Origin of the sequence: Hydrogenophaga sp. PAMC20947, from assembly GCF_004795855.1 — a bacterium.
Taxonomy (GTDB): domain Bacteria; phylum Pseudomonadota; class Gammaproteobacteria; order Burkholderiales; family Burkholderiaceae_C; genus Hydrogenophaga.
On sequence record NZ_CP039252.1, the window covers coordinates 1,267,251 to 1,497,936 of the forward strand.

Annotated in this window: 198 protein-coding genes, 1 tRNA gene, 1 other RNA gene and 6 pseudogenes (2 of these 206 only partly in view); 83 read left to right on the plus strand and 123 right to left on the minus strand. The window is 61.1% G+C overall.

From position 1 onward, the window contains the following. The 3 genes from E5678_RS05640 to E5678_RS05650 all read right to left on the minus strand — a co-directional run. On the minus strand, positions 1-845 hold the 5' portion of the coding sequence (locus E5678_RS05640; RefSeq protein WP_136177613.1) for an efflux RND transporter periplasmic adaptor subunit. The gene continues 220 nt to the left of window position 1, outside the view; only the first 845 of its 1,065 coding nucleotides appear in the window; the start codon lies at positions 843-845; its stop codon lies off the left edge, out of view. Then, the gene (locus tag E5678_RS05645) at positions 842-2,281 is read right to left on the minus strand and encodes a TolC family protein (protein ID WP_136177614.1); all 1,440 of its coding nucleotides are present in this window, start codon (positions 2,279-2,281) and stop codon (positions 842-844) included. The genes E5678_RS05640 and E5678_RS05645 overlap by 4 nt, the downstream gene beginning before the upstream one ends. Positions 2,282-2,409: 128 nt before the next feature. Then, the gene (locus tag E5678_RS05650; protein WP_136177615.1) at positions 2,410-3,246 is read right to left on the minus strand and encodes a PRC-barrel domain-containing protein; all 837 of its coding nucleotides are present in this window, start codon (positions 3,244-3,246) and stop codon (positions 2,410-2,412) included. A 475-nt stretch (positions 3,247-3,721) separates the two neighbouring features. On the opposite strand from E5678_RS05650, the gene E5678_RS05655 reads away from it, so the two are divergent. The 7 genes and pseudogenes from E5678_RS05655 to E5678_RS05685 all read left to right on the plus strand — a co-directional run bounded on the left by E5678_RS05655 (position 3,722) and on the right by E5678_RS05685 (position 11,097). After that, complete coding sequence (locus E5678_RS05655) at positions 3,722-3,907, plus strand: CsbD family protein (RefSeq protein WP_136177616.1); 186 nt, start codon at positions 3,722-3,724, stop codon at positions 3,905-3,907. Then, positions 3,904-4,728 (plus strand): transglutaminase family protein, encoded by an 825-nt coding sequence (locus E5678_RS05660; protein WP_247596923.1) that lies wholly within the window; start codon positions 3,904-3,906, stop codon positions 4,726-4,728. The genes E5678_RS05655 and E5678_RS05660 overlap by 4 nt, the downstream gene beginning before the upstream one ends. Before the next feature lie 15 nt (positions 4,729-4,743). After that, a pseudogene (locus tag E5678_RS05665) lies at positions 4,744-4,923 on the plus strand (hypothetical protein); the annotation flags it as partial. An 82-nt stretch (positions 4,924-5,005) separates the two neighbouring features. After that, entirely contained in the window at positions 5,006-6,334 is a 1,329-nt protein-coding gene (locus tag E5678_RS05670) for a sorbosone dehydrogenase family protein (RefSeq protein ID WP_210731994.1), read from the plus strand. Positions 6,335-6,671: 337 nt separating this feature from the next. Beyond that, positions 6,672-9,491: a PAS domain S-box protein gene (locus tag E5678_RS05675; RefSeq protein WP_136177619.1), complete on the plus strand. Its 2,820-nt coding sequence runs from the start codon at positions 6,672-6,674 to the stop codon at positions 9,489-9,491. Then, complete coding sequence (locus tag E5678_RS05680; RefSeq protein WP_136177620.1) at positions 9,488-10,324, plus strand: response regulator; 837 nt, start codon at positions 9,488-9,490, stop codon at positions 10,322-10,324. The genes E5678_RS05675 and E5678_RS05680 overlap by 4 nt, the downstream gene beginning before the upstream one ends. Further along, positions 10,324-11,097, plus strand: coding sequence for a Crp/Fnr family transcriptional regulator (locus tag E5678_RS05685; protein WP_136177621.1), 774 nt, complete (start codon positions 10,324-10,326; stop codon positions 11,095-11,097). The genes E5678_RS05680 and E5678_RS05685 overlap by 1 nt, the downstream gene beginning before the upstream one ends. 92 nt (positions 11,098-11,189) lie before the next feature. Here E5678_RS05685 and E5678_RS05690 read toward each other — a convergent pair whose 3' ends face one another. Further along, positions 11,190-11,873, minus strand: a complete 684-nt coding sequence (locus E5678_RS05690) for a VTT domain-containing protein (protein ID WP_136177622.1) — start codon at positions 11,871-11,873, stop codon at positions 11,190-11,192. Between the two features lie 531 nt (positions 11,874-12,404). Further along, entirely contained in the window at positions 12,405-13,637 is a 1,233-nt protein-coding gene (locus tag E5678_RS05695; protein ID WP_247596924.1) for a 3-hydroxyacyl-CoA dehydrogenase, read from the minus strand. Positions 13,638-13,890: 253 nt separating this feature from the next. Here E5678_RS05695 and E5678_RS05700 point away from each other — a divergent pair, with 253 nt between their 5' ends. Further along, entirely contained in the window at positions 13,891-14,673 is a 783-nt protein-coding gene (locus E5678_RS05700; protein ID WP_136177623.1) for a hypothetical protein, read from the plus strand. A gap of 616 nt (positions 14,674-15,289) precedes the next feature. Here the strand turns inward: E5678_RS05700 and E5678_RS05705 are convergent. Continuing rightward, the gene (locus E5678_RS05705; protein WP_136177624.1) at positions 15,290-15,622 is read right to left on the minus strand and encodes a DUF4148 domain-containing protein; all 333 of its coding nucleotides are present in this window, start codon (positions 15,620-15,622) and stop codon (positions 15,290-15,292) included. A 637-nt stretch (positions 15,623-16,259) separates the two neighbouring features. Here E5678_RS05705 and E5678_RS05710 point away from each other — a divergent pair. The 8 genes from E5678_RS05710 to E5678_RS05745 are packed head-to-tail and all read left to right on the plus strand — an operon-like array spanning position 16,260 to position 21,754. Beyond that, positions 16,260-16,583 carry a hypothetical protein gene (locus E5678_RS05710; RefSeq protein ID WP_136177625.1) on the plus strand — a complete coding sequence of 108 codons (324 nt, stop codon included), beginning with the start codon at positions 16,260-16,262 and terminating at the stop codon, positions 16,581-16,583. Continuing rightward, positions 16,580-17,449 carry a DUF6544 family protein gene (locus E5678_RS05715; protein WP_136177626.1) on the plus strand — a complete coding sequence of 290 codons (870 nt, stop codon included), beginning with the start codon at positions 16,580-16,582 and terminating at the stop codon, positions 17,447-17,449. The genes E5678_RS05710 and E5678_RS05715 overlap by 4 nt, the downstream gene beginning before the upstream one ends. 25 nt (positions 17,450-17,474) lie before the next feature. Further along, on the plus strand, positions 17,475-18,422 hold the full coding sequence (locus E5678_RS05720) for a M23 family metallopeptidase (protein WP_136177627.1): 948 nt from the start codon (positions 17,475-17,477) through the stop codon (positions 18,420-18,422). Then, positions 18,419-18,718: a hypothetical protein gene (locus tag E5678_RS05725; protein WP_136177628.1), complete on the plus strand. Its 300-nt coding sequence runs from the start codon at positions 18,419-18,421 to the stop codon at positions 18,716-18,718. The genes E5678_RS05720 and E5678_RS05725 overlap by 4 nt, the downstream gene beginning before the upstream one ends. 8 nt (positions 18,719-18,726) lie before the next feature. Beyond that, entirely contained in the window at positions 18,727-19,590 is an 864-nt protein-coding gene (locus E5678_RS05730) for a type II CAAX endopeptidase family protein (protein WP_136177629.1), read from the plus strand. A gap of 32 nt (positions 19,591-19,622) precedes the next feature. Then, positions 19,623-20,336 (plus strand): DUF6064 family protein, encoded by a 714-nt coding sequence (locus E5678_RS05735; RefSeq protein WP_210731995.1) that lies wholly within the window; start codon positions 19,623-19,625, stop codon positions 20,334-20,336. A gap of 40 nt (positions 20,337-20,376) precedes the next feature. After that, entirely contained in the window at positions 20,377-21,171 is a 795-nt protein-coding gene (locus tag E5678_RS05740; protein WP_168708496.1) for a type II CAAX endopeptidase family protein, read from the plus strand. 46 nt (positions 21,172-21,217) lie between these two features. Further along, the gene (locus tag E5678_RS05745) at positions 21,218-21,754 is read left to right on the plus strand and encodes a hypothetical protein (RefSeq protein ID WP_136177631.1); all 537 of its coding nucleotides are present in this window, start codon (positions 21,218-21,220) and stop codon (positions 21,752-21,754) included. 860 nt (positions 21,755-22,614) lie between these two features. Here E5678_RS05745 and E5678_RS05750 read toward each other — a convergent pair. Both E5678_RS05750 and E5678_RS05755 read right to left on the minus strand, forming a co-directional pair. Beyond that, positions 22,615-23,316, minus strand: coding sequence for a Crp/Fnr family transcriptional regulator (locus tag E5678_RS05750; RefSeq protein ID WP_136177632.1), 702 nt, complete (start codon positions 23,314-23,316; stop codon positions 22,615-22,617). A 293-nt stretch (positions 23,317-23,609) separates the two neighbouring features. After that, a complete protein-coding gene (locus E5678_RS05755; RefSeq protein ID WP_136177633.1) occupies positions 23,610-24,341 on the minus strand; it encodes a Crp/Fnr family transcriptional regulator in 732 nt (243 codons plus the stop codon). 157 nt (positions 24,342-24,498) lie between these two features. On the opposite strand from E5678_RS05755, the gene E5678_RS05760 reads away from it, so the two are divergent. Next, the gene (locus tag E5678_RS05760) at positions 24,499-24,774 is read left to right on the plus strand and encodes a hypothetical protein (RefSeq protein WP_136177634.1); all 276 of its coding nucleotides are present in this window, start codon (positions 24,499-24,501) and stop codon (positions 24,772-24,774) included. A 76-nt stretch (positions 24,775-24,850) separates the two neighbouring features. Here the strand turns inward: E5678_RS05760 and E5678_RS05765 are convergent, their stop codons facing one another. The 13 genes and pseudogenes from E5678_RS05765 to mltG all read right to left on the minus strand — a co-directional run bounded on the left by E5678_RS05765 (position 24,851) and on the right by mltG (position 36,581). Next, positions 24,851-25,684 (minus strand): response regulator, encoded by an 834-nt coding sequence (locus E5678_RS05765; RefSeq protein ID WP_136177635.1) that lies wholly within the window; start codon positions 25,682-25,684, stop codon positions 24,851-24,853. Further along, a complete protein-coding gene (locus E5678_RS05770) occupies positions 25,681-27,378 on the minus strand; it encodes an ATP-binding protein (protein WP_247596925.1) in 1,698 nt (565 codons plus the stop codon). The genes E5678_RS05765 and E5678_RS05770 overlap by 4 nt, the downstream gene beginning before the upstream one ends. Before the next feature lie 110 nt (positions 27,379-27,488). Continuing rightward, positions 27,489-27,626 (minus strand): annotated as a pseudogene (locus E5678_RS05775) (lmo0937 family membrane protein); the annotation flags it as partial. A 203-nt stretch (positions 27,627-27,829) separates the two neighbouring features. Beyond that, positions 27,830-28,219 (minus strand): hypothetical protein, encoded by a 390-nt coding sequence (locus E5678_RS05780; RefSeq protein WP_136177638.1) that lies wholly within the window; start codon positions 28,217-28,219, stop codon positions 27,830-27,832. Positions 28,220-28,259: 40 nt separating this feature from the next. Beyond that, complete coding sequence (locus tag E5678_RS05785; protein WP_136177639.1) at positions 28,260-28,577, minus strand: BON domain-containing protein; 318 nt, start codon at positions 28,575-28,577, stop codon at positions 28,260-28,262. Positions 28,578-29,557: 980 nt separating this feature from the next. Beyond that, entirely contained in the window at positions 29,558-31,069 is a 1,512-nt protein-coding gene (locus E5678_RS05790) for a tripartite tricarboxylate transporter permease (RefSeq protein ID WP_136177640.1), read from the minus strand. A gap of 10 nt (positions 31,070-31,079) precedes the next feature. Beyond that, positions 31,080-31,571 (minus strand): tripartite tricarboxylate transporter TctB family protein, encoded by a 492-nt coding sequence (locus E5678_RS05795; protein WP_136177641.1) that lies wholly within the window; start codon positions 31,569-31,571, stop codon positions 31,080-31,082. Between the two features lie 250 nt (positions 31,572-31,821). Then, complete coding sequence (locus tag E5678_RS05800; RefSeq protein WP_247596926.1) at positions 31,822-32,496, minus strand: ankyrin repeat domain-containing protein; 675 nt, start codon at positions 32,494-32,496, stop codon at positions 31,822-31,824. Between the two features lie 14 nt (positions 32,497-32,510). Then, positions 32,511-33,323 (minus strand): TatD family hydrolase, encoded by an 813-nt coding sequence (locus E5678_RS05805; RefSeq protein ID WP_136177643.1) that lies wholly within the window; start codon positions 33,321-33,323, stop codon positions 32,511-32,513. A gap of 91 nt (positions 33,324-33,414) precedes the next feature. Continuing rightward, positions 33,415-33,786, minus strand: a complete 372-nt coding sequence (locus E5678_RS05810) for a PilZ domain-containing protein (protein ID WP_136177644.1) — start codon at positions 33,784-33,786, stop codon at positions 33,415-33,417. A gap of 70 nt (positions 33,787-33,856) precedes the next feature. Next, entirely contained in the window at positions 33,857-34,885 is a 1,029-nt protein-coding gene (locus tag E5678_RS05815) for a DNA polymerase III subunit delta' (protein WP_136177645.1), read from the minus strand. Between the two features lie 5 nt (positions 34,886-34,890). Next, positions 34,891-35,568, minus strand: a complete 678-nt coding sequence (gene tmk, locus E5678_RS05820; protein ID WP_136177646.1) for a dTMP kinase — start codon at positions 35,566-35,568, stop codon at positions 34,891-34,893. A 2-nt stretch (positions 35,569-35,570) separates the two neighbouring features. Beyond that, positions 35,571-36,581 (minus strand): endolytic transglycosylase MltG, encoded by a 1,011-nt coding sequence (mltG, locus tag E5678_RS05825; RefSeq protein ID WP_136180647.1) that lies wholly within the window; start codon positions 36,579-36,581, stop codon positions 35,571-35,573. Positions 36,582-36,762: 181 nt separating this feature from the next. Between mltG and E5678_RS05830 the strand changes: the two genes are divergently transcribed. Then, positions 36,763-37,704 carry a folate-binding protein YgfZ gene (locus E5678_RS05830; protein WP_136177647.1) on the plus strand — a complete coding sequence of 314 codons (942 nt, stop codon included), beginning with the start codon at positions 36,763-36,765 and terminating at the stop codon, positions 37,702-37,704. A gap of 23 nt (positions 37,705-37,727) precedes the next feature. Then, positions 37,728-38,588, plus strand: a complete 861-nt coding sequence (locus E5678_RS05835; RefSeq protein WP_136177648.1) for an NRDE family protein — start codon at positions 37,728-37,730, stop codon at positions 38,586-38,588. 6 nt (positions 38,589-38,594) lie between these two features. Here the strand turns inward: E5678_RS05835 and E5678_RS05840 are convergent, their stop codons facing one another. Beyond that, on the minus strand, positions 38,595-39,461 hold the full coding sequence (locus tag E5678_RS05840) for a YbgC/FadM family acyl-CoA thioesterase (protein ID WP_136177649.1): 867 nt from the start codon (positions 39,459-39,461) through the stop codon (positions 38,595-38,597). A 104-nt stretch (positions 39,462-39,565) separates the two neighbouring features. Between E5678_RS05840 and E5678_RS05845 the strand changes: the two genes are divergently transcribed. Beyond that, positions 39,566-40,180 carry a DUF922 domain-containing protein gene (locus E5678_RS05845; protein WP_168708497.1) on the plus strand — a complete coding sequence of 205 codons (615 nt, stop codon included), beginning with the start codon at positions 39,566-39,568 and terminating at the stop codon, positions 40,178-40,180. Positions 40,181-40,213: 33 nt separating this feature from the next. Here the strand turns inward: E5678_RS05845 and E5678_RS05850 are convergent, their stop codons facing one another. Continuing rightward, on the minus strand, positions 40,214-41,194 hold the full coding sequence (locus E5678_RS05850) for an alpha/beta hydrolase (protein ID WP_136177651.1): 981 nt from the start codon (positions 41,192-41,194) through the stop codon (positions 40,214-40,216). A gap of 134 nt (positions 41,195-41,328) precedes the next feature. On the opposite strand from E5678_RS05850, the gene E5678_RS05855 reads away from it, so the two are divergent. Continuing rightward, entirely contained in the window at positions 41,329-42,465 is a 1,137-nt protein-coding gene (locus E5678_RS05855; protein ID WP_136177652.1) for an iron-containing alcohol dehydrogenase, read from the plus strand. Positions 42,466-42,526: 61 nt separating this feature from the next. Then, on the plus strand, positions 42,527-43,447 hold the full coding sequence (gene cysK, locus E5678_RS05860) for a cysteine synthase A (protein WP_136177653.1): 921 nt from the start codon (positions 42,527-42,529) through the stop codon (positions 43,445-43,447). A 64-nt stretch (positions 43,448-43,511) separates the two neighbouring features. On the opposite strand, the gene E5678_RS05865 is transcribed toward cysK, so the two are convergent. Together E5678_RS05865 and E5678_RS05870 are read right to left on the minus strand one after the other, a co-directional pair. Next, positions 43,512-44,009 (minus strand): hypothetical protein, encoded by a 498-nt coding sequence (locus E5678_RS05865; RefSeq protein ID WP_136177654.1) that lies wholly within the window; start codon positions 44,007-44,009, stop codon positions 43,512-43,514. Between the two features lie 167 nt (positions 44,010-44,176). After that, positions 44,177-45,139, minus strand: a complete 963-nt coding sequence (locus tag E5678_RS05870; RefSeq protein ID WP_136177655.1) for a DUF533 domain-containing protein — start codon at positions 45,137-45,139, stop codon at positions 44,177-44,179. Positions 45,140-45,276: 137 nt separating this feature from the next. Between E5678_RS05870 and E5678_RS05875 the strand changes: the two genes are divergently transcribed. From E5678_RS05875 to E5678_RS05890, 4 genes are all read left to right on the plus strand, one after another. Continuing rightward, positions 45,277-45,837, plus strand: coding sequence for a septation protein A (locus E5678_RS05875; protein WP_136177656.1), 561 nt, complete (start codon positions 45,277-45,279; stop codon positions 45,835-45,837). After that, positions 45,830-46,105, plus strand: a complete 276-nt coding sequence (locus E5678_RS05880) for a BolA family protein (RefSeq protein WP_136177657.1) — start codon at positions 45,830-45,832, stop codon at positions 46,103-46,105. The genes E5678_RS05875 and E5678_RS05880 overlap by 8 nt, the downstream gene beginning before the upstream one ends. A gap of 65 nt (positions 46,106-46,170) precedes the next feature. Continuing rightward, positions 46,171-46,953 carry a peptidylprolyl isomerase gene (locus E5678_RS05885; RefSeq protein ID WP_136180648.1) on the plus strand — a complete coding sequence of 261 codons (783 nt, stop codon included), beginning with the start codon at positions 46,171-46,173 and terminating at the stop codon, positions 46,951-46,953. Positions 46,954-47,152: 199 nt separating this feature from the next. Next, on the plus strand, positions 47,153-48,565 hold the full coding sequence (locus E5678_RS05890; RefSeq protein WP_136177658.1) for an aspartate aminotransferase family protein: 1,413 nt from the start codon (positions 47,153-47,155) through the stop codon (positions 48,563-48,565). Between the two features lie 78 nt (positions 48,566-48,643). Here E5678_RS05890 and E5678_RS05895 read toward each other — a convergent pair whose 3' ends face one another. Together E5678_RS05895 and E5678_RS05900 are read right to left on the minus strand one after the other, a co-directional pair. Then, the gene (locus E5678_RS05895) at positions 48,644-49,336 is read right to left on the minus strand and encodes a heparan-alpha-glucosaminide N-acetyltransferase (RefSeq protein ID WP_136180649.1); all 693 of its coding nucleotides are present in this window, start codon (positions 49,334-49,336) and stop codon (positions 48,644-48,646) included. A 61-nt stretch (positions 49,337-49,397) separates the two neighbouring features. Then, positions 49,398-50,138 carry an alpha/beta hydrolase gene (locus E5678_RS05900; protein ID WP_247596927.1) on the minus strand — a complete coding sequence of 247 codons (741 nt, stop codon included), beginning with the start codon at positions 50,136-50,138 and terminating at the stop codon, positions 49,398-49,400. Positions 50,139-50,485: 347 nt separating this feature from the next. Here E5678_RS05900 and E5678_RS05905 point away from each other — a divergent pair, with 347 nt between their 5' ends. Next, positions 50,486-52,300 (plus strand): SGNH/GDSL hydrolase family protein, encoded by a 1,815-nt coding sequence (locus E5678_RS05905; protein WP_136177660.1) that lies wholly within the window; start codon positions 50,486-50,488, stop codon positions 52,298-52,300. Positions 52,301-52,487: 187 nt separating this feature from the next. Here the strand turns inward: E5678_RS05905 and E5678_RS05910 are convergent, their stop codons facing one another. The 4 genes from E5678_RS05910 to E5678_RS05925 form a co-directional block, all read right to left on the minus strand. Further along, positions 52,488-52,880 (minus strand): hypothetical protein, encoded by a 393-nt coding sequence (locus E5678_RS05910; RefSeq protein WP_136177661.1) that lies wholly within the window; start codon positions 52,878-52,880, stop codon positions 52,488-52,490. A gap of 67 nt (positions 52,881-52,947) precedes the next feature. Beyond that, positions 52,948-53,415, minus strand: a complete 468-nt coding sequence (locus tag E5678_RS05915) for a DUF2721 domain-containing protein (RefSeq protein WP_136177662.1) — start codon at positions 53,413-53,415, stop codon at positions 52,948-52,950. Positions 53,416-53,670: 255 nt separating this feature from the next. Continuing rightward, positions 53,671-54,207 carry a hemerythrin domain-containing protein gene (locus tag E5678_RS05920; RefSeq protein WP_136177663.1) on the minus strand — a complete coding sequence of 179 codons (537 nt, stop codon included), beginning with the start codon at positions 54,205-54,207 and terminating at the stop codon, positions 53,671-53,673. A 252-nt stretch (positions 54,208-54,459) separates the two neighbouring features. Then, positions 54,460-54,972, minus strand: a complete 513-nt coding sequence (locus E5678_RS05925) for a DUF4148 domain-containing protein (RefSeq protein ID WP_136177664.1) — start codon at positions 54,970-54,972, stop codon at positions 54,460-54,462. Positions 54,973-55,233: 261 nt separating this feature from the next. On the opposite strand from E5678_RS05925, the gene E5678_RS05930 reads away from it, so the two are divergent. Beyond that, entirely contained in the window at positions 55,234-56,151 is a 918-nt protein-coding gene (locus tag E5678_RS05930) for a LysR family transcriptional regulator (protein ID WP_348770373.1), read from the plus strand. Positions 56,152-56,166: 15 nt separating this feature from the next. Here E5678_RS05930 and E5678_RS05935 read toward each other — a convergent pair whose 3' ends face one another. From E5678_RS05935 to E5678_RS05950, 4 genes are all read right to left on the minus strand, one after another. Beyond that, complete coding sequence (locus E5678_RS05935; protein WP_136177666.1) at positions 56,167-57,138, minus strand: DUF808 domain-containing protein; 972 nt, start codon at positions 57,136-57,138, stop codon at positions 56,167-56,169. Between the two features lie 26 nt (positions 57,139-57,164). Beyond that, on the minus strand, positions 57,165-57,983 hold the full coding sequence (locus E5678_RS05940; RefSeq protein ID WP_136177667.1) for a phytanoyl-CoA dioxygenase family protein: 819 nt from the start codon (positions 57,981-57,983) through the stop codon (positions 57,165-57,167). A 111-nt stretch (positions 57,984-58,094) separates the two neighbouring features. Next, on the minus strand, positions 58,095-62,123 hold the full coding sequence (gene purL, locus E5678_RS05945; protein ID WP_136177668.1) for a phosphoribosylformylglycinamidine synthase: 4,029 nt from the start codon (positions 62,121-62,123) through the stop codon (positions 58,095-58,097). 150 nt (positions 62,124-62,273) lie between these two features. Further along, entirely contained in the window at positions 62,274-62,945 is a 672-nt protein-coding gene (locus E5678_RS05950; protein WP_136177669.1) for a hypothetical protein, read from the minus strand. 451 nt (positions 62,946-63,396) lie between these two features. Here E5678_RS05950 and map point away from each other — a divergent pair, with 451 nt between their 5' ends. Next, entirely contained in the window at positions 63,397-64,230 is an 834-nt protein-coding gene (gene map / locus E5678_RS05955) for a type I methionyl aminopeptidase (RefSeq protein WP_136177670.1), read from the plus strand. Between the two features lie 85 nt (positions 64,231-64,315). Then, positions 64,316-66,985, plus strand: a complete 2,670-nt coding sequence (locus E5678_RS05960) for a [protein-PII] uridylyltransferase (RefSeq protein ID WP_247597001.1) — start codon at positions 64,316-64,318, stop codon at positions 66,983-66,985. Between the two features lie 67 nt (positions 66,986-67,052). Here E5678_RS05960 and E5678_RS05965 read toward each other — a convergent pair whose 3' ends face one another. The 4 genes from E5678_RS05965 to def all read right to left on the minus strand — a co-directional run bounded on the left by E5678_RS05965 (position 67,053) and on the right by def (position 73,634). Next, positions 67,053-70,235 (minus strand): efflux RND transporter permease subunit, encoded by a 3,183-nt coding sequence (locus tag E5678_RS05965; RefSeq protein ID WP_136177671.1) that lies wholly within the window; start codon positions 70,233-70,235, stop codon positions 67,053-67,055. Between the two features lie 139 nt (positions 70,236-70,374). After that, positions 70,375-71,523: an efflux RND transporter periplasmic adaptor subunit gene (locus E5678_RS05970; protein ID WP_136177672.1), complete on the minus strand. Its 1,149-nt coding sequence runs from the start codon at positions 71,521-71,523 to the stop codon at positions 70,375-70,377. After that, on the minus strand, positions 71,520-72,953 hold the full coding sequence (locus tag E5678_RS05975; RefSeq protein ID WP_136177673.1) for an efflux transporter outer membrane subunit: 1,434 nt from the start codon (positions 72,951-72,953) through the stop codon (positions 71,520-71,522). The genes E5678_RS05970 and E5678_RS05975 overlap by 4 nt, the downstream gene beginning before the upstream one ends. A gap of 141 nt (positions 72,954-73,094) precedes the next feature. Further along, positions 73,095-73,634, minus strand: coding sequence for a peptide deformylase (def, locus tag E5678_RS05980; RefSeq protein ID WP_136177674.1), 540 nt, complete (start codon positions 73,632-73,634; stop codon positions 73,095-73,097). A gap of 95 nt (positions 73,635-73,729) precedes the next feature. On the opposite strand from def, the gene E5678_RS05985 reads away from it, so the two are divergent. From E5678_RS05985 to E5678_RS05995, 3 genes are all read left to right on the plus strand, one after another. Further along, positions 73,730-75,124, plus strand: a complete 1,395-nt coding sequence (locus E5678_RS05985; protein ID WP_136177675.1) for a serine protease — start codon at positions 73,730-73,732, stop codon at positions 75,122-75,124. Next, the gene (locus E5678_RS05990; protein WP_136177676.1) at positions 75,121-76,092 is read left to right on the plus strand and encodes an FHA domain-containing protein; all 972 of its coding nucleotides are present in this window, start codon (positions 75,121-75,123) and stop codon (positions 76,090-76,092) included. Before E5678_RS05985 ends, E5678_RS05990 begins: the two co-directional genes overlap by 4 nt. Before the next feature lie 107 nt (positions 76,093-76,199). Beyond that, positions 76,200-76,967, plus strand: a complete 768-nt coding sequence (locus E5678_RS05995) for a GNAT family N-acyltransferase (protein WP_136177677.1) — start codon at positions 76,200-76,202, stop codon at positions 76,965-76,967. A gap of 65 nt (positions 76,968-77,032) precedes the next feature. Here E5678_RS05995 and E5678_RS06000 read toward each other — a convergent pair whose 3' ends face one another. From E5678_RS06000 to E5678_RS06025, 6 genes are read right to left on the minus strand one after another with little or no spacing between them, the layout of a single operon-like run. Continuing rightward, positions 77,033-77,626: a hypothetical protein gene (locus tag E5678_RS06000; protein ID WP_136177678.1), complete on the minus strand. Its 594-nt coding sequence runs from the start codon at positions 77,624-77,626 to the stop codon at positions 77,033-77,035. A 13-nt stretch (positions 77,627-77,639) separates the two neighbouring features. Further along, positions 77,640-78,818 (minus strand): ATP-grasp domain-containing protein, encoded by a 1,179-nt coding sequence (locus E5678_RS06005; protein WP_210731996.1) that lies wholly within the window; start codon positions 78,816-78,818, stop codon positions 77,640-77,642. Continuing rightward, positions 78,815-79,423 carry a VTT domain-containing protein gene (locus E5678_RS06010; protein ID WP_136177679.1) on the minus strand — a complete coding sequence of 203 codons (609 nt, stop codon included), beginning with the start codon at positions 79,421-79,423 and terminating at the stop codon, positions 78,815-78,817. The genes E5678_RS06005 and E5678_RS06010 overlap by 4 nt, the downstream gene beginning before the upstream one ends. Further along, positions 79,420-80,217 (minus strand): alpha/beta hydrolase, encoded by a 798-nt coding sequence (locus E5678_RS06015; RefSeq protein WP_168708498.1) that lies wholly within the window; start codon positions 80,215-80,217, stop codon positions 79,420-79,422. The genes E5678_RS06010 and E5678_RS06015 overlap by 4 nt, the downstream gene beginning before the upstream one ends. Positions 80,218-80,246: 29 nt before the next feature. Continuing rightward, positions 80,247-80,741 carry a hypothetical protein gene (locus E5678_RS06020; RefSeq protein ID WP_136177681.1) on the minus strand — a complete coding sequence of 165 codons (495 nt, stop codon included), beginning with the start codon at positions 80,739-80,741 and terminating at the stop codon, positions 80,247-80,249. A 10-nt stretch (positions 80,742-80,751) separates the two neighbouring features. Continuing rightward, complete coding sequence (locus E5678_RS06025; protein ID WP_210731997.1) at positions 80,752-81,216, minus strand: YHS domain-containing (seleno)protein; 465 nt, start codon at positions 81,214-81,216, stop codon at positions 80,752-80,754. A 202-nt stretch (positions 81,217-81,418) separates the two neighbouring features. Between E5678_RS06025 and E5678_RS06030 the strand changes: the two genes are divergently transcribed. After that, a complete protein-coding gene (locus E5678_RS06030; RefSeq protein ID WP_247596928.1) occupies positions 81,419-81,817 on the plus strand; it encodes a hypothetical protein in 399 nt (132 codons plus the stop codon). Here the strand turns inward: E5678_RS06030 and ligA are convergent. The 3 genes from ligA to smc all read right to left on the minus strand — a co-directional run bounded on the left by ligA (position 81,810) and on the right by smc (position 88,826). Continuing rightward, positions 81,810-83,900: an NAD-dependent DNA ligase LigA gene (gene ligA / locus E5678_RS06035; protein ID WP_136177682.1), complete on the minus strand. Its 2,091-nt coding sequence runs from the start codon at positions 83,898-83,900 to the stop codon at positions 81,810-81,812. The genes E5678_RS06030 and ligA overlap by 8 nt on opposite strands. A 137-nt stretch (positions 83,901-84,037) precedes the next feature. Further along, positions 84,038-85,279 (minus strand): cell division protein ZipA C-terminal FtsZ-binding domain-containing protein, encoded by a 1,242-nt coding sequence (locus E5678_RS06040; RefSeq protein WP_136177683.1) that lies wholly within the window; start codon positions 85,277-85,279, stop codon positions 84,038-84,040. Between the two features lie 22 nt (positions 85,280-85,301). Then, positions 85,302-88,826, minus strand: a complete 3,525-nt coding sequence (gene smc, locus E5678_RS06045; RefSeq protein ID WP_136177684.1) for a chromosome segregation protein SMC — start codon at positions 88,824-88,826, stop codon at positions 85,302-85,304. A 365-nt stretch (positions 88,827-89,191) separates the two neighbouring features. Between smc and E5678_RS06050 the strand changes: the two genes are divergently transcribed. The 8 genes from E5678_RS06050 (at position 89,192) to E5678_RS06085 (ending at position 97,829) form a co-directional block, all read left to right on the plus strand. Continuing rightward, positions 89,192-89,962 carry an MHYT domain-containing protein gene (locus E5678_RS06050; RefSeq protein WP_136177685.1) on the plus strand — a complete coding sequence of 257 codons (771 nt, stop codon included), beginning with the start codon at positions 89,192-89,194 and terminating at the stop codon, positions 89,960-89,962. 83 nt (positions 89,963-90,045) lie between these two features. Next, positions 90,046-91,266 (plus strand): succinyldiaminopimelate transaminase, encoded by a 1,221-nt coding sequence (gene dapC, locus E5678_RS06055; protein WP_136177686.1) that lies wholly within the window; start codon positions 90,046-90,048, stop codon positions 91,264-91,266. Positions 91,267-91,324: 58 nt separating this feature from the next. Further along, a complete protein-coding gene (dapD, locus tag E5678_RS06060) occupies positions 91,325-92,149 on the plus strand; it encodes a 2,3,4,5-tetrahydropyridine-2,6-dicarboxylate N-succinyltransferase (RefSeq protein WP_136177687.1) in 825 nt (274 codons plus the stop codon). A gap of 83 nt (positions 92,150-92,232) precedes the next feature. After that, positions 92,233-93,393, plus strand: a complete 1,161-nt coding sequence (locus tag E5678_RS06065; RefSeq protein WP_136177688.1) for a PilT/PilU family type 4a pilus ATPase — start codon at positions 92,233-92,235, stop codon at positions 93,391-93,393. After that, the gene (dapE, locus tag E5678_RS06070; protein ID WP_136177689.1) at positions 93,393-94,565 is read left to right on the plus strand and encodes a succinyl-diaminopimelate desuccinylase; all 1,173 of its coding nucleotides are present in this window, start codon (positions 93,393-93,395) and stop codon (positions 94,563-94,565) included. Before E5678_RS06065 ends, dapE begins: the two co-directional genes overlap by 1 nt. A gap of 4 nt (positions 94,566-94,569) precedes the next feature. Continuing rightward, a complete protein-coding gene (gene prmB / locus E5678_RS06075; protein ID WP_136177690.1) occupies positions 94,570-95,463 on the plus strand; it encodes a 50S ribosomal protein L3 N(5)-glutamine methyltransferase in 894 nt (297 codons plus the stop codon). Then, positions 95,460-97,460 carry an ATP-binding cassette domain-containing protein gene (locus E5678_RS06080; protein ID WP_136177691.1) on the plus strand — a complete coding sequence of 667 codons (2,001 nt, stop codon included), beginning with the start codon at positions 95,460-95,462 and terminating at the stop codon, positions 97,458-97,460. The genes prmB and E5678_RS06080 overlap by 4 nt, the downstream gene beginning before the upstream one ends. A gap of 120 nt (positions 97,461-97,580) precedes the next feature. Continuing rightward, positions 97,581-97,829, plus strand: a complete 249-nt coding sequence (locus E5678_RS06085; RefSeq protein WP_136177692.1) for a GlsB/YeaQ/YmgE family stress response membrane protein — start codon at positions 97,581-97,583, stop codon at positions 97,827-97,829. Between the two features lie 15 nt (positions 97,830-97,844). Here E5678_RS06085 and E5678_RS06090 read toward each other — a convergent pair whose 3' ends face one another. Then, on the minus strand, positions 97,845-98,462 hold the full coding sequence (locus tag E5678_RS06090; RefSeq protein WP_136177693.1) for a TetR/AcrR family transcriptional regulator: 618 nt from the start codon (positions 98,460-98,462) through the stop codon (positions 97,845-97,847). 129 nt (positions 98,463-98,591) lie between these two features. Between E5678_RS06090 and E5678_RS06095 the strand changes: the two genes are divergently transcribed. From E5678_RS06095 to glp, 4 genes are all read left to right on the plus strand, one after another. Next, a complete protein-coding gene (locus E5678_RS06095; RefSeq protein ID WP_136177694.1) occupies positions 98,592-99,413 on the plus strand; it encodes a metal-dependent hydrolase in 822 nt (273 codons plus the stop codon). 95 nt (positions 99,414-99,508) lie between these two features. After that, positions 99,509-100,627: a GTP 3',8-cyclase MoaA gene (gene moaA, locus E5678_RS06100; protein WP_136177695.1), complete on the plus strand. Its 1,119-nt coding sequence runs from the start codon at positions 99,509-99,511 to the stop codon at positions 100,625-100,627. A gap of 121 nt (positions 100,628-100,748) precedes the next feature. Beyond that, positions 100,749-101,396 carry a molybdenum cofactor guanylyltransferase MobA gene (mobA, locus tag E5678_RS06105; RefSeq protein WP_136177696.1) on the plus strand — a complete coding sequence of 216 codons (648 nt, stop codon included), beginning with the start codon at positions 100,749-100,751 and terminating at the stop codon, positions 101,394-101,396. After that, positions 101,393-102,661, plus strand: coding sequence for a gephyrin-like molybdotransferase Glp (gene glp, locus E5678_RS06110; protein ID WP_136177697.1), 1,269 nt, complete (start codon positions 101,393-101,395; stop codon positions 102,659-102,661). The genes mobA and glp overlap by 4 nt, the downstream gene beginning before the upstream one ends. A 61-nt stretch (positions 102,662-102,722) precedes the next feature. Here the strand turns inward: glp and rnhA are convergent, their stop codons facing one another. Beyond that, positions 102,723-103,163, minus strand: coding sequence for a ribonuclease HI (gene rnhA / locus E5678_RS06115; protein WP_136177698.1), 441 nt, complete (start codon positions 103,161-103,163; stop codon positions 102,723-102,725). A gap of 45 nt (positions 103,164-103,208) precedes the next feature. Then, positions 103,209-104,023, minus strand: a pseudogene (locus E5678_RS06120) (methyltransferase domain-containing protein). 102 nt (positions 104,024-104,125) lie between these two features. Between E5678_RS06120 and gloB the strand changes: the two are divergent. Both gloB and E5678_RS06130 read left to right on the plus strand, forming a co-directional pair. Continuing rightward, positions 104,126-104,896, plus strand: coding sequence for a hydroxyacylglutathione hydrolase (gene gloB, locus E5678_RS06125; protein WP_136177699.1), 771 nt, complete (start codon positions 104,126-104,128; stop codon positions 104,894-104,896). Beyond that, positions 104,896-106,599, plus strand: a complete 1,704-nt coding sequence (locus E5678_RS06130; RefSeq protein WP_136177700.1) for a transglycosylase SLT domain-containing protein — start codon at positions 104,896-104,898, stop codon at positions 106,597-106,599. The genes gloB and E5678_RS06130 overlap by 1 nt, the downstream gene beginning before the upstream one ends. Positions 106,600-106,602: 3 nt before the next feature. Here the strand turns inward: E5678_RS06130 and E5678_RS06135 are convergent, their stop codons facing one another. The 5 genes from E5678_RS06135 to dnaX form a co-directional block, all read right to left on the minus strand. After that, a complete protein-coding gene (locus tag E5678_RS06135; RefSeq protein WP_136177701.1) occupies positions 106,603-107,646 on the minus strand; it encodes an ABC transporter substrate-binding protein in 1,044 nt (347 codons plus the stop codon). Between the two features lie 161 nt (positions 107,647-107,807). Continuing rightward, positions 107,808-108,212, minus strand: coding sequence for an MAPEG family protein (locus E5678_RS06140; RefSeq protein ID WP_136177702.1), 405 nt, complete (start codon positions 108,210-108,212; stop codon positions 107,808-107,810). A gap of 30 nt (positions 108,213-108,242) precedes the next feature. After that, the gene (gene recR / locus E5678_RS06145) at positions 108,243-108,848 is read right to left on the minus strand and encodes a recombination mediator RecR (RefSeq protein WP_136177703.1); all 606 of its coding nucleotides are present in this window, start codon (positions 108,846-108,848) and stop codon (positions 108,243-108,245) included. A gap of 108 nt (positions 108,849-108,956) precedes the next feature. After that, complete coding sequence (locus tag E5678_RS06150) at positions 108,957-109,289, minus strand: YbaB/EbfC family nucleoid-associated protein (protein WP_136177704.1); 333 nt, start codon at positions 109,287-109,289, stop codon at positions 108,957-108,959. Positions 109,290-109,324: 35 nt separating this feature from the next. After that, complete coding sequence (gene dnaX, locus E5678_RS06155) at positions 109,325-111,301, minus strand: DNA polymerase III subunit gamma/tau (protein ID WP_136177705.1); 1,977 nt, start codon at positions 111,299-111,301, stop codon at positions 109,325-109,327. A gap of 224 nt (positions 111,302-111,525) precedes the next feature. Here dnaX and ffs point away from each other — a divergent pair. Continuing rightward, positions 111,526-111,622, plus strand: an RNA gene (gene ffs, locus E5678_RS06160) — signal recognition particle sRNA small type. Positions 111,623-111,748: 126 nt separating this feature from the next. Here the strand turns inward: ffs and E5678_RS06165 are convergent. From E5678_RS06165 to E5678_RS06175, 3 genes are all read right to left on the minus strand, one after another. Next, the gene (locus E5678_RS06165) at positions 111,749-112,993 is read right to left on the minus strand and encodes a TIGR03862 family flavoprotein (protein WP_247597002.1); all 1,245 of its coding nucleotides are present in this window, start codon (positions 112,991-112,993) and stop codon (positions 111,749-111,751) included. An 86-nt stretch (positions 112,994-113,079) separates the two neighbouring features. Then, the gene (locus E5678_RS06170) at positions 113,080-116,418 is read right to left on the minus strand and encodes a UvrD-helicase domain-containing protein (RefSeq protein ID WP_136177707.1); all 3,339 of its coding nucleotides are present in this window, start codon (positions 116,416-116,418) and stop codon (positions 113,080-113,082) included. Continuing rightward, the gene (locus tag E5678_RS06175; RefSeq protein WP_168708499.1) at positions 116,415-119,027 is read right to left on the minus strand and encodes a PD-(D/E)XK nuclease family protein; all 2,613 of its coding nucleotides are present in this window, start codon (positions 119,025-119,027) and stop codon (positions 116,415-116,417) included. Before E5678_RS06175 ends, E5678_RS06170 begins: the two co-directional genes overlap by 4 nt. 159 nt (positions 119,028-119,186) lie before the next feature. On the opposite strand from E5678_RS06175, the gene trxA reads away from it, so the two are divergent. From trxA to E5678_RS06195, 4 genes are all read left to right on the plus strand, one after another. Continuing rightward, positions 119,187-119,519: a thioredoxin TrxA gene (gene trxA, locus E5678_RS06180; protein ID WP_136177709.1), complete on the plus strand. Its 333-nt coding sequence runs from the start codon at positions 119,187-119,189 to the stop codon at positions 119,517-119,519. 197 nt (positions 119,520-119,716) lie between these two features. Continuing rightward, positions 119,717-120,979 (plus strand): transcription termination factor Rho, encoded by a 1,263-nt coding sequence (rho, locus tag E5678_RS06185; RefSeq protein WP_136177710.1) that lies wholly within the window; start codon positions 119,717-119,719, stop codon positions 120,977-120,979. A gap of 226 nt (positions 120,980-121,205) precedes the next feature. Continuing rightward, positions 121,206-121,463 carry a type B 50S ribosomal protein L31 gene (locus tag E5678_RS06190; RefSeq protein ID WP_136177711.1) on the plus strand — a complete coding sequence of 86 codons (258 nt, stop codon included), beginning with the start codon at positions 121,206-121,208 and terminating at the stop codon, positions 121,461-121,463. Positions 121,464-121,595: 132 nt separating this feature from the next. Further along, positions 121,596-123,296, plus strand: a complete 1,701-nt coding sequence (locus tag E5678_RS06195) for a hypothetical protein (RefSeq protein WP_136177712.1) — start codon at positions 121,596-121,598, stop codon at positions 123,294-123,296. Positions 123,297-123,392: 96 nt separating this feature from the next. Here E5678_RS06195 and phoR read toward each other — a convergent pair whose 3' ends face one another. The 8 genes from phoR to E5678_RS06235 all read right to left on the minus strand — a co-directional run bounded on the left by phoR (position 123,393) and on the right by E5678_RS06235 (position 130,854). Further along, a complete protein-coding gene (phoR, locus tag E5678_RS06200; RefSeq protein ID WP_136177713.1) occupies positions 123,393-124,715 on the minus strand; it encodes a phosphate regulon sensor histidine kinase PhoR in 1,323 nt (440 codons plus the stop codon). Beyond that, positions 124,712-125,443: a phosphate regulon transcriptional regulator PhoB gene (gene phoB / locus E5678_RS06205; protein WP_136177714.1), complete on the minus strand. Its 732-nt coding sequence runs from the start codon at positions 125,441-125,443 to the stop codon at positions 124,712-124,714. The genes phoR and phoB overlap by 4 nt, the downstream gene beginning before the upstream one ends. 88 nt (positions 125,444-125,531) lie before the next feature. Beyond that, positions 125,532-126,233 (minus strand): phosphate signaling complex protein PhoU, encoded by a 702-nt coding sequence (gene phoU, locus E5678_RS06210; RefSeq protein ID WP_136177715.1) that lies wholly within the window; start codon positions 126,231-126,233, stop codon positions 125,532-125,534. Positions 126,234-126,312: 79 nt separating this feature from the next. Next, positions 126,313-127,101 (minus strand): phosphate ABC transporter ATP-binding protein PstB, encoded by a 789-nt coding sequence (gene pstB, locus E5678_RS06215; RefSeq protein WP_136177716.1) that lies wholly within the window; start codon positions 127,099-127,101, stop codon positions 126,313-126,315. Positions 127,102-127,146: 45 nt separating this feature from the next. Further along, the gene (pstA, locus tag E5678_RS06220; RefSeq protein ID WP_136177717.1) at positions 127,147-128,001 is read right to left on the minus strand and encodes a phosphate ABC transporter permease PstA; all 855 of its coding nucleotides are present in this window, start codon (positions 127,999-128,001) and stop codon (positions 127,147-127,149) included. A gap of 29 nt (positions 128,002-128,030) precedes the next feature. Beyond that, positions 128,031-129,011, minus strand: a complete 981-nt coding sequence (pstC, locus tag E5678_RS06225; protein WP_247596929.1) for a phosphate ABC transporter permease subunit PstC — start codon at positions 129,009-129,011, stop codon at positions 128,031-128,033. 96 nt (positions 129,012-129,107) lie between these two features. Further along, on the minus strand, positions 129,108-130,139 hold the full coding sequence (pstS, locus tag E5678_RS06230; RefSeq protein WP_136180654.1) for a phosphate ABC transporter substrate-binding protein PstS: 1,032 nt from the start codon (positions 130,137-130,139) through the stop codon (positions 129,108-129,110). 136 nt (positions 130,140-130,275) lie between these two features. After that, a complete protein-coding gene (locus E5678_RS06235; protein WP_136177719.1) occupies positions 130,276-130,854 on the minus strand; it encodes a TlpA disulfide reductase family protein in 579 nt (192 codons plus the stop codon). Between the two features lie 370 nt (positions 130,855-131,224). Here E5678_RS06235 and E5678_RS06240 point away from each other — a divergent pair, with 370 nt between their 5' ends. From E5678_RS06240 to E5678_RS06250, 3 genes are read left to right on the plus strand one after another with little or no spacing between them, the layout of a single operon-like run. Further along, positions 131,225-132,709 carry a Ppx/GppA phosphatase family protein gene (locus E5678_RS06240; RefSeq protein WP_136177720.1) on the plus strand — a complete coding sequence of 495 codons (1,485 nt, stop codon included), beginning with the start codon at positions 131,225-131,227 and terminating at the stop codon, positions 132,707-132,709. A 41-nt stretch (positions 132,710-132,750) separates the two neighbouring features. Then, complete coding sequence (locus E5678_RS06245) at positions 132,751-133,899, plus strand: response regulator (RefSeq protein ID WP_136177721.1); 1,149 nt, start codon at positions 132,751-132,753, stop codon at positions 133,897-133,899. Continuing rightward, positions 133,896-136,844, plus strand: coding sequence for a hybrid sensor histidine kinase/response regulator (locus E5678_RS06250; RefSeq protein WP_136177722.1), 2,949 nt, complete (start codon positions 133,896-133,898; stop codon positions 136,842-136,844). Before E5678_RS06245 ends, E5678_RS06250 begins: the two co-directional genes overlap by 4 nt. A gap of 64 nt (positions 136,845-136,908) precedes the next feature. Here E5678_RS06250 and E5678_RS06255 read toward each other — a convergent pair whose 3' ends face one another. From E5678_RS06255 to E5678_RS06270, 4 genes are all read right to left on the minus strand, one after another. Continuing rightward, positions 136,909-137,391, minus strand: coding sequence for a histidine phosphatase family protein (locus tag E5678_RS06255; protein WP_136177723.1), 483 nt, complete (start codon positions 137,389-137,391; stop codon positions 136,909-136,911). A 6-nt stretch (positions 137,392-137,397) separates the two neighbouring features. Then, positions 137,398-139,476 carry a polyphosphate kinase 1 gene (gene ppk1, locus E5678_RS06260; RefSeq protein WP_136177724.1) on the minus strand — a complete coding sequence of 693 codons (2,079 nt, stop codon included), beginning with the start codon at positions 139,474-139,476 and terminating at the stop codon, positions 137,398-137,400. A 73-nt stretch (positions 139,477-139,549) separates the two neighbouring features. After that, positions 139,550-140,632, minus strand: a complete 1,083-nt coding sequence (locus tag E5678_RS06265; RefSeq protein WP_136180655.1) for a glycosyltransferase family 1 protein — start codon at positions 140,630-140,632, stop codon at positions 139,550-139,552. A gap of 43 nt (positions 140,633-140,675) precedes the next feature. Next, on the minus strand, positions 140,676-141,542 hold the full coding sequence (locus E5678_RS06270; RefSeq protein ID WP_136177725.1) for a GNAT family N-acyltransferase: 867 nt from the start codon (positions 141,540-141,542) through the stop codon (positions 140,676-140,678). Between the two features lie 211 nt (positions 141,543-141,753). On the opposite strand from E5678_RS06270, the gene E5678_RS06275 reads away from it, so the two are divergent. The 3 genes from E5678_RS06275 (at position 141,754) to E5678_RS06285 (ending at position 144,115) form a co-directional block, all read left to right on the plus strand. Next, entirely contained in the window at positions 141,754-142,209 is a 456-nt protein-coding gene (locus E5678_RS06275; protein ID WP_136177726.1) for a hypothetical protein, read from the plus strand. Positions 142,210-142,292: 83 nt separating this feature from the next. Further along, on the plus strand, positions 142,293-142,916 hold the full coding sequence (locus E5678_RS06280) for a DOMON-like domain-containing protein (protein ID WP_136177727.1): 624 nt from the start codon (positions 142,293-142,295) through the stop codon (positions 142,914-142,916). Continuing rightward, positions 142,913-144,115, plus strand: a complete 1,203-nt coding sequence (locus tag E5678_RS06285) for a DUF1343 domain-containing protein (protein ID WP_136177728.1) — start codon at positions 142,913-142,915, stop codon at positions 144,113-144,115. Before E5678_RS06280 ends, E5678_RS06285 begins: the two co-directional genes overlap by 4 nt. Positions 144,116-144,155: 40 nt before the next feature. On the opposite strand, the gene E5678_RS06290 is transcribed toward E5678_RS06285, so the two are convergent. The 8 genes from E5678_RS06290 to E5678_RS06330 all read right to left on the minus strand — a co-directional run bounded on the left by E5678_RS06290 (position 144,156) and on the right by E5678_RS06330 (position 154,549). Continuing rightward, the gene (locus tag E5678_RS06290; RefSeq protein ID WP_136177729.1) at positions 144,156-144,665 is read right to left on the minus strand and encodes a GNAT family N-acetyltransferase; all 510 of its coding nucleotides are present in this window, start codon (positions 144,663-144,665) and stop codon (positions 144,156-144,158) included. After that, positions 144,662-146,005 (minus strand): phosphoglucosamine mutase, encoded by a 1,344-nt coding sequence (gene glmM, locus E5678_RS06295; RefSeq protein WP_136177730.1) that lies wholly within the window; start codon positions 146,003-146,005, stop codon positions 144,662-144,664. Before glmM ends, E5678_RS06290 begins: the two co-directional genes overlap by 4 nt. Positions 146,006-146,326: 321 nt before the next feature. After that, positions 146,327-148,798, minus strand: a complete 2,472-nt coding sequence (locus tag E5678_RS06300; RefSeq protein ID WP_247596930.1) for a VirB4 family type IV secretion/conjugal transfer ATPase — start codon at positions 148,796-148,798, stop codon at positions 146,327-146,329. 411 nt (positions 148,799-149,209) lie between these two features. After that, positions 149,210-149,599 (minus strand): TrbC/VirB2 family protein, encoded by a 390-nt coding sequence (locus tag E5678_RS06310; protein WP_136177732.1) that lies wholly within the window; start codon positions 149,597-149,599, stop codon positions 149,210-149,212. Positions 149,600-149,628: 29 nt separating this feature from the next. After that, a complete protein-coding gene (locus tag E5678_RS06315; RefSeq protein ID WP_210731998.1) occupies positions 149,629-150,672 on the minus strand; it encodes a lytic transglycosylase domain-containing protein in 1,044 nt (347 codons plus the stop codon). Positions 150,673-150,946: 274 nt separating this feature from the next. Beyond that, positions 150,947-151,774 (minus strand): dihydropteroate synthase, encoded by an 828-nt coding sequence (folP, locus tag E5678_RS06320; RefSeq protein ID WP_136177734.1) that lies wholly within the window; start codon positions 151,772-151,774, stop codon positions 150,947-150,949. Between the two features lie 62 nt (positions 151,775-151,836). Then, the gene (gene ftsH, locus E5678_RS06325) at positions 151,837-153,759 is read right to left on the minus strand and encodes an ATP-dependent zinc metalloprotease FtsH (protein ID WP_136177735.1); all 1,923 of its coding nucleotides are present in this window, start codon (positions 153,757-153,759) and stop codon (positions 151,837-151,839) included. Between the two features lie 124 nt (positions 153,760-153,883). Beyond that, positions 153,884-154,549, minus strand: a complete 666-nt coding sequence (locus E5678_RS06330; RefSeq protein ID WP_136180657.1) for an RlmE family RNA methyltransferase — start codon at positions 154,547-154,549, stop codon at positions 153,884-153,886. Positions 154,550-154,593: 44 nt separating this feature from the next. Here E5678_RS06330 and E5678_RS06335 point away from each other — a divergent pair. From E5678_RS06335 to E5678_RS06345, 3 genes and pseudogenes are all read left to right on the plus strand, one after another. After that, positions 154,594-155,063, plus strand: a pseudogene (locus tag E5678_RS06335) (YhbY family RNA-binding protein). Positions 155,064-155,120: 57 nt separating this feature from the next. Then, positions 155,121-157,193 (plus strand): M3 family metallopeptidase, encoded by a 2,073-nt coding sequence (locus E5678_RS06340; protein ID WP_136177736.1) that lies wholly within the window; start codon positions 155,121-155,123, stop codon positions 157,191-157,193. 50 nt (positions 157,194-157,243) lie between these two features. Continuing rightward, a complete protein-coding gene (locus E5678_RS06345; protein WP_136177737.1) occupies positions 157,244-157,915 on the plus strand; it encodes a glutaredoxin family protein in 672 nt (223 codons plus the stop codon). Between the two features lie 88 nt (positions 157,916-158,003). Here E5678_RS06345 and rpiA read toward each other — a convergent pair whose 3' ends face one another. After that, positions 158,004-158,675: a ribose-5-phosphate isomerase RpiA gene (gene rpiA / locus E5678_RS06350; RefSeq protein WP_136177738.1), complete on the minus strand. Its 672-nt coding sequence runs from the start codon at positions 158,673-158,675 to the stop codon at positions 158,004-158,006. Positions 158,676-158,715: 40 nt separating this feature from the next. Between rpiA and E5678_RS06355 the strand changes: the two genes are divergently transcribed. Next, positions 158,716-159,795 carry a quinone-dependent dihydroorotate dehydrogenase gene (locus tag E5678_RS06355; protein ID WP_136177739.1) on the plus strand — a complete coding sequence of 360 codons (1,080 nt, stop codon included), beginning with the start codon at positions 158,716-158,718 and terminating at the stop codon, positions 159,793-159,795. A gap of 6 nt (positions 159,796-159,801) precedes the next feature. Here the strand turns inward: E5678_RS06355 and E5678_RS06360 are convergent, their stop codons facing one another. Beyond that, positions 159,802-160,923, minus strand: a complete 1,122-nt coding sequence (locus E5678_RS06360; protein ID WP_136177740.1) for an NAD(P)/FAD-dependent oxidoreductase — start codon at positions 160,921-160,923, stop codon at positions 159,802-159,804. A gap of 650 nt (positions 160,924-161,573) precedes the next feature. Between E5678_RS06360 and E5678_RS06365 the strand changes: the two genes are divergently transcribed. Beyond that, a complete protein-coding gene (locus tag E5678_RS06365; RefSeq protein ID WP_136177741.1) occupies positions 161,574-162,260 on the plus strand; it encodes a response regulator transcription factor in 687 nt (228 codons plus the stop codon). Between the two features lie 194 nt (positions 162,261-162,454). Further along, on the plus strand, positions 162,455-163,753 hold the full coding sequence (locus E5678_RS06370; protein WP_168708500.1) for an ATP-binding protein: 1,299 nt from the start codon (positions 162,455-162,457) through the stop codon (positions 163,751-163,753). Here the strand turns inward: E5678_RS06370 and E5678_RS22240 are convergent. Beyond that, on the minus strand, positions 163,710-164,165 hold the full coding sequence (locus E5678_RS22240; protein WP_168708501.1) for a lytic transglycosylase domain-containing protein: 456 nt from the start codon (positions 164,163-164,165) through the stop codon (positions 163,710-163,712). The genes E5678_RS06370 and E5678_RS22240 overlap by 44 nt on opposite strands. A gap of 635 nt (positions 164,166-164,800) precedes the next feature. Here E5678_RS22240 and gspG point away from each other — a divergent pair. The 12 genes from gspG to E5678_RS06430 all read left to right on the plus strand — a co-directional run bounded on the left by gspG (position 164,801) and on the right by E5678_RS06430 (position 174,934). After that, positions 164,801-165,193: a type II secretion system major pseudopilin GspG gene (gene gspG / locus E5678_RS06380; RefSeq protein WP_247597003.1), complete on the plus strand. Its 393-nt coding sequence runs from the start codon at positions 164,801-164,803 to the stop codon at positions 165,191-165,193. A 12-nt stretch (positions 165,194-165,205) separates the two neighbouring features. Beyond that, on the plus strand, positions 165,206-166,438 hold the full coding sequence (locus tag E5678_RS06385; RefSeq protein WP_136177744.1) for a type II secretion system F family protein: 1,233 nt from the start codon (positions 165,206-165,208) through the stop codon (positions 166,436-166,438). Between the two features lie 22 nt (positions 166,439-166,460). Then, positions 166,461-168,149 (plus strand): GspE/PulE family protein, encoded by a 1,689-nt coding sequence (locus E5678_RS06390; protein WP_247596931.1) that lies wholly within the window; start codon positions 166,461-166,463, stop codon positions 168,147-168,149. Between the two features lie 163 nt (positions 168,150-168,312). Continuing rightward, positions 168,313-168,963: a hypothetical protein gene (locus tag E5678_RS06395; protein ID WP_136177745.1), complete on the plus strand. Its 651-nt coding sequence runs from the start codon at positions 168,313-168,315 to the stop codon at positions 168,961-168,963. Then, positions 168,960-169,499: a hypothetical protein gene (locus E5678_RS06400; RefSeq protein ID WP_136177746.1), complete on the plus strand. Its 540-nt coding sequence runs from the start codon at positions 168,960-168,962 to the stop codon at positions 169,497-169,499. Before E5678_RS06395 ends, E5678_RS06400 begins: the two co-directional genes overlap by 4 nt. Next, entirely contained in the window at positions 169,496-170,044 is a 549-nt protein-coding gene (locus tag E5678_RS06405) for a hypothetical protein (RefSeq protein WP_136177747.1), read from the plus strand. Before E5678_RS06400 ends, E5678_RS06405 begins: the two co-directional genes overlap by 4 nt. 1 nt (position 170,045) lies before the next feature. Beyond that, a complete protein-coding gene (locus E5678_RS06410; protein ID WP_136177748.1) occupies positions 170,046-170,597 on the plus strand; it encodes a hypothetical protein in 552 nt (183 codons plus the stop codon). After that, positions 170,594-172,705 carry a secretin N-terminal domain-containing protein gene (locus tag E5678_RS06415; protein WP_247596932.1) on the plus strand — a complete coding sequence of 704 codons (2,112 nt, stop codon included), beginning with the start codon at positions 170,594-170,596 and terminating at the stop codon, positions 172,703-172,705. Before E5678_RS06410 ends, E5678_RS06415 begins: the two co-directional genes overlap by 4 nt. Then, positions 172,702-173,211 (plus strand): type II secretion system protein, encoded by a 510-nt coding sequence (locus E5678_RS06420; RefSeq protein ID WP_136177749.1) that lies wholly within the window; start codon positions 172,702-172,704, stop codon positions 173,209-173,211. The genes E5678_RS06415 and E5678_RS06420 overlap by 4 nt, the downstream gene beginning before the upstream one ends. A gap of 95 nt (positions 173,212-173,306) precedes the next feature. After that, complete coding sequence (locus E5678_RS06425) at positions 173,307-173,636, plus strand: type II secretion system protein GspG (protein WP_247597004.1); 330 nt, start codon at positions 173,307-173,309, stop codon at positions 173,634-173,636. After that, entirely contained in the window at positions 173,637-174,221 is a 585-nt protein-coding gene (locus E5678_RS22245) for a type II secretion system protein (RefSeq protein WP_168708502.1), read from the plus strand. Continuing rightward, positions 174,218-174,934 carry a response regulator transcription factor gene (locus tag E5678_RS06430; protein ID WP_168708503.1) on the plus strand — a complete coding sequence of 239 codons (717 nt, stop codon included), beginning with the start codon at positions 174,218-174,220 and terminating at the stop codon, positions 174,932-174,934. Before E5678_RS22245 ends, E5678_RS06430 begins: the two co-directional genes overlap by 4 nt. Positions 174,935-174,997: 63 nt before the next feature. On the opposite strand, the gene E5678_RS06435 is transcribed toward E5678_RS06430, so the two are convergent. The 20 genes from E5678_RS06435 to E5678_RS22250 all read right to left on the minus strand — a co-directional run bounded on the left by E5678_RS06435 (position 174,998) and on the right by E5678_RS22250 (position 204,922). Further along, a complete protein-coding gene (locus E5678_RS06435; RefSeq protein WP_136177752.1) occupies positions 174,998-176,686 on the minus strand; it encodes a c-type cytochrome in 1,689 nt (562 codons plus the stop codon). Further along, the gene (locus E5678_RS06440) at positions 176,686-177,333 is read right to left on the minus strand and encodes an SCO family protein (RefSeq protein ID WP_136177753.1); all 648 of its coding nucleotides are present in this window, start codon (positions 177,331-177,333) and stop codon (positions 176,686-176,688) included. The genes E5678_RS06435 and E5678_RS06440 overlap by 1 nt, the downstream gene beginning before the upstream one ends. Before the next feature lie 20 nt (positions 177,334-177,353). Next, positions 177,354-178,847, minus strand: a complete 1,494-nt coding sequence (locus E5678_RS06445; RefSeq protein WP_136177754.1) for a S8 family serine peptidase — start codon at positions 178,845-178,847, stop codon at positions 177,354-177,356. 25 nt (positions 178,848-178,872) lie between these two features. Beyond that, positions 178,873-179,382, minus strand: a complete 510-nt coding sequence (locus E5678_RS06450; RefSeq protein ID WP_136177755.1) for a hypothetical protein — start codon at positions 179,380-179,382, stop codon at positions 178,873-178,875. Between the two features lie 22 nt (positions 179,383-179,404). After that, positions 179,405-181,417, minus strand: coding sequence for an Ig-like domain-containing protein (locus tag E5678_RS06455; protein WP_136177756.1), 2,013 nt, complete (start codon positions 181,415-181,417; stop codon positions 179,405-179,407). Beyond that, complete coding sequence (locus tag E5678_RS06460) at positions 181,414-183,453, minus strand: multicopper oxidase domain-containing protein (RefSeq protein ID WP_136177757.1); 2,040 nt, start codon at positions 183,451-183,453, stop codon at positions 181,414-181,416. Before E5678_RS06460 ends, E5678_RS06455 begins: the two co-directional genes overlap by 4 nt. Before the next feature lie 59 nt (positions 183,454-183,512). Continuing rightward, positions 183,513-184,784 (minus strand): multicopper oxidase domain-containing protein, encoded by a 1,272-nt coding sequence (locus E5678_RS06465; protein ID WP_168708504.1) that lies wholly within the window; start codon positions 184,782-184,784, stop codon positions 183,513-183,515. A gap of 52 nt (positions 184,785-184,836) precedes the next feature. Next, a complete protein-coding gene (locus E5678_RS06470) occupies positions 184,837-190,908 on the minus strand; it encodes a hypothetical protein (protein ID WP_136177759.1) in 6,072 nt (2,023 codons plus the stop codon). 569 nt (positions 190,909-191,477) lie between these two features. Beyond that, positions 191,478-192,767, minus strand: a complete 1,290-nt coding sequence (locus E5678_RS06475; protein ID WP_247596933.1) for an NAD(P)-binding domain-containing protein — start codon at positions 192,765-192,767, stop codon at positions 191,478-191,480. A 50-nt stretch (positions 192,768-192,817) separates the two neighbouring features. Further along, a complete protein-coding gene (locus tag E5678_RS06480; RefSeq protein ID WP_136177760.1) occupies positions 192,818-194,059 on the minus strand; it encodes a hypothetical protein in 1,242 nt (413 codons plus the stop codon). Continuing rightward, a complete protein-coding gene (locus E5678_RS06485; protein WP_136177761.1) occupies positions 194,056-194,547 on the minus strand; it encodes a cytochrome c-type biogenesis protein in 492 nt (163 codons plus the stop codon). The genes E5678_RS06480 and E5678_RS06485 overlap by 4 nt, the downstream gene beginning before the upstream one ends. After that, positions 194,540-195,070, minus strand: coding sequence for a DsbE family thiol:disulfide interchange protein (locus tag E5678_RS06490; RefSeq protein ID WP_136177762.1), 531 nt, complete (start codon positions 195,068-195,070; stop codon positions 194,540-194,542). The genes E5678_RS06485 and E5678_RS06490 overlap by 8 nt, the downstream gene beginning before the upstream one ends. Further along, a complete protein-coding gene (locus E5678_RS06495; RefSeq protein ID WP_136177763.1) occupies positions 195,067-197,052 on the minus strand; it encodes a heme lyase CcmF/NrfE family subunit in 1,986 nt (661 codons plus the stop codon). The genes E5678_RS06490 and E5678_RS06495 overlap by 4 nt, the downstream gene beginning before the upstream one ends. Then, on the minus strand, positions 197,049-197,510 hold the full coding sequence (gene ccmE / locus E5678_RS06500; RefSeq protein ID WP_136177764.1) for a cytochrome c maturation protein CcmE: 462 nt from the start codon (positions 197,508-197,510) through the stop codon (positions 197,049-197,051). The genes E5678_RS06495 and ccmE overlap by 4 nt, the downstream gene beginning before the upstream one ends. A 3-nt stretch (positions 197,511-197,513) precedes the next feature. After that, positions 197,514-197,681 (minus strand): heme exporter protein CcmD, encoded by a 168-nt coding sequence (gene ccmD, locus E5678_RS06505; protein WP_136177765.1) that lies wholly within the window; start codon positions 197,679-197,681, stop codon positions 197,514-197,516. Further along, on the minus strand, positions 197,678-198,436 hold the full coding sequence (ccmC, locus tag E5678_RS06510; protein ID WP_247596934.1) for a heme ABC transporter permease CcmC: 759 nt from the start codon (positions 198,434-198,436) through the stop codon (positions 197,678-197,680). The genes ccmD and ccmC overlap by 4 nt, the downstream gene beginning before the upstream one ends. Positions 198,437-198,460: 24 nt before the next feature. Beyond that, on the minus strand, positions 198,461-199,138 hold the full coding sequence (gene ccmB, locus E5678_RS06515) for a heme exporter protein CcmB (protein ID WP_136177766.1): 678 nt from the start codon (positions 199,136-199,138) through the stop codon (positions 198,461-198,463). Then, complete coding sequence (gene ccmA, locus E5678_RS06520; RefSeq protein WP_136177767.1) at positions 199,135-199,797, minus strand: cytochrome c biogenesis heme-transporting ATPase CcmA; 663 nt, start codon at positions 199,795-199,797, stop codon at positions 199,135-199,137. Before ccmA ends, ccmB begins: the two co-directional genes overlap by 4 nt. After that, positions 199,778-202,198: a hypothetical protein gene (locus E5678_RS06525; protein WP_136177768.1), complete on the minus strand. Its 2,421-nt coding sequence runs from the start codon at positions 202,196-202,198 to the stop codon at positions 199,778-199,780. Before E5678_RS06525 ends, ccmA begins: the two co-directional genes overlap by 20 nt. Positions 202,199-202,288: 90 nt before the next feature. Beyond that, positions 202,289-204,922: a cytochrome c3 family protein gene (locus tag E5678_RS22250; RefSeq protein ID WP_210731999.1), complete on the minus strand. Its 2,634-nt coding sequence runs from the start codon at positions 204,920-204,922 to the stop codon at positions 202,289-202,291. Between the two features lie 235 nt (positions 204,923-205,157). On the opposite strand from E5678_RS22250, the gene E5678_RS22255 reads away from it, so the two are divergent. Further along, positions 205,158-205,331: a hypothetical protein gene (locus E5678_RS22255; RefSeq protein ID WP_168708444.1), complete on the plus strand. Its 174-nt coding sequence runs from the start codon at positions 205,158-205,160 to the stop codon at positions 205,329-205,331. A gap of 715 nt (positions 205,332-206,046) precedes the next feature. On the opposite strand, the gene E5678_RS22600 is transcribed toward E5678_RS22255, so the two are convergent. Further along, positions 206,047-206,478 (minus strand): cytochrome c3 family protein, encoded by a 432-nt coding sequence (locus E5678_RS22600; protein WP_247596935.1) that lies wholly within the window; start codon positions 206,476-206,478, stop codon positions 206,047-206,049. Positions 206,479-206,529: 51 nt separating this feature from the next. Between E5678_RS22600 and E5678_RS22605 the strand changes: the two genes are divergently transcribed. Beyond that, on the plus strand, positions 206,530-207,768 hold the full coding sequence (locus E5678_RS22605) for a hypothetical protein (RefSeq protein ID WP_247596936.1): 1,239 nt from the start codon (positions 206,530-206,532) through the stop codon (positions 207,766-207,768). On the opposite strand, the pseudogene E5678_RS22905 reads toward E5678_RS22605, so the two are convergent. The 14 genes and pseudogenes from E5678_RS22905 to uvrB all read right to left on the minus strand — a co-directional run. Beyond that, positions 207,715-208,032, minus strand: a pseudogene (locus tag E5678_RS22905) (hypothetical protein); the annotation flags it as partial. The gene E5678_RS22605 and the pseudogene E5678_RS22905 overlap by 54 nt on opposite strands. Next, complete coding sequence (locus tag E5678_RS06540; RefSeq protein WP_136177771.1) at positions 208,007-208,963, minus strand: SLC45 family MFS transporter; 957 nt, start codon at positions 208,961-208,963, stop codon at positions 208,007-208,009. The pseudogene E5678_RS22905 and the gene E5678_RS06540, both read right to left, overlap by 26 nt. Positions 208,964-209,452: 489 nt before the next feature. After that, a tRNA-Val gene (locus E5678_RS06545) sits at positions 209,453-209,527 on the minus strand. Positions 209,528-209,626: 99 nt separating this feature from the next. Continuing rightward, positions 209,627-210,334: a DNA polymerase III subunit epsilon gene (gene dnaQ / locus E5678_RS06550; protein ID WP_136177772.1), complete on the minus strand. Its 708-nt coding sequence runs from the start codon at positions 210,332-210,334 to the stop codon at positions 209,627-209,629. A 65-nt stretch (positions 210,335-210,399) separates the two neighbouring features. Further along, the gene (fdx, locus tag E5678_RS06555; RefSeq protein ID WP_136177773.1) at positions 210,400-210,738 is read right to left on the minus strand and encodes an ISC system 2Fe-2S type ferredoxin; all 339 of its coding nucleotides are present in this window, start codon (positions 210,736-210,738) and stop codon (positions 210,400-210,402) included. Positions 210,739-210,792: 54 nt separating this feature from the next. Next, the gene (gene hscA / locus E5678_RS06560; protein WP_136177774.1) at positions 210,793-212,670 is read right to left on the minus strand and encodes a Fe-S protein assembly chaperone HscA; all 1,878 of its coding nucleotides are present in this window, start codon (positions 212,668-212,670) and stop codon (positions 210,793-210,795) included. A gap of 117 nt (positions 212,671-212,787) precedes the next feature. Then, positions 212,788-213,306, minus strand: coding sequence for a Fe-S protein assembly co-chaperone HscB (gene hscB / locus E5678_RS06565; RefSeq protein WP_136177775.1), 519 nt, complete (start codon positions 213,304-213,306; stop codon positions 212,788-212,790). A 91-nt stretch (positions 213,307-213,397) separates the two neighbouring features. Continuing rightward, entirely contained in the window at positions 213,398-213,721 is a 324-nt protein-coding gene (iscA, locus tag E5678_RS06570; protein ID WP_136177776.1) for an iron-sulfur cluster assembly protein IscA, read from the minus strand. A gap of 70 nt (positions 213,722-213,791) precedes the next feature. After that, on the minus strand, positions 213,792-214,178 hold the full coding sequence (iscU, locus tag E5678_RS06575; protein WP_136177777.1) for a Fe-S cluster assembly scaffold IscU: 387 nt from the start codon (positions 214,176-214,178) through the stop codon (positions 213,792-213,794). A 10-nt stretch (positions 214,179-214,188) separates the two neighbouring features. After that, a complete protein-coding gene (locus E5678_RS06580) occupies positions 214,189-215,406 on the minus strand; it encodes an IscS subfamily cysteine desulfurase (protein ID WP_136177778.1) in 1,218 nt (405 codons plus the stop codon). Between the two features lie 115 nt (positions 215,407-215,521). Further along, entirely contained in the window at positions 215,522-216,058 is a 537-nt protein-coding gene (gene iscR / locus E5678_RS06585) for a Fe-S cluster assembly transcriptional regulator IscR (protein WP_136177779.1), read from the minus strand. A gap of 262 nt (positions 216,059-216,320) precedes the next feature. Further along, positions 216,321-218,213, minus strand: a complete 1,893-nt coding sequence (locus tag E5678_RS06590) for an ATP-binding protein (RefSeq protein ID WP_168708506.1) — start codon at positions 218,211-218,213, stop codon at positions 216,321-216,323. 32 nt (positions 218,214-218,245) lie between these two features. Continuing rightward, complete coding sequence (locus tag E5678_RS06595) at positions 218,246-218,947, minus strand: response regulator transcription factor (protein WP_136177781.1); 702 nt, start codon at positions 218,945-218,947, stop codon at positions 218,246-218,248. A gap of 148 nt (positions 218,948-219,095) precedes the next feature. Beyond that, entirely contained in the window at positions 219,096-221,204 is a 2,109-nt protein-coding gene (uvrB, locus tag E5678_RS06600; protein ID WP_136177782.1) for an excinuclease ABC subunit UvrB, read from the minus strand. A 100-nt stretch (positions 221,205-221,304) separates the two neighbouring features. Between uvrB and E5678_RS06605 the strand changes: the two genes are divergently transcribed. The 3 genes from E5678_RS06605 (at position 221,305) to rsxB (ending at position 225,331) form a co-directional block, all read left to right on the plus strand. Then, positions 221,305-222,513 carry an amino acid aminotransferase gene (locus tag E5678_RS06605; RefSeq protein ID WP_136177783.1) on the plus strand — a complete coding sequence of 403 codons (1,209 nt, stop codon included), beginning with the start codon at positions 221,305-221,307 and terminating at the stop codon, positions 222,511-222,513. 270 nt (positions 222,514-222,783) lie between these two features. Next, entirely contained in the window at positions 222,784-224,583 is a 1,800-nt protein-coding gene (gene phaZ / locus E5678_RS06610; RefSeq protein WP_136177784.1) for a polyhydroxyalkanoate depolymerase, read from the plus strand. A 70-nt stretch (positions 224,584-224,653) separates the two neighbouring features. Then, a complete protein-coding gene (rsxB, locus tag E5678_RS06615) occupies positions 224,654-225,331 on the plus strand; it encodes an electron transport complex subunit RsxB (RefSeq protein WP_247596937.1) in 678 nt (225 codons plus the stop codon). Positions 225,332-225,349: 18 nt separating this feature from the next. On the opposite strand, the gene E5678_RS22910 is transcribed toward rsxB, so the two are convergent. After that, on the minus strand, positions 225,350-227,755 hold the full coding sequence (locus tag E5678_RS22910) for a methyl-accepting chemotaxis protein (protein WP_348770374.1): 2,406 nt from the start codon (positions 227,753-227,755) through the stop codon (positions 225,350-225,352). A 101-nt stretch (positions 227,756-227,856) separates the two neighbouring features. Next, positions 227,857-228,201, minus strand: coding sequence for a hypothetical protein (locus tag E5678_RS06625; RefSeq protein WP_136177786.1), 345 nt, complete (start codon positions 228,199-228,201; stop codon positions 227,857-227,859). 198 nt (positions 228,202-228,399) lie between these two features. Between E5678_RS06625 and E5678_RS06630 the strand changes: the two genes are divergently transcribed. Continuing rightward, positions 228,400-228,783 carry a cupin domain-containing protein gene (locus E5678_RS06630; protein ID WP_136177787.1) on the plus strand — a complete coding sequence of 128 codons (384 nt, stop codon included), beginning with the start codon at positions 228,400-228,402 and terminating at the stop codon, positions 228,781-228,783. Between the two features lie 83 nt (positions 228,784-228,866). On the opposite strand, the pseudogene E5678_RS06635 reads toward E5678_RS06630, so the two are convergent. The 4 genes and pseudogenes from E5678_RS06635 to bioB all read right to left on the minus strand — a co-directional run. Beyond that, positions 228,867-229,082: pseudogene (locus E5678_RS06635) on the minus strand (VOC family protein); the annotation flags it as partial. 71 nt (positions 229,083-229,153) lie between these two features. Next, the gene (locus E5678_RS22260; protein ID WP_168708507.1) at positions 229,154-229,330 is read right to left on the minus strand and encodes a hypothetical protein; all 177 of its coding nucleotides are present in this window, start codon (positions 229,328-229,330) and stop codon (positions 229,154-229,156) included. Between the two features lie 411 nt (positions 229,331-229,741). Then, a complete protein-coding gene (locus tag E5678_RS06640; protein ID WP_136177788.1) occupies positions 229,742-230,239 on the minus strand; it encodes a VOC family protein in 498 nt (165 codons plus the stop codon). Continuing rightward, positions 230,236-230,686: the end of a biotin synthase BioB gene (gene bioB, locus E5678_RS06645; protein ID WP_136177789.1), read on the minus strand. It continues 620 nt past the right edge of the window; only the last 451 of its 1,071 coding nucleotides appear in the window; its start codon lies beyond the right edge, outside the window; its stop codon occupies positions 230,236-230,238. Before bioB ends, E5678_RS06640 begins: the two co-directional genes overlap by 4 nt.

Here is a 230,686-nt window from a genome sequence, read left to right on the forward strand (position 1 = left end):
GCCAACTGGTCTTCGCGCACGGCCAACACCACCCAAGGGTCGTCCAGCTGCACCAGGGTGATGACCGGGAAGCCCTGAGGGGCCAACTCGCCTGGCTGGATCTGGATGCGGGCCACCTCACCGGCAGTCGGGGCGCGAATCTGGGTTTCGGCCTGCGCCACCTCGGCTTCGCTGACCACTCCAGCCACCTGGCGGGCCTGGGCGGCGGCGGCCTCGCGGTCCTCGGGCCGGGCGCCATGCTGGGCCATCTGGTACTGGGCTTGCGCCGCCGCCGTCTGCTGTTGGGCAGCGCGCCACTGGGCCTCGGACTCGTCGCGCTTCTGGCGTGCCAGCACGCCCTGGTCGGCCATGGTCTGGACACGTTCCAACGTGGTGCGGGCCATGCGCTCGCCGGTCTGGGCCCGTTCCCAATTGGCCTTGGCCATCGCCACCTCTTCCGGCCGCGCCCCAGCCTGGGCCTTGTTGGACACGGCCTGCGCCGCCTGCTGCGCCGCCTGGGCCTGGACCACCTTGGCCGCTACCTCCGGACTGTTGAGCTCAAACAGCAGATCACCGGCGTGGACCGTCTGGCCGAGGCTCACATTGAGTGTCTCGACGCGGCCAGACACCTTGGACGACACGTTGATCTCCTGCGCCTCGACCTGGCCTTGCAGAGGCAGAACCACGGGTTCGAAGGCCTTCTTGACGCCCCATCCCAGCGCCACCAGCACAATCCCGCCCAACACGGGCCAGACCGGGAAGGATCGTCGGGGCGCGGCGGGCCTGAGTGATGTTGCGGGCAGGGCAGGCGTGGGCGCCGCCTGGTCGGGGCGGTCGGGGCGGTCGTCGGGTGGGGTGGTGCTCATGGGGTGGCAGCGCCGGAGCGCAAAGGGGTCATGGCCAGGGTGATGTCGGCGCGGGCGGCAAATTCGGCCAGGCGTTCTGGCTGGCCGCAGGCTTCGAGCAGCCGGGACAACGCCAGCACATAGTCGTGTGAGGCTTGCAGGCGCCCGGTCTGGCTTTTGGCCAACTGCAACTGGGCGTCGGTGACGTCGGTGCCCGTGGTTTGAGCCTGGGCAAAGCTGATGCGCTGCAGGCGCAGGTTTTCTTCGGCCAGTGCGATCGCCGAGGCGCCATTGACGTACTGGGCGCGAGCGTCCTGTGCCGCGCGCCACTGCGATTCAATCAGGGTCGGGATGTCGCGCTCTGCCTGTTCGGCACTGAGCTCCACACGCTGCTGCTGCAGCCGGGCGGCATCGCGCAGCTGGGCATGGTCTATGCGGCTGAGCAAGGGCAGGCTGAGGTAGACGCCGACCTGCCAGTTGGGTTGCAGCAGGTTGCCGCTGTCGCGGTTGAAGTTGTAGTTGGCCAGCGCGACGACATTTGGGGCCCCCGCCTTGCCTTGCAGCGCCAGCGATTGCGCCGCCTGTTCACGCTTGGCTGCCAGCTTGTGCCAGGCAGGGTGGTGCAGCCGGCCGGCCTGCACAAAGTCCGCCAGCGGCCCGGGTCCTTCACTGTTGACGAACAACGGCGTGCTGGGTTGGGCTGGTTGCGGCAGGGCCAACAGGCGCTGCAAGGCCACTTCGGCCAGCGCCAAGTCGCTGCGGGCCTTGGCCTGGTCGCGCCGTGCGTTGTCCAGTGCCAGGTCGGCCTTCAGGCGGTCCACACGCGCAATCAGTCCGGCGGACTCCAGTTTCAATGCGTCGCGTTGGTGGGCCTCCATGCCCACGACCACGTCCGCCCGCAATACCTCGGCGGCGCGGGCCAGCTGCACGGTGAAATAGCGCTGTGCTACCTGGGTCGCCAGTTGGTGCTCGCTGTCCTGCTGGTTGGCGGCGGCCTCCTGGGCCCGCCCACGCGCCAGGCCCTGGACCGCTTCGATGCGGCCGCCGGCATAGAGCGGCCAGACGCCCCCTACACCGACCGAGGTCAGCGTGGTGATGCGCGTGGTCTGCAGCGAATTGGGAATGGAGGGCAGTTCCACCGCGGGCAGTGCGGCGTCGGCCATCCCGATCACGGGATTGGCGGCGGCCGCCACCTGCGACAGGTCAAGGTTGACCGAATTCGATACCCGGCCGGCAAAACCACTGAGGTTGAGCGAAGGTCCACCCAGATTGGACAAGGCCTGGGCCTGCAAGGTTTGCGCCTGGGCATCGAGTTGTGCGCCCTGGACCGTACCGGACGATTGCCGGGCGAGTTGCAGCGCGTCCTCCAGGGATACCGCGGTCTGGGCTTGGGCGGCGCCTGCGAGGGTTATGGCGCCCGCCAAGACGCCAAAGAGAACACCACGTCGCTTGCTCATGACCTTAGGCCCGACATTGCGACCGAAAGCACTCGGCGCTGCGGTGTCTTGGGTTGGCGGTAGCGTTTCATGAGGATTTCCGTGTGATTTGAATGGCTGCGCGATGAGCAGGACACGGCGTAGTGCTTCTAGATGCGGGATTTCCCGGTTTTCCGCTTGTCGCTTTGCGCCCAATACCCGTCACGCCCGTAGTGCTGGTACAGGCGGGCTTCGCTGTCGTGGGCCAGCGTTTCCGCCGGATTGTAGACGGGTGCATCCATGACGGCCTGGCGCGTCAAGTCGACCGAGATGGACTGGTTTTCCCAGCTCACTGCCTTGATCCAGGGTGGTGCGACGAGCATTTTGTGGCCAACCCACCAGTTGCTGGTGTTGACGATAAGGTAGCGCACGGCCCAAGTCTTGTCGTCGATCAACATGCCGCACACGTGGCCGATGTCGCCGTCGGTGGCGTGGATGTGATAGCCGGTCATCGCTCTGCTGCTTCTGAGATGCGCGTCTCCATCGGCATCGGTAACCGGGGATTCGTCAGGGGGCGTCTGAACGTTCGGTGCCAGCTCGGGGGTCGCCTGCTGGCTTTCGGGGCGCTCGTACGCAGGCTGCATGAGGCTGGGGTACAAGCCGTAGCCCCAAAGTCCGGCGCTGCCCCAGTAGATGGGGTAGCCGTAGTAGCTGGAATATTCCAGCTCATGTTGTCGGGTGACAGGCTTCTCGGTATCGACGTCAGGGCTGTTTCTGACCTGCTCCCGGGAGATCGATACGTGCAGCTCTTGCTCTGCCCAATTGGGTTCGCCAACGGATATCGGCGAGATCAGCACTTTTTTGTTCGTTAGCCAACCGTCGGTATCGATGACCAGGTAGCGAACGACCCAGGCTTCGTCGTCCAGATACAGGTCTCTGACGCGACCAATGGGGCCATCGGTGGCGCCGATGGTGCATTTGCAAAGATCCTCGAGGGTTCGCAGCATCGAAGAGCTCCTTGGGGTGTGAGAGCTCACGGAGGGACCCGTGGTCTCGGCGCAGTCCACTGACGGGATGCCGTGTGTCTGCCAATTTTGAGCGTATGTCCCCAGGGATTGGGCGTCTGTCTGCCAGCGCACAGACCTGTGCGGGCCTTCGAGTCCCGATGACAGCCGCTGGTCTAGGTTGTGACCTGTGCCCTGTGAACGTCCCTCTTTTCAATCAGAGCGCGCGCTCCACGAAGTCGGTCACAGGCAGAGTTTTGAGCTGAGCCCGTTTTCCTTGAGCCTGCTGCAATCTGCTCGTTGGTCCTCGCCCTGGCTGCCATCGGAGAGCGATCGTGACACCCAGGCCGTCCCGGTTTGGGCCGTTCGCACAGTTGTGTGCGCCAGCGCACAGACCGGGATGCTCATGATGGCTATATTGCCCGGTGGGTGGTTATCAGTCCGCCCAATGCAATTGAACAACCGATGAGGTAGCGCTATGAACAAAGATCAAGTCAAGGGCACATTCAAGGAAGTGGCCGGCAAGCTGCAGGCGCAAGCCGGCAAGGTCGTAGGCAGTACGGAGCAACGGGTCAAAGGCCATCTTCTGGAAGCTGAGGGCAAGGCACAGCACGTCTTTGGCGACGCGAAAAGTTTGGTCAAGAACGTGAGTACAAAATCTTGAGCCTGGATGTGGCTGCACCCGCCTGGAGCAGCGGCCAGGAATTCGCCGTCGATTGCTTGCTGACCTATGAGGTCCATGGCACGACCGACTTCCTGTTCCAGATCCACGCGCTGAATGGGCGCGACCAGGTGGTGTTGTCTGAGTCGCTGACGCTCACGCCGCCCATGCCCGTGCATGTGTACAACGACCCGACAGAATTGCACCGCTGTACCCGGCTGCAGGTGGCGTCGGGGATCTTCGAATTGCGCTACCAGGCCCGTGTGCGCCGCACTGTCGAAGCCGAGGACCTGAACGCGGGCGAGGTGCCGATCTGGCAATTGCCTGACGAGGTGCTTCAGTACCTGCTGCCGACCCGCTATTGCGAGTCCGATCTGCTGTCGCATGCCGCACAAAAGCTGTTTGGTGGCTTGCCGCAAGGCCACGCGCGGGTGAGTGCCATTTGCGACTGGATTCACAGCCACATCGATTACCAGGTCGGTACCTCGACGGCCACGACCACCGCGCGCGATGTGTTCACCCAGCGTACCGGTGTGTGCCGCGACTTCGCCCACCTGGGGGTGACCTTTTGCCGCGCGCTGAACATCCCCGCGCGGCTGATCGCAGGCTATTCAAACTTCGACACGCCGCCACCAGACTTCCATGCGGTGTTCGAGGCGTATCTGGGCGGCCGATGGGTGATCTTCGACGCGACACGCATGTCGGATCTGAATGGCCTTGTGCGCATCACCAGTGGGCGCGATGCCAAGGACGTTGCCTTCGCGATGATTTACGGCCCGGCTACGATGACGTCGATGAACCCGACCGCCACGCCAGTGCGCTGAATGCCGCTGCCGGCGCTGTCGGTGGCGACCGTGGCCAACATGAAGCAGAACCTGGCTTTTGCTTTCGTCTACAACGCGATCGGTGTGCCGCTGGCCGCCGGTGTGCTTTATGCATTCACCGGTTGGCTGCTGTCGCCCATGTTCGCTGCGCTGGCCATGAGCCTGAGCCCGGCATCCGTGATCACCAACGCATGACACGTGTTGCACACGTTCTGTTGGCTCAAGGTGCTGCCGAAACGGCGACTCAACCTTGCGCAAACTTCGCAATAGGGAGCACATGATCATGGTTTTTTCTCGTGCCTTCGGGCTCTCTTGTCTGGTGGGGGCTGGCATGGCTTTGTCTGCCTGCGGCCAGCCGGCCCAGTTGCCTTTCGAGGCGGGTGTCGGTCCACAACCGCGTCTGCCCGCGCCGCAGCAAGCCCTTGTCCCGACGATCAATATCGCCAAGGCGCGTGGCTGGCCTGCAGGAACACTTCCCACGGTTGCGCCCGGTCTGGTTGTGAAGGCTTTTGCTCAGGGCCTGGACCATCCGCGGTGGCTCTACACCTTGCCGAATGGGGACGTGCTGGTTGCCGAGAGCAATGCGCCGTCCAAGCCGAACGCAAATGGGGGCATCAAGGGCTGGGTCATGAAACAGGTCATGACGGCCGCCGGCGCTGCCACCTTGAGCGCCAACCGAATCACGCTGTTGCGCGATGCCGATCGAGACGGCGTGGCCGAGACCCGCAGCGTGTTGCTCGAAGGGCTGAACTCACCGTTCGGTATCGCGTTGATTGGCGAACGTCTGTACGTTGCCAATACCGATGCGATCGTGTCGTTCGTCTATCAAACCGGACAGACGCGGATCGGCGGTCCAGCCGAGAAACTCCTCGACCTGCCGGCCGGGCCTCTCAACCACCACTGGACCAAGAACATCATCGCCAGCAAGGATGGCAAGCGCCTGTATGTCACCGTGGGGTCGAACAGCAATGTGGCAGAAAACGGCATGGCCATCGAGACCGGCCGCGCCGCGATCTGGGAAGTCGATATCGGCAGCGGGGCTCACCGGCTCTTCGCCACCGGGATGCGCAACCCCAATGGCATGGGTTGGGAGCCGGACACCGGCGTTCTGTGGACAGTGGTCAACGAACGCGACGAACTCGGTAGCGACCTGGTGCCAGACTACCTGACGTCGGTGCGAGATGGCGCCTTCTACGGCTGGCCCTGGAGCTATTACGGCCAACACGTCGATACCCGCGTCACACCGGTGGAACCGGCCATGGTGGCCCGGGCTATTGCACCCGACTATGCGCTGGGCGCCCATGTCGCACCGCTGGGCATGGTGTTTTCGGTCGGGCAGGGCCTCGGGCCGTTGTTTGCAAACGGTGTATTCATTGGAGAACACGGGTCGTGGAATCGAAAGCCGCGCAGCGGCTACAAGGTGGTGTACGTGCCGTTTTCTCGCGGCCAACCAAATGGGCTGCCCATCGACGTGGTGACTGGATTCGTGCGCGGTGACGAAGCCTTCGGACGTCCAGTGGGCGTGGCCATAGACCGGCTTGGCGGCTTGCTGGTCGCAGACGATGTGGGCAACACCGTATGGCGAGTCAGTGCCGTGCGCCCTTGATCCAAGGATGAACCAGGCGCCGGTACGCCGTGCCGGCAACGACCTCAGCGCTGGTGTCGCTCTCAACAGCGCGGCCAAGTGACGCGACTCAAAGGGATCTGGTCGGCATCGTCCAGGTACGCAAAACCGCGGGCCAGACGGCGGAGAACCCGTTACCTAACTCGGCCGTCCAGTCGGTCCACAACGGGCCGGATACCCCGTAGATGGCCGCAGGGGTGGTCTGTGTGCGTTGGCGCACAGACGCCGGCGCGGGGCGGCACCATGCTTCGCAGGACTGTGAGCATGTACGCCTGCTCCATGCCGATGTGACCTTGCTCGTCGAACCCAAACACTTCACATGAAAAAACGAGCCGACAACGCTGCTTCCGCTACCGAAGCCACCGATCGTGAGCCATATTTTGTCGAGGACCAACGTCAGAAAGCGCTGCAAACTGCGATCCTCAACAGCGCCCATTTCTCCCAAATCGCAACCGACGAACACGGAGTGATCCTGATCTTCAACGCTGGCGCCGAGCGCATGTTGGGTTATGCCGCTGCGGATGTGGTCAATCGCATGACGCCAGCCGAGATTTCCGACCCCCACGAGCTGCTGCTGCGTGCCCAAGTGTTGAGCGCCGAGCTGTCCACACCGATTGCGTCGGGCTTCGAAGCGATGGTGTTCAAGGCGCGGTTCGGCATCGAAGATGTCTACGAGCTGACTTTTACCCGCAAGGACGGCAGCCGCATGCCCGCGGTGGTGTCGGTGACGGCACTGGAAGACGCCGCCGGCGCCATCATCGGTTATCTGCTGATCAGCACAGATCTCACCGCGCGGCGGCAGGCTGATGAAAAGGCGAGGGACTTGGCGCTGTATGCGCGCAGCCTCATCGAGGCGTCGCTCGACCCGCTGGTGACCATCAGCCCGTTGGGCAAGATCACCGACGTCAACGAAGGCTCGGTCAGCGCCACGGGTGTCGCACGAGACAAGCTCATCGGGGCCGATTTTTGCGACTATTTCACCGAGCCCGAGAAGGCGCGTGAAGGTTACCGCGAGGCCTTCTTGAAAGGCTCCGTCACCGACTACCCCCTCACCATACGGCATGCAAACGGTGCCCTCACCGACGTGCTCTACAACGCATCCGTCTACAAAGATGTGCAGGGCCGTGTGCTCGGTGTATTTGCCGCCGCCCGAGATGTCACGAACCAGAAGAAGACCGAGGCCAAGTTCCGTGGTTTCCTGGAGTCCGCTCCCGACGGGGTGGTGGTCGTGGACGCCACAGGCCAGATCGTGCTGATCAATGCCAAAACCGAACGCCTTTTCGGCTATGACCGCCATGAAATGCTGGGTCAGAAAGTCGAGTTGCTCATTCCGCAGCGCCTCCACACCAAACACCTGAAGCACCGCGACGGCTTTATCGATGAACCCAAAGCCCGAGGAATGGGCGCCGGCCTGGAGCTCTGCGGACGGCGCAAGGACGGCTCCGAGTTTCCCATCGAGGTCAGCCTCAGCCCTCTCGAAACCGAGGCGGGTGTCCTGATCTCCAGTTCCATCCGCGATGTGACCCAGCAGAAGCAGGCTTCACAGTACGCACGCAGTCTCATCGAGGCTTCGCTTGATCCACTGGTGACCATCAGCCCGCAGGGCAAGATCACCGATGTCAACGAGGGCTCGGTCAGCGTCACAGGTGTTCAGCGGGACAAGCTCATCGGAGCCGATTTCTCCGACTATTTCACCGAGCCCGAGAAAGCGCGAGAAGGGTACCTCGAGGCCTTTTTGAAAGGCTCCGTGACCGACTACCCGCTCACCATCCGGCACGCAAATGGTCGCCTGACCGACGTGCTGTACAACGCGTCTGTCTACAGGGATGTGCAGGGGAACGTGCTGGGGGTGTTCGCTGCCGCCCGAGATGTCACGAGACGCAAGCAGGCCGAGGCCGAGCGCATGCGCCTCGACAAGGTGTTGCAGGACAGCCTGCTCGAGCTGAAAAATGCCAAGGTTGCGGCCGACGAGGCCAACCTGGCCAAATCCGACTTTCTGTCGTCGATGAGCCACGAGCTGCGGTCGCCGCTGAATGCCATTCTGGGTTTTTCGCAGCTCATCGAAACCGGCACGCCGCCTCCCACGCTGGCACAAGCGGACAGCATCAAACAGATTCTGAAAGCCGGCTGGTACTTGCTGGAGTTGATCAATGAAATACTGGACCTTGCGCTGATCGAATCCGGCAAGCTGTCCTTGTCGCTTGAACCGATATCGCTGGGGGAGGTTTTTGCAGACTGTGAGGCCATGATCAACCCGGAAGCACATAAAAGTGGCATTCAGGTCTTCTTCCCTGTGCCTGAGGGCGGCTGGGTCGTGATGGCAGACCGTACCCGCGTCAAGCAGGTGCTGCTGAACCTGCTGTCCAATGCCATCAAGTACAACAGGGTCCGGGGCAGGGTGGACGTGTCCTGCGTGCAGGACGGATCGGGCCGCACGCGGGTCAGCGTACAGGACACGGGCGAGGGCCTCTCTGCCGACAAGCTGTCACAGTTGTTTCAGTCCTTCAACCGCCTCGGGCAAGAGGCGGGCGCTCAAGGCGGGACGGGCATCGGCCTGGTGACAAGTAAGCGACTGGTCGATCTCATGGGCGGTCGCGTCGGGGTGGACAGTACCGTGGGCATGGGCAGCGTGTTCTGGTTCGAGCTCGATTCCTGCGCTGCGCAGCAACTGGGTGCCGAACCCACCGATGTCCAGCTGGCACCGGCACGCAGCGACATGTCCGGCGCCGCGCAGCGAACGCTGCTTTGTGTCGAAGACAACCCGGCCAATCTGTTGCTGGTGCAGCGACTGCTCGAGCGCCGCACCGACATTCGCATGCTCAGCGCACATGATGGCCAGCGTGGTGTCGAAATGGCACGCACCCACCAACCCGACGTGATCCTGATGGACATCAACCTGCCAGGCATCAGTGGGATCACCGCCCTGCGCATCCTGTCCGAGGACGCAGCGACAGCACACATACCTGTGGTGGCACTCAGTGCCAATGCCATGCGGCACGACATCGAGAAGGGCATGCAGGCAGGGTTTTTCCACTACATGACCAAGCCCATCAAGCTGAGTGAATTCATGGACACGCTCGATGCGGCGCTCGCCTACGCGCATGCCGAGAAAACCGAGACAACAGGAGAATCCCAATGAAGCTGCCCGAATCCGACATCCTTGCTGCCCGCCTCCTGATCGTGGACGACCAGGCGGCCAACGTGCGCCTGCTCGAACGCATGCTTGGCGAATCCGGGTACAGCAACGTGGCCTCAACGATGGATCCGCTGCAGGCGTGCTCTCTGCACCAGCAGCACGACTACGACTTGATCTTGCTCGATCTGCAAATGCCGGGATTGAACGGCTTCGAGGTGATGGCGGAGCTTTCCGCCAGCGCTGGCGACAGCTATTTGCCGGTGATCGTGCTCACAGCCCAGCCCCAGCACAAATTGCAAGCCCTGCAAGCCGGTGCCAAGGACTTCATCAGCAAGCCCTTCGACCTGTTGGAAATCAAGACCCGCATCCGAAACATGCTTGAGGTGCGGCTGCTGTACCGCCGGCTTGAAGCCCACAATGAGGTGCTGGAGCAGGCGGTGCTGGAGCGCACTGCCGAGCTCCGTGAAAGTGAAGCCCGATACCGCAGCCTGACTGCGCTGGCCTCTGATTGGCACTGGGAGCAGGACAAGGACGACAATTTCACGAACGTCACCGGGCCAGTGCTGGAGATGCTGGGTCTGTGCACACCCGCGCTGGACAGCTCTGGACCGAGCGCATATGTAGGCGGCTGGAATGAGGCCGAACGCGGTACCTTGCTCGCGACCATCGCGGCCCGCCAACCCTTCCTCGATTTCGCCATCAGCCGAGTCGATCACAACGGCGAAGTGACGCACTACCGCGTTAGCGGCGAACCCATGTTCACGCAGTCTTGCAAATTCATCGGTTACCGTGGCGTTGGCGTTGAGATGAACCCGCCGGCCATGGGCATACGCTAATGCAGACCGCGCTGCCCTCTCGCCCTCACAGCCCGAGCCAGAACCACCTGCTCGCCGCGCTGCCCCAAGCGGAGTACGAGGCTCTGGCCCAGTACCTCGAACCCATGACGCTGGCCCTCGGCGACATGATCTACGAGCCCGGCGAGCAACTGCAGCATGCCTGTTTCCCCACCACCGCAGTGGTCTCGCTCTATTACGTGACCGTGTCCGGAGCAGCGGCTGAGTCAGCAGGCGTCGGCAACGAGGGCATGGTCGGCATTTCGCTCTTCATGGGCGGTGACACGACGCCCAGCTCGGCCGTCGTCCAGACCGCGGGTCATGGCTACCGCCTGGACCGCCACCGCCTGCGCCAGGCATTCGACGGCGCAGGCTCTTTGCAAGGCTTGCTGTTGCGCTACACCCTGGCCCTCATCACCCAGGTCTCGCAGACCGCGGTCTGCAATCGCCACCACTCCGTTGAGCAGCAACTCAGCCGCTGGCTGCTCCTGACGCTGGACCGCGGGCCGCCGCGCGAACTGGTGATGACGCAGGAATTGGTGGCTGGCATTCTGGGTGTGCGCCGCGAAAGCGTCACCGCGGCTGCAGGCAACCTGCTGCAGATGGGCTACATCCGCTACAGGCGCGGGCACATCAGCGTCGTTGACCCAAAGGGGCTCCAGACGTGCGCCTGCGAATGCTACGGCGTGGTTAAAAAGGAGCTGGGTCGCCTGCTTGGCGGTGCATCTCATCGGCCAGAGACGGTGCCGTGTTTGCAGGCGCCGTTTAGCCATTGACACGCCCCAGGATGGCAGAGGGGAAATGGGCCGCGACCTGGGCGTACCCCTGATCTTGGACTTGGACCTGCGCATCGGCTCAAGGCGTGAAGTCACTGCTCATGGCGTTCGAGACGTCGCCTGGCACGCCAATCTCGATACAGTTTCACCCCGACCGGGATCAAGGTCAGGCCGCCCAGCGCCAACACTGAAACCAGGACTTTGTCGGTTTGCCCCGTCCCCATCTCGCTGCCGAAGTGAGCCAGAAGAAAACTTGTCGGCGCGATGCCTGCGAGGGTCGCGATAGCGAAGCGCCAGAACGACAGGACCGTGAGTCCAGCGGCATAGCTGACGATATCAAACGAAATGAACGGAAGGATTCGGCTGACAAAAACGATTCCCATCAGCACGTTCTGGGATCCGATCAACCCAATAGACAGTCGATCTCCGAACCAACGATGGACGCTTTCGTAGCCCACGAAACGGGTCACTGCGAACGCAGCCACCGCGCCGGCTTCCGCGCCCAGCAAAACGTACAGGGTGCCCCAGCTGTGACCATAGGCGGCGCCGGCAGCCAGAGCGATGGGTGCGCTCGGGATCGGACTGACCAATATCGCCAGCATCATCAGTGCGATGATTGCGGCCGGACCCCACGCGCCCAGCTGAACAACCCGTGCATGGAGTGCATTGGTGTCCAGGATCGTCGTCAGCGTATCCGTCTCACGCAATATCCAATACACGCAGGCAAGAAAACCCACCAGCAGGGCGCCTGAGAACAGTTTCGTCCGAACCTTCATCTCATCCTTTGTGGACTTTTTCGGGAGGGCGTGTCAATTTGGCTCGGCACGACATCGCTGCCCTCCCGGCCGAGGGCCCAAGTGGCTCGCCGCTCAGCCACAACAGCTTGCCCGATCGCATGATCGCTGCACGTCGGGAAACCAGTATTGTCGGTCACTCCCCACGCGAACAGCGCGCTTGCGGCCTGGACCGTTCCGCCAGGCTTGAGCAACACCTTGCCATCGACCGCAATCTCGCTCAGCGGCACGACCTTCAAATTGCCGCAGGGCATCAGACTGTGGGCATCGGAGCGGCTGAGCGATGGCTCCAGGCTCCTGGGCATCTGGCAGAAGAAAGTGTGCTGCGGTGTTCGAGCAATGCATTGGGCTCAGGTGCGGCATCTTCAAGCCACCAAGGTACTGCCAGGTGCAATCCAGATCACGTCGCCGCTGCAGTTTGTTCGGCAGCGCACGGACTTCGAGGCTTGTAACGGGCAGTCTTGCCTTTGGCTTCGCCGTGTCTCGCACGCTGTGGCGCAGCAACGCTCCGCTTCAGTCACCTGGCGCTTGGTGGGTGAGCTGCTTTTCTGGGTAGCTGTAAAAACCCTCACCGGTTGATGCACCGAGCTTGCCTTTATCGATATAGCGATCTTTGAGCAACTTCGAAAATGCCTGTTTTTTCGGATCCGGGTTCATTTGAGAAATGTTGTAGGCCGTCTTGAGGCCAACGATGTCAAAGATCTGGAACGGGCCCAATGGCGCGCCAGTGGCGATGCGCCAAGTCTTGTCTACCATGGCTGGCTCAGCGATGCCGTCCACGAGAAGGTCGCTCGCCGCGTTGAGCAACGGAACGAGCAGCGAGTTCAGTATGTAGCCCGCATGCTCTTTCTTGATCTCGATCGGAACCATGCCTGTGGCTTTCGCGAAGTCGACGATGGTCTGGAAGACGGCCGGGGCGGTGTCCGGTGTTCCCATGATCTCTGCGGTGTTGTGCGACCAGACCCGGTTGGCGTAGTGCAACGCGATGAAACGGTCGGGGCGACCGGTAAAGTCTTTCATCGCACTGGGCAGCAAGGTCGAAGAGTTTGTCGCAAAGATCGTCTTGGGGGGCGCAAGCTTCGCCAATTCGGTGTAAACGGCGCGCTTGATTTCCAGGCTCTCTGGCACGACCTCGATCACGAGATCGGCATCTTTGACCGCATCGCCGAGTTCGAACGAATAGCTGATGTTGGAGAGCGCCGCTGCTGAGCCGCCATCGGCCGCACCGGCAACCTGCTCGTCGATGTAGGTCTGCGCCAATCCAGTGAACCGTGCCTTCGCTTGCTCAATGACCTCTGCATTGATGTCGTACGCGACCACGGAGAAGCCATGGAACGCTGTCTGGAACGCAATTTGCGAACCGAGCACGCCGGTACCGAGCACGGTGACGTTCTTGATTGCTGTCATGAGTGGATCTTTCTGATTGGGGTTGGGTGGCAGAGCGATCAGAGAAAGGCCACCTGAACGCATCCTCGCTGAAAGCGCTGACTGACACCGTGCGCCAACGCACACAGTCCGGCCTGAACAGCCAAGGCAACAGTGGCCAAAATCCGCGCTGTCCATTCGGTTGAGCGGAACAACAACGACCTGAGTTCCCAGCTCGGCGCGCCGAGCGCTGCGCGCGTGAAAAGCAAAGCCATAGGGCGTCGACCTTGCCCTGCTCCGCGCGAGCCTGTTGCAGAAGGAGGCGTGCTGAGTGCGGCAGCGAACAGACGCCAGCAGCGCCTTGCACACAAACTCGCCCATGAATTTGCCGCGCGTCTTTTCCTTGTCCAGTCGAGCAAACTACCCCAGTATTGGGGAAGGTGGCTCAGATCTGCCCGTATTCGTGACTCTGACGAGAGCCATGCAAGCGCTGCTGCCTCAGCTGAGCCAGGCAAGGCCGAGCCTCCCCGCGCGGACCGACGAAGACATGGCCATGCATTCGCCATGTCTTTGAATTTTTGTGCTGCCGTTGCCAAATCGGCAGCGTTGTTGAATTTGATGAGGAGCCTGCGTCATGACCTACCAAGGTGAACGTGCCCGTCCGATGGCGGGTGAGAACGGTCGATATTTCGAGGTGTCGAAGGTCCGCATCGGCCCCGACGGGCATGTCAGTGATGTGCTCTGGGCTGAAGTGGATACCGGCACGGATCGGAACGTGGGCCCCCGTGTGCTGGCAACGGCCGCTGAGGTCGTGGACGCCATCCACGATGGTGCCGAGGTCGCGGGCGTGTTTCCATCCAGCGAACGCGTTCCGGATCGCCCCTTTGTGGTTGTCAAGCACACCGATGGCCGGGAGTGCATTGCCTTTGACGGTGCACCCTTATCTGGGCGCAATGTCACCGACCTGCAAAAACTCGATGACCGATCTGGCAAGACCCCAAACGCGATTGATTCGCAGGCACGCACCGACGCAGGCATGGCGGCTCCAGCCCGCCCTGCGAGCGAACACCGGGCTCCACACCATGAAGGCGCCCAGAGGCTGACATTCGCAGTATCCAAAGTTCGTTTAGACACCGGCGGGCGTATCACCGACGTGCTCTGGGGTCGGGTGGACCCGGCCAAAAACGACTGGGCAACCTCGGAAGTCATCGTGGCCGTTGCCGCTGTCGTGGATGCTCTGCACGCAGGCAGTCAGGTGTTCGCCTTGTTTCCAGCAACCCATGGCCATTTGCGGGAACGCCGGTTCGTCGTGGCCGACTACGACGGTGATCGAAAAACCATCGTGCTGGATGGGGGAACAGCCCGCGATCGTGAGGTCCATGACATGGACCGGCTGGATGGAGCTGCGTCTCCGTGAATGTCTTTAACCAGGTGGCCCTGGTCAGATGAGCCAGATAGCAGGCCACCGCAGGCAGAGGTTGTTTTGCCTGTTGGTTGGCGGCGCAATGATCAGAAGCAGCATTTCAGCTGCGAGGCGCTTTGGGTACCGGATCCCCAGCGCGAGACACTGCCTTGGCCGGGGCGCTATAGGGTGGTCGTGGATTCGCAGACCGCCGGAAGACCGCCATGGTCACCTTCGCCGGAGCCTTCTGGTGCGAAGCCGAAAGCTGACCCAGCGACTTGCTTGGGTCGTGGGCCGATCCTGTCAAATTTGCAGCGCAGGCGGGGCCAAGCTGTGACGATCTGAAGGCAGGCCTACCTCAACTGAGGGGCCCGAGAGACTTAGCTGCTCTGGATGTGCGAGAGAGAAAGAGAAAGAGAGTGCTTTCCACCCAACAGCTGCGACTCGCGCGAGCTCGAAAGCTTGGGGGAGGGGATGTGCCACATGTGCAATATCAGTGAGCGTCAACGTCCACTTCATGCATCAATCGCTGCGGGTGGCAGATTGATTTCTGTTTAAGGCCAGTCGCGAGGCCCGGGATTGGGCTGCGACTGGGGTGAAGGGGCAGTGGCGTTCATGTAGACGCATCTGCTCAGAAGCGTTGGGCGCCGCCGTGGCTGTTGTTGTTCTGGAACAGCTCACCTTCGGCGGCCAGCTCTGCCACATCCTCTCGAACCTCTGCGCGGGTCAGCTGGCTGTTGGACGGTGTCAGGCGGGCGTTGTGGCGCTTGAGGTCGACGTTGCCATAACGGATGGTACCGGTGGCCTGGGCTTCGCGCAGCTCGGCGACGACTTCAGCGCGGGTCCTGGAGGGGCCGGAGGGCGCTTTGTCGAAGCCGTAAATCTCGCCGTTGCCGTTGCCCGGCATGGCGGATGCTGCGAAAGCGGTGGAAGCGAGGAGGGTGGCAATAACAAGCGATTTCATGATGGTTCCTTAGGGGGTGGTGCAACGCTGCGATGTGCAGTGTTGTCCCTACCTTGGTCGCATCAACCCGCGAAATCGTGACAAGTTTTTTTCGAGAGGATCTTCCAGCCACCGCTCGTGCAGCACCACTTCCGCAGCAAAGCCGCTGAAAGCCTGCGCTTCCAGCGATGTGCGGTGCAGCACGGTGTGTGCCTCTCGCTGGTAGGTTTTTCGGCCAACTCTGCTGGGCCTCACCCGCTGCTCTTGACCATTGATGTCGTCAACAGTTTGGGTGAACATTCCTGTCAGATGTACGCCTGGCATCGGCCAGGATCCGACTCCGGCGCATGTCCGCAATGAGGCGGATCCCCTCTGAATCCAGTTGCGAGCGTGCTACTGTGCAAATCATCCGCTGTGTGCGAAGACGAACAGACTGGGTTCAAAAAAACGGGCAAAGTCGGTGCATGCGAGTTGCGAATGAACGTCCCATGATTTCGATCCAGAGCCCGTGCAAGAGACAGCTGCTGGCGGCTGCTGGCGTTTCTGCCGCGCCAGCGGTGACGGCCTGTTCTTCGAGTGACGCCGCGCAGAAGGCTGCTCCCGCACGGCGAGAGCCGGGAGTGCCTCATTCCGAAGAGCCACTTCCCCGGTGTGTGGCTTGGTTCGCCAGGCCATCCTGGCACCTTCGAGCCACAACACGCCATGCTGGGGTTTCCAGATCGCCGAGAAGTCGATCTCCATTGCTCCGGATCTCGAGCGCCGCGGCCCAATCGTCGACCCCGATGATGATCATGTTTATGTCTCGCTGGGTTGTGCGGCGGGCAACTCCCCGCTGCCGCGGTGGCTGGGCACCCGGATGATGAACCTGTTTTCTTCGCCAGCCTCCGAAAATCAAACATACGCACGGCAGTTTCGCTGCTCGGCGGCGATCGCGGTGTTCGTCTCCGAGCGCAATGTGCCAATCAACGGAGAAGCGGCATGAACTGGATTGGATGGACGGTTTTTGGTATCGGCGGCATGGTGGCCGTTGTTGCGGGGCTGGCAGCTTTCGGAAGCTCACGCTGGGCTGGCACCACACAGGTGCAGATGGCGCTGCTCGAAGCGGCCAGAGTGCCGGCGCCTGCCGGCATGAACAAGGTTTACGACGCCCGCGAACTCGACGGGCTGCCCACGCCAGTCCAGCGGTACTTCCGCGCAGTGCTGAAGGACGGACAGCCCTTCATCTCCGCCGCCACTTTCGATTTCGCTGGCACGTTCAACATGTCGGCCACTGGAGAGCAGTGGAAAAACTTCACCTCGACACAGCGTGCAGTCACCCGCCGCCCGGGCTTTCTGTGGAACGGTCGGGTGGTCATGCTGCCCGGCTTGGTCGCGCACGTCCACGACAGCTACATCGCAGGCGAGGGCAGGCTACACGCGGCGATGCTGGGGCTCTTCACCGTGGCCGAGGTGCAGGGCGGCGGCGAGATTGCCCGCGGCGAACTGATGCGCTACTTCGCCGAGGCAATTTGGTATCCGACCGCGCTGCTTCCCAGCCAGGGCGTGCGCTGGGAGGCAGTGGACGACAGCTCGGCGAAGGCCACGCTGGAGGATGGTCCGATCACCTTGACCTTGCTGTTCAGGTTCGACGAGACCGGGCTGATCACGTCGGTGCACGCCGATGCGCGTGGCGTCGGGGTGGGCAAGGACATGGTCATGTTGCCTTGGGAGGGCCGCGTGTCCAGCTACCAGTTGCATGGCGGAATGATGGTGCCGGCCCGCAGCGAAGCCGCCTACTTGCGGCCAGAGGGACGCAGGCCCTACTTCATCGGCAACCTGACGTCGATGGTCTACGAGTTCTCGTCGTGAGTCACACTCCAGACCGGACGGCACCATGACTTGGCTGTACGCGCTTCAGTTCGCAGCGCCACTGATCTTGATCGGCTGGCTGGTGTGGGCGCCTGCGCGCAGTGGTCTGGGTTTCGTGGTGCAGGTTTTCGGCAGCGTCGCGGCGCTGGCCGCCATGGCTTTGCTGGGCATCTGGCTGTTGCCGCCGTGGTGGGCGCCCTTCGTGTTTGCTGCGGCCCTAGCGGTGGCGACGTGGCTGGGTTGGCGCCGCATCCAACCCATTGCGTCTGCGGTGCCGGCAACAGGCGGAGCGTGGATCGTGGGGGGTCTTTTCTTGGCGCTGGGCTGCCTGTCGACCTACGGAACGTTCACCGCATGGCAAAGCCGAAGCAACCCGGTGGCGGGCGCCGTGAACCTGGCCTTCCCGCTGGAGCCGGGTCGCTATCTCGTCGTCAATGGTGGCAGCAGCATCAGCACCAATGCGCACCTTGAAACGCTCAACGCCGGAGTGCCTCGTTACCGCACCTGGCGCGGGCAATCCTATGGTGTCGATCTCGTGGCGCTGGACGGGTTTGGGCTGCGTGCCCGTGGTGTACAGCCTGCAGACCCCAGCGCCTATGTCATCTACGGCGCGCGCGTGTGGGCGCCTTGCGCAGGCCAGGTGCTCATCGCCGTGGACGGACTGCCCGACATGTGGGTGCCTGAAGCGGACCGCGAGCACCTGGCCGGCAACCATGTGATGCTGCGCTGTGACCAGGCGGACGTACTGCTCGGCCACCTGCAGCCTGGCAGCGTTCGGGTCCATGCAGGGGCTCAGGTCGCCGTCGGTGACTGGCTCGGATCGGTGGGCAATTCAGGCAACACCGGCGAGCCGCACCTGCACATTCACGCGCAAGGTCCAGGCTCGACCGATGCGCCGCTGGGTGGCGATCCACGGCCCCTTCAGTTCAAGGGCCACTTTCCCGTGCGCGGCGACCGCATCGAGGTGCCATGAGCCCCCGCCTGCAAAAGCGGGCGAGGGCGGACGCCACGCTCGAGCTTAGTCCTCCAGTGTCGCTGCGCGCCGAGGGTATGCGCAACGACACGGCCGCCTGCAAGCACCTGTCGCCATCGCCATTGGAGGCCAACTGTGTGCCAACGCTGCGCATCAGCGCGCGTGACGACCGATGCGGCACCTACGCCAGCGCGCAGTTCACTGGGTTCGAGCAGGGCAGGCACACGTGGGTCGGGCACGATGACTTGGTGCACGCGGCCATCGCCTGGCGGCACTTGCCATCGGGCCGGCCATGACGCGGCGGATGCCTTCATCAACCAGTTCGGTCGTGATCGGCGAGCCTGTGGCGTACCACGGCGAGACCCCCTCCGCAGCGTCCCTGATCATGTTTTTCGCCCTGGCTTTCGCCTGGTCCTGGGCATGCTGGTTGCTCGCGCCGGCGCTGCAGGTGGACTCGCCCGTTGCGGCCACAACGCTGGCGTTGGCGGGCGGCTTTGGACCGAGCCTCGCGGCGGTGGTCCTGGTCGCCTACGGAGCCGGCATGGCTGGCCTGCGCCGCTGGCTGCTGAGGTGCATGCGGTGGCGTTTGCGTTGGCACTGGTTCGTACTGGCCTTTGCATTTCCCGTGGTCATCATGGGGCTGGCCGCCGCCGCCCACGTCGTCCTGGGTGGCACCTTGCCTCCTTCAAGGGCCGCGGGTCACGTGGGGATGGCGGCAGCGAACTTCCTGCTCGTTTTCCTGGCAGGCGGCCCGGTGGGAGAAGAGTTCGGCTGGCGCGGATACGCCTTGCCGGCCTTGCAGGCGCGGTGGGGATGGCGGGTTGCCAGTTTGTTGTTGGGCGTGGTCTGGGCAATCTGGCACCTGCCGCTGTTTTACAGCCCGGGCACGGTGCAGAGCCTCTTGCCAGGGGGCCTGTTCGCGCTCAGCGCCATCGCCGCCTCGGTGCTGTTTGCGTGGTTGTACAACCGCAGCGGGGGCAGCGTCATTCCGGTGCTGGTGTTGCACACCGCAGTGAATGCCTGGTCCTTGATCATCCCGGTGATGTTGCTCCCGGATGGCAGCAATCTGCGGCCGTTTCAGCTCGTCGTCGGCATGTTGGTCCTGACGGCCGCAGCGCTGTTGTGCTGTGGCGGAAAATTGTTCAACAAGTTTGTGGCGCCCGCTTAGGGCTTCGCAGCACATAAAGATGGAGTGACCGCATGTTGCCTTTCACCCGTGAGCAGTTTCTGGCCGTTTTTGTCACCTACAACGAGGCGGTGTGGCCCATTCATGTGTGGGCATATGGATTGGCGTTGGTGATGTCGGTGCTGGTGATTCGACCCTCGGCGCAGCGCAGCCGGGTGGTCGCGGGCGGGCTGGCCGCGATGTGGCTGTGGACAGGTGTTGCCTACCACGGCATGAGCTTCTCGGCCATCAGCAACGGGGCCTGGGGCTTTGCGGTCCTGTTCGTCATCCAGGGCCTGCTGTTTATCGAAGCGGGTGTGCTGCGGGGACGCCTCGCCTTTGGCCAGCCCAAGGGCTGGACCGCCTGGTTGGGCTGGGCACTGGTGGCCTGGGCCAGCATCGCCTATCCGTTGCTGGGCCAGGTGCTCGGGCACGGCTACCCGGCCATACCGATGTTCGGCATCACGCCATGCCCCGTCACGATCTTTACGTTCGGGCTGTTTCTGCTGACCACCGAATCGGTACCTCGGCGCCTGCTGGTGATCCCGGTGGTCTGGTCACTGATTGGCGGCAGCGCGGCCTTCTTGTTGGCGACGCCCCAGGATTGGCCGCTGCTCGTCAGTGGGTTCACCGTGCTGGCTTTGCTCAGACGCGATGCTGACCGCCGGCGGGATGAAAGGGAGCGGCGCATGGTGCGGAGCCAGCCGGGGGGCCTGGACCCCTCTCACCATGAGGCCCGTTTCGGATAGATTCGAAAACAGGGATTCGACCCTGTTCGCACGAACTGCCATGTTGATCCTTGCGCTGTGTTTTGGTCTGCGAATAGCAGACGTGTTTCTTATTCGATCAGACGAGTGGTTCGGCGAACTCATCCTTTCCAAGGTGGTGGGCCTTTCCATCGTGATCGCTTATGCCATCTGGTCAGGCCATGGGCTCGATCGAATCGGTTTTCGAAAAACCTCTTTCACTTCGGTGATCTGGATCGGCTTCGGGCTGACTGCCGCGGTCATGGCCGCAACTTTCCTGGTCCAGTTCCTCTTTCTCAGGGCGCAGGGAGCAGATCCGAATTTTTCTGTGGGTATTCAAGGTTTCACCCTTGCCCAGCAAGCTGAAGGACAAAACGGCTTCCTGCCATTTACAAGAATTTTGGTGTTCAATCTGGTCAACGCAACAATGGAGGAAAGCCTGTTTCGAGGCCTGCTGCTGACCCATCTGGTTGTGACGATGTCCCGAATGCGGGCCAACGTGGTTCAGGCCTTGCTGTTTGGACTTTGGCACATCGTTTGGCCACTCCGCGCGTTCTACGATGGAGAAATGGCGCTCGGTGCCGCAATGTCTTATGGTGCGGGCTACATGCTTGTCGCAACGATGATGGGTTTTGCATGGGGGTGCTTTTTCATCTGGTTCCGCAGCTTGTGGGTCGGCATTTTTGCGCACGCATTTCAGAATATCGCACTCAATGTCTTTCAAATCACGACTGCGGCGGGCGCATCCGGGTTGGCGCTTTTCACCACGCTGGAGGCCTTGGTGTTCGTGGCGCTGTTGCCTCTTGTTTTTGGGTTGTCGAAGCGGTGGCGGGGGTGATGGGCCGACACGAAATTGAATCTGACCATGCCGCCTAGGAGACAAAATGCGTGAGATTTGGCAAGGTCCGGTCACAGGAGAAGACACAAGCTCCAGGTTCCTCCACTGTGCACTCAGCTGCGGGTTGCTCCTGATACCCGCCATTGCATGGAACCTGGCGTTCACCAGCAAGCTGATGCCCCCGGCCGCGATGTCAGAGTTCTGGCGGGACATTCCTCGCCCATTGGGGTTGATCGAGAACTTGCTCCGGGCTTTGGTGTTCGGTCTTCCCTTCGCGATGCCGCTTTGCATTGCGAAAAAATCAGAACGGCGCGCTTTGCTGGTGTTCGTGCTGGGGACGCTTGTCTATTTCGCCAGTTGGTTGGCCTTGATGTATTGGCCCCATAGCGCTTGGTCGTCAAGTATTCTGGGTTCACTTGCCCCTGCGTACACGCCGATTCTGTGGCTCCCCAGCCTTGCGGTGCTGGGCAAGCGCCTCTTTTGGGGTCACTTCTATCGCTGGTGGATGTATCTTCTTGTCTGTATCGGACTCCTGGCGGCGCACATCACCCACGCCGCCATCGTCTACAGCCGGTCTGCGTGAGGATCGTCCGTTTTCCCCTGCGACTGCCCAAGAATCATGACGGAAAGCCCGAAGAAGGCAGCCGGTGCAATGCTTGCAGTTCCTGCTGGTGCCACTGCGATGGCTGTTGCAGGGAGCAGGGGAGGCGGGGGTCGGTATTCCGACGGATTGACCGCTCCTTGACGCGGTTTTCGAGGCGAAGTTGGAAACTTCGGCGCATGGTCACACGCCAAGGGTTCGAAACCCGAATGCGGAACAATTGAGAACAGGTGTGGAACGGCCGGGCCCGCCGAAGGGCGAGCGCCCACCAAGCGTTCAGTCCAAGGTGCCCAGCAACACGGCCTGCAACACCAGACGCCTGACTTTGGGTGCGCGTGCTGTGGCATCAACGTTGCGCCTGCGGGATCTTGGTGATCCTTCTGTCCGGTGTTTGGGCGGTGTTTTCGCGTATGTTTCCAGAGCAGTCAAAAATGGGTGTGGAAATCCAGCGCGGATGGTCCGCAGCGACCAGGCTGACCGGTGGTCATGGACATAGGCGCTGGATCCCACGGGTGCAGCTTGCGGGAGCCGGGTTACGGTGTCAGTGCGCTGGCGCACACAGGCGAATAAATGGACGATCCCCGTCACAGAGAACCCCAGCAGCGGGAGTCAACGTTCGATAGCGCACTGACGCTGGCGTTCGCTGGTCTTACAAACGCGGCAGGGTGAGCGCCGGTATTCGCCCCAACCAAAGGACTCACATGAACTGGGACACCATTCAAGGCAACTGGACACAACTCATGGAATGGGAGGCCAAGGCCGAAACAACCTGAGGGATACAGGCTCCGCTCTGCCCGCCCTGGGGGCGACTACCGGCCTCGGGGCGGCGCGCAAGGCAACGGCTATTGCTGGACTTCGGTCAGCTCTTTGTAGAGCAGCTTGTCTGCGGCGTAGCAGCTGCAAGCCTGCGCCTCCAGCGCCGAGCGGTCCAGCACGGTGAGTTCGCCTCGGTGGTATTTGATCAGGCCGTTTTGCTGGAACTCACCCGCAGCCTCCGTCACGCCCACGCGCCGTACACCAAGCATCAGCGCCATGAATTCCTGTGTGACGTGAAAACAGTCGGCCTGTGCGCGGTCCTGGCTCATCAGCAGCCAACGCGCCAGACGCGGGCCAAGCATGTGGAAGCGCTCACAGGCCGAGGCCAGGGTCTGCTGGTGCAGCCTCACCAGCAAACTGGTTTTCATCACTTGGCGCAGCTCAGGGCTGGCGATGCATTCCTTTCGCAGAGCCTCGGCTTCTATGCGCCAGCTTTTTCCTGCGCCCTGGACCAGCGCACGCCATGGCGTCTTGGCCAGGCCCAGCACCAACTCCGAGCCCAGCATGGATTCACGCCCCACCATGCCCACTTCCAGCGCGGGGTAGTCGTCCACATCGATTACCAGCGAAATAAAGCCCTCAAGCGGGAAGTGGGCGTGACTGAGCGGCTGTCCGCGCACGCTGAGCTCGGCGGACAGCTCCAAGTCAAATGGCTCACACTGGTCCAGTAGGCGCTTGCGCGCTGCCTGGGGCAGTTGCTGAATCAGATCGTTTTCGGCTTGTGGCATTTAGAGAGCTTTTTCATTGGGTGTTCAGCAGCACCCAATAGGGGTGACGTCTGAACGGCGACCCGCACCCGTGCACGCGACCATCCGAGCTCTAGTGTGGTGCATGGCCAGCGCAATGACTGTGCGGCAGCGCACATGGCATCGCAGCGAAACTCACGAAAACCGAGGATCGCGTGGTGATACCGAGAAACCCAGGGTGCCCCCATGGGCGCAGGAGGTCGTACCGTGCGAGACCGGTTTCTCGCGGGTTGCAACCGATGTTCCTTCTGCCGCGCAGGCTCCTGGCGCCATCCCTAAGCAGCCAGTTTGTCGGGCAGCAATCGGTCGTATTCGGTCTTCACCACTGCGTAGCACTCGCAGACGCGCGCTTCCAGCCCAACGCGGTCGAGCACCGTGATATGGCCACGCGCGTACTTGATCAGGTCGAGCTTTTGCAGCTTGAGCGCCGCTTCGGTCACGCCTTCGCGGCGCACGCCCAACATGTTGGCGATCAGTTCTTGCGTCATCACCAGCTCGTTGCCGCTCAACCGGTCCAGGCTCAGCAGCAGCCAGCGGCAGAGCTGCTGGTCCAGCGAATGGTGGCGGTTGCACACGGCGGTCTGGGCCATCTGCGTGATGAGCGCCTGGGTGTAGCGCAGCAACAGGTGCAGCACCGGGCCAGATCGGCCAAACTCTTCCTTGATGTCGGCCGCGCGCAAGCGGTAACCCTTGCCAGCGCTTTGCACTACGGCGCGGCTCGGTGTGGTTTCGCCGCCCATAAAAAGCGCTATGCCCACCAGGCCCTCGTTGCCCACCACGGCGATTTCCGCCGAGGCGCCGTCTTCCATCACGTACAGGAGGGAAACGATTGCATTGATAGGGAAATACACGTGGCTCATAATGCCACCGGATTCGTACAGCACTTGTCCCAGTGGCAGGTCCACCGCTTCCAGCAAGTGCCCGATGCGCAGCCACGCTGGCGTGGGCATGGCGGCCAACAGCTGGTTGGCCGTCTGGTCAGGCGATAGTTTGAGGGAGGTTCCCATAGATGATCTCGAATCGGAGAGTTGGGAAGTTGGGGCGATGCACGTCCATTGGACAGCAATGTGTCAATTAGATCCAGTTTAGGCGTATCCACTTGCGCTGTATGTTCGGCAACGCACATACAGAACACGTTATGTCTGGTGATCGATAGATCCCGAGTTGCTGGCCCGGATCGCCATCAAATACGCGTTGCACGGCTTTGTCCTGCATGGCCTGCAGGCCGTACGAGGCCTGACACCTCGAACACCACACGGTCCCGTCGCACTGATGGGTGCACCCACGCTGCTCAGCGCCTTGTTGATTGATTTCCTGGTGTCGTTGTCGATGGGTGCCGTCATGGGCCCGACCGCGCGGCGTTGTTGGCTCGAGCGCGAAGCGGTGGCGCCACAGCCGTCGGCGCCCAATGGGGGAGCTGATGGCGAGCCTCGGGACTGAATTCCCTCGCAGCGCTTTGCGCTACCCCCACCAAAGGGGCGGCACCGGCCGCCTGGTGGGGCTTGGGCATCACCGCTCAGGCGATCGGCAACGGGATTATCTCGACGCCGAAACCCCGGTAGCCCGTGAGTGTGCAGCGGGTGTCGAACATGGGCGTTCCGCTCACCCGGTATTGCCGGGGTGTGCCATCGGGCAACACCCGGTTGATTACCACGTCGAGGAACGGGCTGCGCGCCGCGATTCGGGCCTGCAGCATCTGGCGTTCGGTTTCGTTCCAACCCTGGCTGTCGGATGGCGGGCCGGCCCCGTCTTCATCGGTCGGTCCTGGCAGCCCCAGCATCTCCAGTACTGGCCCCGACACTTTGGTGAAGTGCCCCTCGCTGTCTTGCTCCCAATACCAATCGGTGGACAGTTCGGTCAGCGCCCGGTAGCGCGCTTCGCTCTCGCGCAACTCAGTGGTGCGTTCCAGCACCACCTGTTCCAGGAACAGATTGTGTTTGGCCAGTCGCTGGTGCAGCAGGCGCACTTCGATCAGGTTGCGGATGCGCGTCTGCACTTCAACCAAATCAAAGGGCTTGCTCACGAAGTCTTTGGCACCGGCCTGCAGGGCTCGCAGCTTGTGGTCCGGTTGCGCCGTGACCACCAATACCGGCACGTAGTCCCCGGTGGCGGCGGCGTTCAGGCTCTCCATCACCTGGAAGCCGTCCATGCCGGGCATCTGCAGATCGAGCAGGATCAGGTCGTAAGGTGTCTGCTGGTGCATCGCCGCCACGGTGTTTGGGTTCGTGGTGCTGAACACGCTCAGGTAGCCCGCCTGGTGAAGCATGTCTTCGAGCAGTTCCACATTGGCGGGCTGGTCGTCAACGATGAGGATGCGTGCGTTGAGCACGTCTTGGGCGGTGATGGTCATGCTGATTCCTCGTGGGTGGCTGCGCCGCTGAGGGTTCGCGAAAAGCTCAGGGCCGCGGCCAGCGCGTTCATGAGTTCGTTGACCTTGATCGGCTTGGTGAGGTAGTTGAAGAAGCCCGCGTCCAGGCCTGTCTGGACGTCGCGCGGAACGGCATTTGCGCTCAGTGCGATGATGGGGATGTGTGCGGTACGGGTGTCGGCGCGCAGTATCGCCATGGCCTCGATGCCGCTGATGCCCGGCAGGTTGATGTCCATCAGGATGACCTTGGGTTGGTACACGCGAGCGAATTCGATGCCCAGGCTCGCATCTGCAGCGCCGAGCAGGCGCAGATCAGCGTGCCGGCCGATGATCTGCTCCACCAGCTCCAGATTGGCCGGGTTGTCTTCCACGTACAGCAGTGTTTGCAGTGGCGAGCCTGGATCGTTTTCGATGTGCTCGGGGTCGGTGGACCCAGATTCAATAGCCGCGAACCGGGGTACCTCGGTCAGGGGCAACTGGACCCAGAACACGCTGCCCACGCCGGGCGTGCTGTCGACACCAATCTCACCGCCCATCAGTCGCACCAGGCGTTGTGTCACCACCAGGCCGATGCCCGTGCCTTCTTCGGTGCCCGACTCCTGGCCGAGCCGGTTGAATGGCTGGAACAGCAGGGTCAGCTGCTCCGGTGTCAGACCCGCGCCGGTATCGCGCACGCTGATGCGGATCGCGTCGGGCGGGCTGAGTGTGCACTCCACCGTGACGTGCCCGCCTGCCTTGTTGTATTTGATGGCGTTGAACAGCAGGTTGATCAATACCTGCTTGAGCCGCGTGTGGTCGGCCTTCACGTGGCGCGGTTGTTCCAGTGGCGTGAACACCATGCCGATGTGGCGCTGCTGCGCCTGCGGCTCCACCATGGCGCGGCACTCGCCCAGCACCTCGGCCAATGAGACCGGCTCACCCGAAAGGGCGAGTTTGCCGGACTCGATGAGGGTGAGGTCCAGGATTTCGTTGATCAGCTCCAGCAGGTACCAGCCCGCTTTCAGGATCTGGTCGATGCTGCGCTTTTGCATAGCCGTGGGCTCGGGGGTGCCCGATTCGACCAACTGCGCAAAGCCCAGGATGGCGTTGAGCGGTGTGCGCAACTCGTGGCTCATGCTGGAGATGAAATCGGTTTTGGCGCGGTTGGCTTTTTCGGCCGCGGCCATGGCTTCGTTGAGCAACAGCTCATCGCGCTTGCGCACCGAATTGTCGGTGACGATCAGCAGGTAGCCGATCAGGTTGGCGTGGTCAGCGCGCAATGCGATGATGGACACAATCGCTGGAAAACTGCTGCCATCTTTGCGGAGGTAGTTGAGCTCATAGATGTCTTCGATGCCGCGCGAGGCCTTGAAGGCCAGGGCTTCGAAACCCGGCGCAATTGGCGTATCGAGTTCCAGGCTGAGCGCCATAGCGCGTGCGCGCACCTCTCCCGGGTCGTGCATGTCACTCGGGCTTACTTTGTTGACCACGTCGCTGGCGCTGTAACCCAGCATGTGCTCCGCCCCCACGTTGAAGAGCTGGATGATGCCCTTTTCATCGGTCGCAATGATCGAAAAATTGGGGCTGTTGAGGATGGCGTTTTGCAACGCTCCGGCTTTGAGCAGTGCGTCGCGCGCCGCGAAACCCGAACTGCCCGACACATCGGGGCTGTCGGTGAGCGGAAAAGTTTGGGGCATGCTCATTTTTTCTTACGCCGTCGCAAAGGCAAATCTGGACACTAACTGCTGCGGTTGGGCGTTGTATGTAGGGTAACGAACACAATATTGAAGCCGCGTTGAAACGGGCTGCGGCCGGTGATCACACGCAGCAGCACCATGACGATGGCGATGACCAGCAAAATATGGATGAGCCCACCCATGGTGGTTGCGGTCACCAAGCCCAGAACCCAAAGGATGAGCAACACGACGGCAATGGTGTAAAGCATGATGGTTCCTTGGTTGTTAATGGGTAGAAACCGGTTGGGGCCACGGGCGATTCAATCTCCAAGTGGCGCCCGCCAGCTTTAGCGCCTGGCGCCTTTGCACCTGCACGCCAAGCGCCCACAAGCCGCCGCGTGTTCGACCAGCAACAAAGGTTTCTAAGCGGCCAGGTGAAACACCGGATGGCTCATGAGAGCCGTCCGGCGTTTCAGCGGACGGAACCGCTGTGGCGGCTGAAGATCGCCACGAGGCCCATGAGCGCTGCGCCCACGGCTGCGGCCATCAACATGGACTTCACTGGCTCGTGCTGGATATAGCGGGTGGTGACGTCTCTCGCATGCACCGTCTTGTCTCGCAACTGGTGCGAGCCCTCCCGCGCCGCTTCCATGCCTCGGTGGGCCAGCGACTCGGTGTCGTGGACCAGGTGGTTCAGGGCCGTGGTGGTCTGGGCACGGGCTTCGTCCAGGCCATCTGCCATGCGGTCCAGGCGGTGTTGAGCGGCCCGTTGCGTGGACTGGATCGCGTGTTCTGCACCCAAGGTCGCCTCGTGGGCCAGCTTGGAGGCTTCATCGCCTATGGTTTTGACAGGGTTGTTCATGATGGTCTTTGGACAGGTTGGCCGGGATGGGCTTCGCCGCTCATTTCATCCGCATGTCGTTCTTGACCGAGCGCACACCACCCACGGCTTTAACAACGTCTACCGCGTGCTGGATGTCGGCGGCGGACTTGACGAAGCCACTGAGCTGGACCACGCCCTTGAAGGTTTCGACATTGATTTCGGCGGATTTCAGCGCTTCATCTTTGAAGATCGCAGCCTTCACTTTGGTGGTGATGGCCGTGTCGTCCATATATTGACCGGTGCTTTCCTTCGTTTCTGTGGATGCACAACCCACGACGCCGGTGAGCGCGGCAGCAGCGAGCAGGAGAATCGAGAAGCGGTGGGAGATGGTTTTCATGAGATTCTTTCGGTGACAAAGGCTGATCGGGCTGCGCAACCCAAGGCTGCACTGCATGGCAGAACACATTCGTATCCGGTGCCATGAGCTTGACAATAGAGAGACCCGTGCCGCGCGTCTGTGCGCTGCCGCACCCAATGGCTGGCGCTAGGAACGGGTGTCCGTGCGCCATCCCACCGCAGTGTCTACCGCAGAGGTCACCACAGGCAGGGCGTTCTCATCATGGGGGGGCCCACCTTGGTCGGTGCTGGAGGGCATCCGTTCGTCGTGGAACTTGCTCCGCTGAAGCCACCTCAGCGGCCGCGGTACGCTGGCGGCTCACACAGAGAGGAGGAGGGCGTGATCGCGCTTTCCTCGCAATGGATCGTCGCCGGTTTCGAGCAGCGCGCAAAGCAGAGCTTGGTCATTGCCGCCGTTTCCTGGGGAGCTTGCAGAGCTTGGCGCAAGCCTTGCCGATACGCGTAAGCAGTTTATGAACGTCTGGATCCGGACAAGGCTTCTTGAGCTTGGTGTGAGCAAGAGGTCAGGGTGGGTGCGTGCACAGAATCTTGGTGGCTGCCGGTGCAAGGCGCCAGGTCGACGATCAGGCTCGCGTGCCAACACCTTGGTCGTCGTTCAGCCAGAGGTTCACGCACCTGAGGCGGCGCATGAATGCTTCGGGCCCATTTTTGTTGTACTGCACGTGGTGCCCGATCTGGTTTTACGGGTAGCGCAACCCATTCTGGAAACCACGTTTGAAGAGATGCGTTCAGGCTTCAATGAACGGGTGCGAGAGGTGTTGAAGGTGACTGGAAGCACAGTTGGGGTCGAGAAGAACGTGCTGAACTGGCTGTCGCGGTTGCCCATATCGTCTGTGCACCCATTATTAAACTTAACATAATATACATCGTGGAAGGTATTAGATCGATATTGCAAGGCAGCAAAAAGCCCGCGCAGCCAGGATCATCCAGCTGCCGGGCCCTGGTGTTCATGGTGATGTCTCAGTCTTCTACGAAAGCTTCTTCGCGCTTCTTCTTGATCGCCGGGCTGATCACGATGACCAGCAGCAATGCGGCAATGGCCAGGAGGCTCGCCGACAGCGGCCGCGTCACAAACACCGACCAGTCGCCACGGGCGATCAGCAAGGCGCGGCGCAGATACTCTTCCATCATGGGGCCCAGAATCAGGCCCAGCAACAAGGGGGCTGGCTCACAGCCCAGCTTGATGAACAGGTAGCCGATGAAGCCAAAGATGGCCACCATCCAGATATCAAAGCTGTTGTTGTTGGTCGAGTAAACCCCGATTGCGCAAAACAGCACGATGGCCGGGAAAAGCAGGTGGTACGGCACTTTCAGCAGTTTCACCCAGATGCCGATCAGCGGCAGGTTCAGGATCACCAGCATGGCGTTGCCGATCCACATCGAGGCGATCAGGCCCCAGAAAAGCTCGGGGTTGCTGGTCATCACCTGGGGGCCAGGCTGGATGTTGTGGATGGTCATGGCGCCCACCATCAAGGCCATCACCGCATTGGGTGGGATACCCAGCGTGAGCAAGGGAATGAACGAGGTTTGGGCGCCGGCGTTGTTGGCCGCCTCAGGGGCTGCCACCCCCCGGATATTGCCTTCGCCGAATGGGACTTCACCGGGTCGCAACCGGGTCTTTTTCTCGAGGGTGTAAGCGGTAAAAGCCGACAACAGCGCGCCGCCCCCCGGGAGGATGCCGAGCGCTGAGCCCAAGGCGGTGCCGCGCAATATGGCCGGCACCATCAGCCGGAAGTCTTCAGCGGTGGGCATGATGCCATGGACTTCACCTGTAAAGACCTGACGCTCGTCCTCGGGTTTGGACAGGTTGCTGATGATCTCGCCGTAGCCGAACACACCCATGGCAATCGCCAGAAAACTGATGCCGTCGGTCAGCTCGGGAATGTCAAAGCTGTAGCGGGCCACGCCCGAGTTGATGTCGGTGCCCACGAGCCCCAGCAGCAGCCCCAGAACAACCATGGCCAACGCTTTGAGCAAGGATCCAGAAGCCAGCACCACGGCCCCGATCAGGCCCACCACCATCAAGGAGAAATACTCGGCGGGGCCAAACTTGAGTGCCAGCTCGGTCAACGGTGGCGCAAAGGCCGCCAGGATCAAGGTGCCGACGCAACCCGCGAAAAACGAGCCCAGACCCGCTGCTGCGAGAGCGGGGCCTGCCCTGCCCTTGCGGGCCATCTGGTAACCGTCGATCACGGTCACAACCGACGAGGCTTCGCCTGGCAGGTTGACCAGAATGGCGGTAGTGGACCCGCCATATTGAGCGCCGTAATAAATGCCCGCCAGCATGATCAGTGCGGCCACGGGCTCCAGCCCATAGGTGGCGGGCAACAGCATGGCGATGGTCGCCAGCGGGCCGATCCCTGGCAGAACGCCGATCAAGGTGCCCAGCAAACAACCCACGAAGGCATAGATCAGGTTCTGAAAAGTGAAAGCAACGCCAAAACCGAGGGACAGGTGTTCGAACAGCTCCATGGTGATTTCCTCATTGACACATGAATGCCGGCCACACCGGAAACTGCAGTTGCAGCACCCGCACAAAAGCCAGATAGCTGCCCAGCGCCAGGCCCGCGCCCAGCAAGAAGCTCTCTTTCCAGCTGAAACCAGTGCGGGCCATGCTGGCCACCAGCGTCAACGCCATGATGGCCACGAACATGCCCATGGCCGGCAAACCGATGGAAGGCAGACCGACCAGCAACACACCAAACAGCACGTTGGCCAGCAACACGAACACCAGCGGCCGCCAGGCGAATGCACCGATCCTGTCGCCCGAGCTTGCACCAGGTCCTGAGAAGGACTTGATGGTGACGCCGACACCCAGCAGCACAAGCAAGAGTCCCAGCATCAGGGGGAAGTAACCCGGCCCCATGCGGGCAGCGCTGCCGATTTCGTAGTCGCGTGCGCCCCAGGCAAACGCCCCACCGATGGTGGTGAACATCAATCCGGAAAAAAAGTCTTTTTGACTGGCCATGGCCACGGGGTGTCTCCTTGTCGGGGTTCGAACCTGAATTGTCGTTGGTGTTCTTGGGCCGGTGAATCCGGTTGCTCGCGCTCAGGTTGATTGGCAGCAGGCGGAGGTTATGCCCGATTTATGGCTGCGGATGACCGATGCCTGGGTCTGCTGCGACGCATGGGCGACACTGGGCGCCGCCAAGGGCCACCTGTAAGCGCTTGTCCGCGTGAGACAACATGACCGCCGGCCCTCCTCTCCGCCCGAAAAAAAACATTCAGCGCGTTGCTGGGGTCTTGGCGGTTCGGGCCCGAATGGCGGCTGCAATCAGGTTGGCCTGTTCGGAGCGACCGGCCTGGCGCGCAAAATCGACGGCGGTGAGGCCTTGTTCGTTGCGAAGCATGGGATCAGCACCCTCCTCCAGCAGCAATGCGACGAGGTCGGCATGGCCGTACTTGGCGGCCATCATGAGGGGCGTGGACTTGTTGGGCGATTCGGCGTCGATGTAGGCATGGTGCTCCAGGAGCAGGCGCACCATGGCATCGCTCGATGGCTCGAGATTGGAACAGGCGTAATGGAGAGGGGTCCAGAGGGTCTTGTTGACCTCGGCCTTGCGCTGAATGAGGCGGGTCGCCATGTCAAGCTCGCCCTGGAGGGCTGCCAGCATCAAGGGACTCTCGCCGCTGGGGTTGCGCGCCTCGACTTTGACCGAAGGCTGCTTGAGCAGAAAACCAACCACTTTGTCTGAGCCATTTCTCACGGCAATCAACAGCGCGGTTTCCCCGTGCTCATCCACAATATTGAGGTCAAAGCTGCGCAAAGTGAGTCCGACGATGGCGGACTCGTCGTCGGTTTTGGCCGCTTGAAAGAACCGGTCAAATGTGCCGGCGTGCGACAGGCTTGACAACGAAATAATTGCTGAAAAAACAATGATCTTCAGGTGGTTGTTCAAGTGAAATCTCATCATTATTCAGCGGCAACCTGGGTGAACAGGCGGTCAAAATTGGCGCTGGTCGCCTTGCCGATCGCCTCAACCGTCAGGCCTTTGAGCTCGGCGATCTGCTGCGCCACAAACGGCACATACGACGGGTTGTTGGTCTTGCCCCGGTAAGGCACCGGCGCCAGATAGGGGCTGTCGGTCTCGATCAGCATGCGGTCCAGCGGCACAAACTGGGCCACCGCCTTGATGTCGATCGCATTGCGAAACGTCACGATGCCGGAAAACGAGATGTAAAAGTCAAGGTCGAGCGCTGCCCGCGCCACCGCTTCGGATTCGGTGAAGCAATGAAACACGCCCCGCGAGCGAGGGGGCGATGTATTGTCCATGCTGTCGAAACCACCCTCTTCCCGCAGGATAGCCAGCGTGTCTTCGGAGGCGCTGCGGGTGTGGATCACCAGCGGCAGATCGGTCTGGCGCCCGGCCCGGATATGGGTCCGGTAGCGATCGCGCTGCCAGGCCATATCGGCCACGGTTCGGCCATTAAGGCGGTAGTAGTCCAGACCGGTCTCGCCAATACCCACCACCCTGGGCAGCGCAGCGCGGCTGAGCAGGTCGTCCAGCGTGGGTTCCTGGACCCCTTCGTTGTCGGGATGCACGCCCACGGTTGACCACAGGTTGCCATGCGCGAGCGCCAGCGAGTGGACATCGGTGAATTCTTCCAGCGTGGTGCAGATGCAGAGTGCGCGGTCAACCTGGGCCTGGCTCATGGCATTCAGGATCTCGGGCAGTTGGGCCCGCAACTCGGGGAAGCTCAGATGGCAGTGGGAGTCTGTGAACATGGGCAAGCAGGTCAGGACGCAGCAGCCAAGGCGCTGCCAGGCATGGAGGTCGACGTCGGGCTGGCGCAGCCGGGTCCGCCCACCAATGGCGTCAGATGGTCTGGGTGGCGCGATCCGAGCCGAGAGCCGCGCCGAGAATTTCTTCGATTTTGATTTTCAGCACCCTGGATTTTTCATCCGCCGGGAACCGGATGCCAACACCTTGGGTGCGGCCGGCTGCGGCCTTGGGCGGTGTCACCCATGCCACTTTGCCTGCAACGGGGTAGCGCTGGGGATCGTCTGGCAAGCTCAGCAACACGTAGACGTCATCGCCCAAGCGGTAGTCCCGCGAGGAGGGAATGAAAATGCCCCCATCGGAAAACAACGGTATGTAGGCGGCGTAGAGCGCAGCTTTCTCCTTGATGGAGAGCTGAATCACGCTCGGACGTGCCGATGTTGGGCTGGCGGGTGGACTGGTGCTCATGGATTTCGAGTTTAGCGGGAAACCGAGCCCACACACGTGAGAGAAGTGGCATCAATGGGGGGCATTCCACTCATGGCGCACCGCCTTGCTGCAAAACCTGGCTGGTTCGTGCGGCCCAGGCCTCTTGCATAAGGCCTGCTGAAAACGGGTGCTCAACCGTGCGGGCCGCATCAGACAGCTCGCGTGACCAGCGGCTCAAGGTGAGCCAGCGAGGCGCTGGAGGTAGGCCTTCGGCTGGAAAAAACCGCGGTGCGGCACCCGCTGCAGAGGCCATGAGGTCGTGGCACAGCTTCTGCAACACCTCCAGTTGCTGGGCCGCTGGCCAACTGGCAAGGCCTCGCCAGTCCCCCCGGGCCAGGGCTTTGGGCAGATTGGACCAGGTCTGGGCGTCAAGGCCAGCGCGGGCCCAGGCCAGTGCATCGGCGGGGCGACCGCCAGCCGCCTGAAGCCAGACCTGTGCTTGTTCGGCGGTGGCCGCTGACAGGCCTTCTTGGTGGCGCAGCCAAGCCAACGCCTCGGCGGCATCGGGCCAGACCATGGCATGGGTCTGGCAACGGCTGCGAATGGTGGGCAGCAATTGGTGCGTGGCTTCGCTGGCCAATACAAACCGGGTGTCGCCCGGGGGCTCCTCCAGGGTTTTGAGCAGGGCATTGGCCGTGACGTGGTTCATGCGCTCGGCCGGGTAGACCAGCACGGCCATGCCCCGACCCCGTGCGCTGGTGCGTTGCGCAAAGCCCACGGTGTCGCGCATGGCCTCAACCCGGATTTCTTTGCTGGGCTTGCGCTTTTTGTCGTCAATGTCTTTTTGGGCCTTCTCCGACAAAGGCCATCCAAACTCGAGGGCAGTCGTTTCCGGCATCAGGGCGACGAAGTCCGGATGGGCGCGTGTATCGACCAGGTGGCAGCTGCCACAGACACCGCAGGCACCGTCGGCCGTGGGAGCCTCGCAGAGCCACGCTTGGGCCAGTGCCAGACCGAGCTCGTACTGCCCAAGTCCAGACGGTCCCTGCAGGAGCCGGGCGTGGCCGCGCTGACCCACCAGGGTCTGCAATTGCCTTTGCAGCCAGGGAGCCAGCGGGGTTGGTGATGAAGTGGGCATAGCCGTCAGGTGGACTTGTTCAACCAGCCGCGTTGCACGAAGTGGTCATGCAGATCTTGCCAGACCTGCTCGCGGGGCTGGTCGGCGTTGATCTTGGCGAACCGCTCAGGTTGCGCGGTGGCACGCGCAGCGTAGCCCGCGACCACGGCCTGGAAAAAAGCCACGGGCTGGGACTCAAAGCGGTCCGGGGCACGGGCATCGGCCAGGCGGGCCGCCGCGATCTCTGGGGCCAGATCGAACCAGACGGTCAGATCGGGCTGGCGAAGGGCTTGGCCTTGCAGGGCTGGCGTGGCCTGCACCCATTGTTCCAGCGTCGTCAACACGGCCAGATCGAAGCCCCGCCCACCGCCTTGGTAGGCGAAGGTGGCGTCGGTGAAGCGATCACACAGCACCGCTTCGCCCCGCGCCAGTGCGGGTTCGATCACGGTTATGAGGTGGTCGCGGCGGGCGGCAAATACCAGCAGGGATTCCGTCAACGGGTCCATGGCATCGCCCAGCACCATGGCACGCAGCTTTTCGGCCAGCGGCGTCCCGCCCGGTTCGCGGGTCTGGGTGACCACCCTGCCCTGTGCCTGAAATGCCTCGGCCAGGTGGGCGATGTGGGTGGACTTGCCCGCGCCGTCGATGCCCTCGAACGAGACGAACAGGCCTGTGGGTGTGGAAGACGGGCTGGAGGGAGACATGATCAACGGTTCAGGATATAGCGCCGAACAGCCGAATTGTGTTCGTCGAGCGAGTGACTGAAATGGCTGCTGCCATCGCCTTTGGCCACGAAGTACAAGGCCTTCGAATCGGCTGGGCGCACGGCCGCCAGCAGCGAATTCCAGCCCGGCATGGAAATCGGCGAAGGCGGCAAGCCGGCGCGGGTGTAGGTGTTGTAAGGGGTGTCGGTGAGCAGGTCGATTTTGCGCAGATTGCCATCAAAACGCTCACCCAACCCGTAAATCACGGTGGGATCGGTTTGCAAGCGCATGCCAATGCGCAAGCGGTTGTTGAACACGGCGCCCACAAGGCTTCGGTCTTCCTCAGCACCCGTTTCCTTTTCAATGATGCTGGCCAGAATCAGGGTTTCTCCGGGCGTTTTGAGCACACTGGTCGGGCTGCGCTGTTCCCAGGCTTCAGCCAGGCGGGTGTCCATGGCCTGAGCCGCCTGCCGCAGCACGCTGGACGCCAGGGCATTTTTCACCACGCGGTAGGTATCAGGGAAGAACCGCCCCTCGGGTTGTTGGTCTTGCAGACCGATTTGCCCCATCACGGCTTCCGGGCTCAGTCCGTCAATGTCCTGGCGCAAATGGGGCGAAGCACGCACCGCAGCCAACACCTCCCGGATGTTCCAGCCCTCCAGCAGGATCACGCTGCGCAGCGCCTGTTCCCCCCGGACCATCTGCCTCAGCAGGCTTCGGGGTGTGGCCCCCGGCTTGATTTCGTAGACCCCGGCCTTGATGGCGGCAGCATTGCCAGACAGCCTGAACCACGCATACAACGCGGTGGCGGGCACGTCTACGCCAGCGGCCGCAATGGCTCTGGCCACCGCCCGGGAGGAGCTGCCGGGTTTGATTTCCAGTGTCAGCGGCTCATCTGCGGTGGTGCCGACAGGCAGCCGCAGCGCTAGCCCGGTCCACCACCACCCAGCCGCAACCCCGCCGACCACGGCAACCACGATCAGCGCAAAGAGCAGGGACAACAGGCGTTTCAAGGCGGGCAATACGGAGGACGGTGAGAGGGAGACCCCATGTGTGAGGGACACAAAGGCAGGCCGAGCATGATAATCCAGAGGGGTTCACAGTCCTAGGGTCTGAACTTCGTTGCTTTCTTGCAGCGCCTTGGTGCTGACCACCCCGCGCAGTTTTTGTTTTCACACTTTCCCCCCATTGCCCATGTCCGATTCATCCTTGACCGCCTCCGAACTGTCTTCCTTGCACGGCGTGGTGCGCTGCGATCGCCTGGGTGTGATCCGGGCCGTTGGCGAAGAGGCGGCCAAGTTTCTGCACGGACAGCTCACCCATGATGTGGTGCTGCTCGACACTGTGCACGCTCGCCTCGCGTCGTTTTGCTCATCCAAGGGCCGCATGCAGGCCAGTTTTGTGGTGTTCAAGCGCTCGGCTGAGGAAATTTTTCTGGTGTGTGATGCGGCCTTGTTGCCCACCACGCTCAAGCGGCTTTCGATGTTTGTGATGCGGGCCAAAGCCAAGCTCAGCGATGCGAGTGCCGAAGTGGCGGTATGGGGGTTGGCTGGGTCTGCCGTGCCGACCGATCTGCCCGCCGAGCCCTGGAGCATGACGACCGAGCCCAACGGGGCGCATGTGGTTCGGCTCTACCCAGGCGAAGGCGTGTCCCGCGCCTTGTGGGTTGCGCCGGTGGATACCGCGGCGCCGCAAGGCCCTGCCCTGACCCCGGCCAACTGGGCCTGGCTGGAGGTCATGAGTGGCGTGGCGCCGGTTACTGCACCCATCGTGGAAGCCTTTGTGCCCCAGATGTTGAACCACGAATCGGTGGGCGGTGTGAATTTCAAGAAAGGGTGTTACCCCGGGCAGGAAGTGGTGGCGCGCAGCCAGTTTCGTGGCAGCTTGAAGCGCCGGGCCTACCGAGTCGCCTGCCCGGAGGCCTTGTCGGTGGGGCAAGAAGTGTTCCACGACAGCGACCCCGGTCAACCCTGCGGCCTGGTGGCGGCCGCTGCTGCACATCCGGCCGGCGGCTGGTCTGCCATCGTGTCGATGCAGACCCAGGCCGCATCGGATGGCCATCTGCATGCGGGCTCGGTATCAGGCCCTGAATTGCAGCTGCTGGCGCTGCCCTACCCCTTGCTCGACGACATTTGAATTGAATCGGACTTCGCGATTTCATGTGTTTGATTGCATTTGCCATCGCCGTTGATCCGGCGTGTCCCTTGTTCATTGCCGCCAACCGCGATGAGTTCCTGGACCGCCCGACCGCGCCGCTCCACCGCTGGAGCCTGCCCAATGGCGCGGTTGTGGCTGGCGGGCGAGACTTGCGCGACGGCGGCACCTGGTTGGGATTGAACACCACCGGTCGCGTGGCGATGCTCACCAACGTACGGGATGCCCAGCCCCAGCCCGCGGCGCGCAGCCGGGGCGAGCTGGCCAACCGCTGGCTGGCGGGCGATGTGTCGTGGGAGGCGTTGCTGGAAGGGCTGAGCGCCGGCGATTATGGGGGGTTCAACCTGGTGGTCGGCGACGTCGCCAACCATGCCTGGGGTTGGGTGTCCAACCGGCACCCCGATGCGCCTCATGCGGCTGTCGCCCCCGCTTTGCACCACCGAACGCTGGAACCCGGCCTGTACGGTTTGTCCAATGCTGCCCTGGATACCGGCTGGCCCAAGACCTTGCGGTTGAAGCAGGCCCTGTCTGAGTCGCTGGCCATGGACTTGCAGGGCGACGGTGCGGGTGGCCGCTCCCGCATGTTGAAGGCCTTGGGTGATGGCCAGCAGGTGGCCATGGATGACCTGCCTTTGACCGGTGTCGCTCCGGCCTGGGAGCAAGCGCTGTCGAGCCCTTTTGTGCATGTGCCCGAGCGCGGCTACGGCACCCGCAGCAGCCTGGTCGTGCGGGCACGTCAGGAACCCTTCTCCACAGGCCCACTCGGGTTGCAGGTGGACTTGGAAGAATGGACCCATGGCGGCGACCATGGCGGCCAGCCCACCTGGAGCGATACCCACCGCCAAGCCATGAGCCTCAGCTGGTAGCGGCGTTCAGCGCAGCGAACGGCTCATGGTGATGTGGGGAATACCCGCCTCTTCATAAGGCTCGCCCTGGCGCATGAAGCCGAGCCGGTCGTAAAACCCTTCAGCGCTGCGTTGGGCGTGCAGCACCACTTCCCGCTCCCCCCGGGCTTTCGCCGCATCCGCCAAGGCCTCCAGCACCTGGCGCCCCAGCTGCCCTCCTCGAAGCACCCGGTCCACGGCCATGCGACCCACCTTCGCCACCCCGGGCCCGGCAGGCACCATGCGCCCGGTGGCCACGCACCAGCCCAGCCGGTTGAACGCCACGGCGTGCATGGCGGTCTGGTCGGCCGCATCCGATTCCAGTTCTTTGGGGATGCGCTGCTCTTCCACGAACACCGCAGCCCGCAGGCGCTGGGCATCTTTACCCAGTGTGGCCCAGTCGCCCACCTCGATGCGAACCATGGGCTCGCCGGCCTCATATCCCAGCAACGTCTCGCGCAATACGGGTGGAACCGGGCGCGACGTCTGGGTGGAGGGATCGGCGAACACGTAAACGATTTCGCCAGAGATCAAGTGTTCTTCGCCCCGGAAAATGGCCCCGGTGAATACCATCGACGATGTGCCAATGCGGCTGCATTTCATGGCCACCTCGACCTGATCATCGACCCGTGCCGAAGCGTGAAACTCCACCGTGGCCTTCACCACGTAGAGATCACCTTCCAGTGCATCCATGGTCGGTTGGTAGGGCAAAGCCAGTGCGCGCCAGTAGTCGGCAATGGCGGTGTCAAAGTACATCAGGTAGTGGGCGTTGAACACGATTTTTTGCATGTCGACCTCGGCCCAGCGAACGCGCAGGCGGTGGAAGAAGCGGAAATCGGAGCGTTTGAGTGTCATGGGGTCTCCAGATGGGGAAGCGCTTGTGGCTGTGCTCTGATGTTAGATGCTCGTTCCAGATGTTCTTGTGTCAACCCGTCCAGATATCCGAGAATGGCTCTGTCATGCGCCTGTTCACCCTCTTTACCCTGCCCCGCTCCAGCTGGAACGTGCGCCGGTCCATCTGGATCTGCTGCGCGTTCGGATGGCTGGCGCAACCCGCTCTGGCCGAGGTGAGTGAAAGCCTGCAATACCGGTACTACACCGTCTCGCCCTATGGCAAAGAAGCCTTGTGGCAGGCGATGGACCGTGCATCGCCGATCCGGGAAAAGGGGCAGGTGTTTCGCGGCGATACCCGGTGGCAGGTGGTCTGGGACCTTCGCTGGGAACAGGGCACCAGTGGACGGTGTGCGCTCACCCGGGTGCAGACCACGTTGCACGCCACCATCACCTTGCCCCAGATCAGCGGGGACTGGGATGCAGGAACGCGTGCTCGCTTCATTCGGTATGCCACTGCTTTGCGGCAACATGAACTGGGGCATGTGGATTCGGGGCGCGAGGCCGCGCGCGCAATTGATCGCCGCCTGAGTGCTTTTCCCGTGATGTCTTCTTGCCATGCCCTGGAGCAGGCCGCCAACGCCGCAGGCTTCGAGCTGTTGGAGCAAGCTCGTCAGCGCGACCTCGCCCTCGACCAGCGCACCGGTCACGGGCGCAGCGAAGGGGTGGTCTTGCCCGACTGAATTCGATCGAATCCGACCCATCGTGGGCCGGGTTCAGCCGCTCCAGGCGTGGCGCAGGGCGCGGGCCGCGTCCATGTGGCTGGTGAGCGCTTGCGGTAGGGCGCGTCCGAACTGGATGAAGCCGTGGACCATGCCCGGGTAGATTTCGATGTCTACCGCCACGCCCGCCAGGCGCAAACGATCGGCGTACAAAAGGCCTTCATCTGTCAGAGGGTCACATTCAGCGAGACCGATCCAGGCCGGTGCCAAGCGCTCCAGATCACGCACTTCACCCGTGGCATCCACGCCATCAAGCGGCGCAAAGCGCCAGTCATTGCGGTCCTCGGCTCCGCGCAGGTAGTGCCCAAAGAAGTAGTCGATGTGGGCTGTCTCCAGCATGAAGCCATGGCCAAAGGTCTTGTGGGACGGCGTGTGCTGGTGCCCGCCCGTTCCCGGGTAAAACAGCATCTGCAAAGCCAGCGGCCAGCCTGCGTCGCGCGCTTCAATGGCCGTGGCGGCGGCCAGCGTGCCGCCCGCGCTGTCGCCGCCCACCGCCAGCCGGCTCGCGTCCAGCCTCAGCTGGGGTGCGTTGTCGCGCAGCCAGGCCAGACTGTCCCAGGCGTCGTCCACCGCTGTGGGGAACTTCCATTCGGGCGCCAGCCGGTAGTCCACCGAAACCACTGCGCAATGGGCCAGGTGGGCCAGATGGCGACACAAAGGCTCGTGGGTGGCCACGCTGCCCACGGTGAACCCGCCCCCGTGGAAGTACAGCAAGACCGGCAGTGGCTGCTCAGCGGCAGGCGCGTAAAGCTCAGCGTTGATCTGGGCGCCGTCGCGGGTCGGAATCTGCAGGCTTTCCACTCGGGGCAGTTTGTGCAGAGGGATATCGAGCACACCGGCACCCGCTGCGTAGGCCTGTTTGGCCTGAGATGGCGAGAGGGCGTGCATGGGCGGGTGGCCGGCGCGGGCCACCCGATCCAGAAGGCCACGCATGGCGGGGGTGAGCAAGGCTCTCGGGTTGGAGTGTTTGGACATGCGGCGTTTTTTACGGTGTGGGCTCGGCAGCGCCTGTCTTGTGCGCGACCCCATGGGGGATGGACCGGGTGGTGCGCTGCAGACTGGAGTGCGTATAGTTTGCCTTCATCGACCACTCCCGCGAGACCCCACCCATGGCCCAGATTCTTTACATCACCAACATCCTCATCGAGTTTGGCGCGCTGGCGCAGCTGGCCGCCGAATGTGAGCGCACCGGGATACGCCGGCCCTTGATCGTGACGGACGCGGGGGTGAAGGCTGCGGGCTTGCTGGCCAAGACCGAAGCCGCCTTGCCGGGCGTGTCGTTTGCGGTGTTTGCCGACACACCTTCCAACCCCACCGAGGCAGCGGTTCGGGCAGCGGTGGAGGTGTACCGGCAAGGCGATTGCGACGGCCTGATCGCTCTGGGCGGTGGCAGCGCCATCGATTGCGCCAAAGGTGTGGCCATTGCTTCCGCGCACGAAGGCCCACTGAAAACCTACGCCACGATCGAAGGTGGCTCACCCAAAATCACCGACCGTGTCCCGCCCCTGATCGCGATTCCCACCACCGCCGGCACCGGCAGCGAAGTGGCGCGAGGCGCCATCGTGATCGTGGACGATGGCCGCAAGCTGGGCTTTCACAGCTGGCACCTGGTGCCCAAGACCGCCCTGCTTGACCCCGAACTCACCCTGGGGCTGCCGCCCATGCTCACGGCCGCCACCGGGATGGACGCGATTGCCCATTGCATGGAAACCTTCATGGCGCCGCCTTTCAATCCACCGGCCGACGGCATTGCGCTCGATGGCCTGACCCGTGGTTGGGCACACATCGAGCGCGCCACGCAAGACGGCAGCGACCGCGAGGCGCGGCTCAACATGATGAGCGCCAGCATGCAGGGCGCGATGGCGTTTCAGAAAGGGCTGGGCTGTGTGCATTCGCTCAGTCACAGCCTGGGCGGCGTGAACCCCCGTTTGCACCACGGCACGTTGAACGCCATGTTTTTGCCCGCCGTGATCCGGTTCAACAGCGAGGCCGAATCCATGAAAAAGGAGCGCCGCCTGGATCGCATGGCCCATGCCATGGGCCTGGGCAGCGGCGCCGAAGTCCCCGGGGCTATCACCGCCATGAACGCCCGACTGGGATTGCCCTCGGGCCTGGCCGCCATGGGCGTGACCCCCGATCTGTTCGACAAGGTGATTGAAGGCGCGCTCGCCGACCATTGCCACAAGACCAACCCACGGCTGGCCAGCGTGGACGACTACCTGCAAATCCTGACACAAGCCATGTGATTGATCTGCGGCGATACTGTTTATTTTTGAGCAATCGTGAGTGCACGAGAAGGGACAACAGATGAAAGCCCAAAACATTCTTGAGACCATTGGTCGCACCCCCCATGTGCGCATCAACAGCCTTTTTGGCAGCGCCAAGCAGCAGGTCTGGATCAAATCCGAGCGCAGCAACCCGGGTGGTTCGATCAAGGACCGCATCGCCCTGGCCATGATCGAAGACGCCGAGAAATCAGGCGTGCTGAAGGCCGGCGGCACCATCGTGGAGCCCACTTCGGGCAACACGGGCGTGGGCCTGGCCATGGTGGCTGCGGTCAAGGGTTACAAGCTGGTGCTCGTCATGCCCGACAGCATGTCCATCGAGCGCCGCCGCCTGATGCTGGCCTACGGCGCGAGCTTTGACCTCACGCCCAAGGAAAAAGGCATGAAAGGCGCAATCGCGCGCGCAGAAGAAATCGTGGCAGCGACACCCGGCGCCTGGATGCCGCAGCAGTTCAACAACCCGGCCAACACCGCGGTCCATGCACGCACCACCGCCCAGGAAATCCTGGCAGACTTTCCCGATGGCATCGATGTGCTGATCACCGGCGTGGGCACGGGTGGCCACCTGAGCGGTTGCGCCGAGGTGCTGAAGGCCCAGTGGCCCCAGCTCAAGGTGTATGCGGTGGAGCCTGTCGCTTCGCCCGTGATTTCGGGCGGGTCACCAGCGCCCCACCCTATCCAGGGCATTGGCGCAGGCTTTATTCCCGGCAATCTGAACACCCAGTTGCTCGATGGTGTGATTCTGGTCGACGCCGAGCCGGCGCGTGAGATGGCGCGCCGCTGCGCGAGCGAAGAAGGCATGCTGGTTGGCATTTCATCGGGTGCAACGCTGGCTGCCATTGCGCAGAAGTTGCCCGACCTGGCCCCCGACGCCGTGGTGTTGGGTTTCAACTATGACACCGGCGAACGCTACCTATCGGTAGAAGGCTTTTTGCCCGCCTGACGGGCCCGCAAACACCCGGCAAAAAGGCTCCTGAGGGAGCCTTTTTTTATACATGCTGCCTTGCTTAATTGAGGCGCGACAGACTGTATTTCAGAAACTCGGTGGGGAAACCCTGTGCGTCATCGGGCGAGTCGGGGTCACCCACCAACATGGTCGTGTTATCGCTGAACAACAAGACCTTGCCTTCGCCCTGCGCCGAGGTACCCTCGAATTTGTCGGCGGTGCGGCCCTGGGTCGTCGTGGTGCCGGTGAAGGTGACGTTGAGGTCCGACAGCACTTTTTTGTCACGAACGGACGGACCTGAGCACGACCGCCCGATGTAGGCATAGGCGATGATGTCACCGGTCATGGTGGTGGGCGAGGTTTTGCGCAAATCGGCCCGTGCCTGGGCGGAGGCTCCGCTGTCTTCCACGCAAGTGCTGATCCAGGAACCCACATACTTGGCCACCGGGTCGCTCGTGGAGTCGGTGGGAAGCGGATCGTCGCGGCCGCCACCACAGGCAGCCAGGCTGGTCACGGCGACAGCGAGTGCGAGCATTTTGAAACGTTGGGAAAGCTGCATGGGTCTACTTTCTTGAAAGGATTGATAGGGCTTTGAGGGCGTTGAAGCAGAGTATGCGGAGACGCCCGTTCCGGACATGTAGGACATCTGTCCATTCTGCCGGCCACTCACTGCTCACCCTTGGGCAAAGGGTAAAGGGGTGTAACGGGGCTCTGACTCTTGGGGCCTCACTGGCCGCGCACCATGCCCAGCACTTTGCTCATGTCCAGGGACTGCGCGGTGTCCTGTATCTGCGGCATGTGTTGTGCCTGCAGCCGTTTGGCGGGCTCCATCAGGCTTTGAAACGTCTCTTGCAGCAGCGCGGTGCTCATCTGGCGCCCGCCGGCGTAGTAACGTTTGGCGACCTGGCCCAGGGCGTAGGTAGAAGCAAAGGAAAACGCCGCCCCCGTAGCGGCTCGACCCAGCCCGCCAACCAGGCCGCCCGCCACCTTGCCCAGCAGCCCCCCCAGGAGCTTGCGCCCAAACTGTTCGAGGTATTGCGAGGTCACGCCGACGCCCACCGCCGCTATGAACTCCTTGATATGGCCCTGATCAAGCTGCACGCCATGGGCCTGGCCAATGTTGTAGACCATGCGAACCTGCAGCGGAATGATGGCCATGGACGCCCAGGACTGCGGCAGCAATTCCAGTGCGCCGTTGATTTTGGCGGCATTGAGGATGAGGCTGTCCAGCTCGGGCTCGAGAGGCGCATGGTTGGCAGGCCGTGCCGGCGGTGTATTTGAGCTGAGCGCGGGTACTGCACCCTCGCCCGCGGCCACCACCGCCTCGGCGGCCTGGTCAAAAGCTTCGGTCGCCGCTTCGCTCAGGCCGAGTTTGCTTTTGAGATCGGTCAAGAATTGAACTTCGGCAGCGCTTTGCCGCCCATCGGCATCGCACACGGCCACCGCCATTTCATAGGCCAGCTGCCGTTGGCCCGGGTCTTGCAATTGAGCCAGCGCATCGTCCAGCGCAACCCGTTTGAGCAACACGTCCTGGTACAGCCCGGCCAAAACCTGGGTTCCCGTTGATTCGTCCAGGCGCTGCGCCATGTTCCGAATGGCTTCTCGCTCGGCGTCGGCCTTGTGGCCGTCGGCGAAGGCCGCCATGAGGGCGACAGTCAGCAGGGCTTGTTGCGGGTGATCGGGTGTCATGGCGGTCTCTTCAGTCGGGTTAAAACAAGCGGCTTGGTGCGTGTGAAGCATCATCCGGGCTCGGAAAGGTTCAAGGTGGCCCCAGTGAGCACCACCTTTAAAGCCAAGCCTAAGTCTAAACACCGATAATCCGAACGATGCGCTTTTTGATTGACTTCTTTCCCATTGCCCTGTTCGTGGGTGCCTACAAGCTGTACGACATCTACACCGCCACTGCGGTGCTCATGGCCGCCACCCTGTTGCAGAGCAGCATCATCTACGCCGTCGACCGCAAGCTGCAAACGCTGCAAAAGGTCACGCTGGCGCTGGTGATCGTTTTTGGGGTGCTGACCCTGGCGCTGCACGATGAACGGTTCATCAAGTGGAAGCCCACGGTGCTGTACTCCAGCATGGCCATCGTGCTCGGAGCGGCCCTGTGGGGCTGGAAAAAGAACTTCCTCCAGATGCTGCTCGGCACCCAGCTCAGCCTGCCCGCCGCGGTGTGGGCGCGCCTGACCGTGATCTGGATCGGGTATTTCCTGTTCATGGCCGCGATCAACGCGTACGTCGCCACCTACTACTCCACCGAAGACTGGGTGAATTTCAAACTCTGGGGTTATGCCTTCCCGGTGATTTTCATCGTGGGCCAGGGCCTCTACATTGCCCGGTTCATCAACGATGACGCCGACAAAGAAACCGAGGTCAAGAACCATGAGTGAAACCGCGATTCCCACCCAGGCGGCGCTGGAGGCCACGTTGCGCGAAGCCTTGGCGCCCGAAACCCTCGTGGTGCTGGACGAAAGCGAGGCCCACGCGGGCCATGCGGGCGCCAACGGTCTGGGCTACGGTACCCATTTTCGCGTGCGCATTGGCGGCGCAGCGTTCGCGGGCAAGTCTCGTGTGGCGCAGCACCGTCTTGTGTATGATGCGCTGCAAAAATTCACCGATGCCGGATTGCACGCGTTGGCCATTGAAATCCAGCGCTAGTACGGCTTCCAGTCCATTTTTCCGTGTCTTTTTCATCTCCGTTTTTTTCTACTCCCTTGAGGAACATCATGAAATTCTCTTTGTCGGCCCTTGCAGCGGCCGCCCTGATCGTGGCTGCCCCCTGGGCTGCCGCTCAAAACGTGGCCATCGTCAATGGCAAGGCCGTGCCCACGGCGCGGATCGAGATGCTGGCCAAGCAGGCAGCTGCGGCGGGCCGCCCGGTGGACGAAGCCACCCGCGCCCAACTGAAAGAAGAAGTCATCCTGCGTGAAATCTTCATGCAGGAAGCCCTGAAGCGCGGCATCCCCGCCACCGAAGACTACAAAGTCCAGATGGAGCTGGCACGCCAGACCATCATGATCCGCGCCATGTTCCAGGATTACCAGGCCAAAAACCCGGTGACCGACGAAGAAGTGAAGGCCGAGTACGACAAGTTCGTCGCGACCAACGGCGGCAAGGAATACCGCGCCCGCCACATCCTTGTTGAAAAGGAAGACGAGGCCAAGGCCATCATCGCTTCGCTCAAAGGCGGCGCCAAGTTCGAAGACATCGCCAAGAAGCAATCCAAAGACCCAGGGTCGGGCGCCAATGGTGGTGACCTGGATTGGGCCAACGCGGCCAGCTACGTGACCGAGTTCTCTGAAGCCATGATCAAGCTCGAAAAGGGCCAGATGACCCAGGAGCCCGTCAAGAGCCAGTTTGGCTGGCACATCATCCGCGTGGACGACGTGCGCCAGGCCCAGTTGCCCAAGCTCGAAGAAATCAAGGATCAGATTTCCCAGCAGATGCAACAGCAAAAGTTGGCCAAGTTCCAGACCACCTTGCGCGAAAAAGCCAAAGTGGAGTGATTTCTGGCGCATTGCGCCAGATGCCCCACATCAGAAAAGCGCGGCCTGTCCGCGCTTTTTTTTGCCTGGTTGAGAGCCCGAAGCCCACTGGTGCCAACGTCCCTTGGCGCATTGGACCGCCCTGCACCGCCTGAATTTGGTTCAATTGGTACCCGGGCTCACCTTGTTGACCCTGCCCATCCTGTCAGGAGCCACACACATGTCTATTCCAGACACCGTCGCCACTTTCACACCGTCCACTGCAGCACCGGCCACCCGCGCCGGGCTGGACTGGGCTCGCGCCCAGGTGTTTCTGGCCCGTGAGCGGGAAAGCTATGTTCAGCGCAACCCGCGCTCTGCTGCCCTCGCTGCGCGGGCGCAGCAACACCTGCTGTTTGGCGTGCCCCTGCACTGGATGACCGACTGGGGAACCCCGTTCGCCCTGCATGTGGACCACGCCAGCGGCGCGCAGGTCACCGACGCAGACGGACACATGCTTGCAGACTTCTGCTTGGGAGATACCGGCGCCATGCTGGGCCATTCCCCCGGGCCCGTGGCCGCCGCCCTGCAGGCCCAGGCCACCCGCGGCTACACCACCATGCTGGCCACGGAAGACGCCTCGGTGGTGGGCGAGGCACTGGCCGAACGGTTTGGGTTGCAGTATTGGCAGTTCGCCATGAGCGCGACCGATGCCAACCGCTACATCGTTCGCTGGATCCGAGCCGCCACGGGCCGCAAGAAACTGCTGGTGTTCAACGGCTGCTACCACGGCACGATCGAAGACGTGTTTGTGGATCTGGTGAATGGTGTGCCCGTGCAGCGCGGCAGCCTCCTGGGCCAGGTGCACGATCTCACCGAGCACACCGTCGTGGTGGAGTTCAACGACCTGGCCGCGCTGGAAGCGGCCTTGGCCGAAGGCGATGTGGCCTGTGTGCTGGCAGAGCCCGTCATGACCAACATCGGCATGGTGCTGCCCCAGCCCGGTTATTGGGAGGCTGCCCAGCGCCTGATCCAGCAATACGGGGCTTTGCTGGTGGCCGACGAAACCCACACCATCAGCACCGGCCCCGGTGGCTACACCCAGGCGGCTGGCCTCAAGCCCGACGCGCTGGTGCTGGGAAAACCCGTGGGCGGCGGTGTGCCCTGTGCGGTGTACGGCATGAGTGCCGACCTGGCCGCGCGCGCCATACAGGCCAAACAGGATGCGCCCCCGGGCCACAGCGGCATCGGCACCACCCTCACCGGCAACATGCTCGCCATGGCCGCCATGCGAGCCGCGCTCACCGAAGTGATCACCCCCGCGGCGTATGCCCACATGCTGCCGCTGGCCGAGCAGCTGGCTGAGGGGGTGCGCGCCTTGATCGCCTGTTACCAGCTGCCATGGTGTGTCACCCAGGTGGGCACTCGGACCGAGTTCCAGTTCACGCCCACACCGCCGCGCAACGGCGCCGAGGCCGGCGCCATTCTGGACGGCGAGTTGGAGCACCTGATCCACCTCGGCTTGCTCAACCGTGGCGTGATGATCACCCCGTTTCACAATATGATGCTGGTCTGCCTGCAGACCACGGCAGCCGATGTGGAGAGGCTACTCACCGCGCTTGACGACGTGCTCGGAGCGATTGTTGTTGCATGACAGTTGGCGGCTGCCCAGGCCCGCTCGGGTTGGGCCCGCCGTTAACTTCTCGTGGGGTCTCATCCCCTGCGGGAGCCATCAACCCAGGGCCCAAAACGCTGCAGCGATCAAACCCAGCATCACCGGCTGGTGCAGCAGGTAGTAGCTGAGGCTCCAGCGGCCCAACACCACCAGGGCACGCTTTACCAAGCCCTGCGCAGGGGTCTGCCCTGCGCCCAGCCAGGCCGGACGATTCGCCAGCGCCCAACGCCCGGCCGCTATGCCCCACCACATCACCCCCAGCCAGGGCAACACAGGCACATAGTCTTCGGTGATCGGCAACTGGCTGATCAGGCCCAGAGCGTTCAGCCCCGGCTGATTGAGCACCGCCAGCGCAGGCCAGGCGGCTATGGCCAGCGGCGCCACAAACTTGGCCCCAATGGCCAAGGCGCCCAGCGGCCAGAGCAACACGCCCCACCCCGCCGTGAGCCGCACCAGAATCAGCATCACCGCAATGCCGTGCAACACGCCAAAGTAGATGAAGCTGTCGGGGAACATCAGCATGGACCCCACAGTCACCAGCCCTGCCGCTCCAGCCACCCGGCCCCAGCGCTTCCAGAAACGCGACCAGGTTTGCCCCTGCTGTGCTGCGACAGCCTGCGACAGCCCCGCCGTGAACAGAAACAGGCTCACGATGGCCGTGCGCTGCCAGGTCCAGAACGGATCGTGGTGGAAGTTTTGATCGATCAGGCCGTGGTAATTCAGATCAAAACAGAAGTGGTACGCCGTCATCCACAAGATGGCGATGGCGCGCAAGATGTCAATGCGGTCGAGGCGTTGGTTCACGGTGCGGTCAGGTGAGGTCAAGGAGGTGCCGGGTCAGTTCCACGGGCGCGCTCACCATCGGATCGTGTCCGGTATCCATTTCTACCACCCGCCATCCCGGATCAATGCGAACCTTCACGCGTGAGGCCGCAATGGTTGGCAGGGCCGGGTTGGTGCAATCGATAAAGGCTCTCGGCAATGCAGCGACCCGGTCTGCATTGAAATGCAGCGCCTGCTGGTAGACCGAAAAAGGCTGCGGCGTCTGGCGCCGGTTGACCCAGTCGCGGTTGGCGCCACTCAGGCCGAACACACAGGCGTCGGGCGGTGGGAAGCTGATGCCGCCACTGGATTCAGCGGCTTTCACGCGGGCTTGCTGGGTCTCGGCCGCATGACGGCTGCTCCAGCTCTCGCCGGGTTCGGGCACCACGGCGTCCAGGTACACCAGATGTGCCAGCAGGCCGGGATGCTCATGTTGCAGACGGTCTGCCACGCCGGTGATGACGATGCCGCCGTAGCTGTGGCCCACCAGCACCACGCGCTGCAGTTCTTCCGCCTGGATCAGGCCCACCACGTCCTGGACGTGGGTGTTCAGATCAATGTCCGGGCCCATCAGGTGCGCTCGCTCGCCCACGCCGGAGAGCGTAACGGCATGGGCTACATGGCCGGCTTGTCGCAGCAAAGGCAGCACCCGCGCCCAACACCACGCGCCATGCCATGCGCCGTGCACCAATACAAAGGCGGGTTTTGGGGTTTCGGTGGGTGTGTTCACAGGCAATCTCCTTGGCAATATCGGTTTCCACTGATGGTCAAAGTTTTCGGCCAAAAAATTCCGTTCGATTCTTGCACGCCCGAAGCCCCGTGGCTTCGGTCCGCAGCGGACCACCGGCAAGCCTTTTTTTAAACAACCACCGCCATTCAACCCACGACACTGGCTGACCTCCATCTAACCGGTTAAGCGACAGCCTGAGCGATCTCAAAAACAAAGTGTTCACACGCGACCTCTTCGGCAACTGCTGGGTCAACGGGTCGGCACGCCACGAATCCACACTCACTCCATTGTTATCGAGCAAAGTGCACCCCGCCCCAGGTCCAAACTGCGCCTACCGCGGAACATTCTTGAACTCAAACGCCTTCTTCTCCTTCACCGCGATTGCCGCAACCACGCTGCTCACCGGGTGCGCCAGCAGTGGCTCATCCACAGCAACGGTAACCAATCCCTACAGCGCCACCGGCAGCAGCACACTGGGCGAAGTCCAGGTCAACACCATGCGGGTGTTTGGCGACAGCTACTCAGACACCGACTACACCAGCTCCATCGGCACCATCAACTGGTCGGAGCAGTTGCAGGCCAATGGACTGGTATCGGAAAACCTGAACTACGCCATCGGTGGGGCCTCGGCCACCAGCGGTGGTACAGAGTCGACCTTTGAAAAACAACTCGCCACGGCACTGAGTGGCAAGGCCATTGCAGATGGCGATCTCTCGGTGGTTTATCTCGGCTACAACGACATCGGCAACTCAGGCAGCGCTGACAATCTGGTCACCGCATCCGCAGACTACCTGACGGGTATCAATGAACTCATTGCGGCCGGCGCCGCAGACGACAACAGGCGGATATTCGTCACCCAGATCCACGACTGGAGCCGCAATCCGAATGTGGTCGACAGCACGTCAGGTCAGGTGACCACGTGGAACACGATGATTGCCGGCATTGCCAACACCCAAGCAAACATCATCGCGGTGGACTTGTACACGGCCTTCGAGCGCATTTACGCAACGCCGGAGGCTTACGGGTTTGCCAACGTGACCACGGCCGACGCCAGCCGATCCAGCATCGACACCCTGTACTTCAACGGCAACCATTTCGGCAGCCTGGGACAGCAAGTCATCACCAGCGTTTACCAGCACTACCTCACCCGCGGATGGGACTGGGCCAACAGCGTCAGCGCGGGCACCGACTCGGCCGCCCAGCTCAATGCAGACATCGATGATGGCACGCTGGTGTTGAGCACGTCTTTCGGAAAAACAAAGGGGCAGGCGCTTCAGTATGGGTTTCGGCTGTTGCCTCTTGGCATCACGGAGGAGAATGCGCTGAGTCAATCCTCATCGCAGACCAGCCAGGTGTTTCGTCCGTTCAGCGAACAAACCTCATTTTCACAATCAACGCCCTCAGGGCTGGCACTGGATTTCGGCCTGGGCACCTCGGAAAAGCCAAGCGATGCCCGGATCGGTGTGGCACTGTTCCAATACCAGCAGTCCACAGACTTGACATCCGCTCAAGAGCACCAGTCTCGCCAATACACATCCAACGCCCTTTCCGCCTACTTGCACCAACCCTTGGCCGGCGGGATGTTCAGCTCTCAGGTGTCCCACCTGAACCTGGATTTCACCAACCAGTCCCAAGACGACCTCGTCAATCTGAATTTGACCAACGAGAACACCGGTGACACTTGGTCCATGGTCAACAAGTTGCGCTATCCCATGCGCAGTGGTGGTCTCAGCATCACCCCTTGGGTATCGCTGACTGGACAGACCCACAGCCTGGATGCCGCCGAGTTTTCTTCGCTCTACACCTCCGACGTGAAATACAGTTCGTCGCGCATGAATGAACTGCTCTCCGGCGTGGGTGTTGATATCCAGTCCAATCCCATCTTTCTCAAAGGGGGCGCCCAAGTTCAGTTCGGTGGCAGCTTGAACCACACATCCAGCCTGTACCGTGACGCCATCACCGTGTCCATGGAAGAGTCGAACACGGCGGGCTTCGTGCAAAGCGAGGTTTTTCAGTCAGAGAAAATCAACTCCACGCTGCTGAGTCTTCAAGCAAATATGCTTTTGAACAAGCGGGTTCGATTCAGCGCCACGTATGGCGCCGAATTGCAGGATGTAAAAGACACGTCCAGCCTCGCCATCCTGGCCCACTTCAGCTACTGATCATTTGGCGCCCCACCGATCCAGAAAGGTTCTCTGCGCAGCGGGTCGCGAAGAATCTCATTCCCGCGCCCGTCGCCTCTTCCTTGAGTTCCGGGATCAGCCTCGGTGTTCCCATCACGGCCTCCTGTGCTCAAAGGATAGGAACAGGTTGTCTACCCGACGAGGGACAGTCCATTTTGGCGATAGATCAAAGCTCCTCCCGAGCTTCCACCACCAGTTGACGAACCCGCGAACCTTTTACCTTCACCACCGCCCTCACCTTCAGCGTTTGCTCGGCCTCGAGCCGCACCCGCTGGTGGTAGTCGAGCCCGTCGGTCTGGCCTGGGCTGTGGCTGGGGATGCGTCGGCTCCATTGGCGTTGGCCGTCGAATTCAACGCTCAGTTCGTGCCAGGGCTCATTCGAGGGGGCTTTGGTGGCCACATTCGTCGTTGCTGAAGGCACGTCGACCAGCAGCGTCACGTCCACATCAAATACCCGCGCCCGGGCCAACTGGCCGGGGATGGTGAGCACGGCAACAGAGGCGCTGCCGGCGTCGGTTTGCCAGTGTTCAGGCGTGGCGTTTGCAGGACTGTTGGGCATGTAAGGTTTGCTGTTCAATTTCGGGTGGATTCTGGAAAATGGTAGGGGGCGGCTGGTGACCAAGCCTTCAGGGGTGGTCGGTGGGCGGTTTCATTGGGCTGGGTATGCGCACCGAGAGGGTGGCTTTGTGCACTTCCTGCAGGAAATAGGTCAGCCCCGTCACCATGGCCAGGGTGGCGCAAGTGAACAGCAGGCCGATGACCCATTTCAGATCAAACTGCAGCAATACCTCCAGAAACAGCGAGCCGATCACGGTACAGACCAGCAGTGCGGCCAGGGTGCAGGCGGTGATGGCGGCGCTGGCGAGGTGGCGGCGGCGTTCCAGGCTGTGCAGCTCTTCGTTCTGGTTTGCGCTCAACTGCGCGCCCGGGGGCTGGCTCAGTTCAGACAAACGGCGGCCACGGTCGATGATGCGGGCCAAACGGCCGGCCATGACGTTGAGCAGGCCGGCGATGCCGGTTAATAGAAAGGCTGGCGCAAGCGCAAGCTGGATGGCGTGACCGACGTCACCGATGTTGAGCACGGTATTGAACATGGAGCTCCGATGGCTGTTGTGGAAACCATGCCGCCCTGCGGCCGACATGCTCAGCACCTTCCAGCCTGGCCAATGCCCCACTCAACCCGCCTCAAAAGCAGACATGAGGATCTGTTTGTGTTGTTGGCTGCACTCGCCGCCGGCTGGGGGGCTGGCCACAAATGTATCAAAGCCCGTGGAATCGTGCGTGCAGCGCCCAGCTGCCTTTCGCGGGGCTCCGCCGCCCGTCCCACTCCGCGCGGCCGAAGGCCGGGATCAGATGTAAGCGTTGACGGGTTTGACGTGGCGCATGTGCAGCGACATACCCAAGGCCGCCATGTGGTTGCTGTTGCGCCCCAGAATTTCTTCGGCCAGTGGCAGGAATTCGGCTTCTTCGAACCGGGCATGCCCCTGGTATTCCGAGACCAGGCGGTGGAGTTCGCTCACGTCCAGGTGGGTGTTGTGCCCTTTGGCCACCTGCTTGAGGTCTTTTTCCAGCTGCTTCCAGAGCAGTTCGATGGCGCGGTGCTCGTTGGTGAGGCGTTGAGCCATGGCTTTGACGCGGGCCAGTTCTTCACCGGGCTTCGCGCTGGCGATCACGGCGGGAAACAGCTCACGCTCTTCTTCGAGGTGGTGTTCGAAGATGGCTTCCCGAAAAAATTCCAGCGATTGTTCGGCGATAGAGCGGGCGCGAGCTGCGGGCTCCAGCAAGGCGGGGAGTTCGTCCAGCGCTTGCAGGCGCTTGAGAATGCCGACGTGGCAGTTGCTGAAATTGCTGATGGGGGTGTCGACTGGGCTCTTTGTCTCGGACATGGGGGGCTCCTCTGGCTCGCGGCGTGGGCATCAGAGGTGCCCTGGAGCACGCGCGATGCGGTGGTTCTGCAGTCTAGGCAGCGCTGGCATTGGCACCTTGATGCAAGTCAATACTCGTGAGCAAAGGGTTGCCCTCAGGAATTCTCTTGCGAAAAAAAGCCAGCTGCGTATGCACGCTGCCGGCTTGATATTGCGCCCGAGGGTGCCTCGGAGGGGGGACCCGTCACGAAATCGGTTGACCGAAGTCGCTTCTTAACGGGCAGAGACTTGCGCGTTGGCTGGGTTCTGGGCCACAGCATTGTCGGTGGCGTAGCGCGCTGGGTAGGCCTGGGCCAGGGTCTCGCCGGTTTCACCGTTGATCACGATGTCGCCTGTGCGCTGGGCCAGGGCCAGCTCAGCCTTCACGTCTGCGCGGGTTTTGGTGGACAGCGTTGCGGGGAATTGGGCGGGGTTCAATTCGGCCACGGTCTGGCCGGTTTCGCCGTTGGCGATCACATCACCAGCTTCCTGGGCAGCGGCGAGTTCGGCTTTCACCTGGGCGCGGCTCAGACCTTCGGTGGTGTAAGCAGCGGGGTACAGGTTGGGAGACACGTCTTTGGCCAGGGCACCGCTCTCGCTGTTGGCGATCACGTTGCCGGTGCGCTGGGCAGCGGCGAGTTCGGCTTTCACCTGAGCACGGGTCAGGCCACTGTCAGCGGCAAATGCGGAGCCCGAAGCCACAGCGGCGACGGCGAGAACGATGGCGGAGAATTTTGCGGAGTTCATGGTGTGTGTCCTTTCGAGACGGAAATACAAAGGTTTGAATGACTGGCTGATGGATCGTGCCGGCCACACGGCCGGTTGTCTTTTCACTGCGATTTCGCTTCTTTTCGATTTGTTTCGGAAGCGTTGTTTGCTGCGATGAATGAACTTTAAAACGATCATCCATCGGGAAAAACCCTTGGTTTAGAGACTCTGTATTGCGGAATGTGAAACAATCGAGGCTTCGAAACCCCAATTATCTGAACTATGGACCGATTGAGCTCAATGCGCGTGTTCTTGCGCGTGATCGACGAAGGCGGCTTCGCTGCTGCCGCGCGCGCTCTGGACATGTCGCCTGCCGTGGTGACACGCCTGGTGGCTGATCTGGAAGAACACCTGGGTACCCGCTTGCTGCACCGCACGACCCGGCGCCAATCGCTCACCGAAGCGGGTGAGCAGTATGTAGAGCGGGTGCGCATGATCCTGCAGGATCTGGACGAAGCCCACGCTCTGGTGAGTTCGCAGACCCAGGAGTTGAGCGGCACGTTGCGGATTCTGGCGCCTCCGGTGCTGGCCACCCACATCCTTTCCCCTTCGCTGGCGGGCTTTCGGCAGGCGTACCCGAATATCTTGCTCGATATCGAGGTGGCGTCGCATCGGGAGCCGCCCATCGAGGACTTTGACGTGACCCTGATGGGCGCGGACGCAAGCTTTGACGGCAACATCGTGGCGCGCAAGGTCATTTCAACCGAAGCCATTCTGGTGGCTTCACCGACCTATCTGGCCAAACGCGGCTCGCCCGCCACACCTGCCGACTTGCTGCAACACGACTGCCTGCGCATGACGCCATCGGGCTTGCGCAACCGACCCTGGCACCTGTTCCGCTCAGACGACGAATCACAGGTGGCCGACGTGGACGTCAAGCCTGTTTTGTGGGCAAACCACACCGACACATTGATGCGTGCGGCAATTGATGGCGCCGGCATCACCGCGACCACCGTGGAACTGGCCGCGCCACACCTGTTCACGGGGGCGCTGGTGCGGGTGTTGAGCCCGTGGATCACCAACCGCTACACACTGTACGCCGCCCTGCCCAGCCGCAAGTTCATGCCGCAACGCACCCGGGTTTTTCTCGACTACTTCATCGAGCAGACGCGCAGCAACGTTGCCAGGGCGCTGTCGGTGTGCGACGGCGGCTGCTGAGGGGCGGGTAGCGCCTCAATGGGCTGGCGCGTGCCCGCGCAAGCGTTGTACGGTGTTGAACACCCAAACAGCCACGCCCCCTGCGATCAGCCCGGCGACACCGCCGGCCAAGCTGTTCAGCAGGCCGCCAACCCAGCCCATATTTTCGGTGAGCTGCTCCACAGCGTGGCCCAACGCCGGGATGCCGTGCAACAGGATGCCGCCGCCGACCAGGAACATGGCGGCAGTGCCGACCACCGAGAGGGCCTTCATCAGCCAGGGGGCAAACACCAGAATGCCCCGGCCAAAGGCCTGCTTCCAGCTGGCCACCTGACGGGTCAGGTACAAACCGGCGTCGTCGAGCTTGACGATGCCTGCGACCAAGCCATAAACCCCCAGCGTCATGATGATGGAAATCCCGACCAAAACAGACACCTGGCGCCCAAACGATGCGGCGGCCACGGTGCCCAGGGTGATGACGATGATTTCGGCGGACAAGATGAAGTCGGTGCGGATGGCGCCTTTGATCTTGCCTTTCTCGAAGGCCACCAGATCGACCTCCTCGTCGTTCACGGCCTTGACCAGATCGGCATGGTGGGCGTTGTCCTCAGCTTTGCTGTGAAAGAAGGCATGCAGGAGTTTTTCAGCGCCTTCAAAACACAGGAACAGGCCGCCCAGCATCAGCAAGGGGGTGATGGCCCACGACGCCACGGCGCTGATCACCAGCGCGGCTGGCACCAGAATGGCTTTGTTGAGCAGCGATCCTTTGCACACCGCCCAGACCACGGGCAACTCACGATCGGCCCGCACACCGGTGACCTGCTCTGCGTTGAGCGCCAGATCGTCGCCCAGCACCCCAGCGGTCTTTTTGGCGGCCATCTGGGTCATGGCGGCCACGTCATCGGCGGCGCTCATGCCTTGGCGGGCAGCAACCTTGGTCATGACGGCCACATCGTCGAGCAAGGTGGCGATGTCGTCGATGAGGGCGAGAAGGCTGGATGCGGCCATGGGGTGAAGTTCTTTCGGGTGCGTGGTCAGGCCGCAGGCCAGACCAGTGGAAAAAGGGGATCGGTCATCGGGGCGCCATCGGGCAAGCGCTCACGGAGGCCGGGAAACGGTGGCGACGTGCGCCAGGGGCGCGGCGCATGGCGCGCATCATCGCCGAGGTAGCGCGCTGAGAATACACGGCGGCGCGTACCGGGCGGCGTGCCATTCGATGCGTGCAGGCTGAGCATGTGGAAGGCCACACAATCTCCGGGCTCCAGTGCCCAGCCCAGTTGGCGAAAGCGCTGCGGCTCGGCATCGATGGCCGGCAACTCGGCCAATGCCCCGTCGGGGAACCATTTGGCCTGGTTGTCGCGAAAGGTGCGCGGCATGTACCAGGTGCCTGCGTGTGAACCCGCCACGAAGCGCAGCGTGCTCGCCAGTGGCACCGGATCCACAGGGGTCCAGAAACTCACGTTTTGGCGGCCGCTGACGTTGTAGTAAGGCTGATCCTGGTGCCAAGGGGTTGGCTGGCGGGTACCCGATGCCTTGACCAGCAGATGGTCGTGGTACAGGCGCGCTGTTTCACTCTGCATCAACTGGGCGGCGATGTGCGGCAGCGCTGAGTTTTCCAGAATCTCCCGGTACGCCGGGTTGTTTTGCCAGGTGCAGAAATCTTCGACAAACCGGCCCGGATCATCCTTTTCGCTGGCCACCAAGGCCAAGGGGCTCAGATGGGCCAGGTTGCGTTCGACGCCGGCTTCCAACTGCCGCAAGTCTGCCGCGCTGAGCACCCCACGCAAGACCACCGCACCATCGGCAGCATAGGCCTCGATGGTTTCCGGGTTCAACGGGTAGGTTTTCGACATCGGAACGAAGTCAGCAATGCCTTAACCCAGGAACACCACGGAACTGGCCTTGCCATGCCGCTGGTGTTGCCCCCCTTGATGGGGTGACGTGCAAAGCACGGCGCGGGGGTGTCATCCCAAAGCCCGTCGCGCATTGCGCCAGATGCGCATCCACGGGCTCTGCGCGGCTGGATCGCCGTTCGTCCAGCTCATCTGGATGTTGCGGAACACGCGCTCGGGGTGCGGCATCATGGCGGTGAAGCGGCCGTCGGCCGTGGTCACGGCGGTCAGGCCGCCCGGGCTGCCGTTGGGGTTGAACGGGTATTGCTCGGTGGCGGCGCCCGCGTTGTCGACATAGCGCATGGCGGCCAGCGCTTTTGACGCATCACCGCGGTGCTTGAAGTTGGCGTAGCCTTCGCCGTGCGCTACCGCAATGGGCAAGCGGCTGCCGGCCATGCCTTGCAGGAACAGGCTGGGCGATTCCAGCACCTCGACCATGGACAGGCGCGCTTCAAAACGCTCGCTCTGGTTGGTGGTGAACCGGGGCCAGGCTTCGGCACCGGGAATGATGTCGGCCAACTCGGCGAACATCTGGCAGCCGTTGCACACGCCCAGGCCAAAGGTATTTTGACGGGCGAAGAATTCCCGGAACTGGTCGGCCAGCACATCGTTGAAGGTGATGCTGCGTGCCCAGCCAATGCCGGCACCCAGGGTATCGCCGTAGCTGAAGCCGCCACAAGCGACCACGCCCTGGAAATTGCGCAGGTGGGCCCGGCCCATTTGCAGATCCGTCATGTGCACATCAAAGGCTTCGAAACCGGCTTGCGTGAAGGCGTAGGCCATTTCCACATGAGAGTTCACGCCCTGCTCCCGCAGGATCGCCACCTTCGGGCGCGACAGGTTCAAGAACGGCGCGGCCACGTTGTCGGCCGGGTCGAAGCTCAGCGATACATGCATGCCCGGGTCTTCTGCCAAGCCTGCGGCGGCGTGTTCGGCGTCGGCGCAGGCCGGGTTGTCGCGCTGCTGGTTGATCTTCCAGCTCACGCTGTCCCACACCTGGTGCAGGTCAAACAGGTCGGCACTGAACACGGACTTGGTGTCGCGCCAGACCTGCAGCTTGCCCTTGCCCACCTCAATGGGGGAACTGAGCGGGCGCGTTTTGCCTATGAAATGGCTGTGCTTGGACAAGCTGTGCTTGCGCAGGGTTTGCATCACGGCATCGCGCTCCGTGGTTTTGACCTGGATCACCGCGCCGAGCTCTTCGCTGAACAACGCCTTGAGCGTGAGCTCTTCGCGGCGCGCGCTGACCTGGGTGGCCCAGTTTTTCGCGTCGCCCGAATCCATGCGGCTGTCCGAGATGCCGTCACCTTCGATGAGCAGCATGTCGATGTTGAGCGACACGCCAATGTGGCCGGCAAATGCCATTTCGGCTGCGGTGGCCAGCAGGCCGCCGTCGCTGCGGTCGTGGTAGGCCAGGATTTGACCCTGGGCACGCAGCGCGTTGATGGCGTTGACAAGGTTGATGATGTCTTGCGGATCGTCCAGATCGGGCACGCCATCTTTCACCGGGCAGCCGGGCTGGTTCAGCGTCTGGCCGAGAATGCTGCCGGCCATGCGGTGCTGGCCTTTGCCCAGATCGATCAGGATCAGGGTGGTGTCGTCGATCTCGGTATTGAGTTGAGGGGTGAGCGTGTTACGCACATCGGCCAAAGTGGCAAATGCGGTCACGATCAGGCTGACCGGTGAAGTCACTTTCTTTTGCTCTGTCACCCCCGCCCACTGCGTGCGCATCGACAAGCTGTCTTTGCCCACGGGAATGGAAATGCCCAGCGCCGGACACAGCTCCATGCCCACGGCCTTGACCGTTTCGTACAGCGCAGCATCTTCGCCCGGCTCACCGCAAGCCGCCATCCAGTTGGCGCTGAGCTTCACACGGGAGAGTTCAAACGGAGCGGCGAGCAGGTTGGTGATGGCCTCGGCCACCGCCATGCGGCCCGAGGCCGGCGCGTCCAGCGCGGCCAGCGGCGTGCGCTCGCCCATGCTCATGGCTTCGCCAGCGAACCCGGAAAAATCGGCCAGCGTCACAGCGCAGTCGGCCACGGGCACCTGCCAAGGGCCCACCATCTGGTCGCGGTGGCTCAGGCCCCCCACGGTGCGGTCGCCGATGGTGATCAGGAAGCGCTTGGACGCAACGGTGGGGTGGCTCAGGACATCGATCACGGCCTTTTGCAAATCCACGCCGGTGAGCTCCATGGGCACCGCCCGGCGCACCACGGTCTTCACATCGCGGTGCATTTTGGGTGGTTTGCCCAGGAGCACGTCCATCGGCATATCCACCGGAGACTCTTTGCCCTCGTCAAACACCGTCAGATGGCGCTCCTCGGTGGCCACGCCGACCACCGCAAACGGACATCGCTCGCGCTCGCAAAAAGCCTTGAATTGCTCCAGCGATTCGGGCGCGATGGCCAGTACATAACGTTCCTGGCTTTCGTTGCACCAGATTTCTTTGGGCGCGAGCCCGCTCTCTTCGAGCTGCACGGCGTTGAGGTCAAAGCGTGCACCGCGCCCGGCATCGTTGGTCAGCTCGGGGAAGGCGTTGGACAGGCCACCTGCACCCACGTCGTGGATGAACAGAACGGGGTTGTTCTCACCTTGCGCCCAGCAATGGTTGATGACCTCTTGCGCGCGGCGTTCGATTTCAGGGTTGCCGCGCTGCACGGAATCAAAGTCGAGCGAAGCGGCGTTGGTGCCGCTGGCCATGGAGCTGGCAGCGCTGCCGCCCATGCCGATTTTCATGCCCGGGCCACCCAGCTGGATCAGCAGGGATCCAGCCGGAAAATCGATTTTCTTGGTTTGTCCGGCATCGATCACGCCCAGGCCGCCCGCGATCATGATGGGTTTGTGATAACCGCGCATCACGCCGGTCACGGCCTGTTCGTATTCGCGGAAATAGCCCAGCAGGTTGGGTCGGCCGAATTCGTTGTTGAATGCCGCGCCACCCAGCGGGCCCTCGGTCATGATTTGCAGCGGGCTGGCGATGTGCTCGGGTTTGCCATCGGGCTGATCACTCATGCCGCCCCAGAGTTTGGACACAGTGAACCCGGTCAGGCCAGCCTTCGGCTTGGAGCCGCGTCCGGTGGCGCCTTCGTCGCGGATTTCACCACCTGCGCCTGTGGCTGCGCCAGGAAATGGAGAAATCGCGGTGGGGTGGTTGTGGGTTTCCACCTTCATCAGGATGTGATGGGTGGCTGTCTCGGATGTGTAGGCCGGCGAGGCTGACGTAGAGCCCATGCCCCCTCGCGCAACGAAGCGTTCGATCTCACTGCCTTCCATGATGGAGGCGTTGTCGGAATACGCCACGATGGTGTGTTGTGGCGCCGTCTGGTGCGTGTGGCGGATCATGCCAAACAGGCTCTTTTCCTGCAACGCCCCGTCAATGGTGAACTGGGCGTTGAAGATCTTGTGGCGGCAGTGTTCGCTGTTGGCCTGCGCGAACATCATCAACTCCACGTCGGTGGGGTTGCGCTTGAGCTCGGTGAAAGCGTTCACCAGATACTCGATTTCGTCTTCAGCCAAAGCAAGACCCCAGGCCTTGTTGGCCGCTTCCAGCGCAGCTTTGCCGCCGCCCAGCACATCCACATGCTCCATGGGTGCCGCATGCAGCTCGGTGAACAGCGCTTCGGCCTGGCTGCGCTCGGTCGTCACCGCCTCGGTCATGCGGTCGTGCAGCAGATCGGCCACGGCGCGCAGTTGCTCTGCGTTCAGAGTGGGTTTGCTCAAAAGGCCGGTTTTCAGTGTGACCCGGTATTCCACCAGCCGTTCCACCCGGTGCAAGGCCAGGCCGCAGTTGTGGGCGATGTCGGTCGCTTTGGAGGCCCAGGGTGAGACGGTGCCCAGGCGGGGCATCACCAGCACGCCTGCGGCCCCTGATTTTTCGGCACTCAGGTGGACTTCGGTGCAGGGCTCGCCGTAGGCCATCAGCTGGGCCAAACGCTCCAGGGTGCGCGCATCGGGCTCGGCGTCAAAGGCAGCCAGATGGACAAAGCGGGCAGACAGGCCGTTGATCTTGTCAGAGATCGCGGCCAGGCGCGGCATGAATTGCTGGACTTTGAAGTCGCTGAGGGCATTGCCGCCCTCGAAGAAACGCAGATGCAGGGTCACGGTGGGTGGCCTAGAACGACCGGGCGCAGGCAGTGCCCGGAGGATGGGTGGAAACCCCCGATTTTACCCGTGCAGGCGCTGGCCAATTAGCCCACAAGAACCCTCATTGGCCAGATTCCAAGCAAATGCATCTGGCCAATGGGACCTGTTTCAGAAGCTGTAGCCAACGCTGAACTTGAGAACAGGCAGCACCTTGGCGCTGGAAACATCGTCTTGGGCCTTGCGCTCTTCGGCTGCAATGCGTGCCGCGGCACCGGGCTGGCTCAGCAAACCTTCGTTGCCGGTCAGGCTGATCTTGGGTTCGCCAATGGCCACACCGACGTCGAAGGCGAAGGTCCAGCCGGGCTTGCCGAGTTGGCCATGGCCCCACCCGATGCCCACATAAGGCATGGTTGATGGGTATTTGATCGCCGCACGCAGCTGGCTGCCGTCGGCTGAAAAGGATTGCCCATCGATGGTGAACGTGCCACTTTGCTGCTCGGCTTCCAACGTTGCACTTGAGCCGCCGACCGTGGCACCCAGGACCACACGGAATGTGCCTTGAAAGGGGCGAATATCGGCAAACAAGCCGCTGCCGCGGAGCTTCAGATCCCCTTTGTAGGTGATGTCTTCGTTGGTGTAGGTGTCAGACACCGTCCCCTGCGCGAGCTCTCCCCGCACACCCACAACACTTGACAAGGGCACATTCAAGCCCAAGCCCAGGCCCCCCGTGCCCACCACGCCATACACACCCAGGTTGCCTGGCAGCGCACCCGAACTTTGGGCCATTGCCGAGCCAGACAACAACGCCATAGCCACGCAAACTGCACGTATCTTGATCATTTCAGCGGTCTTTCTTTCTGTAGAAGGGAGTAAAGCTGAACCAGTATAGGAGGGGGTCCCCGCCCGATTGCGAGATCTGAGGGGCGTTTCGAGTCTTCTTACAGAAAAATACGCTTTCCGTGAAGCTTGCCCCAAGATCCCCCCATTCGTCCTGTGCAAGCAGGGCTTCCCTCGGTTGAGAGGGCCATACCGGCAATCAAACTTTGTCCGGGGGGCTTTGCGTTGCGCCCGTGTGCCCGAACTGGGCCTGCGCCTCGCGGGCTGTGGTTTTCGGGCAATGCGCTACTTTCCACATTCAGATTGACGTCCACCATGTCCCTGGCCCATGGCTCCGGGCGGGTATCCGAAACGGCTACAGATGGCGGTCTTCTGCTGCCCGGCAACCGCGTATCCAGAGGCCATTGCTCTGCTGCGCAACCGGCCGGGGCCACTCGCGAGATAATCGGGGTCTATGAGCATCACCTACAAAGACGAAGCCGGTATCGCAGGCATGCGCGAGGCTTGCCGCCTCGCATCCGAAGTCCTGGACTACCTCACACCCCACATCCAGCCTGGCGTGACCACGCTGGAGATCGACCGCCTGTCTGCCGAGTACATGAAGCAGCAGGGGACGCGTTCGGCCACCATTGGCTACCAGCCCGCTGGCTACCCGCCCTACCCCGGCCATCTCTGCACTTCTGTGAATCAGGTGATCTGTCACGGCATTCCCAACGAGAAACCGCTCAAAAAGGGCGACATCCTCAACGTCGACGTGACCGTGATCACCAAAGACGGCTGGTTCGGCGACAACAGCCGCATGTACCTGATCGGCGGCGAAGCCGCTTGCAGCGTGCAGGCCCGGCGCCTCTCGCAAGTCACTTTTGAGTGCATGTGGAAAGGGATCGCCATGGTCAAGCCTGGTGTGCGCCTGGGCGATATCGGCCACGCCATCCAGACCTACGCAGAAGGAAACGGGTTCACGGTGGTGCGCGAGTTTTGCGGCCACGGCATCGGCCAGCGTTTCCATGAAGAACCGCAAGTCCTGCATTACGGCCGCCCCGGCACCCTGGAGGTGCTCAAAGAGGGCATGACCTTCACCATCGAGCCCATGATCAACGCCGGCAAGCGCGACATCAAAGAAATGGGCGACGGCTGGACCATCGTCACCAAAGACCGGTCTCTCTCTGCACAGTGGGAGCACACCGTGCTGGTCACACCCACAGGTTACGAAGTGCTGACCTTGTCGGCAGGCAGTCCGTCGACGCCCGCGTTCGTGTCGGCCCAGACCACCCAGGCCGGGGTTTGACGCCTTGAGCCGCGCCGAACTGCCCGCCATCGCCGAAGGGGTTGGCGCGCTGCGCCAGCATTACCGTGCGGAGAAAAAGCGTCTGATGGACCGCCTCAGCGTTGAGGCGACCTCAACCCGAGGCGTGCGCACAGCGCTTGCGCAACTGGCACGCCTGACCGATCAGGCTTTGCGGGAGTTGTGGCAGCGCGCTGGCTTCAAGGCTACTTACGCATTGCTGGCGGTGGGCGGCTACGGCCGGGGTGAACTGTTTCCCTTCTCGGACGTGGACGTGCTGGTGTTGATGCCCGATGGCATGAAACCCGAACAGGACGAGCCGCTCAAGGCCCGCCTGGAGACGTTCATTGGCTGGTGTTGGGACGTCGGCCTGGAGATCGGCTCCAGCGTGCGCACCACGGCCGAGTGTCTCGCCGAGGCGTCCAAAGATGTGACTGTGCAGACTTCGCTACTTGAAGCGCGCCTGATTCGCGGCAACAAACCTTTGTTCAACCAGCTGGAGCACGCACTGGCTGAGGCGATGGACCCCAAGGCATTTTTTGTGGCCAAGATGCTTGAAATGCGGCAGCGGCACATCAAGTTTGAGAACACGCCCTATTCCCTGGAACCCAACTGCAAGGAGTCGCCGGGGGGGCTGCGCGACCTGCAGATCATCTTGTGGGTCGCCAAGGCCGCCGGCTTGGGCAACAGCTGGGATGATCTTGCCCGCAAGGGCTTGGCCACGCCCCTGGAGGCGCGGCAGATCAAGGCCAACGAGGCCTTGTTGAGCCAGATCCGTGCTCGCTTGCATTTGCTCGCCGGACGGCGTGAAGACCGTTTGGTATTCGACTTGCAAACAGCCGTGGCCGAGTCATTTGGATTCAAGGCCCACACGCCCCCCATGGTGGTGCCCACGGGCGATGGCCCCAATCACGCCCCCACGCCGTCCACCGCCAAAGGCGTGCGGCGGGCCAGTGAGGTGCTGATGAAGCGCTATTACTGGGCGGCCAAGGCGGTGACCCAGCTCAACCAGATTCTGCTGCTCAACATCGAAGAGTGGCTGGCCAACGATGACATCGGCGTAGACCGCCGGCGCCCGCTCAATGAGCGCTTCTTCGACAAAGCCGGCATGCTGGAGGTCGCCCATGACGACCTGTACATACAACAGCCCCACGCCATTCTGGAGACCTTTCTGATCTACCAGACCACGCTGGGGATCAAGGGCCTCTCGGCCCGCACCCTGCGGGCCTTGTTCAATGCCCGGCCGGTGATGAATGCGGCCTTCCGGGCCGACCCAGCCAACCGGACGATGTTCCTGCGCATACTGCAGGAACCCGAGGGCATCACCCATGCCCTGCGGCTGATGAACCAGACTTCGGTGCTCGGGCGGTACCTTTGGGTGTTCCGCAATATCGTGGGGCAGATGCAGCACGACCTGTTCCACGTTTACACCGTGGATCAACACATCCTGATGGTGGTGCGCAATATGCGCCGCTTCTTCATTGCCGATTACTCCCACGAATATCCGTTTTGCTCCCAACTCGCTGCAGGCTGGGACAAGCCCTGGATTCTTTACATCGCCGCCCTTTTTCACGACATCGCCAAAGGTCGTGGTGGGGATCATTCGGAGCTGGGCGCGCACGATGTCCGGGTATTTTGCCGCCAGCACGGCATAGCCAAGGAAGACACGCGGTTGATCGAATTCCTGGTGTCGGAACACCTGACCATGAGCCGCATGGCCCAAAAGGAAGACCTCAGCGATCCCGATGTGATCAATGCGTTTGCCAAGCGCGTGGGCAATGAGCGCTACCTCACTGCGCTTTACCTGTTGACCGTGGCAGACATCCGGGGCACCAGCCCCAAGGTGTGGAACGCCTGGAAAGGCAAGCTGCTCGAGGACCTGTATCGCTACACCTTGCGTGCGCTGGGCGGCCGTGCCCCCGATCCGCTGGCTTTGATCGAATCGCGCAAGCGCGAGGCCATGGCCATCATGGCCCTGCATGCCATGCCCCACGAAGCCCACAAGGCACTGTGGGACCGCCTGGATGTGAGCTATTTCATGCGCCACCAGGCCGATGAAATCGCCTGGCACACCCGGGCTCTGAGCCGTGAGCTCGCGCAAAAAGGCCTGGCAAGGGCCAAGACTGCTGCTGAGCCTTCCGCAAGCGAGGCCGGCGAGGCGACCCGCGTGGAGCTGGACCGCTGCATCGTCAAAGCGCGCATGTCTCCCGCCGGCGAGGGTTTGCAGGTGGTGGTTTATGCCCCCGATCAGACCGATCTGTTTGCCCGCATTTGTGGCTACTTCGACGAATCGGACTTCAGCATTCTGGACGCGCGGGTGCACACCACGCGCGACGGCCACGCGCTCGACACCTTCCAGATCGTGGCGCCCAACCTCGCGGACCATTATCGGGAACTCACCGGCATGGTGGAAAACCGCCTCGCCCAGACCATTGATGCCCGCGGCCCCCTGCCGCCACCCACCATGGGCCGTGTATCGCGCCGGGTCAAAAGCTTCCCGGTGACGCCGCGCGTTGATCTGCAGCCCGACGATAAGGGTCAGCGCTGGCTGCTTTCAATCTCGGCCAGCGACCGGAACGGCTTGCTCTATTGCGTCTCGCGCGTATTGGCGCAATACGAATTGAGCGTTGAATTGGCCAAAATCACCACCTTGGGCGAGCGCGTGGAAGACACCCTCCTCATCAGCGGCCCGCAGCTGCAAGTCAACAAGCGGCAACTTGAATTCGGGACCGAGCTGCTGAAAACGCTCAAAGGTTGACGCGTCGCACCATTCACCGGGAACGCCCAGGCATCATGGGCGTCCGGTCAATGGGTGCTGCGTTGTGTCAACCGCCTTGCTGCGTGCTCAGCTGAGGCAAGGAGGGCTCATCGGCGTGTTTGGATTTCGCAGGTGCCATCCCAAACAAACGGCCAAAGAAGAGCGACACGTCGTCCACGATGGTGAACACCGCTGGAATCACCAACAGGCTTAACAAGGTAGAGGTGATCAAGCCACCGATCACGGCCACAGCCATAGGCGAGCGGAAGCTGCTGTCGGCCTCTCCCCAGCCAATTGCAATGGGCAACATACCGGCGCCCATGGCGATGGTGGTCATCACGATGGGGCGTGCACGCTTGTGGCAAGCGTCCAGTATGGCGTGGGTGCGGTCCATGCCATGCTCGCGCCGGGCCTCAATGGCGTACTCCACCAACAAGATCGAGTTCTTCGTGGCCACGCCCATCAACATGATCAAACCGATCAATGAAGGCATGGAGAAGCTTTTGTCCGCAACCAACAGGGCCACGAACGCACCGCCCAGCGACAGCGGCAGCGCCGCCAAAATCGTGAACGGGTGCAAAAAGGTTTTGAACAGCAACACCAAGACGATGTAGATGCACAGCACGCCGGTCAGCATGGCCAGGCCAAAACTGGCGAACAGCTCGCCCTGCACTTCTGCGTCGCCGATTTCCAGAACCCTGACTCCCGCGGGCAAGCTCTTCATGCTGGGGAGTTTTTCCACCGCAGTTTTCATGTCGCCCAAGGCGATACCGGCCAACTCCACCTCGAAGTTGATGTTGCGCGAGCGGTCGTAGCGGTCGATCACCGCAGGACCGCCACCAAAAGACAGCGAGGCGACCTGACCCAGCATCACCGGCCCCTTGGCCCCTGGTACCGCCAGGCGGGACAGCACATCCAGATCGGTCAGCGCTTGCGGCGACAGCTTGACCACGATGGGGATCTGGCGCTGCGGCAGGTTCATCTTGGGCAAAGCGCTGTCGTAGTCACCCACGGTGGCGATGCGCAGCGTATCGGCGATGGCCGCACTGGTCACGCCCATGTCGGCCGCCTTGGCGAGATCTGGCGTGACGCTGATCTCGGTGCGCACCAGAGCGGCACTCGACTGGATGCTGCCCACGCCATTGATGGTGCGAAGGTCGCGCTCGATGGCGCTGGCCGCCACCGACAGCGCGTTGGAATCGTTGCCGGTGAGGGTCAGAATGTACTTTTCACCCGAACCACCCAACCCCACCTTGCTGCGCACGCCCGGCAAGTTGGACATCGCTTCGCGCAACTTGTTTTCGATCACCTGCTTGCGTGGACGTTCACCGCGTTTGGTCAGCTGAATGGTCAAAGCTGCCTTGCGCGATTCGGAGGCACCTTGGGGTGCAAACGGATCGCTGCCCGCCGAGCCTGAGCCAATCGTGGTGTAGACCGACTTGACGTTGTCGACCGCCGACACCAACAGGCGCGCCTGCTCAGCCGTTGTTATCGTCTGCTTCAACGTGGTTCCCGGCGGCAACTCGATGTAAACCTGCGTCTGGGAGTTGTCGTCAGGGGGGATGAAACCTTGTGGAAGCAAGGGAATCAACATGATCGACCCGACAAAGAAGGCGGCCGCTCCCCCCATGGTGATCCAGCGGTGGCGAATGCACCAGGCCGCCCATTTGCCGTAGGTGTTCAACCATCCCGGCTCATGCTGGCTGCTGCTCCACGACCACAGCTTTTCTGTGAACGCATTTCGGCGCGCCCAGTTCGGGCGGTCCTTGGCCATGACAAAAGGCCGCATGATGTAGGCCGCCATCATGGGGGTCAACGCCCGCGCCACGATCAACGAGGCGAACACCGCCAGAGAGGCGGTCCAGCCAAACTGCTTGAAGAACTTGCCTGGAATGCCCGACATGAATGCCGTGGGCAGAAACACCGCAATCAAGGTGAAGGTGGTGGCGATCACGGCCATACCGATTTCGTCGGCCGCTTCCATGGAGGCCTGATACGGCGACTTGCCCATGCGCATGTGGCGCACGATATTCTCCACCTCCACAATGGCATCGTCCACCAGAATACCGATCACCAGCGACATGGCCAGCAACGTCACAACGTTGATGGAGAAGCCCAGGTAATACATGCCGATGAAGGCGGGGATTGCTGACAAAGGCAGGGCCACCGCCGAGACAATGGTGGCGCGGAAATCGCGCAGAAACAGCCACACCACCAACACAGCCAAGAGCGCGCCTTCGTACAGCAGCGCCATGGAGCCGGCGAACTCTTCTTCCACCGGCGTCACAAAATCGAAAGATTCTGTGATTTGCAAATCGGGGCGTTCGACCTGCAACGCTTTGAGCTTCTCGCGCACGCCGTGTCCCACCTCGACCTCGCTGGCACCGCGACTGCGCGCCACCTCAAAGCCCACCACAGGCTTGCCATTCAGGAAGGCTGCTGCGGTGGGCTCGGCCACGGTGTCTTTGACCTCGGCAATCTGGTCCAGCCGCACGCGGCGGCCATCGGACAACGACAGTTCCAGCTGCGCCAGCTCTTCGGCCGACTTCAGGGCAGACAAGGTTCGCAAAGGCTGCTGGCTGCCACCAATGTCCGCTCGCCCGCCCGCGCTTTCGATCTGCACACGCGCCAGCTGGCGCGAAATGTCTGCCGCGGTGGCGCCCAGCGATTGCAGTTTCAGGGGATCCAGAAGAATCTGGACTTCGCGGTTCACACCGCCCACGCGGTTGACCGCGCCCACGCCACGCACCGAGAGCAGCAGCTTGCTGATGTCGTTTTCAACAAACCACGAGATCGCCTCGTCGTCCATCTTGTCGGAGCTCACCGTGTAGGCCAGAACAGCACCGCCAGCCAGCTCCACCTTGTTGATGATGGGCTCCTGGATATCCGAGGGCAGGTCACCGCGCACTTTGGCCACGGCCGAGCGCACATCGTCCAGCGCTTCCTGGGTGTTTTTCTCAATGCGGAATTCGGCGGTGATGGTGACCACGCCGTCTTGCACCTTGGTGTAGATGTGTTTGAGCCCTTGCAGCGAGGCCATGCCGTTTTCTATCGGACGGGCCACGTCGTTTTCCAGCTGGTTGGGCGCAGCGCCCGGCAGGCTGGCGATCACGGTGATGTTGGGCACGTCCAGGTCGGGGAAGTTTTGCACCTTCATCGAGTTGAACGAATACAGCCCCGCCAGCGTCAGCATGACGAACAGCATGACCGCAGGAATGGGGTTTTTAATGGACCAGGAAGAGACGTTCATTGGGCTACCTCCCCCCCGATGCACCGTTGGCGCCTCGCCCTCAAGGGGGCAACACCAGCGGCCTGGCAAAGCCAGTTCCACGCTGTTCTTGGTTGGCAGTCACCTTGCTCGCGGCGGATCATTGGTGGCATGGAGTACATCACTTGACGACTTTCACGAAGTCGCCTTCGTTGAGGAAACCCGCGCCTTTGACGGCCACGGATTCGTCGGGCTTCAGCCCATCCAGCAGCTCGACGCGTTCGCCTACACGGCGGCCCGTTTGCACTTTGCGCTGGGCAGCCTTGTTGTCGGCGCCGATCACGAAGACATAGCTGTGACCGTCGCGCACCACGATGGCCGCTGCCGGAACGGTAAGCGCCGAGCTTTCACCCAGGACGAAACGCCCTTTGGCAAACGTGCCAGCGGTCAGTTCTTCGTGGCGGGGCAAGTCGACATACACAATGATGTTGCGCGTTTGCAGGTCGGCCGTGGGTGAAATGGCGCGCACCTTGCCGGGCAGTTCGGTGCCGGTGGCCAACGTCACTTTGACCTCCTGGCCCAGCTTGACGCGCCCCAATTCACCGGGGGTCACTTCGCCGCGCCATTCCATGCGCCCCTGGCGCACCATGCGAAACAACTCCTGTCCAGCACCCACGACACCACCGACCGTCGCGCTGCGCGCGGAGATCACGCCGTCATCTGGTGCTTTCACCGAAGTATTGCCCAGGCGAATCTGGGTGGCGCTGAAGGCGGCCTTGGCGGCCTCCCATTGGGCTTTACTGACCTTTTCTGCGGTCAAGTATTGAGCGATCTGCGATTGGGAGAGCGCGCCAGTGTCTTCGATCGAGCGCGCTCGGTCGGCATCGGCCTTGGCGTTTTCGTGGTTGGCCTCGGCTTGCATCTCAGCCGCCTTTCCTTGCAAGCTCTCAGCCTCGGCCGTGGCCGTGACAAAGGTGGCCAGAATCTGTCCCTTCTTCACCCTGTCGCCGACATTGGCGGTGACAGTGGCCAGGCGCAATCCGCTCACCTCAGCTCCCACGCTGGCTTCTTGCCAGGCGCTGACGTTGCCGTTGGCATCCAGCAGCAGCCCGATGTTGTCTGTGCTGGGTTTCTCGACCGTGATCGTCATGGATGGCTTGGCCAATCCGGCATCGCCATCGGCGCCCGCTTCAGTCTTGGGATCATTCGCCCCGCTGTCTGGCGCTTTGGGCTGGCATGCGATCAGCGCCATGCCTGTCAGGCTGAGGGCGAACCATGTCCAGCCTTTGCCCAAGCCAGGACCTTTCACTTTGATGGTGTGTGCGTTCATGACGGTTCTTTGGTAGCAGAAAGGTTGGTTTCAGGATCAAAACCGCCGCCCAGGGCGACATAGAGGCTGATCCAGGTGTTGATGCGTTCTTGTTGCAGGGCAACGGTGCCGCTCTCGGCGTTGAGCTGCAGGCGGCGCGCCTCTTCCAGCTCGTTGAGGTTCGCAAAGCCCACCTTGTACCGGGCCTCGGTGGCTTTGAACGACTGGGTGTACCCGGCCAGGGCCGTGGCCGTGGACTGCTCGCGCAAGCGCAGCCCGTCCAGGCTAACCAGGGCCTGTTCGACTTCGGCAACCGCCTGGCGCAGGGTGGCAGCATAGGCCTGTCCGCTGGCTTTGTACTGCGCCTCTGCGGCATCGGTACGGGCCTGCAGCGCCCCTCGTCCGACCACGGGCACCGTCATGCTGAGGGGCCCTATGGACCAGGTGTTGAAGGATGTGTCTGTGGCGCTTGACGAAAAACGGTTGCGCAGCCAGCTGCCCGAAAACGACAGACTGGGCAACATGTCGGCGCGGGCAACGCCCACCCCTTGGGCCGACGCCACCCAACCGGCTTGGGCGCGTGCCACATCGGGCCGTTGACGCAGGGTATCCATCGGCACAGCCTTGACAGCCAGTGCGTTCTCCACGGCCGTTGAGGTGTAGCTGTCCGGCGCTGTGGCCAGCGCAGCACGCACATCGGGTTCGGGCAAACCGGTCAACGCAACCAGCGCCTTGATTTGACGTTCGCACAGATCGCTTTGTTGGCGCGCACGGGCCACGCTGTCTGCCGCACTGGCCTGGGCCAAGGCAGCCACGGCGGGCGCGGTCAGGCCCGCGCGCTCGGTGTGCCCCGCCGCCTGGGCGGTGACGGCTCGCGAATCGCGGTCGCGCTCAACCACACGCAGCTGAACCTGGCACAAACGCTGTGCAAAGTAAGCCTGTGCTATTTCAGAAGCCACCAGGACGCGTGCGTCGTGCCAGCCCGCCAGGGCCGCGGTTTGCTGTGCCCCAGCCTGGGCCACCCCTGCCCGGTTACCGCCCCACAGATCAATGGCCCAAGAGGCTTGCAGGCCCAATCCCAGGCTGGTGCCCAAGGTTTCCGCGGTGTAGGAACTCTGCCCGCGGGAAACAGAGGCCACGGCCGCCACCTGAGGCCCTGCCAACACTTCGGTGGTCTGTAACGCGGCGCGCGCGGCAAACACCTGTGCCCTGGCGGTTGCCAGCGTCGGGCTTTGCGCTTGGGCTTGAGCGATCCATTTCACCAGCACAGGATCGTTGAACTGCCCCCACCATTGGGTGAGGCTGGCCGTATTGCCCTGGTGGGCAGTCGCCGGAATGAACCACTGCCCAAGCCCTCGAGACAAGGCGGGGCTGGCCGGATCGACCGGCGGCGTCACCGCACATGCACCGAGCAAGGCGGCGCTGAAAACCACGCCAAACATGCGTTTCATCAAGGCACTACTTTCAAATCAAGGTTATTGCGCACTGCAACACGCCCGCCAATTTAACAAAACAGGCTCACCAACATGTCGATTTGTTTCAGCCCGCGCAAAAACCGGGCTGAAAAATCGATACCTGCGACAACCAAGGCTTCAATCGTCTTCGAGCGCATCCAGCCCGGGAAACAACACCTCGGTGTAACCAAAGCGGGAGAAATCGCGCACCCGCATGGGGTAAAGGATGCCGATCAGGTGATCACACTCGTGTTGCACCACGCGCGCATGAAATCCGTCGGCTTCACGGTCGATGGCCTGACCTGCAACATCAAAACCCTGGTAGCGAATGCGCTGCCAGCGGGGCACGACCGCGCGCAAGCCCGGGACCGACAAGCAGCCCTCCCAGCTCTCTTCTTCTGCTTCACCCAGAGGGGTGATCACAGGATTGAGCAACACGGTCCGCGGGATCGAGGGTTCGTCGGGGTAACGGGGGTTGATCTGGCCCGAGCCAAAAATCACCAGTTGCAGATCCACGCCGATTTGGGGTGCGGCCAGGCCCGCTCCGTTGGCGTGGGCCATGGTGTCTTCCATGTCTGCCAGGAGCTGGCGCAGTTCGGGTGTGTCAAAGGCGGTCACGGCCTGCGCGGTGCGCAGCAGGCGTGGATCGCCCATTTTGAGGATGGTGTGCACGGTCATGGTTTCTACCCTTTAGAGAGGTGCCATTGTGACGCGAGGCGCCACACTGCGAAGCCAGGCCCTAAACTGTCGCGGCCCCAACTGCTGCCTCAGACATGCTCCCCACTTTGATTGCCCGCTACCGTGCCTGGATGTTTTGCTCGGCCCTCATGGCGCTCCCTGCTCTGGCCCAGACTGCGCCCTCAGGAGCCGAAAGACCCGCCGCCGACTTGTCCAGCAACCTGGGCTCGATCGCCCTTTCGCCCTCGCCTTCCGCCCGTGAGTTGTTCGCCAACACCCGCGACGCGATCGTCCAGGTGCGTGTGTTGCTGGCCAGCGCCAACGAGCAGGCCACCCTGGGCTCCGGGTTTGTGGCCCGCGACCTGGGTGTGGCAGGCGCTCTGGTGGTGACCAATTTCCACGTGATTGCGGATCTGGCCGTTGACCCGGACAAATACAGAATAGAGTTGCGCGGCACCAACCAACGCCTGGTTTCCGCCCGGCTGGTTGCGGTGGATGTCATCCACGATCTCGCTGTGCTGCGCACCGAACCGGCGCCAGGCGTTACACCCACGCCCTGGCAAGTGTTGCCGCTCAACGCCGACACCATGTCGCAGGGCGCGCCCGTATACGCTTTGGGCAACCCGCTGGAGCTCGGGTTTCTGATTTCCGAAGGGCTGTACAACGGCTCGGTCGAGAAACGCCTTTACGAGCAGATGCTGTTCTCGGGCTCCCTGAATTCCGGCATGAGCGGTGGGCCTGCCATCAACCAGGCGGGCGAAGTGATCGGCGTGAACGTCGCCACGCGCCGCGACGGCGAACAACTGAGCTTTCTGGTGCCTGCGCGCTACGCCAAGCTCTTGCTCGAAGGCACAGGCAACAGTCCATCCCCAACCGACTGGCGCCCCGAAATTGGTCGTCAATTGCTGGCCCACCAGGCCCACATTTTCAGCAAGTTTCAGACAGGTACCCAAACGGGTCAGTCTGGACCGGCGGTTGCGGGCATGTCGACGCAGCGCCTGGGGGACCGCACCGTTCCGACGCTCGACGGCAGCCTGACACGTTGCTGGGCCCAGGGACGAACGGGTGAAAAGCTGCTGTACCGCAGCGACGCCCTGAACTGCAGCTTGAGCGAAGACGTGTTCGCAGGTTCGGGTGTTTACGCGGGTTCACTGCGGATCAACCACCGCCTGGTGCGGAACGATCAGCTGGCCACACCGCAGTTCATTGCGCTCGGCGCCGAGATCCAGGGGGCCAAGGGTGGCATGGGCGGCCGCAACCGGGCCAAAGGCCAATGCCACGATGACTATGTTCAAGCCAGGGACCACGTCTACCGCGTTGCCGTGTGTGTGCAGGCCTACCGCAAGTTCAACGGCTTGTTTGATTACACGCTCACCGCGACCCAGGTGGACAGCACCTCGGAACGCCTGAGCAGCAGCCTGAGCATGAAGGGCCTGTCGTTTGAAAACGCGCAGGCCCTGAGCCGCCTTTTTCTGGAGCGCATGCAATGAGCTGGGCTGTTGAACATCTGCACCGCGACGGCCGTGTGCTGGCGCGCATCCGTACAGAAGGCGATCGTTTTACCTTGGGTCGGGCGCTGGACAACGATCTGGTGCTGGACGATCCGCATGCCGCCCCCCACCATGCCGAGCTGGTCTTTCACGGCCCGCAAACAGCCTCGCTCAGCGACCTCGGAACCCTGAACGGCATTGCCCTGCAACGCGGGAAAAAGGTTTCCGACATCTACGTCGAGCGCGATCAAACCCTGCGGGTCGGCTCGAGCTGGATCAGGGTGCGGTCCTCCGCCTGGCCCCTCGCCCCTGAATTGCCGATGGAGAAACGCCTGGTTTGGGTGTGGGCCTTGTTGGCCCTGATCGCCGTTTTGGTCCATTCATCCTGGAAACTCTGGCTCACCGACTTGCAAACAGAGTCGCCACCTTACCTGTATGTATTGGCCGGCATCGCAGGCTTCATCGGGCTTTGGAGCGCCGCCTATGCGTTGTATGGCCGCCTGGTCAATGGCGCAGACCGCTTCTTCAATCACCTGTTGATTGCCTGCAGTGGCTACCTGGGCGTGGCCGTGCTAGAAGACCTGTTGTCCACGCTGGGTTTCTCTTCCGGCTGGGTGTGGCCCGCGCAGTGGCAGCCTTATCTGGTCGGCCTGTGTCTTGCCTTCATCGTGCGCGCCCACCTGCGCACAGCCGATCCGGGCCACTGGCCCGCCGCCCGCTGGGGGCTGGCCGTGGTCACCGTGGCGGCCATGACCGTGCCGCTGGCACAGCGGTGGATCACACACCATGAGCTCACGGCCACCCACACCATGGACCAGCTCTCCTACCCGGCGCTGAGATGGGCGAGCCCACAGCCACTGGATACCTTCCTCAACGACGTCAACCGCCTCCAGTCCGATGCCGACGCAGCCCGGGACGAGTCTCCGGGGGCAGAGTCGGAGAGCGCAGGAGATGAAGACGTGGAATGAACGAATTCGCCCACCAGAATCCGAAAAAAGGAAGATAAGGGCGGAGCGGCTTGTAAGAATCCAGCACTGGGGACGACGAAAGGCATTGCAAGAACTTTGCCCACCCCATGGACCTGTTCACCTCTCTACGCCGCACCTTGAGTTTTGAAGCGCAGACCTCGACCTACCGGTTGAGGATGTGCAGCTCGCCAGAAGAGCTGAAGGCCATTCAGCGCCTGCGCTTTGTGGTGTTCAACCTGGAGCTCAGGGAAGGGCTGAGCGCTTCGTACCAGACAGGCCTGGATCAGGATCCGTTTGACGAAGTTTGCGAACACCTGCTGGTCGAGCACGCGGCCAGCCGTACTGTGGTCGGCACCTACCGCATGCAGACCGGTGAGCAAGCCAAGGCCCATCAGGGTTATTACTGCTCGGGCGAGTTTGACCTGGCGCCGTATGAGGCGCTCCGAGCGGAATTCCTGGAGCTGGGGCGCGCCTGCATCCATCCCGATCACCGCAATTTTTCCGTGCTGAGCATGTTGTGGAGAGGCATTGTTCAATATGCCCACCACACCGGCACTCGCTATTTGCTGGGCTGCAGCTCGCTGACCTCACAAGACCCTGCTGTGGGGCTGCAGGGTTACCGCACCCTGCAGCCACAGCTGGCACCCGAACACCTGCGCACCCTCCCCTTGGCGGGCATGGCCTGTCAAGCCCGTGAAGTCCCAAATGGTGCGTTGCCCATGCCCAAGTTGCTTTCGGCCTACCTGGCACTGGGGGCCTGGATTTGTGGGCCACCTGCGATCGATACCCAGTTCAAGACCATCGATTTCCTCACGCTGATGGACTTGCAGTCGCCTGAAATGGCCAAACGGCGCAAGCGATTCGGGATCGATTGATTTCGACCTTTTGGGCAAAAAAAGGAGGCAAGGCACCTCACTTTCGGGATCGGGTTCGCGTCTTTTCAGGCCGCCTGGGTGGCCGCTGCGCGCCGCTCGAACGCCACTGTGGCTGGTGCCTTGCCAAAATCCGCCCCGAGTGATACCCCTGCCGCCTGGCAATAGTGGGCCAGCAAGGCGTAGTGGTGGGTGGTGTGCGAGCCAACGAACAGCAGCTCACGCCCCAAAGTGGTCACCACGCTCACGGCCAGTTCACCCACGGTACCCGCTTGCAGTCGGGTGGTCAGGGCCATGGACAGGCTCAAGCGCGGGTCTTGGGCATGTTGTTCCATCACGGCCATCTGCGCTTGCAGCCGTTGCCGCGTCACCGCGGGATCGCTTTGCACATCCAGTGCGCGGTTGCGGGCGTCGTAGTCCACGCAGTCGGTGTCCGGGTCGGCCAATGTGTTGAGCAGTGCCTGGTAGTGCTCAATGATGTGGCGCAAGTGGGGACCGACCGCCTGCGCGTAGCGAAATTCGGGGCAAGCCTGTGCCTGCAACAGATCGATCATGTCAACCCCCTGCTGCAACAAGGCGCGGTTGTAGGCCCAGAGCTGTGTGGTGGAGTTGATGGAGGCGAGCGATGCCTGGGGAGAGTCGATGACGGTGGCTTGAAGCATGGCGTGAAGAAGGTCAGTCGGTGGCAGGGTACAAGGGGGTGAGTTCCTTTTCGCGCCGGTGCCAACGGCGGAACTCGGACAGGCTGAGGGGTTTGAACCCACGGTCCTTGTTGGCGCGGCCAATCTGGAACAGCAGCTTGTATTGCTTCATGAGATCGCCCCAGGCTTTGAAGAGCCCTGTCTTGCGATCCCAGATGTGGGTGCTTTCGGCGCCGGCGCCGTTGGCTTCCACCATGGTGAAACTGTGCCCGTTTCGCACGTCTTCAAAGTTCTCAAAGCGGATGTCAAAGCGGCCGAAATAGAATTCCGGCAGGCTCTGGGCGATGGCATCGAAGCGGGCTTCCATGGCGGGGGTGATGAGGTCGGTGCCGTTGCGGAAAATGGCGCCCCGGCTGTGGCTGCCGGCAAAGGCCAGCTTGATGGATTCCCCTGGCGCCGGAACCGAGTCGAGGCGATCGGCGTGGCGGTGCAGGTAGAGGTGGGGCAGCTTGCCCGCCCGAGGGTCGTCCAGAATCAGCTGGCGCAAGCTGCGCTGGCCATCGCCCTGCACATGGGGAAAATACTTGAGCGTGATGGAAATGAGGCGACCTTTGGACTCGCCGGGGCGGCGGCAATAAAACACCCCTGCTTCCCCCTCAAACGGTACAAACTGCTGCAACAGCAAGCGGGCTCCGGCCGGGTAACTCGCCAGGTAGGCGCTCAAGGCCGCCTCGGTGCGTATCAGCTTGACGCCCGCGCCTCGGCAGCCGAGATCGGGCTTGGCCACCACAGGCAACGCCAAACCTGCATCCGAGAGCTTTTTCAAGGCCTGATCGGTCAGGTTGCTCAGTGCAAGCTCCGCTCCTGCGTCCCGTTCCAGGGCTGGGCGATCAACAGTGACAAAAGGTGCCACCCATTCGGGCGCATGTCGAACCACCAGGTCGAGGATCTCAGCTTTGGACTCCCCCACAAACCCGCCACCGGGAAAAGAGGGGTTGGCCACGGTAGGCAAAGTGATGCCGCGGTAGCGCAGCATGAGCCAACCGGCATACAAGGCGACTGGCGGGTAAAACGCCCACATGGGCCAGAACTCGAAAAAACTGAGCGGAGCGCCCTCCTGATCCAGCGGGGGCATGCCCTGGTGGGGGGGGGGCGACGCGGCAGTACCGCTGGAAGCGATGGGTAGATCAGACAGCATGGAAGAGGTGTTCATGGGGTGATGGGGGAAGAACGGGGCTTGCGCAACCACCGAACCAGGGGCACCAGCAATGCCAGCACCACCACGGGCAACGCAACGGCGAAAACCACGGGCACATTCCAGCGCTCGGCGATCACAGCACCCAGGGCCGAGCTGAACCAGAACAGTCCTGCCGTCCAGAGCGCCACGGCCAGCGCGACCCAGGCGGTGAAAGACGCGAATGGGACCCGAAGGAAACCACAGGCGGTGTAGGTCAGCAGCCGAAGCCCGGGGATGACCCGCGCGAGCAAGACAGCGCCCGCCAGTTCTCGTCTGAGGGTCTGCCCCGCCGTCTGCTCCCGGCCCTCGATGTACTTGCGGCGCAGCCAGCCCACTTTGTGGGCTGCCATACCCAGGCCATACAGGCCCAGGTCCCCCAACGCGATGCCACCGGCCACGGCCACAAAGGCCCATTCCCAACTCAGTGCCCCTTGGGTGGCCACGGCGACACCCGCCGCGATCGCCACGTCTTCCAGCAGCAGCGTTGTGAGCGCAAGGACCAGGCCAATCACCCAAGGCTGTGCGAGACCTGCAAGCGCGGCGGTCCAGAAAGCGCCAATGGCGGTAGCGTCGGCATTCATGCCACCGCCTCACCGACCCTGGGCCATTGGGCCAGTGCCCGGCGCACCACGGCCTGAGCGTTCCAGGGTAAAAAATGATCACCCCCTTCGAGGGTTTCGATCTGCAGCCGCTCCACCGAGCGCAGCATGCGCTGCAGGTAGGCCACATTGGCATAGGGCACGAGGTGGTCCTGGGTGCCGTGAATCACATGGGTGGGCGTTGTGATGAGATGCAAGCGGGTTGCCAGCGTTTCGAGCTCCGCCCGAAACTGCAGCAGCTCATGGTTGGCGTGGCGCAAGGCCTTGGGGAGCAGCGAGCGCAAGGGCCAGCGCGCGGCCAAAGGCTGCAGGGGGTGGATTCGCTCAAGCGCAGGGTCAAGCGCCGCCGCCAGCAACACCAGCCCAACCACGCGTTCCGGACATTGAACCGCGACCTGTGCCACCACCGCGCCACCCAGCGAATGTCCCAGAAGCACCGCTTGCCGACCGTCTGATGGGAGCAAGGCGGCCACTGCCGCGGCCTGGTGCTCCAGGTCAGGCGCTGCTTGCTTCGGGCCACTGTGCGCAAATCCTGGCCGGTCCAGCGCGATCAATTCGATGCCTGGGGGCGGATTTAACAGGAAGTCGCTCCAGCCTTCGGCTTTCCCCGGGGTGCCGTGTACCAGCACCACGCGCTGCCCCTGTGGATCGCCCGCGCGCAGGTAACTGATGTGGGCGTTCAAGAGTCCACCCACCCAGATGCGTTCCCGCTGAACATCGCCCCGCCCCGCCACAGCGCCATGCCGAGGGTGCTTGAGGCCCAGGGTGTGCAACATGACCGAAACGGCGTTTCGCGCGGCCGGGTTCATGCTGTGCCCCGGGCGCAGCTGCGCGCCATCAAGCGGGCCAGCGCTTGGCGGTGGGAGGCGATCAGCACCACCGACGATACCCAGATGCCGCAGGCCATCGCAAAGAGCTGACCGCCATCGCGAGAGCCAACGGCGTTGAGCACCTCAATCCCCAATGGGGTGAGCAAGTGAAAGAAGATCGCCCCGCTGATCACTCCCAGCGACAGCAAAGCGCCAAGCGCAACCCCGGACGACCGCTTGCGCAGCAAAGCGATCAACAGAACCACCGAAGCCAGACTTTCGACCGAGCCCACGACATGGGGGCTGAAGATGCCGTTGCGGGCAAACAGCCCCGGAAACCCCAGGCTCGACCCCCAGGCGTCCAGCGTTCCAAAGATATGCTGGGTTTCTGGTGAATCGGTGAACTTGAAAAACAGCGACTGGATGAACACGACGGCAATGAACAGCACCAAAATGGTGGTCAAGGCTTTGCGGGGAAACGGATTGTCCATGGTGGCCCCCTCACCGCCCCAACACCGAAGGCCAGTTTTTGTCGGCTTTGGCGATGAACCCGGGGATGTCTTTTTCCCAACGCTTCTGCACTTCGGCGTCGTAGTTCAGGTAAAGCTTGCCGTCAATGATCTTCCAGAACATCGGGTCACCCGAGGCGGTCGACCCTTCGGCCACGGCCCAGGCGCAATAGCCGCCGTATTGAGGCGCGTAAGCTTGTGGGTTTGCAGCAAAAAGCTCCCTGTGTGCAGCGTTGACAAACCGCCAGTGCACGCCGCTGTAGTCATGGGTGAACTGGGCATCGCCTTTGACAGGCTTGTTCATCTCGAAAAACGCCACAGGGTCGTAGCCGCCCAGCGCCGTCTGGCTGAAGAAGCCCGTATAGACCGCCGGCAATGCAGCCCAGGCCATAGGGGCCACGAACGCGCTTGCGCCCAGCAACATCCAGGCGGTTCTTCTTCGAATTTCCGGGTTCATCACGCCTCCTGCACTGTTTCCACCCAAAGGGGCGGCACAGAAGTGAGTCGGGTCAGTCGTGGCGTTCTTACAGGATTTCAGAGAAACAAGTCCGGTTTGAGAGCCTTCACGAGGTTTCATGGGCTTGTCAGGAGGTGCGAAAAAAACTAACCTGATACCCCATACCAACGACAGCGCAGCCGCACCAGCCCAGGAGACTCCGATGACACTGCCCACCACCGACGCCAGTCGCCCCGCATATACCTTGCCACAGCGCACCCACCCTTTGGCCCGTTCCATCAGCGTGGTTGCCATGACTTTGCTCATCGGTGCGGCCTGGGTGGCTTCTCCAGCACGGGCTCAGGGCGCGGATATCTTCAAAGGCGCCGACCTCGCACTGGGTGAAAGAATGATCGCGGAGCACAAATGCATGCAATGCCACACCAGCAAGGTGGGCGGCGATGGCAGCGCCATCTTCAAACCGCAGGGCAAGTTCAACACCGCCGGCTTGATGCGCGGCATGGTGGAGATGTGCAACACCAACATGAGTATGGGCATGTTCCCGGAAGAAGTCACAGCCGTGGCGGCCGTGCTCAATCGGGACCATTACAAGTTCAAGTAGGTCCTGGCGCTTCCAGCAAGGCCAACATCGCTGCTTCGTCGAGCACCGTCACACCCAGATCCTGCGCCTTGGTGAGCTTGCTGCCAGCGTCGGTGCCCGCCACCACATAGTCTGTTTTTTTGCTCACCGAGCCGGCCACCTTGGCACCCGCGGCTTCGAGCAGTTCTTTGGCCTGATCACGGCTCAATTTGGGAAACGAGCCCGTCAGCACGAAGGTCTTGCCTGACAGGGGTTTAGGCCCCTGCGCGGCGGGCTCAAGCTCTTCCCAGTGCACGCCGCAAGCGCGCAACTGTTCGACCACTTCGCGGTTGTGGGGTTGATCAAAGAAGGTGCGCAGGCTTTGCGCCACGATAGGGCCCACATCGTTGACTTCCACCAACTGCTCTTCGCTCGCGTCCATGATGCGGTCAAGCTGGCCGAAATGGCGTGCGAGCTCTTTGGCGGTGGCTTCCCCGACATGGCGGATACCCAGACCAAAAAGGAAACGAGGCAGGGTGGTTTGCTTGGACTTTTCCAGCGCATTGACGATGTTCTGCGCCGATTTTTCGGCCATCCGCTCCAGACTCGCCAAGGCGGTGAAGCCCAGTTTGTAGAGGTCTGGCAGCGTTTTGACCACACCGGCGTCAACCATTTGCTCAACCAGCTTGTCGCCCAGCCCTTCGACCTCCACGGCGCGGCGCTGGGCGAAATGAAGAATGGCCTGCTTGCGCTGCGCACCACAAAACAAACCACCGGTGCAACGGTAATCGGCTTCATCCTCTTCGCGCACGGCGGCGCTTCCACACACCGGGCACACATGTGGCATGGTGAACTGTGCAGGTTCACCCACCCGCTTGTCCAGCAAGACCGACACCACTTCGGGAATCACATCGCCCGCCCGCCGCACGATCACCGTGTCGCCCACGCGCACGTCTTTTCGACGCGCCTCGTCTTCGTTGTGCAGCGTGGCGTTGGTGACGGTCACGTTGCCGACGAACACAGGTGCGAGCTTCGCCACGGGAGTGAGCTTGCCAGTGCGACCCACCTGAATATCAATCGCCAAAACCCTAGTGAGCTGTTCTTGCGCCGGGTATTTGTGCGCCACGGCCCAGCGCGGCTCCCGGGAAACAAAGCCCAACTGTCGTTGCAAAGCCAGCGAATTGACTTTGTAGACCACGCCGTCGATGTCGTAGGGCAGCTGATCGCGGGTATTGCCAATCTGCTGGTGAAAAGCCACCAGCTCATCCGCCCCGCTGACCACACGGGTCTGCTCCGCCACGGGAAAGCCCCAGGCTTTGAGTTGCGCGAGCATCTCCATGTGGGTCGCAAAGGCTGGGCCACCTTGGTCGACAGGTGTGATGTCGCCCAGCCCATAGGCGAAAAAGCTCAGGGGGCGCTGGGCTGCAATGCCGGAATCGAGTTGCCGCACCGCCCCCGCCGCCGCATTGCGCGGGTTCACAAAAGTCTTTTCCCCTTTGGCGCCAGCCGCGATCTTGGCGCGCTGTTTTTCGTTCAGTCCCTCAAATTCGTCACGCCGCATATAAACCTCGCCGCGCACCTCCAGCACAGGCGGAGTCCCTACCGGCAGGCGCAACGGGATCTGGCCCACGGTGCGAATATTGGCGGTCACATCCTCCCCGGTCTCGCCGTCGCCGCGCGTGGCGGCCTGCACGAGCACGCCTGCTTCGTAGCGCAGGCTCATCGCCAGTCCGTCAAACTTGAGTTCGGCCACATACTCCACCGACGCGTCGCCGTCTACCCGTTCCAGCGCGCGACGAATGCGGTTGTCGAAATTCACCGCGCCGCTGGGCTCGGTATCGGTCTCCGTGTTGATCGACAGCATGGGCACGACATGGCGCACCGGCGTGAAGCCCTCCAGCACCCGGCCTCCCACGCGCTGCGTGGGCGAGTCAGACGAGCGCAATTCAGGATGATCGGCCTCCAGCGCCTGCAACTCACGGAACAGCTTGTCGTATTCCGCATCCGGAATCTCGGGATCGTCCAGCGTGTAGTAACGGTGGGCGTGGTGGTGCAATTGCGCACGCAGCTCAACCGCGCGATCGGCCGGCGATGGCTGCTCAGAAAAAAGGTCAGAGGTGCTCATCGAGACAATCAAAGCAACGGGAGAGGGGCATTTTCAAGAACGCCGCGGAACCGGCTCCGCCGGGCCGCCAGCGTAGCCCCCATGAGGGGGTGACGCGCTTCAAGCGCGGCACAGGGGTGGGCTCAATCTCGCGGGAATCAGCTAAAAAGACGTCGCGCCTGCGGCGACCCAGCCGAGAGATCGTGGCTGTCGAGGGCGTCGTACAGGCTCTCCAGATCAGAGCCGATCCGGTCCATGGTGTCGGTGGACAGCGGCTGGCCCGCATCATCGGTGATAGCCCCGTCCATGGTTTCGGCCAGGGTTTGTGCAACCTGCCGCATGCGCACAAAGGGCTGCTCGCTGCGGGGCACATGGGTGACCTCCAGCGACAAATTGATTTCGCGCAATGCGCTCTGTTCCGGATCTTCGGCCATCGCGGCTTGCGCGTCAAAGCTCAAACTGAGGATGGGGGCCTGCCCGGCCACGCTGCCAGGCAAAACCATGCGCCCAGGCAATACTCCCGGCACAAATCCAAGCTGGGCCGCATGCTGGGCCACATAACCCGGGCTCCATGCCGAGCGGCGAGCGCGCAAGGTGAAGCCCAGCTGTGCATCGTGTCCGCTGGCGAAAGCATCGAGCTCCCTGCCTCGAGCGACTTCGCCGCGCATGTCTGGAAAATCGGTGCCCGCACCCACGGCATCGGCAAAGGCCTGGGCCTTGCCCACAAACTCGGAAAACTCGATGTCGTTGAGCGCGCCCGCGCGGTTGGCCAGCTGTACCCCGGCCTGGAGCGTGTGGTAGCGCTGGCCTGCCCTGGGCGACTCCCACTCTCCCGTGATATCGCTCAAGCCCTCAACGGCAAAAGGCTTGCTGCCCACCCGGCGCGTGCTGGGCAAGGCGGCCATCACCGCATCGCCCGACACCACGTTGTCCAGGTTCAACGGCGTGATGACATCGATCAGGGCATCCAGACCTGGCCGCTTCTCGGGAGAAGCAATGACATTGTTGAGCGTCACGGGGACCATGCTCGGGACCCGCGGTGGGCCTGGCACCTGGGGTGAAGTGCTTGTTGATTCCGATGGCTGAGGCGACCTGGGCGCAGCCTTGCTGATGGTTGGAACCGATGTCGGTGCGTTCTCGGACAAAGGTGTTGGCGCCGTGTCGTCCGCGCCAAAAGCCTCCCCCAGCACGGGCTCAATGCGTTCGGCTACCTGAGAGCCCGGATCTTCGCTGCGCGGATGGGTGTGGTCAAACCCCGTGGCGTCGGTGCCAGCATCCGACGGCATCCGCTCTTTGGCCGTGCGGGGCGCGCTTTGGCGGGTGATCCACGCGTTGTAGACGATAACGCCTGCCAGAACGAGTCCGCCGAAAATGGCCAGGCTGAGTTGCAATGTGCTCATGGGTTTTGAAAGGAATGCGGTTTCAAACTGTTTCCATCATGCCAGCTGCAGACTCCATGTCCACCGCCACGATTCGAGACACACCCTGCTCTTGCATGGTCACCCCGATCAACTGCTTGGCCATTTCCATGGCGATCTTGTTGTGGCTGATGAAAAGGAACTGGGTGCCTTGCTGGCTCATCGCGGTCACCAGTTTGGCATAACGCTCCGTGTTGGCGTCGTCAAGCGGGGCGTCCACTTCGTCGAGCAAGCAGAAAGGCGCAGGATTCAGCTGGAATATGGCAAAAACCAGCGCAATGGCGGTGAGCGCTTTCTCCCCGCCTGACAACAGGTGAATCGTCTGGTTTTTCTTGCCCGGGGGCTGCGCCATGACCTGGACGCCAGCATCCAGAATCTCTTCGCCGGTCATCACCAACCGGGCGTTGCCGCCGCCAAACAGCTCCGGGAACATGCGGCCGAAATGGCCGTTGACCGTCTCGAACGTGCTGCCCAGCAGCTCACGGGTTTCATTGTCGATTTTCTTGATCGCGTCTTCGAGCGTGGTCATGGCCTCAACCAGATCAGCGGTTTGCGCATCGAGGAAAGTCTTGCGCTCACGCGAAGCGGTGAGCTCGTCCAGCGCGGCCAGGTTCACGGCGCCCAGCGACTGGATCTCCCGGTGGTACCGGTCAATTTCGCCTTGCAAGCCCGTCAGGCGCACATTGCCTTCGGTGATGCTTTGCGCCACCACCGCCAGATCGGCCTGGGCTTCTTCCAGCTGCTGGCTGTATTGCTCCACACCCAACCGCGCGGCCTGCTCCTTGAGCTGGAAATCGGTGATGCGCTGGCGCAAGGGATCGAGCTCACGCTCCAACTGCAATCGGCGCTCGTCGCTGGCGCGCAACTTGGCTGTCAGGTCGTCGTACTGGCTGCGCAGTGCACCCAGGTTATTTTCTCGCTCCAGCTTCATGGCCAGGGCATTTTGCAAACCTGCCTGGGCCGCCGCATCGTTCAACCGGGCAAGCTCTTCGCTGGCGCGCTGCTCTTCGTCGACCAGGGATTTTTCTTGCGAAGCGGCGGTTTCGATGGAGCGCTGCAGTTCGGCTTGGCGGGCCTGCAGGCTGCGCAGGGCAAAGGTGGCTTCCTGCACGGTGCGCTCCAGCGAGCGCTGCTGCTCACGGGCCTGTGTCAGGGCTCGCTCGGATTCGATCACTTTGTCATCGAACTGGGCATGGCGCTCCTGGCTCTCGGCCAGTTGCATGTCCAGCTCTTCAAACTTCGCTTCGGCCGTGATGCGCCGCTCCTGCAGCACTTCGAGCTGCTGATCCACCTCGGCCAGGTCGGTCGCGATCTGTTCGCTGCGCGCGCGGGTCTGTTCGGCCAGCTGGGTCAGGCGCAGGGCTTCGACCTGCAGTTCGTGGGCGCGGGTGCGGGTTTCAGCGCCTTCGCGGCGCGCGCTGACCAATCGCTGGGACGCTTCGCTGTAGGCCGCTTCAGCGCGCACCAAGTCTGTGCGCGCCTGCTCGGCCAACAGCACCTGGACCTTGAACTGCTTGTCGAGGTTCTCGATTTCCTGGGCCCGCGCCAGCATGCCCGCCTGCTCGCTGTCTGGCGCGTAAAAGCTCACGCTGTGCGCCGAGACCGCATGGCCGCTGGGCACATAAATGACCTCGCCCGCTTGTAGCTGCCCGCGCTGGGCCATGGCCTCCTCCAGGCTGGCCGCGCTGAGGCAACCCTGCAGCCAGTCGGTCATCAAAGCGGTCTGACCCGCATCATTGAGTTTGAGCCAGTCGGCCAGCGGTTTGAGGCCCGATGTGCTGGCCACCGCGGGCAGGCCGGCCCCCGGCGGATGGTAGAAAGCGAGTTTCGCAGGCGGCGCGTCGTTGCCAAAGGCGCGCACCATCTCGAGCCGGGAAACCTCCAGGGCGCCAAGGCGCTCGCGCAAAGCGGCTTCCAGGGCGTTTTCCCAGCCCGGTTCCACGTGGATGCGGCTCCACAAGCCTTGCAAACCGTCCAGCCCATGTTTGGCCAGCCAGGGGGCCAGCTTGCCGTCGGTCTTGACCTTCTCTTGCAAGGCCTTCAAGGCCTCCATCCGGGCGGACAATTCAGATCGTTTGCCCGACTCCTGGTTCACGGCTTGTTGCGCGCCGCGCCGCTGTTCATCCAGCTCGGGCACGCTGTCCTGCAATTCAGACAACACCGCGTCGGCCACGTCGGCCATTTCCTGCGCCGACACCAGCGCAGCCTGAGCGCTCTGGACGCGGGCCTCATCGGGCGTGGCCAGTGCGTTGCGATCGGTGCTCAGACGCTCATGGCGCTGCTGGAGCTGGCGGCTTTGTTCTTCAATGTTGCGCTGTTCCGAAGCCAGCACCTGGATCTGCTGCTGCACCTGGCCCACGCTGTTGCGTTGTTCGTTGGCGGCACTCTGCGCCTTTCTCAAGGCATCTTCCAGGTTTGGCAAGGCTTCACCCTGCTCTTCCCCCTGGGCCGCAAGCACCACCGATTTTTCTTCGGCTTCCATCATGGTCTCGGCGATCTGCTCGATCTCCACGGCCGCATCCTGGCTGCGCGTGCTCCAGGAGCCAATTTGCTCCTTGAGCTGCGCCAGGCGCTGCTCGACACGGGTACGCCCCTCCACCACAAAGCGGATCTCGGCCTCCAGCTTGCCCACTTCGGCGCTGGCCTCGTAGAGCTTGCCCTGGGCCTGGTTCACCTGGTCACCGGCGGCGTAATGGGCCTGTCGAATAGTTTCCAAGTCTGACTCGACCCGACGCAAGTCTGCGGTGCGGGCTTCCAGATCGGTCAGGGCCTGCGCTGCATTCTGTTTGATCTGGGTCTGATCGGTGTCCGCCTCTGAGCGCTTTAGAAACCACAGCTGGTGTTGTTTGAGTGTGGCGCTCGATTGCAGGTGGTTGTAGCGCGCGGCTACCTCGGCCTGCTTCTCGAGCTTTTCAAGATTGGCGTTGAGCTCTCGCAGGATGTCTTCTACCCGCGTGAGGTTTTCGCGGGTGTCGGACAGCCGGTTGGCTGTTTCCCTGCGGCGTTCCTTGTATTTGGAGACACCGGCAGCCTCTTCCAGAAACAGCCGCAGTTCTTCGGGCTTGCTCTCGATGATGCGGCTGATCGTGCCTTGCCCAATGATGGCGTAGGCCCGGGGGCCCAAGCCCGTGCCCAGAAACACGTCCTGAACATCGCGGCGGCGCACCGGCTGGTTGTTGATGTAATAGCTGCTGTTGCCGTCTCGTGTCAGAACACGTTTCACCGCAATTTCAGTGAACTGCCCCCATTGCCCCCCGGCGCGATGGTCGCTGTTGTCAAACACCAGCTCCACGCTGGCGCGGCTGGCCGGCTTTCGGTGGTTGGTGCCGCTGAAGATGACGTCCTGCATGGACTCGCCGCGCAATTCCGAGGCTTTTGACTCGCCCAGCACCCAGCGCACCGCGTCCATGATGTTGGATTTGCCGCAACCATTGGGTCCGACCACGCCCACCAGCTGCCCAGGCAACAAGAAGTTGGTGGGTTCAGCGAAAGACTTGAAGCCGGATAACTTGATCGAATTGAGGCGCACGCCGCTTCCCGCTGACTATCAAAATTGCACACAACCGACCTACACAGGCGGCGAATGGATGATACCTTGGGTCGATCAAGGACTCCCCTTTGGGCACCAGTGCCGATGCCCACCCGCTCAAGGCACGGCCGCTTCTTGACGCAAGCCCAGATCTCCATGGCTTACCGGTCGGACCGGCATGGTGCGAATCACACCCCACTTCCCCTGCCGCTGGCACCCTTTTTTGAACCGACTATCAGGCGCTACTCCTGTTCGAGTCAGTCAGCCTTCAGCATCAAACGTTTTCTTACAAACGCTTGACTGCTGGTCTGTCAAAAGACGCTGCAATCGTTCGCAGTAAGCAGCTTTTAGCAGGAATACACACCATGAACTCAGCGGTCATTTCAAGTTTCGACACCAGCATGGTGTTACTTTCGATTGCATTTTCCATCGTGGGCTCATTCGTGGCCCTCACTGCCGCAGGCCGGATCAACCAGACCGATGGATCCTTGAACCGGGGCAACATCGTCTCAGCCGGCCTTGCACTTGGCGGTGTGGGTGTCTGGTCCATGCACTTCGTGGGCATGCAGGCCCTGACGATGGATGTGGGCAGCAGCTATTCACTGGTGGAGACCGTGGTGTCTTTGGTCGCGGCCGTCGTGGGCGCCTCTCTGGCTTTCGCCTATGCCGCCAAGGCGCCCAAGCAGCTGTCGCGCATCATGCTGGCGGGATTCCTGCTGGGCCTGGGCGTGGTGGTCATGCACTACCTGGGTATGTACGGTCTGAAGATCAATGGCTACATCCAGTGGGATTACGTTTACGTCGCTGCCTCCGTCGCCATCGCGGTGGTGGCGGCCACTGCCGCACTCTGGCTGGCGTTCAACAGCAACAGCCTCGCCAAACGCGCGGGCGCAGCCGTTGTCATGGGTGCAGCGGTGTGCTCCATGCATTACATCGGCATGGCCGCAGCCGACTTCATTTGCACCACGGAATCCCGCGATGCCATTCCTCAGGGCTGGGGCTACATCAGCCGCTTCACGCTGCCGTCCCTGGTGATCGTGATCACCTTGCTCATGATCACCATGATCTCTCTGGATCAGTTTTACCAGTACACAGCGACCAAATTCGGCGCTCGCAAGCGATCCTCGGCCCTGTGAAAAGACTCCGCGCGTTGTAGAGCAACTCCCCCAGGCATGGCCCCCTTCACATCGGGCATGTTGGGGGGCCGATAATTGCGGCGATGAATCCGAAACTCGCCCTCCTGCAACCCTATCCTTTTGAGCGCTTGCGCCAGCTGTTTGCCGGCGTGACGCCCTCCCCGGCCTACCCGCCCATCAGCCTGGGCATCGGTGAGCCAAAGCATCCGACGCCAGCTTTCCTCAAGCAAGCCCTCTCGGCCGCGCTTGACACAGGGCTGGCCGCCTACCCAGCCACAGGCGGTCTGCCAGTCCTTCGCGAGGCTTGCGCGGGCTGGATGCACCGGCGCTATGGCGTCACCCTCGATGCGGCTACGCAAATCCTTCCGGTGAACGGCTCTCGCGAGGCGTTGTTTTCGTTTGCCCAGACCGTGATCGATCCGACCTTGGCGGACGCCATGGTGGTTTGCCCGAATCCGTTCTATCAAATCTACGAGGGCGCTGCCCTGCTGGGCGGTGCCCAGCCCCACTACGTCGCCAGCGACCCCACGCGCAATTTCGCCCCCGACTGGGACAGCGTGCCCGATGCCGTCTGGGCTCGAACCCAGCTTTTGTTTGTGTGTTCACCGGGCAACCCCACCGGCGCTGTGATGCCCCTGGACGAATGGCGAAAACTGTTTGAATTGAGCGATCGCCATGGGTTTGTGATTGCTTCTGACGAGTGCTACAGCGAAATCTACTTCCGCGATGAGCCCCCTCTGAGTGGACTGGAAGCGGCCTGGAGCCTCGGCCGAAAAGATTTCAAGAACCTGGTGGCCTTCACCAGCTTGTCCAAGCGCAGCAACGTACCGGGCTTGCGCAGCGGGTTTGTGGCAGGCGATGCGGCTTGGATCAAGCCGTTTTTGCTTTACCGCACCTACCACGGTGGCGCCATGAGCCCGGCCGTGCAGGTCGCCAGTGCCGCCGCCTGGCGCGATGAAGACCATGTCATCGAAAACCGGCGCATGTACCGGGAAAAATTCGCCCAGGTAACGCCCGTCCTGGCCAATGTCATGGATGTGGCCCTGCCGGACGCCGCCTTTTACCTCTGGGCGGGCGTGCCGCAGGGGTTCGCCGAGCGAGGCAATAGCCTGAGCGCCGACGAAGCCTTCGCCCAGGAACTCCTGACTCAATACAATGTGACGGTTCTCCCCGGAAGCTACCTGGCACGAACGGTCGATGGCTTCAACCCCGGAGCCGGTCGTGTTCGCATGGCGCTGGTGGCCGAAACGGCCGAGTGCCTGGAAGCGGCTGAGCGCATCGCGCGATTCTGCCGGTCTGCCTAGGGCCTGGCCCGATTCCGGCGCAGCTTCTGTTCTCCCTATTCAACGCAAGACTTTCACCATGACCCAACAATTGCAAACCTTGATTGACACCGCCTGGGACAACCGCGCCGAATTGTCCCCCGCTTCAGCGCCCAAAGAGGTGATGGACGCTGTGGAACACGTCATTGCCGAACTCGATGCAGGCAAGTTGCGCGTGGCTACCCGTGAAAGCGTGGGCCAGTGGACGGTTCACCAGTGGATCAAGAAGGCCGTGTTGCTGTCTTTCCGTCTGAAAGACAATGTGGTCATGAAGAGCGGCGACCTGGCCTTCTTCGACAAAGTGCCGACCAAGTTCGCCAACCTGTCTGAGGCCGAAATGAAAGCCACCGGTGTGCGCGTGGTCCCGCCTGCCGTGGCACGCCGGGGCAGCTTCATCGCCAAAGGAGCGATCCTCATGCCCAGCTACGTGAATATCGGCGCCTATGTGGACGAAGGCACCATGGTGGACACTTGGGCCACGGTGGGTTCTTGCGCCCAGATCGGCAAAAATGTGCACCTTTCGGGCGGCGTGGGCATCGGTGGCGTTCTGGAGCCACTTCAGGCCGGCCCCACCATCATTGAAGACAACTGTTTCATCGGTGCGCGCTCGGAAGTAGTCGAAGGCGTGGTGATTGAAGAAAACTCGGTCATTTCCATGGGTGTCTATATCGGGCAGAGCACCCCCATCTATGATCGTGAAGCCGACACGGTGAGCTACGGGCGCGTGCCGGCCGGCTCGGTGGTGATCAGCGGCAGCCTGCCCAAGCCCGGCGGAAAATACAGCACTTACGCGGCCATCATCATGAAAAAGGTCGATGCCCAGACCCGCTCCAAGACGAGCCTGAACGATCTTCTGCGCGACTGAAATTTCTGGCCCGAGCTGGGCAAAAGCCCAGCCGGCTGCGTGGCAACTGGCCTGTGATTCGGCCCATTTTGAAGAGGGATGGCATGAGCAACGGAACGATGGAGCGCATATTGCGCCTGATGGCCGAAAAGAAGGCGTCAGACGTGTACCTGACGGCGCATGCGCCGGCGATGATCAAAATCAATGGGCAGACCCTCCCGATCAACAGCCAGGTGTTGCCTCCCGAGGCACCACTCAATCTGCTGATGGAGATCGTGCCCTCGACGCGGATCGAAGAGCTTCAAGATACCGGCGAGCTCAACATGGCCGTGCCCCTGGAAGGTGTGGGCAACTTCCGTGTGAGTGGCCTGCGCCAGCGGGGCAGCTACGCGGTGGTGATCCGTTTCGTTCCTGCCGACATTCCTGCGCTCGATTCCCTGAACGTCTCGCCCGTCCTTGCTGATCTGGTGATGGAAAAACGCGGCCTGATTCTGATGGTGGGCGCGACAGGCGCAGGCAAGAGCACCACGTTGGCCTCGATGATCGATCTGCGCAATGAGTGCGCCAGCGGCCATATCCTGACCATCGAAGATCCGATCGAGTACATCTACCGCAACAAGAAATCGGTGATCAACCAGCGGGAGATTGGCCCCGATACGGCCAGCCTGCAAGTGGGTCTGAAAAACGCCCTGCGCCAGGCGCCCGATGTGATCATGATCGGCGAGATTCGCGATCGCGACACCATGTCCGCCGCCATTGCCTATTCACAGTCGGGGCACCTGTGCCTGGCCACGCTTCATGCCAACAACAGTTACCAGGCCCTCAACCGCATTTTGAGTTTCTACCCGGTCGAGGTTCGCCCGACCATGCTGGGCGATCTGGCAGCCGCGCTGCGCTCGGTGGTTTCCCAGCGGCTGCTCCGCACCCACACGGGTGCCCGCGTCCCCGCCATGGAAGTGATGCTCAACACCGCCCTGGTTTCCGACCTGATTCAAAAGGCAGACTTTTCCGGCGTGCGCGAGGCGATGGAGAAATCCCTAGCTGTTGGCTCACAAAGTTTTGAGCAGGATTTGGCCCGACTGGTTCGTGATGGCCTGGTTTCGCGCAACGAAGCCATGGCCCATGCCGACTCGCCCAACAACCTGCTCTGGCGCCTGCAAAACGATTTCCAGGCCTCCAAGAGCAACGCCGATGCCGAACCCTCGGAAGAGGACCAAAGCGACCAAGCCACGTTCACCGAGTTCTCCCTCGACGTCAAATTCTGATGAATGCCACGCTGCGCCTCACCGAAGAACTCATCGCCCGACCTTCCGTTACACCCCTGGACGAAGGTTGCCAGGAACTGATCGGTGCGCGCCTGGCCGCCATTGGTTTCGCCTGTGAGGTGATGGAAAGTGGTCCACCCGAGGCCCGGGTTCGCAACCTTTGGGCCCGGCGGGGCAATGGGCAGCAACCGACGCTCGTTTTTGCGGGTCATACCGATGTGGTACCTACCGGCCCCGTCGACGCCTGGGGCAGTCCACCCTTCGTACCCAGCCACCGTGACGGGAAGTTGTACGGCCGGGGTGCCAGCGACATGAAAGCGTCGTTGGCTGCCATGGTCGTGGCTTGCGAGGAGTTCGTCGCAGCCCAACCGCAGCCGGCCATCGACATCGCGTTCCTGATCACCAGCGACGAAGAAGGCCCGGCCACCGACGGTACCGTGATTGTCTGCCGCGAACTGACCCGGCGTCAGGAACGGATCGACTGGTGCATCGTCGGTGAACCCACCTCGGTGGACCGCACCGGTGACATGATCAAAAATGGCCGACGCGGCTCCATGAGCGGCAAACTCACGGTCAAAGGCGTACAAGGGCACATCGCCTACCCCCACCTGGCCAAAAATCCCATCCACATGGCATCGCCCGCTTTGGCTGCGCTGGCTGCCGAGGTCTGGGATCAAGGCAACACCTTCTTCCCGCCCACCAGTTGGCAGATCAGCAACATCCACGGCGGCACCGGGGCCAGCAATGTGATTCCCGGCACCGTGGTGATCGACTTCAACTTCCGCTTCTGCACCGAATCCACGCCCGAGTCGCTGCAACAGCGTGTGGCAGCCATCCTGAAAACGCAGGGGCTGTTGCCCGACGCCGACTACCACCTGGAATGGAACACCAGTGGCCTGCCCTTTCTCACCCCACCCGGTACCTTGGTCGACGCCGTGCGCGCAGCGATCCACAGCGAATCGGGGATCGATACGCAGCTGTCCACCACCGGCGGCACCAGCGACGGCCGGTTCATCGCCCAGATCTGCCCCCAGGTGATCGAGCTCGGCCCCCCGAATGCCACCATCCACAAGATCGACGAGTACGTCGCTGTGGCCGACATCGAACCGCTTAAAAACATTTACCGCCGCGCACTGGAAAACCTGGCCACCCAGGCTGGTGCCCACGGCTGACCACATGACCTTGCAAGACATTCTGACCCAGGCCACCCAACGCCTGGAGGCTGCGCCATTGGCCTACGGCCACGGCACCACCAACGCCCACGACGAAGCAGCCTGGCTGGTTCTTTGGCGGCTCGGCCTGCCGCTGGACAGCGACCTGGAGGCGCTTGCTTCGCAGGCGGTGTCCAGTGAACAGGCCCAGGCGGTTGAAGCCCTGATCACCCAGCGCATCGAGACCCGAAAGCCGGCCGCTTACCTCACCCGCGAGGCCTGGCTGCAAGGTGTTCCGTTTTATGTAGACGAGCGGTCCATCGTGCCGCGCAGCTTCATCGCCGAACTGATCGCCGATGGCAGCTTTGACAGCTGGCTGAGCGAAAGGACCCGCCATGTGCTCGATCTGTGCACTGGCAATGGCAGCCTGGCGGTGCTTGCCGCGATGGCATGGCCCGACGTTCAGGTCCTGGGGGCAGATCTGTCGGTGGATGCCTTGGCCGTGGCCCGCATCAATGTCGATGAGCACGGTTTCCAGGACCGCATCACCCTGATCGAGTCGGACAGCTTGGCCCACTGTCCGGGCCCGTATGATCTGATCCTTTGCAACCCGCCTTACGTGAATACGCTCAGCATGAGCGCCTTGCCCGCCGAATACCTGGCCGAGCCCGAGCTGGCACTGGCCGGTGGAGACGATGGCATGGATTTCGTGCGACGCTTGTTGCGCGATGCGCCCAGCCGTCTGTCCCCCGAGGGCGTGCTGGTTCTTGAAATCGGCAACGAACGCGACTTCTTCGAAGCCGCATTTCCCCATCTGGAAGCCCTTTGGCTGTCCACCAGCGCTGGCGAAGACCAAGTCTTGCTGCTCACCGCTGACGCCCTTTCGGCGCAAAACATCCGCTCTGCGCCTGCACCATGATCACCATCAAGAATATTGTTTTACGCCGCGGCACCAAAGTGCTGCTCGACAACGCATCCGTCACCATCAACCCGGGCGAAAAGGTTGGCCTTGTGGGCCGCAACGGCGCGGGCAAATCCAGCCTCTTTCGCCTGCTGGACCGCTCACTCCACGAAGACAAGGGCGATTTCCACGTTCCAGCGCAGTGGCGCATGGCCCAGGTGGCCCAGGACATGCCGGAAACGGATATTTCTGCCACCCAATATGTGATCGAGGGCGACACGACATTGCTGGCGGCGCAAGTTGAGGTCGAAGCGGCGGAAGCCAGTGATGACGGTGAGCGCATGGGCAATGCCTACATGGCCTTGCACGATGCCGGCGCTCATGACGCCCCCGCCCGAGCGCAGGCCCTGATCCTGGGCCTGGGTTTCCGCATGGACGAGCTCGAACGCCCAGTGGACAGTTTCTCGGGCGGATGGCGCATGCGCCTGCAGCTGGCCCGCGCGCTCATGTGCCCCAGTGAATTGCTGCTGCTTGATGAGCCCACCAACCACCTGGATCTGGACGCGCTGGTCTGGCTCGAAGCCTGGCTGCAACGGTACCAAGGCACCATGCTCGTGATCAGCCACGACCGGGAGTTTCTCGATGCGATCATCGACGTCACGGTGCACATCGAGCGTGCCCAGTTGACCCGCTATGGCGGCAACTACAGCAAGTTCGAAGACATGCGCGCCGAACAGATGTCGTTGCAGGCTTCCGCCTTTTCGCGCCAGCAGGAAAAAATGGCCCACCTGCAAAAATTCATTGACCGCTTCAAGGCCAAGGCCAGCAAGGCCAAGCAGGCGCAGAGCCGCGTTAAAGCGCTCGAACGCATGGAAAAAATCGGCCCGGTGCTGGCCGAGGCAGACTTCAACTTCGAATTCGCAGAGCCACAAAACCTGCCCAATCCGATGCTTGCCATGCAGGATGTGAATTTCGGCTACCCGCCCAGCGAAGCGGGCGGTGAGCCCACCACCATCGTGCGCGGCGTCAGCCGCTCAGTGCAGGCAGGGCAGCGCATCGGCATTCTGGGCGCCAACGGACAAGGCAAGTCCACGGTGGTGAAAACGATTGCTCGAGCCCTGCATGCGCTGACAGGCCAGGTCACCGAGGGCAAGGGCCTGAATATCGGCTATTTTGCCCAGCAAGAGCTGGACGTGCTGCGTCCAGCGGACACCCCCCTGGAGCACATGATCCGGCTGGTCAAGGAATGCACGGCTGAGAGCCGCCTGCAAGGCCAGTCCACCCGTGAGCAGGATCTGCGCAGTTTCCTCGGCAGCTTCAACTTCACCGGCGACCAGGTCAAACAGACGGTGGGCAGCATGAGTGGGGGTGAGAAAGCACGCCTGGTGTTGTGCATGATTGTGTGGCAGCGCCCCAACCTGCTGCTGCTGGACGAGCCCACCAACCACCTGGACCTGGCCACCCGGGAGGCCTTGTCGATGGCGCTCAACGAGTTTGAAGGCACCGTCATGCTGGTCAGCCACGATCGCGCCTTGCTCCGCGCGGTTTGTGATGAGTTCTGGCTGGTTTCGCGCGGCGGTATTGAGCCCTTTGATGGTGATCTGGACGACTACCAGCGCTACTTGCTGGAGGTCGCCAAACAGTCGCGTGAGGCCCAGAAACAGGAGCTGCGAGACCTGTCCAAGGCACCCGCGCCGGCACCGGTGGTCAAAGCGCCCGCAGAAGCACCTGCCGCCAACCGCACACCCGAGCAGCGCAAGCAAGACGCCCAACGGCGCCAGGAATTGACAGAGGAGTTGCGGCCCTTGAAAAAGGAGCTGGAGCGCAACGAAAAAGAGACAGCCACACAGACGCAGCAACGCCAGTCTCTGGAAGCCCGCCTTGCTTCGCCAATTGCACCCAGCGAAATGGCTGAGGCCGGACGCGAGCTCAAGCAGGTCAACGAGTCCATCGAAGCGCTGGAATTGCGCTGGCTCGAACTCACTGAGAAAATTGAGCTGGCGAATCAGGCTTGAAAAGCATCGAGGGCGACTTCACCCAAGCGCCGTTGTGCCTGAAGCGCCACGGCATCGGCTACACGCCCGTAATTTGGGTCTATCCATTGGGTAGGCCGGCCCCTTGAAAGGACCCTCGACATGATGTCACTTATTGCAACCATTTTTATCGGGTTCATCGCTGGCCTGATCGCCCGCGCCGTCAAACCAGGCGACGACGGCATGGGCTTGATCATGACCACCGTGCTGGGCATCGCAGGTGCTTTCCTGGCCGGTTACGGCGGCGCGGCCTTGGGCCTGTATGGTCCCGGCCAACCGGTGGGCTTCATCGCGTCGGTAATCGGCGCCATCGTCCTGCTGTTTGTCGTGGGGCTGGTGAAAAAACGCTGAGCCACCCCTGCCTTATCACCCCTCTGCAGGCGGTACCAGCGCGCGCACCAGCGCACAAGCGACCGGAGCCATTTGGGGAAGCGATGCCGCTTCGTCACGCTCGATGCTGCGCATGATCCATTCATTGATGCCTCCGATAGCCGCCAGGGCCAGATCGGGTGAGATCGAGGGCCCCGCAGAAGTCTGCCTGCGAGGGCCGTTCACGGTATCGCACATGAACTGGGTCAGCGCATCGAGAGCGCCTCGCCGAACCACCGCACCCGATGGCCCCAGCAGGTGGATGTCCACAAACAAGACTTTGAGCAGAAGATGCCCTGACGCCAGGTGGGAGAAATAGGCTTCAAAAGCCACCTCCAGCTGATCCAGCCAAGGCCGGTCGGGCTGCACCGCCTCCTTGAGCGTGCGCAAGGCAGCCCCGTGGGCAGCTGCGTACAACGCCAGAAAGCAGGCTTCCTTGTTGGGGAAATGCTCGTAAAAGCTGCGTTTGGACATGCCCGCTTCCCGGACCACATCGGCGATGGTGGTGTTGGCAAGACCCCGGGCCGCAAGCGCACGCCCCATGCCTTGAAGGAGCCGGGTCCGTTGTTCCGTGTCGCCGGCAAGCCAGGCTGGAGAGAGGTCTTGGGCGCTCATGGGTTGATGTTAGATCATCGCGCGGGCCCTTCCCGGGCAGCGGCTTGACAGGGCCACTTTTTGCCACGATCATGGGCTTCGGTACGCACAAGTACCACTGACCGCCCATCGGCATCCAGGAGCCCACCCATGTCCGAGTTGACAGTACGACGCCTTCTCATCGATCTCGAACATCCCGTGGCCCGCCACTGGTGTGGTGGCGACGCTTTCCTCACTGCCTGGTTCAATGCGTTGTCCATGAGTTTTCCCGTGGGTGAGCAGTTTTTCATCGATGCCGTGCGCGACGGCTTCAAAAGCCTGCCGTCAGAGCGCCAGAAAGCCTTCCAGGCTGACGTCCAGGGGTTTGTCGGGCAGGAAGCGACCCACCGCCGCATTCACAGCCTGTTCAACGCACAGATCGCCCGCCACGGCCTGATCAACGAATGGGAACCCCGCGCCTTGACCCGGTTGAAAGCTGCTCAGGGGTCAGATGTGCGCCACGCTCTGGCCATCACAGCCGCCAATGAACATTTCACAGCCCTGTTTGCCGAGTGGTTGCTGTCCAGGCCCTCGCTGCTGAGTGGGGCCGAGCCACGCCTGAAAACGCTGTGGTTGTGGCACAGCGCCGAAGAGGCCGAGCACAAATGCGTGGCCTTTGACCTTTACCAGGCCCTGGAAGGCAACGAGGCCTGGCGCACGAAGTGGATGCGACGGGTCACCCTCATCTTCCTGGCGGACACCCTGCGCCAAACGGTGAACAACCTGCACAGAGACGGCAGCTTGTGGCGCTGGAGCACCTGGCGCAGCGCCGGGCGACACCTGCTCGGTCGAGAAGGTTTGTTCACTGTCAGCTTCAAGCATTGGCGCGACTATTTCAAACCGGATTTCCACCCAAACCAACAAGGGAGCGAGCTCGCCAACCAATGGCTGCACGACAACGCCTCCAGCTACGCAGTGGTTGGAACGCGCTGAAAGCCCTGGTTTTCAGGCCAACAGATCCCCACTGACAAAATGGCATGGGTGGCACCGCACAAGACAGGCCGATAGAGCCAGCCCATAATCGGACCATGTCCGAACGCATCATCCCCCTTGTCGACCTGCGCGCATCCCAACGGACGGTTCAGGTGCCCACGAATGCGATCCCGGCCACCGGTGCGCTGCACGATCGTCTGCAGCGCCCTCTGCGAGACCTGCGCATCAGCGTCACGGATCGCTGCAACTTCCGCTGCAACTACTGCATGCCCAAAGAAGTTTTCGGCAAAGACTACCCTTACCTGCCTCACAGTGCGCTGCTGAGCTTCGAAGAAATCACCCGTGTGGCGGGCGTGTTTGCGGCCCACGGTGTGCAAAAAATCCGGCTGACCGGAGGTGAGCCTTTGCTGCGCAAGAACATCGAGCGCCTGATCGAGCAGCTGGCGACCCTGCGCACCCCCGAAGGAAAACCTCTGGATATCACGCTGACGACCAACGGTTCCCTGCTCGCGCGCAAGGCCAAAGATTTGAAGGCTGCTGGCTTGCAGCGGGTCACGGTCAGCCTCGACGGGCTCGACGACACCATTTTTCGATCCATGAACGATGTGGATTTCCCCGTGGCCGATGTGTTGGAAGGTATTGAAGCCGCCCGGGTCGCAGGGCTGGGGCCCATCAAGATCAACATGGTGGTCAAACGGGGCACCAACGAGCATGAAATCTTGCCCATGGCGCGCCATTTTCGCGGCACAGGTGTGGTTTTGCGCTTCATCGAGTACATGGACGTGGGCGCCACCAATGGCTGGCGCATGGACGAAGTCATGCCCAGCGCCGAGGTGATTCGCCACATCCAGACCGAGCTGCCCTTGATTCAACTGGAGCCTTCGGCCCCCGGAGAAACGGCTGAGCGGTGGGGCTTCACCGATGGCTCAGGGGAAATCGGTGTGATTAGCAGCGTGACACAGGCTTTTTGCAGCGACTGCAACCGTGCCCGCCTGTCCACCGAGGGCAAGCTGTATCTGTGCCTTTTTGCCTCCCAAGGATACGATCTGCGTCCGCTGGTGCGCTCGGGGGCCAGCGACACCGATCTGGCCAGTGCCGTCGGCGCCATCTGGCAGCAGCGCTCAGACCGCTATTCCGAACTGCGTGCCAGCTTGCCGCCCGATGCCGGAACGGGGAGCGGCCGTCGCGTGGAAATGAGTTACATCGGCGGGTAGGTTTGGCTCCCCCCTGCGCCGCTTCGCGTCACCCCCTCAAGGGGGCGGCACTGGCCGGCCGGCAGAGCCGGACCGCCGGTGCCCTGGGTTTTGCGCGGTTGGGATGCGATGAGGTTGTGGAATGACTGCCTTGCTCGCTGGAAGCATCACGGCACTTGTGCTGGCGGGTGGGCGCGCCACCCGCATGGGCGGCGTTGACAAAGGTCTGCAACTGCTCAACGGAACGCCCTTGGCGCTGCATGCCATTCAGCGCCTGCAAATTGCGCCCAACCCGTTGCTCGCGGCCTGCGCCATCAACGCCAACCGGCACCTGGCAAGCTACGCCCAGTGGGGCTTCGATGTGTGGCCCGATACGGTGCCCGACCAACCCGGTCCGCTGGCCGGCATGCTGACAGGTCTCAGGCACAGCAAAACCAGCCACCTCCTCACCGTGCCTTGCGACGCCCCCTGCTTTCCGCCTGATCTGGTGGCGCGCCTTGCTGTGGCATTCGAGCAACCGGGTGTGGACATTGCTGTGGCGAGCGCGCGCGATGAGGCTGGTATCTTGCGTCGCCAACCGGTGTTTGCGCTGATGCAGGTCAAGCTCGCTGACCGCCTCGAGGCCTACATTCAAGGTGGTGGACGCAAAGTGGGTCATTGGATGTCCGAGCAGCAAGTGCTTGAGGTAGCGTTCAACCGCCCTGACGATGACCCCGCCGCCTTCGTGAACCTCAATACCCTCGACAGCCTGCGATCCCTGGCTGCGCACAGCGACACCCTATCGCCATGACCACCGCCTCCTGCCCTCCAGATTCCGACCTCAGCGTTGACGAGGTCTTGATGCAGATCTGCCAACGGATTCAACCCGTCACCGACAGCGAAACAGTCAACCTCGCCCAGGCGCTGGGCCGGGTGCTCTCCAAAGACGTGGTCTCGCCTTTGAGCGTGCCGCCCCACGACAACTCGGCCATGGATGGGTATGCCTTTGAAGCCAGGGACCTGAGCCCCAACACGCCTTTGAGCCTCACTGTGGTGGGGACGGCCCTGGCCGGCAAGGCCTGGACACAAACATTGCAGGCAGGGGAATGCGTGAAGATCATGACCGGGGCCATCATGCCGCCGGGTCTGGACACCGTGGTGCCGCTGGAGCTCACCGAGCGCACGGGCGATACCGTGCACGTGGCCCCTGGGACACTGAAACCGGGTGCCAATCGGCGCCGACTCGGTGAAGACCTGATGGCAGGGGAACCCGCGCTGCTGGCGGGTCAACGGGTGACACCCGCTGCGCTGGGTTTGCTGGCCAGCCTGGGATTGCAGACCTTGACGGTGTTCCGCCGTTTGCGCGTCGCCTACTTTTCCACGGGCGACGAAATTCTCAGTCTGGGTGAGGCCCCTCGCGAAGGCGCGGTGTTCGACAGCAACCGATACACCCTGACCAGCCTGATGACTCGCATGGGCGTCGACGTGATCGACATGGGCGTGGTGCCCGATCAGCCAGCCACTTTGCGGGCGGCTTTTGAGCGCGCTGGCCAGGAGGCGGACGCCGTGCTCACCAGTGGCGGTGTGAGCATGGGCGATGCCGATCACACCCGCACCATCATCCAGCAACTTGGCCAGGTTGATTTCTGGCGCATTGCCATGCGGCCAGGTCGCCCCATGGCCTTTGGCCGTCTGGGCGCTGCGCCAGATGCAGGTGCTGAAGGCGGCTGGCTGTTTGGCTTGCCCGGCAACCCGGTCGCTGCGATGGTCACCTTCCTGGTGCTGGTACGCCCCGCGCTGCTGCGCCTGATGGGTTGCAGCGCAGCGCCGTTGGTCTTGCTGAAAGCCCGCTGCACCCAGGCGCTGCGCAAGCGCCCCGGGCGATCGGAATTTCAGCGCGGCATTGTGGCCGTGAACGATGAAGGTGTGCTCTGTGTGCGTACCACCGGGCCACAAGGCTCAGGTGTGCTCAGCTCCATGGTGCAGGCCAACGGCCTGATCGTGCTCCACCATGACCAGGGTGAAGTCGCCGCCGGCGAAGAAGTCGATGTGATGATGTTCGAAGGCGCCGTTTAGGCCGATCGGATTCACACCTTGCACGGCGGCGCTGAACGCGCCATGCCGTGCATCAAGATCCCTACCTTCCGTTTGGAACACCACGGTTGGCCAGGGCATCGGCATGCTCGTTGCCCGGGTCGCCCGCATGGCCCTTGACCCAGTGCCACTCGATCTTGTGCGACCCCCCGTGGACCAGGGCGTCCAGTCTTTGCCAGAGATCGGCATTTTTCACCGGTTGTTTGGATGCCGTTTTCCAGCCTTTGGTCTTCCAGCCGTGGATCCACTCGGTGATGCCCTTGCGCACATATTCGCTGTCCAGGTACAGCGACACCTGGCAAGGTCGTGTCAGGACTTCAAAGGCTTCAATCACAGCGGTGAGCTCCATGCGGTTGTTGGTGGTTTCGCGTTCGCCGCCCCACAGCTCTTTTTCGTGCCCGCCAGATTTCAGAAATACACCCCAGCCGCCCGGGCCAGGGTTGCCTTTGCAGGCACCGTCGGTGTAGATCACCACATGGTTCAAATCAGGTTCTCCAGAAACAATTGTTGGGCTCGTGGCCCGTTGGGCTCAACGGCGATTGGCCACCGAGACTGGGGCTGCGGCGGTTGAACGTCTGGGTTTCCAGGCTGGCCCCAGCATGCGCATGCCGCGCACCCGTTTGACCGCCACCACAAAATAGACCGCACCGAAGATGGGCCACCAACGGGGGCCAGCGCCATCCATCCAGGCCGTGCGGTTCAACCACTTCTCGGTACGCACCGCCGGCCTGTAGCAGCCAAAGCGCCCCGACTCTACTTCAAAACTCAACAGCTTGAGCCAGTCGCGCATGCGCCCCGGGCCGATGAACTCGCCCGCCTCAGGCAAATACAGGCGCGAAGTGCCGGCGCGGGTAGGCAACAGCCGGTCTGCCCAGTGGCCGTAGCTTTGGCGCCAACCCCACCAGCTGTTGGGGTTGAATCCAGAAATCACCACACGCCCTTCCGGCACCAGCACCCGCTCGACCTCACGCAACACATGGTGGGGGTCGGCGCTGAGTTCCAGTGTGTGCGGCAGAATCACCAGATCCAGCGAGGCCGGGGGAACGGCAGCGCTGCTGCGTTGGTGATGAACGCCACACGCGGCCAAGCCATGCCGGAAGGTTCGGCGGCTTTCGCGCCCGATGGGCGCCCTGCCGGCGCAGGCACCTCCTCAGGCAAGGCCAGCCACCGATGAGGCATGCGATTGGAGTTCAACGTTTGCAACTCGGCCAAACCCAGCTGCAGCGCGTTGTAACCGAACAAATCTGCCACAGCGAGATCGAATTGCTTGCGCTCCCAGTCAAGAAGATACTGGCCAGCGGGGGTCTGAAACCAATCGGTCAAACTTATAATGGGAGGATGCATGGTGTGATGAGCTGGGCGGGAGCAACAGGACATGCCGGAACGGTCGCAGCGCACGACATACTTTACACGCACCACCCGATTTCCAACTCGGGCTTCACCCGCATGACACTTCATCCCGTACCGGCGTTCAACGACAACTACATCTGGGTTCTGCACGACAGGCACAGGGCCGTGGTGGTCGACCCCGGTGAGTCGGCTGGCGTGGCCCGGTGGCTCAAACAAGCGGACCTCACCCTTGACACGATTCTGATCACCCACCACCATCCCGACCATGTCGGCGGTGTGGCCGAGCTGCGAGAGTCCACGGGCGCCCGAGTGATTGGCCCGTCCCGTGAGCGGTTGCCTGAACCGGTGCAACGGGTTCAGGACGGTGACACCGTCGAGGCCCTGGGCTGCCGGTTCAATGTGATGGATGTGCCAGGCCATACGGCGGGTCACATCGCGTTCTTCTCGCCAGACATAGACGGTACGCCGTTGCTGTTTTGCGGAGACACCCTGTTTTCGGCAGGTTGCGGGCGCCTGTTCGAGGGAACCCCCGCACAGATGCACGACTCGCTCAGTCGCCTGGCGGCCTTGCCCGGTGAAACGCGCGTGTGCTGCACCCACGAATACACCTTGTCCAATCTGCGCTTTGCACTCACCGTGGAGCCGGACAACGCCGCACTGGTGGCCTATGCTGAACGCTGCCGCGACTTGCGTGCCCGGAACCTTCCGACGCTACCGAGCTCCATTCACCTGGAACGAGAGATCAACCCCTTTCTCCGAGCCCACCTGCCGAGCGTCGCTCAAGGCGCTCGCCGACACCAACCCACAACCAGCGACGATCCAGTGGCTGTGCTGACTGCCCTGCGCGCCTGGAAAGACGTCTTCTGATGAATCCCCTGATCGAACCCATCGACACACCCCAAGTCGTCGCAAAATCTTCGTTGCTGCAGCGCAGAAGCCTCAGCACCCTGACCCTGGGCCTGATCCTTCTGGTCGCGGGTTGCGCCAGCGTACAAACACCAGACCCCACCCAGGGCGCTTCTTCGGCGCCTGGTTCTGCGGCCTCTACCTTGCCCGCCGCCACTGCGGCAAGGTCCCCTTCCCCCCGTCTGGCCCCCTTCATCCCCAGCGGGCCGCTCAGCGCCATTGGCACCGAGTCCGCCTCTGCCGCACCGGTGGTGACGCTCTCGACCCCGACCGACATCTGGGACCGGATCCGCCGAGGGTTCGCCATGACAGATCTTGACAACGATCTCGTGAGAGACCGAGAACAGTGGTACGTCAGCCGCCCAGACTACATGCAGCGCATGACCGAACGCTCCAGCCGTTACCTCTTTCACATCGTTGAGGAGATCGAGCGCCGCCGCATACCGATGGAGCTCGCTTTGTTGCCCTTCATCGAAAGCGCCTTCAATCCTCAGGCCGTTTCCAGCGCTCGCGCTGCGGGCATGTGGCAATTCATGCCCGCCACCGGACAATCGTTTGATCTGAAGCAAAACGTGTTCCGCGATGACCGCCGCGACGTGCTGGCCTCAACCAAGGCCGCGCTCGACTACCTGGAGCAGTTGCATGGCCGATTTGGCGACTGGCACCTCGCTCTCGCCGCCTACAACTGGGGCCAAGGCAACGTCAACCGGGCCATCACCCGCAACCAGCGCGCAGGGCTGCCCACCGGCTACACCGACATCGACATGCCGCTGGAAACCCGCATGTACGTGCCCAAGCTGCAGGCGGTCAAAAACATCCTGGCGCGCCCTGAGTCTTTCGGTGCCCTGCTGCCCGATATCGGCAACCACCCCTTCTTTGACACCCTCACGCTCACCAGCGATATGGATGTCAGCCTGATCGCCAGCCTTTCCGGTGTCAGCGAAGCCGACTTCCGGGTGCTGAATCCGTCGATCAAGCAGCCCATCGTGATGGCCGCGGGCACACCTCAAATTCTTTTGCCCTGGGACAACGCGGGCGTTTTCGAGCAGCGCCTGGCTGCTCACAAAGGACCGCTGGCCAGCTGGACTGCCTGGGTGGTGCCCACCACCATGTCCGTCGACCAGGCAGCCCAACGCTCAGCCATGAGCGAAGAAGAGCTGCGGCGCGTCAACAACATTCCACCGCGCATGCTCGTGCGGGCCGGGTCCAGTCTGCTGGTCCGCCGCAGTGGTCACAGGGACAACGACGTGAGCGAGTTTGTGGCCGATCACGCCCAGCTCAGCCTGCAGCCTGAAGTCGTGCTCAAACGCACCACGGTGCGTGCCCGCAAGGGCGACAGCCTGGAGCGCCTGGCCTCTCGCTACGGGGTCAGCGCCTCCAGCGTGGCCGGCTGGAACAAGCTCTCGTCCACGTCACGCCTCAAAACCGGTCAGCGCCTCACGCTGATGCTGCCCCGAAGCGTCAGCGGCAAATCTGTAGCCGGCTCTTCATCGAGCAAAAAATCAAGATCCGTGGCCAGCCGAAAAAAGAGCAGCTCCGGGAAAACAGCGTCCAAGAGCAAGAGCCGCTCAGTGGCTGCCAAAGACAAAAGAATCCGCACCAGCACCGCCAGCGCTGGCAAAAAATCCAGCGGCAGCAGCAGCAAGGTTGCGCGCAAAAAATGACGATCAGGCGCGCAAGCGCGCCTTGGCCTTCAAGGCAAACCGGTTCGTAAAGGTATTGCTCAGGTCCTGATCGGACATCGGTGGCGTGGTGTTGAGCCGAGCCAACATCTTCGCTGCAACGCCAGGGCTCTCGTCGGGCATCACCCCGTCGGGAGACCAGGCTTCCCGCGAGCGGCTGAAAGCGGCCAGGTACAGTGCCCGATCTCCACCGAAATAGGCTTCAGGCACCACGTTGATCAAGTCGGATGGCCCTGCCGTTTGGAGCCACTTCAAAGCCTTGACCATGGCATTGGCCAGGGCTTGTGACTCGTCCGGATGGCCAGCGATCCAATCCTGCTTGGCGCTGAGGCACCCTGCTGGAAAGGTTCCGCCAAAAAGCTCAGCGCTGCCGCGCTGGGTGCGGGTGTCCACCAGAATTTTGATCTCCCCTGCCTGCTCCAGCTGCGTGATGATCGGGTCTGAATAACAGAGCACACTGATCTCTCCGCTTCGAAAGGCTTCCAGCGCGTCAGCGGGTGCAGGCAACTCACGGAAGGTGACATCACCCTCCCCCAACCGCCCCTTGGCCAGCACCAGCCGGGCAATGCGGTGGGTCGATGAACCCAGCTGAGCCACTCCAATGCGCTGCCCACGCAGTTCGCGCAAGTTGCGAAAGCGGCTTCCTTCGCTTCGGGCGATGCCCATCACGATCTGAGGGGCCAACCCCTGCAAGACCAGCGATTGCAATGAATGGCCGAGGCGATCCAGCACGATGTTGGTGCTGTAAGTCCCGCTGAGCACCTGCACGGCCCCCCCCACCAAGGCTTGTGCGGCCAAAGAGGGACTCGCAAACTCCCGGATTTGCAAACTCAGCCCTTCCGCCTGAAAATAGCCCAGACGCTCGGCGATGGTCAGTGGCAAATAGCAAAAAGAAGCCTTGTGATCGACGCCCATCAACAAAGCCTGCGTCGACCGCGATGAACGGTCGACCTGAGACCTGGCGCTGGTCCAGGTTCCCCCGAGCCAAGCCATGGCCGACACCCGAGCCCACTCCCGCCGGTTCCACATGACAACACGTCCTCTCTGTTTTATTTCAGCTGTGCTCACCACAGCTTAAACAGGAGTGCCTGTGCCGCGCATCGGGTTGACTCCCGAGCGGGTTTCCACCCATGCATTTGTCACGTTTCGCGACACTCCCGTTCAAGGGGTGGCGAGATGCGAGGCAGGGGTCAGACGAACAAGATAGCCAGGTTCACCAGTAAGCCCAGTCCCCAGACCATGCTGCGCGCGCTGGCCTGATCTGCCAGGTACAGCAAGATGTAGAGCATGCGTAAGAAAACAAAGACGAGTGCCAGCATGTCGATGCGGCCCTGAGCCGCACCGAGCTGGTGGGCAATGACCACCGCACCGATGAAAAACGGCAGCGCTTCGAAGCTGTTGGCCTGGGCAGCGTTGGCGCGGGCGCGCCAATCGGTCTGCTTTGCCAGCCATGCCCGGGGATTGTGGTTGTCAAGACCACCGTCTCGGCGCGAGCGACCGATCTGGCCCCATTTCGCCACCCCCGCGCACCCCACTGGCAACAACGCTGCCACCACCACAGCCCAATAGGCCAAGGTCAAACCTGCATAGGTCATCTCTGACTTTCCTTGAAATAAAACGGGCCTTCAGCGGCGGTCGACCAGCGCATGGGCGATGGTGCCCAAATCGACGTATTCCAGCTCGCTCCCCACCGGGACGCCCCTGGCCAGGCGGGTCACGGCAACCGCCCTCGCCTTGAGCCCCTGCGCAATCACATGTGCGGTGGTTTCACCCTCCGCCGTGAAGTTGGTGGCCAAAATCACCTCTTTCACCTCCCGTTCGCCATCGACCAGGGCATCCACGCGTTCAAACAGCTTGCGCAAGCCGATTTCATTGGGACCAATCCCGTCGAGCGGGCTGAGCTTGCCCATCAGCACAAAATACAAGCCCTTGTACGCCCCCGTGCGCTCCAGCGCAGCCTGGTCTGCGGGGGTTTCCACCACACAGAGCTGGCTGCGGTCCCGCCGCTTGTCCTGGCAAGTGCCGCAAATGGTCTGCTCGGTGAAGGTATGGCACAACGCACAATGCTTGACCTCATGACACGCGTGCTCCAGTGCCTGGGCCAGCTGCAGGGCACCACTCCGGTCGTGCTGCAGCATATGAAAGGCCATGCGCTGCGCAGACTTCACCCCCACGCCGGGCAGGCGCTTGAGTGCCTGCACCAGCAGCTCAACTGCGTGAATTTCAGCCATGGTTCGAAACGCTCAATTGCACACCCACATGGCCAGGCGTCAGTCGTACTGGCTTTGAGCCGACACCGCCTGGAGCACTGCTTCGACCGCTTCGGGGCAAGTCGCGCTTCAAAAGGGCATCTTCATGCCACCGGGCAAAGCAGGCATGCCGGCCGTGAGCTTGCCCATTTTTTCGTTGGACGTTTCTTCGGCCTTGCGCACCGCAGCGTTGAAAGCCGCGGCCACCAGGTCTTCGAGCATGTCTTTGTCTTCTGCGAGCAAGCTGGGGTCGATGGTGACGCGTTTCACGTCGTGCTTGCACGTCATCAGAACCGTGACCAGACCAGCGCCCGACTCACCGGTGACTTCGATGAAAGCCAGTTCGTCCTGGGCCTTCTTGAGGTTGTCCTGCATGGCTTGCGCCTGCTTCATGAGGCCGGCGAGTTGTCCTTTGTTGAACATGTTTTTCCTTATAGTTTCAAGAGTAAAAAAATGGCTCAAGACGTGGCCTTGAGCGTTCCGGGTACGATTTTGCCGCCAAAGTCTCGCATCATGGTCTGGACAAACGGATCTGAGCGGATGCGCTCTTCGGCCAAGACTTGTTTTCGGGCCGCTTCGGCCGCCAGCCGCATGGCTGCTGTGTCGCGCACAGTGCCAATCTCGATGATCAATTTGACCTGGTGATCCAGGCTGCTGAGCGCCTGCCCCAGCCGCTCAGCGCTGTTGGACTGTCGCAGGGACTCGTGCTCCACCCGCAGAAGCCAGCGATCCCCATCTCGCGCCACCAACTGGGACTGAAGCCCCAGCTCGCGCACCAGCGCCGTGATCGCCTCGGCCTTGATCAGGGCCTGAACCGCCTCGAACCAGAAATCACCCTCTTCGCTGCGCTGCAGCTCGGGTTGAGTTCCCTGCTCCCGCGGGGGGTGGCGTTGCTCCAGGCGGCTAGAAGCCCCTGGGTCGCGTACAGGAATCGACATCACCTGGGCTGGCGTGGCCGGCGAAGGTGCCGGTGAGGGGGCACGCGCAGGCGGCGTCGCGGACAAGCTTTCCCAGGGCGGCTCGTCGCTGTCGTCGGGTGCTGGACCAGAAGCCTTGGTGGCCTCTGACCTCTCGCTCGGCGGTGTCAAGGGCTCGGGGGAAGACAGCGCTGAATGGGTAGGGGCTGCCGCTGCAGGCGGACGGCTCTCCGCAACCTGTGGCTCGGCAGACCGCGAGCGCTCCACGCGAGCGGCTGCAGAGGGAGCAGGCGCATGCGCGGGAGGCGAAGGTTCCGGTGGGGAAACTGGCGCCGGGTTGACGGCCTTGACCGGCTCGTCAGCCCCGGTTTTCAGAGTTTTTTTTTCCTTCTTGCTGCTTTGAGCGGTGCCAGCGGGCTTGAAAGCCATCAAGCGCAACAACACCATGGTCAAGGCCGCGTATTCGTCGGGCGCCAAACCCAGCTCGGCCCGCCCATGCAGGCACAGGCTGTAAAGCAACTGGGTCTCATCGGCCGGCAGGGCCATGGCCAATCGGCCCAATTCCTCGGCATCGGGATCATCGAGCGAAGCCGAGGCCGCGCGGTCAGGAACCACCTGTAAAACTGCCATGCGCTGCAGCACCGACGTCATTTCTTCCAGAGTAGACGCAGCGCTCAAGCCATTGACACGCAAAGTGTCGACCGTTTCAACCACCTCGGCACCATCGCCGCGGGCCAGCGCATCGATCAGGCGCAACACGTAAGAGCGGTCCACCGCTCCCAGCATCTCGCGCACGGTGGCCTCTTCCAGCTGACCACCGCCAAAAGCAATGGCCTGGTCGGTGAGCGAAAGCGCATCGCGCATCGAGCCGCGGGCCGCGCGGGCAATGAGGCGAAGGGCCTGCGGTTCGGCCAACACCTGCTCAGACGCCAGCACTTCCACCAGGTGTTCCTGCACCGTCTCCGGTGCCATGGGTCGCAAATTGAACTGCAGACAGCGTGACAGCACCGTGACCGGCACCTTTTGCGGATCGGTCGTTGCCAACACGAACTTCAGGTACTCGGGCGGCTCTTCCAGGGTCTTGAGCATGGCATTGAACGCATGCCCCGTGAGCATGTGCACCTCGTCGATCATGAAGACCTTGAAGCGACCCTGAACGGGCTTGTACACCGCTTGTTCCAGCAAGGCTTGGACTTCATCCACGCCCCGGTTGGAAGCGGCATCCAGCTCGGTGTAGTCGACAAAACGCCCGCTGTCGATATCGGTACATGCCTGGCAGACGCCACAAGGCTCAGCGGTGATACCGCCCTGACCGTCAGCACCCAGGCAGTTGAGCGACTTCGCCAGGATGCGCGAAACCGTCGTCTTCCCCACACCGCGTGTACCGGTGAAAAGATAGGCATGGTGCAGGCGCTGCGTCGTCAAGGCATTGGTCAACGCTTGGACGACGTGCGACTGCCCCACCATTTCGGTGAAATTGCGCGGCCGGTACTTGCGGGCCAGGACGACATAAGACATGTAGAGGATTCTAGCGGTCCGCCAGGAGCCAGCGCTGCAGAAGGTGCCAGAGAGAAAAGCGGCCCCTGCGAGCACAGCTTTTGCAGGTTTTACAGCTCCACACCTCGGCTGCGGGGCCAAAAAGGCGATGGAAACTGGGCCGCTGCTGTCACTTTGCAGCGGATGACCCTTCAGCCATGCAGACCCCTGAACATTCCTCGCCAGCATCGCCTACAATTGCAAGTGACGGGCCTTCCCGCATGGTGAAGCGGCCAACCGGGTCAGATGGGGAACCAAGCAGCCCTAACTGTGGAGTCAGTGCCGGGGTCAAGGCTCGTCACCTTATTTTTTTGACCGAGATGCAAGCGCCAAAGCTTGCATCTCCCAGCAGGCAGTCTGTGATCAGCAATGCGACGTTTGCCTGATACACAGGATCAGGCAAACTTGACGTTTGCCAGCCCACATCACTCAATGGCTTTTCAGCCAGGCATGCGCACCCTGCCCTGCCAAGCGTCCGCTGGACAAGCAGGCCGTGAGCAGGTAACCGCCTGTCGGGGCTTCCCAATCCAGCATTTCGCCGGCCGCAAACCAGCTTGGCCTTTGTGTGGCCATGAGTTGGGCATCCAGCCCTTCAAAGCGCACCCCTCCTGCCGTGCTGATGGCCTCGTTGATCGGGCGCGTTGCGACCAGTTGCAAAGGCAATGCCTGGATGGCTGCTGCCAGGGCAACAGGGTTTTGCAGGGTGGCTTTGTCGCACAGCTCGGTGATCAGCCCCCACTTGACGCCGTCGAGACCGAGCCGGCTCTTGAGGTGGCTGGACAGGCTGCGTGAACCTCTGGGGTGGGTCACCTGCTTGAGCACAAATTCCGGCGTGCGATCGGGCAACAGGTTGAGCCACATCGTGGCGGCCCCTGATTTTGCTATGCCATTTCGCAGCAAACTCGATGCGGCGTAGACGAGACTGCCCTCCACGCCCGTCGCGGTGACCACAAATTCGCCCTGCCGCTCGAAGTTTTCGCCCTCTGGGCCGGTGACTTTGATCGACACGGTTTTGAGCGGTTGGCCCGCATAACGCTCGACAAAATGAGGGGTCCACCCCCCCGCTGCGGGTTCCGTTTGTCCCCCACGACTCGACGCCGCCACCTCAAAACCGCAATTGCTGGGGCGCAAAGGCGCGAGGTCCAGCCCCGCGTCTTGCAGTGGAGCCCACCACGCGCCATCTGACCCCAGCCGCGCCCAGCTGGCACCTCCCAGGGCCAACACCGTTGCCCGGACGCGCACGGTTTGAAGACCTTGTGGCGTCTCAAATACCAGGCGATGGGGATCCGCACTCTGAGGGCCCTGCCAACGGTGGCGCATGTGAAACTGCACCGCCCGTCCACCCGGCCCCGGATGGCGCAACCGGTGCAGCCACGCCCGCAACAGCGGGGCAGCTTTCATGTCCTTGGGAAACACGCGCTGCGAGCTTCCGATAAAGGTGTCTATGCCCAAGCCTGCCGCCCAATCGCGCACCTGCTGGGGGCCAAAGGCCTCCAGCAAGGGCTTGAGCGTGTCCGCCCTTTCGGCGTAACGCTGGAGGAAAGGTTCCAGAGACTCGGCATGGGTGAGGTTCAAACCGCCCTTGCCAGCCAGCAAAAATTTACGGCCGACCGAGGGCATGGCATCGAACAGATGCACTGCATGGCCTTGCGCGCTCAGCACTTCAGCGGCCATCAGGCCCGCCGGCCCACCACCAATGATGGCCACGTCGATATCCAGATCGGTCAAAGCGGTCAGTGTGTCCAAGGGATTTGTTGCATTCATAAAAAAGAGACTTCGCGCCAGTGTCCCAGCGCGTTGATGAAGGCCAGTCGCACCGTCGAATCGGGTTGCGCTTGGGCCACGGCTTGTCCGTAGCGTCGAATTTGTTCCAGGAATTCCGGGCGGTGCTCGGGATTTTCGTGGCTCTTGAAATCAATCACCCACCAATCCCTATTCTCTTTGGATTGCACCAGACGATCGAGCCGCATTCCAGCACCTGCCCACACCATGTCGACCTCATTCCCCCAATAGGCCAGCTGGTCGGCATCCCAAGCCCAGGCGCCTTCGCCGTTGATCACGCGAACGGCCATGCCGTGGGCTTGTAAGGCCTCGGCTGGATCCAGATCGAACTCGCGAGCGACCGCCTCGACATGCAACTCTGTCCATTCAAACGGCTGAGTGGTTGGGTGCCATTGGAGCATGCGGTGCATGGCCAGGCCCAGGCGGGTGCGAACATCATCGGCCCCAACGGACGCCGCAGGCGTGAACTCCACCAGCTCGTCGAGCTTCTTGGGTGAAGAAACGAGCGGCGGTAATCCGGGCAGTGTGAACACCTCATCAGCGGCGGGCTCAGGCTGCGATGCCGAAGCGAACGCATCCTCAACCACCTCCGATGACCCGAGCTCATGCAGGCGCGCCCACCAGCTGGCCCGCTCTGAGCGGCGGTGGGGCTCAAAACTGGACACCACCAGGCGATGCTCCGCACGGGTGAGCGCCACATACAGGGCATTGATCTCTTCCAGCGCCCGCGCATGCTGCTCGGATACCAGCAGGTCTTGCGAACACACCGGAGGTGCACTTTCACGCTCCAGGAAAACAAAGCGCCTTGGCGCTGGCGCTTCGCCCGGCCAGTCGATCAGCACGCCCATGCTCTCTGCTTTTGGGGCACCGCTGTCGGTGTCGAGCAGCAACACGGTCGGCGCCTCAAGGCCCTTGGCACCATGCACTGTCAGCAAGCGCACGGCATGGCCAGAATGCACGGCCGAGGCCTTTGCTCCGGGCGTCTTGAGCGCGCGCACGAAGTTGTACGCACTCAGAAACCGCCCTCCGTCCTGTGCCAGCGACTGGTTCAGCACGTCTTGCAGGGCTGCGATCACACTGCCCCTTTGCTCAGGGAGAGCAGCCTGGGCAAAACGCGACAACACCTGCCCCGCTTCATAGATGGCGGACAGCGCATCGTGCGGAGGCAAGGTATTGACCCAGTGGCGATAGGTTCGCAAACTGGCGGATGTTGCCAGCCAATGGGGGGGCAGCTTGCCCACCTCTGGCGCATCGGGCGAGGTCATCAGGTCCAGCACTGGCCACCAACCGAGCGCTTGACTGCGCGTTTCGCTTTGGGACCCTGGATCGCCTTTGAGGCGCGAGGCCTGCACCTGTTCAGCCAGCGCCACAAGGTCCGCATCGGTCCAGCGAAACAGCGGCGATTTCAGGGCGCGGGCCAGGCTGAGGTTGTGCTGCGGTGACACCAATACGTCCAGCAGGGCCACCACGTCCTGAACGGGAGCCAGCTCGTGGAGCTCGAGTTTTTCGGGTTGTTCGCTGGGCACACCCAGCGCCTGCAAGGCAGCATGCATCAGACCCAGACGCGAGCGCTTGCGGGCCAGAACCATGAACGACTCCGGGGGGGATCCCGCAGCGACTTGCGCCGCCAGCCAGCGCGCTGCTTGCTGGGCCTCGCGCTCAGCGTAGCCCTCTTCTTCGGGCGCCACACGGGGTGTGGTCAGGCTGTCACGCCAGGCCGCGCCCAGGCTCGGACCTTCAGAGGCATCTTTGGCATCGCGCTGAATGGCGGGTAAAACGCTGACCTGACCGGTCTTGACACTGGCGGTGGTGTGTTGCCGAAAATCCACGTATTCACCCGCATCTACCGCCTGCTGCATGACGGTGTTCATGGCCGTCACCACCTCGGGGGCGCAGCGGCGGGTGTGATCGCAGCTCAGGAAGTCGCCGCCCAGCCCCTCCACCACAAAGGCCTGAGCCGCCTTGAATACCTGGGGCTCTGCGCGCCGGAAACGGTAGATCGACTGCTTCGGATCCCCCACCAGAAACACGCTGGGCGACTCTCCTGAGCCTGCGCCTGCGTAGGCCGAAAGCCAACCGTACAGGGCTTGCCACTGCAAAGGGTTGGTGTCTTGAAACTCGTCGATCAGCAGCTGGCTCACCCGGGCATCCATGCGCTGCTGCATCCAGCCCGAGAGCTCGGCGTCTGCGAGCAGGCGCTGCGCAGCGGTTTCCAGGTCGTTCATGTCGACCCAGCCGCGCTCGCGTTTGAGATCGCCGTAGACCTGCAACAGCAAACGGGTCAGGCGGCTCAGGCGCTGGTGGTGCACCCAGGCTTGCTGTTGCTGCTCGGCCTGCAAAAGCCGGCGCACCAAGGCCTGGGCTTCGCGCACACGATCCATGCGATCAATCTTGTTGCCAAAGGCCCGGTCCTCGTTCTTCTGGGTGAGCAGTGCAGCGCACACGCCCGAGAAACTGTTTCCGGTCAGCGCTGTCTCCAGTTCCACACCCTTGGCAGAAAACGTCTTGGCACTGGCGCCACCCAGAATGCGCGCGGCATCCCACAGCAGGGTTTGAGCTTCTGCCTGACGAACATAATCGGCGGGCAACTCACAGCCAGCCAGCTCAGGAAATGCCTCGTCAAAACGCTGCACCGACGTCGCCACCACGCCAGCGGCATCGGCCATGGCGAACTCCACGCGCTTTTTCAAGGCGTTGTCCAAGGACTTGAGCGTCTGGTGGCGCCCATGATCGGCCACGCTGTCAAAAAAGTCCTGGCGCTCAATGGGCGCGTCAATCAAGGCCTGGTAAAGGCGCGGCCAGACCAGGGCGGTTGCCCGTGCATCGTCTTCCAGCAACTCGTACGACAGCGGGAAACGAAGCTCTTCCAGCACAGCCAGGGGAGCCCCGCGCAGCAGGGCTGCAAACCAGCTGTGGAACGTGCGAATCTGAACCGCTCTGCCAGCCTCCAGCACACGGTCATTCAAGGTCCGCAAGTCGTTCAGCCGCGAGGTGGCCTGCTCCACGCTGAAACCCCAGGCCTGTAACAGTTGGCTCAGCTCCGGGTCGGACAAGCGGGCACAGCGGCGCAGCTCCACTTGAAGGCGCTCGCGCATTTCTCCCGCTGCTTTTTTGGTAAAGGTAATCGCCAAAATGTCTTGGGCAGGCGTGCCCGCCAACAAGGCCCGCACAATACGGGCCACCAGCATCCAGGTTTTGCCTGCGCCGGCGCAGGCTTCGACCGCAACCGAGCGGGCGGGATCGCAGGCCACCGAGTAAAACGATTCGCTGCTCGCTGTGCCCGCATTGATTCGGTAGGCAGCCACAGGGTTCGTCATGAGGCACTCCAGTCGTCGCGGCGGCACAGGCCTCGGGCCGCGCAGTACTCACACACCCGCCCCTCGCCCAATGCAGGCATTGCGTGACCTTCGGCCATGCGCTCCAGGTCGGCCTCCAGGCCACTCATCAACGCTTCCCGTGCCAGCAGGATGTCAGGTTGCTCGATCAGGAGCGTGGCGGCGTTGCGCGCTGTCCCTCCGCGCTTGTCGGTGATGCTGAGGTAAGCCGCACGCAGGTTGTCTTCAGGCAACAAGGCCGCATAAAACGCCAACTGGGTGTCCTCCAGGGGATCTTTGACACGATCAAGCGTGCGCTCCCGGCTTTCAGTCTTGTAGTCGATGACCAATGAAAGCCGTCCCTCGGGGCTGGGCTGGTGGTCAATGCGGTCCAGGTTTCCCAGCAAACGCCAGCGCCCCACTGAGGCCGTCCGCTCCACTTCCGCCGCTTCAAACGAAGGCCCCGCGCGTCCCGGGATGGCCTCATACGCCTCAAGCCAGTCCAGGTAGCCTTCCCGAAGGCTTGGCCACACCGCTTCAAACGGCAAAAATCCGGCGTCTCCACTCACCGATTGCAACCCCTGGGCCTCGCTCGTGGCCTGAGCCGACTGGTCCAAAGCCTGCCGATCGACCTGCCGGCCGGGTCGCTGATCCCTGCGGGCCTCGTGAAAGCTGCGCAGCACGGCATGCAACCAGTTGCCCATGTCGCGCTGGTCTGGCTCCCCCTCCAGCTCCTCGGCGTCGGACAGACGCAGTTGGCGCAAAGCGAAGAACCGGTAGGGGCAATCCCGCAAATCCTGATAGGCGCTGGCCGACAGACGGTCGGGCAACAAGCCCGGGGCCTGGGGGGCTGGACGCTCATAGGGTGCAGCACAAACTTCCAGAGGCACCCGGGGGTCAAGCCCCTCAGGGGCCCCGGCCTGTCGTGCGGCCAATACCCAGGCATTGGGTTGCACGGACTCGCCACGGTCCGCTACACGCCACAACACATCCAGATGCGGTTGAAGCGACGCCGCCTGCCAGGCCTGAGCAGTGGCCAGCGCGAGCGCTCCTCGGCTGGGTAAGCCCAACTGCTTGCGCTGGGTCTCGGTCCAGGGCCCGGGGGGATCCGGATGCGTGGACAAGCTGCGCTCATCACAACCCGGTGAAACGGTCGCCGCAAACGTGCGCCCCAGCTGGTGCGCCATCGGCAGGATCACCACAGGTTCGTCGCCCAGGCTTGCCGGCATGAAGCTTCCACCCTCCAGCACGTCCGAGACCCATGCTGAAAACGCGCCCAGGGTCCAGCTTCGGCTGGGCTGCGCACCCCCGCTCTCCGCGGCTGAAGCGTCCCATGTACCCGAGCCACTGAGGCGTGCGGCTGCGCCGGGCCGCAGATGCAAGCTGCTCACCAACTGGGTCCCAGCCGCGTCTTCGGCCCAGGCATCCCACCAGCCGCCATCCCTCAAGGCTTGAGCCAGACACAACAACCAGTCAGGCAACGTTCGGGGTTTTTGCAGCGACAGCAAGAGCCGTTGCCACGGTTCAGGGACCTCGGGCGACAACGCGGGGTGACCCAGTGCGCTGCTCCAGCGCGAGACGCCGTGCCGACGCGCCAGAGTCTCCAGCACCTGTGCATGCGCAGGCCCCCAGAGCGGCGAGAGCTTCATGGCATTGAGCACTTCGTCCACGCTGGCCCTCGGACCCGCGGCGCGCAACAAAGCCATCAGCTGGGCGGCCGCATGCGTGGTGGACAACTTCCAGCCCGTCTCATCCCGAACTGCCACACCCGCGCTGTCCAGCAAGGCGCGGATGCGTCGGGTCAACAAGCGGTCGTGCGCCAGCAGCGCCACCGGAACCCGCCCGGCATTCACATGGCGGATCACGCAAGCCGCACTGCGCTGGGCCTCATCCTCCGCACTTTCACAGGCATGGAGCGCCATGGCTGGCTGCCCAGGTTGTCCAGGTTCGTGCAATGGCCAGCTTCGCGTTCCTTGCGGAACCCAGCGCTTCAGCAGCGCCTCAGCCAAAGGATCGGCCTGAAAACCCTGCAACACCACCAGCGCTTCGCAGCACACACCAGGCGCGGCCAAAGGCCCCCAAAGAACGTCCGTGGCATAGGCTGAACTGCTGGCCCACGTAACAGCCAGGGTCACGATCAACCCTTCCCACACAGGGCTCTGCAACCCGGCACCCATCGCCTCCAGCTGCGCTTGCCCCCAGGCCACCCGCTCGTCGGGTGCCACGGAGGCCGCGCGCGGCGCAAGTGAGCGTGTGGCCTCCAGCAGCCGCGCGGCCAAGGCTGACCGCATGGCCACATTTGATCGGGAGCGGGCGACACGGTCCACCAACGCAGCAGCGACCAAGGCGTCTCGGGCCGTGTCCCCCGACCAATCCATGGGGCCTGGCGCAAACGGCAGCAGCCCGGCCGCCCAGTTGCGGCTGGACTCGAACCGGGGGGCAAATCCGGACGGCTGAAAACGCGCCCAAGCCTGCCGGGCTGGCGTCATGAGCTGGGCATAAGGCACCAGCACCACTGTGCGCGCAGGCGATACGCCTTGAACGTGCATCCATTCGGCCATCGCGCTCATCAATCCATCCCAATGCGCCTCGGCTCGATCGGCTGTCAACATGGCGTCAGCGGCGTGTGGGGTTGAGTCTGGCTTGGGCATCAGGAGATAAGTGTTTCTGTCACAATGACGCAATAGCAAGGCGATGACTGACGGGAAATCAAGGTTTTTCAACAGGGCATCACTTTAACTCCCCCTTTTAACGACTCTCTAGGATGGACCATGGCCAGCGACTTGATCAAACACGTTTCTGATGCAACTTTCCAGGCCGACGTGCTTGAAGCCAAAGCACCTGTGCTGGTGGACTTCTGGGCCGAATGGTGTGGCCCTTGCAAAATGATCGCCCCCATCCTGGATGAGGTGGCCGGCACCTATGGCGCCAAACTGCAGATCAGCAAAATGAATGTGGACGACAACCGTGAAGTGCCAGCCAAGTTTGGCATTCGCGGCATTCCAACGCTCATGCTGTTCAAGGACGGTCAATTGGCTGCGACCAAAGTCGGGGCCATGAGCAAGGCCCAACTCACCGCCTTCATCGATCAGCAACTCGCCTGATTGGAAGCCGGCTGCCAGTCATTCAGGGTGCAATGCCCTGAATGACCGGAACAGCCTTCTTTTTTTTCCTGTCATAATTCTCTCGGTTGCTGGCCAGACACAGCCCAGCCCCCATCAACGGCGCGCCGTCCAGGCATTCGGACCGTAGCGCACCCTCCCCCGATTTTTTGCAACGACTCCCCTCTGGAGCGAATTCCATGCACCTTAACGAACTCAAGGCACTTCACGTGTCTGAAGTCCTCAAACAAGCCGAGACCCTTGAGATTGAAAACACGGGCCGCATGCGCAAGCAAGAGCTCATGTTCGCCATCATCAAAAAGCGCGCCAAAGGCGGCGAACTGGTGAATGCCGACGGCGTTCTCGAAGTCTTGCCCGACGGCTTTGGCTTCTTGCGCAACATGGACACAAGCTTCACCGCGTCCACCGATGACATCTACATCTCCCCCAGTCAGATTCGACGATTCAATCTGCACACGGGTGACATGATTGAAGGCGAAGTGCGCATTCCCAAAGACGGTGAGCGTTATTTCGCACTGAACAAACTCGACAAGATCAACGGCTTGCCCCCAGAGGACAACAAGCACAAGATCATGTTCGAAAACCTGACGCCCCTGTTCCCCAAAGAACAGATGCGCCTGGAACGTGACATCAAGAGCGAAGAAAACATCACCGGACGCGTGATCGACATCATTGCGCCCATTGGCCGTGGCCAACGTGCCTTGATCGTGGCACCGCCCAAGAGCGGCAAAACGGTGATGATGCAGCACATCTGTCATGCCATTGCGGCCAACCACCCCGAGGTGGAGCTGTTGGTTTTGCTGGTCGACGAGCGCCCGGAAGAAGTGACCGAAATGCAGCGCACCGTGCGCGGCGAAGTGATTGCCTCCACCTTTGACGAACCGGCTGCGCGCCACGTTCACGTGGCCGAAATGGTCATCGAGCGCGCCAAGCGCCTGGTTGAGCTGGGTAAAGATGTGGTGATCTTGCTGGACTCGATCACCCGCCTCGCCCGCGCCTACAACAACGTTTTGCCCTCCTCAGGCAAGGTGCTCAGCGGTGGCGTCGATTCCAACGCTTTGCAGCGGCCCAAGCGCTTCTTTGGCGCGGCACGAAAAATTGAAGAAGGCGGTTCGCTCACCATCATCGCTACGGCCTTGGTCGACACCGGCAGCCGCATGGACGAGGTGATCTTTGAAGAATTCAAAGGCACGGGCAATTGCGAAATCCACCTGGACCGCCGCTTGTACGAAAAGCGCGTATTCCCATCCATCCAGCTCAACCGCAGCGGCACCCGCCGCGAAGAGCTGCTGCTGACACCGGAAATCTTGCAAAAGACCCGCATTTTGCGCCAGTTCATGTACAACATCGACGAAATCGAAGCCATGGAAATGGTCTTGAAGAGCATGAAGGCCACCAAGAACAACTCCGAATTCTTCGACATGATGCGAAGAGGCGGCTGAACCAGGCCCACCCCCATCGCTGGTTCACTGTGTGCAACCAGCTCCGCCCTTCAAGGGGCAACGCTGGCAGACCGGTAAACCCGGATCTGCGGTGTTACCGGTTAAAGACAGCTCTTGCTATCAATCAGAGCATGATTTCCGGGCTATAATCGGCGGCTATTCAATAGCGACAAGTACAGTGAAATGGTTTCACTGCGGCTAGCGCACCTGACCTCAAGGAATCGTCATGAAAGACGGCATTCACCCCAATTACCGCGAAGTTTGCTTCCAGGACATGTCCAACGGATTCAAATTCGTGACGCGTTCTTGCGCCAACACCAAGGAAATGATCAAGCTTGAAGACGGCCGCGAGCTGCCCCTTTACAAGCTTGACACCACCAGCGAGTCTCACCCCTTCTACACGGGTACGCAAAAAAGCGTGGACAACATGGGCGGCCGCGTCGAGCGCTTCCGCAACCGTTACGGCAAGACAGCTGCCAAGTAATCGGGCGATACTCGGCCTGCTTGGCCGATATCTCTGCGCGAAAGCAGCCGGCAAACCGGCTGCTTTTTTTTCGCCAACTCTTTTCACATGGGTGGCTGACCGCTGGTACCCCACCCTGTATATTTCAACGCCGTGAGCTTCACCAATCCTGCCCTTGTGACCCAGTCAGCCGTGCGCCGACTGCCCAGGCTCGCCTTGGTGCTGTTTTGTCTGGCGTATGTACTCCCGGGCTTTCTCGGGCGAGAGCCCTGGAAGAACGCCGACGTATCGGCCCTGGGTGTGATGCTGGAAATGGCGTCGGGTCAAAGTGGATGGTGGACACCGCAGGTTCTGGGCCTCGCGGCCGACGTATCAGGCCCTTTGCCCTATTGGCTGGGTGCTGTACTGATTCAGCTCTTGCCTTTTCTTCCTGCTGACTACGCCGTACGGCTCGGTTTTGCCCTGCTACTGGGCCTGACTCTGGTCAGCACCTGGTACGCGGTCTACCACTTGGCCCGCCAAGCCTCGGCGCAACCGGTGGCATTTGCTTTCGGTGGCGAGGCCAGTCCTACCGACTATGCGCGCGCTTTGGCCGATGCCGGTTTGCTGGCTTTGATTGCTTGCCTGGGCCTGGCGCAAATGTCCCACGAGGCCACGCCCGATCTCGCCCGGCTGTGCGCCACCAGTGGCCTCATGCTCGCGGCAGCGCGCCTGGCCCATCACGACGACCACCACCCCTGGCGCAGCCTCGCCCTGTGGATACTGGCCCTTGTCACTCTGGCGTTCAGTGGTGCACCGTGGGTGGCCATGGCCCTGGCCACCGGCCTGCTGGTCGCTGTGAGTCTTGCTCGATACCGGGCACACGGCAGCCAACACAGCAATCTCACTTGGGCGGCGCTGGCCGTGGCGGCTGTTCTGGGTGGGGTGTTCTGGCTGGCCGATATCCAATGGCCAACGCTCTCCCTGCCAGTGGATCTGGATGGGTGGCGCCGCTGGAGCCGCTTGCTGGTGTGGTTTACCTGGCCTGCCTGGCCCCTGGCGCTGTGGACCCTATGGGGATGGCGCCGGCAGTGGTTCAGTCCCCACGTGGGTATTCCCCTGTGGTGCGCAGCGGTCAGTGTGGTCAACAGCGGCCTCAACCCCGACTTTGACCGGGCCCTCTTTCTTGCGCTGCCGGCCCTGGCCGCCTTGGCCGCGTTTGCCCTGCCCACTTTGCGCCGCAGCGTGTCGGCACTGATCGACTGGTTCACGCTGATCTTTTTCACGGTGTGCGCTCTGTCCATCTGGGTGATCTGGCTGTCGATGCAAACCGGCTTTCCCGCCAAACCGGCGGCCAACGTGGCCCGGTTGGCGCCGGGGTTTGTTCCGTCATTCTCATGGGCACTGTTTGCGGCAGGCCTGCTGGCGACCATTGCGTGGATCTGGTTGGTGCATTGGCGGGTGGGTCGCAACCGAGCGGCCATCTGGAAAAGCCTGGTGCTGCCCGCCGCAGGCGCGACCCTGTGCTGGGTGCTGCTGATGACCTTGTGGCTGCCGCTGCTGGACTTTGCGCGCAGCTATGGCCCACTGTCGCGCGGAATTGCCCGGGTTGTCCCCACCCAGAGCTGTGTCCTGATTGACGGCCTGTCCCAGGCGCAGATCGCCGCATTGCGCTACCAGGGCGGTCTGCGTTTGCGCCGTCTGGGTGAAGACAGCGAGGCACAGAGCAGCTGCCGCTCCATGGTCGTGGAACCAGACAGCCAACCGACTCTGGACCAGCGTGTCAATCTCACACACTGGGCGTACAAAGCCAGCGCCAGCCGTTTGAATGACAGCAAAGAACGCCTGTTGATTTATTTGCGCGTCGCCAACTGACGCGGACCAAAATACGACCGTTGGACCAAGGCTCAATGCTCAGGCCAAACGGCGCTCTTTTATGTGCCTGTTGGCGTGCAACGCCACGCCAGCGGTTCAGTCAGGCTGAGCAGCCCGGACCCGGACGGGAGGCAAGGCCATGACAAACGTCGATCCACGCCCGATCTCGCTTTGAATATCAATCTGGCCGCCATGCCGTTGCACCACATGCTTCACAATGGCCAGGCCCAACCCAGTGCCCCCGGTTTCGCGTGAGCGGCTCCGGTCCACGCGGTAGAACCGTTCGGTCAGGCGGGGCAAGTGTTCGGCAGCGATACCGTGGCCACCATCTGAGACAAAAAATTCGCCCCAGCCATCCGACTCGCGCACGCGCCATCCGACGGTGATCGTGCCCCCGCCGGGGGTGTAGCGCACAGCATTGCTGAGCAGGTTCGACATCGCGCTGAGCAATTCGGTCTTGGAACCCGAAATCTTGAGTGCCTGACAAGTTTCGACCACGATCTCATGTGTCGGCTCTGCAATGGCTGCGCTCAACCCCCGTGCCTCCTGAACAACATGGTTGAGGAGCTCGTCGGCCTCAGCCCAATCACCCTGCCCAGGCGCTGGACTGCCTTCCAGGCGAGAAAGCGTCAGGAGGTCGCTGACCAGGGTTTGCATACGTTGCGCCTGCTGGCTCATCAAGGCGAGGTAGCGCACGCGCTCCTCTTCGTCGAGCGGCAAACATTGCATGGTTTCGACGAACCCGCTGAGCACGGTCAGGGGCGTGCGGATTTCGTGCGAGACGTTGGCCACGAAGTCGCGCCGCATCGTTTCGGCCAATTGCACAGCAGTGACATCCCGCGAAATCATGAGCTTGCGCTTCTTGCCGTAAGGGTGCACCTGCAAGGAGATCTTCGACGGTTGCGACGGCCTCGGCCCCGGGCCATCTATTTGAATCTCGTGGCCGAAATTGCCGATGTCCATGTACGACACAAATGCTGGTGCACGCACCAGGTTGCGCACGTATTGACCGAGATCCCGCTGTGGATCAAATCCCAGGTGCGTGGCTGCGGTCAGGTTGGACCACTCGATGCGTCCGCTGGAATCCAGCAACACAACCCCATTGGGTGATGCCTGAATGGCGGCAAGAAAGTCCTCAAGCCGTGCGTCGCTGTTGCTGGCCTTTTTTTCCAGCTTTTTCACCAGCTTGCGGCTGCGCTCCAGCACCTCACCCCAGACACCCGAGAGCGCAGGAGGGCGCGACGTTTCGCCTTTGTTGAGCCAGGTCAGCACGCGTCTGGCGCGCAAGGCATCGAATGCAGACCACACCGTCGCGCCGGCCAGGGCGCCAAAGAAACTCCAGTTGGCGGAGTCATGCGACCATCCCCACACTGCTCCAAGTACAACCAGGATCAGCAGCTCGACAACACGGCGGATCATGCTGCCGGGATGGATGGGCCTTGTACCGGTCGTCCAGATGTGTTGATGACGGTCAACCGGTAGCCCGCACCGCGCACGGTCTCCACCATGCTGGCAGCCTCGCCCAACGATTCCCTCAAACGTTTGACATGCACGTCCACTGTGCGCTCCTCGATAAAGACATGATCTCCCCAGATCTTGTCAAGCAGCGTACCACGGGTGTGAACCCGCTCAGCGTGTTTCATGAGGTAGTGCAACAGCTTGAATTCCGTGGGCCCCAGTTTGAGTTCTTGGCCACGGAAGGTGATGCGGTAGGTTCCCGCATCCAGCGTGAGTTCGCCCACTTGCACCGAATCGTTGACGATCTCGGGCGCACGGCGGCGCAAGACGGCGCGGATCCGCGCCAGCAGCTCCTGGGTCGAAAAGGGCTTGGTGATGTAGTCGTCAGCACCGGCGTCCAGCCCCTGGACCTTGTCCGCCTCATCGCTGCGGGCGGTGAGCATCAGGATGGGAATGGTCTTGGTGCGCTCGTGTTTGCGCCAGCGGCGGGCCAGGGAAGCACCACTTTCACCCGGCAGCATCCAGTCGAGGAGGATGACATCAGGCAACACAGCATCAACCTCCCGCTGTGCGGCCTGACCATCAAAGACCACTGTCGGCGCAAAGCCGTTGTGGCGCAAATTGACGGCGATGAGTTCGGCGATGGCCGGCTCGTCTTCGACCACCAAAACGCGAGGCAATTTTTTCATGGCGTTGTGCTCTTTCCTGTGATCCTTCTGGCGCGTCGGCCAACGCTTGTTTTGCGCAGCAAGCCCAATTGCCGTTGGTATCCGATCATCATCGAATAACCGACTCCACCTGATCGATCGAGATGTGTCGTACATCTTCGCCTTTGACCACAAAGATGATCTGTTCAGCGATGTTCTTGGCGTGATCGCCCACCCGCTCAAGCGATTTGGCCAGGAACAGCAAATTCAGGCTCGGAGAAATCGTGCGCGGATCTTCCATCATGTAGGTGATGAGCTTGCGAAGGAAACCGTCGTACTCCACGTCAATTTCGTCGTCCTGTTTGATGATGGCCAGCGCCATATTCGTGTCCAGGCGGGCGAAGGAGTCCAGTGTTTTGCGCAGCATGCCGGCGGCGAGGTCCGCGGCCAGACGCAACTCGGAGACCGGTAGCGAACGCGGCGAACCACTTTCAATGATGGATTTGACCATGCGCGCGATGCGTGCGATCTCATCACCCGCACGCTCCAGATTTTGCGTGATTCGGGAAATCGCCACCAAAAAGCGCAGATCCCGTGCGGTGGGTTGGCGGCGGCCAATCGTAGAGATGATTTCCTGATCGATATTCACCTCCATCTGGTTGATGCGTTGCTCGGTCTCCAACACCTGCTCTGCGGTCTCCTGACTCATGTGGATGAGGGCATAGACCGCCTGGTGCAACTGGGACTCAATCAGTCCGCCCATTTCCAGCACATGGGTGGAAATGGAGTTGAGCTCGGAGTCGAACTGACTGGAAATGTGTTTATCGCCCATGGGTTTTTCCCTGTTTGGCCTGTGGCCGCTGAACCGCGCCCACAGAACCGTGTTGGTTGAATCGGTGTCGGGTCGCGCGTCAGCCAAAACGGCCGGTGATGTAGTCTTCGGTCGCGGTTTGGGTTGGCTTGAAGAAGATCTGTTCGGTCGACCCAAATTCGATCAGTTCCCCTAGGTACATATAAGCCGTGTAGTCACTGCAACGCGCGGCCTGCTGCATGTTGTGCGTGACGATGGCAATGGTGTAATCCTGTTTAAGCTCGTGCACCAACTCTTCAACCTTGCCGGTTGAAATAGGATCGAGCGCGGAAGTGGGCTCGTCAAGCAACAAGACCGACGGTTTGACCGCGACGCTGCGAGCGATGCACAGGCGTTGCTGCTGACCACCCGACAGCGAGAGACCGCTCTGGTTCAATTTGTCTTTGACCTCGCCCCACAGCGCTGCTTTGGAAAGCGCCCACTCCACGCGGTCGTCCATTTCGCTGGCGCTAAGGCTTTCATACAGCTTCACACCAAAGGCGATGTTGTCGTAAATCGACATAGGGAACGGTGTGGGTTTCTGGAACACCATACCAATGCGCGCACGCAGCAAGTTGATGTCTTGCTTGGGGTCCAGAATGTTCTGGCCATAAAAATTGATTTCACCCTCAGCGCGCTGGCCCGGGTACAGACTGTACATGCGGTTGAGTGTGCGCAACAAGGTGGATTTCCCGCAGCCAGACGGCCCAATAAAGGCCGTGACCTTGCGTTCCTCGATGCCGAGGTTCACGTTCTTCAACCCTTGAAATTTTCCGTAAAAGAAATTCAGGTTGCGCAGTTCCAGCGCGTTGGGGTTCTTGGGCAGCGGTTGGGTTGCCGTAGCGGACATGGTGGTGTTCTTTCGAAAGACGGTCAAAGACGGTGTGGGGGCAGATCAGGAAGGCTTCTTCTCGCGCAGGTACACGCGGGCCACCACGTTGAGCAGCAGCACGGAAAGCGTGACCAACAAGGCGCCTGCCCAGGCCAGACGGTTCCAGTTGTCGTATGGGCTCATGGCGAACTGAAAAATCACAACAGGCAGGTTGGCCATGGGCCTGCTCATGTCGGTGCTGAAGAACTGGTTGTTCAAGGCTGTGAACAGCAAGGGGGCGGTTTCACCGCTGATGCGCGCGATGGCCAGCAACAAGCCGGTCATCACGCCGCTCTTGGCCGCACGCAGTGTGATCAATGTTGAGACTTTCCAACGGGGAGCGCCCAGGGCAAACGCGGCTTCGCGCAGACTGCCGGGCACCAGGCGCAACATGTTCTCAGTGGTGCGAACCACCACGGGCACCGCAATCAGGGACAGCGCCAGCGAGCCCGCCCAGCCCGAGAACCCGCCCATGGTGGCCACGGCGATGGCGTAAACAAAAAGCCCCAGCACGATCGAAGGCGCTGACAACATGATGTCGGTCACGAATCGGGTCAGCTCGGCGGTGCTGCTTTCGTCGCCGTATTCGGCCAGGTACACGCCAGCCAAAATACCAATCGGGGTCGACACGAGCACCGAGAAGCCCACCATCATCAAGCTGCCCACGATCGCGTTGGCCAATCCACCTCCATCGGTGCCTGGTGCCGGGGTGGACTGGGTCAAGAGGTTCCAGTCCAACGCCGCCAACCCCTTGCTGAACAGCACCATCAGGATCCACAGCAAGACGGCAAGGCCCAGTGCCATCGACCCCATTGACAGCGTGAGCCCCAGAGAATTGCTCAGTCGGCGCCGACGGTACAAAGCTTCATTGATGGGCATGGATGGGGACGTTTTTATAGGGTGGTTCATTACAGGCCCTTGGCTTTTTCGCTGCGCAGCATCATCCACTTGGCCAGGGCCAGCACGATGAAGGTGATCACAAACAAAAGGAATCCCAATGCAAACAGCGCATTGATGTGCATGTCAGCCGCTTCGCCAAACTCGTTGGCCAAAGTGGATGCGATCGAGGTACCCGGCGAAAACAGCGAGCCGGGCAAGCGGTTGGCGTTGCCAATGACGAAGGTCACGGCCATGGTTTCTCCCAGGGCACGCCCCAGACCCAACATCACGCCGCCGATCACGCCCTTCTGGGTGTAAGGCAAGACCACGCGGCGCACAACTTCCCACGTGGTGCAGCCCAGCCCGTAGGCCGATTCGCGGAGGATTGGTGGCACGATCTCAAAAACATCGCGCATCACAGCAGCAATGAACGGCAACACCATGAACGCCAGCACGATGCCAGCCGCCAGGATGCCGTACCCACTGGTGCTGCCGCCAAACAGGAAGCCGATCAATGGCATCGAACCCAACAGCTCTTGTGCAGGCACCTGAAAGTGGTCTGCGAACAAGGGAGCAAACACGAACAGGCCAAACATGCCGTAGATGATGGAGGGCACCGCGGCGAGCAGCTCAACAGCCGTGCCCAACGGGCGGCGCAGCCAAGCGGGGCAGTTTTCCGTCAGGAACAAGGCAATGCCGAAGGCCAGTGGCACAGCGATTAACAGCGCGATGCCTGCGCTGGCCAAGGTGCCAACGATGGCAATGGCGGCGCCAAACTCCTCGTTGACGACGTCCCACTCGACGCGCCAGATAAAGTTCAGGCCAAACTTCTGAAACGCCGGCCAAGCGTTGATGAACAGCGAAACGATGATGCCTGTCAGGGCCACCAGAACCAAGAGCGAGAAGCCCTGGGTGATGCGGTGGAAGAAAACATCTTGCAGCCGCTGCCGCTTGGCGATGTTCACCATCTCCGGGTTGCCTGTTTCAGCAGGCATTGAGGGCGCACTCATGGTGTTTTCCAGATTCATAAAATTCCCTGAGAAGCGATGTCAAGGCGCCGGATCGATTGATTCCATCCGGCGCCCCAAGGGCAGTCAGTGGCCCGGTTACTTCTGAATCTGTGTCCAGACTTTGGCGCGGATTGCGCTGGTCAAGGTATCGGGCAGTGGCACATAGTCCAGTTCGCTGGCCATTTGTTTGCCACTCTTGAACGCCCAGTCAAAGAACTTCAAGACTTCGGCGGACTGCGCTTTGTCCGTCGGGTTCTTGTACATCAGGATGAAAGATGCGGTGCTGATGGGCCAGCTTTCTGCGCCCTTGGCGTTGACCATCGAGATGCCCATGCCGGGCACGCTGAACCAATCTGCGCCCGCGGCTGCGGCAGCGAAAGTCTTGTCGTCTGGGCTGACATACTTGCCATCGGCGTTTTGCAACTGCATGAAGTTCATGTTGTTCTTCTTCACGTAGGCGTACTCCACGTAACCCACCGCGCCTTTGACACGGTTCACATTGGCGGCCACGCCTTCGTTGCCCTTGCCACCCACCGAGCTCTCAGCAGGCCATTTCACCGCAGCGCCTTTGCCTACTTTGCTGGCAAAATCTGTGCTTACAGCGGCGAGGTAGTCGGTGAAGTTGAAGGTCGTGCCCGAGCCGTCGGCGCGGTGCACGACGGTGATCGAGGTCGATGGGAGGGTCTTGCCGGGGTTCAGGGCGGCCAGCTTGGCATCGTTCCACTTGGTGATGTTGCCCAGGAAAATGTCAGCCAGCACAGGGCCGGTCACGCGCAGCTCGCCGGGCTTGAAGCCTTCCAGGTTCAACACCGGCACGGTGCCACCCACGATGGCAGGAAACTGAACCATGCCTTCTTTATCGAGGTCATCGCCGCTGACTGGCGCATCCGACGCGCCAAATGCAACAGTTTTTGCCTTGATCTGCTTGATGCCACCGGAAGAACCGATGGATTGGTAATTCATGGCATTGCCCGTGGCGGTTTTGTAGGCTTCGCCCCATTTGCTGTACACGGGGAAAGGAAACGAAGCGCCTGCGCCGGTGAAATCGGCGGCAACGGCAGTGCCCATGGCCAGAGAAGCCAAGGCGGCGGCAGCGACGGTTTTGAGAAGGGTGCGTTTGGTATTCATCATGGTCCTTGCGGTGGGTGATAGAAGATTCACAACCCGGACTCTAGGATGGCAATGTGACATCCTTGTGACAAATCAAAGACCAAGCGGTTTCACAACAGGCCTCTCCCCCGCCATTCAGGCGCCGGTGCGCCTCTCAAACCATCAGCTGGGCCATTGCCCCGACGTCTTCCGGGAACAGCTGCCCTTTCTCGGCCAGCAACAACCGCCCGTCCCGCCCACACAAAAGCGTGATGGGCAATCCCTTGGGCTTGGGAAAGCCGCGGCGCCACTCAGGACTCGCCCAGGCTGTCGGAAACGTATAGCCCTTTTGGATCAAATATGCAGAAGCGAGCTCTGGCTTGCGGTCGATGGACAAAGCCAGCATCTGCAGGCCTTTGCTGCGTTGTTGCTGCCAGAGTTTCTCCATGCTTGGGCTTTGCAAAGCACAAAACGGGCAAGTACTGGACCACCAGTACACCAGCAGGAACTGGCCCGCACTCTGGGCAGGTTCATACACTGTATTGTTCAGGAGCCTCACGCTCGGCACCTGCAGCTGACGCCCCAAGGCCGGCATGGGCGGCGCCTGTGCCTCTTCTGCCGCAGCCGATACAGCCTGCGCCATCGCCCGTCCCACCCACCCGAACGCAGCGGCGCCGGCACTGCCCTGCATCCAGCGTCGGCGCGTCCATCCTGGGTCTGACGGGCCATCTTCCTTTGAAGTTAAACGTTTCACGGAATACCTCTGCTAATGTGAAAATGACGCTCAAAGTGTGCCATCAAAGGTGAGCAGGCGGAGTGCGGCGCGCCCATTTTGACGGGCATGAATCGGGCATGCGTCACAATCGGTTCCTAAGCCCGGAGTGGGTGTTCAAAATTGCACGTGTCGCACATGTGTCAGAAACGGGATGACAACTACGCCCGGATAGCCTTGGAGGCCGCCGCACCCAACCGGGACGGCCTACCTGGCGGCCCCTGCAAGCAGGGGTTTGCGCCCCGATCTTCTGTCCCCGCCTGGCCAGCAGCGTGAATTTTGAACAACCCTCCAAGGTCTCCTCGTTGTTCCGAGGGGCATTTGGATGCCCCGTACGCCACCTTACTTCTGCATGCAAAACGGAACCCTCCTGGCCGCTCTCGATTTAGGCTCCAACAGCTTCAGGCTGGAGATTGGACGCTTCCATTCGGGCCATATCGAGCGGGTTGAATATCTCAAGGAAACCGTCCGCCAGGGCAGCGGGCTGGACGAAAATAAAGTACTCAGTCAGGCCGCCATGCAACGGGGCTGGGACTGCCTATCCCGGTTTGCCGAGCGCCTTCATGGGTTCAAAAAAGCGCAAGTCCGGGCGGTAGCCACCCAAACACTGCGCGAAGCACGCAACCGGGACGAGTTCCTGAGCAAGGCCCAGTCCATCCTGGGCTTTGCCATCGAGGTGGTTTCGGGTCAGGAAGAAGCCCGACTCATCTACCAAGGAGTGTCTCGCCTCTTGCCCCAGTCCGAAGAACGGCGTCTGGTGGTTGATATTGGTGGTCGCTCGACCGAAATGATCCTGGGTCAAGGCTACGTGCCTCGCAGGATGGAGTCCTACCGACTGGGCAGCGTGGCATGGTCAACCAAGTACTTTCCCAAAGGTCAATTCACGGCAACAGCCTTCAAGACAGCCGAAATCGCAGCCAAGGCCGTGCTGGATGAAGCGCTGGACCTCTTCCCCCCTTCGGAGTGGAATGTGGCCTACGGATCCTCTGGCACCGTGGGCGCGGTCGCAGACGCGCTCGCTGCCAATGGCTGGGCTTCCGGGGTGGTAACGCGATCGGGACTGGACTGGCTGGTCGAAAAGCTGATCAAGTTCGGCCACGTCGACAATCTCCGCATGGAGGGCGTCAAGGAAGACCGCCGCCCGGTGATTGGCGGTGGCGTCAGCGTACTGCGCGCTATTTTTGACCTGTTTGGCATTGAACAAATGGTGCCCACCCAGGGTGCCTTGCGCCAGGGCGCCTTGTTCGACCTGATCGACAGGGAGACGCACGGTGGCGATGTGCGCGAGCGCACCGTGCGTTGGCTCGCCGAACGCTTTTCCATTGACGAGGCCCAGGCGCAACGCGTCAGCGAAGTCAGTGCAGCGCTGTTCACCCAGATCGCTGCGCCTGGCGAGTTCAATGAGCGCTATTCACAAAAGCTGGCCTGGGCGGCGCGACTGCATGAGGTCGGCACCCACATTTCACACGACCGCTCCTACCACCATGGCGCCTACATCCTCGACAACGTGGATGCGCCAGGTTTTTCGTTCCACGAACTGCACCGGATGAGCCAGCTGGTATTGGGACAGCGCGGCAAACTGCGCAAGCTGGAAGCGGCCATGACCGATGAGCTGTTTGTCAAACAGCTGATCAGCTTGCGACTGGCGGTTTTGCTGTGCCACGCTCGTCAGTTGCCAGAGCACCAGTCGGTGAAGCTGGGCTTTCGCGCAGGGGCATTCAAGCTCACGACCAACCCCGGTTGGGCCAAGCGCTACCCCCAGTCGGCCTGGTTGCTGGGCGAAGAAGTTCAGGCTTGGCAAAAAACAGCCTGGAAGTTCAGCGCAGACCTGCGCTGAAAACAAGGCTTGAGGTTCGTCCTGAAACTGGTGAGCGCAAGATGGCTTTGATACTGATCGCGGAAGATGACCACGGCACCTCGCGCCTTGCCGCGACCGCGCTGCGCAACCAGGGGCATGAGGTGATCACTGCGCCTGACGGGCTCAGCGCATGGCGGCTGATCGAAATGCGCTCCCCCTCATTGATCGTGAGCGACGTGAACATGCCCGGCATGAGCGGTCACGACCTCTTGAACCGCCTGCGCGGGCACCCCCGCCTGGCGTTGACGCCGCTGATCCTCCTGACTTCATTGCAGGAGCGCAAAGACATGCGACACGGCATGGCCTTGGGGGCGAACGACTACCTCACCAAGCCGCTGCGCCCCAAGGAGCTGATCGAAGCCGTCGGTGCCCAATTCGACCAGCAACGCCGGCGTGAAGCCATGCAATCCAGCGAGGTTCAGGGTGCGCTGGCCCAGGCGCTGGAGCAACAAGCCTGGGATCTCCACGAACAATACGAAAAACGGCTGGCCCGTGAGCTCAGCGAACAATGGCCCCAGGATACCCACGACGAAGGGTCAACCCACCTTGAGAAGGCCACCGTTCTTTGGGCAGAAATTCGCCACTACCAAACCTGGCTTGAAGCACTGGCGCCTCATGAGCTCAGCCTAGTGCTCAAACGGTTCTACGAAAACTGCGGCGATACCGTCCACATCTTTGGCGCCGCCGCACTGTATTTTGTGGGAGAGGGACTGGTGGCCATCTATGCAGACCCGGCTGATGCTTCAACCAGTGCACATCACAGTTTGCGGGCCCTTAAAGCTGCGCAGGGGTTGCAAAAAACCGGCGCTTCCATGAATGCCTATATAGAGGAACACCTGGGCGGACGGCATTTGCCGCCCTTTGAGGTGGGCGTTGCCCTGCACCAGGGGCCTGTGGCTTTGACACGACTGGAAGGATTGCTGGGAGGGGCCGCCCAGTACATCCCAGTCGGAGAAACGGTGGTGCAAGCCCGGACGATCCGCCGTCTGTCACCCAGAGTCGCTGGCACCATTACCGTCTCTGAGTCGGTCATGCGGGCCCTCACAGGGACGGTGAAAATTCTCGGACGTTATGCGATTCCTTGGGATGCGGATCGCGCGCCACTGGAAGTCTGCGCCGTTCAACTCCTGCCGCAGGCAGAATTCCCCCCGAAAAGGACGCTTCGATGAGCCGCACCCCCCATCGACGGCGCGTATCTCTTGGCCCGACCTTGGTCGTGGCGATGGTGCTGGCCGCATTGGCTCCCGCCTTGATCGCCTCTTACCTGCTCTCGGCCAACAGCTACGAGTCCATTGAGACGCTGGCTGAAAATGCCATGAGCCAAGCCGCCCACCGGGTGGACGTGGGCGCGCTGGCCCATCTGGGTGAATCCCATACTGTGGTGAACGCACTGGTTCCACCTTTCAATGCGGCCGGGGCTGAGGGCGAACGCACACGCCGCTGGTTCAAGGACACCGCTTTGTTTGAAACCATGGCCTATGCCCTCACCCAGCAGTCGGTGAATGTGCCTTACCTCTACATCGGCGCTGCGGACGGGAGTTTCTTTGGGGTCGAGCGCGAACCGCAGGGGTTTGTGGTGCGGGAAATCCGCCCCGGAGACTCCGGGCGCACCCATTACCTCATCAACACGCCTGGCGACCGCAGTCAATTGATCAAGACCGAAACCTCCGTCTACGATCCCCGCAAACGCCCTTGGTACCAGCTCGCAGCGACGACGGGCAAACGGGTCTTCACCGATGTGTACCGGTCGGCGGTCAAGAATCAGTTTGACCTTACCCTTGCTCAGCCCATTTATGAAGCGGATGGCAAAACCCTGATGGGTGTCATGGCCGTGGACATGAGTCTGGCACGTCTTACCGACCTGATTCGCAGCACCCGCATCAGTGAAAACGCCGTGACCTACCTCGTGGACGGACAGGGGCGCATGGTGGCCTCGTCGGTGGATGAGGACCTCAGCGTGATGGCTCAGCAAAAATCCCAGCGGATCACGCCCATGCAAAGCGTGGAACCCCTGGTGAGGGACTCCTTCGCTCAACTGAGCGCCCGACGCGGCAAAACCACCCTGGTTGAGGGCGGCATGATCCAGCTCCAGACTCAGGACAATTGGTGGCATCGGTTGGGGCTGGGTGGCACGAACCGTTTGATGGCCTTGCAACGCCCATTCGGCAGCAAGTACCAGCTGGACTGGCAATTGATCGTGGTCGCGCCCGAACAGGATTTCACGCAACATGTGATCAGTGCCCGGCAATGGGCGCTCTTCAGCATCGCGGCGTTGATCGGTTTGAGCGCCCTGCTCGCCTACGGCGTTGCGCGCGGACTTTCACGCCAATTCCGGCAACTCAACGCATCGGCTCTGGCGGTCGGCGCCGGCGAGTTGCCCGAGGTGCAACACAGCGCGCCTTTCAAGGAGGTCTACACCCTTTCCCAGGTCATGCACGACAGTGCGACCAAGCTGCGCTTGTCCAATGCCGAGATAGCGCAAAAAAATCATGCCCTTCAAGAAGCCGCGCAACTGCTGGAAGCCCGCGTGGGTCTGCGCACCGCAGAATTGGCCGCATCACGGGAAGAAGCCCTGGCAGCGGTGAGAGCCAAGGCCGGCTTTCTGGCTGTGATGAGCCATGAAATTCGCACGCCGTTGCACGGTGTCGTGGGCATGAGTGAGTTGCTGAGCGAGTCGTCCCTGGATGCGACCCAACAGGAGCTGCTGGGTGTCCTCAAGGTATCCAGCGACCAGTTACTGGCCGTGGTCGACGACATACTTGATTTTTCAAAGATCGAATCGGGGCATCTCCAGCTGGAGGAAGAACCACTGAACGTTCGTGCGACCTTAAGCGCTGCGGTGGACATCATGCGGGGCATGGCGCAAGAAAAGGGTTTGCACCTTTCGCTGCAAGTGGCGCCCGATGTACCGCAGGCGATCGAAGGCGATGCTGTTCGCCTGCGCCAGATACTGCTCAACTTGTTGTCCAACGCCATCAAGTTCACCAGTCAAGGCGAAGTCGCCATGCGCGTGTGGCTCGCCGTGAAGGAGCAGAAGCACACACTCTGGTTCAGCGTGGCCGACAGCGGCATCGGAATTTCGCAGCAAAAGCTGCCCGACCTTTTCAAGCCCTTTGCGCAGGGCGATACCGCAACAGCCCGCGTTTATGGCGGTACCGGGCTGGGCCTGATGATTTGCAAACACCTCGTCGAGTTGATGGGCGGCCAGATCAGCGTTGAGAGCGCGCCAGGTACAGGCTCTACCTTCCGTTTCAGCATCCGGTGTGAGCCAGTAGCGGCTTCGGCCGTGGCACCCGCTGCCGAACAAGGGCCATCACACGAATCTCATCCACAACGTATCCTGGTCGTGGACGACAACTCCGTCAACCTCAAGGTGGCCTCTGCCATGCTCGCGCGCCTCGGCTACCCTCACCTATCCGTCGCCAGCGGTGAACACGCCCTCAATGCCATCGGAGAAGCACACCGGAGCGATGCACCTTTTGCCATCGTGCTCCTGGACAGCCACATGCCGGACATGGATGGCCAGGCTACAGCCCAGGCCATCCGCACACAATGGGGCTCCGCAGCGCCTGTCATGATCGGCATTTCTGCCTCCACATTGGGCGAAGATCAACAGCGTTGTCTCGCGGCTGGCATGTCCGACTACCTGCCCAAACCGCTGGAGCTCAAACGCCTGGCTGATGCCCTGGCCCATTGGTGTCAGCCCAAACAGGTCGGTGAGCAGGCCCTTGAGGGAACCGGTGCCTGCGAGCCCGATCCGATCTGGATCGACCGGGATCGGTGGTTTGAACTGGGGGAATGTGAGGATGCGGCCCAAACCCTGCGCAAGGACATGGTGCAGGATTTTCTGGGCAGCTTGCCGAAGCGATTGGATGCGATCCAAAAGGCCAGCGATTCAAGCGATGAGGTCGGTCTCTTCAAATCGGCCCATGCGCTCAAAGGCTCCGCTGACAATCTGGGCGCAAAAAACCTTGCCCATGCTTGTGCGGCACTGGAGACAGAGGCCCCTGATGATGGCGTGCTGCCAGCCCGCCTCCATGCCTTGAACCAAGCTGTACAAGGCACCCGTCAAGCCTTGGCGGACTACTTGAGCAACGGTAAAGCGAACGGTTGAAACCGAGCGGGAACGGGTTGCATCCAGACTGCTCGTCTGAGGCACCGAGGGCCGCCAATCGCCGCTAGATCAATTCGGGGGTCTGCACCGTCACCACCACGGTCTGAGTGCTTCCATGGCGCTCCCTGAAGCGCAGCCACCAGACGGCGCCTTTTTTGATCGCGCAGTCCTCCTCGGACAAACCAAGCAGGCGTGCAACCACCCGGCCCAGCGTCGGTTGGTGCCCGATCACCACCACAGGCGCCTTGCTCGAAGGCCACTGCACCAGTTCCAACAATGCCAAGGGATCGCCGTCTGGCACCAGCACATCGCTGAGCTTGTATTTTCGGTCCAGTGCCTGCGCCGTTTGCTCGGCTCGCTGGGCGGGGCTGGTCCAGACCCGGGCACCGCTGGGCAACTGGCGGTCCAGCCACGCCGCCATGCGCGCAGCCTGCTTTTCCCCTTTGGGCGTCAATCGCCGGGACAGATCGGCGCGGTCGCCCGGGGCACCGGCCACCAGATCGGGGTGATCAATCGCTTCAGCGTGGCGCCAGAGAATCAGATCCATGATGGCTCATCCTTTGCTGCCGTGACGGGTCATGAGCAGGGTTTGCGCCGAGACCAGGTTGTTGCGTGCTTTGCCGCTGAGGTGTGTGCTTGCCGCCACGTAATTCCCATCCGGCTGCAGCAACCAGGCGTCCCGCGTGTCCTGCATGCTGGCGGTCAGGCATTCTTCAATCAGGCGTTGGCGCAAAGCAGCGTCCGTGACAGGCCATGCCAGCTCCACCCGCCTGAGCATGTTGCGGTTCATCCAGTCGGCACTGGACAACCACAACTCCTCCACACCATCCACTTCGAAATAGAAGACCCGGGAATGCTCCAGCATGCGCCCGATGATGGAGCGCACCCTCACGTTGTCGGTCACGCCAGGCAGGCCTGCCGGCAAGATGCAGGCACCGCGCACGATCAGATCAATCTTGACCCCTTGCTGAGAAGCCTGGGCAAGCCCCCGGCACAGGGCTTCATCGGTCAACGCATTCATTTTCAGAACGATGCGAGCGGCCTTGCCGGCCTTGGCCGCAGCTGCCGCTGCGTCTACTTTTTCCATCATGCATTTGTGCAGATGAAATGGCGCCAGCAACACCTTGTTGAGTTTGGGCAAACGGTTCTGACTGGCCAGATGCAAGAACACCTGCTCAAGATCCGCTGTGAGGGCATCATCGGCCGTCAAATAGCTGACATCGGTATAGAGCTTGGCAGTCCCCGGGTTGTAGTTGCCGGTGGAGAGGTGGGCATAGCGCTGCAGGTGCCGCCCCTCGCGCCGGGTAATCAGCAGCATCTTCGCGTGGGTTTTCAGGCCCACAACGCCGTAGACGACTTGCGCCCCCACAGACTCGAGACGCTCGGCATAGCTGATGTTGGCCTCTTCGTCAAAGCGGGCCTTTAGCTCCACCACCGCGGTCACCTCTTTGCCACGCCGAACCGCCTCACGCAACAATTCCATCAGCTGGGATTTGGCGCCAGTGCGGTAAATGGTCTGCTTGATGGCCAGCACGTTGGGGTCTTCTACCGCCTCGCGCAGGAAGGCAAGCACCGCGTCAAAACTTTCATAGGGCTGGTGAATCAACACATCCCCTTGCCGAAGACGCTCAAAATACGATTGTCCCGGCACCAGTTGTGCCGGCCAGCCTGCGTTGTAGCGCTCAAACCGGAGGCTGGGTGCATCCACCTGGTCGATCAGTTGGTTCAATCGCACCAGATTCACCGGGCCTGGAACCCGGTACAGGGCGCCATCGGGTAAATTGAATTGCCGCTGGAGGAACTGCGACAAGTACTCCGAACACCCTGCAGACACCTCAAGGCGCAGGGCCTCACCGTAGTGCCGCTGCTGCAGTCCCTTGCGGAGCGCCGTGCGGAGGTTCTTCACCTCTTCTTCGTCTACTGCAAGGTCCGAATGGCGGGTGACCCGAAACTGGGAAAACTCGGTGACTTGACGGCCCGGGAACAAATCCGCCAGGTGCGAACGGATCAAACTGGAGATGGACACGAAGTGGGCCTGCTTGGACCCCCTGACCGAAGGCACGCGAAGGAACCGTGGAAAGATGCGCGGCACCTTGACAATCGCAATCTCGTTTTCACGTCCAAACGCATCTTTACCCGTCAGGCGAACAATGAAGTTCAAAGACTTGTTGGCCACCTGAGGAAACGGATGAGAGGGATCGAGCCCCACCGGCAGAAGCAAGGGCTGAACTTCCTGCTGGAAGTACTCTTTGACCCATCGCCTCTGGCGTTGATTGCGCTCCCCGTGCGCCACCAGTTTGATGCCCTTTTTCTCGAGCAGTGGCAACAGCTCATCGTTGTAGATGGCGTATTGGGCGGACACCAACTCATGAATCTTGATGGACACTGCGCTGTAGGTTTGAGCGGTGTACTGGCCTCTTTGTTCGTTGATCTTGAACGCACTCAGCTGAGGCGCCATGCGGACCTCGAAGAATTCGTCCAGATTGCTCGACACGATGCCAAGGTAGCGCAGGCGCTCCAGCAAGGGCACTTCGCTGCGGCGTGCCCAATCCATGACGCGTTCGTTGAACGCAAGAATGCTGTGATCTCGGTCGAGAAAGGACAATCGCAGGGAAGACAGGCTCTGGTTCATGAGCTGGGAGGTTATCAGGGGATGGGGCAGGCGCCAGTCGGCCCCAAGGCAACCCCACCCGTCTTTTTGACCATTATTCAACAGTCGCGTGACGTTTGCGTGACGGGCCTGTCAAAGTTCCTGCGGCTGCTCGCCTGGAAGCGTTCGCTGTGGGAACCAGGTATTCAACAAAAAGAGCGGCCGTTCGCGTCCAGCTGAACTGCAGCGCTCGCTGCCGGGCAGAGCGCCGAGGCACGCGCAGCGCCACTCGCCAGGCCTCCTGCAAGTCCTCGCGCAGCGCACCCCCCTCTCCGTCGCCGACCAACTCCCTCGGTCCATCTACAGGGTAGGCAGCCACAGGGACACCACAGGCCATCGCTTCCAGCATCACCAGACCAAATGTCTCGCTGCGGCAGGGAAACACGAGCACATCGGCCGTGGCATACACCTTGGCCAGCTCGTGGCGCGGCAAGACGCCCAGCCAATGCGAATTCGGGTATCTTGCGCGCAACCCCTCTTCCAGCGGCCCACCTCCACACACCAGTTTGCTGCCCGGTACGTCCAGGGACAGAAAGTCTTCGAGGTGCTTCTCTGGTGCGATCCGCCCGACATACAGGCTGATCGGGCGAGCCAGAGGGCCCAAGGAAGGCAACTCAGGAGGTATGTCGTTCATCGCGAACAAACGGGTGTCAACGCCAAGGGTCCACGCCCGCAATGCCTGAAAGCCACGCTGCGCCAGCATGGACTGCACCCCCGCCGTCGGAACCATCAAACCCTGGCTGGGTTTGTGAAACCGTCTCAACCAGGCATAGCCCCAGGACAACGGAAGCCCCACGGTCGCCCGGAGGATTTCGGGAAACTTGGTATGAAACGCTGTGGTGAACGGCCATCCCTGGCGCAAGCAATGCCGGCGCGCTGCCCAGCCCAAGGGGCCCTCTGTGGCGATGTGAATGGCATCAGCGTCAGCCTGGTCCAGCAATCGCGCCATCAACCGCCCGGGCAGCACCGCCAGGGGAACATGGGGAAACCCGGGGCACTGGTGGGTGCGAAATTGACCAGGCTGAATCACCTGTACCTCGTGCCCCGCAAACTTCAGGTGCCGCACCAGTTCGATCAGGGTCGTCACCACGCCATGAACCTGGGGTTGCCAGGCGTCGGTTACCAGCACAATTTTCAAGGCATTCATCCCGCTACCGGTTCGCGATCCACAGAACGGCGCATCACGGTCCCAGGAAGTGCTTGCGGTACCGGGCAGGCAGCTCCTGCAGGCGCATCATCATGGGCAGGTCGGCCACGTTGAAGTCTGGATCCCAGGCGGGTGGCCCCAGCACTTTGGCGCCCAGGCGCAAGTAGCCTTTGATCAGGGCAGGTGGATCCACCACCAAAGAACTGTCCAGTTGCTCGATGGGCAACGGCAACCGTGGACGCACGTGAAATTCAATGGAAGCCATGTGTTTTTCGCTCACCTGCCGCCAGATGCTGGCCGCTGCATGCCCCCCGCCCACCATGCCGTGCTCACCCACATGCTGCATGGAAATGCTGGCGCAGCCGATCATGGTGTCGAGCTGGTTGCGCACCATGAACTCGGCCAAGGCCCCCCAGAGCGCCATGATCACGCCACCATGGCGGTGATCCGGGTGCACACAGCTGCGACCCAGCTCCACCATGCGCTCACGCACCATGCGCAAGCGCGTGAGGTCAAATTCGGTATCGCTGTAGGTGCTGCCCACCCGACGCGCCTGGGCTGGCGTGAGCACCCGGTAAGTGCCGATCACCTGCTGGCTTTTTGAGTCCCGGACCAATAGGTGCTCGCAAAAATCATCGAACAGGTCCACATCGTGGCCCGGAACCAGAGACGACAGCGTGGCCCCCATTTCCTCGGCAAACACCTGGTAGCGCAGGCGCTGGGCCTCGCGGACCTCGTCCTGGTGGCGCGCCCAGGTCACCTCAATGCCGTTGTCGACATCAACTGCAGCTGCAGATCGCCGGCTCGGAACATGCGGCAGGGCATCGGAGCGCGGTTGTTGCGACGCCCGGATCAAAAATGGCTTTGGGCCGGGCAGCGGGGGTATCGCTGAGTCGTTCATCTGTGGCTCCTGATGGGAGGAGCCAAACACCGGCCCCTGCAATATGTGTTCTGTTTTCACAGACCACAATGTGTCGAACGGCCATGACGCCTTCATGGCGATCACATGAAAAATCCATGACACCCGCCCCGACCGCAATCGATCAATCCGCCACAAGCCTGCCTTCACTACAATGGATTGGCTAAACCCCTTTTGAGATCAAGGAGACGCCGTGTTGCATTCCCGTCTGATACTGCCTGCGCTGGCGATGACCTGGGTCGCCCTGCTGTCAGCCTGCTCCAGCACGTCGCTGTCCCGATCAGAGACACTCGCCGATGCGGGCAAGGCGCCTTCAGGCCAACCCATTCAATCGGTGAAATCGAAAAATGGCAATGTCACGGGCGAAGTCAGCGGCACACCAGCTGCCGGCAGCAAATTCAGTCAGATCCAGATCGGTATGCGTGCTGACGAAATTCAAAAGCTGATTGGTCCTCCCGATGAGCTCTACAGCTACCACACAGACAAACGCTGGATACCTTTTTACCTGGGTGACGATGCCCGCCGCATCGTCGTGCACCACAAGGGAGAAGGCTGCCTTACATTCACGGGCGGGAAGGTCTGGGGCGGTGGGGAGCATGTCCTGATTCGCATGGACGTTGATCCAGCGGGCATCTGCTTCCAGCCCTGATACCACGTTGTCCCGCGGCTCTGCTCACAGCTTCCGCTTCTCCAAGCCCAGGCCAGTTCCGGCGCGCTCTTTCACGCATCACTTTGACGCAAATTCCCATCACCGCAGGTGTTGCCCGCCAGGCCCTCAAGCTGATCAGCCACCCCGCACTCCCCTGCGGCATCGGTCTCGAGGTCTTCGTTGGCGTTCAGGTACAGCCTGTTGTGGGCAGCCCGTCGCTCGAGCTGCAGTTTGAGTTGTGCGGTGGTGTCGATCGAATCCTTTTACCTGCAGCGAATGGCACCCAACCCGCCGACGGCCTGTGGCAGCACACCTGCGCCGAACTGTTTGTTCGCACGGAGGGCAACCCGACTTACCAGGAATTCAATTTTTCGCCTTCTGGACAATGGGCCGCCTACCGTTTCTCATCCGAACGCCAGAGAGACCGCCAGGCAGAGTTCGACCACCCTGCTCTACCGCCCACCATTCGTGTCCGCGCCGCCGCCGGTAGCCTCCGCATCAACATCCTTTTACCTCTGCAAAACCTGCCGCCGGCTGCAAATGACGGCCTGCTGCGACTGGGCCTGAGCATGGTGACCGAGCGCGACAATGGCGAATTGGCTTACTGGGCGCTGCACCATCCGCGCTCGGATAGACCCGATTTTCATCACCAGGATGGCTGCGTACTCACGCTTCCCCTGCTCCCTTCCGTTGAGAACCTGCTATGAAGTTTGGAATTGAACGCCTGCTGGAAGACCCTTCCCTCAGGGCGCCTTTGCAAGGTCGACGCGTTGCCTTGCTGGCCCACCCTGCCTCGGTCACCCGAGACCTCACCCATTCCCTGGACGCGCTGGCCGCCCTGCCCGACATCACCCTGAGCGCCGCCTTCGGCCCTCAACACGGGCTGCGAGGGGACAAGCAGGACAACATGGTGGAATCAATCGACTATGTCGATCCGCGCCACGGTATTCCGGTCTTCAGTCTGTACGGCGAGGTGCGCCGTCCCACCCCCACGATGATGGCCAGCTTCGATGTCTTGCTCGTCGATTTGCAAGACCTCGGTTGTCGCATCTACACCTTCATCACCACCTTGCGCTATGTGCTGGAAGCGGCCGCGCAACACGGCAAGTCGGTCTGGGTGCTGGACCGTCCCAATCCGGCAGGCCGTCCGGTTGAAGGCCTCACCCTTCTGGCCGGCTGGGAGAGCTTCGTGGGCGCTGGCCCCATGCCTATGCGGCACGGCATGACCATGGGTGAGCTGGGCCACTGGTTCATTGACCAGCTGGGATTGCAGATCGACTACCACGTCATCACCATGGCCGGCTGGCAACCTGACCAGGCGCCCGGCCACGGCTGGCCGCCTGAGCGCAGCTGGATCAACCCCAGCCCCAACGCTGCCAACCTGAGCATGGCCCGGGCCTATGCGGGCACGGTGATGCTGGAAGGCACCAGCTGGTCCGAAGGGCGCGGCACCACACGCCCTCTGGAGCTCTTCGGAGCGCCCGACCTGGACGCGGCCAGGCTCCTTTCCGACATGCATGCGCTTGCGCCCCAGTGGTTGCAAGGCTGCGCACTGCGCGAGTGCTATTTTGAACCGACCTTCCACAAGCATGTTGGCCAGCTGTGCTCAGGTGTGCAGATACACGTCGAAGATCCAACCCATTACCTGCACGAAAGCTTCAAACCCTGGCGGCTTCAGGCCCTCGCCTTCAAGGCCCTGCGCTTGCAGGCACCCGACTACCCTTTGTGGCGCGACTTCGCCTATGAGTATGAGCGTGGGCGCTTGGCCATCGACCTGATCAATGGCGGGCCTATGCTTCGGGAGTGGGTCGACGACCCGACGTCAAAGCCCCAAGACCTGGATGCAGCCGCGATGGCCGATGAATTCGCGTGGGAACAGACTCGACAGCCCTTTCTGCTGTATTGATTGGAACGACCTCGGCTCACCTGCGGACGCTTGCCATTTTCTAGTTCGAGTCGGGAGGCGTTGCCAGCAGCTTTTGCATGAATTGCGCTGTGCCCATGCTCGGTTCGAGCTGGTACCCCTGGTAGCCCAGGCGCGTGTACAACGCCATCGCGGGACCGTTCCCTGACAACACTTCCATGGTCATCTTGACCGCGCCTCGCTCAATCGCGAGGCGCTCGGCCAACGCCAGCATCTGTGCACCTATCCGCTGCCCACGGTGGCTGACCACCACAGCCACATCGTGCACATTCACCAGCGGCCGACACGCAAAGGTCGAAAAGCCCTCAATGCAATTGACTAAACCCACGGGCTCATCACCATCAAAGGCCAATACGGAGTAGGCCTGAGGCCTGGCCGCCAGCGCAGATATCAGGTTTTCCCGGACAAAAACCGACAACGGGTGTGAACCGCCGGCAGGCTCACTGGCATAGGCGTTCAACACCTGCATCAATGCTGCGGCATGCAGTGGATTGCCATAGTCGGCACGAACAACGGCAATGTTCGGGCTCATGCCACTTCCTGCTGCGTTACTGCGTCCACCAGCCGCTGGGCACAAGCCTGCGCCAGATCGGCCTGCTCGGCCTCCACCATCACGCGCAGCAGAGGCTCTGTGCCACTGGCGCGGATCAATACCCGCCCCCGATCACCCAACTCGGCCTCCACTGCAGCGGTTTCTTCCGCCAACCGGGCGTTTTCACGCCAGACTTGCCCCGGTTTGAGACGCACGTTGATCAGGGTTTGAGGAAACAAGGAAACACCATCGAGCAGCTCGGCCATGGTTTTCCCGCTGTCCACACAAGCGTGCAGCACCTGCAAAGCCGAGACAAGGCCGTCGCCCGTGGTGTGCCGGTCCAGCACCAACAGGTGGCCCGAACCTTCGCCCCCCAGCACCCAGCCCTGCCGGTCGAGCTCTTCCAGCACATACCGGTCGCCGACCTTGGCGCGCACAAACTTCACACCGCGGCGCTTGAACGCCACCTCCACCGCCATGTTGGTCATCAAGGTCCCCACAACGCCGGGTACGTCGATGTCGCGCGCCATTCGATCAGAGGCAATCAAATACAGCAGCTCATCGCCGTTGAACAAACGCCCATGCGCATCCACCATTTGCAGGCGGTCGGCATCGCCATCCAGTGCCACACCATAGTCCGCCTGGTGCTCCTGCACAGCTGCAAGGAGGGCTTGCGGATGCGTGGCGCCCACCTTTTCGTTGATGTTCAGGCCATCAGGCGCACAGCCAATGCGCACCACCTCGGCACCCAGCTCATGGAACACATCGGGTGCGATGTGGTACGCCGCGCCGTGAGCTCCATCGACCACGATCTTCAGCCCTTTCAGGGTGAAGGCGTGTGGGCAGGTACTCTTGCAAAACTCGATGTATCGACCAGGGGCATCGTCCATGCGCCGGGCTTTGCCCAAGCTGGCCGAGTCCGCCCACACCGGCGGCTCTTCCAAAGCGGCCTCAACCGCCAGTTCCCACTCGTCGGGCAACTTGGTGCCTTGTGCGCTGAAAAACTTGATGCCGTTGTCGGCAAACGGGTTGTGGCTTGCAGAAATCACCACGCCAAGACTGGCCCGCTGAGCGCGGGTCAGGTAGGCCACTGCCGGTGTCGGGATTGGCCCGAGCAAAACCACGTCCACGCCCGCCGAGTTGAAGCCGCTCTCCAGCGCACTCTCCAGCATGTAACCCGAAATGCGTGTGTCTTTGCCGATCAGCACAGTCGGGCGGGATTCCTTTTGCTTCAGTACCCGGCCAACCGCATGCGCCAGCTTCAAGACGAAGTCAGGCGTGATGGGCGCTTGTCCCACCGTGCCGCGGATGCCATCGGTACCAAAATATTGTCTTGTCATTGCAATCCAGGGAAAAGGGAAGCAGCCGCCGCCGCAGGGTGTTGCGTCCGAAAAGCACATTTTAAGTGGCGCGTGAGACCCCCTGAGCCAGCCCAGGCCGAATACCCCGAACATCGAGGCAAGCCAAGGGACTTGCGGCCGAATCGGCATCCAGAATCCGTTCAATTGGATGCTGATGTCGAACAAACTGGACAAAGGTAGATCGCTCACTGTGGTCGCACAGGTGACGCCCGGTGGCCGTCCGTCAACAGCGGTGCCTGCCGATCGGCTCAAGGTCAAAGTTCTGCGTGTACTGCTGGCAAGCCCCGTGCCTACCCGTCGTCAATCACCGTCGTTCGCCGTTTCCGCGTGTCGCAGGTACTCATGGCTGTTGGCCACACTGAAATTGCGTTGACCACGCAGACCTTTGCGGCGCGCATGGAATTCGGGCAACCAGGTATCGGGCAGATGGGGCGTCGGATGCCCGGCCAGCAAATCGGTCAGTATCTCGACGTTGTCACTCGAACCCGACAACACCGCCAGCTCGTCGTCCATGCCATTGAGGTTGAGCTGGCACAACACGGCGTTGTGGCCCTGCTTCACCAGGAAGCACCGGCTGCGCTCGTCCAGGCCAACCACGAGCTCAAACTCGGCGCGGGTGAGCTTCAGGCCCTCCAGGTAATCCTTGGGATCCGCATTGGGGTTGGGCAGCAGAATCAGCGTGGCGGTCTGCTCGATCAAGGCTGCGGAAATATCACTGTTGAGCGCATCTTGCGGGCTTTGCGTCGCAAAAATACCCAGACCGTTTTGTTTCCGGATGGTTTTCTGTTTGTTCTTGGCAAAGTCTTTCAGGCCCCCCTTGCCTTCGAGTACTTTCCAGAACTCATCCATCACGTAAATGAACGGCCGGCCATCGATGAGGTCCTCCATGCGGTGGAGCAGGTACTGAATGATGGGCTCTCGCGTCTTGCTGTCTTCAATCACCTCGGTGTAGTCAAACCCGATGATGTTGGATCCACCGAAATCGATGTTGTCCTTGGGGTTGTCAAAAACCCAGGCCGAGGGCCCGCCCTGGCACCACACCGACAAGCACTCGTACAGGCTGTTGTCGCCCATGTTGGGCAAGCTTTTGCGCAAGTTGGTCATGGTGCGCAGATGCACCGGAGTGTCCAGTATGGCCCGCACGGCACGGATCAGGTCGTCCATTTCGGGCGCGCTGTACTTCTCCTTGCCGCACAAAGTCTGCAGCAGTTCGACCAGGAATTGCTCGTTGTCAGGCGTGTTCTCACACTGCAAAGGGTTGAAACCCGTGGGTTGGCCCTTTTCCAGAGTGAAGTAGTGACCGCCACAAGCCCGAATGAAGATCTCAGCGCCCCGGTCCTTATCGAAAAAAAAGATGGTGGGCTCAGGGTTCAGCTTCTGCACCTGTGCCAGCAGGAAATTGATGAGTGCCGTTTTACCCGTACCCGATTTACCGATCACCATCGTGTTCGCGATCGCCTTTTCACCCAATGAATACTCGTGGGGCTTGGTCGCGTGGAAATTGAAGTGGTAAGCCTGATTGTTGAGCGTTTGCAGGATGCTGACCGACGGGCCCCAGGGGTTGAAATTGGGTTTCCCAGTGGCAAAGTTGTGCAGAGGGCAAAGACCCAGGAAATTGAGTGAGCTGAGATTGGCAATGCGTGGGCGAAAGCGCCAGTTACAAGGCAGCTGCGCGTAAAAAGCCGCAGCAATCGCCACATCCTCTTTGACCGTCACAAAACTCGCGCCCGACAACTGGGCCCGGGCCTGTGCGACGTTCGCATACAGTTGCTCTTGGTCGGAGGCAAATACCGCCATGTTGAAGTGATACTGACCAAGCACAAAATTGCCCGAAGCCAGCTGGTCCATCGCGAAATCGAGCTCCACAATCTGGCTTACAGCCTTGTCCTCGGAAGACAACATGGCACCCTTGGTGCGCTCCAAGGCCTTCATCGAGTCGTAGCGGCTCATGGGCGTAAAAGAATGCGTGACGATGTACTCAAACTCAAGGTACTTGAGCCCATTGAGGATGCCCGGCCAGCTGCTGTCGGCATATTCCTTGATATTCAGAATCGCGCCGTAGTGGTTGTCACCGTTGCTGGTCTGAATCGCGAAATCGCCACTCCCGGGAGAAAACATGTGCCGACTGGTTGGCAAATAGTTGTAAATAGGCGCCTTCAACACAGGAACCGGCTCATCAAGATGGTTCACAAGGTAACCGAAAAATTCCAGGTTTTCCGAAAATACCTGCTGGTGCACACTTTCGTACAAACCCAGCTTGTATGGTGAATAGTCCTGCAGCAAAGCCTCAACGTTGCCGACCAATTCGTAGATTTTTTCGAGATACGATTTTTCTTCTCGGCGCAATATTTCGATGTCCCTCGAAATCGCCGCAAACTTCCTTCCACTCACCACCGGGCGATAAATCATGCTCAGGTAGAGCTCGTTTTGCATGAGCTGCTTGGACGACAACCGCTCAATGTATTTGTCATGCAACGCCTGGCTGAATCGGTGCGGGTATTGCGCTTCCACCCGTATTGGCCTCCGCCGCCGAATGTCATGCGCCCAAAACGCCACGTTTTCGAAATCGGGCGCGCGCAAACTCTGCAACAGATTGTTGAATGTCTTGTGTCGATGTTCCAGTTCCCAGTCTTCGCGCCCCACGAAAGGAAATCCGCTCAACAGCCACGTGATGATGTAGTCACCCTCGCGGGTTTTGACCACATGCGTGTCGACGTGGGTGCTGAAGGGAATAAAGTTGCTAAAGGACGCGTCTGGAGACAATTGAAGCACCTGATTTATCAAAAAGTAAGGGGCCGTAATTTCATTGAAATCAACTAAATAAATACAAATACATCAATCAACATAGCCATTCTTTGATCGACGCCTGACTGCATCCCGATTGGATGAAAATACCCACGAACCGTTGTATTCAGCAACATTTCTGGGTAAAAATCGAAAAACCAGATTTAGACCAATCAATCTAAAAATCATTTCGTCTTTTTTGGTCAGAAATCGCATCAAACCAATCATCAACGGAATGGTTAAAAGTATGTACAACGATACATACATTGCCAACAACAATGGGGCGCCGGCACCAATCAAAAATGGAACATATGGTACGCCCAAGATCATGGGAGGTCTGGTACACCCCCGAAACAGCACGTCTTTTTTCAAAACACCACCCAATCCTTGGCCGTCAAACTATCCGCCGGTATTCGTTACAGCGCAGGTCGTCTGCGCGCCCGAACCATTCTCCGTACTCCAGCCCGAGACAAACCATCCTGCGACTGTGGCAGCCCCTCCGATCAATAATCCTCCAATTAGAATTGGAGCCACATCCGAAAGCCTTTTGTGAGCAAAGGCGATCTGATAGCCGGCGAAAACAACCGCAATGGTCACGATTGAAACCGATGCGACTCGAAGTATGGTCTCAAAATTTGTAAAAAAATCTGACACATTGGCGCATGCCTTCTCAAATCCAGCGGCAACCGCCCAAGCTTCAGGCGAAGCCATCGTCAAAAAAACACAAACCGACAAAATCGTCAATATTTTGAGCTCTTGCCTAGCAGTCAAACTCCACGCGCTATTCATATTCACCTCTCAAATAGTAAAAACGAAAACTAAAAAACAAACGATTTGTCTTCGGGTGAACCCACACCCGAACCCTTGGAGCTCGCCTCCATGACTTGGGGTTTGGCTGTTTGCAGGATTTGCGTTGCCACGGGGGACTCCAGCAACGCCCCACCCTTGCGAGCTGCGACCACATCCGGCGCAGCGGTTTTTTGCGCACCGCCTGGCTTGGAAACCCCTCCGGGTGGCACAGTGTCAGGGTCCGGCAACGGCAGGCTGCTCGCCGAAGGGGAACCAGCAGTCGAAAGCACCATGGCTGTTTTGTAGGGATCCCCTCCCACCCCCACAACCTGCACAGGCATGCCAGCGACACCCGAAGCGTGAACGGAACCCTCGTTGTGCTTCATCGCGCCCGGACCGGGCACTGGAATCGCTGGCCGACGCTCCGCTGTGGACATTGGCGATACACCAATCGGCTCAGATGCGTTGGCCAAAGCCGTCGCCGTGGCGGACATCGGTGTGCTGGGCAAGTAGCGCCGAATGGCAAAAGGCTCCGGATACGGCCTCTCCAGACCTCCGACTGCCTGGTGTCCCTGATTTGAAGTGTGCTTGGCAGCCTCACCGAGCGGCAAGTCGTCATCACGCGCGGGCCGGTGTTCCATTTTGCGGTTGGAAGGAATGATCCGCACCCACTTGGGCCCGTCCTGTGCGGCGTATTTCGCCTTGCGAATGGATGCAAAAATCTTTTGCACGTAGCCATGATCAAAGCCGGTGACGAAGTTGCCCGAGTAGTAGCAGCTGAAAGCTTTGCCCCAGTCTTGAGCTCGGTCGTAACATTCGCGCAGGATCCGCGAGCCGGCCCGCAAATTGGGGCATGCCTGAAAAGCCGATGCGTAATCGGGCAAACCGTATTTCGCCAGGTTGTAGCGGTTCACCTGGGCAATGCCCACGGAGAAGTTGTAACCCTCTTCCTTGAGCTGACGCACCGCAGCCAGCGCTTCGTCGATGCTGGAGGGTTGTTTCGCAAGATAGCCCCCCACCACGCCAATGGCGAAAGGGTTGCGAGCCGACTCCACGTTCACAACGTGTTGCATCACCTCGGGGGGAACAGCAAGATCGGGGCAGTCCAACATCGAACATCAAGCGGGGTGCTCAAACGCCATACGAGATCGTCAGCTGGGCGCACGTGGCACGCCTCGATACGATCTCATCAACGATGCTCCGCCTTTCCTCCTGAATGGATACTTTTCTATTCAGAATTTTAACTTAGGTACTAGATTTTTTGACGTATTTCTAGCGAATACCTACTCATTTTCGCAACAAGGAAACGAAAAGTAATAAATTTGAACCCATTCCCCCCAGCGCAGCTCATTGGTTCTGAGCCTCCCAAACCTGCAATGCCTGTCGGGTTTCCTTGACGTCGTGCACCCGCACAATGCGCGCGCCTCGTTCAACGGCAATCAGCGCAGCGGCCAAGCTGGCGAACAAACGCTCGCTGGGTAACTCGCTGCCCGTGGCCCACCCCAACGACGACTTGCGAGACCAGCCCGCCAGCACGGGAACCCCCAACACCAGCAGCTCAGCCTGCCTGGCCAGCAAGCTGAAATTCTGTTGCGGGGTTTTCCCGAACCCGATTCCTGGATCCACGGTGATCCGCTCGCGGGCAACCCCTCTCTGCTGAAGCACTTGGACCCGCTGCTTCAAAAATGCGAGTACGGCAGGCACCACATCGCCATCCATGGGCTGCACCTGCATGGACTGGGGATCCCTGTGCATGTGCATGAGGCAGACGCCGCACTTTGGATGAACCGCCAGCGCGTCCAGAGCGCCGGGCATGCGGAGTGCCCAGACATCGTTGACGATGTCTGCCCCAGCGTCCAATACCGCCTGCATCACCCTGGGCTTGTAGGTATCCACCGAAATTGGAACGCCGAGCTTCACAGCTTCGCGAACCACGGGCAGCACCCGGGCCAGCTCGTCTTCAAGGCCGACAGCCGGCGAGCCAGGGCGGGTGGACTCTCCACCGATATCCAGAATATCTGCACCCTCATTCAACAGCTGTTCACAGTGAGCCAGGGCAGCAGCAGTTGTGTCGTGACGCCCGCCATCCGAGAACGAATCGGGTGTGACGTTCACGATGGCCATGATGTGGGGCTGCGCCAGGTCCATGCGAAAACGCGAGGTTTGCCATTCCATTGGAGTTCTGCCCATAAAAAAAGCGGGGCTTTCGCCCCGCTCTGGATGTTCTGATAACAGGCTCAAGCCACTGTGGGAGCAGGATCCGCCGCCACTTCAGGCGCACCACCACTGCCGCCATCACCGCCACCCACCGAAGGGTTGCGAGGCGTCCAGTCTTTGGGTGGGCGCGGTGGCTTGCCGTCCATGATGTCGTCGAGCTGGTCAGAGTCAATGGTTTCCCATTCGAGCAGCGCCTTGGCCATGGCATGCATCTTGTCGCTGTTCCCTTCGATCAGTTCCCGGGCCTGCTTGTATTGCACGTCGATGATCCGACGCACTTCAGAGTCGACCTTCTGCATGGTCTGCTCACTCATGGTCGTGGTCTTGGTTACCGAGCGTCCGAGGAACACTTCGCCCTCGTTTTCCGCATAAACCATCGGGCCCAGCGCATCGGTCATGCCATAGCGCGTCACCATGTCGCGGGCAATGCTGGTCGCACGTTCGAAATCGTTCGATGCCCCGGTGGTCATCTGGTGCATGAAGACTTCTTCGGCGATACGACCGCCAAACAACATGCTGATCTGGCTCAGCATGTAGTCTTTGTCGTAGCTGTAGCGGTCTTGTGCTGGCAGGCTCATCGTCACGCCCAAGGCACGGCCCCGGGGAATGATGGTGACCTTGTGCACAGGATCGCACTTGGGCAGCAGTTTGCCGATCAGTGCGTGGCCCGACTCGTGGTAGGCCGTGTTGCGGCGCTCCTCTTCGGGCATCACCATGCTCTTGCGCTCGGGGCCCATGAAGATCTTGTCTTTGGCCTTCTCGAAATCCTGCATCTCAACCACGCGTGCATTGCGGCGCGCGGCCATCAATGCAGCCTCGTTGCACAGGTTGGCCAAATCGGCTCCACTCATGCCGGGCGTGCCACGGGCAATGATGGAGGGATTCACGTCGGCGCCGACAGGAATCTTGCGCATGTGCACGTTAAGAATCTGCTCACGGCCACGGATGTCGGGGAGCGTCACATACACCTGGCGGTCGAAACGGCCGGGGCGCAGCAAGGCCGCATCGAGAATGTCGGGCCGGTTGGTTGCGGCCACCACAATCACGCCGGCATTGGTGTCGAAGCCGTCCATCTCAACCAGCATCTGGTTCAGGGTTTGTTCGCGCTCGTCGTTGCCGCCGCCCAGGCCAGCGCCACGCTGGCGACCCACCGCGTCGATTTCATCAATGAAGATGATGCAGGGGGCGTTCTTCTTGGCGTTGTCGAACATGTCGCGCACGCGGGATGCACCCACGCCCACAAACATTTCCACGAAATCCGAACCCGAGATGCTGAAAAACGGCACCTTGGCTTCGCCCGCAATGCCTTTGGCCAGCAAGGTCTTGCCGGTTCCCGGAGGCCCGACCAGCAGCAGCCCGCGTGGAATGCGCCCCCCCAGCTTCTGAAATTTCGCCGGGTCCTTGAGGAAATCCACCACCTCTTTGACTTCTTCCTTGGCCTCGTCGCAGCCAGCCACGTCCGCAAACGTGACGGTGTTGCTGTTTTCGTCGAGCAAGCGGGCCTTGCTCTTGCCAAAACTGAAAGCGCCGCCTTTGCCGCCGCCCTGCATCTGGCGCATGAAGTAGATCCACACCCCAATGAGCAACAGCATGGGGCCCCAGCTCACGAGCAATGTCATGAGCAAGGAGCTTTCCTCACGCGGACGCACATCAAATTTGACGTTGTTGTTGATCAGGTCACCAACCAGACCACGATCCAGGTAAGTGGCCGTGGTGCGAATGCGTCGGTCATCCTGGGTCACGGCAACAATTTCTGTACCGCCCTGACCTTCCTGGATCGTTGCGCTCTTGATCTGATTCGATTTCACCTGATCAAGGAATTCGGAATAGCCGACGTAACCGGCTCCAGCCGCAGCTCGGCCGTCAAATTGTTTAAAAACTGTGAAAAGCACCATGGCGATGACCATCCACACGGCGATTTTCGAGAACCACTGATTGTTCAAGTGCGGCTCCTGGCTAGAACATTGTCGGAATTCAACATATCGGGATCATTTTAGGACTTTCAAGATACACCGGACTTGATGAATGACATAGGCATGTCATTTCAGCGCCGGTGCCGGCTTCGTTTCAGGTTTTCAGACCCATCCCCACGAGAAAGGTTTCAGATGATTTGTCTCGTGACGCCTTGGGCTTGATGGCTTTTACCACCTTGAACGTCGAGCGGAACAGCGCGACCATGGGATCGTAAGCCCCCCCATGAAACAGTTTGACCACCAGTGAACCGTCTGGTTTGAGATTCTTGACGCTGAAGTCCACCGCCAGCTCGACAAGATCGGTGATCCGGGCCGCGTCGGCAGACCCGATACCGGACAAATTGGGGGCCATATCAGACAACACCACGTCCACCGCTTCAACGCCGCGGGCCTTCAAGGCCGCCTCGAGTTCCAGCAGGACCGCCTCTTCCCGAAAATCACCCGGGATGAAATGCACCCCTTCGACAGGATCCATCGGCAACATGTCCAGTGCGACAATCTGACCATTCAGGGCCCCTACAGCGGCCCCGCTGGGGCTGAGCCGGCGGCGCACGTACTGGCTCCACGCTCCGGGGGTCGAACCCAGGTCCACCACGCAGTCCCCCGGGTGGATCAAACCCAAGGTTTCATCGATTTCCTTGAGTTTGTATGCCGCGCGGGCCCGAAAGCCATCCCTTTTTGCGAGAATCACGTAAGGATCGTTGACGTGTTGATTCAACCACGCCTTGTTGACCTTCTTGCTTTGCGTCTTGACTTTCATGCCCATGTGGGACTTTCTGGTTCCGTGTAAACGATAATTGTCCCATGCCCCAGATCACACTCACTCCCGCCCAGCGTAAAGTCCATCGCGCTGATGCCCATCATCTCGACCCAGTCGTCCTCGTAGGGGGTGACGGACTGAGCCCCTCTGTCAAAAAAGAGATCGAGGCCGCGCTCAAGTCGCACGGCTTGATCAAGGTCCGTGTTTTCAGCGACGACCGGGCTGCGCGCGAAGCCATGCTGCAAACCTTGGCCACCGAGCTCGATGCGGCTCCGATTCAACACATCGGCAAATTGCTGGTGCTGTGGCGGCCTTTGCCCGAGAAAATCAAGGCGATCGATGAAGACCGCATGCCAGGGCCTCGCGATGTGAAAGTCCTGAAATTCAGTAAGCGGGGGGTCAACGCCCTGAAGTCAAGATGGTGCGCGTGCTGGGCAACCAGCGCCTCACATCGGGCGGCCAGATCAAGCGAGCCAAAGTGCTGAAAAAGAGCATCAAAAAAACCGCTCCCTGAATCCCGCAGGCGCCTTGGGCGCTTGAACTTTGCGCCCTGCCCACCATCTGAGCCTGCATGAACTCTGAAATCACCTCCAATCCGTTGCTGGACCTGTCCGACCTGCCCTTGTTCGATGCCATCGTTCCCGAACACGTTGAGCCCGCCATCGGCCAATTGCTGAAAGATGCCAACACGGCGCTGGAAACGGTGACACAAGAAGCCTTTCCTGCCGAGTGGAGCACCATGTCGGCCACGCTCGATGTGGCCACAGAACGGCTGGGACGTGCATGGGGCGCTGTCAGCCACCTCAACAGCGTGGCCGATACACCAGCGCTTCGGGCTGCCTACAACAAGGCCTTGCCTGCTGTCACCGATTTCTGGACCCGCCTGGGCTCGGACGAACGGCTGTACGCCAAGTACAAGGCCATGGATCCCACCCAGCTGAATGCAGAGCAGACGCAGGCCCATTTCAATTCCATGCGTGGCTTTGTGCTGGGTGGCGCGGATCTGCAGGGTGAGGCCAAGACGCGCTTCGCGTGGCTTCAGGAGCGCCAGGCCGAACTCGGCCAGAAGTTCAGTGAAAATGCCCTCGACGCCACCGATGGGTTCTCATTGGTTGTACCGTCAGAGACGCTCAAAGGCGTTCCATCTGATGTCCTGCAGGCCACGGCCGAGGCGGCAAAAGCCGATGGGCTGGAAGGCCACAAGCTGACCCTGAAGCTGCCCTGCTACTTCCCTGTGATGCAATTTGCCGATGACGCCGGGGTTCGCGAGAAGCTCTACAAGGCCTATGTGACGCGAGCCAGCGATCAGGCGCCAGAAGAGTTTCAAAAATTTGACAACACGGCCATCATGACCGAACTGCTGGCGCTGCGCCATGAGGAGGCCAAGCTGCTGGGCTACCGCCATTACGCAGACGTTTCGGTGGTGCTGAAAATGGCGGAGTCGCCCGAGCAGGTGATTTCGTTCCTTCGCGACCTGGCCCACAAAGCCCGGCCGTTTGCAGAACAAGACCTCGCCGACCTGCGCGCCTTCGCGGCCACTGATCTCGGCCTGAAGGACCCGCAGCCCTGGGACTGGGCCTACGTGGGTGAAAAACTCAAGGAAGCGCGCTACGCCTTCAGTGAGCAAGAGGTCAAGCGCTACTTTCCTCTGGACAAGGTCCTTGCCGGCTTGTTTCAGATCGTCGAGACGTTGTTCGAAGTGGCCATCCGGCCAGACCAAGGCCCTGTCTGGCACCCGCAGGTCAAGCTGTACCGCATCGAGCGTGCCACCGCAAACGGGCCCCAGCTGGTCGGGCAGTTTTACCTGGACCCGTCTGCCCGAAACGGCAAACGCGGTGGGGCCTGGATGGACGATGTTCGCGCACGCTGGTTACGCCCTGATACGGGCGTGCTGCAGACGCCGGTCGCTCATCTCGTGTGCAACTTTGCCGAGGGTGTACAAGGCAAGCCAGCCCTCCTGACCCACGACGATGTGATCACCCTCTTCCACGAGTTTGGACATGGACTGCACCACATGCTCACCCAAGTCAATGAGCGGGATGTCTCGGGCATCAGCGGCGTGGAGTGGGACGCGGTAGAGCTGCCCAGCCAATTCATGGAAAACTTCTGCTGGGAGTGGGATGTGATCAAACACATGACATCCCACGTCGATACCGGCGAGAGCCTGCCCCGCGCGCTCTTTGACAAAATGCTGGCGGCCAAGAACTTCCAGAGCGGCATGCAGACGTTGCGGCAGGTGGAGTTTTCTTTGTTCGACATGCAATTGCACGGCCAGCCTGAAGCGGTCCAGGATGGTGACGCGATCCTGGGTTTGCTCAACGCAGTGCGGGACGAAGTTGCGGTGTTGAAAGCGCCTGTGTACAGTCGCACAGTCCAGACCTTCAGCCACATTTTTGCAGGCGGCTACTCGGCGGGTTACTACAGCTACAAGTGGGCCGAAGTGCTGTCTGCCGATGCCTACGCCGCTTTTGAGGAAGCGGCGCAGAAAAATGGCACCAGCACGGTGGACGTGGCCACTGGCCGCCGCTACCGCGAAGCAATTCTGGAGGCGGGCGGAAGCCGCCCGGCCATGGCGTCCTTCAAGGCGTTTCGTGGGCGCGAACCCGAGGTAGAGGCCCTGCTGCGCCACCAGGGCATGGCCTGAGCTTTCGCCGTGGCTGCTTTTGGTTTCATTTTTTTCGAGGATACCGATTCATGAACTCGCACTTGACCGCCCCATTGACCGTCACGAAATCTGTCTGGATCGTCTTGGCCACCGTGTGCGCTGTTGGTCTGGCGAGCGGGCAAGCAGGGGCCCAAGGTGTCTACCGCATCGTGGGCTCAGACGGGCGGGTGACCTATTCCGACCAACCGCCCGCCAACAACGCCGATGCCGCTCCTGTCGGCAGTGCCACCGCCAACACTGCGGCCAGCGCCAATGCCCAGTTGCCGTTGGCCCTTCGTCAAATTGTGAACCGCTATCCAGTCGTGCTTTACACCGGCAAGGATTGCTCGCCCTGCAGCTCCGGCCGCAACTTGCTGGCGAACCGCGGCATTCCTTTTTCAGAGAAGACGGTTTCCTCGGCCGAAGATATCGAGGCGTTCAAGCGCCTCAGTGGCGACCTGTCTTTGCCCCTTCTGAGTATTGGCAGCCAGCGACTCAAAGGTTTTTCGGATGGCGAGTGGACGCAGTACCTGGACGCGGCGGGGTACGCCCAGCAATCGTCGCTGCCGCCCAACTACAGCCGCCCCTCTGCCACCCCCTTGGTTGAGGTGAAAGCAGCGACACCGGCGCCCAAGGAAACGGCCAAAAGCACGCGACGTGAGATTTCGCCTGAAACGCCTGTGGTGCCGACCACCGTCAACCCGGCAGGCATTCGCTTCTAACCAAGCGCCCTGTGCCGCATCCAGTGTGGCGAAGGAACCGGGCGGAGGGGGAACCCCGAAGTCTCAGGACTTCGGCTTTCGGCGCACTTTAGAAGCTCAGCGTCTTGACGCCATCTGCGGTGCCCAACAGGCACACCTGGGCTTTCTGGTGGGCGAAGACGCCTACTGTCACCACACCTGGCCACTGGTTCACCTGGTTCTCAAAGCCCAACGGGTCTTCGATCTGCAAGCCAGTCACATCCAGAATGTGTTGCCCGTTGTCGGTGACCAGCGGAGCGCCATCTTTTAGCCGAATTTTCGCTTCAGCACCCATGGCCTGAAACTGGCGTGTCAAGCGGGCAGCGGCCATCGGGATCACCTCGACCGGTAACGGAAAAGCGCCCAAAGCTTTCACCAGCTTGCTTTCGTCGGCGATGCAGACAAAGCGCCGCGACTGGGCCGCGACAATTTTTTCCCGGGTCAGCGCAGCACCGCCACCTTTGATCATGTGGCCTTTTGCGTCAATTTCATCTGCCCCGTCGATGTACACCGACAGTTCCCCGACGTCGTTGGCTTCGAACACAGGAATGCCCAAAGCCTTCAGGCGGGCGGTCGAGGCTTCCGAGCTCGAGACAGCGCCCGGCACCTGGTCCTTGATGCTGGCGAGCGCCTCAATGAACTTGTTCACAGTGGAGCCAGTGCCGACACCGACAATTTCGCCGGGCACCACGTATTGAAGGGCGGCCTGGCCGACCAGGGTTTTGAGTTCGTCTTGGGTCATTTGAGACAATCGCTGGATACACAGAATCCTGGATTATCCGATGTCCCTCTTTCCCTATGCCCTCGCGCGCCCTTTGCTCTTCAACATGGACCCCGAAAAGGCCCATGAACTGACCCTGGAAGGCATTGCCCGGCTGCAACATTCGCCGCTGACCTGCCTCTACGGTGAATCCCGCGTGGAAGACCCCGTGACACTCGCTGGCATCAACCTGGCCAACCGTGTGGGGCTGGCCGCTGGCCTGGATAAAAATGCCCGCTGCATTGACGGGCTGGCCGCCATGGGCTTCGGTTTGGTCGAGGTGGGTACTGTGACGCCCAAGGCCCAGGCCGGCAACCCCAAGCCGCGCATGTTCCGCCTGCCAACCCAACAGGCGCTGATCAACCGCCTTGGCTTCAACAACGACGGCCTGAACGCGTTTTTGAACAATGTCCAGAAAGCACGGTTTCGCGATCAGCGGATGAACACCCCGATGCGATTGGGCCTCAACATCGGGAAGAATGCCGCGACGCCCATTGAGCGGGCGACAGACGATTACCTGATCTGCCTGGAAGGGGTCTACCCGCATGCAGACTATGTCACGGTCAACATTTCGAGTCCCAACACCCAGAATCTGCGCAGCCTGCAAAGTGATGCAGCACTGGATGCCTTGGTGGGCGCAGTCGCCGAGCGGCGCGAGCAGCTGGCTCAGCACACCGGCAAGCGCATTCCGGTGTTCATCAAGATCGCGCCCGATCTTGATACCGCACAGATCGACGTGATCGCCACCACGCTGCTCCGCTACGGCTGCGACAGCGAGGGCAAGCCCAACCAGGCCTTTGGCGTCATTGCCACCAACACCACCTTGAGCCGCGAAGCAGTGACTGGCCTGCCCCATGCCAGCGAAGCTGGTGGCTTGTCCGGGTCGCCCGTGCTGGTATCCAGCAACCGTGTCATTGCCCGCCTCAGGGAGCAACTCGGCGCAGGCTTTCCCATCATCGGGGTCGGTGGCATCCTCAGCGGCGCTGATGCTGTCAGCAAGATCCGGGCAGGTGCAGACGTGGTTCAGATCTACACCGGGTTGATCTACAAAGGCCCTGCGCTGGTGCGCGAGGCGGCACAGGCGATCAAACAGATGGCTTGAAGCTGCTCAGCCCTTGACCATCGACAGCTGCTCGACAACATATTGCCCTATTGCCAATGCACTGGTCAGGCCAGGCGATTCGATGCCGAACAGGTTGACCAGGCCGGCCACCCCGTGCAAGCCCTCGGTATCCACGCGGAAGTCGGCCGACGGTTCGTCGGGGCCATTGATTTTGGGGCGCACACCGGCATAACCAGGCTGCAAGGCTCCCGAGGGCAACCCTGGCCAATAGCTGCGAATGGCGGCCTCAAACGCGGGCAGACGCGAGGCATCCACTGCGCAATCATCAGACCGGTCAACCCACTGCACGTCGGGTCCGAACTTGGCTTGTCCACCCAGATCCAGCGTGAGATGAACACCCAGACCCGCAAGATGGGCCCGTGGCTCGGGTGCCGGGTAGATCAGGTGCGTAAATGGCGCGCGACCAGACAAACTGAAATAGTTGCCTTTTGCAAAACTGGGTTGAGGCACATGCCCAGCGGACAGGCCCACCGTTCGCCTGGCCAGATCGCATGCGTCCAGGCCCGCCGCATTGATCACCGTCTGTGCGAGCAGCGTTGTGCCATCGGCGAACACCACCTCCAGCCCTGCCGTCTTCACTTTGATCTGGCCCACCGGGCTGTGACAGACCAGCATGCCTCCAGCGTGTTCAAGATCGCCCAGCAGCGACAACATCAGCCCGTGGCTGTCGACAATGCCGGTGGATGGCGAATGGACCGCCGCCAATCCTTGCAGCGCCGGTTCCATGGCCCGCACCTCGGCTGCATCGAGCAGACGGAGGTCGTTCACACCATTCGCTGAAGCTTTTTGCACGATGCCTGGCAGCGCATCACATTGAGAATCGGTGGTCGCCACGATCAGCTTGCCGCAGCGTTTGTGCGCGATGGCGCGCTCCGCACAGTAGGCATACATCCGCTCGCGCCCCTCGACGCACAACCGGGCCTTGAGTGACCCGGCGGGGTAATAAATACCCGCGTGAATCACCTCGCTGTTGCGGGCACTGGTGATGCTGCCGAACGTGGGTTCACGCTCCAGCACCACGACCTCGCGCCCCTGACGTGCCAGCGCACGGGCGACCGCCAAGCCAACCACCCCGGCTCCGATGACCACTGCATCAACCCGCTCCATGGGCGGCCCTCCTCTTGTTTTAACGACAAAAAATCGAAAAATCCCACACATGACGCCCGGAGTTCTGCCCGGCAAGCGGTGCAGGGTTCGAGCCGGCGACCGCCGCCGGATGAAGGGAGCAACCTCAATGCCAGTGAATTCCCGCAGCGCACCCTGTGGGTCACGATGAATCAAAAATAATCAACTAAATCATGGGCTTACCCTAGAGAGAACGGGAGATTAAGCGCAGTGTTCTCGGCATTTTCTGAGCTTTTCGTCAGTTTCTTGATGGGCAGTGATGCACTTTTGGCGCGCGTTAATCGATCAATAGAGGCATGTTGTCGACGCTCAGCGAGCAGCGACCGTGCGTTCTTCTGGTGCAGGACGATTCAATGCCAGGGGTATTGACAGGACCCACTCTCCATCGGACGGCAATCCCGCCCTTGAACCGAGGGAGAACCCCTAAAAAAACAATCGAAAGTATGCTTGAACCGACAAAAGGCGTTACAAAACCAATTGATTTATATCAATGCACCCAGATTTGCACTACGATGTAAGTGAATGATACGAGGCGTGGTAAATCACACAAACACGCCATCTCAAGATGTCGATTATCACGAAACGGGTCAAGAAATCGAGCCCCCTCGGTAGTCAACGGTTCTGGAGGATGTATGAGAATACTGGTTGCAGAAGACGACAGTCTGATCGGAGATGCCGTCCACAAATCTCTGACTCGGTCAGGGTTTGCGGTCGATTGGGTCGAGACGGGGCATGACTTTAGAACCGCCTACACCACACACGAATACGGATGCGTGGTTCTCGACCTGGGTCTGCCGGACGATACCGGTGAAGCATTGTTGGCGCATACGCGGTGCAAAGACTCCAGAATTCCCGTGATCGTGGTCACCGCTCGTGGAAGTGTCCGGGACAAACTGGCACTTCTTGGCATGGGCGCTGACGACTTCATGGTCAAACCCTTTGACCTGGACGAGCTTGCGGCCCGCATCAATGCAGTTCTCAGGCGTGTGCCCACAGGGTCCGCTGAAACCAACGCCACGACCCATGGCCCATTGACCTTGATCCCACAGCGCTTTCTGGCCTTGTGGAACGGGAAAGCGGTCACCCTGACGCACAGGGAATTCTGGGTCCTTGAGGCCTTGATGCGTAGAAAGAATCAAGTCCTGTCGCGGGCGCAAATCGAAGAGACGCTGTACGGATGGGGTGGCGAAGTGGAAAGCAACGCCATTGAAGTCTACGTTCATACTTTGCGCCGGAAATTTTCAGCTCAGCTGATCCACACCATTCGGGGTGTCGGTTACCAAATCGCGCCGGTTCACCAAATCGAACAAATGCACTAGGCCCCCGGGCCTGCGGCGCACCCATCTGATACACATCGGTCACCATGGAAACTGCTGTTCCAGTGTGGTCACTTCAATCACGGGCTCAACTCCTCGTCGGGCTGGCTTTGAGCATCGGCCTTGTCCTGGGCTCTGTCAGCATGTACCAGGCGGCGGTTGCGCAAGATGACCAAATCACCGATGCACGGGTGGAGATGCTCGCCAAAACCATTCTCCAGTCGGCGGTGGCGGAGCTTGACCACCCCCATCAGATCGAAAGCGACTCAGCCCCTTTCAAAGTGCCTCCTCACTTTGCTGGCGGTAGTCACCAGTATCAAATATGGACGAACAACGGAACCACACTGCTCGCCAGTCACAAGGCGCCGAAGACCCAGCCTTTGCTTCCCGTGAGTTACACCGGATACCGTGAAGTTCTGATCGATGGCACTTACTACTGTGCCTTTTCAGCAGCGACCGAGGATCGCACCTTCATCGTTCAGGTGGCCGAACCCACGCCGTCAAGAATCGTTCCCTTCCGTTGGCTGGCCACCGAATACCTCGCACTCGCGCTGATTCCATTCGCAGCCATCCTCCTCTTCAACCGCTTCATGCTGAGGAAATCTTTCCGCCCCATTGAAGCGGTGGTCGAAAACCTGCGTTGTCGAAGTCCTGACGACGCAACGCCAATTGACGCCCAAAACACACCTTCGGAAATCGCACCGTTGGTGCAATCCCTGAATGCACACCTGCAGCGCATGGGTCTTGCCTTGTCGGTGCAGAGCCGGTTCACTTCGGCAGCGGCCCATGAGCTCAAGACCCCTTTGGCGGGCGTTCGAGCACAGGCTCAGCTGGCGATTCAGGCCAAAGATCCCGAACACGTCAGAGATGCCTTGCGCTCGGTCATGCTGGGCGTTGACGCCTCTTCGAGAATCATCGATCAGCTGATGGATTTTCACCATGTTGCGTCATTTGGGGATCCAGGCGATTGGCGATCTGAAGTGACAAGCCTTGCCAAAATCCGCCAACTGGCATGGGCGGATATTCAACCGCGAGCGAAGGCCAAAAACATCAAATTGAGAATGATGTTCGACATTGACGAGATGCGTGGGCATGAGTTTGCCATCTGGACGCTCCTGCGCAACCTGATGGAAAACGCCGTCAAATACACCCCCGCGAACGGGCGCATTGATGTTCGAATCAAGCAGCGGGATCTCAGAGTCGTGTTGACGGTGGACGACTCAGGACCAGGGATTGCGGCCGAACTCCGGCATCGCGCCATGGAGAAATTCGATCGGCTAGGCCGCCGGGGAGGCGATGGTGTCGGCCTGGGCCTGTCCATTGTTGCAAGCGTCGCTTCCATGCACCAGGCGGTACTTGAACTCCAGGATTCGCCCCTCGGTGGATTGCGTGTTTTGGTCCAGTTTCACGCCACAGACGTTTCGGACCGCTCCGGCAAGGATGAAGCGTTTCTCATAAATTTGAAAGAGACTGGGTGGAGCTCAAATCGGCCATGATGCGCCGCACATAGGCCTGTGTTTCCGGGTATTTCGGCACCTTGCGGCCGGCCCTGACCACCGCCTGTTCGCCAGCGTTATAAGCGGCCAAAACGAGTTCAATGTCGCCATCAAAAAAGCCCATCAACCACTTGAGATAACTCGCGCCCGCGAAAATATTGTCCTCGATCACAAAGGGATCCTCAACGCCAAACCTTTTGGCCGTTGCTGGCATCAACTGCATGAGACCCATGGCCCCTTTCGGAGACACCGCTTTGTCGTTGTAGTTGGATTCGGCCGAAATCACCGCATGGATCAACTGCGGGGCGATATCCACACTCAAAGCAACGCTCTCGATCACCGCCCGCAAATGATCGGCTCGCCTTGGTAACTTGGGCAGGTAGTTGGCAACTTTTTTGGCCTTCGCGAGCACAGGGGCGATGCCACTGTCCGCGCCAGGCAGCAAGAGCAGGGGTGCCTCTTGCGAGGGAAAATTGGACAGCACAATGCTGCCACCTGGGGATGCAGCACCCACATAGACCTGGCAGTGAGCCGACACAGCCCATGCGCAGCCCAGCACGCCCAAAGCCAGTCGGAGATAACCGCCCGGTGTTCGCAACAACTCCCCCCCGGCACCAGTTATCCCAAACCTGATCCGACAGATGGAGGTCTTCCGGTTGCCCACAGGGAGGTTGGCGCATGGTTCGGTGGTGAACATGCGCCTGATTCGGCGCCTCGTAACCGCATGTGTCAATTCTGGCAGACACCCAGTGCGTCACCGGGTGAGTACCCAACTTGGACACGCCCGAAGGGGGTAGTACCCCACCACCTTTTCCGGTAGGTGTTGTCCTAGGAATTTTAAGAAAGCCTTAAGACTGCCGCCTATATTGAACTTGACAGACCCGACCATCGGGTAGGTGATCTACCAACTGGAGGTTCACAGTGGCGAAGCAGTTCATTCGAGAAGCGCCCCCCCCCAGCACCTCGCGGGGGACCCACAGCGACAGATCGCCGTGCCCGCCCTCTGCCGAATTCAAGCGGCAAGGTGGCCAAGGACAGGGCTTTACCCTGCTTGAGTTGCTGGTGGTGATTGTCATCATCGGCTTGCTGGCTGGGCTGGTGGCGCCCAGGTATTTCGACCAGGTCAGCAAGTCCAACACGAAGATTGCCCGCGCACAGATCAACTCGCTGGAAAAGGCACTGGATCAATACCGCCTGGATGTGGGCAGTTACCCCTCCACGGAGCTGGGCCTTGGCGCACTCAACACCCGCCCACAGAACCTCGAAAAATGGGCTGGGCCCTACCTCAAGAAATCGGTCCCGCTGGATCCCTGGGGGTTCAAATACGTGTACAAGTTTCCGGGAGATCACAGCATCGACTACGACCTGTCGGCGCTGGGATCAGATGGCCAGGTCGGTGGCACGGATGAAGCCGCTGACGTCACAAGCTGGACGCCTTGACGCGGCATCGCCATGCGCCAACTGAACGTCTCCCCTTCCGGCTTCGCCTTCGAATTGATCGTGCGCACGGCACATGGGCATGTTCAGACGCTGGAGTTGATGGCCACTGACGCAAGCGCAGCCACCGAACGGGCTGTGCGCGATGGCTTGCAGGTGCTGGCGTGCAAGGCGCTCGGTTCCAGGCGCGACAAAAACGCCTCGAATCGCGGGGGCGGACGCGGCAAACTCGACATCGCCAACTTCGCCTACGAGCTGGGCTCCCTGATGGGGGCTGGACTCTCGGTTGTCGAAGCGTTGAAAACGCTGGCCGCCAACGAGGGCACCCACGCGAACCGCGACATCATTCTGGGCATCGTCAAGCGCATTGGTGAGGGCTTGCCACTTTCGGCTGCATTGCAAACCCCTCCGGGCCGTTTTCCTGCCCTGTTGATCGCCACCGTGAGCGCGAGTGAACAAACGGGTGATCTCAGCACGTCGTTGGCTCGGTACGCCGCCCATCAACTGACCATCAAGTCGCTGAAGGACAAAGTGGTGGGCACCGCCGTCTACCCCGCTCTGCTGCTGACCGTTGGCATTCTGGTGGTCTTGTTCCTGATGACGGTTGTGGTGCCCAAATTTGCTGTGCTGATCGAGAGCACTCGCCATGAGCTGCCTTGGAGCTCACAGCTGCTGATGTCTTGGGGCCGCTTCGCTTCCCGACACGTTTGGGAGCTGGTGATTGTGGTCATCGCTGCTGTCGTGGCTTTGATCATGCTGAGTCGGTCTGTGATGAAAGGAGACGGCAAGGCTGCGTGGCTGGAGCGGGTTCCTTTTGTCGGCCCCACGATGCGCAAGTTCCGCCATGCGCAGCTGTACCGCACAACAGGCATGCTGGTGCGCGGTGGCATCACAGCGCCCAAAGCCCTGCAACTGAGTGCCTCTCTCCTGGGTGCGTCGGACCAGAAACGCCTGACGGACGCCATTCGACTGGTGCAAGAAGGACGCAGTTTGAGCGATGCGTTGCACGAGGCCCAATTGGCCGATCCGATCGCCTGCAGCATGCTCACGGTGGCAGAACGCACCGGTGAATTGGCTGAAATGCTGGAACGGATTGCGCAGTTTCACGAATCGCGGCTGCAGCGCTCGGTGGAATTGACCAGTCGCCTGTTCGAACCCGTCTTGATGATCTTCATAGGCCTGGTGGTGGGGGCCATCGTGGTCTTGATGTACCTGCCCATTTTTGACCTCGCGTCCAGCCTGCAATGAACGCGACCACCGAGAACATGTCATGAGCGAAATGTCTGACGTTCCCCGCGCCCTCAACGCGTCCCTCGTGAGCGAAGCGCTGTCGTCCAGCGGCAATCGCTCCCGCATGGCCTGGCTGGCCGATCAGATGCAGGTGGACGAACAGGGGTTGCTGACGCTGGCTGGAGCGCATTTCGAGCTCGCCGCATTTGACATGGCGTCGCTGCGCCGGATCACCCCCGATTTTCACTTGATCTCTTTTGCCGAATGCCAGCGAAGGGCCTGTCTGGTGGGTCATCTGGATGGCGAGGCCGCGCTCACCGTGGTCATCACCGACCCCATGGATGCGCGCATGCGGCAGTGGCTGGAGGCCCGGTTTCGCCAACAACCGGTGCGAATGGCCCTGGCCACAGACGCCGACTTGCGCGCCTACCTCGTCACCGCCGAGAAGTTCGTCAAAGCGATGGATGCGGTGAAGATGCTGTCATCGACTCCCTTGTTGCCTGGGGACTCCGCCAACGCCATATCCATCTCCCGAATCGATGCCACCGAAAGCACGGTGGTGCGGCTGGTGGACTCAACACTCTTCGATGCGCTGCGCAGCGGTGCGAGCGATATCCACCTGGAGACGCACCCCAACGGCATGGTCATCAAGTACCGTCTCGACGGGGTGTTGGAAGTGGTCAAGCGGATCGACAACATTGAACTGGCCCACCAGGCCATTTCACGCATCAAGGTGGTCTCCGAGCTCGACATCGCCGAGCGCCGGATTCCGCAAGACGGCAGGTTTCAGGTGGTGGTTGACGCCCGCGATATTGATTTCCGGGTCTCGATCATGCCCAACCTGTTTGGTGAAGATGCTGTCCTGCGGGTGCTGGACCGCAAACACCTGACAGGGCAATTCAATGCGCTCAGCCTGGACACCCTTGGATTCGACAAGCGGGTGCTGAATTTCATTCGAGACACCTCGCGGATGCCCTATGGCCTGCTGCTGGTGACTGGCCCCACAGGGAGCGGAAAAACCACCACGCTCTATGCAGCCCTGTCAGAAATCAACACGGGTCTGGACAAGATCATCACCATTGAAGACCCTATCGAGTACCAGTTGCCCGGTGTGCTTCAGATTCCCGTCAACGAGAAGAAGGGCTTGACCTTTGCACGCGGCCTGCGATCGATTCTTCGGCACGACCCCGACAAGATCATGGTGGGTGAAATCCGGGATGCGGAAACGGCCCACATCGCCGTGCAAGCGGCCTTGACCGGCCACCAGGTGTTCACCACCGTTCACGCCAACAACGTCTTTGATGTCATTGGCCGATTCTCGAACATGGGGGTCGACAGCTACAGCCTGGTGGCGGCACTCAATGGCATTGTGGCTCAGCGCCTCTTGCGCATGAACTGCCCTCAATGTATGGAGTTCACCACGCCAGACGCAGACCAGCTGCAGCAAAGTGGCATCACCATGGACGCTATCGCCAGCGGAACATTCAAACGAGGCATAGGCTGCGCCCACTGCCGCGGAACCGGCTACAAGGGGCGCCAGGCCATTGCAGAAACACTGCCCATGAGCGACACCTTGCGAGACCAATTGGTTCAACGTGCTCCGCTTTCGCAGATTCGACAGACAGCCCGCGCCAGCGGATTCAAGAGTTTGCGAGATGCCGCCGTGGCGCTTGCCGTCTCTGGGGAAACCACCTTGGAGGAGATCAATCGTGTCACTCCCGTGGAATAAATCGGTCCGCCTGCGCATTGGCGCCACCAGCGTGCAAGGCGTCGTGCACCCCGCGTGGTCTCCTCGTCGCGCGTTGTCCACTTGTCAGCACAGCACAGGGCATGCGCTTTCCCAAGACCCGGCTTCGCTAGCCTTGATGCCACCAGCACCGTTTGAGGCGGCCATGGCAGCAACCCTCGCCGAGCTGGGTGCCGTGCGAAGTGGTCGCGTGAAAGACGCGCAGATTCTGATGGCGGACGCAAGGGTGCATTTTGATGTGGTGTCGGGGGAATATGCCCATCTCAGTGAACGGCAATTGCAGTCGGTTGCCCAAGCTTGTCTCGGTGAAATCCTCGGCGAACGGGCGCTCGGTTGCGTGGTGCGCTGGAATTTGCAGAAAGACGCACGGCATTTGGTGATTGCAGCGATCGAATCGAGCGACATCGACCTGGTTGAGCACCTCGCACGGGAACATGGCATCGAGCGGATTTCTGTGCAGCCAGCGTTCTGCGGGCATTGGAACGAGCACGCTTCAGCACTGGTACAAGGCCTTGGCGTGTTTGCCACGGTCGATGAAGATCACCTGGTTGCGGCCTTGGTGGTGTCTGGCGCCATCACGGCAATCAGCTGCGGATCGGCTCGCTCACTGCCTCTGGTTCCGGGCGACGCATCCAGGCAAGAAAGTGCCATCGACGACCGTGTTGACCGCCTGTTGTCCAGCGTGGGCCTGAACCCGTCTCAGGTGCAAGGCTATTTGCTGGTGGCACAAAAAAGCGGGGGTGTCGACTTGAATGCGCGCTGGCAAGTGGTGGGCTCACAACCGGAGTTGCCATGAAAACTCAACCCCTCCGCATGGAATTCGCTTCGCAAGGCCGAAGGGTTCCGTTGCCAGGTTTGTTGGCCGCGGGGATCTCGGCCCTGATCCTTGCTTGGGTCGCGCTTCAGATGGTCGATGCGATGGCGGAACGGGCCAGGCAGCAACAGACACTGAAGCGCATCGCTGACGAAAGCCAAGCGCCTCCGGTGCAGGCAAAGGCGCTTGAAAAACCGGATCCCAAAGACGTCGCGCGCGCGTTGTTTGCCCGCCAAACGGTTCGCAACCTCAATACGCCCTGGACCGATCTGCTGGCCGGTCTTGAGAAGGCCCCGAACAACGTGGCACTGCTGGTGCTGGAGCCATCAGCGGCGAAGCGCAGCTTGTCCATCACCGCCGAGGCAGCAAGTCCCACGCAGATGCTTGATTACCTGGCCGCTTTGCAAGCGGACGGCCGGTTCGCCAACGTTGCGCTCGTGTCCCATCAATTGCAGGCACAGGCGCCAGGCACCCCTTTGCGCTTTCAACTGCGCGCCAGCTGGGGAGAAGTGCCATGAACGGCTTCCTGACCGGCGTGTGGCGCCGCGCTGTGCGGAAATATGGCCCATTTGGATTGGTAGCTGTCCTTTTCCTGCTTGCGGCGTTGGCCCTTGCAGCCTGGCTTCCGCGATTGACCCGCCAGAACGAAGCCATGCGCACAGAAGCACAGCGGCTGGCCCTTGAAACAAGCACCGCTGCTCCAGCGCGCGTGATTCGCCAGATCCCTTTGGGCCAGCAGGTCGGCGAGTTTCTGGACGGCTTTCCAACGCTGGGTCAAAGCCCCGCTGACCTTCGGCAGGTTTTTCGCATCGCAGCTGAGCACCACGTCACCCTGCCCAAGGGGGAGTATCTGTTCAAGAACGAATCCAACACGCCACTGTTGACCGTCACCATGTCTTTGCCGATCACTGCGGATTACGCCTCGATCAAGGCTTTCAGCGCAGAGCTTCTGGAAAGTGTGCCCAACGCCTCTCTGGATGAGCTTCGCATGACTCGCAATGAGGCGGGCAGCCAGGTGCTGGAATCGCTGGTTCGATTCAGCTTTGTCTACAGGAAGCCTTGATATGGAACGCTTCAAAAATCCCCTCCAATGGCTGCTGATCGTCGCCGCTGGCGTGGCGAGCTATTTTGTCGCGGTGAAATGGCGACCCGCCTCGATGGGGGGCGATGCCGTGGTGGAAGCCGTGGCCCGATCCGATCGGCGTGGGGCGAATACGGGTAACGCATCAACGATTGTGGATGAGGTGCGCGACGCCTCTTTGTCGCTCCCGGAGCGTGAACGGGCTCCAGGCAATGCCGACGGCAACGCTTTCGCTGTCCTGAGCTGGCTGCCACCGCCACCGCCACCGCCCGTGGTGGTGCAAAGAGCACCCGCCCCACCGCCTGCCCCTGTGGCGCCCCCCCTGCCCTTCACCTTTGTGGGTCTCATGGAAAGCGGTGGCCCGCGGCCTCAGGCCTTTCTTTCCAAAGGAGAAACCCTGTTGATCGTGGGAGCGGGCGACGTGATCGAAAACAACACCTACCGAGTGGACTCGCTGGGCGCAGAAAAAATTGTGATCACCTACCTGCCTTTGAACACGGCACAGGCGCTCAACATCCAGGGAGCTAACAAATGAAATACGGCAGACAGACACACACCTCGCGGTGGTTAGCGCCCGTGGCACTCGGCGCCTTGTTGCTCAGTGGTTGCGCAGGCATGCGATACCACTATGAAGGCATGCGGTTGATCGGTGAGGGTCAGCGCAGCGAAGGCGTGACGAACCTGAGGAAAGCCTCCGAGCTGGAGCCCAGCAACGCGGAGTACCGCATGGATTTTCTCAAGGCCAACGCCGCACTGGCTGGGGAGATTACTGATCGAGCCGACGAAGCGGTCGCCAAGAGCAACCTGGAAAACGCGCGAGAGCTCTACATACTGGCGTTGAAAATCGAACCGAGCAATGCCCGCGCAAGGGCAAAGTTGCAAGGCATTGAGCAGGACGCCAGGAGCGCACGCCTGGTCGCAGATGCACAGCGCCTGCTGAAAGAAGACCGCCTGGATGAAGCCCGCGCCAAAGCTGAAATGGCCTTGCTCGAGAACCCAGGCTACACGGCCGCCAAGCGGGAATTGACTCAGATCGCGCAACGCGGTGAAAAGCTCAGAGACATTCAGGCCGACAAAGCTGCCGAACGCTCCATCATGCGCAAGCCCGTGACACTGCAGTTTCGCGACGCCAACTTGCGCATGGTGTTCGAAGCGCTGTCCAGAACCACGGGGCTGAACGTCATCCTGGACAGGGATGTGCGCGCCGATCTCAAGACAACGATCTTCGTAAAAGATGCCGCGGTCGAAGACACGGTGGACCTGATCCTGCTGCAAAACCAGCTGGAGAAACGGTCAATCAACTCCAACACGCTGTTTGTCTACCCTGCGACCGCAGCCAAACAGAAAGAGTATCAAGACCTGCAAGTGCGCAGCTTTCAGATCGAAAATGCGGATGTGAAGTACCTGCAAACCGTACTGAAAACGGTTTTGAAGATCAAGGACGTATCGGTTGACGAGCGCACCAACACCCTGGTCATGCGCGATACCACGCAGGCCATAGCCGTGGCCGAAAAAGTCATTGCGGCGCACGATGTTCCCGAGCCTGAAATCATGCTGGAAGTGGAGGTGCTCGAAGTCTCGACCGATCGGCTTTCCAACATCGGCGTTCAATTCCCGGACTCCATCACGCTCTCCGTTCCTGAGCCGGCCGATGGCTTGCCCCTGACATTGAACGGGCTCCGGGCACAAGGCGACAACACCCTGCTGGTCAGTCCACTGTCCCTGGCCATCAACCTCAAGATGCAGGACACCGACGCCAACATCCTGGCCAGCCCCCGCATCCGGGCACGCAACAAGGAAAAAGCACGCATTCTCATCGGTGACCGCGTGCCCATCATCACCAACTCGGTCACGCCCATCCAGAGCGGCGGTGGTGTGGTCACGGGCTCCGTTCAGTACCAGGATGTGGGTCTGAAACTTGAATTTGAACCACAGGTCTACAACGAGAACGAAGTCGGCATCCGCATCGCGCTGGAAGTCAGCACGATCGTGAAAGAAATCGCGGGTCCCAATGGATCCCTGGCTTATCAGATCGGAACCCGAAACGCCAATACGGCTGTTCGCTTGCGTGATGGAGAAACCCAGATTCTGGGCGGACTGATCTCCGCCGGCGATCGATCAACGGCCTCCAAAGTGCCTGGCCTGGGGCAGTTGCCGATCCTCGGCCGCCTGTTCAGCAATCACGGGGGCACCAACACCAAGTCGGAGATCATTCTCTCCATCACACCCCACATACTGCGTGCGCCTGCGGTTCTCGATGCTTCGGTGCGCTCGGTGTTTTCGGGCACCGAGAGCAACATGCGCGAACGCGCACTACAGCTCGACCCAATTGAAGGCACCGGAGCCATGGCGGTGGACCGTGGCTTTCCTCAGGGACCCGCCACCGGCTCTGCTCCGGGCACTGCGCCCAGCCTCCCATTGAGGGCACGCCCGAACCGGCCCCAAGTGCCATCGGGCAATTCGGCGGCAGCGCCAGAGGTGGTGCGCAATGAACCCGTTGTTGTGCCAGGCTCCCCGAACCCCATCGTCCGTCGGCCGCCGCTGAACAACAACACGCGCCCTGGCGATGCAGCGCTGACGGCACCGGTCGCAGAGCCGCCGGAGCCACCGCCGTCCGATCCCCCCGAAGGGGAAGTGAAATGACTCAGACCAACCACCACAGAGTCGAGCGTGGATTCACCTTGATCGAGATGGTGATCACGCTGGCCTTGGTGGGTCTGATTTCCATGTTCGCCGTGCCTTTGTACGAGATGACCGCTACCCGCTACAAAGAAGCAGAGCTGCGTCAGGCCTTGCGCACGATCCGGGCGGGTATCGATGCCTACAAATCGGCGACCGACACAGGCAGCCTGCCCAGAGAAGCCGGGGAGTCGGGGTACCCGCCAACGCTCAAATACCTGATCGAGCCCCAGGATCTCGTTGGAAAGGCCGGATTCTCAGACTCGATTGCCGCGCAACGCCTGGTGATCTTGCGACAGCTGCCGCGCGATCCATTCGCGACAGACCCGGAAATGACGGCCGAAGAGACCTGGAACACCCGCGCCTATGCAAGCCGCCCCGATGACCCCCAGCCGGGAGACGATGTGTTCGATGTTTCGTCCAGATCGCCTCGCATAGCGCTCGATGGCACGCCTTACACCAGCTGGTAAACGGTATGAAACCATCCATTCGACAGTCTTCACGCGATCGAGGCGCTCGACATGGCCGCGTCTGGCGAGACCGGCGCGGCTTTACCTTGATCGAGATGCTCGTGGTCATGACCCTGATTGCGATGCTGCTTACCCTGGCCGTTCCGCGGTACTTTGGCTCGCTGGAGAAAAGTCGGATTCGCGTACAGCAGCAGAACGTGGCGACTCTGCGAGACGCCATTGACAAGTACAAAGCCGATCTGGGTCGCTACCCCGATAACCTGCAGGATCTTGTGGTCAAAAGCTACCTCCGTCAGATCCCGCTCGATCCGGTGACCGAGGCGGCGGATTGGGTCGTGATCGCGCCGGCAGACCCGCAAACGGGCAACGTCTACGACATTCAACCCGCACCGGTCGCGCAACAACCGGCCGCAGAGGAGCGCTGAATGACTTCAAGGCAACCGCCCTTTGTTGCACATCGGCCTCACCAGATGCAGGGCGTCATGCTCCTGGCGCTGCTCATCGGGTTGGCCCTGTCCGGCATCGCACTGATGGGGGCCATCGACATGTGGACCATGCAAAGCCAGCGAGAGCGCGAACAGCAATTGCTGTTTGCCGGCGACCAGTACAGGCTGGCCATTCAACGCTATTTTTACGCGGCGCCTCAGGGAACACCCAAGACGCTGCCTCTCAGCTTCGACGCATTGCTGGAAGACGATCGATACCCCATGCCTGTGCGGCACCTGCGCCGCACCTACCCCGACCCCATCACGGGCAAACCCTGGGGCGAGGTGCGAACGGAAGATGGGCGTTTGTCCGGCGTGTACAGCCTTTCCGAGGCAACGCCGATCAAGCAGGCCGGCTTTTCGAGTGCCGACACCAGCTTTGCCGAACAAACCAGCTACCAAAAATGGGTTTTCTTTTTCAGAGGCGCTTCCCGCCTGCAGGGCACACCCCTCGCGGAGCCAGACAGTCCATCGAGCATCCGTCCCGGCATACCTGCGCGCCCCGATCTGGGGAGAAAACAATGAACATTTCAATGAACATTCGCATACTCATCATTGACGACAACGTTCTTTTTCGAAAAGGGCTGTCTGCTCTGCTGGGACAACAAACCGACCTGTCCGTCGTGGACGACATGGCGTTCGGGCGCGAGGCCATCCCAGCTTGCACTTCATACGAACCCGATGTCGTGGTGATGGACACCCACAGCCCAGGCGCCATGGTTCAGGAGCTGACAGAGCAAATCAAGCGCCGGCAGCCCAATGTGAAGATTCTGGTTCTCACCGACTCGCGCCTGGAAGAACACGTGCGCGCAGCATTGCAACTGGGTATGGATGGCTACGTGTTGAAAGACGCCAGCGTGGAAGAAATCTTGATCGCTATTCGAAGCGTGGCCAAAGGCAAGAAGTATTTGAGCCCCGACGTGTCGGGACATGTGGTGGAAAGTTTTCTTCATCCCGACCAGCAATCAGGCTCCTTGTCGCAGCTGGATCGGCTCACGAGCCGCGAACGCGGCGTGCTTCGACTCATCGCAGAAGGCAAGACCAACCGCAGCGCTGCGGAATTCCTTTGCGTGAGTCCCAAGACGGTCGAAAAACACCGCGCGAGCCTGATGCAAAAACTGGGTTTGCGCAACGCCACAGAAATCACGCTGATGGCCATCGAGATGGGCATCATCGAACGCCCCGCCTCGTTCGCAACCCGGATGGAGTCCCGGCGGACGCAGGCCAACAACACCTGAACTGACACCCGCCAAGGTTCGCAGGCAGGGCTATGGGCATTGTCAAGAAGTGCCCTACCCGGCTCAGGGAACGATCCACCCCGACAAAGCTTTCAAGGGGGCTTTCGGATCGGCCACCAGTTGCACCACAGACCGCCCTTTCGCTGCGAAACGCTGCCCGGGCGCCAAGCTGACGCTGGGGTACATGGACGGGCTGGGGGTCAGTGGCACGATGTGTTCCACCAACTCAACCATGTAGTCGCGAGAAAAGCTGTCCATGATGTGCCCCAACGCATCGCTCAGAATGGTCATGGCAAACTGGGTGTTGATTTGAATCGCTTCGTCCGTGATCGGGATGTTCTTGTTGTGCAGCCAGATCTTGGTGCGCAACAAACGCGCAGCGTGTCTGGGTGGCAGATCGGAAGGGTAAATCAGCCGAACATCCGGGCTCCAGGTGCGCGCTTCAGGCGAGAGCGGCTCACCGAGCACGGACTGCGACAGGTAAACAGGGCCAGCGGGTGTTGCGCCGGCAGAAAAAACACCCTTCGCGTCCTTTGCGTCCAGCCACAGCACCCACCCATCAGATTTTCCGCCCAAGGCTTTTTGCAGCTTCGCGTCGCCAGGGTCACCTGACAGCACCAGATCGTCCAGCACCACCTGTCCCCCCAAGGCCCGCCGGAAGGCCGCAGATGCCGTCAAGCCCGCCGCATCGTTTCTGAACACCTGCACCAACCGCCCCGGTTTCCCGCCTTCCCGACCGAGCAGAAACTTGGCGAGGACCTCGGCGTCCAGCGTGACGCCCTGGGAGAAATACAAGTTGTAGTTGTTGGTGCCCTCCACCACCGGCAATTCCACCTGCGGGAAAATACTGGGGATTTCATGTCGCTCGCTGAAGGCATGAATCGGTTTCCAGCTGCTGGTTCCCAGCCCCCCGACCAGGGCAAACACGGGCTGATCCCGGTAAAATGATTCAAGCTGCTCGCTCCATGTTTCGCTGGGCCCTTTGAGCGTCCAAACGTGCAAAACCCACCGCCGGTAGGCGCGGTACATGCGCATGGTGCCTGCGTCGCGCCGCCGGTCTTCCGACCGCGCATTGCTGGTCTTGTCCTTGACAAAGGCCTGCATGATGTCCAGCATGGCGCGGCGCTGCTCTGGGCTGACATCGGGCTGTATCACCGTGGCGAAATGGATGTCCTCATCGTCCACGCCCGGTGACGGCTTGTCCGACAGCGTGGACAGATAGGCAGAGATGGCATTCATGTCTTCGTCCCCCAGCGCATAACGCGGCATCACCGGGGACAGCGGCTCGCCCCCAGAGTCCACCCCGCTTCGAATGGCCCGGGCCAGCAGCGCTGCGGTGTACGGTGCGCGTTGGCGGGCCCCGAGCTGGGCCTTGATGCGCGGGCTGGTGATCACTTGTGTCTGCACTTCAAAAAGTGCTGGCGCTGTGATCGGCCGAATCGTGAACGGGCCTTCACTCGCGCCATAGCCGCTGCGGCGGTGGCAAGCAGCGCAAGCCACCGTGCTGCCGCTCAGTTCAGACTGTGCCGCCCCCAGCGCTTTCAATGGTTCGCCCGAACCGCCAATGCCCTCGCGGTAGATTTTCTGACCCTGGGCCATCAGCCGTTCACGCTCTCCCCCGTCGGCCCCCACACCGCTCGATGCCGATCCCGATCCCTGACCATGGGCCGGGCCGATGGCGCAGACCAGCGCGGTCAGACACAGCGCCCCCAGGCGCGAAATTGGAGAGAAAGCCTTGGGTGTGCTGGCCATCACATGGCCAGCATCATTCTGTACTCACGCGCCAGCGCATCCGGGGATACGAAGCCGTCGATCCGCACCCAGGAAGCGCCCGAACTCTGGCGCATCAAAGTCAAGGGTTCGTGGTTCATCTTGTTTCCCCGATAGGCACCAAACGCCAGCTGCACCAGTTTGATGTCCTCTGCGCGCCCGGTCAAGAACTTCCAGCGCGGCCCTGCGTGCAAGCTCTTGGCATAAGCCTTCAGCTGGAGGGGGGTATCTGCCTCGGGGTCGATGGAGATCGACACCATGCGCAATCGCTTGCCATCCGCCCCCAGAACGGCCGGCAGCTCGGCAAAGACATGGGCCATCACCGGACAGATCGTGCTGCAACTGGTGAAGATGAAGTTCACCATCACCGGATCTGGGGTGGCCATCAATTCGCGCAACTTCACAGGGCGATCATCGGCGTCGGTCAGCACCACATCGGGCATGGCGTAGTCATTGATCGATCGCTTGAAGTCGGGCTTGAACACCAACGCGCCAGGCGTCTTCCCCTTGGCCGCTGCGATGTGATCTTCCAGACCGTGTGCGAGCGCACCGCCAGCACCCAACAGGCTGGCGAGGATCAACGTCAGCGTGGTTCGCTCAACGGCCGCGCGGCGTGAATGGGGTTTCATGGTCTTTTCTCCTTTGACGGTCAATGTCCGATGGTCTGCGGCTTGGCATCGCCTTGGGCCAGTTCGTGTGAAGCACTCAAGACCTTGAAGGCCGCCAATGCATTGAGGCGGACGTAGTCCGTGCCGCCAATGAGCCCGGTCCCGCTCAAGGTCTGCGCCCCGCGCAGGACCGCCATCTCCAGTTCAGCCACCGACGCCGAAGGAAATGCGCCGACCAACAGCGCCATCACGCCGGCCACGTGGGGCGCCGCCAGCGAGCTGCCCGAGGTGGTGGTGTAGGAAGGCTGTCCACCGTGCGAGAGATCGGCGGTCCGGACGCTGACCCCAGGTGCCATGAGCCGAGGAAACACGCTGCGATCGCACGACGACGGCCCCCGACTGGTCTGCCGCGCCACCAGCTGGTCGCGGTCGATGGCGCCCACCGACATCACGCCCGGGTTGTTGCCAGGCGAATTGCTGGTGTTGGGAAACGGCCCGTCATTGCCCGCGGCGAACACCACCGCGATGCCCACGGCCTTGAGCACCTGGATGTCCCCGCTGAACTCCAGAATGCACGACCCCACGGCCCGGCCCGTCAAGGCCCAGGAGGCGTTCAACACGTCGGGTTGATCCAGGGTTGCCGGGTCGCCGTCGGGATCGATCAGCCATTGAAAGCCCAGGTGGATGTCGCTCATGCTGGCGTGGCCGTCGTGGTTGTACAGGCGGGCGGCCATCCAGCGCGCCTCGGGGGCCACGCCCATGTCGGGCCCGCCCACGATCAGACCGAGCGCCTGGGTGCCATGGCCCAAGGCATCGTAAGGAAACGGTTCTTCACCATGCGGGTCGAACCAGCTGTTGGCACCGCCACGCCACTTCCCGCGAAGCGCCGGGTGGTCAAGATCGGCGCCGGTGTCCATCGTGGCCACCACCACCCCTTGGCCGGTGTGGCCCATGGCCCAGAGTTCGGGCACATGAATTGAAGTCAGGTTCCAGCCTGGCTGTGCCTTGCCGTAATCGGGTGCAGTGGCAGCCGGCCAGGCCTTTGGCGCGGGGGTCAGCGATGGCGCTTCGCCGGGAGCAAGGCGCGGGGCCGGCGTGCGCTGCGATCGACCGCCCTGCACAAAAGCGTCCAGGTCGATGCTGGACACGCCATCCAGAGCCGCCAGGGTCTTCACCGCCACAGCGGGCACGGTCGCGGCAACGGCGTTGATCAGCCACAGGTCGCGGATCTTGACCGCTCCTTGCGCCTTGAGCGCTGGCGCTACCGCTGCGCGGTTCAACGCGGCGCGCTCCTTGAGGGCCAGCAACACCCGCTGGCTCCGTTCCGCGCGGGAACCATTCGCCAGCTTCTCCAGGTTCAAAGGGTTGGTGAAGCGCACGATGATGGCCGTGTCGGCATGGGTGCCGCTGCGCGCCATGCTGCGCTCGAGCGCCGGTGCGATCTCCCCGCCATGGGCCGAAGGCGCCAACGGCACCCCCGCCACCAACACTGAAGCCACCACACAAGAATTGAACCAAACGGACGGGGTCTTCACGGCAACCTCATTGTGGGTTGCCTGGCTATTGCACGGTAAGGTCTGTGATTCTCACCTCGCCCAGCAACAAGGTCACCCGATCACCGCTCTGCACCGCCTTGCCCGGGTTGCCGAACATCACAAAATAGGTGCGATCTTCCATGATCCTGTTGTTGCGTGCCGTCTGGCGAATGCGGCCCAGCACCGGTGTGTCGGGCACGCCCAGCTTGGCGCCCCGAGACTCATCCAGCAGGTAGGGTTGAATCTTGCCGTTGAGCAAAGGCGCGGCCTTGGCCTGATCCAGCACCCGGTAACGGAAATCGAGCATCGACCCCGCTGCGGAGAGGCGCAGGCCTTCAACCCGAATCCCGTAGGTGGTCTGCACCTGGGGCACCGCAGCGGCCTCGAACCCGTTGGCGGAACCTGTCGGCTCCATGGCAGCACAGCCGCTCAGCAACCAGAACGCCCCGAGAACCACGGCAACCCCAAGCCGACCCAATCCCGACAGGTCTTTCGAGCGTGCCACTCCATGGACAGCTGTTTCGATGGATTTCATGGTCAGGCCTCCTGTTTGCTTGCTAGCTGCCACCCGAGAAGTTGTCCACGATGGCATCTTGACTCTGCATCTGCAGACCAATGTTGCCAGGACCTTGCCAGGCTGTCACGTTCGGCAATTGCACGCCGCCCACGTAAGCGGAGTTGACGAAGGTGGTCACGATGCCTTTGTTGTCAACCGTGGCGCTCAGCGTGCCGGATGTCGCGCAGCCTGCCGCGCCGAAAGTCGCCTGGGTCACGTAGATCGAGACGTTGCTGCCCCCCATCATCGTGGCCACCACCACCTCGTTGTCCTCGCACCGCACCCGCACATAGTTGGCCGGTGCAGAGGTTGTTCCGCCGGTGGCCTTGAGCACCAGGGCCGACGACCCGTTCAATGGCGTGACGCTCTCAAACCCGGCGCTTTGTGTCGCCAGGAACTGGGTGTTCCAGATCGCGAGCCCACCCAACCCCACCGACATGGCCTTGGCCTGGTCGGTCACCACCTGCAAATTGGGCTCGGCCGCAACGCTGCTCACCACCTGACTCCAGTTGGCGCCCAGGTTGTTGACCGTGCCACGATCAAAGTTGTCCAAAGCGTTTGAAGTTGGCGCCGCTGGCGTGCTCAGATTGATCGTCACCGAGGCAGAGGCCGTGGCCAGGCCATCGGTCACCTGGTAGGTGAACGTGTCGTTGCCCGTGAAGCCGGCGAGCGGCGTGTAGGTGAACGATCCGTTGGTGTTCAGCGTGTAGGTTCCTCCCTCGCTAGTGTGTCCTGTGGTCACCGTTACCGCCACCGCCACCGCGCGCATGGGCTGGGGAAGACCGTCGGTGTTGTTGTCGTTGGCCAAGACGCCTTGCGCGGCGGCCACATTGAGTGTCACCCCTTGTACGCTGGTATAGGCATCACCCACGGCCACTGGCGGCTGGTTGGAAACGCTTCCACTCAGACCGCCACCAGAGGTTCCCGACGCAGCGTACTGGAGGAAGGCCAGCATGCCGCCATCTTCCAGACCATTGTTGGAGAGGCTGAGCCGACGGTCCAGAACCGCGTAGACCGCGCCACCGGCATCCGGGGTCAGCAACACATCCATGGTCTTCGCCGCTGGCAACAAGGCTGTGTACTGCCGGGTTTGCCAGGGATAGGGCTTGCCGTCTTCGGCCACCAGGGTCCAGTAGGTTCCGTCGATCATGGGCACATGGGTGGTCAGGCCGGCGTTGAGGAAACGCAGCAAGGTCACGCCGGGACCACCGGTCAGCTCCACGATGGGGTCGTTGGGGTACACCTTGCCGTTGATCAGGAAATATTTCGGCTGGTAGTCAAAGGTGCTGGTGGGGCCAGCAGCGGTCCCGTAGGTCGGGGTGGTTCCGCCCACGGCGGTGTGCAAGGCCGGGTCGATCTCGCTGTAGAGCAAAGTGGCCTGGTTGTTGTAGACCACCCCCGGGTAGGCCTCGGTCGCCGAGGCGTCCTTGGTCACCGCACCATACAGGCCCATTTGCACCTGCACCTGTGGGTGGGTGCCACTCTGGTAGAGGTAGGTGCCGGGTGCGGGATTGTTCCAGGTGTAGGTGGCCTCGCCACCTGCTGGCGCTTCTGTGTCGAACGATCGCACGCGTTTGGTGAGATCGCCACCGCGGGGGCCAAATGTGCCGTCGTTCCACACCGGGGTCATGGGCTTGATCAATCCGTTGATCACCAGCGAAGTCGGGGCAGGCAAATTGTTGGCCAGTTTCACAGTGAGCTCGGGGTCGCCCACCGGAACTGCCAGTGCCGGTCCGGGTACCGTAGCCGCATCACAGCTGGCCCAGCTGGCGGTGCACAGGGCGTAACCCCACATGGGAATGGACGTACCACCAGTGGGAACGGTGAAGCTCACCGCTTCCGCACGCAAGTAGTATTCCACGGCAAATACTTGGTTTGGCGCCAGCAGCGCCGCCGCTGCGGTTGCCAGCGCGGCAACGCCCAGAACGGAAGGTTTGAAGTTCATGATGCCGCTCCCCGCTGTGAAGGCCGATTTGAACCAAGGCTGTCGATGGGCATGGATGGGGTGGCTCATGGGGTGCCTCCTTTGAAGTCGTCAACGCGGGCCCCCGGCGGCAGGAACAGGCCGACCTGGCCACCACCGGTGACGGTGGTCACCGCACTGCCGAGCAAGGTGGTCACCGCGCCCGAGGTTTTCCAGACGTAAACCGTGCCGGTGGCGTCGACCATGGCGGTCATGGTGTCGCCATTGGCGAAAGTTCCGCTCAGCGTGCCTGCGCCGGTGTACGCCGTGCCGTTGGTCGTGGTTTCCACCACCACCTGACCGCTGTCATGACGCACCCGGATGGCGCTCGGGTAGAAACCCAGAGCGCTGTAGGTGCCACTCGCCTGCAGCAAGAGGCTGACGCCGTTGACCGTGGTGTTGGCAAACGTGAGGGCTGCGCCTTGGGAAGCGCCCAGGGCACCGGCTCGGTAAGCGTTTGCGCCGTTTGCACAGAGGGCATTAATAAATCCGGAGCCAAATCCAGTTGCATTGTTGACGCAGAACGCCTGATTGCCGTTGGTGCGGATGCCTGCATTGCCGAAGAAAACCAATTGCTGCCAGCTATTGCCCAGCGTGATGGCATTGTTCCGATTGAAGTTGTCAAGCAAAGACAACGTTGGAATGGCTGGAGGAGCCGTGCCACCACCGCCGCCACCCCCGCCGGAGGGGCCGGTTCCTGCGTCGAGGTCTACGCTCCAGGGTTCAATGATCAGCATGGTCATCATGCCGCCGGGGAAGATGTCGTCGGTGGTGATCTCGCGCTCATTGTGCGAGTGCCACATGTGGTAGTAGCCACCGGTGACGTTCAGGCCAGGGTGTCCCTGGGGCAGCGTGCCGGACTGGCCGAGGAAGGGGCTGCCACCGTAGTGTTCGCCGGACGAAATGTCGAGCTGGCCCGGCAGCGTCACGGGAATCGCTTTGCCGTGGTCGGCGCACCATTCCCGGGTGGACGTGTCATACCCCTGGCCGTCGGGTGAGCAGCTGTGCGGGTTTTGCGCCACGGTGCCGTAGATGTCCCAGCCGATGCCTTTGCCGGTCCAGTCGAAGAGCAGGTCCACGGTCTGGCCCGGTACCGAGCGCACGGTGAAGTCGGGGGCGGTGATGTCGGGCGCGGCCGTGTTGTCCATCAGCGAGTTGAGCACACGGCCATCTTTGGCAATGGGCAAGGCGTGGTTGCCGTGGTGGTGGAAGGGGTGCAATTCGCGCCCGGCATTGACCACGCGCATCAGCAGCTTTTCACCGGGATGCATGCGGGGCAGCGAGTTGTAGGGTTGGGTCGGTAGCCAGCCCACATAGCTGTCGAGCTGGGTGTCTGGCGCATTGCGGCCGTTGATGAACCACATGCTGGCCTTGATGGTGGTGGTGTCGATCTGCACCGGCTGGCCGCTGTAAACCTGGCCGTACACCGCCCAGTGCACAGCGGGGTCCATCTCAGTCAGCAGGAACAGGGTTTCGCGGTCATACCCGGTCGCGGCATTCTGGTAAGCCTTGCGGTTGGCGTGGCTGGTGCCGTCGCCATAGGCGAAGCCCGTGGGCCGCACGATGATGGCGCCCACCAGGCCCATTTCAACTTGCAGGTCGGCATTGGTGCCGCTGTGGTACATGTAGGTGCCTGGTTCGGTGGCGATGAAGCTGTAGGTCGGGCCTTGAACCGGTATGTTGGAGCCCGAGGGTGCGGCAGGCGCTTCGCGGGTCAGTACCCCGGCTCCGCCACCGGTGGCGATCACGTCTTTCTGGCCTGGGAAAACGATGGAAACGGGTACCGGCAGCGTGTTGTAGAGCACGATGTTGACCGTGTCGCCCTGGTTCACCACCAGCGTGGGCCCGGGGTACTGCATGGCGAACGTACTGCCGTGCGCATAGCCCCAGGTGTAGTGGCTGTTGCCGTCGGACGTGCTGATGAAATCATCCCGGGCGGTCATGCTGAAGGTGTGCACCGTGCCAACCTTGTCACCCTCCCAGCCTTCGACCAGTGCGCTGGCGTGGCCGCTCAGGCACAGCATCAGCGCCACGGCCCCGGTCTTGACGACCGTGGACAGCGAATTGAGCATTTGGTTAGCGTTCATGGCGCCTCTCCTGATGAATTTCAATGGGGCTTGTTCGTGAGCAGTCGGGTGTGGTCGGGTCAGATGCTGCTCACCACAATTTCGGTCATCATCCCGCCGTTGTCTTCCGTGCCGTTGCTCAGGAAGTTCAAGTTGGTGGTGTAGAGAAAATAGGTCCCCGGCTCCACCTGGCTGGTGTCGATCATCACTTCGGTGGACTCACCGCCACCCAGGGTGACGGAGCTCGTGTCGTAGTACAAAATTTTCCCGTCCGGCCCTTTGAGCTGGCGCGCCCCCGATCCAACCACCTTCATCGGCAAGCCTTGTGCCGTGATGGTGTAGTAGTTGGTGACGCTGAGATTCGACATGCGCAGCAAGACCCGCTCGCCCTTGACCGCAGTGATCAGGGCGTTGATGGGCTGAGACGATGTGATGTCCCCTATGGCCACACCGCCACCGGTGAGCACATCCACTTTCTGGGTGGGCGGATCCAGTGGTGAGGGATTCACCGTGTCGGGGTAGCCCCTGCCATTGATCATGGCGTAGTCGTCGCGCATGTTCTTGAACGGCAGCGGCTGCACGCCGATGTGCAGATCGTGAAATTCGCTGTCCATGGACACCAGCTGCAGCGGTTTGGACACGTCGTAGCCGGTCGATCCGTCACCGTCGTTGTAAACGAACTTGGTGTAGGTTCTGCCGCCATAAGTCTTGGGCGTGCCGTCTTGTAGGGGCTTCACATACAGGTTGCCCAGCATGCCCATCTGCATGTGCTCGGTGGCTTCCTGGTGGCAGTGGTACAGGTAGGTGCCGGGATCGTTCAGCTTGTAGTAGTACGTGAACGAAGAACCCATGTTCACGCCGAACGAGCCTTCCGGCATGCCGTCGAACACCGGAGGCTGCTGGGGGAAGCCATGGAAGTGAACGGTGTGCGGGTCGAACAGGTCGGGCCGCATGGCCATCGACACATTGGTCAGCGTCAGGTAAAAATCTTTGCCTTGCTGCAGCTCGATGGTGGGCGCTGAGAAGTTGGCGTCCAGGCTGTCCAGTGGCACCTGATTGACCGCCTTCTTGGTCACGTCGGTGAAGCCAAAGGTGTAGAGCTCTCGCTTGTCGGCCATGGTGATGAAACCGTCGCCCGCCGCCAGGTGCATACACTGCGAACTGGCATTTTTAGGTCCAGCCACAGCGGGATCAACGTCGTAGGCCGCTTTGATCATGCCGTTGGCATCCACCCCCGCGTTGTTGGGGCCGCATTGAACGAACACCTCGGCATGGGCCTGCGTGAGCAGCCCCAGGCTGGAGGTGGCGGCCAGTGCGATCAGGCTCCGGTGAAAGGTCTGGGTGGTGGTCATGGTGTGACTCCTTCTGTTGACTTTGAGCATGCCGTTCTGCTGGGCGCCCGACTCACTGACCGGTCAGTGACAAGGTCACCGGGCTGGATGCGCCGTTGTAGGAGATGGACAAGCTGCCAGTCTTGCTGGCGTTGGTAAACCCACCAGCGAATCGCACTTCAATCTGGCAAGTGTTGCCAACCGCGACCGTCTGGCCGGAACAGGTATCGACGGCTGTGGGTGTGCGTGTGCCGAAACTGTTTCCGAGCAAAGCTGCAAAGTTGGTGTTGCTCACAGCCACCGCACCAAAGGTTGCCGGTGCGGTGCCACCCACCGTCAAGGTGACCATGCTGTAGAAGTTGCTGTTGCTGCGGGTTCCGAAGTCGAGCGTGCTCCCGGTCAACGTTGCGGCACCCGATGCACCGGTGATGCTCACGGCGGGTTGACCACCACCGCTCCCTCCACCAGCGCCGAACTCATCGGCTCCCACATCTATATTGGTTCTGAGTCGGTCGTCGCCGTCGTAGTCATTGGTGGGCACACCGTTGTTGCCATTGCGGTTGGCACCGGCATTGACCGCCACCGAACCGCTCTGGAGGTGGTAGTCGGCGCGCAGCGCGGCTGGGTCGTCCAGGTCCCACGGGGTGAGTGGGCTGAAGATGACGTTGATGAAGTTGCCGCCCTCGTCAAAGGTCAGCGCCGTTTGCATGATGGTGGTTTCAGGCAAGATCACAGGCTGATCCGGATCGGTCTGCGACAGGAGGCTGATGGGCCTGACGAACGCAACCTGCGAATCGGAAGCCTGGATGCCGCCGTTGGCGCTGCTGTTGCCCGCCCCGATGGTGAGCACGCTGTTGCTGGACGCCAGGGCCGTCTTGCTGGTATTGCCCACCACGCCCAGATCCCAGACGCCGGCGTCGGTCAGCACCGTGGTCTGCACGTCGTTGGGACCGGGGTTGGCAGGTGTGATGCTCCAGGTGTAGGCGTGGTTGCCATGCACGATGTTGTTGAGCAGGGTCGGGCTGCTGTTGTTGCCACCGCTCACGCGGGCAATACCGGCCACCTGCGCCGTGGACTGCACTTTCTGCCCTGTGGGAGGGAAGGACTGGCGGTTGGTGGCGGTGCTGGTGTTGCCGGCCACGGTGTTGTTGACCAGGCGCACGTTGCTGCCCACATCGGCCACCGCCACGCCACCACCGGCGTAGGCCGTCGCGTTGTTGACGATCATGTTGTTCGTCAGGAGCACGTTGTCGGCGTTGTTGCCGTTGCCGTTTCGGGTACGAACGATGCTCACGCCTCCACCGGCGCCGGCGCCTGCATGGTTGTACTGAATCAGGTTGCGGTCCACGGTGAGATCCCCCGTGCCTTCGTCCGTTCCACCGGGAAGCGTGATCTGGCCTCCGATGAACAGGCCACCACCGGTGGGATCTGTGGCCTGATTGAACGTCTGGTTGAGCAAGATCTTGTTGTTCAGGATCTGGTTGCTGCCAGCCGAGAAGCCCACGTGGCTGATGCCGCCGCCATCGGACATGGAGAAGTTGCCGCAGATGTAGTTCTCGCTCACGAGGTAGTTGTTGGAGCCCGTGCCCATGGTCACGCCGCCGCCGCCACCGTCGCCGTTGGCGATTTCGGAAGCACCATTCTGCGAAATCCAGTTGTAGGCCACGACCACGCCCGTGTTGACGCCAGAGGTGTAGACCGTGTCACTCTCCAGTGCCGTGTGGCCGACCCGCACACCACCGCCGTAGGTGCCGTAGTTGCCCACCACCCGGTTGTTCGTGATTTGCAGGTTGCAGTTGTAGCCGCTGGCCAGGATGCCGCCGCCGGAATCGGAGCCCGTCACCGTCAAGCCATCGATCCGGAACGCAACACCGGCGTTTTGACACGTGGTGCCCTGGTTGTTGCCAGCGCGACCCACGGCCAGAATGCCAGGGCCTTCTTCGGCACTGAACAAAATGGGCTCGTTGTTGGCCTTGTTCATGCCCAGGGCCTGGCCTGGCAGCAGATCAAAGGTGCGGTTCGGACCCACGACCAGGGTAGGCCCGCCGGTATCTACATTCACCGGTGTGCCGGCGGGGCAGCCCGTGCCGGGATAGGTCACGAAATTGGGCACGGCCCCCGCATTGCCATTGGCCAGACTGCAGCGCGCATCGACCTTCTTGGCCATCAGCGTGCGCCATGCGGCCAGGCCGCCGGCGCTGGCCTTGGAGGCGTTGATGGCCACCGAGTTGGCGCCCCAGCCCTGCAGGCGAACGCGCTTGTCGGCGACCACATACTCGTTGTAGGTGCCGGGTGGAATGCTGATCAAAGCGCCGGCCGGGGTGGTGGGGGCATCGATCACGGCCTGGATACTTTCGCCGGGCTGGACCACGATGGGTTTCAGACCACCCACATGCACGGTCAGACCGACCACGGATGACTTGCCGTTGTCACCGCGGGTAATGATGAGCTGGCCCGTGCCGGCGTTGTTGGGCACAGTGACCACGATGAGGTCGTTGCTCCAGGTGGTTGCCGTCAGGGTGGTGTTGCCCAGCTTGATGGTTCCTTGCGAAGTGCCAAAGCCATAGTCACGCACGATGTTCTTAGGCGAGCCCGGTAAGGCGGGGTCGTATGCCGGATTCGGCACGTCAACTTGCCCGGCTGACACGATGGTCAGGGTGCGAGCGCTGCTGTTGCCACCATTGGGCACCCAGGGGCCGTTGTTGCCGTTGTTGACAGCGGGGTTGGCGTTGTTGGCGCTGTAGATGACGGGTGTGCCATCCTGGCATTCGCAGTCCAGCGGGTTCTTGTCCACCGAAGCAAAGGCGGCGATGGGCAGCACCGGCGTGTCGAGGTAGGTGGTCTTGCCCGCCAGGTACTGCAGGGTGTAGCAGAACTGGGTGTACTTGCGGTTGAAGAAGGGGTCGATGACCATCTTGCCGAAGTTGGGGTTGGCCGTGGTGCCATCGGAGAGGAACGCTTGCGTGTCCATGATCGGGCCGGGGTGGTTCATGCACGAAACCATCATGCTGGGCATCACGCCCGATGGGTAAGGCGGATTGATCGTGAAGCTCGAAGGCGTCAGGAAGTTGTATGAGCCAAACTGGTCTGAATACACCCGCGTGATTTCTCGCCCGGTCCAGTCTTGCACCGAAACCGGCAGATGGGGGGGTGCGTATTTTTCACCGAACGAGGGCGAGAAGCGGTTGAACTCGGTCGCGGTGTCGTCCAGGATGAAGCCCACGCCGTGGCCCGCCACGGGCGCTTCGGTGTACAGGAAGAAATTGGGTGCGGGGTTGGTGCCGGGCACCAGAGGGACCGCTTTCATGTCGCACTTGCGCCATGTTTGGCCCGCACCGCCATAGGCGGGGTTGTCTTCACCAGGGAACAGCGTGAGTTTGGCGGGCACCGGCAATTCCATGCCCACGCACTCGAATGGCAGGGCTGCGGTGGAGGCCTTGAGCGTGTCACCAAAAGCGACGTTCTGGTCACCACTGCCCACATGGAGGTAGCCGGGAGGCGCGACGGCTTCAACAATGTAGGTGCCCTTGCCTGCGCTGCCGATCAGCACAGGCAGCTCGGCCTGGCCAGCAACACGGCCGAAGGCATAACCCCCGTCAAACAGGGAGGGACGCACCTGGTTGAAGTTGAACAGACCATCGAAACAATCCAGATCGGCCGGCGCGACGAAGGGGATCGAACCATTGGCCACCGGGCCGGGCGGTGGCTTGATACAGCCTGTGGGCACGTTGTCGTCCCAGCTGTCGGTGCCGCCGATACCCACGTGCAGTTGACTGGTTGGGTCATTGGCTTGTGGGCCACCCCAGCTGAACACGTCACCGAAGCTGAACACGCCATCGTTCCCGGTGCGCTCGTAGTCCTCTGGGCCCTTGGTCGAGACGGTCAGCGTACAGGACTCCGGGTCGCGCCAGCAGAAGGGGTAGTTGTCCACATCGGGCAATTGGGCGATGTGGCCGTCTGCGCCACTCAGGCCGCCCGCGGCGCACAGGCCTGTGCCATCGTTCTTCGGCTTGTCAATCAGGCCGTCGGCATCGCAGTCCAGGAACATGTTGACCTGCACGCGCGGCACACCGGGCTCCCAGTTTTCAGCCGCGGCAAAACGGGGATCGTCTTCGGCCCGCGTGATGGCGTATTGAACGATGCCGGCGATGCCACCGTTTTCACTCTTGGTGCCATTGAGCTCACCGGCGTAGGGTTGCTTGCCCCATTCGATGTGGTTGGTCAGGCCCAGGAAGGCTTGGGTGCCTTCCAGCAAGGTCACGCCCTGCTCGGTGCGGTAGTACTTGTCGCCCGCCTTGAAGCAGGCCGTGGTGTCGATGATCTTGCCGTCGGCGTCTTTGTTCAACGCCACCTGCTCAGGGGTACAGGTTTCCTGCAGCTGCGGGTTCAAACGGATCCAGGGGTTGTAGGCAAAAGCCGGATCGCTGCTGCCATAGCTGCCCGTCTCGGCGTTCCACAGTTTGATCGCATTTTCATCGGGGGCGATCGCACCACCGGCATCGGTCACCATGGTGGCACCGGTCACTTTGAACCGTGCGTAGTCGATCTCGGTCACCATCCAGTTGAAGAACGGGAACACCTCTGTGAAGGCGTAGGTGCCATCTTTCTTGGTCACCGCAGCCTGGTAAATGCTGCCATCGCGGAAGCGGATGGTGCTGGCAATGCCTTCACCAAAAGCGGGCTTGAGATCGCCGGGGGCGTAGTTTTTCTGTTCTTCGGTCTCGATACCGGTCACCGGATCGACCTTGATGTAAGGCTTGCTGTAGGCCTCGGCAAAGAACGGCAGGCCGCTGCCATCGATGTCCTGGAACACACGGCCCTGGATCCGGCCGAACCAGCTGAACACCGGCACATCGCCCATGGCGAGGTCGGAGCCTCCGACCGTGATGGTTTGTGTGCCGATGATCATGTCCAGCGGCTCGTCCCACACCACCAGCTCATAGTTGCCTGGAGGCACGTTCGGGATGGTGAAGGTGCTGTCCTTCTTGCAGGCGGTCGTATAGAGGGTCCTGGTACTGGCGCCGGTTTCGTTCAGCCCCACCCAGCATTCGTTCACAGGCGCACCTCTTTCAAAGGCGTAATTGGGCGTGCGCGAGTTGTGGATGTTGACCACCTTGCCGGTGATGTTGCGTGCGTTGGGTCCCACCAAACCCACACACCGGCTGCCCGCCGTCCCCTGGACACAACCCGACTTGGTGAAACCCATGAACACATGGTGGCCGGGGGGGCCGAATTCCTGGAAGAAAGAAGGCTCGTTGTTTTTCACCCAGGCGTCAGAGCCCTTGGTGCCTTCGATGGTGGAGGTCTGGGTCCAGTCGCTGCCGACGGGCGCCACCATGAACACGGTGTATTTGGCCGGGAACAGGTTCTGGATGAGCAGCGTGCCATCAGGGCCGGTTTTGAGAATGCCGGAGCCGCGCACCTTGACGGAACCGTCGGTGTTGTAGGTTGTGCCCAGCGGGTTGCCGAAACCGTCTTGCGTCACCGCGCCGCCGGACTGGCCGAAGGTGCCGCCGGCCTCCATGAGCAGCACGGTGAAACCTTCAAGCCCCTGCTCCTGCGGCAGGTCGGGTGCACTGTTGAGGGGGTTGTTGTCGTTGAACGCGTACACCGAAATCTGCGCCGTTGGCACGGGGTATTGGTTGACATACACCGTGGCGGTGGCTGTGCTGCCATTGATCACAATGGGCGCCCCGCCCATCTGGTAGCCTTCGACGGCGACGGAGAGGTAGTAGCGCTTGGCCGTATCCAGACAATTGGAGGCCGGGGTGCCCACGCAGACCGAGGGCAACGGTTGCGCATACAACCGTGCCACATCGGGGTCTTGCGTCAGGCCTGTGGGCGCGGTGCCCACCCGCCCGGCCGCGACCACCGGCATGTAACTGGTGTGGAAGCTGAACGAGTAATTGGCCGTGGTGGCCGGCTGCCCCGGCACCGAGAGCTTGGTGGCGTCTTGCTCAACGGTCCAGCGGTAGTCGCTGCCGAGGTTCACCGTGGTGCCGTCGGCCTGCACCCCCAGAACCGTGACCGCCAGCGGAGCAGCGTGCACGACAGCCGTGAGGAAAAAACAGGCAGCGGCCAGCAAGCAATGCCTGGCTGACTGCCCGAAGAATCCGGATCTTGCGGTGTTGCTCTGGATTTTCATGGTGACGCTCCCAAGGTGCGTAAAAAAGGGGTCCAAAACCGTAACCAGATCCAGAAGCCGAAAACTGGGCTGAAATTCACCCCTTTGTTTGCGTTTTCGAGGTTTCCTGATCTGTTAACGCCATGTTACGAACCAGTTTTTCAACATACATGGGGTGTCACCCCACCATCAGGTAGGGGAACTGCTACATAAAGTAGCAGTTTTGGAGTGGGTGCCGCACAACCTTAAATTCGCTTAAGAATTTCCCCCTTTTGAGCCAGAAAGGACCAGGCCAGGCCTCTCGATAGCCGTTTCACTGAGACAAAAGAGGGTGGGAGGCCATCAAGGACGGCGGTTGTCCCTGACTTCACCAGCGCCCATCCAGGGGCTCGGTGCTGTGTGAGGAGCGTCCCATGGCGGCCGGCATCCCCCTCAGGCCAAGCCGTCCATAGCGCTGCCCGCGCCCCCAACGGGGCCGATAGGTTCGATAAGCAGCTTGTGTGCACCGTGTGGCAACACGGGCGATGCAGCGCTTTGCGCCAGAGGCACACGGATGGAATGTGGGGACCGGGACGCCGGCCATGCCAGCATCAGGCGGCGCCGTGCTTGGTCTCGAAATGCACGCCCATCTTCTGCAAGAGCGGGGTAGGCAGCTCACCCCCTGCACAAACGATGACCGCATCGTTTGAATACATATGGCAAACCCCTTGCCAATCGATTTCGACCGCTTGTTTGTCTATGCGACCCACTTTGGATTTCAGCATCACGCGAAGGCGCCCGCCGGCTTCCAGCGCCTCCAGCTTGGTGCGGTTCTTCTGCTTCACCCGCGAAAATGCCTCACTGCGGTAGGAAAGAATGACGTCGGTTCCCGGTGTTTCAGCCAAAGCGATGGCCGCTTCGAGAGCGCTGTCACCGCCGCCCACCACCAGCACTGCCTGGCCTTCGTATTGGGCTGGGTCCACCAGACGGTAGACAACTTTGGATGACTCTTCGCCTGGGACACCCAGTTTTCGGGGCGTGCCGCGCCGCCCGATGGTCAAAAGAACACTGCGGGCTTTGTAGCGCCCCTTGCTGGTCTTCACCCAAAAACCATCCCCATCGGATTCGACGCTTTCCATGCGCTCACGAAACGCAATGGTGAGACCCGTCTTCTCGACCACGCCTTCCCAAAACTCGAGCAGCTTTTCCTTCTGCACTTCGCCAAAGCGCATCTTCCCCACGATGGCCAGAACCACAGGCGCCGTCATGGCCACTTTTTGCCGCGGATAGTGGTACACCGAGCCACCGAGCGAATCTTCCTGCTCAATCAGCTTGAAGCGGAGTTTGTGCTGCATGGCGGCCAGCCCGGCCGACAGGCCTGCGGGGCCGCAACCCACGATCATCACATCAAGATCACACTGGCCATTGCTGCGTTTTTTGATGAAGTCCATGGCCTGCCTGCCCTGCTCCGCCGCCTTGCGGATCAGCCCCATGCCACCCAGTTCACCGGCCACAAAAATGCCGGGTACGTTGGTTTCAAATTCAGGGCTGACCAGCGGAATGTCGATGCCGCGCTTCTCGGTGCCAAAAACCAGGGTAATTGCCTCCACGGGGCAAGCTGCCATGCAGGCACCATGGCCAATACACGAAGCTGCGTTGATGAGCACTGCCTTGCCATCCACGATGCCCAGCGCCTGCTCGGGGCACGCCTTGGCACAGCTTCCCGACCCGATGCAGCGCGCAAGGTCCACCACAGGATGCAAGGAAGGTGGCTCGTTCAAGCCTTGTTCGATCGACTCCTTGAGCTCCGCCTGAAACATGGCCTTGCGCTTGGAGCGGTGCCACCAATAGAGCAGCAAAACAGGGAAGAACCCAATGAGGTAGATGTATCGGTAGTCCACAGTTCGTGCCTCGGTTCAATGGCTGGGGCCCCTGACGGAACCACCAGGGATCACTTCACCGTATCGCGAATTTCAATGGCCAGCCCGGTTTCCCCGACCGCCACTGGAGCCGACTGACCGGTCAGGTCGCCTGGGGTTGGTGCAGCCTGGCCGCTCTTGCTCACGCGCGCGCTCACGATGACGCTTTTGACGCCAGAAATGCGGGCCGCGGGCGACATGGAGGAGCTGTCATCCAAAGTAAAACTGAATGGCAAATCCTTCACCTGCCGCCGCTGGATCGCAAGCGGCATGCGCTGCCCTCCTTCGGCGGCACGGGCGTAGACAAATACCGTGTCCTCAGGGCTGGCGAGTTTGCTCAACGCTGGCGCAAGTGTCACCGTTCCGCTGACCGCACTGCCCGGCAACCCCATGCCCCCCGGCGCAGCGACCTCGGTCGCTGGCAGTTGGGTTTCAGCCACAGCGGGCATCCCGCCCAGCTGACGGGCTTCCGCCAATCCGCCCGCCACTTGTTTGACATATTCGCTGTCGGGCGATCCGAACTCAACCACCTGCTCCCAGTACCTGACTGCCGAAGCGTAGTCCTTGGTGTTGAAGGCTTCGGTGCCTGCCAACGCAAGCGCCTTGGGGTTTCGCGGGTCGAGTTTGAGCGCAGCATTCACCCATTTCATGGGTTCACCCGTCAGATTTCGACCATTTTTGACTGCCAGCGAGTCGGCATAATCCGCCAGCAATGGCGCGTCATCACTGCGCAACTTCACCGCCTTCTCGTACGCCACCAGTGCCTCGGGGTGGCGGCCCAGAACGGTGTATGAACGTGCCAGCATGGCCCAGCCTTCGGCATCCTCCGGCGTATCTTTCATACGCGCCGCCAGCTTTTCGGCCATACCCGCAATCTCCTCTTGCGAGGTGGCATGGGGCGTCGCCTGTTCGGTACCCACCGGCCCGGTGGACACGTTGTCTTGCGGCGAAGCGTTCAGCTGTTCTGGTGAACCCATGTACCAATAGCCTGTCGCCGCGGCCACCACCACGGCTGCCGTCAATCCGGCTATCAGGCTGCGGGACTGACGCGCGGCTACCGGCACAGCGCTCGCCACCGGCTCGTCGCCAGGCGCGCCAGGTGCCGCCGCAGAAACTGGCGCCTTGTCGGCCGCACCACTCATGACCAGGTCGATGATCTTGCGTTCCAGCGAAACCTTGCTTTCTTCGTATTGCGCCGCAGGAAGCACGCCGGATTCGTGCAGCTCTTTTAACTGGTCCAGCTGACGTCGCAGGGTAGGTATGTCTTGTGTCATGTGGAGGAACTCACATCGGGTTTGGCAGGGGTTGCTGCAATTGAGGGTCTCTCGTTTTCCCCGATTTGCTCGGGCTCCGGTTCGAAGAGCGAAGGGTCCATTCGGGAACGCCTGCGAAGGACCAGGAACAATGTTCCCAAGCCCGCGACCAGCAAGATGCCTGGACCAAACCAGAGCAATGCGGTCTTGCTCTTGAGGGGCGGTCGGTAGAGCACAAAATCGCCATACCGGGCGGTCATGTAATCCAGAATTTGTGCGTCACTGTCGCCCCGCCTCAGCATTTCCCGCACCTGGTTGCGCAGATCAACAGCCAGGCCAGCGTGCGAATCAGCGATCGTCTGGTTCTGACAGACCAGGCAACGCAACTCCGTGGTCAAGGCAACCATGCGCGCTTCCAGCACCGGGTCGTCCGAAGCCGGCGCCGCTTCTTTGGCTTGCAACCAGCCACTGCACAGCGCCAGCGCCATCCATACCAGCCACTTAGCCATTGAGCTTCCTCACAAGGGGTTCTATCTGATCACGGATCACTTCGGGCGTCAGCTGCCCAATCTGCTTGAACCTGATCACACCTTTGCGGTCGATCACGAACGTCTCGGGCACGCCGTACACACCAAAATCAATCCCAACCCGGCCATCGAAATCAAACAGAGAGGCCTCGTAGGGATCGCCATACCGGGCCAGCCAGCGCAGGCCGTCCATGCGCTCGTCTTTGTAATTCAGACCATAAATCGGCACGAGCTTCTTGCCAGACAACGCCACCAGCAACGGATGTTCCGCCTGGCAGGCCACGCACCAGGAAGCCCAGACACTCAAGATCCAGACCTTGCCCAGCAAGTCTTCGCGCGCAATGGTCACCTCAGGTTGGCTCAATCGCGCGAGCTTGAAGTCCGGCGCGGGTTTGTCAATCAAGGGCGACGGGACTTCCTTGGGGTCCAGCTTGAGGCCAACGGCCAGGAACCCGACCAGTGCAATGAAAATGCCCAGTGGTATCAGGAATTTGAGAAGTTTCACGCCGTAACACCTTTCACAACAGACGCCGCCGGCTGCGTCTTGCGAACTTTGCTGCGGTACCGGCGATCGGTCGCGGCCAGAAAGCCGCCCAAGGCCATGATGAGGCACCCCATCCAGATCCAGTCAATAAACGGCTTCACGTACACGCGCACGATCCAGGCACCACCCTCCACTTCTTCCCCCAGTGAAACATACAGGTCGCGGGTCAGCCCAGGGGAGATGGCGGCTTCGGTCATGGGATTCTGCTGCACCCGGTACACGCGCTTTTCGGGCCTCATCTGCGCGACGTGTTGACCGTTGCGCGTGACCTCTACCAAACCGCGCATGGCCACATAGTTCGGTCCGGGCACTTCAATCGCACCACGGAATGCAAAGGTGTAGCCACTGACCGTGGTCGTATCGCCTACGTTCATCTTGACATCCTGCTCTACCTGATACGACCTGACCATCGTCACGCCGAAACAGAACGCCGCCACGCCCAGGTGCGCGACCATCATGCCCACGACGGCGCGCGGCATCTGCCGGCTCCTGCGCAACACCCCAGCCAGCCCTTGGCCCTTTTGGTGAACGGTCTCCCACCAATGGGTTGCCACAGACGCCAGCACCCAGAATGCCAGCGCAAAACCAATACTGGCCACCAATGAGATGCCGCCGGCCAACCACCCTGTGCCCAGAGAAGCCAGAATCGCCACCACAAACGCCCAACGCAGTCGTCGCGCCACGTCAGGCACTTCAGCTTCTTTCCAGCGAACCATGGGCCCAACCCCCATGAGAAACAGGGTTGGCGCCATCAAAGGCATGAAAACCGAATCGAAATAGGGCGGGCCCACAGAAATCTTGCCCAGGCCAAGAGCGTCAAGCAACAGGGGGTACAAAGTGCCCAGCAAAACCGCCGCGCAAGCCACGACCAGCATCACGTTGTTGCCCAGCAAGGCGGTTTCGCGCGAGACCAGTGCGAAACGCGCACCCAGACCCACCTTGGGTGCACGCCAGGCGTACAGCGCGAGCGAGCCACCCACTGCAATCGCCAGAAAGGTCAAGATGAACAGTCCTCTGGCTGGGTCGGTCGCGAACGCATGCACCGACGACAGGACACCCGATCGGACCAGAAAGGTTCCGAGCAATGAAAGCGAGAAAGCAACGATGGCGAGCAACACGGTCCACGACTTGAAACTCCCGCGCTTTTCGGTTACCGCCAGTGAGTGAATAAGCGCTGTGCCAATGAGCCACGGCATGAACGAGGCGTTTTCTACCGGATCCCAAAACCACCAGCCACCCCAGCCGAGTTCGTAGTAAGCCCACCAGCTGCCCAAAGCGATGCCGATGGTCAGAAACATCCAGGCGAAAGTGGTCCATGGGCGCGACCAGCGTGCCCAGGTTGCGTCCAGGTTGCCCCCAATCAAGGCCGAGATTGCAAACGAAAACGCCACAGAAAAACCCACATAGCCCATGTAGAGCAGCGGCGGGTGAAACACCATGCCGGGGTCCTGGAGCAAGGGGTTGAGGTCACGCCCATCGGCCGGCACAGGGAAAAGGCGCTCAAACGGATTGGAGGTCAACAGCAGGAACAGCAGAAACCCCAAACTGATCAAGCCCATGACAGACAGCGTGCGCGCCACAACGGGCTGCGGCAGGTGTGCGCTGAAACGCGCCACGGCCACCATCCAGACACAGAGCATGAACACCCAAAGCAGCAGTGAACCTTCGTGGCTTCCCCAGGTTGCAGCGATGCGGTACTGCAGCGGCAATGCCGAATTGGAATTGGTCGCCACGTTCAACACAGAGAAATCGTGGCGCACAAACGAAGCGGCCAAACAGAAAAACGCAATGGCCACAAGCGCAAAAAGCACATGCGCTGCCGGACGGGCCAGGCCCATCCACTGAGCGTTGTTGCGCTGTGCGCCCGCCATCGGAAGCACACCCAGAACGACTGAAACACCCAAGGCAAGCCACAACATGAAATGGCCGATTTCTGGAATCATGGCTTTTTCTCCACGACAACGGTCTCAGCCAGGGCGCTGTTGCTTTCGGCCGCACGCTTCAGCGCCTCGGCTGCCTCTGGTGGCATGTAGTTTTCATCGTGTTTGGCGAGCACTTCTTTGGCCTCGAACACGCCGTTGTGCAGTTGGCCTTGGGCCACCACACCTTTTCCCTCCTTGAACAGGTCGGGCAAGATGCCTTGGTACACGACCGGGATGGTTTTTGCGGTGTCCGTGACCGTGAAACTGACTGTGACCCCGTCGCGCTTCACGGTGCCAGCTTCGACCAGCCCACCCAAGCGAAAGGTGCGTCCGGAGGGCGCTTCGTGGGCAGCAATCTGCGTCGGAGAATAAAAGAACACCAGATTGCTGTTGAAGGCGTTGAGCACCAGCGCCACCGCTGTGCCCAGAACCGCGAATGCGCCGAGCGCAATGACCAGGCGTTTGTGTCGAGTTTTCATCATTTACTCCAGATCATCGTCGTCCATAGCCCCCAGCTGGGCGCGCCTGTGGCGCTTGGCGACCAGCAAGGGCTCCACCAACATAACCAAAGCTGCGATGCCATAGGACCCCCAAACGTAAAGTCCGTATCCACCCATGGCGAAAAACTCACTTGCGCCGGACCAGTTCATGGGCCTGCTCCCCGTTCGCCGCGACGCAATTCCGCCACCCAATCGGCATGCGTTTCGCGCTCCAGCACAATGGCACGTGTGCGCATGAAAACCACCGCAAACGCATAAGCCCAAAACGCCAGCGTCATGATCAACATGGACGTCAGCATGGTGCTCGCCATCTTGGGAGCGGCGCTCATGCTGATCGTCGCGCCCTGGTGCAGGGTGTTCCACCATTTCACAGAAAAGTAAATGATGGGAACGTTGAGCGCACCAACCAATGCCAGCAAGGCTCCTGCGCTGTCAGCACGCTTGTGGTCATCGATCGCCTCCACCAGAGCGATATAACCCAGATACAAAAACAGTAGGATGAGTTCCGAGGTCAACCGCGCATCCCACACCCACCAAGCCCCCCAGGTTGGCTTGCCCCAGAACGCACCCGTCCACAGCGCCAGAAACGTGAACATCGCTCCCGTCGGGGCGATAGCGCGGGCCACCATGGAGGCCAGGCGGGCTTTGAACGCCCAGCCAACCACCGCCCAGCCAGCCATCACGAGGTACAGCACCATGGACATCCAGGCCGCTGGCACATGAATGAAAATAATTCGATAGGCCTCACCTTGGGTCGCGTCGCTGGGCGCAACGAAAAAGCCCACGTAAAGTCCGGCGATCGCCAAGCCGACAGCCAAAACCCAGAGCCAGGGAATCAAGACCCCTGACAAAGAGTAAAAGCGCGAGGGAGCCGCATAGGTAAAGAATCGCATCGGGTTGGTCAAGGTGAATATTTCTCCGGTCAAATATCAACTTACCGAAATTCGCAAGGCGGCCGCCGTGGCAAGCGGCGCCCCCAGGGCGGCGACAAGCAACAAAGCCGCCAACAACGACAGATGCCCCTGGGCCGACAGGCCAACATCCACCGCTGACACGGCACCCGCACCGAAAATCAGGACCGGGATGCACAGCGGCAACACCAGCAACAACAAAAGCACCCCCCCGCTGCGCAATCCCAGCGTCAAAGCTGCGCCCACACTGCCCAGGAGACTCAGCACCGGCGTACCCAACAAAAGGGACAACACCAGAATGCCAATGGACCTTGGCTCCATCCCGAAGAACATACCAATCAAAGGTGAAGCCAGGATTAAGGGCATGCCCGTCAACAACCAATGCGCCAACGACTTGCCCGCTGCGATCAGAACCATGGACTCACTGGACAACAACATCTGCTCCAGCGAGCCATCGGCATGGTCACCCGCGAACAAAGTATTCAAAGACATCATGGCAGAAAGCAAGGCGCTGACCCACACCACGCCCGAAGCAATTTGACGCAATGTTTGCGGCTCTGGCCCGACCCCCAAAGGAAACAAACTCGCTGCCACAACAAAAAACACCACGGGCAAAGCAGTTTCAACTCGGCGGCGCCCCGCCAGACGCAAATCGCGCAAGGCCACCGCCCAAAGCACCCCGATACCAGAATTCATGCAGCGGGACCTTGTTGCAGGGTGAGCTCGTGAGCCTCTGGCCCGGCCGCTTCCAGCTCCAGATGAGAGGTCAACAGCACACTGCCCCCCCGGTCCAGGTGTGCCTGCATCAAGCCGTTGATCGTCTCAATGCCTTGAGCATCCAACGCATCAAACGGCTCGTCAAGTACCCACAGTGATGCCGTCTTTTCCAGGGCAAGACGCGCGAGGGCTGCCCGCCTGCGTTGCCCCTGCGACAGGGTGCGAACGGCCGCGTTGCGGCGATGGTGCATACCCAAAGTTTGCAGCGCTGCAAGCGCAGCTTCACGTCGGCTGTCTTGCCCATGCAGGCCTGCCATGAACTGAAGCGACTCGCACACGGTCAGGTCATCCTTCATGGCGTTGAGGTGCCCGACGTAAACCGTTCGCCCCTGGCGGCTGCCGCCCAACCCATCAGGCATGTCCCTTGAGAGCGTGCCCTCGTCTGGCTGGGAAAGCCCCACCACAACTCTCAACAAGGTGGTCTTTCCACTTCCGTTCGCGCCTCGAAGCCACATCATCTGGCCAGGAAAAACAGCGAACGAAAGCGCGCGAAACAACCATTGATGGCCTCGCCGGCAGGCCAATCCTGTGGCCGAAACAAACGGCGCGGGGAGCAGGTTAGAAGTCGTATCGTGCACCAAAGAAGTAGGAAACCCGATCAGTATCGACGTTGGAGCTCACACCAGTGCGTTTCGACCGTTCATAAGTCAGTTCAGATTCAAGGGAGATCGAATTCTCGAACCGATAGGAAACACGCAATCCTGGCGTCCAGCGGATCAAGTTGTTCCCGAAGGTGTCGCTTTGGCGGTAGTAGCGAAGTGACGGCTCAACGCGCCATCCTTCACCGACGGTGCTCATGTTGTTGTAGGACAGTTGAAAGCCGTGGTAAGTGGGACCTGTCAAATAGGTGGCCCCTAAAACATGCGTATCCCGCTTGGAATAGAGGTTTGACCCGATCAACTGGGTGCTCACACTCCACAAGTTTCCGGTGCTGGGAAAGCCCTCGAAATTGATACTGGGCAGCGCGGGCACAGCCTCCACGTTGGTCAAGTTGAGGTCCGCTCCGACTTGCCATTGATCATTGATGGGTGTGGTTCCTCCAATCAGCATTTGGGTCTGGTAAGGCGTGACAGCCTTGACCCGGTCTTGAAGTTCCGTTAACGATGCATTGCGCAGCAGTTCCTGAACCGTTCGAGCTTGGGTTTCAATGAACGGATCCTGAAAAAACAGAATATTGCCAAGCGACAACAAGGACGTGGCCCGACGGTCGTAGAGGAAATTGATCACCGAGTTGTCGGGAAACTGCCATGTCCCTTGCACCGATGCAATATTGATCCCCTTGAACGCCTGGTCATAGTCGAACTGGGAATTCACAGAAACACCGCCACTGAAGTAGCGGAGTTCGGTACCCACCGCACGGCGATCCAGTGCGCCGTCAATCTTTTGCTGGTTGAAATAGAGGCTGCCGCTGATCTCATCGGTCAGCGCTTCGGCGTCAAGCCAAAAACCATACAGTCGGCGCTGCGTGTCGAGCAATTTGTCGCTCGGCACACCCGCCACGGCATTGATCTTCCACTTGGGTTTCAGATAGTAACCAGCCTGCAGACCATCGAACCGGTACAGCACGCCGCCGCCCGTCGGTGATTGCCGCCCCGCGCGAAAACTCGTTCCATTGGTGAACGATTTCCGGTCAACATACAAGGCCGTCAACCGGTTCCTGTCGGCCTTGCCGGCTTCGAGGTTTGTCGTGTAAGCCTCGCGCAGCACAAAACGTGTGTCCGCTTCATCGTCTCGTTTGCGCCAGTTCAAGTCGATGTTGCTTTGAACCTGCCCTTGCTCGGTGTCGGAAATGGTCTCTTCGCTCAACAACTCAGGCAAGCCGCTGATGGGTGAGTCTTGAAATTCCTGATTGCGTTCTTTCGACTTGCCGCCAAAGTAGTAAGTAGAAACCCCGCCACTCCAGTTCGACTCGGGTTCAGGCGCAATCGCGGCCAAGGGCTCAGATTTTGCGGGCAGGTCTGCCACGATGGCGCGCACCCGATCACTGTCGGTTCCAACGGGATACACATCCAGGTAGGCCTCAAACTCGGCCCGTGCCCGCTCGGTATCGCCACTCTTGAGGCGAGCTGTTCCTATCAGTTCCTGCGCCTTTCTGGAAGAGGTGTTCGGTGGCAGATTCAGCAAGTTCCCAAGCGGCTCCACAGCGCCAGCGAAATCGCCCTTGTCGATTGCGGTCTGGGCTGCAACCATCAACTCAAGGGCCTTGGCTTCAATTTCGGCGGGCGCATTGCCAGGGCCCAACTGTGAGCCAGCCACTGCAGTGCCCGCATCCGAAGTCACTTTCAAAGCGACCACCGAAGCCTGCGGGAAACGGGGCTTCAGAAGTTTGAGGGCGGCTTCTGCTTCAGCGCGGGTGCCGAAATAGCCCAGATTGATGTCGTATAGCGCATTGCCGTCCACTATTCGGCGCCCGGTAAAAGTCTGGTAGGCCTGCAAGCTGGCGGGTACCGACCCATTCAGGAAAAAGCCCGATTTCGTCGACGTCTGCAAGGTCACCAAAAAGTTTTTCGGTACCAAACTCAAATCGGGTGATGCTCTGGACGGTCTTGCCAGGTCCACCTGGTCGCCAAGCCCCTTCATCACCACCTCAATGCTCTGATTGCCCTTGCCTGCACGAACCCTCACCGGCACTGGCTTGGCGAACCGCACGATCAGTTTGCGCTTGAGACCTTGCCGATCGACCGGCTCATCGGTGACGGTAACTTCTGGAATTCCATCGCTGCCCTTGAATCGGCGCTGCCCACCCAGCAAACTAATCGATTTCTTTGTGGGCAACACGGAGTAAAAAATCTGCACCAGATCACGGGCCGGCGATATGACAACACTGTCGTATTGAACACGCGTCACAAACTGGATGTTGGCCACACCATCGTCCCCGTCGCGGCGAATTTCCAGGTCGTCTATGACTTGGGCCATCGCCACCGACGAGAGAGAAGCAATGGCCACAGGGAGCATCAAGGTTCGCAAGGCAGTTTTCATTGAATTCAACAGTTTTTGTTTATCTAAATCGGATGAAAATAACGGACCCTACGGACCTGTATAGCCGCCCCGGCACACAGCCCTCAGAGCTCAATTCCACTTCCGATAGCTCGAACCGATACTGCCCAGCGGCCGGTGGCAACCTGACGCAGAACAATCGGTAGCGGTCGTCGCCCTGCTCCTGTGCGTAAGGGCCATCTTTTCCATGTTGCCCAGGTAGTTGGTTCCCGTGGCGTGGCACGACTTGCACCAACCGGCCCCCCCACCCATGCTGTTGTTGTGCTCCATCCTCATGGTCGCCCAGCTGGTGGTACTGGTGTGGCAGGCACTGCAATCCATCGCAGCGCCATTGAGCAACTGGGTTTCGGGAATATGGTTGGTCGGCTTGGCCAGTGCGCCGGTCGGACCCTGGCTGGTGAAGCTTCCGTTGTGGCACGACTTGCAGCTCGTCGCGGTCACAACCGTGTGATTCATCTTGGCGCCCGATGTGAAGCTCGTGGTGCCATGGCAACTGATGCAATTGGCCGTCGTCGGTATGTGATTTGCTGGCTTTCCAGTCGCCTGGGAACCATTGTGGCAAGTGGCACAGTTGGTGGCAGCGGTGAATGTGGTGTGGTCGATTTTGGCCCCCGTCCATAGCGTTGTGCGGTGGCAGGTGCCGCATTGCGCAGTTGTGGCAATGTGGCCGGACGGCTTGCCGGTGGCCAACGTACCGTTGTGGCAACTGGAGCAATTCGTGGCAGCCGTGAACGTGCCGTGATCCACCTTGGCACCCGTCCAGCGGGTCGTGGTGTGGCAGGTCACGCAATTGGCTGTCGTGGGCACGTGCACCGTGGGCTTGCCCGTGGCGGTCGTCCCGTTGTGGCAGGTCGTGCAATTGGTCGCTACGGTGAAGGTGCTGTGATCCACCTTGGCACCCGTCCACACGTTGGTCCTGTGGCAGGTACCACACTGGGCTGTTGTGAGCACGTGGCCACCCGGCTTGCCGGTGGCCAATGTGCCGTTGTGGCAACTGGAACAGTTCGTGGCAGCCGTGAACGTTCCGTGATCCACCTTGGCACCCGTCCAGCGGGTCGTGGTGTGGCAGGTTACGCAATTGGCCGTCGTGGGCACGTGCACCGTGGGCTTGCCCGTGGCGGTCGTCCCGTTGTGACAGGTCGTGCAATTGGTCGCTACGGTGAAGGTGCTGTGATCCACCTTGGCACCCGTCCACACGTTGGTTCTGTGGCAGGTACCACACTGGGCTGTTGTGAGCACGTGGCCACTCGGCTTGCCGGTGGCCAACGTGCCGTTGTGGCAGCTGGAACAGTTCGTGGCAGCCGTGAACGTGCCGTGATCCACCTTCGCCCCCGTCCAGCGGGTCGTGGTGTGGCAGGTCACGCAATTGGCCGTCGTGGGCACGTGCACCGTGGGCTTGCCCGTGGCGGTCGTCCCGTTGTGGCAGGTCGTGCAGGTGGTGGCAGCGGTGAAACCACTGTGGTCCACTTTGGCACCCGCCCAAACGTTGGTGCTGTGGCAGGTGCCGCAGTTCGCTGCTGTGGCAATGTGACCGCTCGGCTTGCCGGTGGCCAACGTGCCGTTGTGGCAGCTGGAGCAATTCGTGGCAGCCGTGAACGTGCCGTGATTCACCTTCGCCCCCGTCCAGCGGGTCGTGGTGTGGCAGGTCACGCAATTGGCCGTCGTGGGCACGTGCACCGTGGGTTTGCCCGTGGCGGTCGTCCCGTTGTGGCAGGTCGTGCAGGTGGTGGCAGCGGTGAAACCACTGTGATCCACTTTGGCACCCGCCCAAACATTGGTGCTGTGGCAGGTGCCGCAGTTCGCTGTTGTGGCGATGTGACCGCTCGGCTTGCCGGTGGCCAACGTGCCGTTGTGGCAGCTGGAGCAATTCGTGGCAGCCGTGAACGTGCCGTGATTCACCTTCGCCCCCGTCCAGCGGGTCGTGGTGTGGCAGGTTACGCAATTGGCCGTCGTGGGCACATGCACCGTGGGCTTGCCCGTGGCGGTCGTCCCGTTGTGGCAGGTCGTGCAGGTGGTGGCAGCGGTGAAACCACTGTGGTCCACTTTGGCACCCGTCCAGTTGACAGTGGTGTGGCACGTTGCGCAATTCGCAGTCGTGGCGATATGCCCACCTGGTTTGCCCGTGGCTTGAGTTCCATTGTGGCAACTGGCGCAGTTGGTCGAAGCATTGAACCCGCTGTGGTCTACCTTGGCCCCCGTCCAACCGGTGGTCGAATGACACGTACCGCAATTGCCGGTCGTGGCAATGTGGGTGTTCGATTTGCCCGTTGCAAACGTTCCGTTGTGGCAGCTGGTGCAATTTGTGGCCGCATTGAAGGCGCTGTGGTTGACCTTGGCGCCGGTCCATCGAGCCGTGCTGTGGCATGCTCCACAGCTGGCCGTTGTCGGCAGGTGATTGGACGGTTTGCCGCTGGCTTGCGCGCCGTTATGGCAACTGGCGCAGTTGGTGGCCGCATTGAAACCGCTGTGGTCCACCTTGGCACCCGCCCATGTGGTCGTGCTGTGGCAAGTCACGCAGTTCGCTGTTGTTGATATATGACCGCTGGGCTTGCCCTTCGCACGGGTGCCGTTGTGGCAGGTCGAGCAATTGGTGCTGCTGTTAAAGGCTTTGTGATCGACAACCGCGCCGGTCCAACGAGCGGTGCTGTGACAAGTCACGCAATTGGCTGTGGTTTGCACATGGTTAGCGGTCTTGCCAGTGGCCATGGTGCCGTTGTGGCAACTTGCGCAATTGGTTGAAGCATTGAACCCACTGTGGTTCACCTTGGCGCCAGCCCATGCGTTTGTGCTATGACAGCTGACGCAATTCGCAGAGGTGGTTACGTGGTTCGCTGACTTGCCTTTGGCTTGCTGCCCATTGTGACAACTGGCGCAGTTGGTTGCAGCCGAAAATCCGCTGTGGTCGACCTTGGCGCCCGACCACGTGGCGGTGTTGTGACAGGTGGCGCAATTTGCCGTGGTCGGCGTGTGGTTTCCGGGTTTCCCCTTGGCCTTGGTTCCGTTATGGCAACTGGCGCAATTGGTGCTGCTGCTGAACGCGCTATGGTCCACCCGCGCGCCACTCCACTTGGACGTGCTGTGGCAAGTCGCGCAATTGGCCTGCGTCGCGATGTGACCGCTCGACTTGCCCGTCGCGAGGGTGCCATTGTGGCAACTGGCGCAATTGGTTGCCTGAGTGAACCCTCCATGATCTACCTTGGCATTTGCCCATTGCGTTGTGCTGTGGCAATTGCTGCAAGACAGGTTGGACGGTACGGGAAGGTGCGTTGCGGATTTGCCAGTGGCCTTGGAGCCGTCGTGGCAAGTTTCACAGGTGCCCGGCAATACGCCAGCGTGATCGAATTTGCTCGCGGGGGTCCAGACTGCTGTGCGGTGACAGCTGTCGCATGATGCCTTGGTGGGAATATGGCCCTGCGATTTTCCTGGGGCATTCGATCCGTTGTGGCAGGTGGTGCAACGCCCGGCGGCCACACTGGCATGTGAGAACTTCACCCCCGCAAAGGTCTGCGTGGTGTGGCATGTATCACACGCCGCCGTGGTCACAACGTGTTGTTGTGGCATGACGGTATTGTTCTTGGCCAAACGAGCCCCGCTGAGGTGGCAACTGGCGCATTCTTTTGGCGTCCCCTTGAACACGCCCTTGATGTGGCAAGACTCGCAGCGAGTGGTGCTGTGCACCCCGCTCAGCGCAAAACCCGTTTTCGTGTGATCAAACGAAGTTCGACCGGCCGCCTGCGCCATCACCGCGCCGCTTGCGAACACCAGCAGCAGTGCCATCATCCATCGGACGACACCGGCCGCAGCGGGCCACTGTAGGACGTCGTCGGTTTTCATGTGCGCTCCTTCAGCCTGGCACTTGCACCAGGCGGTGAACTCCTACGCCAAAAATGGCTGGCAAATCCAAGAACTGGCATTCGCTCAGCCACCAAGTCACGTTCGTCTGCACCTTCATTCAAACTGAACCGATTCAGTACGTCGCTCCACTTTTTCGTGGAATGACACGTCTCACATCGCACACCAAACTGCGCATCGTGAACATCGTCCTTGCGGTGGCAACTCACACAGTTGTTGCCCACCGAAGCGAAGCCCTTGCCCTTTGGAGCGGGCTGGGAATGGCAACTTTCACACGCCACGTTGATATGTGAACCACTCAACAAATATTGGGTGCGTTTGTCGTGGTTGAAATCCCAGATCGCCCAGGCGCGGGTGTTATGACAGGTCTCGCACTTTTCTCCGAACTTGGATTTGTGCTTGTCTTCCACTTTGTGGCAGGCGTAGCAATCGCTTGATGCATCTTTGTACCGATTGCTTTCGTGGCACTTCTCGCACTTGACCGGTACGTGTTTGCCCGTCAACGGAAATGTGGTCTTGGCGTGGTCAAAGCGTGTGCCCTTCCAGTCGCGATCGCTGTGGCAGGTTTCGCAGGACTTCCCAAGCTGACCTTCGTGCTTGTCGTCTTTGGTATGGCAGCTGTAGCAATCCAGTGGCGTTTTTCGAAAACTCTTCAGATTTTTGTGGCAAGAGTCACATTTCACGACACGCTCAGCGTGTGCGTTTCGCAACGGGAATTTCGTTCGATCGTGGTCAAAGCGGCCTTTGGTGGTCTTCCAGTCGCGTTCGCTGTGACAGTCCCCACACTTTTCGCCCAGCGTGGTTTCGTGTTTGTCGTCCTTCTTGTGGCAAGCAAAGCACGCTGTGGGCGCATCTTTGAACACCGCGCTGTCGTGGCATTCTTTGCACTCGATCTGCACGTGTTTTCCTGCCAGTGGGAAGCTGGTTTTGGCGTGATCGAACTTGGGTGGCTCTTTCCAACTGCGCTCGGTATGGCAGCTCCCACAATCCTTGCCCAACGTGTCCTTGTGCTTGTCGTCGCCCTTGTGGCAGGCGTAGCAGTCCTGACTCAGCTTGACCTTGTAAAGGTTGCCGGAATGGCAACTGCTGCATTCTGTCGACCGATGCTTGCCACGCAAAAGGTATTTGGTGTCGGTGTCGTGGTTGAAGTTGGCCGGCTTCCAAGCCTTGGTGCTGTGGCACGCATCGCATTTTTCACCGTACTGTCCTCGATGGCCTTGGCGACTGTCATCGTCCTTTTTGTGGCACCCGATGCAAGTGCGAACCGTTTCCTTGTAATCATTGTTTTTGTGGCAATCGGCGCACTTGATATCGGCATGCTTTCCCGTCAACGAAAAACGTGTTTTCTTGTCGTGATCAAACTGGGTCTCCTTCCAGCTCGCCTCCGAATGGCAATCGGCACACTTGACGCCAAGGCCGCCCTTGTGCACATCGTCCTTCTTGTGACAGCTGTTGCAGTCCAGTGGCGCCTCACTGTATTTTTTGCCCGCTTGATGGCACTTCACGCAGTCCACTTTTTCATGCTTGCCGAGCAAGCGGTAGTCGGTGATGGCGTGGTCAAAAGTTCTTTTGTCGAGCTCGACAATTTGGGCATTTCGCCCCTTGTGGTCGGTATGGCAGGTGTTGCAAGCTTGCGGCTTGGATCGCCCATGAAAACCTTTGCGCGCTCTCACGTCAGCACCTACGTCTTTGTGGCATGACATGCAAAGGCCGTTTTGAGCAGCCCGGTCGAACTTCACGTGGCACTGAGCGCAATCTTCCTCGTATTTGGCATGACCCTGAATCACTTTCCCGGGCGCCAAGATGGATTCGATCGATTGGGCTGCAGCTGTCGGCGTTTGTGAGAGACCGAAGGCGACCAAGATGCACAGACCCAGCCTCTGCAACGCAACGAGGATGTTCGAAGAGTGCAGCCATGGTCGCAAACCTTGCCTCTGCTCAGTAAGCGTGAACCGCCACCACATGCACGATCGAACTCAAGACCAGCAGGTAGACAAACGGAATGTGGGCCACGTGCCACAACGAAAACAGCCGCTCGTACGCCGTGAATTGCGCGACACGCACCACCGCATTGAGATACCTGCGCACAAGCTTTCTTGCCTGGCGTTGGCGCTTTTCATGGTTTTCGCCATCCCATCCACCCTGCTTTGCCAGCAAAGCCAAAGGAGCCTGTAACTCACGAACGCACTGCCTGTAGGTCCACCACTGCCTGACAGGAAGCCAGAAAACACGGCGAACACATGCCACAAACCCGGGCCTGGCACTGACTTCATTCTGGCCAAACGCGACAAGGCGGCGCTCCACCTCTGGAGCGAATTGCAAACGCGAGTAAGCCTCTTTTTGATCCAGCCCGGATTTCTCCCGCAATGCTTGCAGGTCACTTTGTTCACCATGCAGACCCCGGTTGACCCGGCTGTAAAAGAATCGGCCAATGACGCCACTGAGGGCAACAATCACCATGCTGTAAAAAGCAGCGGCTGCATTGAGAGAGCGAAGCTGAAAGGTGGAGTGCACCAAAATCAGCACAGGGCCACCCACGCCCAACAGCATGTGAGCCAGAAACCACCATTTCGCTTTGCCCCAGTTTTGGGCAAAGCGAAAGCGCTTTCTCAATGGGTAGCTGAACAACAGAAGCATCATGACGCCGCCAACGACACCAATCCAGTACCCGACATCATCACCGGCAGTAAACAGCTCCAGCTGCGTCACGCGCCAAGCTCCCCAGGTCAACATTACAAGGGTCAGGTACACAAGAAAATCGGTCGGCACGCGACTTGCCCGGGCGGGACGCACTTTGGCGTCGATGTTGGCAAAGCCAGAGCTGGTGAGAACAGATGGGGTGTCGAGGCGACTGCTGGCCGCTTGATAAGTACCTGTTTTCAATGTTGCACCCATAAACTACCCCACATAACGATTGCGCACTCCGCAATCAAACAATCAACTTAATCAAAGCCATGGCAGGCATATTCAATAAAGTCTTGGCGTTTCAAACCTCAGTGCAGCAGGCCTCCACGGCACTGCCAACAAGCGAACAATAGAAACCGAACAACCGCCTCTGCCGCAACACTTGGCACGGGGTCATGCTACGGCTCCAGGGCGATTTCACACATGGGGATAGGTACCCAATCTTGTAATCGGTCGTGTGGAGGTATCAGATTAGTTACATCGAAGGTGCAAAATGCACTTCTCTTTTGGCCACATGTGGGCCTTCGCGCACGGCTCTCAGTGCATGGCGCACTGGCACGGCTGACAGCGTCGTCAGATCAAAGCCCGGCTCCGAACTGCTCCCACCCGCTCTCGCTCGTCAATTGGCTGCCTGGCAACCCGCAGGGTATGTGCAAAACAAAAAACCCCGTAAGTCGGTGACTTACGGGGTTTCGTGTTTGGTGGGCGGTGCAGGGTTCGAACCTGCGACCCCTGCCGTGTGAAGGCAGTGCTCTACCACTGAGCTAACCGCCCGATTAATCTTTTCGATCTCTCGGAAGCCTCAAATTATAGCGTGGATTTTTCATTTTTGAGACTCAAACGCATTTTCTTCGATCTTTTTCACCATCCACTTCAGGCCGGTTGGGACAAGCGCCAAAGGGTCTTGCCTTTGGAAGCTTTGTCCAGGTCTTGCAAGCCGCTTTCGTGTGCCTGAACTTCCTGTTCGTTGGCCCGCAGCACGGGCAGTTCGAATTGACGAAGGTCGACCACCACCAGTTCCTGACCTTCTTCGGCTGTCTCCTCGCCTTCGATGAGCAGGGCATCCTGGCCTCGCGTCATGTTGATGTAGACATCAGCGAGCAGCTCGGCATCCAGCAAGGCGCCGTGCAGGGTTCGACCGGAATTGTCAACTTCAAGGCGATCGCACAAGGCATCCAGGCCGTTGCGTTTGCCCGGAAACATTTCCTTGGCCATGACCAAGCTGTCAATGACGCCCGAGAGCCGGCTTCGCAGGGACGGCCAACCCATCAGGCTGTACTCCTTGTTGAGGAAGCCCATGTCAAAGGGTGCGTTGTGGATGATCAGCTCTGCGCCGTCAAGGTAGTCCAGCAACTCCTGAGCGATCACGTCGAACTTGGGCTTCTCGCGCAAGAACTCGTTGCTGATGCCGTGCACCTTGAGCGCGTCTTCGTGGCTGTCGCGCTCAGGGTTGACGTAAAAATGCAGGTTGTTGCCGGTGAGCTTTCGATTCAGCAGCTCCACGCATCCGATTTCAATGATGCGATCGCCGTTTTCTGGCGAAAGTCCGGTGGTTTCAGTGTCAAGAACGATTTGGCGCATGGCCTGAGTTTAGCGGGGTATTTGACGGTGACCCTGAGCAGCCGAGGGCAATCAAACCACCGCTCTCAGTGAAGCTCCTTGGCGTGATTGATCGAATATTTTGGAATTTCGACCGTCACGTTTTCCTGCGCCAGGATGGCCTGGCATGACAGCCGTGACTGCGGCTCTAGGCCCCAAGCACGGTCGAGCAGGTCTTCCTCGTTTTCATCGAGTTCATTCAGGCTGGCAAACCCCTCCCGCACGATCACATGGCAGGTGGTGCAGGCGCACACCATGTCACACGCGTGTTCGATCGCGACATCGTTATCGAGCAAAGCTTCACAAATGGAGGTGCCCGCCGGCGCGTTGACTTCTTTGCCTTGAGGACAGTACTCGGGGTGGGGGAGAATTTTGATCGTGGGCATGTGAGATACAGATAGTGGGCCTTGACTTGGGCAGGCCGTGTGGGCAACGCGGACTCAGACTTCTTCCAGCTTCTTTCCGGACAGGGCTTTCTTGATGCCATGGTTCATGCGCATGGCGGCAAAGGCTTCGGTGCCCTTGCCCAGCGCTGCCGTGGCCGCTTCGATGTCGGTAGCGCTGTCCCCTTGTGCACTGAGCTGCACTTGGGCTATCTGGATTTCGATGGCACTCAACTCCTCAGGCGCCAGGAGCGCACCATCGGCTTGAAGGGCACTGCGGGTTGCGACCACCATGCGGTCAGCGTCCACCCGGGACTCGACCAGCGCACGTGCGGCCATGTCTTGCTGCGCCGTGGTAAAGCTCTCTTGCAACATGGCGGCGATTTGCTCGTCCGACAGGCCATAGGCGGGCTTGACGTCCACGCGAGCTTCTACACCGCTGCCCTGCTCCTTGGCGGAAACCGACAACACACCGTCTGCGTCCACCGTGAAGGTCACGCGGATGCGTGCAGCCCCAGCAGCCATGGGCGGAATGCCTCGCAATTCGAAACGGGCAAGGCTGCGGCAATCGGCCACGAGATCCCGCTCGCCCTGGACCACGTGCAGCGCCAACGCTGTCTGCCCGTCCTGGTAGGTTGTGAAGTCTTGGGCCAACGCTGTCGGAATGGCGCTGTTGCGAGGCACGATGCGCTCGACCAGACCCCCCATGGTTTCGATACCCAACGACAGCGGAATAACATCCAGCAACAGCAACTCTTCGCCATCACGGCTGTTGCCAGCCAGGGCATTGGCCTGGATGGCTGCGCCAAGGGCGACCACTTCATCGGGGTTGAGGTTGGTCAACAGGTCTTGGCTGAAATAACCGCCGACCGCCTGACGGATCACAGGCATGCGGGTGGATCCACCCACCATGACGACCCCTTGCACCTCGGTTTTGCTGATGCCAGCATCTCGCAGCACCTTGCGAACCGCGATCAACGTGCGGGCTGTCAGCGCAGCGGTACAGGCCTCAAAATCGACCTGATTGATGGGCTGTCGCACCGACTGCCCACCCAGTGACACCACAAACTCGACCACGCCATCGCTGGCGGACAACGCCTCTTTGCAGCGACGCGCTTCCGCGTGCAAGGCAGCCCTTTCACTGGCCGTGTGTTCGCTGGGCAGGCCCTGCTGGGCCAACACCCAGGCCGCGAGGGCCTGGTCGTAATCGTCGCCACCCAGCGCAGAATCACCTCCGGTGGCCATTACCTCAAAGACTCCTTTGGTCAGCCGGAGAATGGAAATATCGAACGTGCCCCCACCGAGGTCGTAAATCGCATAGATCCCTTCCGAGCCGTTGTCCAGGCCGTAGGCTATTGCCGCGGCGGTGGGCTCGTTGATCAGGCGCAGAACATTGATGCCGGCCAGTTGGGCCGCGTCTTTGGTGGACTGGCGTTGCGCATCGTCGAAATAGGCGGGCACCGTGATCACGGCACCAAACAGCTCGTCGTCGAAACTGTCTTCAGCGCGGAAGCGCAAGGTGGCCAGAATCTCGGCGCTCACTTCCATGGGCGTCTTGCTGCCAGCGATGGTTTTGACGACCGCCATGCCTTGGCTTTCCACAACCTCGTAAGACAACTTGCCGGCATCGACGACCTGCGCCAGTGAGCGCCCCATGAGGCGCTTGACCGAGCTGATTGTGTTCGCGGGATCTTGCACCTGGGATGCCAGAGCCTCATAGCCGATCTGTCGCCCAGAGCCGCCTTGGGACGAGACGAGGTACCGAACCACGCTCGGCAGGAGCACCCGGCCATCAGCGGACGGCAGACATTCGGCCACACCATGACGCACGGCCGCGACCAGCGAGTGCGTGGTACCCAAATCAATCCCCACGGCCACACGACGCTGATGAGGATCGAGGGATTGACCGGGTTCGGAGATTTGCAGTAACGCCATAGGTAGATGTGGGGGTTGGTTTGGGTCCTGGGTCGGCCTGATGGGGTCTCAGACCCAGCCGCCATTGCAGAGAAGCGCAAAAGGCGGATTGGGGTTCGTGGTGGGTTTGCTTGGGGCCTATTGTCCCAGTTGTTCCAGTCGCTGGTCCACGTCGCGGACAAAACGCTCAACAAACATAAGGGCTCTGACCTGTTGCGCAAGGGCGGTGAAGTCCGCCCGATCATCGGCCGTGGTTCGCAAACTCTCCAGCATGGACCGACGGGCCTCGGATACTTCGTCGGCCATGCGCTCAAGGTCGGCGATGCTTTCGGCCTCTTCAAGGTCTTCGCGCCACTGCATTTGCTGCATCAGGAACGCCGCTGGCATGGCCGTGTTGTTCTCGGCGCCGATGGCCACCCCCTGGAGTTCACACAGATAGCTGGCGCGTTTGATCGGGTCTTTGAGGCGCTGATACGCCTCGTTTATGCGCACAGACCATTGCATGGCGCGTCGCTGGGTCGCTGCGTCTGCGGTCGCATGGCGATCGGGATGGGCCTCGCGTTGAAGCACTTTCCAACGGTCATCCAGCGCAACCTTGTCCACCTCAAATTGCGGCGACAAGCCGAAAAGCTCAAAATCGTTCGACAGAAGATTCATGGTCAGACGGACTGAACCGCGCCCGTGGCAGACAGCGTCGGCACAGCGGAACCGCCCTCGGCGCAACAACCGGGCACGTCGAAACCCCCGTTCAAATCCGGAAACTCTCGCCGCAACCGCAACGGTCCCGTTCATTGGGGTTGATGAAGCGAAAACCTTCGTTCAGGCCTTCGCGGACGAAATCCAGTTGCGTGCCATCGATGTAGGCCAGGCTTTTTGGATCCACCAGCACCTTAACGCCGTTGTCCTCAAACACCACATCTTCAGGTGCAATCTCGTCGGCGTACTCCAGCTTGTAGGCCAGGCCCGAGCAACCCGTCGTCTTGACGCCCAGCCGCACACCCACGCCCTTGCCACGCTTGGTGAGGTATCGGGTCACGTGCCGCGCAGCGGCTTCAGAAATGGAAATGGACATATCGTTATTTCGTTGCTCAATGCGGGCTGGCGCATTCAACCATGGCGCCGCAGGCGGCGCAGGGGGAGCTTTATGCTGCGTGTTTCTTGCGGTAGTCGTCCACAGCAGCCTTGATGGCGTCTTCCGCCAGGATCGAGCAGTGGATTTTCACCGGCGGCAACGCCAGCTCTTCCGCGATTTCACTGTTTTTCAAGGCCGCAGCCTGGTCCAGGGTCTTGCCCTTGACCCACTCGGTCACCAGCGAGCTCGACGCAATGGCCGAGCCGCATCCGTAGGTCTTGAATCGCGCGTCTTCAATCACACCAGATTGCGGGTTGACCTTGATTTGCAACTTCATCACGTCGCCGCAGGCGGGTGCACCCACCATACCTGTGCCGACCGATTCATCACCCTTGTCGAACGAACCCACATTGCGGGGATTCTCGTAGTGATCTACAACTTTTTCTGAGTAAGCCATGATTTTTCCTTCAGTGTGCTGCCCACTGGATCGTGGACAGGTCAATTCCGTCTTTGAACATTTCCCACAAAGGAGAAAGCTCACGCAGCTTGGCAACGTTTTCCTTGATGGTCGACACCGCGTAGTCAATCTCTTCTTCGGTGGTCCACCGGCCAATCGTCATCCGCAAACTGCTGTGTGCCAACTCATCACTGCGGCCCAGGGCACGCAGGACATAGCTCGGCTCCAGACTGGCCGAAGTGCAGGCCGAGCCACTCGAAACGGCCAAACCCTTGATGCCCATGATCAGCGACTCGCCTTCCACGTAGTTGAAGCTGATGTTGATGTTGTGCGGCACGCGCTGGGTGGCATGGCCATTGACGAATACTTCTTCAATGTCCTTGAAGCCCGCCAGCATGCGGTCATGCAAAGCCTGGATGCGTACGTTTTCGGCGTGCATCTCTTCTTTGGCGATGCGGTAAGCCTCGCCCATACCCACACACTGGTGGGTGGGCAAAGTACCCGAACGCATACCCCGTTCATGGCCGCCGCCATGCATTTGGGCTTCAATACGCACGCGAGGCTTGCGCCGCACGAACAGGGCGCCGATGCCCTTGGGGCCGTAGGTCTTGTGACCGGTCAAACTCATGAGATCAACGGGCAGGGACTGCACATCGATATCCACGCGACCGGTGGCCTGCGCCGCATCGACGTGGAAGATCACACCCTTCTCACGGCAGATCGCGCCAATGGCCGCGATGTCCTGGATCACGCCGATTTCGTTGTTCACGAACATGACCGATGCCAGAATGGTATCGGGGCGGATGGCCGCCTTGAACGTGTCCAGATTCAACAGCCCGTCTTCCTGCACGTCGAGGTAGGTGACCTCAAATCCCTGGCGCTCCAGCTCACGGCAAGTGTCGAGCACCGCTTTGTGCTCGGTTTTCACCGTGATGATGTGCTTGCCCTTGGATTTGTAGAACTGAGCCGCACCCTTCAGGGCCAGGTTATTGGACTCGGTCGCACCACTGGTCCAAACGATTTCACGTGGATCGGCGCCGATGAGTGCAGCCACCTGCTCGCGTGCATTCTCCACTGCCTTTTCAGCTTCCCAGCCCCAAGCGTGGCTGCGCGAAGCTGGATTGCCAAAGTGTTCGCGCAACCAGGGAATCATGGCATCGACCACCCTGGGATCGCAGGGGTTGGTGGCGCTGTAGTCCATGTAGATGGGAAAGTGGGGTGTGCTCATGTCAGACGGTTCTTGGTAGAAGTGAAAGCGTCGCGTTCACCTGAGGTGAAAACGCTTGGACGCGCGTCGCGGACGGGCGGCTTCATTGGAAGCCCGCCGCGTCTCCTGTTGGGTTCTATTTGGAAAAGGCCACGCCACCCAAGGCGAACACAGAGTTCGGCGCATTGACGCGGATAGGCTTGACCACAGGGGCAGAAGAAATGGCCCGCTTGATCATCGGTGCGTTCTCCACCACCACGCCTTTGGCCAGCTGCTCATCGACCAGCGACTGCAGGGATACCGAATCCAGGAAGTCGACCATTTTGGTGTTGAGCGTCGCCCACAAATCGTGGGTCATGCAGCGATTGCCTTCGCCCAAGCAGTTTTCCTTGCCGCCACACTGGGTGGCATCAATGGGCTCGTCCACCGAAACGATGATGTCGGCAACGGTGATTGCAGCCGCTTTTCGCCCGAGCGAATAACCACCACCCGGCCCGCGTGTGGACTCCACCAGCTCGTGCCGGCGCAACTTGCCGAACAACTGCTCCAGGTAGGAGAGCGAAATTTGTTGGCGCTGGCTGATGGCCGCCAGCGTGACGGGACCGTTGTTCTGGCGCAGAGCCAGGTCGATCATGGCGGTTACCGCAAAGCGGCCTTTGGTCGTGAGACGCATTCTCAAGCTCCTTTTTGTGGCTTGACAGCCTTGGACGGGCCCGCACATCACAGCAATGATGCCCAGACCACGAATTCACCCAATCCGACCACGAGATAGCGATCGATACCCGGCCAATTCTTTCCCGACTGTTTTGGTCGAGTATACCCCAAAGTGCGACCACCATGGAGGGTAACTACTGATGGACGGAGGGCTTGGTGTGTATGGTCATAAAACCTTGTGCGGAGTTCCCCAAGGCGCGACCCGGGTGCAAAATCACCCGTCAAGCCTTGGTATTTTTGCCAAACACCAGGCTCACCACGGTGCCCTGGTTGCTGGAAGTGACCTGCAGATCAGCCCCGATGGCCTGCGCCCTGGCCTGCAGGTTTCCCATGCCACGGCCCTGACTCGGAACACACCCCGGTGGCGCGGAGTCGGGAAACCCCATGCCCACACCGTCGTCAGCGACACTGAGCCTCACCCGACCACCCTCCTCCCAGGTCCGCACTGTCACTCGGCTCGCCTGGGCATGTTTCACAACGTTCGCAAACACCTCCTGTAGACACCGGAACAGGTGCATCACCGAACCCGCCTCCAGCGCTGGGACTTTGGGCACATCAGCGACGGCCCAGACCAACTCAATGCCTGCGGCCTCCAGGGCGGGTGCTACACGCGCTCGCAACACCCCCAGCGCAGTGGCCAAGTCGCCATCCATCGGTTCGAGCGAAGAAAGGGTCAAGCGAAGCTCGTCGAGGGCGTGCGTGAGCATGTTGGCCACGGCAATCGATGACACGCCGTCACCGCTGTGGTGAACCATGTTGAGTGTCTGGACCAGGTGACTGCCAAGACCATCGTGCATGTCCCTCATCAGGCGCTGCCGCTCTTCGTCAAGCACGCGCCGGGCCTCAACCTGGCGCAACCGGTCGAACACCACGCGCAATTCCTGACTCCGTTCTTCGACCCGCGTGGACAGCTCGGCATTCAAGCGCACACTCTCGCCCATCAGCGCACCCGTGCGCCGCACCAGCACGGCACCCATCGCAAACATCAGAACAAAACTGCCTGGCGTCATCCACCGAAGATCGGCATCCCCGGGCCAGCCCATCTGAACCACCAGGAAGTCGCGCAACCCGGTCACCATGGTGGCCAGTCCGACCACCACCATCAAACGCTGGTTCACATCCCAGCCCCAGCGGGCGCGGTGGATCACCATCGACAGCGACATCAGGCAAACCAACAGGATCACGCCGTTCCAGGCCCGGTACAGCTGGTAGTTGCCGCTCCAGGCCAGCACCAGCAGCCACAGCGGCGCAACGACCATCATCGCTTCCACCACTTTGCGAACAATGCTCAGGTGAAAGTGAAAAAGGGCCGACATGAACAGGTAGAGAAATCCGCAGTACCAGGCGAAACTCAGCTTGTGAACGAAGTCCCAGGCCGCAAAGGGTCCGGGTAGGAACACGGGCGCTGACAAAGTCAAACGGATCGCCAGGAACAGCAAGCCACCGGCCAACAGCCCAAACAGCCGCTCACCGGTCTGGATCCAGATGACCAGCGTGAGCAAGCCCATCAGACCAGCCGACGCCATCACCATCCAGGTCAGGTGTACCTGCCACCAGGTCAACCAGCGCACGCGCTCGCTCAGTGCATCGGCGTCGCCAATCCAGACGGGGCCCAGTCCGCTGATCCGCAAGCGCTGGCCCTGAACGTCGACCTGAACGACGTTGACGCCCGCCCGGTCGCTGAGCAAGGCCGCGGGAACCAACACCAAATGCGACTGGATGCCGGCATCAAAATAGCCGCCCCCTCGGTACCAGCCTTCATTGCCGACCTCAACGCCGTTGACCAAGACCCGGAACCTGGGCCCGGCCCGCGACAGCAGGATCCCTAACGGCTTGGACGACCCAGGGGCATTGAGCGCAGCGGCTGGCCAATCCATGGTGTAACGGGCTCGCCCGGAAAAGTCCCGCCGAGGCTCCTGCATGATGTGAGGCAGGTCCACGGGTTGGGCCTGCGCATACGCCTGTGCGTCTGGGTCGCTACCTTGCAGCACCACCAGATCCGCACGGACCACCTTGTCGGCGCCAGACACCGTGCCAACCCCCGTGCTCCATCCCAGCACCACCAGCAACAACAACACCAGCCAACCCGCCCAGAGATACGCGGGCCAACGCATGCCTCGCTGCAACAGCCCGCGAAGGCGCTCCATCACAGCAACCCACGCTCCTGGGCCGCCCGCACCACCTGTACGCGGCTGTGCACCGCGAGTTTGCGGTAAAGATTCTTGATGTGAGAACCCACAGTGGCCGGAGAAATGCCCAGTTTGAGGGCGATTTCCTTGTTGACATAACCCTTGGCCAACAGCTGCAGAACCTCGGTTTCACGCTCCGAAAGCAGTACTTCACCCCGGGAAAGTGCAACACGCGTTTCGCCTTCGCCCACCGAGGGGGGTCTGAACTGCCCGAGCAGCATGCGGGCGAGCAGCGGTGAAATAGGCGCCCCACCCGACTGGATCTGCTCGATGGCCAGGACCAGCTCCAGGTGGGAGCAACCCTTGAGCACATAGCCGGTTGCCCCCGCTTGCAGTGCGGCCAGCAAACGGGTCTCGTCGCCGAACACGGTGAACACCAGCAACTCCGAATCGGGACGCTCTTCGGACAACCAACGCAGCAACGTTTCTCCGCGGCCATCGGGCAGCCCCAGGTCGACAAGATACACGTCAACGGGGGCGTTCAAGGCGTGTTGGCGGGCATGGGCCCTCGTGCCCGAGACCCCTTGCAAGCGCCATTCCGGACGCAACAGCAAGCTTTGCTGGACAAACTGCAAGACCGAGGTGTCGTCTTCGATCAGGTAGAGGCGGCTGGCCTCGGTGGCCACGGCGATGTCGCGCAGTTTTTCCAGATCTGGCATGGGGTTTTGGCTTCTGTTGGAGCCCACGCTGGCGCTTTCAAGCGCCAGCGTGGGTGGCGAAAATCATGCAGATTGTGCGCCAGAAGTTGAGTACCAAGGTACTCAGTGTAAATATTTACACATTTCGTTTCATTTACGCACAACGATGTCATGCCACCTGGTCATGCCCGGCCGCACCAAAGAGCTGCGCTTTCAGGTGGGACAACTGATCGCGCACGCTGGCGGCCTTTTCAAACTCCAGATTCCGCGCATGTTCCAGCATGAGTTTTTCCAGTCGCTTGATCTCGCGCGCAACATCTTTTTCGCTCATGTCTTCCACGCTCGCGCGCATGGCACTTTCAGCGGCCAGCCGGTCGGCTTCTTTGCCGGCTTTCTCGCTGTAAACGCCATCGATCAGGTCTTTGATGCGTTTGTTGATGCTCTTGGGCTCTATGCCGTGCTCGAGGTTGTGGGCGACCTGTTTGGCACGGCGGCGCTCGGTCTCGCCAATTGCACGGGCCATGGAGTCGGTGATCCGGTCGGCATACAGAATGGCTCGCCCGTTCAGGTTGCGGGCAGCGCGACCGATGGTCTGAATCAGGCTGCGCTCGGAGCGCAAGAAGCCCTCTTTGTCGGCATCAAGAATGGCAACCAGTGACACTTCGGGAATGTCCAGCCCTTCGCGCAGCAGGTTGATGCCCACCAGCACGTCAAACGCACCCAGCCTCAGGTCACGCAATATTTCCACCCGCTCGACCGTATCGATGTCGCTGTGCAAATAACGCACCTTCGCGCCGTTTTCGGTCAGGTAATCGGTCAGCTGCTCGGCCATGCGCTTGGTCAGCGTGGTGATGAGCACGCGCTCGTTTTTCTCCACCCGGATGCGGATTTCCTGCAACACGTCGTCCACCTGGTGTGTCGCAGGGCGCACCTCCACCTCGGGGTCGACCAGGCCCGTGGGACGCACCAGCTGCTCAACCACCCGCCCCGAGTGGGTTTTTTCGTAGTCAGCCGGGGTGGCCGAAACAAAAATCACCTGGCGCATGCGCTGCTCAAGCTCTTCCAGCTTGAGTGGCCGGTTGTCCAGCGCGCTGGGCAAACGAAAACCGTATTCCACCAGGGTGGTCTTGCGCGCACGGTCGCCGTTGTACATGCCGCCGAACTGCCCCATGAGCACATGGCTCTCGTCCAGAAACATCACCGCATCTTTGGGCAGGTAATCGGTCAGGGTCGAAGGGGGTTCACCGGCGGCGCTGCCTGAAAGATGCCGTGAATAGTTTTCGATGCCCTTGCAGTGACCCACCTCACTGAGCATTTCCAGATCAAAGCGTGTGCGTTGCTCCAGCCTCTGGGCCTCCACCAGCTTGCCCATGCCCACCAGTTGCGACAAGCGTTCGCGCAGCTCGTCCTTGATGAGCTCCACGGCGTTGAGCACCTGTTCACGTGGAGTCACGTAGTGGCTGCTGGGGTAGACCGTAAAGCGCGGGATCTTCTGGCGCACCTTGCCGGTCAAGGGGTCGAAGAGCTGGAGAGCTTCCACCTCGTCGTCAAACAGCTCGATGCGAATCGCCATTTCGGAGTGTTCTGCGGGGAAGACATCGATGGTGTCGCCGCGCACGCGGAATTTCCCCCGCGAAAAGTCGGCCTCGTTGCGGGCGTATTGCATTCGGACCAGCTGAGCGATCAGATCACGCTGGCCGATCTTGTCACCCACGCGCAGCGTCATCACCATCTTGTGGTAACTCTCGGGCTTGCCAATACCGTAAATGGCCGACACCGAAGCCACGATGACCACGTCGCGCCGCTCCAGAATGCTCTTGGTGCAGCTCAAACGCATCTGTTCAATGTGTTCGTTGATCGCGCTGTCTTTTTCGATGAACAGATCGCGCTGCGGCACGTAGGCTTCGGGCTGGTAGTAGTCGTAGTAGCTGACAAAGTACTCGACGGCGTTCTTCGGAAAGAACTCGCGAAACTCGGAGTACAACTGTGCAGCCAGCGTTTTGTTCGGCGCAAACACGATAGCCGGGCGCCCCAGACGCGCAATGGTGTTGGCCATGGTGAAGGTTTTGCCCGAGCCGGTCACACCCAGCAGCGTCTGGAAAACTTCGCCGTCATTGACCCCCTCAACCAGCTGATCGATCGCGGTGGGCTGATCGCCCGCCGGAGGATACGGCATGAACAGCTCGAACGGCGACCCCTCAAACCGGACGAATTCGCCTTCCTGGGCGGGCGTGTCGTCCACGAGGCTCAAGGGGGCGGTATCTGGCAAGGTCTGCATGGGCGGATAAAATCAAAGGGTTAACCAGACAGCGTACCGCAATCTTGCAGGGCTTGTCTGCCGACCTGCCTCTAACGCCCCTACCCTTCAGGAAACCTCCATGTCCTTGTTCACAGCCGTTGAAATGGCCCCTCGCGATCCCATCCTGGGTCTGAACGAACAATACGCCGCTGACACCCATCCGCTCAAAGTCAATCTGGGCGTGGGGGTGTACTTTGATGACAACGGCAAACTGCCTTTGCTCGAGTGCGTGCAAGTGGCTGAAAAGGCCATGATGGCCACGCCCACAGCACGCGGCTATCTGCCGATCGATGGCATTGCTGCCTACGACGCGTCCGTCAAGGGCCTGGTGTTTGGCGTGGACTCGGAAGTGGTCAAAACCGGTCGCGTGGCCACGGTGCAAGCCATTGGCGGCACCGGTGGTCTCAAGATTGGTGCAGATTTCCTCAAGAAGATCAGCCCCAATGCCACTGTGCTGATCTCTGACCCCAGCTGGGAAAACCACCGCGCGCTGTTCACCAACGCCGGGTTCAATGTTGACACCTATCCCTACTTCGACCAAAGCGCCAACAACGGCCTGGGTGGCATCAACTTCGACGGCATGCTGGCCAAGCTGAACGCTTCGACCGAGGGCACCATCGTGCTGCTGCACGCCTGCTGCCACAACCCTACCGGCTACGACATCACCGCCGACCAGTGGGACCAGGTGATTGCTGCGGTTAAAGCCCGCAATCTCACCGCTTTCCTCGACATGGCCTATCAGGGATTTGGCTACGGCATAACCGAAGACGGTGCCGTGATCGGGAAGTTTGTGGCTGCCGGCCTCAACATCTTCGTCTCGACCAGCTTCTCCAAGAGCTTCAGCCTGTATGGCGAGCGAGTGGGCGCCCTGAGCGTGGTGGGCAGCAGCAAAGACGAAGCGGCTCGCGTGCTGAGCCAGCTCAAAATCGCCATACGGACCAACTACTCCAACCCACCCACACACGGTGGCGCCATCGTGGCCGCGGTCCTGGGCAACCCGGAACTGCGCGCCCTATGGGAAAAAGAGCTGGGTGAAATGCGTGTGCGTATCAAAGCCATGCGCCAGAAACTGGTGGATGGCCTGAAAGCAGCAGGCGTGACCAAAGACATGAGCTTCATCACCCACCAGATCGGCATGTTCAGCTACTCCGGCCTGAGCAAAGACCAGATGGTGCGCTTGCGAAACGAATTTGGGGTGTACGGCACCGATACGGGTCGCATGTGCGTGGCTGCGATCAACAGCAAAAATATCGACCACGTCTGCAAATCGATTGCCCAGGTGATCTGAAGCCGCGGGGTTTTTAGGAAAGCCGCTCATGGAGCGGCTTTTTTTTCGACTGCCGCCTGCACACGCGCTTCTCGATCGATACAGGCTTCGCGCGAAAGGACTCTTGTGCAGGCGTTTTCCAAAGGGAAAAGCATCGTCTGAATGCGCTCAAGAACGCGGACTCTTTCACGAAGGCGACAACTGGCGGCCAGAAGTAGGCGTATTCACACTCACATGAAATCCCAGTTGCTGCTATATTGCACTGCAACATAACTGCACATTTCGTACACCATGCTATATCAGATTTACGAAACGCAACGCTCCATCATGGAGCCCTTCGCCGACCTGGCGGAAGTTGCCGCCAAGTTTTACAGCAACCCGGCCATGCCTGCGTCGCAATTCCCGATGGTCCAGCGCGTATCGGCTGCCTACGACCTGATGCACCGGCTCGGTAAAGACTACGAAAAACCGACGTTTGGCCTCACCGAGGTCGATGTCGACGGTGTGCAAGTCGCTATCCATGAGCGCATCGAACTCGACAAACCCTTTTGCGAACTGCGCCGTTTCAAGCGATTTTCTGACGACACCGCAACACTGGAGAAGCTCAAAGGCCAACCGGTGGTGCTGATCGTTGCGCCGCTGTCGGGCCACTACGCCACGCTGTTGCGCGACACGGTGCGCACCATGCTCAAGGACCACAAGGTGTACATCACCGACTGGAAGAACGCCCGCTTGGTGCCACTGTCGGAAGGTGAATTCCACCTGGACGACTACGTCAACTATGTGCAGGATTTCATCCGTTACCTGCAAGACAAGTACGAAAACTGCCATGTCCTGAGCGTGTGCCAGCCCACCGTCCCGGTGCTGGCGGCCGTCTCGCTGATGGCGTCGCGCGGCGAGACCACCCCGCTTTCCATGACCATGATGGGCGGCCCGATCGACGCCCGCAAGTCACCCACGGCCGTGAACGATCTGGCGGTGGAGCGCAGCCACAGCTGGTTCGTGAACAATGTGATCTACCGGGTGCCAGACAAATTCCCGGGCGCAGGCCGTCGGGTGTATCCGGGCTTCCTGCAGCACACCGGCTTTGTGGCCATGAACCCCAATCACCATGCAGACAGCCACTACGATTACTTCCAGGATTTGATCAAGGGTGACGACGAAAGTGTTGAATCGCACCGCAAGTTCTACGACGAGTACAACGCCGTGCTCGACATGGACGCCGACTATTACCTGGAAACGATTGCAACCGTTTTCCAAGAATACAAGCTGATGCATGGCACCTGGGATGTCAAGAACCCCCAGGGCAAAATGGAACGCGTCCGTCCGCAAGACATCACCCAGACAGCTTTGCTGACCGTCGAAGGCGAACTCGACGATATTTCGGGCTCGGGCCAGTCTGAAGCGGCCCACAATCTGTGCACGGCGCTGAGCAAGAACCAGCGTGGCCACTACGAGGTAGAAGGTGCCGGTCACTTTGGCATTTTCAGCGGTCGTCGCTGGCGCGAATTCGCGTACCCCGTGTTGCACAAGTTCATTCTGGCGAACCACAAGGCAGCCAAGGCCCCAAAGAACGCTGCCCCACAAGCCACCAACCCCGCCCTCGAGGCCCTGCCAACGCCAAAAGCCAAAGCGTCCGCAGCCAAGCCTGCACCCGGGAAAGCGGTGCTGGCCAAAGCGAAGACCCCAAAGAAGGCTGTGCCAGCTCCGGCGGCTGCGACAAGCACCACCACCAGCAAAGCGACCCCTCGACGTGCACCAGTGGCCAAGGCTTCTGCAGCTCAAGCCCCTGCCGTTGAGGCCAAGACGGCCAGTGCAGTGGTGACTGAGACGCCGGCTCCGGCCAAGGCATCCACGGCAGCGACCAAGGCTTCGGTGGCTCAAGCCCCGGCTGTTGAGGCCCAGACGGCCAGTGCAGTGGTGACTGAGACGCCAGCTCCAGCCAAGCCATCCACGGCAGCGGCCAAGGCTTTGGCAGCTCAAGCCCCTGCAGTCGAGGCCAAGACGGCCAGTGCGGTGGCGACTGAGACGCCGGCTTCGCTCAAGCCATCTACGACAGCGGCCAAACGGCGCGCCAAGCCTGCCGCCTGAACCCGGCGGCCATGATCGACCAAAATGGGGGCTTCGGCTCCCTTTTTTTGCTTTTGTGATGATGTCTGACATGAATCCACTCGCACGGCGCATCAACGCGGCCCTGCCCCAAACACAATGCACGCGCTGCGGCTACCCCGATTGCGCGGGCTATGCCCAGGCGTTGGCAGACGGAGAGGCGGGCATCAACCAATGCCCGCCGGGTGGATTCGAGGGCGTTGTGCGTCTGGCGGCGATCACGGGCCGGGCGGTGCAAGCGCTGGATCCCCTGTTTGGCATCGAAGGGCCATTGACGGTCGCGGTCATCGACGAAGACTGGTGCATCGGTTGCACGCTTTGCATCAAGGTCTGCCCCACCGACGCCATCATGGGTACCAACAAACGCATGCACACGGTGATCGAGCCCTACTGCACCGGTTGCGAACTCTGCTTACCGGTGTGTCCGGTGGACTGCATTTCATTGGACGTGGTGAGCGAAGGGCGAACAGGCTGGCAGGCCTGGTCAACCGAACAAGCCGATCTTGGCCGCGAGCGCTACGAAGCGCGCACATTGCGGCTGGTACGCGACCAGTCCGAGCACGACAACGCGTTGGAAGCCAAAGCTCGCATGAAGCTGAACGACCTGGCGTCACATTCCCAGCACACCGACCCGACCGTTCTGGACAAGAAGCGGGCGGTGATTGAAGCTGCGCTGGAACGGGCCAGGCTCAAGCGGTTGGCCGCTGAGGCACCGCCCAACGATCGCTGAGCATTTCTACCGTTCGGATCAGGCGCTCACCCGCGCAATGGCGGTCTTGTAGACACCGCAACCAATGTACAGGTCATCCACCTGGGTAACGTAAGACATTTTCCCCTGGAGCGCTCCGCTCAACGGGTTCACGATGTCGTATTCAACCCAGCCCGGTTCGGTCTGGGCTTGTTCGATGATGGATTGCAGCAGTGCCTCTCCATCGACACCCGGAATATCCTGCACCCGGCTGCCCACTTTGTCGGGCTTGCCACCAAAGGCGCGGTAGGTCCCTTGGCGATCCAGGGCAAAGACATACATATCACGGTCAAAAAATCCTTGTGCCGGGTCTGTCAGGCCCCGGACAAATGCATCTCGAGCACCCCCATTTTCCCGAAAACTCAAAGCACGCTGCACCAGCGCCATGGCTTCCTCTGCGGTCCCCTGCTGCAACATGAAAGAAGCCACTGCCTGGGCCAGGTTAGCGGCTCGCCCCTCCAGCTGATTGGCTTGACTGACGGCCCGCTCTACCATCTGGGCATTGCGCTGGGTAATGGAGTCCAGCTGCCCGACGGCCGACGAAATTTCGCTGAGGCCAGAGCTCTGTTCCGCGCTGGCCGAAGAAATCAACGACATGTTGGCCGCAACGCCACGCACGCCATTGACGATTTGCTCCATGTTGCTGCCCACAGCGCGAATCTGGGACACACTGGACGCCACCTGAGATGCCGAAGCTTCGATCAGTTGGCGGATTTCCTTGGCCGACCCTGCCGAGCGCTGCGCCAAAGTTCGCACCTCATTGGCGACGACCGCGAACCCGCGGCCCTGTTCCCCCGCGCGAGCCGCTTCCACTGCGGCGTTCAGCGCGAGGATGTTGGTCTGAAATGCCAGGCTGTCGATCACCCCAATGATTTCATTCATCTGCTGGGCACTCTTCTGGATAGCCTCAACCGACGTGACCGCTTTCCCCATGGCCTGAGCACCAGACTCGGCCACGTCGCGCACCTGCGCCGCCTGTGCATCAGAATCGCCTGCGGTGGCTGCATTCTGGTTCACGGTACTTGAGAGTTCTTGCACGCTCGCTACTGTTTGCTCCAGATTGGACGCTTGCTGTTCGGTGCGATCGGCCAGATCGCGGTTGCCCAGGGCGAGGTTTCTACCCGCATGGGCCACCAACGCCGAATTGCTGCGCACCTGCGCCACCATTTCGGAAAGGCGGCCAATCATGTCCTCCAGCAATTGCGACATCTGCCCCAGCTCGTCATGCCCTTGAACGCGCACCTTGGTGCGCAGATTGCCTTTGCAGGTTTCCCGCATGGCGGCGACCACTTCGCGAAAATCGACGACAAAGCTGAGGTAGAAGGACATCAATAGATAGATCAGGGCAGCAAGACCCAACCCGGTACCTGTCATTGCCCACGCACGTTGCGACTCCAGGGAGATCACACGGGATTCCAACAACGAAGACAAACGGTCCAGAACGTTGCGCTCGTAAAGCGTCACAGCAGCAATTGCGGTTGTGCCGGCCTCAAAAAATGCCTTTCCGTCCACACTTCCCGGCGCATCCAACGCCCGCTGAGTCAGCTGCGCAAAGGTCTGCGTGGCTTGCAAGGCAGCGTCGCCGGCGAGATCACCCTCTCCATGGCGGGCGGGGAACGTCATCGCAAAAGCCTGTGAGCGGCTCTTTGAGTCGAGATCGCTCAACATCAGGCGCAGGCGTCCCAACGCAGCTGTAGCGGCTTCGGGGGTGGCTGCTGCAGCTGTAGCGGCTTCAGGGGCGGCGGCTGCAGCTGTAGTAACTTCGGGGGCGGCAACGGGAGCGGGCTCACTGAACCAACCCGCGCCCAATCCGCGAATGCGCCCGAGCGATTCGCCCCAAGGCCCCGTGCGGGTGACCGCCATGTCCATCAGGAAGAAGCTGGCCGGCTCCGGATCAAACAACAGCTGGGATCGTTCCCCCACGGTATAGACAAAGCGCGCCGCTTCTTCCACCTTGCTGGTGTGCAAGGCAAAAGAATTCTCTGCGCCCAACTGCTCTGTGTCGGGCAGGGCCTGCAAGGCCTGACGCAAGGGCTGCCAAGCCTCCCCCAAAGAAAGATCGGGCCACTTGGCCAACACGGCATCCGTATCTACCAGCGCCTGGTTCAAACGGGCGCGGGTTTCGGTCAATGCGCTGCGAACGTCGGTGGAACCGGAGAGCAGCATATTTGTCTGCCCGCGATGCTGCTGAATCAGGGTGGTGACCTCCGCCAGTTGAGCCGTGATCCGAGCGCCGCCCAGCTCGTTGCGGGTGAAGCTGATGCCCTCGCCAAGCCGCTGCACCAAAACCAGGGACACCACCACCAGCGGAACCACCAACACCAGTGACATCAAGATCAGCTTGGTGGGCAGCATCAGGCGGCGCATCAACCACACGCCGGGCTTGAGGGGTCGAAAGGCCATCATGAAATGCGTTCTCCAGTGTGCTGTTGTCTTCCTATCGACCGTCTCCCCCAATTCTTGACCCTCCACAGCCTCTATTCAGAGAGCCATGGGCCAGAGTTTTCTCAATGCAAGGCCCGGATTCCGGCGGGTCGGGCTTCGTAGTGGGTGAACAACTGGACGGCCATGTCGCACAGACAGGGGTCGTCCATGTTTTGCGCGTGTGTGAGTTGCTGAACCGCATAGCTGCGGTCACACATCATCAAGGCACGGCTGATGCTCATACCGTGCCGGGCCATGCTCAAACTGAAGTTCTCAAGCAAATCCAAGGGCCAGGCCAATGCCAGTTCGCGCTCACGCCAGATGGGGCGACGGCGAGCCCAGCGCTCATCACCCTGGGTCACCAGGGTCAGATCGGCCACTCGCGAAGGTGCCTGTGAAAGTGCTGCTGTGGTGTTGTTGGTCGTCATAAGAGTTCCTGGCAGGCCACGCTGGATATCAGCCGTAGAAAGAGGTGGGACAAGGGCTCAAGCGTATCGGGGTGTAACAACGGCATCCCCCAAAACTGATGGGGAAACCACGGTCAAATCAAGCCTATGCAAAGCAAACGGCCTAACGATTGCCGTTGGCGCAGCCTCTGACGCCGGGCGTTTCGGCACAATTGCGCCATGAACGACCACAATCACACCCCACCACGCTTGATCAAGCTCTCGCTCCAGCCAGAGGGCGCGCCCGAGCTGGACCGCCCCAAACCAGAGCGGCTGATCCGGGGAAACCCCTTGCGGGAGACTTGGAACCGGGTGACCGATGAACTGTCGGCAGGTCAGGTGTATTTCGGTGTCTGGCGCTGCGAGCTTGGGCACTGGCGCATTGCCATGGGCCCAACCGAGCGGGAGCTGTTCACTGTTTTGGCGGGGCGCTGCCGGGTGCACGACGAACAGGGGCACTTTGAAGAGGCCACTGTCGGCGAAGCGATCTACATACCCCCGGGGTTCTCAGGGACGTTTGAGGTGTTGGAAGCGCTGACCAAGACCTACATGATTTGCGAATAGTGCCGCAGCCGTCGGCGACTGATCGAAGCTGCTGCTGAAGTGGAAACCGTCCGCAGCCAGGTTTAGACGCGAAAGATCGCCGATCAGGCAGGCTGAGCGGCCCGTCGGGCAAACGCATTCGGTGCCTGCACCAACTTGATCGGCACGCCCTCGCCCGCCATCGGGAATTCTTCGCTGACCTTGGGGTGCAGAAAAGCCATGCCTATACCTGCCTCGCCCTTGCGGCTGCCGCCCGGCGCGAAACGAACACTTGGGGCCGTGAGCTTACCCAATCGCTGTGGCAGGTCACCGATCCACAGGTTTCGCAGGCTCGGTGGTTGCATCAGATCAAGCTTGATGGCCTGGGCTTTAAATCCATCGTTGGAGAGGATCAATGCTTCTGCCTCGACAAACCTGATTGATAAGTCTCAAAACTGCGGAACAGGGTGTCGGCCATCTGCGCAAGGGTGGGGTTGCCCATGTCGCGCGCGTCGTGTAGCTGTTGCAGGGCGTACCGGCTGTCGCAGGGCATGTCGATGCGGCTGATCGACGTACCGTGGTTTGACATGTGCAGGCCGAACCTTGTCAGAAAATCCTCTGGCCAAGGCAACGCCGGGCTGCGGCCCGACTGGCCCGTGTCATCGGGTATGACCTGTGATGCTGGACGGAAGGACGATGGGAAAGTGTGATGGGCCACTCCAGACTCCGGTTGTGGTGCGCCAAGCTGATCCCCAACTGGAATCAAAGGCTCATCACCACTTTAGACAGCGATGGGCTTGAGCTGCGATCATAAAAACCGGCTGAAGGCCACCCAGAAATGGGCTCTATCTGCGGCTGAAAAGCAGCGGCGGAACAGCTTTTCCACCGAGGGTTTTCCACACTGCCTGAATCCATGGGCTTGCTCGCCCACCCATTGAACGCTGAACACCCTCCACGCCGGTCGGCTATCGCCTTGATTCCGATCCGCCCGCTTCGGCGGCTAACCGGGCTGACTCGCCAAACGCGCGAAAGCGTCCACAACCGCTGAAGGGGCTTGCACCAGTTCAATCAACACGCCCTCGCCCGCAATCGGGAATTCTTCGTTGGCCTTGGGGTGCAGAAAGGTGATGTCAAAACCTGCGGCGCCTTTGCGGATGCCCCCCGGTGCGAAGCGAACGCCCTGCGCCGTGAGCCATTCCACCGCCTGCGGCAGGTCATCGATCCACAGCCCGATATGGTTCAGCGGCGTGGTGTGGACCGCCGGCTTTTTGTCTGGGTCCAGGGGTTGCATCAGATCAACCTCCACCTTGAACGGCCCCGAGCCCATGGCGCAGATGTCTTCGTCCACGTTTTCCCGCTCACTGCGAAACGTGCCGGTCACCTCCAGCCCGAGCATTTCGACCCACAGCTTTTGCAGACGCAGTTTATCGGGGCCACCAATGGCCACCTGCTGAATGCCGAGCACCTTAAAAGGGCGTGTTTTGGCAATTGAACTCATGCGCAGGCCTCCTGGCTGGTTTGATCGTCGGTTGGGGTGATGCTGACCGTACTGGCCTTCAAACCCAGCTTGTTCAGCAAAGACATGTCGGCGTCGGCGTCCGGGTTGCCTGTGACCAGTAGCTTGTCGCCGTAGAAAATGGAATTGGCACCGGCGAGAAAACACAAGGCCTGAACCGCCTCACCCAGCTGTTGGCGGCCCGCCGAAAGCCGCACACGGGCCGTGGGCATGGTGATGCGGGCCACAGCGATCACGGGAACGAAATCCAGCGGATCGATGGGAGGCGCATCGGCGAGCGGCGTACCGGGCACGCGAACCAAGCTGTTGATGGGCACCGACTCCGGATAGGGATTCAAATTGGCCAGCTGAGCGATCAGCCCGGCACGGTCCACCGGCGACTCTCCCATGCCCACAATGCCGCCGCAACACACGCTGATGCCCGCCTGG

What these genes read in the sequence shown, in the direction of transcription:
- E5678_RS05975 (WP_136177673.1), bottom strand. Translation starts at nt 72,953, where the DNA reads ATGAAACGCATGTTTGGCGTGGTTTTCAGCGCCGCCTTGCTCGGTGCA.
- E5678_RS05645 (WP_136177614.1), bottom strand. Translation starts at nt 2,281, where the DNA reads ATGAGCAAGCGACGTGGTGTTCTCTTTGGCGTCTTGGCGGGCGCCATA.
- cysK (WP_136177653.1), top strand. Translation starts at nt 42,527, where the DNA reads ATGAAAGCCCAAAACATTCTTGAGACCATTGGTCGCACCCCCCATGTG.
- E5678_RS05745 (WP_136177631.1), top strand. Translation starts at nt 21,218, where the DNA reads ATGCGTGAGATTTGGCAAGGTCCGGTCACAGGAGAAGACACAAGCTCC.
- iscR (WP_136177779.1), bottom strand. Translation starts at nt 216,058, where the DNA reads ATGCGTCTCACGACCAAAGGCCGCTTTGCGGTAACCGCCATGATCGAC.
- E5678_RS22250 (WP_210731999.1), bottom strand. Translation starts at nt 204,922, where the DNA reads ATGGCCACTGGCAAGACCGCTAACCATGTGCAAACCACAGCCAATTGC.
- E5678_RS05815 (WP_136177645.1), bottom strand. Translation starts at nt 34,885, where the DNA reads ATGCCCACTTCATCACCAACCCCGCTGGCTCCCTGGCTGCAAAGGCAA.
- E5678_RS06525 (WP_136177768.1), bottom strand. Translation starts at nt 202,198, where the DNA reads ATGAAAACTGCCTTGCGAACCTTGATGCTCCCTGTGGCCATTGCTTCT.
- E5678_RS06140 (WP_136177702.1), bottom strand. Translation starts at nt 108,212, where the DNA reads ATGACCTATGCAGGTTTGACCTTGGCCTATTGGGCTGTGGTGGTGGCA.
- E5678_RS05865 (WP_136177654.1), bottom strand. Translation starts at nt 44,009, where the DNA reads ATGCAGCTTTCCCAACGTTTCAAAATGCTCGCACTCGCTGTCGCCGTG.
- E5678_RS22245 (WP_168708502.1), top strand. Translation starts at nt 173,637, where the DNA reads ATGACTTCAAGGCAACCGCCCTTTGTTGCACATCGGCCTCACCAGATG.
- E5678_RS05715 (WP_136177626.1), top strand. Translation starts at nt 16,580, where the DNA reads ATGAACTGGATTGGATGGACGGTTTTTGGTATCGGCGGCATGGTGGCC.
- E5678_RS05930 (WP_348770373.1), top strand. Translation starts at nt 55,234, where the DNA reads ATGCGCGTGTTCTTGCGCGTGATCGACGAAGGCGGCTTCGCTGCTGCC.
- E5678_RS05780 (WP_136177638.1), bottom strand. Translation starts at nt 28,219, where the DNA reads ATGAACAACCCTGTCAAAACCATAGGCGATGAAGCCTCCAAGCTGGCC.
- phoR (WP_136177713.1), bottom strand. Translation starts at nt 124,715, where the DNA reads ATGATCCGCCGTGTTGTCGAGCTGCTGATCCTGGTTGTACTTGGAGCA.
- E5678_RS05875 (WP_136177656.1), top strand. Translation starts at nt 45,277, where the DNA reads ATGCGCTTTTTGATTGACTTCTTTCCCATTGCCCTGTTCGTGGGTGCC.
- E5678_RS05985 (WP_136177675.1), top strand. Translation starts at nt 73,730, where the DNA reads ATGCTCCCCACTTTGATTGCCCGCTACCGTGCCTGGATGTTTTGCTCG.
- E5678_RS22260 (WP_168708507.1), bottom strand. Translation starts at nt 229,330, where the DNA reads ATGTCAAACCACGGTACGTCGATCAGCCGCATCGACATGCCCTGCGAC.
- E5678_RS06430 (WP_168708503.1), top strand. Translation starts at nt 174,218, where the DNA reads ATGAACATTTCAATGAACATTCGCATACTCATCATTGACGACAACGTT.
- E5678_RS05935 (WP_136177666.1), bottom strand. Translation starts at nt 57,138, where the DNA reads ATGGCCGCATCCAGCCTTCTCGCCCTCATCGACGACATCGCCACCTTG.
- E5678_RS05855 (WP_136177652.1), top strand. Translation starts at nt 41,329, where the DNA reads ATGGCCCAGATTCTTTACATCACCAACATCCTCATCGAGTTTGGCGCG.
- E5678_RS06005 (WP_210731996.1), bottom strand. Translation starts at nt 78,818, where the DNA reads ATGAACACCTCTTCCATGCTGTCTGATCTACCCATCGCTTCCAGCGGT.
- E5678_RS06040 (WP_136177683.1), bottom strand. Translation starts at nt 85,279, where the DNA reads ATGAGCACATTGCAACTCAGCCTGGCCATTTTCGGCGGACTCGTTCTG.
- E5678_RS05695 (WP_247596924.1), bottom strand. Translation starts at nt 13,637, where the DNA reads ATGGGCGAGTTTGTGTGCAAGGCGCTGCTGGCGTCTGTTCGCTGCCGC.
- E5678_RS05910 (WP_136177661.1), bottom strand. Translation starts at nt 52,880, where the DNA reads ATGCCCAACAGTCCTGCAAACGCCACGCCTGAACACTGGCAAACCGAC.
- E5678_RS06595 (WP_136177781.1), bottom strand. Translation starts at nt 218,947, where the DNA reads ATGCCAGATCTGGAAAAACTGCGCGACATCGCCGTGGCCACCGAGGCC.
- moaA (WP_136177695.1), top strand. Translation starts at nt 99,509, where the DNA reads ATGTCCGAACGCATCATCCCCCTTGTCGACCTGCGCGCATCCCAACGG.
- E5678_RS06625 (WP_136177786.1), bottom strand. Translation starts at nt 228,201, where the DNA reads ATGACGACCAACAACACCACAGCAGCACTTTCACAGGCACCTTCGCGA.
- glmM (WP_136177730.1), bottom strand. Translation starts at nt 146,005, where the DNA reads ATGACAAGACAATATTTTGGTACCGATGGCATCCGCGGCACGGTGGGA.
- ppk1 (WP_136177724.1), bottom strand. Translation starts at nt 139,476, where the DNA reads ATGAACCAGAGCCTGTCTTCCCTGCGATTGTCCTTTCTCGACCGAGAT.
- E5678_RS06255 (WP_136177723.1), bottom strand. Translation starts at nt 137,391, where the DNA reads ATGGATCTGATTCTCTGGCGCCACGCTGAAGCGATTGATCACCCCGAT.
- rsxB (WP_247596937.1), top strand. Translation starts at nt 224,654, where the DNA reads ATGAATCCACTCGCACGGCGCATCAACGCGGCCCTGCCCCAAACACAA.
- E5678_RS06015 (WP_168708498.1), bottom strand. Translation starts at nt 80,217, where the DNA reads ATGTTGCACACCCTGGGCCTCAAGCACCCTCGGCATGGCGCTGTGGCG.
- E5678_RS06245 (WP_136177721.1), top strand. Translation starts at nt 132,751, where the DNA reads ATGGCTTTGATACTGATCGCGGAAGATGACCACGGCACCTCGCGCCTT.
- E5678_RS22910 (WP_348770374.1), bottom strand. Translation starts at nt 227,755, where the DNA reads ATGATGGCCTTTCGACCCCTCAAGCCCGGCGTGTGGTTGATGCGCCGC.
- E5678_RS06080 (WP_136177691.1), top strand. Translation starts at nt 95,460, where the DNA reads ATGATCACCATCAAGAATATTGTTTTACGCCGCGGCACCAAAGTGCTG.
- dnaX (WP_136177705.1), bottom strand. Translation starts at nt 111,301, where the DNA reads ATGTCTTATGTCGTCCTGGCCCGCAAGTACCGGCCGCGCAATTTCACC.
- E5678_RS06330 (WP_136180657.1), bottom strand. Translation starts at nt 154,549, where the DNA reads ATGAAAGTCAAGACGCAAAGCAAGAAGGTCAACAAGGCGTGGTTGAAT.
- E5678_RS06465 (WP_168708504.1), bottom strand. Translation starts at nt 184,784, where the DNA reads ATGACCACCACCCAGACCTTTCACCGGAGCCTGATCGCACTGGCCGCC.
- E5678_RS05650 (WP_136177615.1), bottom strand. Translation starts at nt 3,246, where the DNA reads ATGCTGCGAACCCTCGAGGATCTTTGCAAATGCACCATCGGCGCCACC.
- E5678_RS06435 (WP_136177752.1), bottom strand. Translation starts at nt 176,686, where the DNA reads ATGGCCAGCACACCCAAGGCTTTCTCTCCAATTTCGCGCCTGGGGGCG.
- E5678_RS05655 (WP_136177616.1), top strand. Translation starts at nt 3,722, where the DNA reads ATGAACAAAGATCAAGTCAAGGGCACATTCAAGGAAGTGGCCGGCAAG.
- E5678_RS06440 (WP_136177753.1), bottom strand. Translation starts at nt 177,333, where the DNA reads ATGAAACCCCATTCACGCCGCGCGGCCGTTGAGCGAACCACGCTGACG.
- iscU (WP_136177777.1), bottom strand. Translation starts at nt 214,178, where the DNA reads ATGGCTTACTCAGAAAAAGTTGTAGATCACTACGAGAATCCCCGCAAT.
- recR (WP_136177703.1), bottom strand. Translation starts at nt 108,848, where the DNA reads ATGGCTGAAATTCACGCAGTTGAGCTGCTGGTGCAGGCACTCAAGCGC.
- ccmD (WP_136177765.1), bottom strand. Translation starts at nt 197,681, where the DNA reads ATGAACTGGTCCGGCGCAAGTGAGTTTTTCGCCATGGGTGGATACGGA.
- E5678_RS06065 (WP_136177688.1), top strand. Translation starts at nt 92,233, where the DNA reads ATGAGCAACGGAACGATGGAGCGCATATTGCGCCTGATGGCCGAAAAG.
- E5678_RS06450 (WP_136177755.1), bottom strand. Translation starts at nt 179,382, where the DNA reads ATGAAATCCATCGAAACAGCTGTCCATGGAGTGGCACGCTCGAAAGAC.
- E5678_RS06290 (WP_136177729.1), bottom strand. Translation starts at nt 144,665, where the DNA reads ATGAGCCCGAACATTGCCGTTGTTCGTGCCGACTATGGCAATCCACTG.
- E5678_RS06485 (WP_136177761.1), bottom strand. Translation starts at nt 194,547, where the DNA reads ATGGCTAAGTGGCTGGTATGGATGGCGCTGGCGCTGTGCAGTGGCTGG.
- E5678_RS06310 (WP_136177732.1), bottom strand. Translation starts at nt 149,599, where the DNA reads ATGAATAGCGCGTGGAGTTTGACTGCTAGGCAAGAGCTCAAAATATTG.
- E5678_RS06360 (WP_136177740.1), bottom strand. Translation starts at nt 160,923, where the DNA reads ATGGAGCGGGTTGATGCAGTGGTCATCGGAGCCGGGGTGGTTGGCTTG.
- E5678_RS05720 (WP_136177627.1), top strand. Translation starts at nt 17,475, where the DNA reads ATGACTTGGCTGTACGCGCTTCAGTTCGCAGCGCCACTGATCTTGATC.
- E5678_RS05810 (WP_136177644.1), bottom strand. Translation starts at nt 33,786, where the DNA reads ATGAGCACCAGTCCACCCGCCAGCCCAACATCGGCACGTCCGAGCGTG.
- E5678_RS05755 (WP_136177633.1), bottom strand. Translation starts at nt 24,341, where the DNA reads ATGGGAACCTCCCTCAAACTATCGCCTGACCAGACGGCCAACCAGCTG.
- pstS (WP_136180654.1), bottom strand. Translation starts at nt 130,139, where the DNA reads ATGAATACCAAACGCACCCTTCTCAAAACCGTCGCTGCCGCCGCCTTG.
- E5678_RS06050 (WP_136177685.1), top strand. Translation starts at nt 89,192, where the DNA reads ATGAACTCAGCGGTCATTTCAAGTTTCGACACCAGCATGGTGTTACTT.
- E5678_RS06000 (WP_136177678.1), bottom strand. Translation starts at nt 77,626, where the DNA reads ATGCTTCAAGCCACCGTCATCGACTCTCCCCAGGCATCGCTCGCCTCC.
- E5678_RS05750 (WP_136177632.1), bottom strand. Translation starts at nt 23,316, where the DNA reads ATGCCACAAGCCGAAAACGATCTGATTCAGCAACTGCCCCAGGCAGCG.
- E5678_RS05670 (WP_210731994.1), top strand. Translation starts at nt 5,006, where the DNA reads ATGATCATGGTTTTTTCTCGTGCCTTCGGGCTCTCTTGTCTGGTGGGG.
- E5678_RS05770 (WP_247596925.1), bottom strand. Translation starts at nt 27,378, where the DNA reads ATGCCCCAAACTTTTCCGCTCACCGACAGCCCCGATGTGTCGGGCAGT.
- tmk (WP_136177646.1), bottom strand. Translation starts at nt 35,568, where the DNA reads ATGTCTCCCTCCAGCCCGTCTTCCACACCCACAGGCCTGTTCGTCTCG.
- E5678_RS06030 (WP_247596928.1), top strand. Translation starts at nt 81,419, where the DNA reads ATGACACTGCCCACCACCGACGCCAGTCGCCCCGCATATACCTTGCCA.
- hscA (WP_136177774.1), bottom strand. Translation starts at nt 212,670, where the DNA reads ATGGCGTTACTGCAAATCTCCGAACCCGGTCAATCCCTCGATCCTCAT.
- E5678_RS05915 (WP_136177662.1), bottom strand. Translation starts at nt 53,415, where the DNA reads ATGTTCAATACCGTGCTCAACATCGGTGACGTCGGTCACGCCATCCAG.
- E5678_RS05895 (WP_136180649.1), bottom strand. Translation starts at nt 49,336, where the DNA reads ATGACGGCGTACCACTTCTGTTTTGATCTGAATTACCACGGCCTGATC.
- dapC (WP_136177686.1), top strand. Translation starts at nt 90,046, where the DNA reads ATGAATCCGAAACTCGCCCTCCTGCAACCCTATCCTTTTGAGCGCTTG.
- E5678_RS06410 (WP_136177748.1), top strand. Translation starts at nt 170,046, where the DNA reads ATGGAACGCTTCAAAAATCCCCTCCAATGGCTGCTGATCGTCGCCGCT.
- dapD (WP_136177687.1), top strand. Translation starts at nt 91,325, where the DNA reads ATGACCCAACAATTGCAAACCTTGATTGACACCGCCTGGGACAACCGC.
- E5678_RS05735 (WP_210731995.1), top strand. Translation starts at nt 19,623, where the DNA reads ATGTTGCCTTTCACCCGTGAGCAGTTTCTGGCCGTTTTTGTCACCTAC.
- E5678_RS05680 (WP_136177620.1), top strand. Translation starts at nt 9,488, where the DNA reads ATGAAGCTGCCCGAATCCGACATCCTTGCTGCCCGCCTCCTGATCGTG.
- E5678_RS05920 (WP_136177663.1), bottom strand. Translation starts at nt 54,207, where the DNA reads ATGTCCGAGACAAAGAGCCCAGTCGACACCCCCATCAGCAATTTCAGC.
- E5678_RS06165 (WP_247597002.1), bottom strand. Translation starts at nt 112,993, where the DNA reads ATGGCCGCTGAAGTGCTGAGCGCGCAAGGCCATGCAGTGCATCTGTTC.
- E5678_RS06340 (WP_136177736.1), top strand. Translation starts at nt 155,121, where the DNA reads ATGAACTCTGAAATCACCTCCAATCCGTTGCTGGACCTGTCCGACCTG.
- E5678_RS05805 (WP_136177643.1), bottom strand. Translation starts at nt 33,323, where the DNA reads ATGTTCACAGACTCCCACTGCCATCTGAGCTTCCCCGAGTTGCGGGCC.
- E5678_RS05830 (WP_136177647.1), top strand. Translation starts at nt 36,763, where the DNA reads ATGTCCGATTCATCCTTGACCGCCTCCGAACTGTCTTCCTTGCACGGC.
- E5678_RS06420 (WP_136177749.1), top strand. Translation starts at nt 172,702, where the DNA reads ATGACTCAGACCAACCACCACAGAGTCGAGCGTGGATTCACCTTGATC.
- E5678_RS06135 (WP_136177701.1), bottom strand. Translation starts at nt 107,646, where the DNA reads ATGTGGAACCGGCGGGAGTGGGCTCGGGTGTCGGCCATGGCTTGGCTC.
- E5678_RS06020 (WP_136177681.1), bottom strand. Translation starts at nt 80,741, where the DNA reads ATGGACAATCCGTTTCCCCGCAAAGCCTTGACCACCATTTTGGTGCTG.
- pstA (WP_136177717.1), bottom strand. Translation starts at nt 128,001, where the DNA reads ATGCCCATCAATGAAGCTTTGTACCGTCGGCGCCGACTGAGCAATTCT.
- E5678_RS06425 (WP_247597004.1), top strand. Translation starts at nt 173,307, where the DNA reads ATGCTCGTGGTCATGACCCTGATTGCGATGCTGCTTACCCTGGCCGTT.
- E5678_RS06460 (WP_136177757.1), bottom strand. Translation starts at nt 183,453, where the DNA reads ATGAACGCTAACCAAATGCTCAATTCGCTGTCCACGGTCGTCAAGACC.
- E5678_RS05730 (WP_136177629.1), top strand. Translation starts at nt 18,727, where the DNA reads ATGCCTTCATCAACCAGTTCGGTCGTGATCGGCGAGCCTGTGGCGTAC.
- E5678_RS06010 (WP_136177679.1), bottom strand. Translation starts at nt 79,423, where the DNA reads ATGAATGCCGACGCTACCGCCATTGGCGCTTTCTGGACCGCCGCGCTT.
- E5678_RS06250 (WP_136177722.1), top strand. Translation starts at nt 133,896, where the DNA reads ATGAGCCGCACCCCCCATCGACGGCGCGTATCTCTTGGCCCGACCTTG.
- ccmB (WP_136177766.1), bottom strand. Translation starts at nt 199,138, where the DNA reads ATGAATTCTGGTATCGGGGTGCTTTGGGCGGTGGCCTTGCGCGATTTG.
- trxA (WP_136177709.1), top strand. Translation starts at nt 119,187, where the DNA reads ATGGCCAGCGACTTGATCAAACACGTTTCTGATGCAACTTTCCAGGCC.
- E5678_RS06130 (WP_136177700.1), top strand. Translation starts at nt 104,896, where the DNA reads ATGAATCCCCTGATCGAACCCATCGACACACCCCAAGTCGTCGCAAAA.
- E5678_RS05740 (WP_168708496.1), top strand. Translation starts at nt 20,377, where the DNA reads ATGTTGATCCTTGCGCTGTGTTTTGGTCTGCGAATAGCAGACGTGTTT.
- E5678_RS05925 (WP_136177664.1), bottom strand. Translation starts at nt 54,972, where the DNA reads ATGAACTCCGCAAAATTCTCCGCCATCGTTCTCGCCGTCGCCGCTGTG.
- E5678_RS05995 (WP_136177677.1), top strand. Translation starts at nt 76,200, where the DNA reads ATGGACCTGTTCACCTCTCTACGCCGCACCTTGAGTTTTGAAGCGCAG.
- E5678_RS06270 (WP_136177725.1), bottom strand. Translation starts at nt 141,542, where the DNA reads ATGAACGACTCAGCGATACCCCCGCTGCCCGGCCCAAAGCCATTTTTG.
- phaZ (WP_136177784.1), top strand. Translation starts at nt 222,784, where the DNA reads ATGCTATATCAGATTTACGAAACGCAACGCTCCATCATGGAGCCCTTC.
- E5678_RS05840 (WP_136177649.1), bottom strand. Translation starts at nt 39,461, where the DNA reads ATGACACTCAAACGCTCCGATTTCCGCTTCTTCCACCGCCTGCGCGTT.
- E5678_RS06085 (WP_136177692.1), top strand. Translation starts at nt 97,581, where the DNA reads ATGATGTCACTTATTGCAACCATTTTTATCGGGTTCATCGCTGGCCTG.
- E5678_RS05960 (WP_247597001.1), top strand. Translation starts at nt 64,316, where the DNA reads ATGGACCGCCTCAGCGTTGAGGCGACCTCAACCCGAGGCGTGCGCACA.
- E5678_RS05765 (WP_136177635.1), bottom strand. Translation starts at nt 25,684, where the DNA reads ATGACCATCACCGCCCAAGACGTGCTCAACGCACGCATCCTCATCGTT.
- phoU (WP_136177715.1), bottom strand. Translation starts at nt 126,233, where the DNA reads ATGGGCGATAAACACATTTCCAGTCAGTTCGACTCCGAGCTCAACTCC.
- E5678_RS06480 (WP_136177760.1), bottom strand. Translation starts at nt 194,059, where the DNA reads ATGACACAAGACATACCTACCCTGCGACGTCAGCTGGACCAGTTAAAA.
- E5678_RS05790 (WP_136177640.1), bottom strand. Translation starts at nt 31,069, where the DNA reads ATGGAGCTGTTCGAACACCTGTCCCTCGGTTTTGGCGTTGCTTTCACT.
- E5678_RS06395 (WP_136177745.1), top strand. Translation starts at nt 168,313, where the DNA reads ATGGCAGCAACCCTCGCCGAGCTGGGTGCCGTGCGAAGTGGTCGCGTG.
- uvrB (WP_136177782.1), bottom strand. Translation starts at nt 221,204, where the DNA reads ATGCAGACCTTGCCAGATACCGCCCCCTTGAGCCTCGTGGACGACACG.
- E5678_RS06390 (WP_247596931.1), top strand. Translation starts at nt 166,461, where the DNA reads ATGAGCGAAATGTCTGACGTTCCCCGCGCCCTCAACGCGTCCCTCGTG.
- E5678_RS05950 (WP_136177669.1), bottom strand. Translation starts at nt 62,945, where the DNA reads ATGATCAAGATACGTGCAGTTTGCGTGGCTATGGCGTTGTTGTCTGGC.
- mobA (WP_136177696.1), top strand. Translation starts at nt 100,749, where the DNA reads ATGACTGCCTTGCTCGCTGGAAGCATCACGGCACTTGTGCTGGCGGGT.
- E5678_RS06400 (WP_136177746.1), top strand. Translation starts at nt 168,960, where the DNA reads ATGAAAACTCAACCCCTCCGCATGGAATTCGCTTCGCAAGGCCGAAGG.
- E5678_RS06455 (WP_136177756.1), bottom strand. Translation starts at nt 181,417, where the DNA reads ATGAGCCACCCCATCCATGCCCATCGACAGCCTTGGTTCAAATCGGCC.
- E5678_RS05785 (WP_136177639.1), bottom strand. Translation starts at nt 28,577, where the DNA reads ATGAAAACCATCTCCCACCGCTTCTCGATTCTCCTGCTCGCTGCTGCC.
- E5678_RS06095 (WP_136177694.1), top strand. Translation starts at nt 98,592, where the DNA reads ATGTCCGAGTTGACAGTACGACGCCTTCTCATCGATCTCGAACATCCC.
- E5678_RS06170 (WP_136177707.1), bottom strand. Translation starts at nt 116,418, where the DNA reads ATGACGAACCCTGTGGCTGCCTACCGAATCAATGCGGGCACAGCGAGC.
- ligA (WP_136177682.1), bottom strand. Translation starts at nt 83,900, where the DNA reads ATGAGCACCTCTGACCTTTTTTCTGAGCAGCCATCGCCGGCCGATCGC.
- dapE (WP_136177689.1), top strand. Translation starts at nt 93,393, where the DNA reads ATGAATGCCACGCTGCGCCTCACCGAAGAACTCATCGCCCGACCTTCC.
- E5678_RS06345 (WP_136177737.1), top strand. Translation starts at nt 157,244, where the DNA reads ATGAACTCGCACTTGACCGCCCCATTGACCGTCACGAAATCTGTCTGG.
- E5678_RS06470 (WP_136177759.1), bottom strand. Translation starts at nt 190,908, where the DNA reads ATGAAAATCCAGAGCAACACCGCAAGATCCGGATTCTTCGGGCAGTCA.
- ccmE (WP_136177764.1), bottom strand. Translation starts at nt 197,510, where the DNA reads ATGAAAACTCGACACAAACGCCTGGTCATTGCGCTCGGCGCATTCGCG.
- E5678_RS05700 (WP_136177623.1), top strand. Translation starts at nt 13,891, where the DNA reads ATGACCTACCAAGGTGAACGTGCCCGTCCGATGGCGGGTGAGAACGGT.
- E5678_RS06090 (WP_136177693.1), bottom strand. Translation starts at nt 98,462, where the DNA reads ATGAGCGCCCAAGACCTCTCTCCAGCCTGGCTTGCCGGCGACACGGAA.
- E5678_RS06415 (WP_247596932.1), top strand. Translation starts at nt 170,594, where the DNA reads ATGAAATACGGCAGACAGACACACACCTCGCGGTGGTTAGCGCCCGTG.
- E5678_RS06365 (WP_136177741.1), top strand. Translation starts at nt 161,574, where the DNA reads ATGAGAATACTGGTTGCAGAAGACGACAGTCTGATCGGAGATGCCGTC.
- glp (WP_136177697.1), top strand. Translation starts at nt 101,393, where the DNA reads ATGACCACCGCCTCCTGCCCTCCAGATTCCGACCTCAGCGTTGACGAG.
- E5678_RS06285 (WP_136177728.1), top strand. Translation starts at nt 142,913, where the DNA reads ATGAAGTTTGGAATTGAACGCCTGCTGGAAGACCCTTCCCTCAGGGCG.
- E5678_RS06590 (WP_168708506.1), bottom strand. Translation starts at nt 218,213, where the DNA reads ATGCGTTGGCCCGCGTATCTCTGGGCGGGTTGGCTGGTGTTGTTGTTG.
- iscA (WP_136177776.1), bottom strand. Translation starts at nt 213,721, where the DNA reads ATGTCCATTTCCATTTCTGAAGCCGCTGCGCGGCACGTGACCCGATAC.
- E5678_RS06405 (WP_136177747.1), top strand. Translation starts at nt 169,496, where the DNA reads ATGAACGGCTTCCTGACCGGCGTGTGGCGCCGCGCTGTGCGGAAATAT.
- E5678_RS05940 (WP_136177667.1), bottom strand. Translation starts at nt 57,983, where the DNA reads ATGTCGAAAACCTACCCGTTGAACCCGGAAACCATCGAGGCCTATGCT.
- E5678_RS05890 (WP_136177658.1), top strand. Translation starts at nt 47,153, where the DNA reads ATGTCTATTCCAGACACCGTCGCCACTTTCACACCGTCCACTGCAGCA.
- E5678_RS05880 (WP_136177657.1), top strand. Translation starts at nt 45,830, where the DNA reads ATGAGTGAAACCGCGATTCCCACCCAGGCGGCGCTGGAGGCCACGTTG.
- E5678_RS05850 (WP_136177651.1), bottom strand. Translation starts at nt 41,194, where the DNA reads ATGTCCAAACACTCCAACCCGAGAGCCTTGCTCACCCCCGCCATGCGT.
- pstC (WP_247596929.1), bottom strand. Translation starts at nt 129,011, where the DNA reads ATGAGTGCGCCCTCAATGCCTGCTGAAACAGGCAACCCGGAGATGGTG.
- E5678_RS06605 (WP_136177783.1), top strand. Translation starts at nt 221,305, where the DNA reads ATGTCCTTGTTCACAGCCGTTGAAATGGCCCCTCGCGATCCCATCCTG.
- E5678_RS05990 (WP_136177676.1), top strand. Translation starts at nt 75,121, where the DNA reads ATGAGCTGGGCTGTTGAACATCTGCACCGCGACGGCCGTGTGCTGGCG.
- E5678_RS05725 (WP_136177628.1), top strand. Translation starts at nt 18,419, where the DNA reads ATGAGCCCCCGCCTGCAAAAGCGGGCGAGGGCGGACGCCACGCTCGAG.
- E5678_RS06630 (WP_136177787.1), top strand. Translation starts at nt 228,400, where the DNA reads ATGAACGACCACAATCACACCCCACCACGCTTGATCAAGCTCTCGCTC.
- E5678_RS06495 (WP_136177763.1), bottom strand. Translation starts at nt 197,052, where the DNA reads ATGATTCCAGAAATCGGCCATTTCATGTTGTGGCTTGCCTTGGGTGTT.
- map (WP_136177670.1), top strand. Translation starts at nt 63,397, where the DNA reads ATGAGCATCACCTACAAAGACGAAGCCGGTATCGCAGGCATGCGCGAG.
- E5678_RS05675 (WP_136177619.1), top strand. Translation starts at nt 6,672, where the DNA reads ATGAAAAAACGAGCCGACAACGCTGCTTCCGCTACCGAAGCCACCGAT.
- E5678_RS06385 (WP_136177744.1), top strand. Translation starts at nt 165,206, where the DNA reads ATGCGCCAACTGAACGTCTCCCCTTCCGGCTTCGCCTTCGAATTGATC.
- rpiA (WP_136177738.1), bottom strand. Translation starts at nt 158,675, where the DNA reads ATGACCCAAGACGAACTCAAAACCCTGGTCGGCCAGGCCGCCCTTCAA.
- hscB (WP_136177775.1), bottom strand. Translation starts at nt 213,306, where the DNA reads ATGAATCTTCTGTCGAACGATTTTGAGCTTTTCGGCTTGTCGCCGCAA.
- fdx (WP_136177773.1), bottom strand. Translation starts at nt 210,738, where the DNA reads ATGCCCACGATCAAAATTCTCCCCCACCCCGAGTACTGTCCTCAAGGC.
- E5678_RS06240 (WP_136177720.1), top strand. Translation starts at nt 131,225, where the DNA reads ATGCAAAACGGAACCCTCCTGGCCGCTCTCGATTTAGGCTCCAACAGC.
- folP (WP_136177734.1), bottom strand. Translation starts at nt 151,774, where the DNA reads ATGGAATGGCAAACCTCGCGTTTTCGCATGGACCTGGCGCAGCCCCAC.
- E5678_RS06640 (WP_136177788.1), bottom strand. Translation starts at nt 230,239, where the DNA reads ATGAGTTCAATTGCCAAAACACGCCCTTTTAAGGTGCTCGGCATTCAG.
- phoB (WP_136177714.1), bottom strand. Translation starts at nt 125,443, where the DNA reads ATGAAAAAATTGCCTCGCGTTTTGGTGGTCGAAGACGAGCCGGCCATC.
- def (WP_136177674.1), bottom strand. Translation starts at nt 73,634, where the DNA reads ATGACCGTGCACACCATCCTCAAAATGGGCGATCCACGCCTGCTGCGC.
- E5678_RS06580 (WP_136177778.1), bottom strand. Translation starts at nt 215,406, where the DNA reads ATGAGCACACCCCACTTTCCCATCTACATGGACTACAGCGCCACCAAC.
- E5678_RS06355 (WP_136177739.1), top strand. Translation starts at nt 158,716, where the DNA reads ATGTCCCTCTTTCCCTATGCCCTCGCGCGCCCTTTGCTCTTCAACATG.
- E5678_RS06025 (WP_210731997.1), bottom strand. Translation starts at nt 81,216, where the DNA reads ATGAACCCGGAAATTCGAAGAAGAACCGCCTGGATGTTGCTGGGCGCA.
- E5678_RS06370 (WP_168708500.1), top strand. Translation starts at nt 162,455, where the DNA reads ATGCTCGCCAAAACCATTCTCCAGTCGGCGGTGGCGGAGCTTGACCAC.
- E5678_RS06150 (WP_136177704.1), bottom strand. Translation starts at nt 109,289, where the DNA reads ATGTTCAACAAAGGACAACTCGCCGGCCTCATGAAGCAGGCGCAAGCC.
- pstB (WP_136177716.1), bottom strand. Translation starts at nt 127,101, where the DNA reads ATGTCCGCTACGGCAACCCAACCGCTGCCCAAGAACCCCAACGCGCTG.
- dnaQ (WP_136177772.1), bottom strand. Translation starts at nt 210,334, where the DNA reads ATGCGCCAAATCGTTCTTGACACTGAAACCACCGGACTTTCGCCAGAA.
- E5678_RS05870 (WP_136177655.1), bottom strand. Translation starts at nt 45,139, where the DNA reads ATGACACCCGATCACCCGCAACAAGCCCTGCTGACTGTCGCCCTCATG.
- rho (WP_136177710.1), top strand. Translation starts at nt 119,717, where the DNA reads ATGCACCTTAACGAACTCAAGGCACTTCACGTGTCTGAAGTCCTCAAA.
- prmB (WP_136177690.1), top strand. Translation starts at nt 94,570, where the DNA reads ATGACCTTGCAAGACATTCTGACCCAGGCCACCCAACGCCTGGAGGCT.
- E5678_RS05965 (WP_136177671.1), bottom strand. Translation starts at nt 70,235, where the DNA reads ATGAACGTCTCTTCCTGGTCCATTAAAAACCCCATTCCTGCGGTCATG.
- E5678_RS05685 (WP_136177621.1), top strand. Translation starts at nt 10,324, where the DNA reads ATGCAGACCGCGCTGCCCTCTCGCCCTCACAGCCCGAGCCAGAACCAC.
- E5678_RS05705 (WP_136177624.1), bottom strand. Translation starts at nt 15,622, where the DNA reads ATGAAATCGCTTGTTATTGCCACCCTCCTCGCTTCCACCGCTTTCGCA.
- E5678_RS05970 (WP_136177672.1), bottom strand. Translation starts at nt 71,523, where the DNA reads ATGAACGCACACACCATCAAAGTGAAAGGTCCTGGCTTGGGCAAAGGC.
- E5678_RS06190 (WP_136177711.1), top strand. Translation starts at nt 121,206, where the DNA reads ATGAAAGACGGCATTCACCCCAATTACCGCGAAGTTTGCTTCCAGGAC.
- E5678_RS06175 (WP_168708499.1), bottom strand. Translation starts at nt 119,027, where the DNA reads ATGTTGACAGCCGATCGAGCCGAGGCGCATTGGGATGGATTGATGAGC.
- E5678_RS06540 (WP_136177771.1), bottom strand. Translation starts at nt 208,963, where the DNA reads ATGGGTGCAACATTGAAAACAGGTACTTATCAAGCGGCCAGCAGTCGC.
- E5678_RS05835 (WP_136177648.1), top strand. Translation starts at nt 37,728, where the DNA reads ATGTGTTTGATTGCATTTGCCATCGCCGTTGATCCGGCGTGTCCCTTG.
- gloB (WP_136177699.1), top strand. Translation starts at nt 104,126, where the DNA reads ATGACACTTCATCCCGTACCGGCGTTCAACGACAACTACATCTGGGTT.
- E5678_RS05690 (WP_136177622.1), bottom strand. Translation starts at nt 11,873, where the DNA reads ATGAAGGTTCGGACGAAACTGTTCTCAGGCGCCCTGCTGGTGGGTTTT.
- E5678_RS05845 (WP_168708497.1), top strand. Translation starts at nt 39,566, where the DNA reads ATGCGCCTGTTCACCCTCTTTACCCTGCCCCGCTCCAGCTGGAACGTG.
- E5678_RS06315 (WP_210731998.1), bottom strand. Translation starts at nt 150,672, where the DNA reads ATGCAACACGTTGTGAACGTGGAGTCGGCTCGCAACCCTTTCGCCATT.